The 171,505-nt window shown below is 67.6% G+C and carries 159 protein-coding genes and 3 tRNA genes (1 of these 162 cut by a window edge); 93 read left to right on the top strand and 69 right to left on the bottom strand.

Annotated elements, in window-relative coordinates:
* A protein-coding gene (recN, locus tag J5T34_RS04935) for a DNA repair protein RecN (RefSeq protein WP_208578866.1) crosses the window boundary here: on the bottom strand, window positions 1-23 show its 5' end (the start). It extends 1,696 nt beyond the left edge of the window; 23 of the gene's 1,719 nt are visible here — the first part of the coding sequence; its start codon is at window positions 21-23; its stop codon lies off the left edge, out of view.
* A gap of 84 nt (window positions 24-107) precedes the next feature.
* Window positions 108-1,025, bottom strand: coding sequence for an NAD kinase (locus J5T34_RS04940; protein WP_208578867.1), 918 nt, complete (start codon window positions 1,023-1,025; stop codon window positions 108-110).
* A gap of 102 nt (window positions 1,026-1,127) precedes the next feature.
* On the opposite strand from J5T34_RS04940, the gene hrcA reads away from it, so the two are divergent.
* The 3 genes from hrcA to J5T34_RS04955 all read left to right on the top strand — a co-directional run bounded on the left by hrcA (window position 1,128) and on the right by J5T34_RS04955 (window position 3,788).
* Window positions 1,128-2,165 carry a heat-inducible transcriptional repressor HrcA gene (gene hrcA / locus J5T34_RS04945; RefSeq protein WP_174105851.1) on the top strand — a complete coding sequence of 346 codons (1,038 nt, stop codon included), beginning with the start codon at window positions 1,128-1,130 and terminating at the stop codon, window positions 2,163-2,165.
* 115 nt (window positions 2,166-2,280) lie between these two features.
* Window positions 2,281-3,396 carry a ferrochelatase gene (gene hemH / locus J5T34_RS04950; protein ID WP_208578868.1) on the top strand — a complete coding sequence of 372 codons (1,116 nt, stop codon included), beginning with the start codon at window positions 2,281-2,283 and terminating at the stop codon, window positions 3,394-3,396.
* Entirely contained in the window at window positions 3,393-3,788 is a 396-nt protein-coding gene (locus tag J5T34_RS04955) for an RNA-binding S4 domain-containing protein (RefSeq protein WP_208578869.1), read from the top strand. The genes hemH and J5T34_RS04955 overlap by 4 nt, the downstream gene beginning before the upstream one ends.
* Window positions 3,789-3,822: 34 nt before the next feature.
* On the opposite strand, the gene J5T34_RS04960 is transcribed toward J5T34_RS04955, so the two are convergent.
* Window positions 3,823-4,008, bottom strand: a complete 186-nt coding sequence (locus J5T34_RS04960; RefSeq protein ID WP_174105849.1) for a hypothetical protein — start codon at window positions 4,006-4,008, stop codon at window positions 3,823-3,825.
* A gap of 263 nt (window positions 4,009-4,271) precedes the next feature.
* Between J5T34_RS04960 and grpE the strand changes: the two genes are divergently transcribed.
* Together grpE and J5T34_RS04970 are read left to right on the top strand one after the other, a co-directional pair.
* Window positions 4,272-4,871 (top strand): nucleotide exchange factor GrpE, encoded by a 600-nt coding sequence (grpE, locus tag J5T34_RS04965; RefSeq protein WP_208578870.1) that lies wholly within the window; start codon window positions 4,272-4,274, stop codon window positions 4,869-4,871.
* A gap of 89 nt (window positions 4,872-4,960) precedes the next feature.
* Complete coding sequence (locus tag J5T34_RS04970; RefSeq protein ID WP_208578871.1) at window positions 4,961-5,377, top strand: thioredoxin family protein; 417 nt, start codon at window positions 4,961-4,963, stop codon at window positions 5,375-5,377.
* Window positions 5,378-5,438: 61 nt separating this feature from the next.
* On the opposite strand, the gene J5T34_RS04975 is transcribed toward J5T34_RS04970, so the two are convergent.
* Both J5T34_RS04975 and J5T34_RS04980 read right to left on the bottom strand, forming a co-directional pair.
* Window positions 5,439-6,758 (bottom strand): phospholipase A, encoded by a 1,320-nt coding sequence (locus J5T34_RS04975; RefSeq protein WP_208578999.1) that lies wholly within the window; start codon window positions 6,756-6,758, stop codon window positions 5,439-5,441.
* A 169-nt stretch (window positions 6,759-6,927) separates the two neighbouring features.
* Window positions 6,928-7,359 (bottom strand): DUF1841 family protein, encoded by a 432-nt coding sequence (locus tag J5T34_RS04980; RefSeq protein WP_208578872.1) that lies wholly within the window; start codon window positions 7,357-7,359, stop codon window positions 6,928-6,930.
* Window positions 7,360-7,495: 136 nt separating this feature from the next.
* Here J5T34_RS04980 and J5T34_RS04985 point away from each other — a divergent pair, with 136 nt between their 5' ends.
* Together J5T34_RS04985 and J5T34_RS04990 are read left to right on the top strand one after the other, a co-directional pair.
* Window positions 7,496-8,428, top strand: coding sequence for a DMT family transporter (locus tag J5T34_RS04985; protein WP_208578873.1), 933 nt, complete (start codon window positions 7,496-7,498; stop codon window positions 8,426-8,428).
* An 84-nt stretch (window positions 8,429-8,512) separates the two neighbouring features.
* On the top strand, window positions 8,513-9,100 hold the full coding sequence (locus J5T34_RS04990; protein WP_208578874.1) for a malonic semialdehyde reductase: 588 nt from the start codon (window positions 8,513-8,515) through the stop codon (window positions 9,098-9,100).
* A 31-nt stretch (window positions 9,101-9,131) separates the two neighbouring features.
* Here J5T34_RS04990 and nth read toward each other — a convergent pair whose 3' ends face one another.
* Both nth and rsxB read right to left on the bottom strand, forming a co-directional pair.
* Window positions 9,132-9,776, bottom strand: coding sequence for an endonuclease III (nth, locus tag J5T34_RS04995; RefSeq protein ID WP_208578875.1), 645 nt, complete (start codon window positions 9,774-9,776; stop codon window positions 9,132-9,134).
* Window positions 9,773-10,564: an electron transport complex subunit RsxB gene (rsxB, locus tag J5T34_RS05000; protein WP_432207632.1), complete on the bottom strand. Its 792-nt coding sequence runs from the start codon at window positions 10,562-10,564 to the stop codon at window positions 9,773-9,775. Before rsxB ends, nth begins: the two co-directional genes overlap by 4 nt.
* A 255-nt stretch (window positions 10,565-10,819) precedes the next feature.
* Between rsxB and J5T34_RS05005 the strand changes: the two genes are divergently transcribed.
* Window positions 10,820-11,455 carry a TetR family transcriptional regulator gene (locus J5T34_RS05005; RefSeq protein WP_208578876.1) on the top strand — a complete coding sequence of 212 codons (636 nt, stop codon included), beginning with the start codon at window positions 10,820-10,822 and terminating at the stop codon, window positions 11,453-11,455.
* An 80-nt stretch (window positions 11,456-11,535) separates the two neighbouring features.
* On the opposite strand, the gene J5T34_RS05010 is transcribed toward J5T34_RS05005, so the two are convergent.
* Window positions 11,536-12,777, bottom strand: coding sequence for a polyhydroxyalkanoate depolymerase (locus J5T34_RS05010; protein ID WP_208578877.1), 1,242 nt, complete (start codon window positions 12,775-12,777; stop codon window positions 11,536-11,538).
* 353 nt (window positions 12,778-13,130) lie between these two features.
* Window positions 13,131-14,327 carry an amino acid aminotransferase gene (locus J5T34_RS05015; RefSeq protein ID WP_208578878.1) on the bottom strand — a complete coding sequence of 399 codons (1,197 nt, stop codon included), beginning with the start codon at window positions 14,325-14,327 and terminating at the stop codon, window positions 13,131-13,133.
* A 153-nt stretch (window positions 14,328-14,480) separates the two neighbouring features.
* Between J5T34_RS05015 and uvrB the strand changes: the two genes are divergently transcribed.
* From uvrB to iscX, 11 genes are all read left to right on the top strand, one after another.
* Complete coding sequence (uvrB, locus tag J5T34_RS05020) at window positions 14,481-16,577, top strand: excinuclease ABC subunit UvrB (RefSeq protein ID WP_208578879.1); 2,097 nt, start codon at window positions 14,481-14,483, stop codon at window positions 16,575-16,577.
* Window positions 16,578-16,699: 122 nt separating this feature from the next.
* Window positions 16,700-17,176, top strand: coding sequence for a low molecular weight protein-tyrosine-phosphatase (locus tag J5T34_RS05025; RefSeq protein WP_208578880.1), 477 nt, complete (start codon window positions 16,700-16,702; stop codon window positions 17,174-17,176).
* An 87-nt stretch (window positions 17,177-17,263) separates the two neighbouring features.
* Complete coding sequence (locus tag J5T34_RS05030; protein ID WP_208578881.1) at window positions 17,264-19,450, top strand: site-specific recombinase; 2,187 nt, start codon at window positions 17,264-17,266, stop codon at window positions 19,448-19,450.
* A 122-nt stretch (window positions 19,451-19,572) separates the two neighbouring features.
* On the top strand, window positions 19,573-20,139 hold the full coding sequence (gene iscR, locus J5T34_RS05035) for a Fe-S cluster assembly transcriptional regulator IscR (RefSeq protein ID WP_174105836.1): 567 nt from the start codon (window positions 19,573-19,575) through the stop codon (window positions 20,137-20,139).
* 64 nt (window positions 20,140-20,203) lie between these two features.
* Window positions 20,204-21,421 carry an IscS subfamily cysteine desulfurase gene (locus J5T34_RS05040; RefSeq protein ID WP_174105835.1) on the top strand — a complete coding sequence of 406 codons (1,218 nt, stop codon included), beginning with the start codon at window positions 20,204-20,206 and terminating at the stop codon, window positions 21,419-21,421.
* Window positions 21,422-21,469: 48 nt separating this feature from the next.
* Complete coding sequence (gene iscU, locus J5T34_RS05045; RefSeq protein WP_174105834.1) at window positions 21,470-21,874, top strand: Fe-S cluster assembly scaffold IscU; 405 nt, start codon at window positions 21,470-21,472, stop codon at window positions 21,872-21,874.
* Between the two features lie 23 nt (window positions 21,875-21,897).
* The gene (gene iscA, locus J5T34_RS05050; protein ID WP_174105833.1) at window positions 21,898-22,218 is read left to right on the top strand and encodes an iron-sulfur cluster assembly protein IscA; all 321 of its coding nucleotides are present in this window, start codon (window positions 21,898-21,900) and stop codon (window positions 22,216-22,218) included.
* A gap of 111 nt (window positions 22,219-22,329) precedes the next feature.
* Window positions 22,330-22,848, top strand: a complete 519-nt coding sequence (hscB, locus tag J5T34_RS05055) for a Fe-S protein assembly co-chaperone HscB (protein WP_208578882.1) — start codon at window positions 22,330-22,332, stop codon at window positions 22,846-22,848.
* A 167-nt stretch (window positions 22,849-23,015) separates the two neighbouring features.
* The gene (gene hscA, locus J5T34_RS05060) at window positions 23,016-24,881 is read left to right on the top strand and encodes a Fe-S protein assembly chaperone HscA (RefSeq protein ID WP_208578883.1); all 1,866 of its coding nucleotides are present in this window, start codon (window positions 23,016-23,018) and stop codon (window positions 24,879-24,881) included.
* Window positions 24,882-24,933: 52 nt separating this feature from the next.
* Window positions 24,934-25,272 carry an ISC system 2Fe-2S type ferredoxin gene (fdx, locus tag J5T34_RS05065; RefSeq protein ID WP_006577718.1) on the top strand — a complete coding sequence of 113 codons (339 nt, stop codon included), beginning with the start codon at window positions 24,934-24,936 and terminating at the stop codon, window positions 25,270-25,272.
* 37 nt (window positions 25,273-25,309) lie between these two features.
* A complete protein-coding gene (gene iscX, locus J5T34_RS05070) occupies window positions 25,310-25,504 on the top strand; it encodes a Fe-S cluster assembly protein IscX (RefSeq protein ID WP_174105829.1) in 195 nt (64 codons plus the stop codon).
* Window positions 25,505-25,598: 94 nt separating this feature from the next.
* Here the strand turns inward: iscX and lysS are convergent, their stop codons facing one another.
* Complete coding sequence (gene lysS, locus J5T34_RS05075; protein WP_208578884.1) at window positions 25,599-27,131, bottom strand: lysine--tRNA ligase; 1,533 nt, start codon at window positions 27,129-27,131, stop codon at window positions 25,599-25,601.
* Between the two features lie 41 nt (window positions 27,132-27,172).
* Window positions 27,173-27,943, bottom strand: coding sequence for an SDR family oxidoreductase (locus tag J5T34_RS05080; protein WP_208578885.1), 771 nt, complete (start codon window positions 27,941-27,943; stop codon window positions 27,173-27,175).
* Between the two features lie 1,530 nt (window positions 27,944-29,473).
* On the opposite strand from J5T34_RS05080, the gene J5T34_RS05085 reads away from it, so the two are divergent.
* Window positions 29,474-30,217 (top strand): M23 family metallopeptidase, encoded by a 744-nt coding sequence (locus tag J5T34_RS05085; RefSeq protein WP_208578886.1) that lies wholly within the window; start codon window positions 29,474-29,476, stop codon window positions 30,215-30,217.
* Between the two features lie 45 nt (window positions 30,218-30,262).
* On the opposite strand, the gene recJ is transcribed toward J5T34_RS05085, so the two are convergent.
* Window positions 30,263-31,960, bottom strand: coding sequence for a single-stranded-DNA-specific exonuclease RecJ (recJ, locus tag J5T34_RS05090; protein ID WP_208578887.1), 1,698 nt, complete (start codon window positions 31,958-31,960; stop codon window positions 30,263-30,265).
* A gap of 136 nt (window positions 31,961-32,096) precedes the next feature.
* Window positions 32,097-33,236: a hypothetical protein gene (locus J5T34_RS05095; protein ID WP_208578888.1), complete on the bottom strand. Its 1,140-nt coding sequence runs from the start codon at window positions 33,234-33,236 to the stop codon at window positions 32,097-32,099.
* Window positions 33,237-33,396: 160 nt separating this feature from the next.
* On the opposite strand from J5T34_RS05095, the gene J5T34_RS05100 reads away from it, so the two are divergent.
* The 4 genes from J5T34_RS05100 to J5T34_RS05115 all read left to right on the top strand — a co-directional run bounded on the left by J5T34_RS05100 (window position 33,397) and on the right by J5T34_RS05115 (window position 38,955).
* Entirely contained in the window at window positions 33,397-34,647 is a 1,251-nt protein-coding gene (locus J5T34_RS05100) for a lipoprotein-releasing ABC transporter permease subunit (RefSeq protein WP_208578889.1), read from the top strand.
* On the top strand, window positions 34,640-35,395 hold the full coding sequence (lolD, locus tag J5T34_RS05105) for a lipoprotein-releasing ABC transporter ATP-binding protein LolD (protein WP_208578890.1): 756 nt from the start codon (window positions 34,640-34,642) through the stop codon (window positions 35,393-35,395). Before J5T34_RS05100 ends, lolD begins: the two co-directional genes overlap by 8 nt.
* A gap of 23 nt (window positions 35,396-35,418) precedes the next feature.
* A complete protein-coding gene (locus J5T34_RS05110; protein ID WP_208578891.1) occupies window positions 35,419-36,261 on the top strand; it encodes a TatD family hydrolase in 843 nt (280 codons plus the stop codon).
* Between the two features lie 132 nt (window positions 36,262-36,393).
* A complete protein-coding gene (locus J5T34_RS05115) occupies window positions 36,394-38,955 on the top strand; it encodes a DNA internalization-related competence protein ComEC/Rec2 (protein WP_208578892.1) in 2,562 nt (853 codons plus the stop codon).
* A 34-nt stretch (window positions 38,956-38,989) separates the two neighbouring features.
* Here the strand turns inward: J5T34_RS05115 and J5T34_RS05120 are convergent, their stop codons facing one another.
* Window positions 38,990-39,985 (bottom strand): MurR/RpiR family transcriptional regulator, encoded by a 996-nt coding sequence (locus J5T34_RS05120; protein ID WP_208578893.1) that lies wholly within the window; start codon window positions 39,983-39,985, stop codon window positions 38,990-38,992.
* 284 nt (window positions 39,986-40,269) lie between these two features.
* Here J5T34_RS05120 and edd point away from each other — a divergent pair, with 284 nt between their 5' ends.
* The 11 genes from edd (at window position 40,270) to ftsB (ending at window position 52,350) form a co-directional block, all read left to right on the top strand.
* A complete protein-coding gene (gene edd / locus J5T34_RS05125) occupies window positions 40,270-42,138 on the top strand; it encodes a phosphogluconate dehydratase (RefSeq protein WP_208578894.1) in 1,869 nt (622 codons plus the stop codon).
* Between the two features lie 201 nt (window positions 42,139-42,339).
* Window positions 42,340-42,849: a gluconokinase gene (locus tag J5T34_RS05130; protein ID WP_208578895.1), complete on the top strand. Its 510-nt coding sequence runs from the start codon at window positions 42,340-42,342 to the stop codon at window positions 42,847-42,849.
* 188 nt (window positions 42,850-43,037) lie between these two features.
* Complete coding sequence (locus J5T34_RS05135) at window positions 43,038-44,510, top strand: circularly permuted type 2 ATP-grasp protein (RefSeq protein WP_208578896.1); 1,473 nt, start codon at window positions 43,038-43,040, stop codon at window positions 44,508-44,510.
* 57 nt (window positions 44,511-44,567) lie between these two features.
* On the top strand, window positions 44,568-45,521 hold the full coding sequence (locus tag J5T34_RS05140; RefSeq protein WP_208578897.1) for an alpha-E domain-containing protein: 954 nt from the start codon (window positions 44,568-44,570) through the stop codon (window positions 45,519-45,521).
* A gap of 91 nt (window positions 45,522-45,612) precedes the next feature.
* On the top strand, window positions 45,613-46,431 hold the full coding sequence (locus tag J5T34_RS05145) for a transglutaminase family protein (RefSeq protein WP_208579001.1): 819 nt from the start codon (window positions 45,613-45,615) through the stop codon (window positions 46,429-46,431).
* A 141-nt stretch (window positions 46,432-46,572) separates the two neighbouring features.
* Window positions 46,573-47,394, top strand: coding sequence for a peptidase (locus tag J5T34_RS05150; protein WP_208578898.1), 822 nt, complete (start codon window positions 46,573-46,575; stop codon window positions 47,392-47,394).
* 136 nt (window positions 47,395-47,530) lie between these two features.
* Entirely contained in the window at window positions 47,531-49,186 is a 1,656-nt protein-coding gene (locus J5T34_RS05155; protein WP_174105813.1) for a CTP synthase, read from the top strand.
* Window positions 49,187-49,211: 25 nt separating this feature from the next.
* Window positions 49,212-50,081 carry a 3-deoxy-8-phosphooctulonate synthase gene (kdsA, locus tag J5T34_RS05160; protein ID WP_208578899.1) on the top strand — a complete coding sequence of 290 codons (870 nt, stop codon included), beginning with the start codon at window positions 49,212-49,214 and terminating at the stop codon, window positions 50,079-50,081.
* 111 nt (window positions 50,082-50,192) lie between these two features.
* On the top strand, window positions 50,193-50,483 hold the full coding sequence (locus J5T34_RS05165; RefSeq protein WP_174105811.1) for a DUF1330 domain-containing protein: 291 nt from the start codon (window positions 50,193-50,195) through the stop codon (window positions 50,481-50,483).
* A 142-nt stretch (window positions 50,484-50,625) separates the two neighbouring features.
* Complete coding sequence (gene eno / locus J5T34_RS05170; protein WP_006576077.1) at window positions 50,626-51,915, top strand: phosphopyruvate hydratase; 1,290 nt, start codon at window positions 50,626-50,628, stop codon at window positions 51,913-51,915.
* 93 nt (window positions 51,916-52,008) lie between these two features.
* Entirely contained in the window at window positions 52,009-52,350 is a 342-nt protein-coding gene (gene ftsB, locus J5T34_RS05175) for a cell division protein FtsB (protein ID WP_208578900.1), read from the top strand.
* 81 nt (window positions 52,351-52,431) lie between these two features.
* Here the strand turns inward: ftsB and J5T34_RS05180 are convergent, their stop codons facing one another.
* The 3 genes from J5T34_RS05180 to J5T34_RS05190 form a co-directional block, all read right to left on the bottom strand.
* Complete coding sequence (locus J5T34_RS05180; protein WP_208578901.1) at window positions 52,432-52,848, bottom strand: hypothetical protein; 417 nt, start codon at window positions 52,846-52,848, stop codon at window positions 52,432-52,434.
* A gap of 250 nt (window positions 52,849-53,098) precedes the next feature.
* Window positions 53,099-54,127 (bottom strand): Hsp33 family molecular chaperone HslO, encoded by a 1,029-nt coding sequence (locus J5T34_RS05185; protein WP_208578902.1) that lies wholly within the window; start codon window positions 54,125-54,127, stop codon window positions 53,099-53,101.
* A 37-nt stretch (window positions 54,128-54,164) separates the two neighbouring features.
* The gene (locus J5T34_RS05190; protein ID WP_208578903.1) at window positions 54,165-54,689 is read right to left on the bottom strand and encodes a gamma carbonic anhydrase family protein; all 525 of its coding nucleotides are present in this window, start codon (window positions 54,687-54,689) and stop codon (window positions 54,165-54,167) included.
* A 169-nt stretch (window positions 54,690-54,858) separates the two neighbouring features.
* Between J5T34_RS05190 and J5T34_RS05195 the strand changes: the two genes are divergently transcribed.
* Window positions 54,859-55,743: a ferritin-like domain-containing protein gene (locus J5T34_RS05195; protein ID WP_208578904.1), complete on the top strand. Its 885-nt coding sequence runs from the start codon at window positions 54,859-54,861 to the stop codon at window positions 55,741-55,743.
* Here the strand turns inward: J5T34_RS05195 and J5T34_RS05200 are convergent.
* On the bottom strand, window positions 55,740-57,518 hold the full coding sequence (locus J5T34_RS05200; RefSeq protein WP_208578905.1) for an acyl-CoA synthetase: 1,779 nt from the start codon (window positions 57,516-57,518) through the stop codon (window positions 55,740-55,742). The genes J5T34_RS05195 and J5T34_RS05200 overlap by 4 nt on opposite strands.
* A 214-nt stretch (window positions 57,519-57,732) precedes the next feature.
* On the opposite strand from J5T34_RS05200, the gene J5T34_RS05205 reads away from it, so the two are divergent.
* Window positions 57,733-58,632, top strand: coding sequence for an alpha/beta fold hydrolase (locus J5T34_RS05205; protein ID WP_208578906.1), 900 nt, complete (start codon window positions 57,733-57,735; stop codon window positions 58,630-58,632).
* Window positions 58,633-58,649: 17 nt separating this feature from the next.
* Here J5T34_RS05205 and J5T34_RS05210 read toward each other — a convergent pair whose 3' ends face one another.
* On the bottom strand, window positions 58,650-59,765 hold the full coding sequence (locus J5T34_RS05210) for an NAD(P)/FAD-dependent oxidoreductase (RefSeq protein WP_208578907.1): 1,116 nt from the start codon (window positions 59,763-59,765) through the stop codon (window positions 58,650-58,652).
* A 237-nt stretch (window positions 59,766-60,002) separates the two neighbouring features.
* Here J5T34_RS05210 and J5T34_RS05215 point away from each other — a divergent pair, with 237 nt between their 5' ends.
* The 8 genes from J5T34_RS05215 to J5T34_RS05250 all read left to right on the top strand — a co-directional run bounded on the left by J5T34_RS05215 (window position 60,003) and on the right by J5T34_RS05250 (window position 67,336).
* Entirely contained in the window at window positions 60,003-60,848 is an 846-nt protein-coding gene (locus J5T34_RS05215) for a 3',5'-nucleoside bisphosphate phosphatase (protein ID WP_208578908.1), read from the top strand.
* A 15-nt stretch (window positions 60,849-60,863) separates the two neighbouring features.
* Window positions 60,864-61,487 carry an L-threonylcarbamoyladenylate synthase gene (locus tag J5T34_RS05220; RefSeq protein ID WP_208578909.1) on the top strand — a complete coding sequence of 208 codons (624 nt, stop codon included), beginning with the start codon at window positions 60,864-60,866 and terminating at the stop codon, window positions 61,485-61,487.
* Window positions 61,488-61,569: 82 nt separating this feature from the next.
* Window positions 61,570-62,235 (top strand): site-2 protease family protein, encoded by a 666-nt coding sequence (locus J5T34_RS05225; protein WP_208578910.1) that lies wholly within the window; start codon window positions 61,570-61,572, stop codon window positions 62,233-62,235.
* 40 nt (window positions 62,236-62,275) lie between these two features.
* Window positions 62,276-63,478 (top strand): tryptophan--tRNA ligase, encoded by a 1,203-nt coding sequence (locus tag J5T34_RS05230; protein ID WP_208578911.1) that lies wholly within the window; start codon window positions 62,276-62,278, stop codon window positions 63,476-63,478.
* Window positions 63,479-63,522: 44 nt separating this feature from the next.
* Entirely contained in the window at window positions 63,523-64,116 is a 594-nt protein-coding gene (locus tag J5T34_RS05235) for a class I SAM-dependent methyltransferase (RefSeq protein ID WP_208578912.1), read from the top strand.
* A 171-nt stretch (window positions 64,117-64,287) separates the two neighbouring features.
* Entirely contained in the window at window positions 64,288-65,172 is an 885-nt protein-coding gene (dapA, locus tag J5T34_RS05240) for a 4-hydroxy-tetrahydrodipicolinate synthase (protein WP_208578913.1), read from the top strand.
* Window positions 65,173-65,229: 57 nt separating this feature from the next.
* Complete coding sequence (gene bamC, locus J5T34_RS05245) at window positions 65,230-66,474, top strand: outer membrane protein assembly factor BamC (protein WP_208578914.1); 1,245 nt, start codon at window positions 65,230-65,232, stop codon at window positions 66,472-66,474.
* A gap of 73 nt (window positions 66,475-66,547) precedes the next feature.
* Window positions 66,548-67,336, top strand: a complete 789-nt coding sequence (locus tag J5T34_RS05250; protein WP_208578915.1) for an MBL fold metallo-hydrolase — start codon at window positions 66,548-66,550, stop codon at window positions 67,334-67,336.
* A 117-nt stretch (window positions 67,337-67,453) separates the two neighbouring features.
* Here the strand turns inward: J5T34_RS05250 and J5T34_RS23890 are convergent, their stop codons facing one another.
* Entirely contained in the window at window positions 67,454-67,690 is a 237-nt protein-coding gene (locus J5T34_RS23890) for a hypothetical protein (protein ID WP_043437644.1), read from the bottom strand.
* Window positions 67,691-67,889: 199 nt separating this feature from the next.
* A complete protein-coding gene (locus J5T34_RS05255) occupies window positions 67,890-69,098 on the bottom strand; it encodes a cupin domain-containing protein (RefSeq protein ID WP_347880634.1) in 1,209 nt (402 codons plus the stop codon).
* A gap of 11 nt (window positions 69,099-69,109) precedes the next feature.
* Between J5T34_RS05255 and J5T34_RS05260 the strand changes: the two genes are divergently transcribed.
* Window positions 69,110-69,637 (top strand): FKBP-type peptidyl-prolyl cis-trans isomerase, encoded by a 528-nt coding sequence (locus J5T34_RS05260; protein ID WP_174105797.1) that lies wholly within the window; start codon window positions 69,110-69,112, stop codon window positions 69,635-69,637.
* 75 nt (window positions 69,638-69,712) lie between these two features.
* Here J5T34_RS05260 and J5T34_RS05265 read toward each other — a convergent pair whose 3' ends face one another.
* The 3 genes from J5T34_RS05265 to J5T34_RS05275 form a co-directional block, all read right to left on the bottom strand.
* Window positions 69,713-70,792, bottom strand: a complete 1,080-nt coding sequence (locus J5T34_RS05265; RefSeq protein ID WP_208578916.1) for a hypothetical protein — start codon at window positions 70,790-70,792, stop codon at window positions 69,713-69,715.
* Window positions 70,789-73,404 (bottom strand): DNA mismatch repair protein MutS, encoded by a 2,616-nt coding sequence (mutS, locus tag J5T34_RS05270; protein WP_208579003.1) that lies wholly within the window; start codon window positions 73,402-73,404, stop codon window positions 70,789-70,791. Before mutS ends, J5T34_RS05265 begins: the two co-directional genes overlap by 4 nt.
* Window positions 73,405-73,651: 247 nt before the next feature.
* On the bottom strand, window positions 73,652-74,470 hold the full coding sequence (locus J5T34_RS05275) for an inositol monophosphatase family protein (protein WP_174105793.1): 819 nt from the start codon (window positions 74,468-74,470) through the stop codon (window positions 73,652-73,654).
* Between the two features lie 193 nt (window positions 74,471-74,663).
* Here J5T34_RS05275 and J5T34_RS05280 point away from each other — a divergent pair, with 193 nt between their 5' ends.
* Window positions 74,664-75,572, top strand: a complete 909-nt coding sequence (locus tag J5T34_RS05280; RefSeq protein ID WP_208578917.1) for an RNA methyltransferase — start codon at window positions 74,664-74,666, stop codon at window positions 75,570-75,572.
* A gap of 373 nt (window positions 75,573-75,945) precedes the next feature.
* Window positions 75,946-76,689: a serine O-acetyltransferase gene (gene cysE, locus J5T34_RS05285; RefSeq protein WP_174105791.1), complete on the top strand. Its 744-nt coding sequence runs from the start codon at window positions 75,946-75,948 to the stop codon at window positions 76,687-76,689.
* A gap of 67 nt (window positions 76,690-76,756) precedes the next feature.
* Here the strand turns inward: cysE and J5T34_RS05290 are convergent, their stop codons facing one another.
* The 4 genes from J5T34_RS05290 to J5T34_RS05305 all read right to left on the bottom strand — a co-directional run bounded on the left by J5T34_RS05290 (window position 76,757) and on the right by J5T34_RS05305 (window position 79,794).
* Window positions 76,757-77,539, bottom strand: coding sequence for a UDP-2,3-diacylglucosamine diphosphatase (locus J5T34_RS05290; RefSeq protein ID WP_208578918.1), 783 nt, complete (start codon window positions 77,537-77,539; stop codon window positions 76,757-76,759).
* Between the two features lie 103 nt (window positions 77,540-77,642).
* Window positions 77,643-78,143, bottom strand: coding sequence for a peptidylprolyl isomerase (locus J5T34_RS05295; protein ID WP_174105789.1), 501 nt, complete (start codon window positions 78,141-78,143; stop codon window positions 77,643-77,645).
* A gap of 12 nt (window positions 78,144-78,155) precedes the next feature.
* Complete coding sequence (locus J5T34_RS05300) at window positions 78,156-78,737, bottom strand: peptidylprolyl isomerase (RefSeq protein ID WP_208579004.1); 582 nt, start codon at window positions 78,735-78,737, stop codon at window positions 78,156-78,158.
* A gap of 244 nt (window positions 78,738-78,981) precedes the next feature.
* The gene (locus tag J5T34_RS05305) at window positions 78,982-79,794 is read right to left on the bottom strand and encodes a tetratricopeptide repeat protein (protein ID WP_244258704.1); all 813 of its coding nucleotides are present in this window, start codon (window positions 79,792-79,794) and stop codon (window positions 78,982-78,984) included.
* A gap of 219 nt (window positions 79,795-80,013) precedes the next feature.
* Between J5T34_RS05305 and cysS the strand changes: the two genes are divergently transcribed.
* The 6 genes from cysS to J5T34_RS05335 all read left to right on the top strand — a co-directional run bounded on the left by cysS (window position 80,014) and on the right by J5T34_RS05335 (window position 86,552).
* On the top strand, window positions 80,014-81,402 hold the full coding sequence (cysS, locus tag J5T34_RS05310) for a cysteine--tRNA ligase (RefSeq protein WP_208578920.1): 1,389 nt from the start codon (window positions 80,014-80,016) through the stop codon (window positions 81,400-81,402).
* Window positions 81,387-82,310, top strand: coding sequence for a DNA-3-methyladenine glycosylase family protein (locus J5T34_RS05315; protein ID WP_208578921.1), 924 nt, complete (start codon window positions 81,387-81,389; stop codon window positions 82,308-82,310). The genes cysS and J5T34_RS05315 overlap by 16 nt, the downstream gene beginning before the upstream one ends.
* A 146-nt stretch (window positions 82,311-82,456) precedes the next feature.
* A complete protein-coding gene (locus J5T34_RS05320; protein ID WP_208578922.1) occupies window positions 82,457-83,434 on the top strand; it encodes an acetyl-CoA carboxylase carboxyltransferase subunit alpha in 978 nt (325 codons plus the stop codon).
* Window positions 83,394-84,905, top strand: coding sequence for a tRNA lysidine(34) synthetase TilS (tilS, locus tag J5T34_RS05325; protein WP_208578923.1), 1,512 nt, complete (start codon window positions 83,394-83,396; stop codon window positions 84,903-84,905). Before J5T34_RS05320 ends, tilS begins: the two co-directional genes overlap by 41 nt.
* A gap of 167 nt (window positions 84,906-85,072) precedes the next feature.
* Window positions 85,073-86,323 carry an aspartate kinase gene (locus J5T34_RS05330; RefSeq protein WP_149319263.1) on the top strand — a complete coding sequence of 417 codons (1,251 nt, stop codon included), beginning with the start codon at window positions 85,073-85,075 and terminating at the stop codon, window positions 86,321-86,323.
* Window positions 86,324-86,458: 135 nt separating this feature from the next.
* A tRNA-Ser gene (locus tag J5T34_RS05335) sits at window positions 86,459-86,552 on the top strand.
* Between the two features lie 106 nt (window positions 86,553-86,658).
* Here J5T34_RS05335 and J5T34_RS05340 read toward each other — a convergent pair.
* The 7 genes from J5T34_RS05340 to J5T34_RS05370 form a co-directional block, all read right to left on the bottom strand.
* Window positions 86,659-87,528, bottom strand: coding sequence for an SDR family NAD(P)-dependent oxidoreductase (locus J5T34_RS05340; RefSeq protein ID WP_208578924.1), 870 nt, complete (start codon window positions 87,526-87,528; stop codon window positions 86,659-86,661).
* Between the two features lie 39 nt (window positions 87,529-87,567).
* Complete coding sequence (locus tag J5T34_RS05345) at window positions 87,568-88,095, bottom strand: carboxymuconolactone decarboxylase family protein (RefSeq protein ID WP_208578925.1); 528 nt, start codon at window positions 88,093-88,095, stop codon at window positions 87,568-87,570.
* A gap of 131 nt (window positions 88,096-88,226) precedes the next feature.
* Window positions 88,227-89,762 carry an ABC transporter substrate-binding protein gene (locus J5T34_RS05350; RefSeq protein ID WP_208578926.1) on the bottom strand — a complete coding sequence of 512 codons (1,536 nt, stop codon included), beginning with the start codon at window positions 89,760-89,762 and terminating at the stop codon, window positions 88,227-88,229.
* 26 nt (window positions 89,763-89,788) lie between these two features.
* On the bottom strand, window positions 89,789-90,838 hold the full coding sequence (locus J5T34_RS05355; protein WP_208578927.1) for an ABC transporter ATP-binding protein: 1,050 nt from the start codon (window positions 90,836-90,838) through the stop codon (window positions 89,789-89,791).
* A complete protein-coding gene (locus J5T34_RS05360; protein WP_208578928.1) occupies window positions 90,835-91,914 on the bottom strand; it encodes an ABC transporter ATP-binding protein in 1,080 nt (359 codons plus the stop codon). The genes J5T34_RS05355 and J5T34_RS05360 overlap by 4 nt, the downstream gene beginning before the upstream one ends.
* Window positions 91,911-92,801: an ABC transporter permease gene (locus tag J5T34_RS05365; protein WP_208578929.1), complete on the bottom strand. Its 891-nt coding sequence runs from the start codon at window positions 92,799-92,801 to the stop codon at window positions 91,911-91,913. The genes J5T34_RS05360 and J5T34_RS05365 overlap by 4 nt, the downstream gene beginning before the upstream one ends.
* Complete coding sequence (locus J5T34_RS05370) at window positions 92,791-93,753, bottom strand: ABC transporter permease (RefSeq protein WP_244258705.1); 963 nt, start codon at window positions 93,751-93,753, stop codon at window positions 92,791-92,793. Before J5T34_RS05370 ends, J5T34_RS05365 begins: the two co-directional genes overlap by 11 nt.
* Before the next feature lie 303 nt (window positions 93,754-94,056).
* On the opposite strand from J5T34_RS05370, the gene J5T34_RS05375 reads away from it, so the two are divergent.
* Genes J5T34_RS05375 through J5T34_RS05385 form a run of 3 tightly spaced genes read left to right on the top strand, consistent with a single transcriptional unit; the run spans window position 94,057 to window position 97,607 of the window.
* Window positions 94,057-95,703: an AMP-binding protein gene (locus tag J5T34_RS05375; protein ID WP_208578930.1), complete on the top strand. Its 1,647-nt coding sequence runs from the start codon at window positions 94,057-94,059 to the stop codon at window positions 95,701-95,703.
* A gap of 55 nt (window positions 95,704-95,758) precedes the next feature.
* On the top strand, window positions 95,759-96,565 hold the full coding sequence (locus tag J5T34_RS05380) for an SDR family NAD(P)-dependent oxidoreductase (RefSeq protein WP_208578931.1): 807 nt from the start codon (window positions 95,759-95,761) through the stop codon (window positions 96,563-96,565).
* 49 nt (window positions 96,566-96,614) lie between these two features.
* Complete coding sequence (locus J5T34_RS05385) at window positions 96,615-97,607, top strand: quinone oxidoreductase family protein (protein ID WP_208578932.1); 993 nt, start codon at window positions 96,615-96,617, stop codon at window positions 97,605-97,607.
* 67 nt (window positions 97,608-97,674) lie between these two features.
* Here J5T34_RS05385 and J5T34_RS05390 read toward each other — a convergent pair whose 3' ends face one another.
* The 6 genes from J5T34_RS05390 to J5T34_RS05415 all read right to left on the bottom strand — a co-directional run bounded on the left by J5T34_RS05390 (window position 97,675) and on the right by J5T34_RS05415 (window position 103,138).
* Window positions 97,675-98,700: a LacI family DNA-binding transcriptional regulator gene (locus J5T34_RS05390; protein WP_208578935.1), complete on the bottom strand. Its 1,026-nt coding sequence runs from the start codon at window positions 98,698-98,700 to the stop codon at window positions 97,675-97,677.
* Between the two features lie 66 nt (window positions 98,701-98,766).
* On the bottom strand, window positions 98,767-99,582 hold the full coding sequence (locus J5T34_RS05395) for an SDR family NAD(P)-dependent oxidoreductase (protein ID WP_208578936.1): 816 nt from the start codon (window positions 99,580-99,582) through the stop codon (window positions 98,767-98,769).
* Between the two features lie 42 nt (window positions 99,583-99,624).
* Window positions 99,625-100,434: an enoyl-CoA hydratase/isomerase family protein gene (locus J5T34_RS05400; RefSeq protein ID WP_208578937.1), complete on the bottom strand. Its 810-nt coding sequence runs from the start codon at window positions 100,432-100,434 to the stop codon at window positions 99,625-99,627.
* Between the two features lie 74 nt (window positions 100,435-100,508).
* Window positions 100,509-101,663 carry a thiolase family protein gene (locus J5T34_RS05405; protein WP_208578938.1) on the bottom strand — a complete coding sequence of 385 codons (1,155 nt, stop codon included), beginning with the start codon at window positions 101,661-101,663 and terminating at the stop codon, window positions 100,509-100,511.
* Complete coding sequence (locus tag J5T34_RS05410) at window positions 101,660-102,088, bottom strand: Zn-ribbon domain-containing OB-fold protein (RefSeq protein WP_208578939.1); 429 nt, start codon at window positions 102,086-102,088, stop codon at window positions 101,660-101,662. The genes J5T34_RS05405 and J5T34_RS05410 overlap by 4 nt, the downstream gene beginning before the upstream one ends.
* A gap of 57 nt (window positions 102,089-102,145) precedes the next feature.
* A complete protein-coding gene (locus tag J5T34_RS05415; RefSeq protein WP_208578940.1) occupies window positions 102,146-103,138 on the bottom strand; it encodes a Bug family tripartite tricarboxylate transporter substrate binding protein in 993 nt (330 codons plus the stop codon).
* Between the two features lie 204 nt (window positions 103,139-103,342).
* Between J5T34_RS05415 and J5T34_RS05420 the strand changes: the two genes are divergently transcribed.
* From J5T34_RS05420 to J5T34_RS05445, 6 genes are all read left to right on the top strand, one after another.
* Window positions 103,343-104,155, top strand: coding sequence for an IclR family transcriptional regulator (locus J5T34_RS05420; protein ID WP_208578941.1), 813 nt, complete (start codon window positions 103,343-103,345; stop codon window positions 104,153-104,155).
* 135 nt (window positions 104,156-104,290) lie between these two features.
* Entirely contained in the window at window positions 104,291-105,439 is a 1,149-nt protein-coding gene (locus J5T34_RS05425; protein ID WP_208578942.1) for an acyl-CoA dehydrogenase family protein, read from the top strand.
* 89 nt (window positions 105,440-105,528) lie between these two features.
* Entirely contained in the window at window positions 105,529-107,685 is a 2,157-nt protein-coding gene (locus J5T34_RS05430) for an acetate--CoA ligase family protein (RefSeq protein ID WP_208578943.1), read from the top strand.
* Window positions 107,682-108,857, top strand: a complete 1,176-nt coding sequence (locus J5T34_RS05435) for a CaiB/BaiF CoA transferase family protein (protein WP_208578944.1) — start codon at window positions 107,682-107,684, stop codon at window positions 108,855-108,857. The genes J5T34_RS05430 and J5T34_RS05435 overlap by 4 nt, the downstream gene beginning before the upstream one ends.
* The gene (locus tag J5T34_RS05440; RefSeq protein WP_208578945.1) at window positions 108,844-109,914 is read left to right on the top strand and encodes an NAD(P)H-dependent flavin oxidoreductase; all 1,071 of its coding nucleotides are present in this window, start codon (window positions 108,844-108,846) and stop codon (window positions 109,912-109,914) included. The genes J5T34_RS05435 and J5T34_RS05440 overlap by 14 nt, the downstream gene beginning before the upstream one ends.
* Window positions 109,911-110,909 carry an NAD(P)H-dependent flavin oxidoreductase gene (locus tag J5T34_RS05445; protein WP_208578946.1) on the top strand — a complete coding sequence of 333 codons (999 nt, stop codon included), beginning with the start codon at window positions 109,911-109,913 and terminating at the stop codon, window positions 110,907-110,909. Before J5T34_RS05440 ends, J5T34_RS05445 begins: the two co-directional genes overlap by 4 nt.
* On the opposite strand, the gene J5T34_RS05450 is transcribed toward J5T34_RS05445, so the two are convergent.
* Entirely contained in the window at window positions 110,898-112,082 is a 1,185-nt protein-coding gene (locus J5T34_RS05450) for a mechanosensitive ion channel family protein (protein WP_244258706.1), read from the bottom strand. The genes J5T34_RS05445 and J5T34_RS05450 overlap by 12 nt on opposite strands.
* Window positions 112,083-112,440: 358 nt before the next feature.
* On the opposite strand from J5T34_RS05450, the gene J5T34_RS05455 reads away from it, so the two are divergent.
* Window positions 112,441-113,628 (top strand): acyl-CoA dehydrogenase family protein, encoded by a 1,188-nt coding sequence (locus J5T34_RS05455; RefSeq protein ID WP_208578947.1) that lies wholly within the window; start codon window positions 112,441-112,443, stop codon window positions 113,626-113,628.
* 12 nt (window positions 113,629-113,640) lie between these two features.
* On the top strand, window positions 113,641-114,465 hold the full coding sequence (locus J5T34_RS05460) for an IclR family transcriptional regulator (RefSeq protein ID WP_208578948.1): 825 nt from the start codon (window positions 113,641-113,643) through the stop codon (window positions 114,463-114,465).
* Here J5T34_RS05460 and J5T34_RS05465 read toward each other — a convergent pair.
* From J5T34_RS05465 to J5T34_RS05475, 3 genes are read right to left on the bottom strand one after another with little or no spacing between them, the layout of a single operon-like run.
* Window positions 114,433-114,783, bottom strand: a complete 351-nt coding sequence (locus J5T34_RS05465) for an AtuA-related protein (RefSeq protein WP_208578949.1) — start codon at window positions 114,781-114,783, stop codon at window positions 114,433-114,435. The two genes, J5T34_RS05460 and J5T34_RS05465, sit on opposite strands and share 33 nt — an antisense overlap.
* A gap of 9 nt (window positions 114,784-114,792) precedes the next feature.
* Window positions 114,793-116,148, bottom strand: a complete 1,356-nt coding sequence (locus J5T34_RS05470) for an acyclic terpene utilization AtuA family protein (protein WP_208578950.1) — start codon at window positions 116,146-116,148, stop codon at window positions 114,793-114,795.
* Window positions 116,149-116,176: 28 nt separating this feature from the next.
* A complete protein-coding gene (locus tag J5T34_RS05475) occupies window positions 116,177-117,175 on the bottom strand; it encodes a Bug family tripartite tricarboxylate transporter substrate binding protein (RefSeq protein ID WP_208578951.1) in 999 nt (332 codons plus the stop codon).
* A gap of 316 nt (window positions 117,176-117,491) precedes the next feature.
* Between J5T34_RS05475 and J5T34_RS05480 the strand changes: the two genes are divergently transcribed.
* The gene (locus J5T34_RS05480) at window positions 117,492-117,758 is read left to right on the top strand and encodes a hypothetical protein (protein ID WP_208578952.1); all 267 of its coding nucleotides are present in this window, start codon (window positions 117,492-117,494) and stop codon (window positions 117,756-117,758) included.
* A 135-nt stretch (window positions 117,759-117,893) separates the two neighbouring features.
* Here the strand turns inward: J5T34_RS05480 and J5T34_RS05485 are convergent, their stop codons facing one another.
* The 5 genes from J5T34_RS05485 to wrbA all read right to left on the bottom strand — a co-directional run bounded on the left by J5T34_RS05485 (window position 117,894) and on the right by wrbA (window position 122,613).
* Window positions 117,894-118,550, bottom strand: coding sequence for a hypothetical protein (locus J5T34_RS05485; protein WP_208578953.1), 657 nt, complete (start codon window positions 118,548-118,550; stop codon window positions 117,894-117,896).
* Window positions 118,547-119,956 carry a selenium-binding protein SBP56-related protein gene (locus J5T34_RS05490; RefSeq protein ID WP_208578954.1) on the bottom strand — a complete coding sequence of 470 codons (1,410 nt, stop codon included), beginning with the start codon at window positions 119,954-119,956 and terminating at the stop codon, window positions 118,547-118,549. Before J5T34_RS05490 ends, J5T34_RS05485 begins: the two co-directional genes overlap by 4 nt.
* A gap of 129 nt (window positions 119,957-120,085) precedes the next feature.
* On the bottom strand, window positions 120,086-121,519 hold the full coding sequence (locus J5T34_RS05495) for an FAD-binding oxidoreductase (RefSeq protein WP_208578955.1): 1,434 nt from the start codon (window positions 121,517-121,519) through the stop codon (window positions 120,086-120,088).
* Between the two features lie 51 nt (window positions 121,520-121,570).
* On the bottom strand, window positions 121,571-121,996 hold the full coding sequence (locus tag J5T34_RS05500) for a DUF2069 domain-containing protein (RefSeq protein WP_208578956.1): 426 nt from the start codon (window positions 121,994-121,996) through the stop codon (window positions 121,571-121,573).
* The gene (gene wrbA, locus J5T34_RS05505) at window positions 121,993-122,613 is read right to left on the bottom strand and encodes an NAD(P)H:quinone oxidoreductase (RefSeq protein ID WP_208578957.1); all 621 of its coding nucleotides are present in this window, start codon (window positions 122,611-122,613) and stop codon (window positions 121,993-121,995) included. Before wrbA ends, J5T34_RS05500 begins: the two co-directional genes overlap by 4 nt.
* Window positions 122,614-122,824: 211 nt before the next feature.
* Here wrbA and J5T34_RS05510 point away from each other — a divergent pair, with 211 nt between their 5' ends.
* The gene (locus J5T34_RS05510) at window positions 122,825-124,225 is read left to right on the top strand and encodes a YihY family inner membrane protein (protein WP_208578958.1); all 1,401 of its coding nucleotides are present in this window, start codon (window positions 122,825-122,827) and stop codon (window positions 124,223-124,225) included.
* Between the two features lie 57 nt (window positions 124,226-124,282).
* Here J5T34_RS05510 and J5T34_RS05515 read toward each other — a convergent pair whose 3' ends face one another.
* Together J5T34_RS05515 and J5T34_RS05520 are read right to left on the bottom strand one after the other, a co-directional pair.
* Window positions 124,283-125,110 carry an alpha/beta fold hydrolase gene (locus J5T34_RS05515; protein ID WP_208578959.1) on the bottom strand — a complete coding sequence of 276 codons (828 nt, stop codon included), beginning with the start codon at window positions 125,108-125,110 and terminating at the stop codon, window positions 124,283-124,285.
* A complete protein-coding gene (locus J5T34_RS05520; RefSeq protein WP_208578960.1) occupies window positions 125,110-126,450 on the bottom strand; it encodes an O-acetylhomoserine aminocarboxypropyltransferase in 1,341 nt (446 codons plus the stop codon). Before J5T34_RS05520 ends, J5T34_RS05515 begins: the two co-directional genes overlap by 1 nt.
* A gap of 310 nt (window positions 126,451-126,760) precedes the next feature.
* Between J5T34_RS05520 and J5T34_RS05525 the strand changes: the two genes are divergently transcribed.
* The 3 genes from J5T34_RS05525 (at window position 126,761) to aroC (ending at window position 130,520) form a co-directional block, all read left to right on the top strand.
* The gene (locus J5T34_RS05525; protein ID WP_208578961.1) at window positions 126,761-127,207 is read left to right on the top strand and encodes a CBS domain-containing protein; all 447 of its coding nucleotides are present in this window, start codon (window positions 126,761-126,763) and stop codon (window positions 127,205-127,207) included.
* A gap of 169 nt (window positions 127,208-127,376) precedes the next feature.
* Window positions 127,377-129,284: an MFS transporter gene (locus J5T34_RS05530; protein WP_208578962.1), complete on the top strand. Its 1,908-nt coding sequence runs from the start codon at window positions 127,377-127,379 to the stop codon at window positions 129,282-129,284.
* 123 nt (window positions 129,285-129,407) lie between these two features.
* Window positions 129,408-130,520: a chorismate synthase gene (gene aroC, locus J5T34_RS05535; protein WP_208578963.1), complete on the top strand. Its 1,113-nt coding sequence runs from the start codon at window positions 129,408-129,410 to the stop codon at window positions 130,518-130,520.
* 233 nt (window positions 130,521-130,753) lie between these two features.
* Here aroC and J5T34_RS05540 read toward each other — a convergent pair whose 3' ends face one another.
* Window positions 130,754-131,956, bottom strand: a complete 1,203-nt coding sequence (locus J5T34_RS05540; protein ID WP_432207633.1) for an NAD(P)/FAD-dependent oxidoreductase — start codon at window positions 131,954-131,956, stop codon at window positions 130,754-130,756.
* A gap of 15 nt (window positions 131,957-131,971) precedes the next feature.
* Window positions 131,972-132,691: a FadR/GntR family transcriptional regulator gene (locus tag J5T34_RS05545; RefSeq protein ID WP_208578965.1), complete on the bottom strand. Its 720-nt coding sequence runs from the start codon at window positions 132,689-132,691 to the stop codon at window positions 131,972-131,974.
* Between the two features lie 320 nt (window positions 132,692-133,011).
* Between J5T34_RS05545 and J5T34_RS05550 the strand changes: the two genes are divergently transcribed.
* Window positions 133,012-133,875, top strand: a complete 864-nt coding sequence (locus J5T34_RS05550; protein ID WP_208579006.1) for a flagellar brake protein — start codon at window positions 133,012-133,014, stop codon at window positions 133,873-133,875.
* 75 nt (window positions 133,876-133,950) lie between these two features.
* Here J5T34_RS05550 and J5T34_RS05555 read toward each other — a convergent pair whose 3' ends face one another.
* Window positions 133,951-135,639, bottom strand: a complete 1,689-nt coding sequence (locus tag J5T34_RS05555) for an electron transfer flavoprotein-ubiquinone oxidoreductase (protein ID WP_208578966.1) — start codon at window positions 135,637-135,639, stop codon at window positions 133,951-133,953.
* Window positions 135,640-136,054: 415 nt separating this feature from the next.
* On the opposite strand from J5T34_RS05555, the gene J5T34_RS05560 reads away from it, so the two are divergent.
* The 5 genes from J5T34_RS05560 to J5T34_RS05580 all read left to right on the top strand — a co-directional run bounded on the left by J5T34_RS05560 (window position 136,055) and on the right by J5T34_RS05580 (window position 140,751).
* Window positions 136,055-136,840 carry an SDR family oxidoreductase gene (locus tag J5T34_RS05560; protein WP_208578967.1) on the top strand — a complete coding sequence of 262 codons (786 nt, stop codon included), beginning with the start codon at window positions 136,055-136,057 and terminating at the stop codon, window positions 136,838-136,840.
* Window positions 136,841-137,246: 406 nt separating this feature from the next.
* Entirely contained in the window at window positions 137,247-137,852 is a 606-nt protein-coding gene (locus J5T34_RS05565; RefSeq protein WP_208578968.1) for a TRAP transporter small permease, read from the top strand.
* Window positions 137,849-139,153 (top strand): TRAP transporter large permease, encoded by a 1,305-nt coding sequence (locus J5T34_RS05570; RefSeq protein WP_208578969.1) that lies wholly within the window; start codon window positions 137,849-137,851, stop codon window positions 139,151-139,153. Before J5T34_RS05565 ends, J5T34_RS05570 begins: the two co-directional genes overlap by 4 nt.
* Window positions 139,154-139,228: 75 nt before the next feature.
* On the top strand, window positions 139,229-140,257 hold the full coding sequence (locus tag J5T34_RS05575) for a DctP family TRAP transporter solute-binding subunit (protein ID WP_208578970.1): 1,029 nt from the start codon (window positions 139,229-139,231) through the stop codon (window positions 140,255-140,257).
* A 92-nt stretch (window positions 140,258-140,349) separates the two neighbouring features.
* Window positions 140,350-140,751, top strand: coding sequence for an acyl-CoA thioesterase (locus J5T34_RS05580; protein ID WP_208578971.1), 402 nt, complete (start codon window positions 140,350-140,352; stop codon window positions 140,749-140,751).
* Window positions 140,752-140,957: 206 nt separating this feature from the next.
* Here the strand turns inward: J5T34_RS05580 and J5T34_RS05585 are convergent, their stop codons facing one another.
* Window positions 140,958-141,503: a PAS and helix-turn-helix domain-containing protein gene (locus J5T34_RS05585; RefSeq protein ID WP_208578972.1), complete on the bottom strand. Its 546-nt coding sequence runs from the start codon at window positions 141,501-141,503 to the stop codon at window positions 140,958-140,960.
* Between the two features lie 176 nt (window positions 141,504-141,679).
* Between J5T34_RS05585 and J5T34_RS05590 the strand changes: the two genes are divergently transcribed.
* Together J5T34_RS05590 and J5T34_RS05595 are read left to right on the top strand one after the other, a co-directional pair.
* Complete coding sequence (locus tag J5T34_RS05590) at window positions 141,680-142,381, top strand: CoA transferase subunit A (protein WP_208578973.1); 702 nt, start codon at window positions 141,680-141,682, stop codon at window positions 142,379-142,381.
* An 18-nt stretch (window positions 142,382-142,399) separates the two neighbouring features.
* Entirely contained in the window at window positions 142,400-143,038 is a 639-nt protein-coding gene (locus J5T34_RS05595) for a CoA transferase subunit B (protein ID WP_149319238.1), read from the top strand.
* Between the two features lie 149 nt (window positions 143,039-143,187).
* Here J5T34_RS05595 and J5T34_RS05600 read toward each other — a convergent pair whose 3' ends face one another.
* Together J5T34_RS05600 and J5T34_RS05605 are read right to left on the bottom strand one after the other, a co-directional pair.
* Entirely contained in the window at window positions 143,188-143,688 is a 501-nt protein-coding gene (locus J5T34_RS05600; protein WP_208578974.1) for a DUF411 domain-containing protein, read from the bottom strand.
* A 20-nt stretch (window positions 143,689-143,708) separates the two neighbouring features.
* Window positions 143,709-144,485 (bottom strand): 3-hydroxybutyrate dehydrogenase, encoded by a 777-nt coding sequence (locus J5T34_RS05605; protein WP_208578975.1) that lies wholly within the window; start codon window positions 144,483-144,485, stop codon window positions 143,709-143,711.
* 206 nt (window positions 144,486-144,691) lie between these two features.
* On the opposite strand from J5T34_RS05605, the gene J5T34_RS05610 reads away from it, so the two are divergent.
* The 13 genes from J5T34_RS05610 to J5T34_RS05670 all read left to right on the top strand — a co-directional run bounded on the left by J5T34_RS05610 (window position 144,692) and on the right by J5T34_RS05670 (window position 156,951).
* Window positions 144,692-145,582 carry an alpha/beta fold hydrolase gene (locus J5T34_RS05610; protein ID WP_208578976.1) on the top strand — a complete coding sequence of 297 codons (891 nt, stop codon included), beginning with the start codon at window positions 144,692-144,694 and terminating at the stop codon, window positions 145,580-145,582.
* Window positions 145,583-145,676: 94 nt separating this feature from the next.
* On the top strand, window positions 145,677-146,039 hold the full coding sequence (locus tag J5T34_RS05615) for a RidA family protein (RefSeq protein WP_174105757.1): 363 nt from the start codon (window positions 145,677-145,679) through the stop codon (window positions 146,037-146,039).
* Window positions 146,040-146,103: 64 nt separating this feature from the next.
* Window positions 146,104-148,332: a RelA/SpoT family protein gene (locus J5T34_RS05620; RefSeq protein WP_208578977.1), complete on the top strand. Its 2,229-nt coding sequence runs from the start codon at window positions 146,104-146,106 to the stop codon at window positions 148,330-148,332.
* A 21-nt stretch (window positions 148,333-148,353) separates the two neighbouring features.
* Window positions 148,354-148,430, top strand: a tRNA-Val gene (locus J5T34_RS05625).
* A gap of 328 nt (window positions 148,431-148,758) precedes the next feature.
* Window positions 148,759-150,666: a threonine--tRNA ligase gene (gene thrS, locus J5T34_RS05630; RefSeq protein WP_208578978.1), complete on the top strand. Its 1,908-nt coding sequence runs from the start codon at window positions 148,759-148,761 to the stop codon at window positions 150,664-150,666.
* 41 nt (window positions 150,667-150,707) lie between these two features.
* Window positions 150,708-151,229 carry a translation initiation factor IF-3 gene (infC, locus tag J5T34_RS05635; RefSeq protein ID WP_208579007.1) on the top strand — a complete coding sequence of 174 codons (522 nt, stop codon included), beginning with the start codon at window positions 150,708-150,710 and terminating at the stop codon, window positions 151,227-151,229.
* 161 nt (window positions 151,230-151,390) lie between these two features.
* Entirely contained in the window at window positions 151,391-151,588 is a 198-nt protein-coding gene (rpmI, locus tag J5T34_RS05640; protein WP_006575466.1) for a 50S ribosomal protein L35, read from the top strand.
* A 28-nt stretch (window positions 151,589-151,616) separates the two neighbouring features.
* A complete protein-coding gene (gene rplT, locus J5T34_RS05645) occupies window positions 151,617-151,973 on the top strand; it encodes a 50S ribosomal protein L20 (RefSeq protein ID WP_006575465.1) in 357 nt (118 codons plus the stop codon).
* A 177-nt stretch (window positions 151,974-152,150) separates the two neighbouring features.
* Window positions 152,151-153,188 carry a phenylalanine--tRNA ligase subunit alpha gene (pheS, locus tag J5T34_RS05650; RefSeq protein WP_208579008.1) on the top strand — a complete coding sequence of 346 codons (1,038 nt, stop codon included), beginning with the start codon at window positions 152,151-152,153 and terminating at the stop codon, window positions 153,186-153,188.
* 121 nt (window positions 153,189-153,309) lie between these two features.
* The gene (gene pheT, locus J5T34_RS05655; protein ID WP_208578979.1) at window positions 153,310-155,757 is read left to right on the top strand and encodes a phenylalanine--tRNA ligase subunit beta; all 2,448 of its coding nucleotides are present in this window, start codon (window positions 153,310-153,312) and stop codon (window positions 155,755-155,757) included.
* Window positions 155,758-155,842: 85 nt separating this feature from the next.
* On the top strand, window positions 155,843-156,235 hold the full coding sequence (locus J5T34_RS05660) for an integration host factor subunit alpha (protein WP_432207630.1): 393 nt from the start codon (window positions 155,843-155,845) through the stop codon (window positions 156,233-156,235).
* 137 nt (window positions 156,236-156,372) lie between these two features.
* Window positions 156,373-156,816 carry a MerR family transcriptional regulator gene (locus tag J5T34_RS05665; protein WP_208578981.1) on the top strand — a complete coding sequence of 148 codons (444 nt, stop codon included), beginning with the start codon at window positions 156,373-156,375 and terminating at the stop codon, window positions 156,814-156,816.
* A gap of 58 nt (window positions 156,817-156,874) precedes the next feature.
* A tRNA-Pro gene (locus J5T34_RS05670) sits at window positions 156,875-156,951 on the top strand.
* A 278-nt stretch (window positions 156,952-157,229) separates the two neighbouring features.
* On the opposite strand, the gene J5T34_RS05675 is transcribed toward J5T34_RS05670, so the two are convergent.
* Entirely contained in the window at window positions 157,230-158,075 is an 846-nt protein-coding gene (locus tag J5T34_RS05675) for a glycosyltransferase family 25 protein (RefSeq protein ID WP_208578982.1), read from the bottom strand.
* Window positions 158,076-158,615: 540 nt separating this feature from the next.
* On the opposite strand from J5T34_RS05675, the gene J5T34_RS05680 reads away from it, so the two are divergent.
* Window positions 158,616-158,846 carry a hypothetical protein gene (locus J5T34_RS05680; protein ID WP_208578983.1) on the top strand — a complete coding sequence of 77 codons (231 nt, stop codon included), beginning with the start codon at window positions 158,616-158,618 and terminating at the stop codon, window positions 158,844-158,846.
* A 1,163-nt stretch (window positions 158,847-160,009) separates the two neighbouring features.
* Here J5T34_RS05680 and J5T34_RS05685 read toward each other — a convergent pair.
* From J5T34_RS05685 to J5T34_RS05715, 7 genes are all read right to left on the bottom strand, one after another.
* On the bottom strand, window positions 160,010-160,444 hold the full coding sequence (locus tag J5T34_RS05685) for a DUF930 domain-containing protein (RefSeq protein WP_208578984.1): 435 nt from the start codon (window positions 160,442-160,444) through the stop codon (window positions 160,010-160,012).
* Between the two features lie 33 nt (window positions 160,445-160,477).
* Window positions 160,478-161,038 carry a GNAT family N-acetyltransferase gene (locus J5T34_RS05690; RefSeq protein WP_208578985.1) on the bottom strand — a complete coding sequence of 187 codons (561 nt, stop codon included), beginning with the start codon at window positions 161,036-161,038 and terminating at the stop codon, window positions 160,478-160,480.
* A 31-nt stretch (window positions 161,039-161,069) separates the two neighbouring features.
* Window positions 161,070-161,696 carry a sugar O-acetyltransferase gene (locus tag J5T34_RS05695; protein ID WP_208578986.1) on the bottom strand — a complete coding sequence of 209 codons (627 nt, stop codon included), beginning with the start codon at window positions 161,694-161,696 and terminating at the stop codon, window positions 161,070-161,072.
* Between the two features lie 69 nt (window positions 161,697-161,765).
* Window positions 161,766-162,035 (bottom strand): DUF2188 domain-containing protein, encoded by a 270-nt coding sequence (locus J5T34_RS05700; protein ID WP_208578987.1) that lies wholly within the window; start codon window positions 162,033-162,035, stop codon window positions 161,766-161,768.
* A 58-nt stretch (window positions 162,036-162,093) separates the two neighbouring features.
* Window positions 162,094-162,303: a DUF2188 domain-containing protein gene (locus tag J5T34_RS05705; RefSeq protein ID WP_208578988.1), complete on the bottom strand. Its 210-nt coding sequence runs from the start codon at window positions 162,301-162,303 to the stop codon at window positions 162,094-162,096.
* Window positions 162,304-162,379: 76 nt separating this feature from the next.
* On the bottom strand, window positions 162,380-162,604 hold the full coding sequence (locus tag J5T34_RS05710; RefSeq protein ID WP_174105732.1) for a DUF2188 domain-containing protein: 225 nt from the start codon (window positions 162,602-162,604) through the stop codon (window positions 162,380-162,382).
* Window positions 162,605-162,704: 100 nt separating this feature from the next.
* Window positions 162,705-163,085 carry a YkvA family protein gene (locus tag J5T34_RS05715; protein WP_208578989.1) on the bottom strand — a complete coding sequence of 127 codons (381 nt, stop codon included), beginning with the start codon at window positions 163,083-163,085 and terminating at the stop codon, window positions 162,705-162,707.
* A 118-nt stretch (window positions 163,086-163,203) separates the two neighbouring features.
* Here J5T34_RS05715 and J5T34_RS05720 point away from each other — a divergent pair, with 118 nt between their 5' ends.
* On the top strand, window positions 163,204-163,482 hold the full coding sequence (locus tag J5T34_RS05720) for a hypothetical protein (RefSeq protein WP_208578990.1): 279 nt from the start codon (window positions 163,204-163,206) through the stop codon (window positions 163,480-163,482).
* Between the two features lie 76 nt (window positions 163,483-163,558).
* On the opposite strand, the gene J5T34_RS05725 is transcribed toward J5T34_RS05720, so the two are convergent.
* The 3 genes from J5T34_RS05725 to J5T34_RS05735 form a co-directional block, all read right to left on the bottom strand.
* Complete coding sequence (locus J5T34_RS05725; protein ID WP_208578991.1) at window positions 163,559-164,548, bottom strand: aldo/keto reductase; 990 nt, start codon at window positions 164,546-164,548, stop codon at window positions 163,559-163,561.
* Window positions 164,545-166,365: an FAD-dependent oxidoreductase gene (locus tag J5T34_RS05730; RefSeq protein ID WP_208578992.1), complete on the bottom strand. Its 1,821-nt coding sequence runs from the start codon at window positions 166,363-166,365 to the stop codon at window positions 164,545-164,547. Before J5T34_RS05730 ends, J5T34_RS05725 begins: the two co-directional genes overlap by 4 nt.
* Window positions 166,366-166,549: 184 nt before the next feature.
* A complete protein-coding gene (locus J5T34_RS05735; RefSeq protein WP_208578993.1) occupies window positions 166,550-171,421 on the bottom strand; it encodes an NAD-glutamate dehydrogenase in 4,872 nt (1,623 codons plus the stop codon).
* Window positions 171,422-171,505: the final 84 nt, after the last annotated feature.

Here is a 171,505-nt window from a genome sequence, read left to right on the forward strand (position 1 = left end):
CGGATGGACAGGCTGCGCAGCATCTTTGGCGACGGGAGGCGGCGATGACTTGGAGAGGGATCGGGATCGGCTGTGCGGGCGAAGCGGACGAGGTGGGCCGATCGCGCTCAGAGCCGGTTGTCTTCGGTCGGATACTCGTGCCAGTGCAGCTTCTTGCGCAGCGTGGCGTAGTAGTTGTAGCCGACCGGGTGAAGCAGATTGATGGTCCGGGCCGAGCGGCGCACCACGATGCGATCGCCCGGCAGCAGCGAGGTCAGCGACTGCATGTCGAAGTTGACGCTGGCATCGCGCGCGGTGGCGACCTCGATCGACACCTCGGCGTCGTGCGGCAGCACGATGGGCCGGTTCGACAGCGCATGCGGGGCGATCGGGACCAGCACCAGCCCCGACAGCGTCGGATGCAGGATCGGTCCGCCGGCCGACAGCGCATAGGCGGTCGAGCCGGTCGGCGTCGACACGATCAGGCCGTCCGAACGCTGGTTGTACATGAAGTAGCCGTCCACCGAGACCGCGAGCTCGACCATGCCGGAGATGCCCGAACGATTGACCACCACGTCGTTCAAGGCCAGGGCGGAGAAGATCACGCCGTCGTCGCGGATCACGCGCGATTCGAGCAGCATGCGGTTCTCGGGCTCGTAGTTGCCGCTGAGCATGGCCGGCAGCACCGATTGCACATCCTCCAGCGGAATGTCCGTCATGAAACCGAGACGGCCGTGGTTGACGCCGATCAGCGGCACAGAAAAGCCGGCCAGCTGGCGCGCGAGTCCGAGCAGCGTGCCGTCGCCGCCGAGCACCACGGCGACGTCGGCCTCCCGTCCGATCTCGTCGGCCGACAGGGCGGGGTAGTCTGTCAGGCCGGTGGCCAGCGCGGTCTCGCGTTCGAACACCACGTCCTGGCCGTTGCGCAGGATGCAGGCCGCCAGTTCCTCGAGCGGGCCCTCGATGCCGGCGGTCGAATACCTGCCGATCAGGGCAACCGTGCGAAAGGGCGCGTGCGCGGCGCCGGACTTGGGGTGTGCAGACATGCCCGGATTAGACCATACCGCCATGACCATTGTCAGCACGGGCCCGGGGGCGAGTGCCAGCGCGAGCCCCAAGGCGCAAAACTTGCGTAAAATCGGGACACCATGGACGAACGAGCGAAAACCCTTCTCAAGACCCTGATCGAGCGCTACATCGCCGAAGGGCAGCCGGTCGGCTCGCGTACGCTGTCGAAATACTCCGGTCTGGACCTGTCGCCGGCGACCATCCGCAACGTGATGTCGGACCTGGAGGAGATGGGCTTCATCGCCAGCCCGCACACGTCGGCCGGACGGATCCCGACCCCGCGCGGCTACCGGTTGTTCGTCGATACCATGCTGACGGCCCAGCCGCTCGACAATCAGTTCGACCGTACCAAGCTGGCCGGGCTGATCCAGGGCGAACTGGGCGCGCAGGAACAAAGCCCGCAGCGGATGATCACCACGGCCGCGCGCACGCTGTCGAACCTGTCGCAGTTTGCCGGCGTGGTGATGACCCCGCGCCGCGCGCAGGCCTTCCGGCAGATCGAATTCATGCGCCTGTCCGACAAGCGCATCCTGCTGATCATCGTGACGCCCGAAGGCGACGTGCAGAATCGCATCATTCAGACCGAGCTGCCCTACAGCGCGTCGCAACTGGTCGAGGCCGCCAATTTCATCAACACGCATTACGCGGGCATGCGCTTCGACACGGTGCGCGAGCGGCTGCGCGACGAACTGAAGGCGCTGCGCATCGACATGTCCGAGCTGATGCAGGCCGCGGTCGAGGCCGGCAGCAGCGCGATGGCCGACGAGGACGAGCAGGTCTATATCTCGGGCGAACGCAAGCTGCTCGAAGTCGAGGACCTGGCCTCGAGCATGGACAAGCTGCGCCGGCTGTTCGACGTGTTCGAGCACAAGACCAGCCTGCTGCAGCTGCTGGACGTGTCCAGCCATGCGGAGGGCGTGCAGATCTTCATCGGCGGCGAGAGCCGGCTGGTGCCGCTGGAGGACATGGCGGTGATTACCGCCCCGTACGAGGTCGACGGCCAGATCGTCGGCACGCTCGGCGTGATCGGCCCGACGCGGATGGCCTATGACCGGGTGATCCCGATCGTCGATATCACCGCGCGGCTGCTGTCGAGCGCGCTGAGCAGCCAGAACTGATGGCGGCGAGGGCCGGACCCGGCCACCAGCCAGATGGCGGTCTTGGCGGCGCGGCCGGACGGCCCCGCAGGTGCCATGCCTTCGGCGGCGGCGCCTCAGCGATACCGGAATCCTTATGACCTTTACCGCAGAACCGGCCTATCGGCATGGGCAGGCGCCGCGCACGGCGATCCTGCTGATCAACCTGGGCACGCCCGACGAGCCGACCCCGAAGGCGGTCGGCCGCTACCTGAAGCAGTTCCTGTCCGACCCGCGCGTGGTCGAGATTCCGCGCGCGGCCTGGCTGCCGGTGCTGTACGGCCTGATCCTGCCGCTGCGCTCGCGCGCCTCGGCGCTGAAATACGAATCGATCTGGCTGCGCGAGGCGCACCGCACCGGCTCGCCGCTGCTGGTCCATACCGAACGCCAGGCGCATGCCCTGCAGCAGCTGCTGGCGCAGCAGGGGCACGACGTGACGGTGGCCTGCGCGATGCGCTACGGCAACCCGTCGATTCCCTCGGTGATGGAGGCGCTGCGGCGCCAGGGCTGCGAGCGCATCCTGGCGCTGCCGATGTACCCGCAGTATTCCGGTACCACCACCGCAACCGCCTTCGACGAACTGTTTCGCGTGCTGGGCGAATGGCGCAATCAGCCGGAACTGCGGCTGGTCAAACATTTCCACGATCATCCGGCGTATCTGGGCGCGCTTCACCAGCAGGTCGGCGCCTACTGGGCGCAGCACGGCGCGCCGGATTTCGCGCGCGGCGATCGGCTGATCCTGTCGTTCCACGGCGTGCCGCGGCGCACGCTGGAACTGGGCGATCCGTATCACTGCGAATGCCTGAAGACCGGCCGCATGCTCGGCGAGGCGCTGGGTCTGCAGCCAGGCCAGTACCAGGTCACCTTCCAGTCGCGCTTCGGCAAGGCGGAGTGGCTGCAGCCCTATACCGCGCCGACGCTGACCGAGCTGGGCAAGGTCGGCACCGCCCGGGTCGACGTGTTCTGCCCGGGTTTTCCGGCCGACTGCATCGAGACGCTCGAAGAGATCGCGATGGAAGGGCAGTCCGAGTTCAAGATGGCCGGCGGCAAGGAGTTTCACTTCATACCGTGCCTGAACGACGCGCCGTTCTGGATCACCGCGCTGTCGGAGATCGCGCTGCAGCATATGCAGGGCTGGCCGTTGCGGCTGCCGCATGCGCACGAACTGGAGGCCAGGCGCTCGCTGGCGCAGGCAAGGGGGGCCGCGGCATGAATCCGTCTTACGAAGCCGATGCGCGCCAGCGCATCGACAAATGGCTGTGGTGCGCGCGCTTCTTCAAGACCCGCTCGCTGGCAGCCGAAGCCGTCGAGCGCGGGCGGGTGGAGGTCAATGGCCAGCCATGCAAGAATTCGCGCGAGGTCAAGCCGGGCGACACCATCCGCATCGAGGCGCACCAGCAGCGTTGGGAACTGGTGGTCAAGGGCGTCGCCCCGGCCCGCGGACCCGCTTCGGTGGCCCAGACGCTCTATGAGGAAACCGAGGAAAGCCGGAAAGCGCGTGCCGCGGACGCCGAGCGGCGGCGTCTCCATGTCGAGCCGGCGTCCCAATTGCAGGGGCGTCCGACCAAGCGGGACCGCCGCCGCATCGAGGACCTGAAACGGTGAAGCGCTGGCAGGGCCGGCGTGGCCGGCTCGCCTTTCAGCGGGAGTACTGGATGATGTATTGGCTCAGCGCAGGATCGGCGCCCCCGGCCACGCTGTCGTGTGGGGTCAGGCCGTCGGAGAGCCAGATGAAGACGGTCAGGGCCGCAAGGGAAAGAAGTACCAGCAGCGTGAACAGCGAGAACTTCGGCGTTTTGTTGGACGGCTTCGGCAGCTTGCGCATGGCCTTACCCCGGCTGGAAAAACTTCAATATGGGACGACACCCCGGCAGTTTTGTCGCTTTTTTCGATTTATCTTAGAAGTTGCACTGCAGCAAAGCAATTTCACTTCCCGCAGCACTGGTTTAAGTTTGTAAGCTGATGTTTCCTGCAGATGTCCATCCGCTCTTGAAATATCGGCTTGGCGCCACCAGTTGCCACCTGAATTCCGATTGACCCCAGGCGGACCGCCTCGCGCGGCCGCAACTTGTTCTGAAACGGATCGACATGGAAGACCAGAAGCAAACGCCATCCAACACGCCGCCGACCTCGCCCGCAGACCAGGCCGCCGAAGCGCAAGCCGCGCAATCGGCCACGTCCCCTCAAACGGCCGAGCCCGCCGCCGCGGATGACGTGGCGAGCCAGCCGGCGGCACAACTGGCCGCGCAATTGGCGGAACAGGAAGCCAAGGCACGCGAGCATTACGACATGTACCTGCGTGCGGTGGCCGAGGCCGAAAACATCCGGCGCCGCGCGCAGGACGACGTGGCCAAGGCGCACAAGTTCGCCATCGAAAGCTTTGCCGAGCATCTGCTGCCGGTGATGGACAGCCTGCAGGCCGCGCTGGCCGATGGCTCGGGCGATATCGCCAAGCTGCGCGAGGGGGTCGAGCTGACCGCCAAGCAGCTGGCCAGCGCGTTCGAAAAGGGCCGCATGGTCGAACTGAATCCGGTCGGCGAGAAGTTCGACCCGCATCGGCACCAGGCGATTTCGATGGTGCCGTCGGAGCAGGAGCCGAACACGGTGGTGGCCGTGCTGCAGCGCGGCTATCTGATCGCGGACCGGGTCCTGCGGCCTGCCCTGGTGACGGTGGCTGCGCCGAAGTAAGCGTCGGCGGGCAGACCGGCCCGCCACCGATGCGCAGCCACGCCCGGCGCCGCTTCGGCTCCGGGCGTTCTCTTTTGTGGAGAAATGCGATGCCTTACCCGTTCGGCTCAGCGCCGGCGCCCCACACGGATCACCGCGCGTTCGACACCTTCGGCATGCGCGAGGTCGATCACGACAGCATCGACGACGCGCTTGTCGCGGCGGGCGACGAGCTGGTCTGCGTGTTCTTCTGGGGCGCGGACTGCTACAACTGCGAGATGGCCAAGAAGGCCATGCTCGCGAATCCGGAGCCGCTGCGCGAGATGAAGCTGCACTGGCTGCATGCCGACGTCTACACCTATCCGGCGCTGGGACGGCGCTTCGGGCTGTACGGCATCCCGGTGTTCATGTTCTTCCACCGCGGCAAGAAGCTGGGCCGCGCCACCGGTTGGCATGGCATCGGACAGTTCTCCGCCGCCGTTGCCAACGCGCGGCTGAAGGCGAGCGGCAAGCCGCTCGGCGGATGACGCTCCGGTAGCGGGAGCGGGTACCGGGCTCGGCAGCTCGGCGGCACAGCGGCTCGGCGGTTCAGCGGTTCAGCGAATAGCCGATGCGGAACTGCCAGGGCGTCTTGCGGTTGTAGTCGAGCAGGCTCTCGCCATAGCCGACGAAATAGCCCGCCATCAGATAGCCGGCGGTGCCCGGTATCAGCCGGCCCATCGGGTAGGTGAACTGCGCATCGACGCTGCCGTACCACTGGCGGGTGCCCTTGCGCACCGTCGCCGCCAGCTCCCACGAGTCGGGTTTGCCATAGGCGACGCGCAGATCCATATAGCCGCGGTAACGCGCGATATCGCTGTTGTCGCTCTTCTCCAGGTAGTAGTAGAGCTTGGGCGTCACGGTCCAGTGCCAGTCGTTGGTCTCGCCGAAGTGGAAGGTCGGTTTCAGGAACAGCGTATTGATGCTGCGCGACTGATCGCCGTCGCGGCCGTTCGACTCGTGCTCCAGGCCGGTGGCCACCGACAGCCGGCTGATCCAGCGATTGCGCACGCCGGTATCGGACAGGTAATAGAAGATGCTGGGCCGGTAGTTGGTGTCGTGGAAGGGCTTCGATTCCTCCGACAGATCCCACAGCGAGAACTGCGTGTAGCCCAGATACAGGTTGTCCAGCCAGTAGCGCGAGTTCGGGTCGCGGCCTTCGAAGATCCGGTACTTGAAGCTGAACTGGAACTTGGCATTGGCGCCGCCGTGCGCGCCGACGGCGTAGTACATCGGGTCGTTGAAGGTCAGCCGGCTGCCTCCGGTCAGGATCGGCTGATCGTAGAGGGGCTGGCCCGGTCCCTTCGGCTGGATCACTGACTCGACCGGCGTCGCGGCAACATCCGCGTGCTGCTCGCCTTCGTCCGCCGGCGTGGCAGCGGCGGTGGCCGGCGCTGCGGAGGGGGACGGCGTCGCTGCGGTGGCCGGCGGCGTGACTCCCGACTGGTTCAGCGTCACCAGCACCGGCGCGGCGTCGATGCCGACCGGATCGAGCCGGATCTGGCCGCGCAGGCTCGGCGGGATCTCGCCCTGATACTGGATGGTGCGATTCTCGCCCCGGCGCAGGCGCACCGTGGCTGGCCCCGGCGTGATCCGGCGCATCGTGATGCGCACCGGCGCCAGCATTTCCGGCGAGGCGACCACTTCCAGCGTATCCGGCACCAGATAGCTGCGGTTGGCCGTGTCCGCGGTCACCAGCAACGTTAGCCGCAGCGGCTGCGCGCCGTCCAGCACGCGCGGCGGCTGCAGCAGGGCGATCGCGGCGTGAGCGGACGGCGCGCACAGCGCGGCGAGGGCGAGGGAGACGGCTGCCGCGGGCGCGCGCAGACGCGGCCGACGGCCCGCGGACGGGGTTCGGAGCAACGACATCATCGGAGATTTTGGCGGGCGTGCCGGATATGACGCATGGCACGGCCCCGGAATGGCAACGCGGCAAAGCCTAGCACGCCCGGGGGAGGGCTGGCTGTGACGATTTGTACGGGCGCTGGGCCGACCGCGGCGGGCCCCGCCGCGGGATCAAACGCAAAGGCCGCGCAAATCAGCCGCGCGCGCGGCGTTGCACGCAGGCGATATATTGCTCGCCGTCGGGCGGCAGCCCGCTGCGTTGCGATTGCCACAGCATTTCGCCGAGGCATTCCATCATCTGATGGTGTGCCTCGTGCGGCGAATCGAGCCGGCGCGCCAGCTGTTCGAACGCCTGGCGGATGCCGCGGGGCTGGTCGACCGACACCTGCTCGGCGATCGACAGATGCATGGCCAGATGCAGGAAGGGATTGGTCTGCCCGCGCTCGGGCGTGAATTCCTCGGCGATCGCCGCCTCGGCATCGGCCAACTGGTCGTGATATTCGGGATGGGCGCGCATCCAGTCGACGGCGACGGCCTCGAGGGGCGTCAGCACTTCGTTGGCGCCTTGCTTGCGCCAGGCTTCGCAAAAGAACCGGCGGACTTCTTCACGGGAGGGATTGAACATGATGGGGGCGATTGTAAACGAGGGCCCGCGCCCCTGCCGGCGGCCCGGCACGATGCGGCGGGTCGGCACTGTGCCGCAGGGGCCGCATGCCGACTAGAATGCGGGATCGTTCGACCTCCTGACGGCCGGCCCCTCCATGACCGCATCCCCCCGCTCATCGACCCTGCTGCAGCACGCCGGCGACAAGCTCGCCGGCGTGCTGCTGATCGCCATCTCGGCCAGCGCCTTCGGCGCGATGGCGATCTTCGCGCGCTTCGCCTATGACGCCGGCGCCGACGTCTATGGCCTGCTGTCGGTGCGCTTCGTGCTGGCCGCAGTCGCGCTGGCGGCGGTGATGCGCTGGCAGCGGATCGCGCTGCCGCCGTGGCCGCGTGTGCTGGCGCTGGCGGCGATGGGCGGCATCGGCTATGTCGGGCAGTCGTTTTGCTTCTTCAGCGCGCTGAACCATGCCCAGGCCAGCCTGGTGGCCCTGCTGCTGTACTTGTATCCGGTCTTCGTCACCGTGATGGCGGCGCTGTTCCTGAAGGAGAAACTGACCGGCGCGGCGGTCACCGCGCTGGTGCTGTGTTCGGTCGGCGCCGGCCTGACGGTCGGCGGAGGCGAAGGCAGCGCGCTGGGCATCGGCCTGGGGCTCGCATCGGCGCTGATCTATTCGGTCTACATCATCGTCGGCGCGCGGCTGACACCCGGGGTGCATCCGGTGGCAACCACCACCATCGTCTGCACGGCCGCCGCCGTGGTCTATGTCGGCGCCGCGCTGGCCCGTGCCGCCGCGGGCATGCCGCCGCAGTTTCCGGCCGATGCGGGCGGCTGGCTGGCGCTGGCGGCGATCGCGCTGCTGTCGACGGTACTGGCCATCCTGACCTTCTTCGCCGGCCTGCAACGGCTCGGTGCGGCGCAGGCCTCGATGCTGTCCACGCTCGAGCCGGTGGTCACGGTGCTGCTGGCCGCGCTGCTGCTCGGCGAGCAGATCGGTGTGGCGCAGGCCGTCGGCGGCGGGCTGATCCTGGCCGGCGTGCTGTGGCTGACGCGCAAGGGCACGGCCCCGGATCCTGTACAACAAAATTGAACGGCTTGCTGAAATCCGTGGCGTGGCGCGGGCGGGGCGCATCGGTAGAATGCGCCCTTTCCCGTACTTCCCTGAGGAACCCGCATGCAACCGCTCGACCAGGCCGCCATCGCCCAACTGTTCACCGAAGCCCGCACGCATAACGTCTGGCAGGACCGGCAGATCGACGACGCCGTGCTGCACCAGCTGTACGAGACGATGAAGTTCGGCCCCACCGCCGCCAACAGCACGCCGGCCCGCATCGTCTTCGTCAAGACCGCGGCGCAGAAGGAAAAGCTGGTGGCATGCGTGTCGCCGGGCAATGTCGACAAGACCCGCTCGGCTCCGGTCACTGCGATCGTCGCCTTCGATACCGAATTCCACGAGCAACTGCCCAAGCTGTTTCCGCATGCCGATGCCCGCTCCTGGTATGCCGGCCAGCCGGAGAAGATCGCTCGCGACGCGCTGGTCAACAGCTCGCTGCAGGGCGCCTATCTGATCCTGGCGGCGCGCGCGCTCGGCCTGGATTGCGGCCCGATGGGCGGCTTCGATGCGGCCAAGGTCAATGCCGCCTTCTTCCCGGACGGCAAGTGGTCGGTCAACTTCCTGATCAATCTGGGCTACGGCGACGCCGACAAGCTGTTCCCGCGCAACCCGCGCCTGAGCTTCGACGAGGCCTGCCGCATCGTCTGACGATGTGATCGGACTGGTTGCCAGCGCGCGCTTACAGGCGCGGCGGCAGCGTCTTGTCCGGGTATTCGCACAGCGTCTCGATCGCGCAATGCCAGCATTCGGGCTTGCGCGCCTTGCAGACATAGCGGCCGTGCAGGATCAGCCAGTGGTGCGCGTCGTGCAGGAATTCGTCGGGCACGACCTCCAGCAGCTTCATCTCGACGGCCTGCACGGTCTTGCCGGGCGCGAGTCCGGTGCGGTTGCTGACGCGGAAGATGTGCGTGTCGACCGCGACGGTCGGATGGCCGAAGGCGGTGTTCAGCACCACGTTGGCGGTCTTGCGGCCGACGCCCGGCAGCCCTTCCAGCGCTTCGCGATCGGCCGGCACCTTGCCGTTGTAACGCTCGGCCAGGATGCGGCAGGTCTCCATCACATGCTTCGCCTTGGTCTTGTACAGGCCGATGGTCTTGATGTATTCGATCAGGCCGGACTCGCCCAGCGCCAGGATCTTCTGCGGCGTGTTGGCGACCGCGAACAGCTTGCGGGTGGCCTTGTTGACGCCGACATCGGTGGCCTGCGCCGACAGCAGCACGGCGATCAGCAGTTCGAACGGCGAGCTGTACTCGAGTTCGGTGGTGGGCGACGGGTTGGTTTCTCGGAGCGTTTCAAACAGCGCGCGGCACTTGGCGGCGTTCATTGTGGTCGCTTGGTGTCGGAGGGGGCAGGGTGATCGGGCGCGGTGGCAGCCGGCGCGGCGTCGGGGCGGTCAACCGGATCGGCCGCTCCTGCGTTGAGCGGCTGGGCAGCTTGCCGCTTCAGGCGCGCGCGTTCGATGGCCGCCTGGATGATGGCCTTCTTGCGTTCCTGCGCCTGGCGTTCAGCCTCGCACGAGGCGGCTTCCTGGCGCAGCGCTTCGAGCTTCGCGGCGGCCTTGGCGGCAAGACGCGCTTCGTTTTCCTCGCGCTCGCGCACCAGCCGCTGCTTGCGCGACAGATAGCGGGACCGGGCCTGATCGGCCTGCGGCTGCGACCAGGCGTCCCAGCCGGTGCGCTCGCCGGTGACCGGAATCATCGCGATGCAGTCGACCGGGCAGGGCGCCACGCACAGGTCGCAGCCGGTGCACCAGTCCGGCAGCACCGTGTGCATCTGCTTGGCGGCGCCGACGATCGCGTCGACCGGGCAGGCCTGAATGCACAGCGTGCAGCCGATGCACAGCGTCTCGTCGATGCGCGCCACCGCGCGCGGCTGTTCGGTGCCGTGCGTCGGATCGAGCGGCAACGGCGCGACCCCGAGTTCGGCCGCCAGGCGCCGGATGCCTTCGGCGCCCCCGGGCGGACAGCGGTTGCAATCCGCTTCACCACGCGCCATGGCCTCGGCATAAGGGCGGCATCCCTGAAAGCCGCACTTGGTGCATTGCGTCTGGGGCAGCAGGGCTTCGAGGCGGTCGGCACGGGCGTCCGAATGGTCGGCCAAACCGGCGGCCAGGCGGGCATCGGCGGGGGAAGCGGAAGCGGTATCGGCGGCGGAAGCGGTCACGAAAGCAGGAAAACGATGCGGGGTAACACAAGGTGCAGCCGTACGGTGCGGCTGACGCGGCAAGGATTATCCCCGATTTCGCCGCGCCGCAGAAACCACGAAGATGCGCGCTTTGTCAGGGCGCAGCGTTGATGAACCCGGCTGGCACGCGCCAGTGGCGCACTTGCGCCATGCCATAACCCACAAAATCGACCCCGACCACGCATGTCGAACGCCACCAAGACGAAACGCGATCCCGAAGGAACCCGTCGTCGCATCATGGATGCGGCCACCGAGGAGTTCGCCAAGGGCGGCCTGGCCGGCGCGCGCGTCGACCAGATCGCCCGCCGCGCCGAGACCAACGAGCGCATGCTGTATTACTACTACGGGAGCAAGGAAGGGCTGTTTCTGGCGGTGCTCGAACGGCAGTATGCGCAGTTTCGCGCGGCCGAGGAGCGCCTGCAGATCGGCGACGAGGACCCGGTCGCCGCGGTCCGCAAGCTGGCCCGTTTCGTCTGGGACTGGTACTACCAGCATCCGGAATTCATTCGTCTGGTCAACAGCGAGAACCTGCACGAGGCGCGGCACCTGAAGAAGTCCGCGCAGCTGCATGATCTGGTCAACCCGGTGGTCGACGTGCTGGCCGAGATCGTGCGCCGCGGCCAGCGGCAGGGCGTGTTTCGGGAAGGCGTCGATGTGCCGCAGCTCTATCTGACGATCTCGGCGCTGGGCTACTACGTACTGTCGAATCGCTACACGATCAGCGCGGTGATCGGCCGCGACGTGGCCTCGCAGGACGAGCACGAACGTTTCGCGCAGCTGCACACCGACATGCTGCTGGCGTATCTGGCGCGGCGCTAGAGCAGGCCGACCGGAAAACAAAACGGGACCGCGATGCGGTCCCGTTTGTCATTGGCGCTTCGCCGTGGGCGAGCCGCGGCTCAGCGATATTTGCGGATGAAGTCGCGCAGTTCCGGATAGATCGTCTCGCGCCAGCGCCGGCCGGAGAAGATGCCGTAGTGCCCGCACTTGGGCGCGGTCAGATGCTGCTTGCGGGTCTTCGGAATGCCAGAGCAAAGGTCGTGCGCGGCGGCGGTCTGGCCCGCGCCCGAGATGTCGTCGAGCTCGCCCTCGATCGTCATCAGCGCGGTGTGCTTGATGTCCTGCGGCCGCACCGGCTCGCCCTGGATCTCCCAGGTGCCATTGGCGAGGCGGAACTCCTGGAAGACTTCGCGGATGGTGTCCAGGTAGTACTCGGCGGCCATGTCGAGCACGGCGTTGTACTCGTCGTAGAAGCGCACGTGCGCCTCGGCGTCGTCGGCATCGCCCTCGATCAGGCTCAGGTAGTAGTCGTAATGCGAGGACAGATGGCGGTCCGGGTTCATCGCGACAAAGCCGGCATGCTGCAGGAAGCCCGGGTAGACGCGGCGGCCATGGCCGGGATAGTTGGCCGGCACCGTGTAGATGACGTTGTTCTCGAACCACTCGTACGACTTGTTGGTCGCCAGCGAGTTGACCGCGGTCGGGCTTTTGCGCGCGTCGATCGGGCCGCCCATCATCGTCATCGTCCGGGGCGTCTTCTCGCCGGCCGAGGCCATCAGCGAGATCGCGGCCAGCACGGGCACCGTGGGCTGGCAGACCGAAACGACGTGCAGATTCTCGGCGCCGAGATGGCGGATGAATTCCTGGATGTAGCGGATGTAGTCGGCCAGATGGAAGGGACCGTCCTCGACCGGTACCATGCGCGCGTCGACCCAGTCGGTCACATAGACCTTGTGGTCCTGCAGCAGCGTGCGCACCGTGTCGCGCAGCAGCGTCGCGTGGTGGCCGGACAGCGGCGCGCAGACCAGCACCGACGGTTCGTCCTTCAGCAGCTTGATGGTCTCGGAATCGTCGGCGTAGCGCTTGAAGCGGATCAGCTTGCAGAACGGCTTTTCCATGATCGTCTGTTCGACGATCGGAATATCGCGGCCGTTGGAGCGGACGGACTTGATGTCGAAGGCGGGCTTCTCGTATTCCTTGCCGAGCCGGTACAGCAGCTCATAGCCCGCGGCCAGCCGGGTGGCCCCTGGCACCAGCGACAGCGGGCTCAAGGGGTTGGTAAACGTCTTGGCCGTCGCCTGGGCCCACGCGGTTAGCGGGTTCAGGATCGAGCGCTGAAATTCATGCAGTTGGTAAAGCATTGCCGAACACCTGCCTTTCGATATCGGGTTTTCTGCTGTGGCGGATTATGCGCTCAACCCGCTCGTTTTGCGAACGACCGTACGCACAATCTTGCAACGCAGCATATACCTAAAGGTATGCCGGCGTGAGTGGAACTCAATAGGACAATGGCTGTAATTCTGGCGCGGTGTTGGACTACACCGACAGACTGAGCGGTATGGGTGCAGTGCGCTGCACAAAGGGCGCGTCGCAGTTCGCGCATCACCGGGAATCCGGCGACCGGCGGGTCAAGCGGCCGGAATGGCCGTCGGAAACGACGCGGGCCCATCGTCGATGGGCCCGCTGGCGTCGGGATACGTCCGGATGCTTGCGCTTACAGCACAGCCGCGATGGCGTCGACCACGGCGTCGATATTGCGGCTATTGAGCGCCGCCACGCAGATGCGGCCGGTGCCGACCGCGTAAATGCCGTGCTCCGACTTCAGGCGCTCGACCTGCTCGGTGGTCAGGCCCGAGTACGAGAACATGCCGCGCTGCGCCTTGACGAACGAGAAGTCACGCCCGACGCCCTTGGCGGCCAACTTGTCGACCAGCGCGTGGCGCATCTGCTTGATGCGGTCGCGCATTTCGGCCAGCTCGTCTTCCCACATGGCACGCAGTTCGGGGCTGTTCAGCACGGTGGCGACCACGGTACCGCCGTGCGTCGGCGGGTTCGAGTAGTTGGTGCGGATCACGCGCTTGACCTGCGACATCACGCGCTGGGCCTCGTCCTTGCTGGTGGTGACGATCGACAGTGCGCCGACACGTTCGCCGTACAGCGAGAAGCTCTTCGAGAACGAGCTCGAAACGAAGAAGGGCAGGCCCGACTCGGCGAACAGACGCACGGCTGCGCCGTCCTGGTCGATGCCCTCGGCGAAGCCCTGATAGGCCATGTCCAGGAAGGGGATCAGGTTCCGTTCCTTGATCAGGCCGACCACCTGTTGCCATTGCTCGGGCGACAGATCGACGCCGGTCGGATTGTGGCAGCAGGCGTGCAGCACCACGATGGTGTTGGCCGGATACGACTTCAGCGATTCCACCATGCCCGCGAAATTCAGGCCGTGGCTGGCGGCGTCGTAATAGGCATAGTTGACCACGGGGAAGCCGGCCGCTTCGAACAGCGCGCGGTGGTTCTCCCAGCTCGGATCGCTGATGGCGACCTTGGCGTCCGGATACAGGCGCTTGAGGAAATCGGCGCCGATCTTCAGTGCACCGGTGCCGCCAAGTGCCTGAGCCGTCACGACACGGCCTTCGGTGATCAGCGGCGAGTTCTTGCCGAACAGCAGCGTCTGCACCGCCTGGTCGTAGGCCGCGATGCCCTCGATCGGCAGATAGCCGCGCGGTGTGGCCGTCGTCAGGCGGGCCTTTTCGGCTTCCTGCACCGCGCGCAGCAGCGGAATCTTCCCTTCGTCGGTGAAGTACACGCCCACGCCCAGATTGACCTTGTTGGCACGGGTGTCGGCGTTGAACGCTTCATTCAGGCCCAGGATGGGGTCGCGCGGGGCCATCTCGACGGCAGAAAACAAACTCATTTGGGATTCTCGTGGTCAGCTATGTAACAAAACGGGAAGGCGTAGAATGCTCGGACTGCGCTGGGGGCGTGCGGCGGGTCCGCCTTGAAACGGACCGCGCAACCCCGAGATTCTAGCGTATCCGCCCGTATTCCAAAGGTTTTCTGCCTGTCTATGTCGAATCTCGCCGTGCCTCTCGCGGATGCCGCGCACACCCTGGACGAGGACAAATTCGTCACTTTCCCCGGCTCGCCCTTTCAGCTGTATCAGCCTTATCCGCCGGCCGGCGACCAGCCCGAGGCGATCCGCCAGCTGGTCGAAGGCATCGAGGACGGCCTGTCCTACCAGACCCTGCTCGGCGTGACCGGCTCCGGCAAGACCTTCACGATGGCCAATGTGATCGCCCGGATGGGCCGGCCGGCGATCGTCTTTGCCCCGAACAAGACGCTGGCCGCCCAGCTGTATTCAGAGTTCCGCGAGTTCTTCCCGCGCAATGCCGTCGAGTACTTCGTCAGCTACTACGACTACTACCAGCCGGAAGCCTACGTGCCGCAGCGCGATCTGTTCATCGAGAAGGACTCGTCGATCAACGAGCATATCGAGCAGATGCGGCTGTCGGCGACCAAGAGCCTGCTGGAGCGCCGCGACACGATCATCGTGGCCACGGTGTCAGCGATCTATGGTATCGGCAACCCGAATGAATACCATCAGATGATTCTGACTCTGCGGGCCGGCGACCGCATCAGCCAGCGCGACGTGATCGGGCGGCTGATCGCGATGCAGTACACCCGCAACGACACCGACTTCCAGCGCGGCACCTTCCGCGTGCGCGGCGACACCGTCGACATCTTCCCGGCGGAACACGCCGAGGTGGCGGTTCGGGTCGAGCTGTTCGACGACGAGATCGAATCGCTGCAGTATTTCGATCCGCTGACCGGCAAGGTGCGGCAGAAGATTCCGCGCTTCACGGTCTATCCGTCGAGCCATTACGTGACGCCGCGCGAGACCGTGCTGCGCGCGATCGAGGCGATCAAGGCGGAGCTGCGCGAGCGGCTCGATTTCTTCTACAAGGAAAACAAGCTGGTCGAGGCGCAGCGGCTGGAGCAGCGCACGCGTTTCGACCTCGAAATGCTCGCCGAGCTGGGCTTCTGCAAGGGCATCGAAAACTATTCGCGCCATCTGTCTGGCGCGCGGCCCGGCGACCCGCCGCCGACGCTGGTCGACTATCTGCCGCCCGACGCGCTGATGTTCCTGGACGAATCGCACGTGCTGATCGGCCAGCTCAATGCGATGTACAACGGCGACCGCTCGCGCAAGACCACGCTGGTCGAATACGGCTTCCGGCTGCCGTCGGCGATGGACAACCGCCCGCTGAAGTTCGAGGAGTTCGAGCGCAAGATGCGCCAGGCGGTGTTCGTCACCGCCACGCCCGCGGACTACGAGCGCAATCATGCCGGCCAGGTGGTCGAGCAGGTGGTGCGGCCCACCGGCCTGGTCGATCCGATCATCACCGTGCGTCCTGCCGTCTCGCAGGTCGACGATCTGCTATCGGAGATCCATCTGCGGATCCAGGCGGGCGAACGCGTGCTGGTCACCACGCTGACCAAGCGGATGGCCGAGCAGCTGACCGAATTCCTGTCCGAGAACGGCATCAAGGTCCGCTACCTGCATTCGGACATCGATACCGTCGAGCGGGTCGAGATCATCCGCGACCTGCGCCTTGGCGCCTTCGACGTGCTGGTCGGCATCAACCTGCTGCGCGAGGGCCTCGATATTCCCGAGGTGTCGCTGGTGGCGATCCTCGATGCGGACAAGGAAGGCTTCCTGCGCGCCGAGCGCTCGCTGATCCAGACCATCGGCCGCGCCGCGCGCAACGTCAACGGCACCGCGATCCTGTACGCGGACCGCATCACCGATTCGATGCGCAAGGCGATCGACGAGACCGAACGCCGCCGCGCCAAGCAGATCGCCTTCAACACCGCCAATGGCATCACGCCGCGCGGCGTGGTCAAACGGATCAAGGACATCATCGACGGCGTCTACGATCCGAACGAGGTCAAGGCCGAACTGATGGCCGCCGAGGAGCGCGCGCGCTACGAGGACATGAGCGAGAAGCAGGTCGCCAAGGAGATCAAGCGGCTCGAGAAGAAGATGCTCGACCATGCGAAGAACCTGGAGTTCGAGCAGGCCGCGCAGGTCCGCGACCAGCTCGGCAAGCTCAAGCAGCAGGTGTTCGGCGCGGCGGGCGAGGGCGGGGCACTGCCGGCCTGAGCCCGGAGCGGCGGTGTTGGCGGCGCGCACAGAGTTAAAATCGGCTCCCTTTTGATGCCGAAACCGATGTCGACCTCGGGCCAGCAGGCCGGGGCCACGCATCGACCCGCACGATCCGAACGATGAAACGCTTTGCCATCTTGATGTGTTGCATGGGTAATATTTGCCGCTCGCCGACCGCGGAAGGCGTGCTGCGCGCCAAGCTCGCGCAGGCGGGCCTGGCCGATGCGGTCGAGGTCGATTCGGCCGGTACCCACAGCTACCATCTCGGCCATGCGCCAGACCGCCGGGCCCAGCAGCATGCGCTGGCGCGCGGCTACGATCTGGCCGGGCAGCGGGCCCGGCTGGCTGCGGTCGAGGACTTCGCCCGCTTCGATCTGGTCCTGGCGATGGACCGCGACAACCTCGCGCGCCTGCAGGCGCTGTGCCCGCCGGAGCATCGCCACAAGGTGAAGCTGCTGATGCACTTCGCCACCCGGCACGACGCCGACGAAGTGCCCGATCCCTACTACGGCGAAGGCGACGGCTTCGAGCGCGTGCTCGATTACGTCGAGGACGCCTGCGACGGCATCGTCACGATGCTGCGCGAGCGGCAATGACCGCGGGGCCGCTCCGCGGCCCGTCCGCCTGCTTGTCCACCCGCCTGCGTCCCGCCTGATTCGCGCCAGCCTTTCTCTTCTTTCCCGATGTTTCGATCCCTGCTTCGCAAATGGCGCGAGTCGCGCAATGCCAGCCTGCAACTGGACGCCATCCTGGCCGCCGCCAATCCGGAAGGCACGCTGGCCGAGCGCAACGGCTGGCTGATCGAGCTGGGCTACTGGCTGCGCCGTGACGGTCTGCCGGCCTCGGATGCGGCCGAACTGGCCGGTCAGGACACCACCTGGCGCGAGCATGTCAGGCTGCGCTATCTGCTGCAGGTGCTCGAACGCAATCCGGAGCTGGCCGCGCGCTTTGCCGGCACGGTTCGGTCGATCGTGCGCGACAACGACCCCACCGGCCTGTTCTGCGACACCGGCGTCGCTTCGCACCCGGGTTTCTGGGGCGAGATGATGGACCGCCTGCAGGCGCGCTTCCTGTCGCCGCCGCCCAATCGCGGCGATATGGCCGATCTGTTCGCGCTGCTGTTCGTCGGCGAGCACGATGCCGACTGGGTCGCCGCGCTCGATGGCGAGCTGCTCGATCGCCTCGGCGCGCTGCTGATGTTCGCGCCGCAGGAGGGCGGCGAACCGGGTCGCGAAGGCGGCGGCGATGGCAGCGATGGCGGCGATGGCGGCCGCCCCGTCGACAACGAGCTTGCCACCCACGCCGCGTCGGCGGCGGGCCAGGCGCTGCACGCGCGCTACCGGGACGATTTCGCGCGTACGCTGGCGAGCAGCATCCAGGTGCTGGCCAGCCAGGTCCGCGCCACCGGCCTGAGTCAGTCGATCCGCGCGCGCCTGCCGGGCCGGGTCGACGACACGCCGTTCTTCCGCCTCGGCCCGGCCGTCGCCGCGCTGTGCGAGGAGGGGCTCGCGCACGACAGCGATGTCTTCCTGCACCGGCTGAACTACTGCCGCGCGCTGCTCGACGGCTGCCACGACGCCGCCCGCCATGTCTACGCGGATCTGGAGGAGAACGGCGTCTCGGTCGAAGTCGTGTTCCAGATCGAGCGAATGAAGGTGCGGCTCGCCCGCATCGACATGCTGCTCGACGCGTGGGTCGATCCTGCCCGCCGCGGCAAGGTGGCGCAGCTGGCCGGCGAGCTGATCCGCACGACGCAGGCGCGCCGCAGCGTCAAGCATCTGGCGGCCGAGTCCTTCTCGCAGCTGGCGCGCAAGGTGGTCGAGCGTTCCGCCGAGACCGGCGAGCACTACATCACGCGCGATCGCAAGGAATACCGCGAGCTGGTGCGCGCGGCCGCCGGCGGCGGCCTGATCACCGTGGCCACCGTCTATCTGAAGTTCCTGATCTACGGCCTGCATCTGGACAAGTTCATCGAAGGGCTGCTGGCCTCGCTGAACTATGCAGGGAGCTTCCTGGCGATCCACTTCGCTCACTTCACGTTGGCCACCAAGCAGCCGGCCATGACGGGCCCGGCGCTGGCGCACCGGCTCGACGCGGTGGGGCGGCCGGAGGGCAGGGAGGCCTTCGTCGAGGACACCATCGCGATGATCCGCTCGAACGCGGCGGCCATCGTCGGCAATCTGGCGGTGGTCTTTCCGGTGGCGCTGGCGATCCAGTGGCTGGCCGGCAAGCTGCTGTCGGTCAACCTGATCACCCCGGACAAGGCGATCGCCACCATCGAGTCGTTCTCGATCCTTGGGCCGACGCCGCTGTACGCGATCTTCACCGGCGTGCTGCTGTGGGTGTCGAGCCTGATCGCCGGCTGGGCCGACAACTGGTTCGCGCTGCACCGGATGCACGACGTGCTGGCCTACCACCGCCGGCTGCGCTACGTGCTGGGCGAGCGCGGGGCGATGCGCGTCGCCGATTTCTGGAAGCGGAATCTGTCCGGCATCGCGGGCAATGTCTCGCTCGGCTTCCTGCTTGGCCTGGGGCCCGAGATCCTGAGCTTCTTCGGTCCGCATATGGAGGTGCGCCACGTGACGCTGTCGACGGGGTCGGTCGGCACCGCGATCGGCGTGCTGGGCGTCGATGCGCTGCGGATGCCGGCGTTGTGGCTGGCGGTGGCCGGCATCGCGCTGATGGGGCTGCTGAACGTCGCCGTCAGCTTCGCGCTGGCCTTCCATATGGCGCTGCGCTCGCGCAATCTGCGCCGGGTCGACCGCCGGGCGCTGAGTGCCGCGGTGCGGGCGCGCATCCTGCGTCATCCGCTGTCGCTGATCGTGCCGCCGCGCCAGGCGCCGGCGGCTGCCGGGCCCAGCGAGGCCTAGGCCGCCGCCGGATGGCGCCGGCGGCACTGCCCTATCTGGCGTCGAAGTGACATGGGGTAGTTGACTGATTTAGTCGGGAAATTTATACTTGACGAAATTCATCAGGTATTACCCCCGCAATCATGAGATTGACGACCAAAGGCCGCTTCGCGGTGACCGCCATGATCGACCTGGCCATGCGCCAGGACCAGGGTCCGGTGACGCTGGCCGGCATCAGCCAGCGCCAGAAGATCTCGCTGTCCTACCTGGAACAGCTGTTCGCCAAGTTGCGCCGGCACCAGATCGTCGAGAGCGTGCGCGGCCCGGGCGGCGGCTACAGCCTGGCGCGCAAGTCCGAGGACGTGACGGTGGCCGACATCATCATCGCCGTGGACGAACCGCTCGATGCCACCCAGTGCGGCGGCAAGGGCAATTGCAATGGCGACGAGAATACCGGCCGCTGCATGACCCACGAGCTGTGGGCAACGCTGAATCAGAAGATGGTCGAGTATCTGGACTCGGTCTCGCTGAAGGATCTGGTCGACCAGCAGCGCGCCCGCCAGCCCGGCGTGCTGCGCGACATGCGCGAAGACGGCAGCGCCCGCCAGCCGGCACCGGCGGCCCGGCCGCAAGCCGGCGCGGCGGAAAAGGCGGACAAGCCCGCCCGGCCCAAGATGGTGAATTCGGTTTTCAGCCTGGCGCAGTCCTGAACGGGACAGCAGCGAGGCGACGTACAGTGTCCCACCCGGCAGTCAAAACAAGGCAGTGACAACGATGAGCACCCCACATTTCCCGATCTACATGGATTATTCGGCCACCACGCCGGTGGACCCGCGCGTGGCGGACAAGATGATTCCGTATCTGCGCGAGCAGTTCGGCAATCCCGCCTCGCGCAGCCACGCCTACGGCTGGCAAGCCGAGAAGGCCGTCGAGGAAGCGCGCGAGCAGGTCGCCGCGCTGGTCGGCGCCGACCCGCGGGAGATCGTCTGGACCTCGGGCGCGACCGAGTCCGACAACCTGGCGATCAAGGGCGCGGCCAATTTCTATTCGGGCAAGGGCAAGCACATCATCACGGTCAAGACCGAGCACAAGGCGGTACTCGACACCACGCGCGAACTGGAGCGCCAGGGTTTCGAGGTGACCTACCTGGACGTGCAGGAAAACGGCCTGATCGACATCGAGGTGTTCAAGCAGGCGCTGCGCCCCGACACCATCCTGGTTTCGGTGATGCTGGTCAACAACGAGATCGGCGTGATCCAGGACATCGAGCAGATCGGCGAGATCTGCCGCGAGAAGGGCATCATCTTCCATTGCGACGCCGCCCAGGCCACCGGCAAGGTCGAGATCGATCTGTCGAAGCTGAAGGTCGACCTGATGTCGTTCTCGGCCCACAAGACCTATGGCCCGAAGGGCATCGGCGCGCTGTACGTCCGCCGCAAGCCGCGCGTGCGCATCGAGGCGCAGATGCACGGCGGCGGCCACGAGCGCGGCATGCGCTCGGGCACGCTGGCCACGCACCAGATCGTCGGCATGGGTGAAGCCTTCCGCATCGCCCGCGAGGAAATGGCGACCGAGAACGAGCGCATCCGCATGCTGCGCGACCGGCTGTGGAACGGCCTGTCGGGCATGGAAGAGGTCTATCTGAACGGCGATTTCGAGCGCCGCGTGCCGCACAACCTGAACGTCAGCTTCAACTTCGTCGAAGGCGAGTCGCTGATCATGGCGATCAAGGATGTCGCGGTGTCGTCGGGCTCGGCCTGCACCTCGGCCTCGCTGGAGCCGTCCTACGTGCTGCGCGCGCTGGGCCGCAACGACGAGCTGGCCCACAGCTCGATCCGCTTCACCGTCGGTCGCTTCACCACCGAACAGGAGATCGATTACACGGTCGAACTGTTGAAGAGCAAGATCGGCAAGCTGCGCGACCTGTCCCCGCTGTGGGAGATGTACAAGGACGGCGTGGACCTGAATTCGATTCAATGGGCGGCGCACTGAACGCTGACCATCCGACCCCATAAAAGATACGTCACAGAGGTAGCCAACATGTCCTACTCCAACAAGGTACTCGACCACTACGAAAACCCCCGCAATGTCGGTTCGTTCGACAAGAACGACGAGGCCGTCGGCACCGGCATGGTGGGTGCGCCGGCCTGCGGCGACGTGATGAAGCTGCAGATCAAGGTCAACGAGCAAGGCGTGATCGAGGACGCCAAGTTCAAGACCTACGGTTGCGGCTCGGCGATCGCCTCGTCGTCGCTGGTGACCGAATGGGTCAAGGGCAAGACCGTCGACCAGGCGCTGGAGATCAAGAACACCCAGATCGCCGAGGAACTGGCGCTGCCGCCGGTGAAGATCCACTGCTCGATCCTGGCCGAGGACGCGATCAAGGCCGCGGTCGAGGACTACAAGAAGAAGCACGCAGGCGCCCAGACGCAACAGGCCGCCTGAGCGATCGAAGGGAAGTGGTAGCGATGATCACATTGACCGAAAAAGCCGCGAAGCACGTTTCGCGCTATCTGGACCGCCGGGGCAAGGGCATCGGCCTGCGGCTCGGCGTCAAGACGACCGGCTGTTCCGGCCTGGCGTACAAGCTCGAGTATGTCGACGAGCTGCATCCGGAAGACCAGGTGTTCGAGTCGCACGGCGTCAAGGTGGTGGTCGATCCCAAGAGCCTGCCCTATATCGACGGCACCGAGCTCGACTTCGCCCGCGAGGGGTTGAACGAAGGCTTCCGCTTCAACAACCCGAACGTCAAGGACGAATGCGGGTGCGGCGAATCGTTCCGCGTGTAAGGCCGGCGGCCTGAGCGTTTTGCTCTCCCGACGACGGGAGAGAGCCGGGCAGGGCGGCGACGCATCGCAGCGCCGCCGCCTTCTTCGCCACAGCCTTCCAGCAGGACTACCTTGAAAGACGATTACTTCGCGCTGTTCGGGCTGCCGGCCCGCTTCGCCGTCGACGAGGCCGCGCTCGACGCCGCCTACCGCACGGTGCAATCGCAGGCGCATCCCGATCGCTTCGCCCATGCCGGCGACGCCGAGCGCCGCGTCGCGATGCAATGGGCCGCGCATGCCAACGAGGCGTATCGGACCTTGCGCCAGCCGCTCAAGCGCGCGATCTATCTGCTGTCGCTGCGCGGCATCGATATCCAGGCCGAGAACAATACGGCGATGGCGCCGGCCTTCCTGATGCAGCAGATGGAATGGCGCGAGGCGCTGCAGGACGCGGTACAGCAGCGCGATGCCGCGGCGCTGGACGCGCTGCTGCAATCGCTGCGGCAGGAAAGGCGCGAACGCCAGGCCGCACTCGGCGACCTGCTCGATGCCGGCGACGACGAGGCCGCGGCGGCCGCGGCGCGCCAGCTGATGTTCGTCGAGAAGATCGAGCACGACGCCAGCGAGGCGATCGACCGCCTCGAAAGCTAGCGCGGCGGGCACCATCGCGGGGGCCATGACACAATGGCGCCCCGGCAAAGCGGGTGTTCCGGCGGCGCGTCTTGCGACCCTGCGCGACCATCGCGCGACGAACGTGCGACGATGGTGCGACCATGGTGCGACGATCGCCCCGCCCACCCGACAACAGAACATTGACCATGGCACTGCTTCAGATTTCCGAACCCGGCATGTCGCCGGCGCCCCACCAGCGACGGCTTGCGGTCGGTATCGACCTCGGCACCACCAACTCGCTGGTGGCGGCCGTTCGCAACAGCATTCCCGAGGTGCTGGCCGACGAGAGCGGCCGCACGCTGCTGCCGTCGGTGGTGCGCTATCTGCCGAACAAGACCGCGCAGATCGGCTATCGCGCCCAGGAAGAGGCGGTGCGCGACCCCAAGAACACCATCGTTTCGGTCAAGCGCTTCATGGGCCGCGGCCTGCATGACGTCGCCCATATCGAGCACAGCCCTTACGACTTCGTCGACGCGCCAGGCATGCTGCAGATCAAGACCGTGGCGGGCATCAAGAGCCCGGTCGAGGTGTCCGCGGAGATTCTGGCCACGCTGCGCCAGCGCGCCGAGGATGCGCTGGGCGACGACCTGGTCGGCGCGGTGATCACCGTGCCGGCCTATTTCGACGACGCGCAGCGCCAGGCCACCAAGGATGCCGCGCGGCTGGCCGGCCTGGAAGTGCTGCGCCTGCTGAACGAGCCGACCGCGGCGGCGATCGCCTACGGGCTCGACAACGCCTCCGAGGGCATCTACGCGGTCTACGATCTGGGCGGCGGCACCTTCGACATCTCGGTGCTGAAGCTGACCAAGGGCGTCTTCGAAGTGATGGCCACCGGCGGCGATTCCGCGCTGGGCGGCGACGATTTCGACCAGCGCCTGGTCTGCTGGATCGTCGAGCAGGCCGGCCTGCAGCCGCTGTCGGCCGAGGACACCCGGCTGCTGATGGTGCGCGCGCGCGCCGCCAAGGAAGCGCTGTCGGAAGCCGACAGCACGGTGATCGACGCGGTGCTGGGCACCGGCGAAATCGTTCATCTGCCGTTGACGGCCGAGCAGTTCCGCGAGATGACCGCGCATCTGGTGCAGAAGACGCTGGCGCCGGTACGCAAGGCGCTGCGCGACGCGGGCGTGACGCCGGCCGAGGTCAAGGGCGTGGTGCTGGTCGGCGGCGCCACCCGCATGCCGTCGATCCGCAAGGCGGTCGGCGATTTCTTCGGCCAGCCGCCGCTGACCAATCTCGATCCGGACAAGGTGGTCGCGCTGGGCGCGGCAATGCAGGCCAATCTGCTGGCCGGCAACCATGCCCCCGGCGACGACTGGCTGCTGCTCGACGTGATTCCGCTGTCGTTGGGCGTGGAAACGATGGGCGGCCTGGTCGAAAAGATCATCCCCCGCAACAGCACGATTCCGGTCGCACGCGCGCAAGAGTTCACCACCTTCAAGGATGGCCAGACCGCGATGGCAATCCACGTGCTGCAGGGCGAGCGCGAGCTGGCCAGCGACTGCCGCTCGCTGGCGCGCTTCGAGCTGCGCGGCATTCCGCCGATGGTGGCCGGCGCCGCGCGCATCCGCGTGACCTATCAGGTCGATGCGGACGGCCTGCTGTCGGTCTCCGCGCGCGAGCTGCATTCCGGCGTCGAAGCCGCGATCACGGTCAAGCCGTCGTACGGGCTCGCCGACGACGATATCGCGCGGATGCTGCAGGACAGCTTCCGCGAGGCCGAGCACGACATGAAGAGCCGCGCGCTGGCCGAGGAGCGTGTCGAGGCCGAGCGGCTGCTCGAAGCAACCCGCAGCGCGCTGCAGGCCGACGGCGATCTGCTGTCGGACGACGAGCGCGCCGAGATCGAGGCGCTGATGACCCGCGTGCGCGACACCGCCGCCGCCGACGACCATCTGGCCATCAAGGCGGCGATCGAAACGCTGTCGCGCGGCACCGACGAATTCGCCGCCCGGCGCATGGACCGTTCGATCAAGCAGGCGCTGGCCGGCCGCAAGGTGCAGGAACTCGGCTGAAGACATCCGCTGCAGAAACCCGCAAGTCCGCCACCCCCATTCAGGACCCCCTATGCCACAGATTGTCGTATTGCCCCACGCCGAATACTGCCCCGAAGGCGCCGTCATCGAAGCGAAGAAGGGCACCAGCATCTGCGACGTGCTGCTCGAACATGACATCGAGATCGAGCACGCCTGCGAGAAGTCGTGCGCCTGCACCACCTGCCATGTGGTGGTGCGCGAGGGCTTCGATTCGCTGAACGAAGCCGAAGAGAAAGAGGAAGACCTGCTCGACAAGGCCTGGGGCCTGGAGCCCAATTCCCGGCTGTCCTGCCAGGCCATCGTCGCCGACGAAGACCTGACCATCGAGATTCCCAAATACACGATCAATCACGCCAAGGAAGGCCACTGAGGCCGCCCGCGAACGAAGAAGAAGCTGGAGAACGCTGATGAAATGGACCGACACCTACGACATCGCGGCCGCGCTGTACGACAAGTACCCCGATGTCGATCCGCTGGGCGTGCGCTTCACCGACCTGCGCCGCTGGGTGATGGAACTCGATGGTTTCGATGACCTGCCCGAGCGTTCGGGCGAGAAGATTCTCGAGGCGATCCAGGCCGCGTGGATCGAGGAAGCCAAGTAAGTTCACGCCTGCCCCGGCCGTGCCCACCTCGCGGCCACATAAAAAAAGCGCGCTTCATTGAAGCGCGCTTTTTGTTTGACCGCTCGCCGTGGCGTCAGTCTTCCCGCCGCAGGTGCGGGAACAGAATCACGTCGCGGATGTTCGGGCTGTCGGTCAGCAGCATCACCAGGCGGTCGATGCCGATGCCGCAGCCGCCCGTCGGGGGCATGCCGTATTCCAGCGCGCGGATGTAGTCCGCGTCGAAATACATCGCCTCCTCGTCGCCGGCATCCTTCTGCTCGACCTGCTTGCGGAACCGGTCGGCCTGATCCTCGGCGTCGTTCAGTTCCGAGAAGCCGTTGGCGATCTCGCGGCCGGTGATGAACAGCTCGAAGCGCTCGGTGATGCCCGGCACCGTATCGGAAGCCCGCGCCAGCGGCGAGACCTCGACCGGATAGTCGACGATGAAGGTCGGCTCCCACAGCTGGCTCTCGGCGGTTTCCTCGAACAGCACCAGCTGCAGCGTGCCCAGTCCCGCATTGAGGAACTGCGGCGCGCTGGTATTGACGCCGAACTTCTTCAGCTCCGTGCGCAGGAAGTCGGCATCGGCCAGCTGCGCATCGGTGTATTGCGGCGCGTACTTCTGGATCGCCTGCGTGATCGTCAGCCGGTGGAAGGGCTTGCCCAGATCCAGCTCGCGTCCCTGATACGTCAGCGTCGCGCTGCCGCGCGCGTCGATCGCCGCCTTGCGGATCAGGTCTTCGGTGAAGTCCATCAGCCACCGGTAATCGGTATAGGCCGCGTAGAACTCCATCATCGTGAACTCGGGGTTATGGCGCGGGCTGACCCCTTCGTTGCGGAAATTGCGGTTGATCTCGAACACGCGCTCGAAGCCGCCGACGATCAGCCGCTTCAGATAGAGCTCGGGCGCGATGCGCAGGAACATCTGCATGTCCAGCGCGTTGTGGTGCGTGATGAAGGGCTTGGCCGCGGCGCCGCCGGGAATCGGATGCAGCATCGGCGTTTCCACTTCCATGAAGCCGGCCTCGGCCATATGGCGGCGCAGCGACGAGATCGCTTCGGTGCGGGCGCGGAAGGTCGCCCGCGTCTCCGGCGAGACGATCAGGTCGACATAGCGCTGGCGGTACTTCATCTCCTGGTCCGACAGGCCGTGGAACTTGTCCGGCAGCGGCCGCAGCGACTTCGACAGCAGGCGCAGCTCCTGCACCTGCACCGACAGTTCGCCCTTGTTGGTGCGGAACAGCAGGCCGCGGGCGCTGACGATGTCGCCCAGGTCCCAGTGCTTGAAGTTGGCGTAGACCTCTTCGCCGACCTTGTCGCGCGTGATGTAGAACTGGATCTGGCCGCTGCCGTCCTGCACCGTGGCGAAGCTGGCCTTGCCCATCACGCGCTTGAGCATCATGCGGCCGGCCACGGCCACCTCGACCGGGTTGGCTTCGAGCGTCGCCTGGTCGGCCTCGCCGTACTGCGCGTGCAGGCTCGCGGCCTGATGGGTCGGGCGGAAGTCGTTGGGAAAGGCGATGCCTTGCTGACGCAGCGCCTGCAGCTTTTCGCGCCGCTCGGCAATGATCTTGTTTTCGTCGACGGCGGGGGCCTGCTCGGCAGGCGCGCGGGTGGGTTCGGTCATGATGTCGTCAAAGGGCGGGGCACGAGGGCCGCGCGGGAAAGTCAGGTATTGCGGATATCGTCGAGTTCGGTGCTGCCGAAGTCCGGACGCTGCAGATAGGCGGCGATGCGGGCGGCGGCCTCGTCGGGGCTGGTCAGCTGCGCGTTGGCCTTCAGCGAGCGGAAGCGCTCGACCTGGGCAAAGTCGGCCTCGCGGATCGCGGCCTGCATGCCGGTGTCGACCACGCCCGGGGCCAGCGCCACGGCGCGCACGCCGCGTTCGGCCGGCACCGACGCGTACTCGGCATTGAGCGAGCGCACGAACATGTCGAGCCCGGCCTTGCCGGCGCAGTAGGCGCTCCAGCCTTCGATCGGCCGGCGCGCGGCGCCGGACGAAATCGCCAGCACCTTGCGCGGGCAGCCGAAGCGCTCGCTGCGCGCCAGGAAGGCGGCGGTCAGGGTCATCGGGGACACCAGATTGGTCATCAGGTGCGGCACCAGCGTGGCCTCCTGCAGCTCGGCGATCGGCGCGATCGGTTCGATCACGCCGGCGTTCAGCACGAGCGTCGCGCTGGCGGGGGCATCCACGCTGTCGAGCACACTCGCCAGCCAGCTTGCCGCCTGCGCGGGTTTCGACAGGTCCTGCAGATGCCAGGCGATCGGCACGCCGCTGGCCTGCGCCGCCTGCTCCAGTTCCGCATTGCGGCTGCGCGCCACGCAGACCAGCCGGTTGCCCGGCACCATCAGCGCGCGCACCAGCGCGGCGCCCAGGCCGCGCGAGGCGCCGGTGACGATGATCAGATGGGATGCGTCAGTCGATGCGGCTGTGGTCATGGATGTCGCCCTGGCGGAGAGAGGTCGGTTCCCGCGGCACGGCCGCGCCGCGGGATCGGTGGCGCGGTGCGCGCCGGTCCTGCTGATTCCTGATGCTGCAACGCTCGGTGCTGCGCTTACAGGCCCTGTTTCAGGCTCGCTTCGATGAAGGTGTCCAGGTCGCCGTCCAGCACCTTCTGCGTGTTGGACATTTCGACGTTGGTGCGCAGGTCCTTGATGCGGCTCTGGTCCAGCACGTACGAGCGGATCTGATGGCCCCAGCCCACATCGGTCTTGGTCGATTCGAGCTTGTCGGCCTCGGCCTGGCGCTTGCGCATCTCGTGCTCGTACAGGCGCGACTTCAGCATCGACATCGCCTCGGCGCGGTTGCGGTGCTGCGAGCGGTCGTTCTGGCACTGCACGACGATGCCGGTCGGAATATGCGTGATCCGCACGGCCGAATCGGTCTTGTTGATGTGCTGGCCGCCCGCGCCCGAGGCGCGATAGGTATCGACGCGCAGGTCCGCCGGATTGATCTCGACCTCGAACGAGTCGTCGACCTCCGGATAGACGAACACCGACGAGAACGAGGTGTGCCGGCCGCCCGACGAGTCGAACGGCGACTTGCGCACCAGCCGGTGCACGCCGGTCTCGGTGCGCAGGTAGCCGAACGCGTATTCGCCCTCGACCTTGATCGTGGCGCTCTTGATGCCGGCGACGTCGCCCTCGGATTCTTCCAGCACCTCGGCCTTGAAACCCTTGCGCTCGCAGTACTTCAGGTACTGGCGCAGCAGCATCGACGCCCAGTCGCACGCCTCGGTACCGCCGGCGCCGGCCTGGATATCGATGAAGGCATTGGCCTGATCGAGCTGGCCGGAGAACATGCGGCGGAACTCCATGTCGGCGACCGCCGCCTCGAAGCCCTTGACGTCCTCTTCGATCGACACCAGCGTGTCGTCGTCGCCTTCTTCACGCGCGAGTTCGAACAGCTCCTGCGCGCTTTCCAGATCCTCGGTCAGCTTGCCCAGTACCTGGACCACGCCTTCGAGCATCTTCTTTTCCTTGCCGAGATCCTGGGCCCGCTTCGGGTTGTTCCAGACCTCGGGGTCTTCCAGTTCGCCGTTGACTTCGGCCAGACGTCCTACCTTGACGTCGTAGTCAAAGATACCCCCGTAGATCTTCCGTCCGGGAACGGAGATCGGAGATGGCGCCGGAGATGGCGTTGAGGCGTTCTGCTTCCATGGTGTTCTTGCGCTTTGAAAACCGTGAATTATAGCGGAACGGGGCGGCATTCCCCGCGCGATGACCGATAATGCGCCGCGCGGCCGGCGGGGCTTTCGCGACCGTTGCCGGCGCGGCGCCGCGGCCCTTGTCCGTTGGCGCCGCACTGTTGCGCCGAACTGTGGCCGCGACCGATGGTCTACAGTTGCGGGTGCGCCAACCGTTACATCGCTGGCGCGCTTTCGTTTCCATCCGCCGTTCCCGTCCGCCGCCGCGGCCCGCCAGGGCCATGTCGCGGCAGGGCGCCCCGATTCCGATGCAGCCATGACGATGCCAGCCACTTCGACCCTTCCGACCGCGACCGCACCGACCGTCCCCGCCCTCGGCCGCCGGCGCGCCATCGCCGCGCTGGCCGCGACGATGCTGGCGACGCTGGCCGGCTGCGGCACGGTCGGCGAGGGCGGCCCTGCGCCGGACGGCTATTACCGCGTGCGCTCGGGCGACACGCTGTATTCGATCGCGCGCCGCCATCGCCGCTCGGTGCGCGACCTGGTGCGCTGGAACGGCCTGCCAAGCGGCGACCGCATCGAGGTCGGCCAGCTGATCCGCTTGCGCCCGCCCGCCGGTGCCGCGGTCGCGTCGTCCTCGGCCAGCGGACCCACCGCGGTCGAGGACACCCCGCGCGCCGCGGCGCAGTCGAGCCGGCCGCCCGCCAGCCGCATCGCGCTGCAATGGCCCGCCGACGGCACCGTCACGCAGGGCTATGCGCCGCCGGCCAGCAAGGGCCTGCGCATCGCGGTGCCGGCCAACGGCACGATGCGCGCGGCTGCGTCGGGCTGGGCAATCCATGTCGGCGCGCTGCGCGGCTATGGCACGCTGGTGATCGTCAAGCACAACGACGACTGGCTGACGGTCTACGGCAATCTCGATCAGCCGATGGTCAAGGAAGGCGCGCAGGTGCAGGCAGGGCAGGCGGTCGGCCGCATGGGCGCCGCGGCGAGCGAGCTGCATTTCGAGGTGCGCGGCAACGGCAAGCCGGTCGATCCGGCCACGATGCTGCCGGCGCGCGGATAAGCGCGACGTCATCGCCGGCCGCCGAAGGCGCCGGAGACTTTCCGCTTACTGCGCGTGCTCGATCACCATCTGCACGCGCGTGACGCCGTTGAAGGTGTTGTTGTCCAGCCGGTAGGCCACCATCGCGCTGGCGCCCAGCGTGTCGGCGTGGTTGAACCAGATCGCGTCGAACTGGCGCTTGCCGCGGCCCAGCTGCAGCTTCAGATGCTTGCCCTTGAGCACGGTCTGGCGCAGCACGTCGAATTCCCCGCAGAAGGTCGGCGGCGGAAAACCCTGGCCCCATACCTGCTGCTCCAGCAGCGAGACGAAGGCCGGATCGAAGCAGTGGTCCTCGATCTCGCCGTCGGTCTCGATCACGCGGGCCAGGTGATCGTCGGTCAGCCATTCGCGGCCGATGCCTTCGAACGCGTCCATGAAGCGCTCGAAATCGCCCGCGCGCAGCGTCAGCCCGGCCGCCATCGCATGGCCGCCGAACTTGACCAGCAGGCCTGGATGGCGCTTGGACACGAGATCGAGCGCATCGCGCAGATGAAAGCCCGGAATCGAGCGGCCGGAGCCCTTGATGGTGGCCTCGTCGCCCGGCGCGAAGGTGATGGTCGGACGATGGAATTTCTCCTTGAGCCGCGACGCCACGATGCCGATCACGCCCTGATGCCAGGTGTCGTTGAACACGCTGACGGTAAAGCGCGACGACGGGTCGAGCCCGTCGAGCGGACGTTCCAGGATCTGCAGCGCTTCCTGCTGCATGCCGGCCTCGATGTCGCGCCGCTCGCGGTTCATCGCATCGAGCTGCTGGGCGATCTCCCAGGCGCGCTCGGCGTCGTCGCTGAGCAGGCATTCGATGCCGAGCGACATGTCGGCGAGCCGGCCCGCGGCATTCAGCCGCGGCCCCAGTCCGAAGCCCAGATCGAAGGTGGTGGCGCGGCTGGCCTCGCGTCCGGCCGCGCGGAACAGCGCGGCGACGCCGGCATGCATGCGGCCCGCGCGCATGCGCTTGAGCCCCTGCGCCACCAGGATGCGGTTGTTGGTATCGAGCTTGACCACGTCGGCCACGGTGCCGAGCGCGACCAGGTCGAGCAGCGTGTCGAGCCGCGGCTGATTGGCCGGCGTGAAGACGCCGCGCTGGCGCAGTTCCGCGCGCAGCGCCAGCAGCACGTAGAACATCACGCCGACGCCCGCCAGGTTCTTGCTGGGAAAGCCGCAGCCCGGCTGGTTCGGATTGACGATCACCGCGGCGTCGGGCAGCTGGTCGCCGGGCAGATGGTGGTCGGTCACCACGACGTCGATGCCGCGCGCATTGGCCGCGGCCACGCCATCGACGCTCGCGATGCCGTTGTCGACCGTGACGATCACGTCCGGATTGCGCTGCGCCGCCAGCGCGACGATCTCCGGCGTCAGGCCGTAGCCGTATTCGAAGCGGTTCGGCACGATGTAGTCGACCTGCGCGCCGAGCATGCGCAAACCGCGCACGCCGACCGCGCAGGCGGTGGCGCCGTCGCAGTCGTAATCGGCGACGATCAGCAGCCGGCGGCGCGCGGCGATCGCATCGGCCAGATAGACCGCGGCGCGGTCGATGCCCTTCATCGCCTGCGGCGCCACCAGTTCCGGCAGATCGGTGGCGAGCTCGCGCGCGTGGGTGACGCCGCGCGCCGACAGGATGCGCGCCAGCGTCGGATGCAGGCCCAGCGCGGCGAGGGCGCTGGCGTGGTCGGGCTGGTGGGGGCGGATCGCGATGCGGGTCATGGGGTCGGAACGATAGCAGCGTTGGCGGCGATGGCGGCGATGGCGACGGTAGCGACGACAGCGAAGCAGGGGCCGGGACGGCGGCTGAACGGACGAATTCGGCAGGATGGACGAAGCCGGGTCGGCATGGTCGCGCTCATGCGGCAAGGGCCAGATCGGACAGCAGCGCGCGCCAGTCGCCGCGCATGCCCATGCCGCGCCAGAACTTGCGCAGGTCGCCGCGGCGCACGGTGAATTCGGCGTGATGGTCGTCGCCACCGAGCACCAGCGTCAGCGCCTGCAGCCGGCCCTCCTCGAGCGCGGCCAGCGCCGGCGCGAACCAGTCGGCCTCGAGCGCATGCAGCCGCTCGATCCAGCTGCCCCAGTCCTCGGCGATATAGGGCGAGGCGCAGGCATCGAGCAGCGCCATCGCCGTGTCGCCGGCCTCCAGCGCGTTCAGCGCGGACGGCAGGGGCCGGCATGCCGCGCCGCCTGCCAGTGCCAGCCCGCGCAGCAGCGGATCGTCGGCGAGCACCGTGTCGGCGAGCCGCGGCACCGCCTGCAGCGCGCCGCCGCCGTGCAGCCAGACCGAGTTGACGGGCAGCGCGCCGTTGGCCTCGCGCGCCTGGTTGACCGGATGGTCGAACCAGGTCATCTGGATCTCGTTCTGCAGCCGCCGCCAGTCGCGCTCGCGCGGGCCGGACTGCATCCAGACATCGATATTGCGGCCGGCGGCGCGCAGCGGTGGCGTGGCGTCGAGCGGGCCGAACACGGCTTCCGGCAGATACCAGCGTTCGGGGTGCGGCGCGTCGAGCGCGATGCCCGAATCGTTCAGCAGCGGGGCGATCGCCTCGCGCAGCGCCGCCGACTCCGCCGGCTCGAGCGTCAGCAGCGCGGGGTCCATCAGCACCAGATGATCGCGCGCGGCATGGAGATGGACCGGCTGCAGGCAGACCCAGCGCCGGTCGTCACGGCCGGCGTCGGCGCCGGCCTGTTGATGGTCGGCCAGCCGCATGTAGGGTGCGGTGGGCACGCGCGCGGTGTCCAGCCCGGCGCGCGCCGCCAGCCAGCGCTCATGCGGCAGCGAGCGCAGCGCGGTCGGGTCGTAGCCGGCGCCGTGGCGCTCGCGCGCACTGGCGCCGGCGCGCGTCAGCAACTTTCCTAGCGCGGGCAACTCCAACTGCCGCAGCAGGGCGCCGGCAATGCCGCCGCCGACGCCGTTCGGCTCGTCCAGGCCCTCGGTATCCGCGCCGGGCGGGACCGAAAAGGGCACAATCAGGGTCAGGTGCGTCGTCATGGTTGGCGAGATTGTAAACTCGCGGGTGGCCGACGCGTCCCGATTGGTCGAACTTGGGCCGAATTCGCGCGCGTCGGAGGCGCGATGGCGGCCGGGCCGGTCCCACCGATCCGGCCCGACAGGCCCCCATCGCGCGTTGGCAACGAACACAGGAACCGTCTTGAACTTTCCCTACGAGTGGCAGATCGGCTGGCGCTATACCCGCGCCAGCAAACGCGCCAGCCGCAATACCTTCATCTCCTTCATCTCGATGATCTCGATGCTCGGCATCGCCCTCGGCGTCGCCGCGCTGATCGTCGTGCTGTCGGTGATGAACGGCTTCCAGAAGGAGGTGCGCGACCGCATGCTGTCGGTGCTGGCGCATATCGAAGTCATCGGCCCGTCCACGCTGCCGGACTGGCGCCGCACCGCCGCCGAGGCGATGCGCAACAAGGAGGTTGTCGGCGCCGCGCCCTACGTCGCCGCGCAGGCGATGCTGACCCGTGGCGACGTGGTGCGCGGCGTGCTGCTGCGCGGCGTCGATCCGGCCGAGGAGCCCAAGGTTTCGGACATCGGCAAGCAATTCAAGGGCGGCAGCCTGACCGAGCTGCAGCCCGGCGGCTTCGGCATCGTGCTCGGCGGCGAGCTGGCCGCGGCGATGGGCGTGAGCGTGGGCGACAAGGTCACGCTGGTGGCCCCGCAGGGCACCATCACGCCGGCCGGTGTGCTGCCGCGGCTCAAGCAGTTCACCGTGGTCGGCGTGTTTTCGTCCGGCCATTACGAGTTCGACAGCGCGCTGGCGCTGATCGACATCCAGGACGCGCAGACGCTGTTCCGGCTCGACGGTCCCAACGGGCTGCGGCTGAAGCTCTCCGACATGCAGCGCGCCCCGCAGGTCGCCGATGCGCTGGCCGGCACGCTGTCGGGCGAGCTCTATCTGCGCGACTGGTCCAAGCAGAACCGCAACTGGTTCGCCGCGGTGCAGACCGAGAAACGGATGATGTTCATCATCCTGACGCTGATCATCGCGGTGGCGGCCTTCAATCTGGTGTCGACGCTGGTGATGACGGTCACCGACAAGCAGGCCGATATCGCCATCCTGCGCACCATGGGCGCGCAGCCCGGCTCGATCATGCGCATCTTCATCGTGCAGGGCGTGGCGATCGGCTTCATCGGCACCGTGCTCGGCGTGCTCGGCGGCACGCTGATCGCCACCAATATCGACGTGATCGTGCCCTTCATCGAGCGGATCCTGCAGGTCCAGTTCCTGCCCCGCGACATCTATTTCATCAGCGAATTGCCCTCGGACCCGCGCGTGAACGACATCGCCACCATCGGCACCATTTCCTTCGTGCTGGCCATCCTGGCCACGCTCTATCCCAGCTGGCGCGCCGCCCGCGTGAATCCCGCGGAGGCGCTGCGCTATGAGTGAGGCCATCCTGAACCGCGCCGCTTCCCCCGATGCCACGCCCGCGGCCACGCCGGCGGGCGCTGCCGCCGCGCAGCCGATCCTGACCGCGCAGGGCCTGTGCAAGCGTTTCCGCCAGGGCGGGCTCGATGTCGAGGTGCTGCGCGGCGTCGACCTGCGCATCGATGCCGGCGAAAAGGTCGCCATCGTCGGCGCTTCGGGCTCGGGAAAAAGCACGCTGCTGCATGTGCTGGGCGGCCTGGACAATCCCGATTCGGGCAGCGTCGCGCTGCTCGGCAAGCCCTTCACCGATCTGCGCGAGACCGAGCGCAATCTGGTGCGCAACCGCTCGCTGGGCTTCGTCTACCAGTTCCACCATCTGCTGCCCGAGTTCACCGCGCTGGACAACGTCGCGATGCCGATGCGCATCCGCGGCCTGCGCCAGGCCGAGGCCCGCGAGGCCGCGCAGGCGATGCTGGCCCGCGTGGGCCTGGGCGAGCGCGCGAAGCATCGGCCGGGCGAACTGTCGGGCGGCGAGCGGCAGCGCGTGGCCATCGCGCGCGCGCTGGTGGGGCAGCCGGCCTGCGTGCTGGCCGACGAGCCGACCGGCAACCTCGACGACCATACCGCCGGCGGCGTCTACGACCTGATGCTGGAGCTGTCGCGCACGCTGGGCACCAGCTTCGTGATCGTCACGCATGATCTCGATCTGGCCAATCGTTGCGACCGCGTGCTGCGGCTGCGCGATGGCCATCTGCATCGCGAACGCTGAAGCCGCGCCGGAGCGCACCGCCGATGTGGATCGACACCCATTGCCATCTGGACGCGGCCGAGTTCGATGAGGACCGCGACGCGGTGGTGGCAGGCGCCGCCGCGGCCGGTGTCGGCGGCATCGTGCTGCCGGCGGTGGCGGTGTCGAACTTTGCCGCGGTGCGCGCGCTGGCGCATCGCCATCCGGCCTGCGTCTACGCGCTGGGCGTCCATCCGCTATGCACGACCGGGGCGGGGCAGTCCGACCTCGACGTACTGCGGCGCGAGGTCGAGGCCGCGCTGCCCGATCCCCGCTTCGTCGGCATCGGCGAGATCGGGCTCGATTTCTTCGTGCCGGGCCTCGATGCGCAGCACCAGACCTGGCTCTATATCGAGCAGTTGAAGATCGCGCGCGAATTCGATCTGCCGGTGCTGCTGCACGTCCGCAAGTCGCAGGACCAGGTCGCCGCGCAACTGCGGCGCGTCGGCGTGCGGCGCGGCATCGCGCATGCCTTCAACGGCAGCACGCAGCAGGCAGAGCGCTTCGTCGAGCAGGGCTTCAAGCTCGGCTTCGGCGGCAATCTGACCTTCAGCCGGGCGCGGCAGATCCGTCGGCTGGCGGTGGAGCTGCCGCTCGAGGCGCTGGTGCTCGAGACCGATGCGCCGGACATTGCCCCATCCTGGCTGACCGACGACCAGTTCGGCGAACAGCGCAAGGTACGCAACACGCCGGCCGAGGTGGCAGGCGTGGCGCGCGTGCTGGGCGAATTGCGCGGCATCGATGCCGAAGCGTTGGCCCGGGCGACCTGGCGCAACGCGGTGGACGCGCTGCCTCGTCTGGCGGCCTTTGCGGCCGCCATGGCCCCAACCTCCGCCGTGACGGACTGACAAGTTTCGGGCCGCCGCCCGGCGGTATAAACGCAGGCATCGTCAACCTCGAACGAGGACGAGCATGTCTGCGGTCCTTCCGGTCCCTCCGGTCCTTGCAGTCTTTCCCGACGCGGCGTTGCCGGCGCGGCGATGCGCCTGACCCTGTGCGCCTTCGTGGCGGGTTGCTGGCTGGTGCAGCAGTTGCCCGCGCTGCCGGCCGCTTCGCTGAGCCTGGGAGCCGCGCTGGCGGGGCTCGGCGTGCTGCTTGCGCTGTCGCCGCTTGCCGAGCACCGGTCGCGGTCCGCCGCCGCGCCCTTGCATTCTTCCCCGCTTGTCTTCCGTGCCCGCTTGCTGACGACCGTGCTCGCCGCGGCGATGCTTGGCGCGGCCTGGGCGGCATGGCGTGCCGAGCGTCGGCTGGCGGAACGGCTCGTTGCCGACCTGGAGGGCGTGACGCTGTCGCTGACCGGCGTGGTGTCCAGCCTGCCGACGGGCAATGGCAATGGCAGTGGCAATGGCAATGGCCAGGGCATGCGTTTCCACTTCACCGTCGACGGCAAGCGGCCGGTCGGTTTGCCCGCGCTGCTGTCGCTCGGCTGGCAACAGGCGCCGCCCGATCTGCTGCCCGGTACACGGCTGGCGCTGACCGTGCGGCTGAAGCGGCCGCACGGCCTGGCCAATCCGCATGGCTTCGACTACGAGTACTGGCTGCTGCAGCGAGGCATCGGTGCGACCGGCTACGTGCTGGCAAGCCGCCCCGCCGCGCAGGTGCCGCTGCGGCCTGCCTGGCGCATCGCGCGCTGGCGGGCCCGGATGCGCGCGCGCATGCTGGCCGCGATGCCGCCCGATGCGCCGTTCGCCGGCGTGCTGGTAGCGCTGGCGATCGGCGACCAGAGCGGCATCGCCGCCGAACAGTGGCGCTGGTTCACCCGCACCGGGATCGGCCATCTGGTCAGTATTTCGGGTCTGCATATCACGATGGTTTCCGGGCTGGCCGGGGCGCTGGCGCGGGCGCTGTGGCGGCGCTCGTTCGGCGTGGGCAGATGGCTGCGGCGGCCGTTGCCCTTGCGATGTCCCGCGCAGCGCGCGGCGGCACTGGTCGCGGTCGCCGCCGCGTTGGCCTATGGCCTGCTGTCCGGCATGGAAGTGCCGGCGCAACGCACGGTCGCGATGGTGTCCGTGGCCGCGCTGGCGCTGTGGTGGCAGCGCCGGCCGCCGGCCTCGCTGGTGCTGGCCTGGGCCGCTGCGGTGGCGCTCGCGCTGGATCCGTGGGCGGTGCGGGCGGCGGGATTCTGGCTGTCGTTCGGCGCGGTCGCCGCGATCTTTCTGGCGGCATCGCAGCGGACCGTGGCGGCACCCGGCCACGACCCGTCGCGGCGGTCGGCCCGGCAGGCGCGCTGGCATGGCCTGCGTCGGCATCTGGCCGAGGCGGTGCGCACGCAATGGGCCGTCACCGTCGGGCTGCTGCCGCCCACGCTGCTGTTGTTCCAGCAGGTGTCGGTGGTGTCGCCACTGGCCAATGCGCTGGCGATTCCGCTGGTGAGCCTGCTGGTGACGCCGCTCGCATTAGGCGCGGCGCTGCTGGCCGTGTGGCCGGCGGACTGGCCGTTCGGCGCTGCCGTCGCCATGATGGCCGCGCTGCTGCTGACGCTGGCGCACCAGGCGATGGCATGGCTCGCCGCGGTGCTGGTCCGGCTCGCGGCGCCGAACTGGGCGGTCTGGCAGGCGGCGCGGCCTGACACGGTCGAACTGGCCCTGGCGATGCTCGGCACGGCGGTGCTGCTGGCGCCGCGCGCGTTCGGCTGGGGCTGGCGCGTGCATGGTGTGGTGTTGCTGATCCCGATGCTGTCCAGCGGTCGGGCACCGCTGCCGGCCGCGGCCTTCCGCGCTACCGCGCTCGACGTCGGGCAGGGCGCAGCGGTGCTGATCGAGACCCGCAGCCATCGGCTGCTGTACGACACGGGGCCGGCCTATGGTCCGGCAGACTCACCGCGGCCGAGCGCCGGCGAGCGGGTGGTGGTGCCGTTCCTGCGCGCGATCGGCGTGCACGCGCTCGATGCGCTGGTGATCAGCCACGAGGATGCCGACCACGCCGGCGGCGCGCGCGACGTCATGGCGGCGCTGCCCGTGCGGCGCATGTGGGCGTCCTTGCCGCGCGGCCATCCGCTATGGCAACTGCCGCCAGGTGTCGCGCCGGATGTCGGCGAGGTCTGTGCGGCGGGCATCGCGTGGCAATGGGACGGCGTACGCTTCGAATTGCTGCATCCGTTGCCGGGGCAGGGCGACGACGCGGCGATCGGCAGCAATGCGCGCAGTTGCGTGCTGCGGATCTCGAGCCCGCATGCGGCGATGCTGCTGGCCGGCGATATCGACCGCGACGCCGAGCTGGCGATGGTGGGGCGCCTGCCGCCCGATGCCTTGCGTGCGGACCTGCTGCTGGTGCCGCACCATGGCAGCCGCACGTCGTCCAGCGACGAGTGGCTCGACGCGGTCGCCCCTACGGCGGCGGTATTCCAGCTCGGTTACCGCAACCGCTACCGGCATCCGCATGCGCAAGTGTGGGCGCGCTATGGGCGCCGCGGCATTGCGCGTTACCGCAGCGATCGCACCGGCGCGGTCGAACTGCTCGCCGATCGGAACGGCATCGCGATCGCGTCGTTCCGGCAGCAGGCGCGGCGCTACTGGCGGCCGGCGCCCGATGCGCCGGAGTGAGGGTTGGGCGCTGGCTGATCCTTGCTTATGCCTGCTAGCGCCTGGCGGCGCGACGCGCAACGGGCTTTGCTGCCGCCTTGGTTGCCGCCACCGTCGCCGCCTTCGATGCCGCCTTCGCCGCGGACTTTCCCGCCGGACGTGCATTGCGCCGCGTCTTTTCCCGCGGCACCGGTTCGAGCGCATGACTGGGCTCGGCGCTGGCGATGCGCCGCTCGCGCAGATGCGCCTTCGCGCGTTGCAGCCGGCCCGCCATCGTATCGGCCCGTGCCAGCGCGACGCCGGCGGCCAGCACATCGCCGAGCACCAGATGGCTGATGCGCGAGGTCATCGGCGTATAGACCTCGCTGTCTTCCTCGACATCGGAGAACACGCAGACGTCGGCGAGCGCGGCCAGCGGCGAGCCGCTGTGCGTCAGCGCCAGCACGCTGGCGCCGGCGCTGCGCGCCAGCGTGGCGGCGGTCAGCATGTCCCAGGTGCGGCCGCTGTTCGAGACCAGCACCGCGACGTCGCCCGGCGCCAGCAGCGCCGCGGACATGCTGAACACATGCGGATCGGAATAGGCGACGGTCGGCATGCCGAGGCGGAAGAACTTGTGCTGGATATCGAGCGCGACGATGCCGGAATTGCCGCAGCCGTAGAACTCGATGCGGCGTGCACCGGCCAGCAGCGCGATGCCGTGCTCGATCTGATCGGCCGACAGCGCATTGCGTACCGACATCAGTGTCGCGATGGTGCGATCGAACACCTTGCCGGCAATGTCGGCCGGCCGATCCTGCGGGTTCACGTCCTGATGCACGAACGGCGTGCCGGCGCCGACGGTCTGCGCGAACTGCAGCTTGAACTCGCGAAAGCCGTCGTAGCCCAGCGCCGCGCAGAAGCGCGCGATGGTCGGCTGCGACACGCCGGCGCGGCGCGCCAGTTCGGGCATCGACAGCCGGATCACGCTGGCGCCGTGGCGTGCCACGTAGTCGGCCAGGCGGCGTTCGGAAGGGCGAAGGGAGTCGTAGACGGCGAGGATGCGGTCGCGCATGAGGCGGAGAGGGTTGGGATTGGAATCGGAATATGTAGAGATTCTACTGGCCGGCCGAATGATCGGGCCGAACACACCGTGCCCGCAGTCGGGAATAACCCTGATCTCGTGCGAACGAAATCGGCGTTTTCCGCGGAATTTTTCCACGTCGCCAATGCATTGGCGCGAAACCGGGCTTCTGGAACGGCGTTGTCTTCCGGTAGAATGTAGAAATTCTACACAAACAAGCCGGCCGCGGAGCCGCCGATATCCTTGGCGCCGCCTCGGCACGCCGCCCCTGCCGAATGCCCCAGACTCTCGATCCCATCGTGCGCGAAGTCACCGAGCGCATCGTCCAACGCAGCCGCGCCAGCCGCGCCGCCTACCTGGAACGCTGCGCCCGCGCGCAGCGCGAACAGGGGCCGGCGCAGGGGCTGTCGTGCGCCAATCTGGCCCACGGCTACGCCGCGCTGCCGGCCGCCGACAAGCTGAAGCTGCGCGTCGAACATGCGCTCAATCTCGGCATCGTCACCGCGTACAACGACATGCTGTCGGCGCACCAGCCCTATGAACGCTATCCCGCGCTGATTCGCGCGGCCGCGCGCGAAGTCGGGGCGGTGGCCCAGGTGGCCGGCGGCGTGCCGGCGATGTGCGACGGCATCACCCAGGGCAACCCCGGCATGGAGCTGTCGCTGTTCTCGCGCGATGCGATCGCGATGGGCGCCGCGATCGCGCTGTCGCACAACACCTTCGATGCGGTGGTGATGCTCGGCGTCTGCGACAAGATCGTGCCGGGGCTGGTCATGGGCGCGCTGCAGTTCGGCCATCTGCCGGTGGTGATGGTGCCGGCCGGACCGATGGCCAGCGGCTTGCCGAACAAGGAGAAGGCGCGCGTGCGCCAGCTCTATGCGACCGGCCAGGTGGGCCGCGACGCGCTGCTCGAAGCCGAATGCCAGGCCTATCACGGCGCGGGCACCTGCACCTTCTACGGCACGGCCAACAGCAATCAGCTGCTGATGGAGATCATGGGCCTGCATCTGCCGGGCGCGGCCTTCGTGCCCCCGGAGGGCGGCCTGCGCGATGCATTGACGGCGGCCGCGGCGCAGCGCGCGCTGGCGCTGTCGGCGCGCGGCGACGGGTATCTGCCGATCTGCCGCATCGTCGACGAGCGCGCGGTCGTCAACGGCATCGTCGGTCTGCTGGCGACCGGCGGCTCGACCAATCACACGATCCACCTGGTGGCGATGGCGCGCGCGGCCGGCATCGCGATCGACTGGGACGACTTCGACCGGCTGTCGCGCGTGACGCCGCTGCTGGCGCGGGTCTATCCGAACGGCGCGGCCGACGTCAATCATTTCCACGCCGCGGGCGGTGTCGCCTTCGTGATCCGCGAACTGTTGAGCGCCGGCCTGCTGCACAACGATGTCGAGACCGTGGCCGGGCCGGGTCTGGCGCGTTATGCGCAGGAGCCGGTGCTGGAAGACGGTGCGCTGCGCTGGCGCGACGGCCCCGCGCAAAGCGGCGATGCGCAGGTGCTGGCGTCCATCGCCCGGCCGTTCGATCCCGAGGGCGGCCTGCGGCTGATGTCCGGCAATCTGGGGCGCGGCGTGATCAAGGTATCGGCCGTTGCGCCCGAGCACCGGATCGTCGAGGCGCCGGCGCGCGTGTTCGATTCGCAGCAGGCGCTGCAGGATGCGTTCACGCGCGGGGAACTGGACCGCGACGTCATCGTCGTGGTGCGCTTCCAGGGCCCGAATGCCAACGGCATGCCCGAACTGCACCGGCTGACGCCGCCGCTCGGCGCGCTGCAGGACGCCGGCCATCGCGTCGCGCTGGTGACCGACGGCCGCATGTCGGGCGCCTCGGGCAAGGTGCCCGCGGTGATCCACGTGGGACCGGAAGCGACGGCGGGAGGGCCGCTCTCGCGTGTGCGCGACGGCGACCTGCTGCGCGTCGACGCGGTCGCCGGCACGCTGCAGTGGCTGGGCGATCCGGCCGAGTTCGCGGCCCGCGCTCCCGCTGCACCGCCGCAAGATCCATTCGCCGACTTCAGCCTGGGCCGCGGCCTGTTCGGATTGTTCCGTCGCCACGCGCGCAGCGCCGAGCAGGGCGGCAGCGCGCTGGACCTCAGCGAGGCCGATGCGATGGCGGCGCCGGCGCCGCGCGCACTATAGTCGTGCTGTAGGGCGTACTTTCGGCAGCGGCTGCCGGACCATACCCGCCGTACCGTACCGAACCGTACCGCACCACACCGAATCAATCCCGAAGCCAGCCGGACCTCCGCGTCCGGCATCGACCGCACGCGCGAACCCGCCGGCGCGCGGTCAGACCAACAAGGACGGCCCGACCGTCCGATCCTGATCGATGGAGCAGACATGATCTATATCCTGATGGGCGTCTCCGGCAGCGGCAAGACCACGATCGGCTCGCTGCTGGCGCAGGCGCTCGATTGCGGCTTCCATGACGCCGACGAATTCCACAGCGCCGCCAACAAGGCCAAGATGGCCGCCGGCATTCCGCTGACCGACGAGGACCGCTGGCCCTGGCTCGATGCGATGCGCGCCGCCATCGACCAGGCCCGCGCCGAAGGGCGTCCGCACGTGTTCACCTGCTCGGCGCTGCGGCAGGTCTACCGCGACCGGCTGACGCCGCCCGACGGCGGGGTCAGCTTCATCTACCTGAAGGGGGATGCGGACGTGCTGCGCTCGCGGCTGTCGGGCCGCAGCGGGCACTTCTTCGATCCGAAGCTGCTGCAGAGCCAGCTCGATACGCTCGAGGAGCCGCGCGACGCGCTGGCGCTCGATATCCGCAAGCCGCCCGAGGAACTGGTGCGCCAGATCCTGGCCGAGCGGCCGCCGGTCTGCGGGGGCAAGCCGGTGCACTGAATTGGTGTCCGGGGCGGTGTCCCCGCGCCGCTTCACGGTGCTTTCCCCCGTTCAACCACTGGCAGACATCTTGCTTGAATGTCTGCCAAGGCACCTGGCCTCCTTCTCGGGGGCAGCGGCCGGACGTATGCTGTAGGAGTCAACATGCGCGGCGGCCAGTGGGGCGCCCGGCACTGGGGGAGGGCATCATGGCGGCGCCGTTTTTCGATGAAATGCTGGACTGGCGCGGCGATGCGCCCCCGACCATCGCCGCCGGACAGGCCTTGTCGCCCGAGGCGGTCCGGCCGCACTACCGGCAGTTCTCCGACTGGCTGGCGCGCCAGTCCGATGCCACCATGGCCAACAAGCGCGCCGAGGCCGATCTGGTGTTCCGTCGCGTGGGCATCACCTTCGCCGTCTATGGCGACAAGGACGAGGCCAACAGCGGCACCGAGCGCACGATTCCGTTCGACGTGATTCCACGGATCTTCCCGGCCGCCGAATGGGCGCTGCTGGAGAAGGGGCTGCGCCAGCGCGTGGCCGCGCTGAACCGCTTCCTCCACGACATCTATCACGGCCAGGACATCATCCGCGCCGGCGTGATTCCGCCCGAGCAGGTCTACGACAACGCGCAGTACCGGCCCGAGATGCTGGGCATCGACGTGCCGCGCGACATCTATGCGCATGTCGCCGGCATCGATGTGGTGCGCGCCGGCGAGGGCCAGTTCTATGTGCTCGAGGACAATCTGCGGGTGCCCTCGGGGGTCTCGTACATGCTCGAGAACCGCAAGATGATGATGCGGTTGTTCCCGGAGCTGTTCGCGCGCAACCGCGTCGCGCCGGTGGCCCACTATCCCGACCTGCTGCTCGACATGCTGCGCAGCGTGTCGCCGCAGGGCATGGCCGATCCGACCGTGGTGGTGCTGACGCCAGGCATGTACAACTCCGCCTACTTCGAGCATGCCTTCCTGGCCCAGCAGATGGGCATCGAACTGGTCGAGGGCAGCGACCTGTTCGTGCAGGACGACCATCTGTACATGCGCACCACGCAGGGGCCGCAGCGCGTCGACGTGATCTACCGCCGCGTCGACGACGACTTTCTCGATCCGCTGGTGTTCCGGCCCGATTCGACGCTGGGCGCGGCCGGGCTGCTGGCCGTCTATCGCGCCGGCAACGTCACGATCTGCAATGCGATCGGCACCGGCGTCGCCGACGACAAGTCGATCTATCCCTATGTGCCCGAGATGATCCGCTTCTATCTGGGCGAGGAACCGCTGCTGGCCAACGTGCCCACCCATATGTGCCGGCGCCCGGACGATCTGCAGTACGTGCTGGACCATATGGACGAGCTGGTGGTCAAGGAAACGCACGGGGCCGGCGGCTACGGCATGCTGGTCGGGCCGGCGGCGACGCGCGCGGAGATCGACGCGTTCCGCGAGGTGGTCAAGGCGCGGCCGCATCAGTACATCGCGCAGCCGACGCTGGCGCTGTCGACCTGTCCCACCTATGTCGAGGCCGGCATCGCGCCGCGCCATATCGATCTGCGGCCGTTCGTGCTGTCGGGCAAGGAGGTACGCATGGTGCCGGGCGGGCTGACGCGCGTCGCGCTGCGCGAGGGGTCGCTGGTGGTCAACTCTTCGCAGGGCGGCGGCACCAAGGACACCTGGGTGCTGGAACGCTGAGCCCCCGCACCGCTTCGTTGACCTCGCGACCTTCCGATCGGACCCCGGAGAGCCATCATGCTGAGCCGCACCGCCGACCACCTGTTCTGGATGGCGCGCTACACCGAGCGCGCCGAAAATACCGCGCGCATGCTGGACGTCAACTACCAGACCTCGCTGCTGCCGCAATCGCTCGAGGTGGCCGAGCAGGGCTGGTGGGCGATGCTCGACATCTCCGAGCTGACGCACGCGTTCGACCACAAGTACGGGCTGCTGTCGCGCGAGGACGTGATCGACTTCATGGTGCGCGACATGACCAACGCGTCGTCGATCATGAGCTGCCTGCGCGCGGCGCGGGAAAACGCACGGGCCGTGCGCGGCTCGCTGACCACCGAGGTGTGGGAAACGCTGAACACCACCTGGCTCGACGTGCAGCGGATGATCGCCGACGGCATGCTGCGCGACGATCCGTCGCAGTTCTTCGAATGGGTCAAGTTCCGCTCGCATCTGGCGCGTGGCGTGCAGTTCGGCACCATGCTGAAGGACGACGCCTTCCACTTCATGCGGCTGGGCACGTTCCTGGAGCGCGCGGACAATACCGCGCGGATCCTCGACGTCAAGTTCCAGGCCACCGGCAGCGAGAACGGCGGCAGCGAGCGGACCGAACAGGACTTCTATCACTGGGCCGCGGTGCTGCGCTCGGTATCGGGCTTCGAGGTCTACCGCAAGATCTACCGGACCGTGATCACGCCGGTGCGCGTCGCCGAACTGCTGATCCTGCGCCCCGACATGCCGCGCTCGCTGGTGTCGAGCATGGACGAGGTGGTGGCGATCCTGGCGCTGGTGCGCAACCAGCAATCGGCCGAGACCGAGCGGCAGGCTGGTAAACTGCATGCCGACCTCAAATACGCGCGCATCGACGACATCTACGCGGTCGGGCTGCACGCTTTCCTGACCAGCTTCCTGGAGCGCATCGGCGATCTGGGCAGCGGCATCAGCCGGGATTTCCTGGTGCCGCCGCTGGCAGCCTGAACCGGCGCCGCCGGATTTGTCCATGGATTCGCCCACGGACGCGCCAGGCGCACGGGCCGCGGCGGATCTGGCGGCGCAGCGCAACATGACCGTGAAATACCAGATCCACCATCGCACCGTTTACCGCTATGCCGAGCCGGTGATCCGCAGCGTGCACGAACTGCGGCTCGAGCCGCGCACCGGCCCGCTGCAGCGCGTGCACCAATGGCAGCTGTCGGTGCCCGGCAACCTGTCCGAGGCGCTCGACGGCTTCGGCAATATCGTCCATCAGTTCACGCTGGCGCGGCCGGCCGATACCATCACCATCGCCGCCAGCGGCGAGGTCGAGATCACGCCCGCCGCGGATGCCGACGGCTGCTTCGGCGACGCGCCGCCGCCGGGCGAGGCACGCGTGTCGCCGCTGTACTTCCGCAGCGGCACGCCGCTGACCAGCGCGCCGCCCGAGCTGAACGCGTTCGCCGCGCCGTATCTGGCCGCCGGCCATGAGCCCGCCGCGCTGCTGGCGCTGGCCCAAGGCATCGGTGAACGGGTGCGCTATCAGCCCAATGCCACCGACGTCGGCACCAGCGCCGCCGAGGCTTTCGCGCTCGGCGCCGGGGTCTGCCAGGACCAGGCCCAGGTGATGGTGGCCGCCTGCCGCGCCTTCGGCATTCCGGCGCGCTACGTCAGCGGCTATTTCTACGACCCGGCCGCGACCGAACTGGCCAGCCATGCCTGGGCCGACCTGTGCGTCGACACCGAGCGCGAGCGCTGGTGCAGCATCGACGTGACCCACGGCTGCTTCACCGACACCCGCCATATCCGCCTGGCGGTCGGGCGCGACTACCGCTCGGCCGCGCCAATCCGCGGCGTGCGCGAGGGCGGCGGCACCGAATCGCTGTCGGTGCAGATCGTCATCGAGCCGGCCTGATCCCCGCGCCGCCCCGCACGGGCGGCCGTTGCGGACCGTGACATGGGACGTGCGAAGGGCGCCCGCGAGGAGGGCGCTAGAATGCCGGGATGCTCCCCGCGCGTTCCGCCGCGCGCCATGTCACCAGAACAAGACAAAGTCATGACGTACTGTGTAGCCATGCGGCTCGATGCCGGCCTGGTATTCCTGTCCGATTCGCGCACCAATGCGGGCGTCGACGCGATCTCGACCGCCCGCAAGATGACGGTGTTCGAGGAGTCCGGCGACCGCGTCATGGTGTTGATGACCGCCGGCAATCTCGCGATCAGCCAGTCGATCCGCCAGATCCTGATGGAGAGCCGCGACAGCAAGCGTTCGCTGTGGACGGCCCGCGACATGTTCGAGGCCGCCTCGATCGTCGGCGACGCGGTGCGCCAGGTGCATCGGCGCGATGCCGATGCGCTGCGCGATGCCGGCATCGAGTTCAACGTCAGCCTGATCTTCGGCGGCCAGATCGGCCGCGAGCGGGTGCGCCTGTTCAATGTCTATGCGGCCGGCAATTTCGTCGAGGCGACGCCCGAGAACTGCTACTTCCAGATCGGCGAGGCCAAATACGGCAAGCCGATCATCGACCGCGTGGTCCATCCGTCGTTGCCGCTGGCCGAAGGGGCCAAGTGCGCGCTGATCTCGATGGACTCGACGCTCAAGTCCAATATTTCGGTGGGCCTGCCGCTCGACCTGCTGGTCTACGAGGCCGATTCGCTGCACGTCACGCGCTTTGCCACCATCGACGACCGCAACCCGTATTTCTGCATGATCCGCGAGACCTGGGGCCAGCGGCTGCGCCAGGTGTTCGGCGAGATCGACAACCCCGAATGGGATGCGGCCGCGAAGGTCGAGCATCCGCTGGCGCGGCAGGGAGAGGGCGACCGCTGGGGGCAGCCGGTGCGGGCGCGGCGCGAGCGTCCGCGCGAACCGCAGTGAGCGCCCCGGCAACGGCCTGCGCGGCGCCGGGGCCGGCGGGAAAACGGCGCGCGAGCGCACAGTCCGGCACGCCGATTCGGGGCGTCCATCCCGCCTCGCTCATGTATAATCCCGATTTCCCCGGCAAGCTCGGTTTATGACCAAATTCGTCTTCGTCACCGGTGGCGTCGTCTCTTCCCTCGGCAAGGGCATCGCTGCCGCCTCGCTCGCGGCTATTCTCGAGTCGCGCGGCCTCAAAGTCACCCTCCTCAAGCTCGATCCCTACATCAACGTCGACCCCGGCACGATGAGCCCCTTCCAGCATGGCGAAGTATTCGTCACGGAAGACGGCGCGGAGACCGACCTCGATCTTGGCCACTACGAGCGCTTCGTCTCGGCCAAGATGCGCAAGTCGAACAACTTCACCACCGGCCAGATCTACGAATCGGTGATCCGCAAGGAGCGGCGCGGCGAATACCTGGGCAAGACCGTGCAGGTGATTCCGCATATCACCAACGAGATCCAGGCGTTCATCGAGAAGGGCGCGGCCGCGTCGCACGAAGGCAAGGCCGACGTGGCGCTGGTCGAGATCGGCGGAACCGTCGGCGATATCGAATCGCTGCCGTTCCTCGAGGCCGCCCGCCAGATGAGCCTGCGCATGGGCCGCAACCACGCGGCCTTCGTCCATCTAACGCTGGTGCCGTTCATTGCCAGCGCCGGCGAGCTCAAGACCAAGCCCACCCAGCACTCGGTGCAGAAGCTGCGCGAGATCGGCATCTCGCCGACCGCGCTGCTGTGCCGCGCCGACCGGCCGATTCCGGACGACGAGCGCGCCAAGATTTCGCTGTTCGCCAATATCCCGCAGGAAGCCGTGATCTCGGTGTGGGACGTCGACAGCATCTACAAGATCCCGCAGATGCTCAACGAGCAGGGCCTGGACCGGCTGATCTGCGAGGAACTGCGCCTGGACCCGAAGCCGGCCGATCTGTCGATGTGGCAGAAGCTGGTCAACGCGCAGGAAAACCCCGAGCACGAAGTGACGATCGGCATGGTCGGCAAGTACGTCGACCTGACCGAGTCGTACAAGTCGCTGATCGAGGCGCTGCGCCACGCCGGCATGCATACCGCGACCCGCGTCAATATCGAATACATCGATTCCGAGGAACTGGAATCGGGCCACCTCGAAGTGCTCAAGCCCCTGGACGCGATCCTGGTGCCGGGCGGCTTCGGCAAGCGCGGCACCGAAGGCAAGATCCGCGCGATCCAGTACGCGCGCGAGAACAAGGTGCCGTACCTGGGCATCTGCCTGGGCATGCAGCTGGCGGTGATCGAGTTTGCACGCCATGTGGCCGGCATGCGCGACGCCAATTCGACCGAATTCAGCCTGGAAACCGAACACCCGGTGGTGGCGCTGATCACCGAATGGGTCGACCGCGACGGCAAGGTCGAGCAGCGCTCGGCCGATTCGGATCTCGGCGGCACCATGCGGCTGGGCGCGCAGCGCGTGCCGGTCAAGCCGGACACCAAGGCCGCGCAGATCTACGGCGCCGAGGTCAACGAGCGGCATCGCCATCGCTATGAGGTCAACAATCACTACGTGCCGCAGCTCGAGCAGGCCGGCATGGTGATTTCGGCCCGCACCCCGACCGAAAACCTGCCCGAGATGATGGAACTGCCGGCGCAGATGCACCCGTGGTTCGTCGGCGTGCAGTTCCACCCGGAATTCACCTCGACGCCGCGCGCGGGCCACCCGCTGTTCAAGGCCTACGTGGAAGCCGCGCTGGCCGGGCAACAGAAGCGCAAGGGCGCCTGAAGCGGGCGCCCAGCAGGAGAGCAAGATGAAATTGTGTGGATTCGACGTCGGCCTGGACCAGCCGTTCTTCCTGATCGCCGGTCCCTGCGTGATCGAGTCGGAGCAGATGGCCCTCGATACGGCGGGCCAGCTGAAGGCGATCACCGGCGAACTCGGCATCCCCTTCATCTACAAGTCCTCGTTCGACAAGGCAAACCGCTCGTCGGGCAAGTCCTTCCGCGGACTGGGCATGGAGAAGGGGCTGGAGATCCTGGCCACGGTCAAGCGCGAGATCGGCGTGCCGGTGCTGACCGACATCCACGAGATCGACGAGATCGCGCCGGTGGCGGCGGTGGTCGACGTGCTGCAGACGCCGGCCTTCCTGTGCCGGCAGACCGATTTCATCCGCGCCTGCGCGCAGAGCGGCAAGCCGGTCAATATCAAGAAGGGCCAGTTCCTGGCCCCGCACGACATGAAGAACGTCATCGACAAGGCCCGCGACGCCGCGCGCGAAGCCGGCCTGCCCGAGGACAGCTTCATGGCCTGCGAGCGCGGCGTGTCGTTCGGCTATAACAACCTGGTTTCCGACATGCGCTCTCTGGCGATCATGCGCGAGACTGGCGCGCCGGTGGTGTTCGACGCGACCCACTCGGTGCAGCTGCCCGGCGGGCAGGGCACCAGCTCGGGCGGCCAGCGCGAATTCGTGCCCGTGCTGGCGCGCGCCGCGGTGGCGGTCGGCATTGCGGGCCTGTTCATGGAGACCCATCCGGACCCGAGCAAGGCGATGTCGGACGGCCCCAACGCCGTGCCGCTGTCGCGCATGCGCGAACTGCTGGCCGTGCTGAAGGAGCTGGACACGCTGACCAAGCGCGCCGGCTTCCTCGAAGACAATTTCGGCTGGCCGGCCTGCGCCTGAGCGCGCAGCGCCCCACCGCCAACGGCTTCCCCGCCGATCACCGATTCCCGCACGTTGCCGCTGTCATGCGGCGGCAACGATCACAAGCACAAGATTCATCTGGAGATACGCATGGCCGCCGGCTACATCATCGCCTACGTCGACGTCACCGATCCGCAGCAGTACGAGCAGTACAAGGTCCTGTCCAGCAAGGCGATGCAGGAGCATGGCGCCGAGGTGCTGGTGCGCGGCGGCCGCACGGTCCCGCTCGAAGGCGAATGGGCGCCCACCCGCGTGGTGCTGTTGAAGTTCCCCAGCGTCGAGGCGGCGCAGGCGTTCTACGACGGCGAGACCTACCGCGCTGCCCGCAAGGCGCGCGAGCATGCCGCCAGGATGAACATGATCGTGGTCGAAGGCGTTTGAGCTTCGATCGCAGCGCTGCCTGAGGCGGGTCTGCCCGGCGCGGGTTGGCCCGACGCAGGCTTGCCCGCCGAGCGTGCAGCGCAGTACCAGACGCAGTGCACACACATACCGAGCTTCATCAGATCTAGATCAAGAGGAATCCATGAGTGCAATCGTAGATATCATCGGTCGCGAGGTTCTCGACTCGCGCGGCAACCCGACCGTCGAATGCGACGTTCTGCTCGAATCGGGCGTGATGGGCCGCGCCGCGGTGCCGTCGGGCGCGTCGACCGGCTCGCGTGAGGCGATCGAACTGCGCGATGGCGACAAGTCGCGCTATCTGGGCAAGGGCGTGCTGAAGGCGGTCGAGCATATCAACACCGAGATCTCCGAAGCCATCATGGGCCTGGACGCCTCCGAGCAGGCCTTCCTGGACCGCACGCTGATCGATCTGGACGGCACCGAGAACAAGAGCCGCCTGGGCGCCAACGCGATGCTGGCCGTGTCGATGGCGGTGGCCAAGGCCGCCGCCGAGGAAGCCGGCCTGCCGCTGTACCGCTACTTCGGCGGTTCGGGCGCGATGCAGATGCCGGTGCCGATGATGAACATCGTCAACGGCGGCGCGCACGCCAACAACAGCCTGGACATCCAGGAATTCATGATCATGCCGGTGTCGCAGAAGAGCTTCCGTGAAGCGCTGCGCTGCGGCGCCGAGGTGTTCCACGCGCTCAAGAAGATCCTGGCCGACAAGGGCATGTCGACGGCGGTCGGCGACGAAGGCGGCTTTGCGCCGAACTTCGCCTCGAACGAGGAATGCCTGAACACGATCCTGCAGGCGATCGAGAAGGCCGGCTACCGCGCCGGCGAGGACGTGCTGCTGGCGCTGGACTGCGCCTCGAGCGAGTTCTTCCGCGAGGGCGAGGACCTGTATCACCTGGAAGGCGAAGGCCTGACGCTGAATTCGACCCAGTGGGCCGACTACCTGGCCAATCTGTGCGACAAGTTCCCGATCGTGTCGATCGAGGACGGCATGGCCGAAGGCGACTGGGACGGCTGGAAGGTGCTGACCGACAAGCTGGGCAAGCGCGTGCAGCTGGTCGGCGACGATCTGTTCGTCACCAACACCAAGATCCTGAAGGAAGGCATCGAGAAGGGCATCGGCAACTCGATCCTGATCAAGATCAACCAGATCGGCACGCTGACCGAGACCTTCGCCGCGATCGAGATGGCCAAGCGCGCCGGTTACACGGCCGTGATCTCGCACCGTTCGGGCGAGACCGAGGACAGCACCATCGCCGATATCGCGGTCGGCACCAACGCCGGCCAGATCAAGACCGGCTCGCTGTCGCGCTCGGACCGCATCGCCAAGTACAACCAGCTGCTGCGCATCGAGGAAGACCTGGGCGATATCGCCAGCTATCCCGGCAAGAGCGCGTTCTACAATCTGCGCTAAGCCCGGGAGTCGGCGGGTGGGCGGCGGCTTCGGCCACCCCCCACCCGCCACACCCGCGACGCAATCGTCCGGTCGTCCGTTTCCTAATTGCCCATGCGCCTGATTACGCTGCTGTTGTTCGTGGTGCTGCTCGCGATCCAGTACCCCCTGTGGCTGGGCAAGGGCGGCTGGCTTCGCGTCTGGGAATTGAACAAGCAGGTTGGCGAGCAGACCGCGCGCAACGAACAGCTGAAGCGCCGCAACGCCAAGCTCGAGGGCGAGGTGCTGGACCTGCAGGACGGCACCGGCGCGGTCGAGGAACGGGCGCGCTACGAGCTCGGCATGGTCAAGGACGGCGAGGTGTTCATCCAGTTCGTGGCGCCGGCTCCGAAGGTCAGCGCCACGCCGCCGCTGCCGCCACCTCCGGCCGCGAAGCCGGGCGCCGGCGGGCACTGAGCGTCACGACTCGAGTCCCAGGCTCCCGCCTCGAGACTTCCGCCTCAAGACTTCCCCTTAAGACTCTTCACGAGCCCGGTTTCACCACCACCAGTACGGATAGCCGCCCCAGCCCCAATAGCCGGGCGATCCGATGCTGACGCCACCGCCCCAGCGGCCGCGGCCCCATCCCCCGTAGTACAGACTCCAGCTCGACAGCGGATACGCCGGATAGGCGTAGGGATAACCGTAGGTCGACGCACGCGCCCAGGCCTGCGCCTGCTGGTCGCGCGCGATCGCGGCTTCCTGGTCGCGCAGCACCTGCTTGTTCAGCGCGTCGAGCCGCTTGCGCTCCTCGGCGCTGAGCGGCGCCGCGGGCCCGGGCGAGGCGGCATCCGGCGCCAGCCGGGCGGTCGGCGGCGAACCGTTGATATCGCGCGGCAGATTGGCGGCGCACCCCGCGGCCAGCAGCGGCGCGGCCAGCAGTGCAACACGGATCGACGAAGGGATGGCCGGCATGATGACCTCCAGGCGGTGCGGGGAGAGCGGCAAGACTTTGTTGACTTTGATTTTAGTGAGCGCGCAAAGTTTGCGGCCCAGGGCGCCCTACAGGGTTTGTCCCCTCTCCCGCATGCGGGAGAGGGTCGGGGGAGAGGGCAGCGGCGGCGGATATGGCGGTGTGGCTTGAACCACCCCCTCTCCCCAACCCTCTCCCCCTGAGGGGGAGAGGGAGAACAACCGGGAGCTGATCAGGCTGGCGCGGTCGCGCTCAATGCCGATGCCCCGCGCCCTCGCCGACACCGGTCGGCATCGGCGCGCCGCTGAACAGTTGCGCGCAGTCGACCGGGTCGAAACGGTACTGCTGGCCGCAGAAGTCGCAGTGGATCTCCACCGAGCCGCGTTCGGCGACGATGTCGTCGACTTCGGCCTGGCCCAGCGACTGCAGCATGTTCGCCACCTTGGTGCGCGAGCACGAGCACTGAAAGCGCGGCGTGCCCGGTTCGAACACGCGCAGCCCGGCGTCCTGCAGATCCTCCCAGAACAGCCGCCGCAGCAACGTATCCGGCGTCTCGGCCAGCAGCTCCTCGGTCTTCAGCGTGGCGCCGAGCTGGCAGGCGCGGTCCCAGGTATCGAGATCCTGCGCGCGGCCATGGGCCGACAGCGGGGCGCCGGTCTCGCCGACCTGCGCCGGCGGGCGGCCGGGCTTGCCTTCCATCGTGCCGCCGTACGAGGGCAGCTTCTGCAGCAGCATGCCGGCGGCGACGCGGTCGTCGGCCGCCAGCCACAGCCGCGTGTCGAGCTGCTCGGACGCCTGCATGTAATGCTCGAGCACGGCGCTGATCGACCCCAGCGGGCCATGGGCGTCGGCCAGCGGCACGATGCCCTGGTAGGGCTGCTGGCCCGGCAGCTTGTCGTGCGGGTCCAGCGTGATGGCAAAGCGCCCCTGGCCGTGCACATTGACCAGCTCGGCCAGCGTGGCGTCGTCGGCGATCTCCACGCCTTCGGCCAGCTTGGCGGTGCCGCGCAGCGACAGGTCGGACAGGCATTCGACCACCAGCATCCGCACCGGCCCGTCGCCATGCAGCTGCATCACCAGCGCGCCGTTGAACTTCAGGTTGGCCGACAGCAGCGCCGCCGCGGCCATCATCTCGCCCAGCAGCCGGCGCACCGGTTCGGGGTAATGGTGGCGCTCCAGTGCTTCCTGCCAGGTCGATTGCAGCCGCACCAGCTCGCCGCGCACCGGGGCGGCGTCGAACAGGAATTTCTGCAGGGTGTCCGGGGTTTGGGTTTCAGTCACGATCATCCATCGGTGGGATCGGCCGGCGCGCGGGCGCTCAGTCGATGCGTTTCAATTCTGTCTTGTAGACGGCCTGGCGTGCCGCATACGTGTCGGTATTGCGGTAGAGGCCGGCCACTTCCTCGTCGCTCAGCTCGCGTATCGCCTTGGCGGGGGCCCCCAGAATCAGCGTGCGATCGGGGAACACCTTGCCTTCGGTCACGATGGCGCCGGCGCCGACCAGGCATTCCTTGCCGATCACGGCGCGGTTCAGCACCACCGCCTGGATGCCGATCAGCGCGCCTTCGCCGATCGTGCAGCCGTGCAGCATGGCCTGGTGGCCGATGGTGACGCGGTCGCCGATCGTCAGCGGGCAGCCCGGATCGGTATGCAGCACGGCGCCTTCCTGTACGTTGGTCGCTTCGCCGACGACGATCGGCTCGTTGTCGCCCCGGATCACCGCGCCCGGCCAGACGCTGGCTCGCGCCTTGAGCGTCACGTTGCCGATCACGGTAGCTTCCGCGGCCACGTAGGCGTCGGCATCGATGGAAGGCGCGGTCTCGCCGAGCTGGTAAAGCGACATGGGGTCTCCTGTACAGGGTTCGTTTCTAGATGGGGATGGCCGCCGGACCTTAAAGAGCGGGGCAGCAAAGGGCTCAAGCGCCACGCCGCCGCCGTGAGCGACGGGTGAGCCGTCCGGCCGGACCATGCCGGCAGGGCTCTACAATGGCGGCAGACCGGATTTTACGCCCATGCCTGCCTGCGCTGCCGAACCCGCCCCCGACCGCAATCCCGAGGGGCCGACCGATTCAGGTGCGATCTCTTCGCCGCTTTCCCTGCGCCACCGCGCGCTCGCCGTGCTGACGGAGCCCGATCCCGCCGCCAAGGCGGCCGCCGCCCGGGCATTGCGCGCCGCCGCTCTGGAGGCCGGCGACGACGCCATCGGCGCCGGCCTGACCGTCGAGGCCGTGGGCCCCGTGCCCGGCCGCCCGGCGCGGCCGGAGCTGGTGCCGCCGCAGAAGGTCGAGCGGCGCCGCTCGCTGCAGGATCCGGCGGGACGGGCGGTGCTGATCCACGCGCTCGCACATATCGAATTCAACGCGATCAATCTGGCGCTCGATGCGGTCTGGCGCTTCGCCGGCATGCCGGCGGCCTATTACCGCGACTGGCTGCAGGTCGCCGACGAGGAGGCGCTGCACTTCACGCTGCTCGCCGCGCATTTGCGCACGCTGGGCTACGCCTACGGCGATTTCCCGGCGCACAACAGCCTGTGGGAGATGGCGGACCGTACCGCCGGCGATGTGCTGGCGCGCATGGCGCTGGTGCCGCGCACGCTGGAGGCGCGCGGGCTGGATGCCTCGCCGGTGGTCCGCACGCGGCTGGCCGACGCGGGCGACGCCGAGGCGGCGGCCATCATCGACATCATCCTGCGCGACGAGGTCGGGCACGTGGCCATCGGCAACCGCTGGTATCGCTGGCTGTGCGAGCAGCGGGGGCTCGACCCGGTGTCGACCTACGCCGAACTGGCCGAGCGCCATCAGGCGCCCCGGCTGCGGCCGCCGTTCAATCTGGCGGCGCGCCGCGCGGCCGGTTTCGACGAGGACGAGCTGGCCTGGCTGACCGGCAGCGCCGGCTAGCCGCTGACGCTGCCGAGCGCCTGGCCGTTGCCGACGCGCGCGGCCTCGGCACGCTGGCGCGCCGCTTCTTCCTCCTGCAACCGCAGCACGCGGCGCTGGATCTTGCCGGTGGTCGTCATCGGCAGCTGATCGATGAAGGCGATCGCCTTCGGGTATTCGTACGGCGCCAGCTGTCCGCGTACATGCTGCTGCAGCTCGGCGATCAGCGCGGCTTCGGCCTCGGGCGAGCGTTGCACGCCCGGCGTCAGCACGATGAAGGCCTTGACGATTGCGCCGCGCTCGGGGTCCGGCGACGGCACCACCGCGCAGTTCGACACCGCCGGATGCTTGAGCAGGCAGTTCTCGATCTCGCTCGGGCCGATCCGATAGCCCGAAGACTTGAAGACATCGTCGGCACGGCCCTGGTACCACAGGTAACCGTCTTGATCGACGCGCGCGAGGTCGCCGGTGCGGCACCAGCGCAGGCCGTCGTACTCGAGGAATTTGCCTTCCGTGGCGGCCTCGTTCTTCCAGTAGCCGAGGAAAAAGACCGGATCCGGATGGCCGTGAATGTCGGTGGTGCACACCGCCACCTCGCCATCCTCGCCGGGCGGGCAGGGGCGGCCTTCGTCGTCGACCACGGCGACCCGGTGGCCCGGATAGGGCCGGCCCATCGAGCCGGGCCGCGCCGGCCAGCCCAGGCGATCGTCGTCGTATTGCGCGGTGCAATTGCCGACGATGTAGTTGATCTCGGTCTGGCCGAACATCTCGTTGACGATCACGCCGAACGCCTCGCGGCACCAGTCGAACACGGTCTGGCCGACCGCCTCGCCGGCGCTCATCAGCGCGCGCAGCCGCAGGTCGTAGCGCTCGCGCGGCGCCGGGCAGGCCTTCATCATCTGCTTGAGCGCGGTCGGGAACAGGAAGGTGTTGGTGACGCGATAGCGCTCCATCAGGCCGAAGGCGACCTCGGGCGAGAAGCGGCCCTGATAGCCGACGATAGGCTTGCCGAAATACAGCGCCGGCATCAGCGCGTCCCACAGGCCGCCGGTCCAGGCCCAGTCGGCCGGGCTCCAGAACACATCGTCGTCGTGCGGATACCAGTTCTGCGAGCAGACGAACCCGGTCAGGTTGCCGATCAGCGCGCGGTGCGGCAGCAGCGCGCCCTTGGGCGGGCCGGTGGTGCCGCTGGTGTAGATCAGCACGGCGGCCTCGTCGGCCTTGGTCTGCTCGGCGGTGAACGCGTCGGACTGGTCCGCCAGCGCCGCGTCCCAGTCGCGGTCGCCGCGGCCCGCGGCGTCGCCGACGGCGATCACGGCCTGCAGCGCCGGGCAATCGCCGCGCGCGGCGAGCAGATTGTCGATCGAGGTCTCGTCCGCGATCGCCACACAGGCCTCGCTGTGCTGCAGGCGATAGCCCAGCGCCTCGGGGCCGAACAGCATCGACAGCGGCATTGCGATCGCGCCGAGCTGGTAGACCGCCATATGGGCGATCACGGTCTCGATCCGCTGCGGCAGCACGATCGCCACGCGGTCGCCGCGGCGAACGCCGAGCGCGCGCAGCGCGTGCGACAGGCGGTTGGCGTCGCGCTGGATTTCGCCATAGCGATGCGCGGCGCGCCGGCCGTCCTCATGCTCGGTATGGACCGCGATGTTGTCGCGCGTGGCAGGGTCGCGCGCCCAGCGGCCGCAACAGGCTTCGGCGAGATTGAAGTATTCGGGAACGTGCCAGTGAAAGTCGCGGTAGAGCGCGGGATAGTCGTCGCGCCGGCTGTCCGGCAGCGAGGATGCGGCCATGGTGGTCTCCGTTCTTGTGTCCGCGGGCGTGGCGCGCCCGGGATGTTGTTCGCATGCTGGCTGGCGTCGCGGACTCGCTTGTGGCTACAATCGCGGTAAATCGAACGAGCGTTCGATTTTGTCGTCGCCGGCACGGCAACGCTGCGGACGGCCATCGCGACACGCAATGACAATCACCGCATCACCACAGCCGACAGGCGGGACAGGGCAGACCATGACGATCCGCGACACATCGCGCTCCGAATGTATCACGGTGCGTGGCCTCGATTACCACGTGCGCCACTGGGGCGAACCCGGCGCGCCGAAGCTGTTTCTGCTGCATGGCTGGATGGACGTCGCGGCCTCGTTCCAGTTCCTGGTCGACGCGCTGCAGGGGCGCTGGCATGCGATCGCGCCGGACTGGCGCGGCTTCGGCATGAGCGGCTGGCCCACCCGGCATCCGGGCACGGCCTCGTACTGGTTTCCCGACTATCTGGCCGATCTCGAAGTCCTGCTCGACCACTATCAGCCCGACGGGGCGGTCGATCTGGTCGGTCACAGCATGGGCGCCAATATCGCCTGCTTCTACGCGGGCGTGCGTCCCGAGCGGGTGCGCCGCGTGGTCGATCTGGAAGGCTTCGGCATGACGGCCACGCGGCCGGATCAGGCACCGCGGCGCTTCGCGCGCTGGCTCGACGAGTTGCGCGAACCGCCGACGCTGAAGACCTACGACAGCGTCGAGGCGGTGGCGGCGCGGCTGAAAAAGACCAATCCGCGGCTGCGCGACGATCGGGCGGCGTTTCTCGCCGAACACTGGTCGCGGCGCAATCAAGACGGCCGCTGGGAGATTCTCGGCGACCCGGCGCACAAGATGATCAATCCGGTGCTGTACCGCGTCGACGAGGCGATGGCGATCTGGGCCGCGGCGACCGCGCCGGTGCTGCACGTCGAGGCGCGCGACTCGGAGACGCTGCGCCATATCGCCCACAAGCAGAGCATCGCCGAATTCAAGCAGCGCTTTACGGCATTCCGCGATTTCCGCGAGGTGGTCGTCGACGACGCGGGCCACATGCTGCATCACGATCAGCCCGAGGCGGTGGCCGCGCTGATCGAGTCGTTCTGCAGCCGAGCCTGACCGGCGTTTGACGGAGCTCAGTCCGTTCCGTGCGTCAGCGCCTCCTTGAGCGCGGCGTTGTTGCTGGTGTGCACGTGGACCAGCGCCTTGTCGGGGAAGGCATAGTGATAGGCGCGGCGCAGCGCCAGCGCGGCCTCGTGAAAGCCCGACAGGATCAGCTTCTGCTTGTTCGGATAGAAGGCGATGTCGCCGGCGGCGAAGATGCCGCGGCGCGAACTCTCGTAGGTCGTGGTGTCGACCAGAATGCGGCCGGCGCGCATGTCCAGGTCCCAATGGGCGATCGGGCCAGGCTCGGACACCAGCCCGTACAGCGCGACCAGTTCGTCGGCCGGCAGCGTCAGCGTGTCCTCGCGCGTGCGCACCTGCGCCGCCACCAGCGTGTCGCCCTCGGTCTGCAGGGCGCCCAGCATGCCGACGACGAAGTCCATCTCGCCCGCCGCGACCGCGGCGCGCATCTCGGCGACAGTGTGGTCGGCCGCGCGGAAGCCCTCGCGCCGATGCAGCAGCGTGACGCGCGCGGCCACTTTGCGCAGCGCCAGCGCCCAGTCCAGCGCCGAGTCGCCGCCGCCGGCGACGATCACGCGCTTGCCGGCAAAGCGCGACACGTCGCGCACCGCATAGTGCAAATGCCGGCCCTCCAGCGGCGCCGCCTCGGGCAGCGACACGCGCTGCGGCGCGAACGCGCCGGCGCCGGCGCAGATCAGCACGGCCGCCACGTCGAAACGCTTGCCGGCATCGGTGCTGACCAGCAGCCGCTGCGGTTCGCCCGGCAGCTCCTGCACGCCGTCGGCGCGCTGGCCGAAATGCATCGGCACGGCGAACGGCGCGCATTGCTCCAGCAGCCGGTCGACCAGTTCCTGCGCCAGGCAGCCGGGTACGGCCGGGATGTCGTAGATCGGCTTTTCGGGATAGAGCTCGGTGCACTGGCCGCCAGCGCGATCGAGCACATCGACGATCTCGCATTGCAGGCCCAGCACCCTGGCCTGGAAGGCGGCGAACAGGCCGACCGGACCGGCGCCGACGATCAGCACGTCGGTGCGGACCGGTTCGGCGCCGGCGGTCGCCGGGGTGGTCGTCGTGGCGGGCAGGGAGGAAGCGTCGTGGGAGGGGGAGGCCGGATGGATGTTCTGCATGATCGGATCGTGACGGTCGGCGTGCCCGCGTGGCGTGTCCGGTGGGGTGCCCGGTTGGGTGCCGGTGGACGTGCCATGGGAGCAGGGCGCCGCGCGGAGAGGCTGGGGAGGCGTCCACTATACCCCGGCACCGTCGCGCTTCCGGCTACGCCAGCGTTGGCGGCATGGCTTTGGCGAGCGGGCAGCTCCTTGGCCCCGCGTCTGCGGGCAGGGTAGGCCCGGGAGTAGAATGGCGGAATGCACGCTTCCCACGCCATCAACGCCGACCTGCATTGCCACTCGACCATCTCGGACGGCACGCTGCCACCCGCTGTCGTGGCCGAGCGGGCGCACGCCAACGGCGTCGAGATCTGGTCGCTGACCGACCATGACGAACTGGGCGGCCAGCTGATCGCGCGCGAGACCGCCGAGGCGCTCGGCATGCGTTATGTGCCGGGCGTCGAGATCTCGGTGACCTGGGCCGGCCAGACCGTCCATATCGTCGGCCTGCAGATCGATCCGCTGTGCCCCGAACTGATCGACGGCCTGACCGCGACCCGCTCCGGCCGTGCCCGCCGCGCGCAGGACATCGGCGACGCGCTGCAGGCGGTCGGCATCGAGGGCGCCTACGAAGGCGCGCTGCGCTACGTCGGCAACCCCGACCTGATCTCGCGCACCCACTTCGCCCGCTGGATGGTGGACGAGGGCATCTGCAGCAACATCTCCGAGGTGTTCGACCGCTATCTGACCGAAGGCCGCCCGGGCTACGTCGGCCATCGCTGGGCCACGCTGGGCGAGGCGGTCCAATGGATCCGCGCCGCCGGCGGCATTGCCGTGATGGCGCACCCCGGCCGCTACGACTACACCGACACCCAGCACGACGCGCTGTTCGACGAGTTCACCGCGCTGGGCGGCGGCGCGGTCGAGGTGGTGACCGGCAGCCATACGCCGGACCAGTACCGGCGCTATGCCGAGGTCGCGCGCCACTACGGGCTGCTGGCCTCGCGCGGCTCGGACTTCCACGGGCCGGGGGAGGGGCGGGTCGAGATCGGCACGCTGCCGCCGCTGCCGTCGTCGCTGACGCCGGTCTGGCACGACTGGTAAGCCCCGCACCGCGCCATGTCGCAGTTCTTCGATATCCATCCGCTCGACCCGCAATCGCGCCTGATCAAGCAGGCCGCCCAGATCGTCGGCAAGGGCGGCCTGATCGCCTTGCCGACCGACTCCAGCTATGCGCTGGCCTGCCGTCTCGACGACAAGGCCGCGGTCGAGCGGCTGCGCCGGCTGCGCGGCATCGACGACAAGCACCACCTGACGCTGATGTGCCGCGACCTGTCCGAGCTCGGCAACTTCGCCCGGGTCGACAATCGCCAGTACCGCTGGATCAAGGGCGCCACGCCAGGGCCCTATGTGTTCATCCTCGAGGCCACCAAGGAGGTGCCGCGGCGGCTGTCCCACCCGGCGCGCAAGACCATCGGCGTGCGCGTGCCCGACCATGCCATCCCGCAGGCGCTGCTGAACGAACTCGGCCAGCCGATCATCAGCGCGACGCTGCAATTGCCAGGCGACGTCGCGCCGCTGGACGACCCGCTGGAAATCCGCGAACGTCTGCAGAAGCAGCTCGATCTGGTGATCTGCGGCGGCATCGCGCCGGCCCATGCCTGTACGGTGATCGACCTGACCAGCGGCGAGCCGGTGCTGGTGCGCCCCGGACGCGGCGATGTCGCCCGCTTCGGCCTCTGAGCGCGGCCGGATGCTGCTGCCGAGCCGGCACCGCTCGATGAAACGGCGTGGCGAGCGGTGCCCGCCGTTACAATAGCGCCCCATGGACGCCTCTCTGATTCAGACCTTCGCGGTCTACGCGCTGCCCGTGCTGTTCGCCATCACGCTGCACGAGGCCGCGCATGGCTATGTGGCCAAGCTTTTCGGCGACAACACCGCCTATATGCTCGGGCGGGTCAGCCTCAATCCGGTCCGCCATATCGATCCGATCGGGACCATCGCCGTGCCGCTGCTGCTGTATCTGGTCACCAGCGGCCAGTTCGTGTTCGGCTATGCCAAGCCGGTGCCGGTCGCCTTCGGCCGGCTGCGCAATCCGCGCTGGCACAGCATGTGGGTGGCGCTGGCCGGCCCCGGCGCGAACCTGGTGCAGGCCTTCGCCTGGGCGCTGGTCGCGCTGGGACTGGTGCTCGCGCAGGTCGAAGAACCGTTCTTCGCGCAGATGGCGCGTGCCGGCGTGCTGGTCAACCTCGTGGTGGCGGCGTTCAACCTGTTTCCGATTCCGCCGCTCGACGGCGGGCGCGTGCTCAGCGCCTTGCTGCCGCAGCGGATGGCGTATGCGCTGTCGAAGATCGAGCCGTACGGCATCTTCGTCGTGCTGGCGCTGGTCGCGGCCGGCGTGATCACGCGGGTCTGGATGCAGCCGGTGATGGGCCTGCTCGGCTCGCTGGTCCAGCTGCTGCTGGCACCGATCCTGGCGTTGGTGCAATGACGCTGATGCAATGAATTCCTGAAAGACTGATTACAACGACATGTTCCCCGATCGCGTTCTCTCCGGCATGCGGCCTACCGGCGCGCTGCATCTTGGCCACTACCATGGCGTGCTGAAAAACTGGGTCAAGCTGCAGTCGGAGCACCCGTGCTTCTTCTTCGTCGCCGACTGGCACGCGCTGACGACGCACTACGAGTCGCCCGAGGTGATCGGGCAATCGGTCTGGGAGATGCTGACCGACTGGCTGGCCGCCGGCGTCGATCCGGAGCAGGCGACGCTGTTCATCCAGAGCCGCGTGCCCGAGCACGCCGAGCTGTTCACGCTGCTGTCGATGGGCACGCCGCTGGGCTGGCTCGAACGCGTGCCGACCTACAAGGACCAGATCGAGAAGCTCAAGGACAAGGACCTGGCGACCTACGGCTTCCTCGGCTATCCGCTGCTGCAGGCGGCCGACATCCTGATCTATCGCGCCGACAAGGTGCCGGTGGGCGAGGACCAGGTGCCGCACGTCGAGATCACGCGCGAGATCGCGCGCCGCTTCAACTTCCTGTACGGCCGTCAGCCCGGCTTCGAGGAGAAGGCGCAGGAGGCCGCGAAGAAGCTCGGCGGCAAGCGCGCGCGCGTGTTCCTCGACCTGCGCAAGACCTTCCAGGAGCAGGGTACCGACAGCGCGCTGGAAGAGGGGCGCGCGCTGGTCGCGCAGTCGCAGAGCCTGTCCAATGACGATCGCGAATTGCTGCTCGGTTATCTGGCCGGCTCGCGCAAGACCATCCTGGTCGAGCCGCAGGCGCTGCTGACGGCGGCCTCGCGGATGCCCGGGCTCGATGGCCAGAAGATGTCGAAGTCCTATGGCAACACCATCCGCATGCGCGAGGACAAGGACTCGGTCGAAAAGAAGGTCCGCACCATGCCGACCGACCCGGCGCGCGTGCGCCGCACCGATCCGGGCGAGCCGGCCCGTTGCCCGGTGTGGCAACTGCACCAGGTGTATTCCGACGAGCCGACCCGGGAGTGGGTGCTCAAGGGCTGCCGCAGCGCGGGCATCGGCTGTATCGAATGCAAGCAGCCGGTGATCGAAGGCATCCTGCGCGAACAGCAGCCGATGCTCGAACGCGCCCAGCCGTACATGGACAACCCGGCCCTGCTGCGCGACATCGTCGACCACGGCTGCGCCAAGGCCAGCGCGGTCGCGCAGGAAACCATGCGCGAAGTGCGCGAGGCCATGGGGCTGGGATACCGCTGATGGGCTCGTTGCCGCCGTCCGTGCCGCCCTCCGTGCCGCCGTCCATGCCGTCGTCCCTGCCTGTCGCTGCGCCGCATGCCGCGATCGGCGAGCCTTCGCCCTGGGTGGTGCGATGGACGCCGTTGCTGCGTGCCGGCGGGCGCGTGCTCGACCTGGCCTGCGGCAGCGGGCGCCATGCGCGCTGGCTGGCCGAGCGCGGCTTCGAGGTGCTGGGCGTCGACCGCGATGCGGCCGCGCTGTCAGGGCTGCCGAGCGCCGTGCGGACCCGCGAGGCCGACCTGGAGCAGGGCGTCTGGCCGCTAGGCGACGAGGCGCCGTTCGACGCGGTGATCGTCACCAACTATCTGCATCGCCCCTTGTGGCCGCATCTGATCGATGCGCTGGCGCCGAGCGGCGTACTGATCTACGAGACGTTCGCGGTGGGGAACGAGACGGTCGGCAAGCCGTCCAACCCCGATTTCCTGCTGCGGCCGGCCGAATTGCTCGATGCGGTGGGCGGCAGCTTGCGGGTCGTCGCCTACGAGGACGGGGTGCTCGAAGTGCCCCGGACGGCGTTCGTGCAGCGCGTGTGCGCCGTGCGCGAAGCACTGGACCGTGCCGGAGGGGCGGCCCCGCCACGCTACCGGCTGGACGGCTGAGCGCGCGACGCGATGCCGGCGCGGTTTGGGAGCGATTGTCGGCGCACAAGCGTGCCGATGCGTTGATCCACCTAGTGTTTGCCCGGGTAGGCAAGGGTTGCCGGTGTGCTTCGGCGGCCAATTCGTATCCGGTACAATCCCGCTATTCGAATCCCGAAAACCATACAAGCTATGACACAGATTACCGGCAGCATCGTCGCGATCGTGACGCCGATGCAGGAGGATGGCAGCCTGGATTACGCCGCGCTGCGCAGCCTGATCGACTGGCACGTGGCCGAAGGCACCGATGGCATCGTGATCGTCGGTACCACGGGCGAATCGCCCACCGTGTCGGTCGAGGAGCATTGCGAGCTGATCCGGGTCGCGGTCGAGCAGTCCGCCGGGCGCATCCCCATCATTGCCGGGACCGGGGGCAACTCGACGCGCGAAGCGATCGAGCTGACCGCCTTCGCCAAGCAGGTCGGCGCCGACGCGTCGCTGCAGGTGGTGCCGTACTACAACAAGCCGACGCAGGAAGGGATGGTTCGGCATTTCCGCACGATCGCGGAAGCGGTCGATCTGCCGGTGCTGCTGTACAACGTGCCGGGACGCACCGTCGCCGACATGAGCAACGACACCATCCTGCGCCTGGCACAGGTGCCGGGCATCGTCGGCGTCAAGGAAGCCACCGGCAATATCGACCGCGCGGCCCAGCTGATCAAGGACGCGCCGGAAGGCTTCGCGATCTACAGCGGCGACGATCCCACCGCGGTGGCGCTGATGCTGCTGGGCGGCCACGGCAATATCTCGGTGACCGCCAACGTGGCGCCGCGCAAGATGCACGAACTGTGCGTCGCGGCGCTCAAGGGCGACGCCATCACGGCCCGCCGCCTCCATATGGAACTGATCGACCTGAACAAGGCGCTGTTCATCGAGGCCAACCCGATCCCCGTCAAGTGGGCGCTGCAACAGATGGGCAAGATGGGCGCCGGCATCCGCCTGCCGCTGACGCCGCTGTCGCCGGACCACCACGAGACCGTGCGCCGCGCGCTGGCCGGCGCCGGGCTGCTCGCCTGATCGACCCTTTTTTCTTTCGCGCCAAGCGGTCATTCCCTTCACTAGGATTGCGTGTCAATGAAACTCAAGCTTAACCGCCATGGCGTGCCGCAAGGCCGCCGTGCCGCCCTGGTCTTGCCGCTGCTCGCCGTCGGCATGATCGCTGGCTGCAGCACCGTCAACGACATGATGCAGGCCGACAAGATCGACTACAAGTCGGCCGCCGCGGCCAAGCGCACCTCGACGCTCGAGGTGCCGCCGGACCTGACCAAGCTCGACGGCGATCGCCGCTACTCGGTCCCCGAGCAGGCCAGCGCGACGTTGTCGGGCTACCAGCAGGCCACCAGCACCCAGCCGAAGGTCGCCGGCACCAACGTGCTGCCGTCGGCCGAAGGCATCCGCGTCGAACGCGACGGCAACCAGCGCTGGCTCGTCATCAGCAACGGCATGGCGCCCGACCAGCTGTGGCAGACCATGCGCGAGTTCTGGCAGGAGAACGGCTTCCTGCTGGTACAGGACTCGCCCGAGACCGGCATCATGGAAACCGACTGGGCCGAGAACCGCGCCAAGATTCCGCAGGACTTCATCCGCAACACCATCGGCAAGGTGTTCGACAGCCTGTATTCGACCTCGGAGCGCGACAAGTTCCGCACCCGGGTCGAGAAGGGCCAGAACGGCAACCTGGAAGTGTTCATCAGCCATCGCGGCGCCAAGGAAGAGCTGACCGGCCTGGACAAGTCCCAGACCGTGTGGACGCCGCGCGCGGCCGATCCTGAACTGGAAGCCGAATTCCTGTCGCGCCTGGCGCAACGCCTTGGCGTGCAGAAGGAACAGGCCGACCGCATGGCGAAGAACGGCACGCTGCCCGCACCGGCGGGCGCCGCCAAGCCGGCCGCACCGGCCGACGCCGGCGCCGGCGCCGGCAAGACGGCCGCCGCCGCTGCCGGTTCGGCCAGCTATCTGACGCAGGTCAACGGCGCGCAGGCGCTGCAGTTGCCCGAGCCGTTCGACCGCGCCTGGCGCTCGGTCGGCCTGGCGCTGGACCGCGTCAACTTCACGGTGGAAGACCGTGACCGCGGCCAGGGTCTGTACTACGTGCGCTATGTCGACACGCGCGACACGGTGGACGACAACCGCGGCTTCTTCTCCAAGCTGTTCACCCGCAGCGGCGGCGATGCCGCGCGTCAGGCGAAGAAGTATCGCGTGGCGCTGAAGGGCAGCGGCACCGGCACCACGGTGACCGTGCTGAACGACGCGGGCCAGCCCGAGTCGACCGAGATCGCCAAGCGCATCCTGACGTTGCTCGACGAGCAGCTGCATTGAGCGCTGCGTTGAATCGGCCGCTCATGCCGAACCGTTGCGCCGCCGCGGTCCGCCCCATGGGGTGGGCGCGGCGATGATGCGGTTCGGCTTTCTCGGCAGCGGCAGCGAGGGCAATTCGCTGCTGATCGAATCGCGCGACGGCGCCAGCGTGACCCGTGTGCTGCTCGACTGCGGCTTCGGTCTGCGCGAAACGGCGCGGCGGCTCGAGCGGCTGGGCGTGACGCCCGACGGTCTCGATGCGGTGCTGGTCACGCACGAGCACGGCGACCATGTTGGCTCGGCCTACGCCTTTGCCGCCCGGCACGGTCTGCCGGTTTTCACGACGCATGGCACCTGGCTGGCGACGTCGCATCTGCGCGGCGCCGACAAGGCCGATGTGCGCGTGATCGGCGCCGACTATGCGTTCGAGATCGGCAGTCTGCAGGTGCTGCCTTACACGGTGCCGCACGATGCGCGCGAGCCGGTGCAGTTCGTGCTGTCCGATGGCGATGCGCGTCTGGGCGTGCTGACCGATGCGGGAATGGAAACGCCTTATCTGGTGGCCCGTCTCGCTGGTGTCGATGCGCTGGTGCTCGAGTGCAATCATGACCGCGAGATGCTGCGCAACTCGGTCTATCCGCCTTCGCTGAAGCGGCGCATCGGCGGCGATTTCGGCCATCTGGCCAACGAGGTCGCGGCGGCCATTCTGGCGCGCGTCGCGCACGGCGGTCTGTGCCGCGTGGTGGCGGCCCATCTGAGCCAGCAGAACAATACGCCGGCATTGGCGACCGGGGCGCTGGCCGCGGTATTGGGCGCGGGACCGGACGACATCCTGGTGGCGGACCAGCACGAGGGGCTGGGCTGGCAGACGGTGAAGGGATGAAGCAATAAAGCGATAAAGCAATCGAGAAGCAGGCGTCGAGCCGGATGGGAATGGCAACCCGGCGAGCGCCCATAAAAAAACCGGCCCGAAGGCCGGTTTTTTCGTTCGGGCGAACGCTTACTTGGCTTCCGCAGCCGAAGCGTCAGCGGCCGGAGCCGAAGCGTCAGCAGCCGGGGCCGAAGCGTCGGCAGCCGGAGCAGCAGCGGTGTCAGCAGCCGGAGCCGAAGCTTCGGTAGCCGGAGCGGTAGCAGCCGGAGCAGCGGTGTCAGCTGCGGGAGCGGCTTCTTCCTTCTTGCCGCAAGCGGCCACGGCAACAGCAGCCAGCAGGGAAGCGATCAGGAGAGACTTCTTCATTGTTCGTCCTTTAACTTGTAATAGAAAGAAAAACAGGCGATGAATAATTACCGGTAATTATCGCTCGTGAACTTCAATTTAATGGCTCTCCCCGGTGCCGTAAATGCATTGGTCCACAGTACGAGCCAGCTGGCGATTATATCCACGTTTTCCCGGCTTGTGTAGCGGCGTCATTTGCTGACCACACTGTTACGCATTATTACACCGCCGCCGGTGCCAGCTGCAGCCAGCCCTCCAGCGTCCAATGATGAAATGTCTCCATCAACTCGGGCAGATCGGCGCATTCCCCGACCTCGGCTGCCGTCAAATGGCGCCGGTCGGCCAGGCGCCGCAGCCAGCCGGCCAGCTCGCCGGGGACCTCGTACGCTTCGCCGTTGAGGAAGAAATGGCTGCGGTCGTATAGCGCGATCGAGGCGGGCGCCAGCACAATGCCGTGCGTTGTTGCCAGCTTCGCGTATTTTCCCGGCGCGATTTGCGGAACCTCGGCGAACTCCACGCCGGGCTTCGGTTCCGACAGATGGGTACCGATAAACTCGGACACCATGTCATTGGACCAGCGCAACGCCTGCAGCCTTTGTGCAACCGTTCGCGCCAGATCCGCGGGAAGTTGTGCGGGGCGCGAAGTAGCCGGCTGACCCGGATCGGCATAACGGCCCGACAGCGCCTCGTTGTCCTCGACGGTTTCCGAAAGCCAGGCCAGAAAATGCCCCGCCAGCTCGCGGTACGCCGGCGCGCGGAAACCGATCGAGCAGGTCATGCACTCGCCCTCGGCGATGCCGTCGTGGGCGTATTGCGGCGGCAGGTACAGCATGTCGCCGGGCTCCAGCACGAACTCCTGTTCCGCTTCGAATTCGGCCAGTATCTTTAAAGGGAGATCCGGCACCAGGTCGAGCCGGTCTTGCGACGAGATGCGCCAGCGGCGCCGGCCCGAAACTTGCAGCAGGAACACATCATAGGAGTCGAAGTGCGGGCCGACACCGCCGCCATCGGTGGCATAGCTGACCATCACGTCGTCCAGGCGCGCATCGGGAATGAAGCGGAATTGCCCCATCAGCGCGGCCGCCGCGCTATTGTGGAGGTTCACGCCCTGGACGAGCAGCGTCCATTGGCGCGCCTTGGTCGACGGCAGATTGTCGGCAGCAAAAGGGCCGTGCGCCAGTTTCCAGCGGTTGCGGAAGTGGGTGACCAGCCGCGATTCGACATCGTCGCGGTCGGCCAGCTCGAAAAGCGCTTCCCGGGAGACAGGGGGCACGATATCAGGGATGGCTTGTCGAACCAGCAGGGGTTTGCGGTGCCAGATATCACGCATGAATGCGGCGGGCGTCATGCCCCCGAGCAGCTGAAGTGGCGCATCCGGATCCACCGGGCCGCGGGGCAGGGCCTGCGCGTATAATGCGGAATCGTTCATGGAGTGAAGAATTGAAAATCGCGAAGAACACGGTTGTGTCCGTGGTGTACAAGCTGTCGGATACGCAGGGCAATCTGATCGAAGAATCGGATGAGCCGATGGTCTACTTGCACGGCGGCTATGATGGCACGTTCCCCAAGATCGAGGAAGCACTCGACGGTCATGCCGCAGGCTTCGAGACGCAGTTGCAGCTCGAGCCCGAGGATGCCTTCGGCGACTACGACGCCGAACTCGTCAAGGTGGAGCCCCGCGATCGTTTTCCCGAACCGCTCGAAGTCGGCATGCAGTTCGAAGGCGTGCCCGAGGACGGCGACGAAGAGGATTCGGTGATCTACACCGTGACCGATGTCGCCGAAGACAAGGTGGTGCTCGACGGCAATCATCCGCTGGCCGGCATGGCGCTGCGTTTCTGGCTGAAGGTCTCCGAGGTCCGCGAAGCGACCGCCGAGGAAGTCGAACATGGCCATGCGCACGGCGCGTCGGGCATCGAAGTGGTCGACGAGGACGAGGACGACGACAGCCCGCGCACGCTGCACTGATCGACGTATGGATCCATCGAACGGAAAAGCCGGCAATGCCGGCTTTTTCGCTTTCTGGCGGGCCAACGCCGCGGGCTAGTTCTTGCCTGCGCCGTCCTGCAGCGCCACCGAGAACAGCGAGCGCGAATCGGGCGAGATCGTCAGCTCGGTCCATTGCTTCGACGAGCCGACCGGCAGCGCCACCCGCGTGAAGCTGCGGATCGTCTTGCCCTTGGCATCGCGCAGCGGCGTATCGATGCCGAAGCCGCCGATGCTGCTGTGGATCAGCAGCACCTGGCCGCGATAGCCGCTGACCAGCTCGCGCAGCTGCCGTTTGAATTCGAGATAGCCGTCGCGCTGGCGATGGCGCAGAAAGCCATCGAGCAGTGTCGGCTTGCCGCGCTTCTCCCAGCCGTTGGCGAACTGCGGGTCGCCGTGAATCACCAGCACGATGCCATCGAGCGATTCCTGCTCGGCGACCGAGAATGCGCGCGCCAGCCATTGCCGGTTCGCTTCGCGGCGATCCTCGAATTCACCGTTGCGGCCGGCCTCGGTGCGATAGTGGTTGTTGTCGTCGGGCACGTTCATGCCGACCATCAACACCTTGCCCGCGGTCCAGCGTACGTTCTCGCGATAGCTGCGGAACTTGGCCTGGTCCGATTGCCGGATCAGCCGAAGCTTGCGGTGGCCCAGCGAATTGTCGTCCGGAAAGGCCAGCTCGCGCAGCCGCGCCAGCCGTTCGTCGGGATCGAAGCTGCCATTGATCGCTTGCTCGCATTCCGCCCAGTCGGTCTCGCCCGGGATATAGATCAGCGGCAGCGGGGACTCGTCGAGCAGCCGCAGCCGCCCGGCCAGCATCGCATCGGCGCACGACTCGGTGTCGCCCTTGATGCCGCCGGCATGGATCACGAAGGCGAGCTTGCGCTGCGCCAGCGTCTCCAGCAGTTGCCGCGTCGGCCCCTCGGCCTCGGGCCACTGCGGCAGGTCGGCAATCAGCGCGACGCGGACCAGCCGCGAGTCGGCGGCCTTGCCGCTGGCCGGCTGCGCCTTGGCCGCCGCTGGCTGCACGGTGGCGGCGCTGTGCGTGGACCACGTGCCCAGCAGCGTCGCGGCCATCGCAAGGGCCAGCAGCGGTCGGCACGACAGTGCCCGGCGGCGCGCGCTTCGCATCGTCATGCCGGCTGGCCGGATTCCTCGGCGAGCGCCTTCAGGCGGTACAGCGCGTCGAGCGCCTGCCGCGGCGTCATGCTGTCGGGATCGAGGTCGCGCATCGCCTCGCCCAGCGCATCGTTGGCCGGGGCGACCGCGGCCGAACTGCCGTCGCTGTCGTCGTCGCTGTCGTCGTCGGCCCCGGGCACCGTCGGCGCCGCAAACAGGTCCAGCTGCGGCGTCGGCGTGGCGTCGGTCGATTGCTGTTCCAGCCAGGCCAGATGCTTGCGCGCGGCGCGGATGACCGGCTGCGGCACGCCCGCCAGTTGCGCGACCTGCAGGCCGTAGCTCTGGCTGGCCGGGCCGTCCTGCACGGCATGCAGAAAGACGATGCCGTCGCCGTGCTCGACCGCGGACAGATGCACATTGGCCGCCTGCGGAAACTCTTGCGGCAACTGCGTCAGCTCGAAATAGTGCGTGGCGAACAGCGTGTGGCTGCGATTGTGGGCCAGCAAATGGCGGGCGATCGCCCAAGCCAGCGCCAGTCCGTCGAAGGTCGATGTGCCGCGGCCGATCTCATCCATCAGCACCAGGCTGTGCGGCGTCGCGTTGTGCAGGATGGCGGCCGCTTCGGTCATCTCGACCATGAAGGTCGAACGGCCGCCGGCAAGATCGTCCGCCGCGCCGATGCGGGTGAAGATGCGGTCGATCGGCCCGACCGTCGCGCGCCGGGCCGGCACGTAGGCGCCGACGCAGGCCAGCAGCACGATCAACGCGGTCTGCCGCATGAAGGTCGACTTGCCGCCCATGTTCGGGCCGGTGATCAGCAGCAGCTTGCGCGCCTCGGTCAGCTGGCAGTCGTTGGCGATGAAGGGCGTCGATTCGGCGGCCAGCTGGCCTTCCACCACCGGATGGCGGCCCTGCACGATGTCGATCACGTTCTCGTCGACGCGTTCCGGACACGACCAGTCCAGCGTGCGGGCGCGCTCGGCCAGCGCGGCCAGCACGTCCAGGCGCGACAGCGCCGCGGCCACGCGACGCAGCTCGCCGATATGCGGCAGCAGCAGTTGCAGCAGCGCCTCGTAGAGCTGCTTCTCGCGCGCCAGCGCGCGGTCCTGCGCCGACAGCGCCTTGTCCTCGAAAGCCTTCAGCTCCGGCGTGATATAGCGCTCGGCGTTCTTCAGCGTCTGGCGACGGCGATAGTCGTCGGGCACCTTGTCGGCCTGGCCGTTGGTGACCTCGATATAGAAGCCATGCACGCGGTTGTATTCGACGCGCAGATTGGCGATGCCGGTGCGCGTGCGCTCGCGCGCTTCGAGGTCGATCAGGAACTGCCCGCAGTTCTCCGAGATGTCGCGCAGCTCGTCGAGCGCGGCGTCGTAGCCGCGTGCGATCACGCCGCCATCGCGCACCGCCGTCGACGGCTCGGGCGCGATCGCGCGCGACAGCAGGTCCAGGCAGGCCTGCGGCACCGCCAGCTCGGACAGCGTCTGCGCCAGCAGCGGGGCGGTGTCGTCGGGTGTCACGCAAGCCTGCACCTCGGGCAGGGCGCCCAGCGTATCGCGCAGGGACGACAGATCGCGCGGACGCGCGCTCAACAGCGCCAGCCGCGCGGTGATGCGCTCGACGTCGGCGAGCCGGCGCAGGCGTGCACGCAGCGTATCGAGGTCCTGCGCCAGCAGCGCGCCGATGGCCTGCTGACGCGCCTGCGGCACGGCGCGCTCGCGCAAGGGGTGGTGCAGCCAATGCCGCAGCAGACGACTGCCCATCGCCGTGGCGCAGGTGTCGAGCAGCGAGAACAGCGTGGGCGCCTCGCCGCCGCGCAGCGTCTCGGTCAGTTCGAGATTGCGACGCGTGGCGGTGTCCAGGCCGACAAACTCAGATTCGTGCTCGACGGTGACGCCCTGCACATGGCGCAGCGATTGCCCTTGCGTGCTGGCCGCGTAGTTCAGCAGCGCGCCGGCCGCCCCGAGGGCCGCACCGAGGGTGCGGCAGCCGAACGGATCGAGACTGGCGACGCCCAGTTGCTCACGCAGGCGCCGTGCGCCGGCGTCCTGATCGAAATGCCATTCGGGCAGGCGCGTGCGTGCGCACGGATGCGCGGGCAGCTCGATGCCATCGGTATGCAGCAGTTCGGCGGGGCGGATGCGTTCGAGTTCGCGCGCGAGTTGCGCCGCTTCGCACTCCATCATCCGCAGTTCGCCGCTGGCCAGATTGAGCCATGCCAGGCCGGTCTTGCTGACGCCGCGACGCGTGGTCTGCTGGTGGACCGCCATCAGGAAGGTATCGGCCTTGTCGGGCAGCAACGCCGCGTCGGTCAGCGTGCCCGGCGTGACGATGCGCACTACCTTGCGTTCGACCGGGCCCTTGCTGGCCGCCGGATCGCCGATCTGCTCGCAGATGGCTACCGATTCGCCCAGCTTGACCAGCCGGGCCAGATACTGGTCGACCGAATGAAAGGGAATGCCGGCCATGCGGATCGGCACGCCGTTGGAGCTGCCGCGCGCGGTCAGCGTGATATCGAGCAACCGCGCGGCCTTTTCGGCATCGTCGTGGAACAGCTCGTAGAAATCGCCCATCCGGTAGAAGAGCAGGGTGTCCGGATGGTCGGCCTTGATGCGTAAATACTGCTGCATCATTGGCGTGTGTTTTTCCGTGGCACCAGCCGATGCGCTGGCGACTGCGGTAGTTGGCAGGTCTTCGGACATGCAATCCTCTCGGCGGGCCGCTGCGAATGGGCAGCGGCCGGGTTCGGCGCGTGCGCGAGGCCGTGGGCTCGGACGCAAACGCGCATTTTACTGCGCGTTGCGGCGGGGAACGGAGAGGAATTGGGTGAAAAACTGTGAGGGGCGGCTGGGGGCCCGGCTCATCCCGGGCCGCCATCGCTCAGGCCGCCGGTCCGCCGTTATCCAGCGAATACGGCGCCAGCAGGCGCACCATCTGCGCGAATGCCTTCGGGTTGCCGGCCAGTACCTCGCCCTGCTCGAGCTGGCGGGCTTCGCCGGCGTAGTTGCCGACCAGGCCGCCGGCTTCGGTGATGAGCAGCATGCCGGCCGCCATGTCCCACGGCTTCAGGCCCGTCTCGAAGAAGCCGTCCAGGCGGCCGCAGGCGACATAGGCCAGGTCCAGCGCGGCAGCCCCGGGGCGGCGCAGGCCGGCGCAGTTCTGCGTCATCAGCGCGAACACTTCGACATAGGCCTCGAGGCCGTCCAGATCGCGGAAGGGGAAGCCGGTGCCGATCAGGCAGTCGGCCAGCTTGTCGCGGCGGCTGACGCGGATGCGGCGGTTGTTCAGGAAGGCGCCGGCGCCCTTGGTTGCGGTGAACAGTTCGTCGCGGGTGGGATCGTAGACCACGGCCTGTACCGGCGAGCCCTTGTGCATCTGGGCGATCGACACGCAGTACTGCGGGAATCCGTGGATGAAGTTGGTGGTGCCGTCGAGCGGGTCGATGACCCAGGTGTACTCGTGGCCTTCCTCGCCCTCGCGCCAGGATTGGCCCGACTCTTCCGCTAGAATGCCGTGTTCCGGGTAGGCGGTACGGATGATCTCGATGATCGCGGCCTCGGCGGCGCGGTCGACCTCGGTGACGAAATCGTTGTGTTGCTTGCGCGAAACCCGCAGGAGATCCACGTCCATCGACGCGCGGTTGATGATGGAACCGGCCTTGCGGGCGGCCTTGATGGCGATATTGAGCATCGGGTGCATGAATCTCTCCAGCCGCCGAAAAGCGGGCAGCGCTGCGGACGGCATGGCGCGCGCGGCTCCCGGCGGACAACACAACGGATTGTAGAAGAACGGGCGCGCTGACCGGATCGCCGGTGGCCGGCATCGAAGCCTGGGCCGGGGTGGCGGAGCGGCGCGCCAAAAATGGAACCCTGCATTGTATAGGAACTCGTCAATGGACACGAGCGAGCACGCCAACGAGGCACCGGCCGCGCAGCAGGCGGCCGTGGAGGCAGCGTTCGCGCGCGTGCGCTTCGTGCTGGTCGAAACCAGCCATCCCGGCAACGTCGGCTCGGTCGCCCGCGCCATCAAGACCATGGGCTTCGGCGCGCAGCCCGGGGCACTGGTGCTGGTGTCGCCGCGAGAGCCGGCGGTGCGCGAGCATCCCGAAGCGGTCGCGCTGGCCAGCGGTGCCGACGACGTGCTGCGCGCCGCGCGTGTGGTCGACGATCTGGAGACGGCACTGGCGGGCGCGTCCTATACCGTCGCGATGACCGCGCGCCAGCGCGAGTTCGGGCCGCCGCGGCTGTTGCCGCGCGAGGCGACGGCGCGGGCCGGCCAGTATTTGCTGGCGGCCGCGGCTCCAGCGGCCGAGGCTCCCGCCGCAATGACGGACATCGCCTTCGTGTTCGGCAACGAGCGCTATGGCCTGCCCAACGAGGCGGTCGACCGCTGCTCGGTGGTGACCCATATCCCCGCCAACCCGGCGTACGCTTCGTTGAACCTGGCGCAGGCGGTCCAGTTGATCGCCTACGAGATGCGGCTGGCGCTGCTGCAGGACCGCGCGGCGCCGCCGAGCGATATCGGCTATGCTGGCCAGGCCGCCACGGCCGAGCAGATCGAGGCGATGTTCGGGCATCTGCAGCAGGGCCTGGAGGCGATCGGCTTTCTCGATCCGGCTCATCCGAAGAAGCTGATGCCGCGTCTGCGCCGGCTGTTTGCGCGCAGCGGGCTGGAGCAGGAGGAGGTCAATCTGCTGCGCGGCATCGCCAAGCAGATGACGCTCGCCGGGCGCGGACCTCGCGGCGGCGACCGCAGTCGCGACGGCGGTTGCGACCGCAGTGGCGATACCACGGAGGCATGACATTGGCGCCAATCGCCGCCCGTTCTCGATGGCATCCGGCCCGTCACGCAGGACGTGATCGAGCGGGCCGTCTGTCGCTCGATCGACGCGATCTCACCGCAAGCACTGCCGCGCCCGCTTTCCACCGCGAGCGATGTTGACGCCCGCGCCGCGCACGCCGGGGCTTCTCCCGCGCGTGTCGATGTAGCGGCGGGGCAGGTGCGGCGCCCGATGCCCATGACGGCATCAGGGTGCCAAATCTCTTACACTCCCTGCTTCCGTTTCCCCAGGGCATTGCCCGGACACGACCCTGACGGCATGCGCGCCCATATGGCCCCGATGCGGACAACCCATATGCGCGCGCGGCACGGCGGGGCAATCGCACACGACCAAGATGTTCTCTCGCCTCAAGGAAGATATCGATACCATCATGCAGCGCGACCCCGCCGCGCGCAGCCGGCTGGAGGTGCTGACGTGTTACCCGGGCCTGCATGCGGTGGTGTTCCACCGCTTCGCGCACGCCTGCTGGAACGCGGGGCTGCATTGGCTGGGCCGCTGGATCTCGCACTGGTCGCGTTTCCTGACCGGAATCGAAATCCACCCCGCCGTGAAGATGGGCCGGCGCGTGTTCATCGATCACGGCATGGGCGTGGTGATCGGCGAGACCGCCGAGATCGGCGACGACTGCACGATCTATCAGGGCGTGACGCTGGGCGGTACCTCGCTGTACAAGGGCCAGAAGCGCCATCCGACGCTGGGCACCGGCGTGGTGGTCAGCGCCGGCGCCAAGGTGCTGGGCGGCTTCACCATCGGCGATGGCGCGCGCGTCGGCTCCAATGCGGTGGTGCTCAAGCCGGTGCCGCCGGGCGCCACGGCGGTCGGCGTGCCGGCCCGCATCATCCTGCCCGATGCGCCGCCTTCACAGCAGGGCGCGCGGCAGGAGTTCTCGGCCTACGGCATCACGCCGAATGCCGACGATCCGGTGTCGCTGGCGCTGAAAAGCCTGATCGACCATGCGGCCAGCCAGCAGGAAAAGCTCGAGGCCGTGCAGGCGGCATTGGACCGGCTCGGCGAGCATCTGGAGAACACGCCGAACGATCGCTTCGATGCGAGCGAGTTGCGCAAGCTGATGAAGTAGCGCGATGCCATGAAGGACGTGGGGCAGGGCGCATCGACCTTTGCCCCATGTTGCTCAGCCCAGCTGCTCAGTCCAGTTGCGGCAACTCGCGAAAGCCCTCGGCGTCGAGCTGCAAGGCCGCGGCGCGCGGATGCGCGCCATCGAGGTCCCAATCGGTCAGCACCCAGCGCAGGCCATGCGGCTCGTCGTGCCTGGCCGGCCGGTGCGTGTGGCCATGCACCATTGCCGCAGTGCCGCTGTCGCGCAGCAGCGCGGCCACCGCTGCCGGCGCGACATCGCCATAGTCGCGCGGCGGTCCGGGCCGCTGCCGGCCCGCCTCGCTGTCGCTGCGAAGCTTTTGCGCGATGCCCAGCCGCCATGACAGCGGCAGCGCGAGAAACAGCCGCTGGATCCAGGGTTTGCGCGTCCAGTGCCGGAAGCGCATGTAGCGGGTGTCATCGGTGCACAGCATGTCGCCGTGGGTCAGCACCACGCGATGGCCGGCGCAAACGATCACGGTCGGGTCGGGCAGCAGCGTGACGCCGGCCTCGCGCGCAAAGCGGGGCCCGAGCAGGAAGTCGCGATTGCCGTGCATCAGATAGACCGGCACGCCGCGCGCGACCAGCCGGGCGAGGGCCGCAGCAACGGCGCGCGGAAACGGCGCCTCGCTTTCCTCGTCGCCGATCCAGAATTCGAAGAAGTCGCCAAGGATGAAGAGGGCGCGCGCCTGTTCGGCGGCACGTTCGAGCACGCGCTCGAATGCGGCCAGCGTGCGCGGCATCCCGGGCGTCAGATGCAGGTCGGAAATGAACCACGCCGGCGCCTCCACCGCGAGGGCGGAGGCAGCCGGCGTGCTGGCGGCAGAGCTCATCGATTCGGAACGATCTCCATGAACGAAGGCATGCCGCCGCGATGGGCGCGCGCTGTGCCGCAAAGACGCAGCACGCGCCGTGCCGTAAAGACGCGGCGCACGATTACTCGAGCACCACCGCCTTCTCGATCACGACGTCCTCGAGCGGCACGTCCTGATGGAAGCCGGCGCTGCCGGTGCGCACGGCCTTGATCTTGTCGACCACGTCGGTGCCTTCGACGACCTTGCCGAACACCGCATAGCCGAAGCCCTGCGGCGTCGGCGAGGTGAAGTTCAGGAAGTCGTTGTCGACCACGTTGATGAAGAACTGCGCGGTGGCCGAGTGCGGCGCGTTGGTGCGCGCCATCGCCACGGTGTAGCGGTCGTTCTTCAGGCCGTTGCCGGCCTCGTTGTCGATCGGGTCGTCGGTGGGCTTCTGCTTCATGCCCGGCTCGAAGCCGCCGCCCTGGATCATGAAGTTCTTGATGACGCGGTGGAAGATCGTGTTGTCGTAGTGGCCCTTGCGGACATAGGACAGGAAGTTCTCCACCGTCTTGGGCGCCTTGTCGGCGTCGAGTTCGATGACGATGGCGCCGTGATTGGTTTGGAGCTGGACCTTGGACATGGCTTTCCTCTGTTACTTGACGATGGTGGCCGACTCGATGACGATCGGCGTGGCTGGCACATTACGCATGGGGCCGTAGGCGGTGGTGGGCGTCTTCTTGATGCGATCGACGGTGTCCATGCCTTCGACCACCTTGCCGAACACGGCATAGCCGTTACCGTCCGGCTGCGGATAGTCGAGACTCGGATTATCTACCACATTGATGAAGAACTGCGCCGTCGCCGAGTTCGGGTCGCCGGTGCGGGCCATGGCCACGGTGCCGGCCTTGTTCTTCAGGCCGTTCTGCGATTCGAGCGGAATCGGCGCACGCGTCGGCTTCTGCTTCATGTCGCGGTCGAAGCCGCCGCCCTGCACCATGAAGCCGTTGATCACGCGGTGAAAGATCGTGCCGCTGTAGAAGCCGCTATTCACGTACTCGAGAAAGTTGGCTACGGTCTTCGGCGCGGCCTCGGGATAGACCTCGATGGTGAAGTTGCCGGCGCTGGTGGTGAAGCGCACGCGCTCCGCTGCCTGAGCGGGCTGAGCGGGCGCCGAAGCGGAAGCCGAACTCGGCGCCTGTGCCTGTGCGGCACCGAAGCTCAGGGTGCCGGCCATCAGCGCGGCCAGCATGGCGCCAAGGGCGCCGCGTCGGTTGAGGGACATGGGGTTCTCCAGGGATTGGGCGAGGGCGATCGGCGGATGCCGGCGCTCGATGGAGCGGCCGCCTCGACGATCGCCTCGCATGGGTCGCTTGGGTATCGGCATGGATATCGATTACGCCCGCTGGCTACGCATTGCCGGGGCCTCGCCCAAGCCTCGTATCGAGCAGCGGCGCGAGCGGGACAGCGCTGCGGACAGGTCAGTCCAGGTCGCCGCGATCGGGACCGGGCGGCCTGGGCAGCGGCGGCGGTGCGACCGGAGCCTGCGGCGCGGCGGCCGGCTCGCGCGTGCGCGGCGGCGTTGCGGTGGGCGCGTTGGCGGGTGCATTGGCGGCAGCCTTGGTACCGACCGCGGCCAGCCCGCTGCGGGCGCGCGCGTCGCCAGGATTGCGCTTGAGCGCTTCGGCATAGGAGCGCTCGGCAAGCTTGCGGTAGACGTCGCCCAGATTGGTATAGCCGATCGCGAAACCGGGCTTGGCTTCGAGCGCAGCCAGCAGCTCGGCCTCGGCGCGCTTCAGGTCGCCGCGGCGCGCATAGATCAGCGCCAGATTGTTGTGCGGCTCGGGCAGCTCGGGATATTCCTGCGCGATCTCGTGGAAGGCCTGCACCGCTTCGTCCTCGCGGCCGGCCTGCGACAGCGCCCAGGCGCGCTCGAAGCGGGCCTGCACATTGCGCGGATTGGCGGCGATCACCTTGTCGAAGCGGTCGATCGCCTCGGCATAGCGGCGCTGCTGCGCTGCCTTCTCGGCTTCGGCCATGCCGGGGTCGGCCGAGGGCTGGAAGCCCGTCGCGCCGGCGCCGCCGCCGCCGGGGAAGCCGAGCGACTGCGCCAGCGCGGGCGCGGCGGGCAGCGCGCACAGCAGCGCGGCGCTCGCCGCCGTGACGGCATGCGCGCGCACCGTGCGCGCGGTGGCTGCGGCGGCGCGCCGGCACACGGTCATGATGCCGGGCGTGACGTTGGGCATGACGTTGGGCGCGGCGTCGGTCGCGACGTTGGGCGTTGGCAAGCTCATGTAGGTGCGGTCCTTTATACTTCGCGGCATTCTAGCAAAGCGCGGCATCGACGCCGACGCGCGAAGGCTTCCGGTAAGATATGGCCTCGCTCGGCGAACCGATGTCGACGCCGGCGGCCACGACGCTGCGGCCCCGCCGATCGACCGGCGGGCAACCGGCAAGTCGGCTCCGGCTGCCGCGCGGCGGGCGCCACGCATTCTCTTCGAACACCTCGTTTCATGCATCCACTGAACATCTACAACACGCTCGCGCGCGAGAAACAGCCCTTCGTGCCCATCGAACCCGGCAAGGTCCGCATGTATGTCTGCGGCATGACGGTGTACGACTACTGCCACGTCGGGCATGCGCGCGTGATGGTGGTGTTCGACATGGTGCAGCGCTGGCTGCGCGCCGCCGGCTACGAGGTGACCTATGTGCGGAACATCACCGACATCGACGACAAGATCATCCGCCGCGCCGCCGAGAACGGCGAGACCATCGGCGAGCTGACCGAGCGATTCATCGGCTATATGCACGAGGACGCGGCCGCGCTGGGCATCCAGCGCCCCGACCACGAGCCGCGCGCGACGCAGTTCGTGCCGCAGATGCTCGACATCATCGGCAAGCTCGAGGCCAAGGGTCTGGCCTATCAGGCCAGCGACGGCGACGTCAATTACGCGGTGCGCAAGTTCAACGGCTACGGCAAGCTGTCCGGCAAGTCGCTGGAAGACCTGCGCGCCGGCGAGCGCGTGGCGGCCAACGATGCCAAGCACGACCCGCTCGACTTCGTGCTGTGGAAGTCCGCCAAGGACAGCGAGCCGGCCGAAAGCAAGTGGCCGTCGAAGTGGGGCGTCGGCCGTCCGGGCTGGCATATCGAATGCTCCGCGATGAGCTGCGCGCTGCTCGGCGAGCATTTCGACATCCATGGCGGCGGTGCCGACCTGCAGTTCCCGCATCACGAGAACGAGATCGCGCAGTCCGAAGGCGCCAGCGGCAAGCCCTTCGTCAACGTGTGGATGCATAACGGCTTCGTGCGCATCAACGACGAGAAGATGTCGAAGTCGCTCGGCAACTTCTTCACGATTCGCGATGTGCTCAAGCAGTACGACGCCGAGGTGGTGCGCTTCTTCATCCTGCGCGCGCACTACCGCAGCCCGTTGAACTACAGCGACGCGCACCTGGACGACGCGCGCCACGGCCTGACCCGCCTGTACACGGCGCTCAAGGACGTGCAGCCCGACACGCAACCGCTCGATTGGGACGAGCCGCACGCGCGCCGCTTCGCCGAGGCGATGGGCGACGACTTCAATACGCCGATCGCCGTCTCGGTGCTGTTCGACCTGGCCGGCGAAGTCAATCGCAGCGGCTCGCCCGCCGCGGCACGGCAATTGAAGGGCCTGGCCGCCACGCTCGGCCTGCTCGGGCGCGATGCACACGCCTTCCTGCAGGGCGGCGCCGATGCGGGCGGCATCGCGCCGGAGCAGATCGAGGCGCGCATCGCGGCGCGCAAGCAGGCCAAGGCCGATCGCAATTTCGCCGAGGCCGACCGCATTCGCGCCGAGCTGCTCGAGGCCGGCATCGTGCTCGAGGACAAGCCGGGCGGCGTGACCGAATGGAGGCGTGCTTGAACGCTGCCGTGCGCAAGACGCCCGGCACGGCGGCCAGGACCGCCAAGCCGGCGCGGGCCACCGGAGAACCGGCCATCAAGGCCGCCAAGGCGACCAAGCCAGCAAAGGTCGCCAAGGCGCCGGCCGCCGGCGGCACGGCCGCGTCCAGCGCGCCCTCCGCGCCCACGGCTCCCAAGAGCCGCAGCGTGACCAAGGCCGACGGCAAGCCGACCCTGAAGACCGCGCGCGCCGGCAAGACTCTGCCCGAGGCCGCGGCGATTCCGCTGCCGGTCGAGACGGTCGAGGGCGCCGTGCGTCCCGCCTATTGGGACGAGGCCTGCGCCGACCTGATGAAGCGCGACCGCATTCTGCGCAAGATGATCCCGACCTACGGGCCGGCCCATCTGGTCTCGCGCGGCGATCCCTTCGTCACGCTGGCGCGTTCGATCGTCGGGCAGCAGATCTCGGTCAAGGCCGCGCAATCGGTGTGGGAGCGGCTGGCCGCGGCCTGTCCGAAGCTGACCCCCGCGCAACTGCTGCGCGCCGGCGTCGACAAGCTGGCCGCCTGCGGCCTGTCGCGCCGCAAGGCCGAGTACATCGTCGATCTGGCCGAGCACTTCAAGGCGGGGCGCGTCCATGTCGACAAATGGGCCGAGATGGACGACGAGGCGGTGATCGCCGAGCTGACGCAGATCCGCGGTATCGGCCGCTGGACCGCGGAGATGTTCCTGATGTTCAACCTGATGCGGCCGAACGTGCTGCCGCTGGACGACATCGGCCTGATCAACGCGATCTCGGCCAACTATTTCAGCGGCGAGCCGGTCACGCGCAGCGAGGCGCGGGAAGTCGCGGCCAACTGGGAGCCGTGGCGCACCGTGGCGACCTGGTACATGTGGCGCAGCCTTGATCCGCTGCCTGTCACTTACTAGTCTGGCATTCGATAGCCGGAGCACGAAAGTGCTCCTTTCACCATCTTCAGGCGGCGAATTCGGCGCATTCGGGGCGATTTCGGCCCCCGGAGCGCCAGGAAATTCCGGTAGAATGCGCCCCTTCACAGACAGGTACGCGTGATTCAATGAAAACCACCTTTCTGGATTTCGAGCAGCCGATCGCCGAACTCGAGGCAAAAATCGAAGAACTGCGCTTCGTGCAGGACGACTCGGCGGTCGACATTTCCGAAGAGATTTCGCGGCTGGCCGGCAAGAGCCAGCAGCTGACCAAGGACATCTACGCCAACCTGACCCCGTGGCAGGTGGCCCAGATCGCTCGCCATCCCCAGCGTCCCTACACGCTGGACTATGTGCGCGAGATCTTTACCGACTTCCACGAACTGCACGGCGACCGCGCCTTCGCCGACGATCTGTCGATCGTGGGCGGGCTGGCCCGCTTCAACGGCCAGGCCTGCATGGTGATCGGCCACCAGAAGGGCCGGGACACCAAGGAGCGCGCGCTGCGCAACTTCGGCATGTCCAAGCCCGAGGGCTATCGCAAGGCCAAGCGGCTGATGGAACTGGCCGACAAGTTCGGCCTGCCGATCTTCACCTTCGTCGATACGCCGGGCGCGTTCCCGGGCATTGATGCCGAAGAGCGCGGCCAGTCGGAGGCGATCGGCCACAACCTGTACGTGATGGCCGGCCTGAAGGTGCCGCTGATCGCCACCATCATCGGTGAAGGCGGTTCCGGCGGCGCGCTGGCGATTGCCGTAGGCGACGTGGTGCAGATGCTGCAATTCGCCACCTACGCGGTGATTTCGCCGGAAGGCTGCGCCTCGATCCTGTGGAAGACGGCCGAGAAGGCGCCCGAAGCCGCCGAGGCACTCGGCCTGACCGCGCATCGCCTGAAGGCGCTGGGCCTGATCGACAAGATCGTCAACGAGCCGCTGGGCGGCGCGCACCGCGATCCGAAGGCCATGGCCGCGATGCTCAAGCGTTCGCTGGCCGAGTCGCTGCGCCAGTTCCAGGGCATGAGCGTCAAGGAACTGCAGGCACGCCGCCACGAGCGGCTGATGGCCTATGGCAAGTTCAAGGAAACCGGCGCCCAGGGCCACGGCTGATCCCGCCGCGCCCGGCTTGCGCGATCCGACCGCCACGCTGACCGACAAGGTCGCACAGGCCCTGCAGGCCGGTGCGGCCTTTGTCGTTTCCGGGGCCGGCCAATATGGTGCGCATGATGGCAGGGCGGTGGCGGTGGCGCTGTCGGGCGGCCGCGATTCGGTCGCGCTGCTGCATGCGGCCCGCGCCGCGCTGGCCGCCACGCGCGTCGACGATGCGCAGCCTGCGCCCCTGCTGGCCCTGCACGTCCATCACGGCCTTCAAGCCCAGGCCGACGAATGGGACCGCTTCTGCGCCGAGCTGTGTCGCGACTGGGGCATCGAATACCGCGCGGCCCGGGTGACGGTCGTACCCGCGCATGGAGAAGGGCTGGAAGCCGCTGCCCGGCGCGCCCGCTACCAGGCATTGACTGATCTGTGCGAGCAGCACGACGTCGGCTGGCTGCTGTTCGGCCATCATCTGGACGACCAGGTCGAGACCGTGCTGATGCGGCTGTTCCGCGGCAGCGGCGTGCACGGCCTGGCCGGCATGCCGGCGCAGCGCCGCCTGGCCGAGCAGCGCGACATCGCGCTGTTGCGCCCCTGGCTCGAAGTCGAGCGGCGCGACATCGAGGCCTATTGCCGTGCGCACGGCCTGCGCTGGATCGACGATCCCTCCAACGACGACACCCGCTTCGCCCGCAATGCGCTGCGCCAGCAGCTGCCGGGCCTGCTCGCCGCTTTCCCGGCGCTGCGCGCCAATGTTGCGCAGGCCGCCGCGCATCTGGCCGAAGCCGCGCAGGCGCTCGATGCGCTGGCGGCTCGCCAGCTGGCGAGCCTGGCGCATCCGGGGCGCGATGCGTCGACGCTGGCCGAACTGGACCTCGACGGGCTGCGCGCGTTGCCGGCGGCGCAGGGCGACGCCGTGCTGCGGCTGTGGCTGCGCGACCTCGGCGTGCGGGCGCCGTCGGTGGCCCGGCTGGCGGCGATGCGCGAACAGTTGATCGCCCACCATGGCGGCGAACCGGCGCTGCCGCACGATGGCCTGGTGCTGCGCCGCTTCCGCTCGCGGGCGCTGGCCTGCGTGCCGCCCGGGGCGCCGCCCGTGGAGACGGTCGCACTGCAGTGGGCCGGGGAGGGCAGCCTGGCGGTTCCGGCCTGGCACGGCGAACTGCGCTTCACCCGTGACGATACCTTCGGCATCCCCGAGGCCGTGCTGCGCGAGCCGCTGACGCTGGGACCGCGCGCCGGGGGCGAGCGCATCGTGCTGCGGCCCGGCGGCCCGGCCCGGGCGCTGAAGCAGGCCTATCAGGAGGCCGCCGTGCCGGCCTGGCGCCGTCCGTATCTGCCGCTGCTGCGCGCGGGGGAGAGGGGAGAGCAAATCGTGCTGGCCGCCGGGCTCGGCATGCATCGCCGCTGGCCGGACGCGGCGCCCGCGCCGCGCTGGCGGGTCGAGTGGCACGCCTGGCGCCCGGAGATCGGACCGGCGCAGTGACCGGCCCGTCGAGCGCGTCCTTCGCTCGCGCCCGCCATGCCGCCTACCGCACGGGACATCGTTCCCGCAAGGCTTGACAAGGCGAAACAACGCTATTCCGCCTTGCCGGGCGCCAGTGCTTGGTGTATTTTCAGTGGTTTTGCACAATCGCTGGCGTCGACAACAAGATGGCTCTCATCGTTCACAAATACGGCGGCACTTCGATGGGTTCCACGGAACGCATCAAGAATGTCGCCAAGCGCGTGGCCAAGTGGCACCGCGCCGGTCACCGCGTAGTCGTGGTGCCTTCGGCCATGTCGGGCGAGACCAATCGCCTGCTGGGACTCGCCAAGGAGATTTCGCCGCAGCCGGATCCGCGCGAGCTCGACATGCTGGCCTCGACCGGCGAACAGGCCAGCGTCGCGCTGCTGGCCATCGCGCTGCACGGCGAGGGCATCGACGCGATCAGCTATACCGGCTGGCAGGTCCCGGTGAAGACCGATTCGTCGTACACCAAGGCACGCATCGAATCGATCGACGATGAGCGCATCCTGGGCGATCTCGACGCCGGCCGCGTGGTGATCGTCACCGGCTTCCAGGGCATCGACGCGCTGGGCAATATCACCACGCTGGGCCGCGGCGGCTCCGATACCTCGGCCGTCGCCATCGCGGCCGCGATCGAGGCCGACGAGTGCCTGATCTATACGGACGTGGACGGGGTCTACACCACCGACCCGCGCGTGGTCGAAGACGCGCGCCGGCTGGACCGCATCACCTTCGAGGAAATGCTGGAAATGGCCAGCCTCGGTTCCAAGGTGCTGCAGATCCGCTCGGTGGAATTTGCCGGCAAATACCGCGTCAAGACGCGCGTGCTGTCGTCGCTGACCGACCCCTTGATGCCGCTCGAGCAGGAAATGCATTCGGGCACGCTGATTACTTTTGAGGAAGACCCTGACATGGAAGCAGCCGTCATCTCCGGCATCGCCTTTGCCCGTGACGAAGCCAAGATCACCGTTCTCGGCGTGCCCGACAAGCCCGGCATCGCCTACCAGATCCTGGGCCCGATCGCCGACGCCAATATCGACGTCGACATGATCATCCAGAACCAGTCCGTCGAGGGCAAGACCGACTTCACCTTCACCGTGCCGCGCGGCGACTACCAGCGCTCGCTGGCGATCCTGAACGACGCGGTCAAGGGCCATATCGGCGCGGCCAGCGTGTCGGGCGATCCGAAGGTCTCGAAGGTGTCGGTGGTCGGCGTGGGCATGCGCTCGCATGTCGGCATCGCCAGCAAGATGTTCCGCACGCTGTCGGAAGAGGGCATCAATATCCAGATGATCTCGACCTCGGAAATCAAGATCTCGGTGCTGATCGACGAGAAGTACATGGAACTGGCCGTGCGCGCGCTGCACAAGGCGTTCGAGCTGGAGCAGGCCTGATTTCCGGCGCCTTCGGGTGCCGGTTTGGCGAGGGTGCGCAAGTGCCGTTGTCATCGATTCGTCGTTGACCAATTGCCGCACCCTCGCTAGAATACGCGCTTCGTTGTGCGGCCTCCCTCGCACAACGCAAGTTTGGGAGACGTGGCCGAGAGGTCGAAGGCACTCCCCTGCTAAGGGAGCATCCGGGCCAAAACCTGGATCGAGGGTTCGAATCCCTCCGTCTCCGCCAGTACATCAGTACATGGCGGCGGAACCCCGGAAGATCGCGGTCTTCCGGGGTTTTGTTTTTTGTGGGCCCGGCACGAGACCTCTGCAAGGCCGGCTTCCGCGAATGTCTAGGCCGCGTTGTCCGGAACGGCGTGCACCACGCCCACCCCCAGCCCGCCGTCCACCAGCATCGCGTGCGCATTGACGTAGCTGGACTCGTGCGAGATCAGGAACAGGCAGGCGTAGGCCACTTCCCAGCCGGTGCCCTGACGGCCGAAGGGCACGGTCGCTGCGCGCGCCGGCCGGCGCCGACTCGCATCGCGCCCCATCGGCGTATCCATCAAGCCAGGCAGCAGCGAATTGCAGCGGATGCCGCGCGGCTCCCCGGCGGCCGCAATGCTGCGAGCCAGCGCGACCTGCGCCGCCTTCGACGACTCGTAGGCGGGATTGCGGCCGGTACAACGCTGGCTGGCCAGCGACGACATCAGCACGATGGCACTGCCCGGTTCCATGATGCCGAGCGCAGCCTGGCTGAACAGCATATGGCTGCGCACGTTGACGGCGTATTCCCGATCCCAGGCAGCCGCGCTCTGATCGGCCAGACTCAGCGCCCCAGAAATTCCCACATTGAGGACCATACCATCGAGGCCGCCGAGCTCCGCAGCCACGCGCGCGACCAGCGGCGCGATGGTGTCGGGTTGGCTCACATCGCACACGTAGGGACGCGCCTTTCCCCCTTCGGCCTGCACCAGTTCGCAGGTTTCCCGCACCGCGGCTTCCGACATGTCGACGCAGGCCACGCTGGCGCCTTCGCGTGCGAACAGCATCGAAATGGCACGGCCGTTGCCGACCGGCGGCGAGGGCTCGGGAATGGCGCGCTGGCCGGCGCCGATCACCAGCACGCGGCGGCCTTGCAGCCGTCCGCGGCCGGGCTGTCGGCCGAGCGATTCGGCGAAGATCTGAACGGAGGGATCGATGTCGTTGGGAGGCAGATGCATGGCGGGGCTCCGGGTACGTTGAAGGTAGGAGGGGCTGGTTCAGGAAATCGCGCCGGGCGGTTCGAGATCGATTTCCAGGTTTTCCAGAAAGCGGCTGACCAGCATGTAGAAGCCGATGGTCAGCAGCACCTCGCTCAGCTCCCGGTGGCTGAGCTGCGCCGCCAGCGCGTTGAAGGTGACCTCCGACGCCTTGACCTGGTGCACAACCTCGTCGGTGAAGGCCACCAGCAAGCGTTCCAGTGGCGACAGGGCCGACTGGTCGGCGCCGGGCTCCAGTGCCGCGATCTTGTCTTCGGCGAGTCCGACCTTGCGCGCCACTCTTTTGTGCTGGTGGACCTCATAGCTGGCGCCGCTGAGCAGGCCTACCCGCAGGATCACGATTTCGCGCAGACGGGAGTCCAGCGCGTTGTCGCGCAGAATGGCGCTGCCCAGCGCCAGGAATCCATTTGATGCGCTGGGACCGGCGTGCGGCAGCATGCGATACAGGTTCAACGGGGGCCGTCCCTTCAGTCGTTCGAGATAGTCGGCGGGGGCCTGCGCAAGATCGAAGTACGGAATACGGGCCATAAGGGCTCCTGCAAGTGGGACGACGGCAAAGGTGCCTCGCCAGCGGACCGCGGGCGAGCGTTCGGTTTGTACTGCGTGGTGAAGGCGTGAAGGCGTGAAGCCATGAAGGCGGCTTCGACGAGTTCGGCGAGCTATTGCGCGGGTTTGTCGAGCCACATCGCGCGCACGCGGATCAGGCTGTTCTGCATCGGGGGCAGGCCCTTGACGTACGGCCGCGCGACGGCGAAATAGGTGACCCGGACCGGAATCAACTGGAACGCTTCATCGGACACCTTCTGCGCGACCTCGCAATACATCGCATGGCGCTTGGCCCGGTCGGTTTCGATGCGCGCCTTCGCCAGCAGCGGGTCGACCTGGCTGGTGTCGTGCCGGCTGACGGGCTCGCCGGCCTCGCCGCCGAAGTAGTACGAGAGCACCAGATCGGGATCGCCGCCGATATCGGAGAAGCGCCAGACATCCATCTGGTAGTCGCCGCTCAGGCCCACGCGCACGTTCTGGCTTTGCTCCACCAGCCGGATGCGGGCGTCCATGCCGGCCGCCTTGACGAACTGCTGGACCATCGCGGCCTGGCGTCGTCCCGCCGGCGTATTGGTGCTGACCAGCTCGAACGAGATCGGCTTGCCCACTTCCTTGACCAGGGATTTTGCGCGTGCCAGGTCGTAGCTTCGCCATTTCAGGTTGGGGCAGTGCCACTCCGAATTGGCGCCAAGCAGATCGCGCGTCGGTTGGGTGGTGCCAAGAAAGAAGGTGTCCACCATCGCCTGGCTGTTGAATGCGTGCACGACGGCTGCCCGTACGCGCTTGTCGTCGAAGGGCGGCTTGCTGTTGTTGAAGTTCCAGGAGATCGCTCCCGATCCCTCGTAGCTGTGGACCTTCAGCGACGGGTCCTTCCTCGCGTCGAGCACATGCGTGGCGGTATCCATGCGGCCGATATCGACTTCGCCCGAACGGATGCTCTGATAGCGCGTGTTGGCATCGGGCAGCACGCGGTAGATCACCCGGTCGAGGTAGGGCAACCGCGCATCCCAGTAGGCCGGATTGCGTTCCATCACGATGCGGTCGCCGGCTTGCCATTCCTTGAAGACGAAGGGGCCGGTGCCGATCGGCTTGCGATGGAAGCCGGCCGGGTCCCGCCGCAGCGCGGTCGGGGAGCCGATGAAGTTGGTCAGTCCTTCGAGCGCCAGCGCCGAGCGCAGGGCGGTCCATGGATGTTTCAGCACGAAGCGCACGGTGTGCTCGTCGACCACCTCGACGGCTTTCACCGGCGCGATCATCGACACGTTGACGCCTGAATCGGGCGCGAGCAACCGGTTGTAGTGAAAGGCCACGGCCTCGGCGTTGAACGGCGTGCCATCGTGGAACTTGACGTTCTTGCGCAGCGTCACCGTCGCGCTCATGCGATCGGGCGCCTCCTGCAGCGCGAGGCCCAGGCGGGGCACGATCTGCTTGCCCTCATAGGCGAACAGGGTCTCCATGACCGAGGAGGCGGGCGCGGCCGTGTTCTGGTTGAAGATCTTGGCGGTCAGATGATTGAAGCCGCTGAACTCCGCCTCGGTGCCGATCGTCAGGGTGCCGCCTCGCTGTTGCCCTAGGGCTCCGCTACTGAAGGCGCCGGCCGTGCAGACGGCGATCAGCATGGCAGCAAGCCGCAACGCGCTGGTGTTCATCGATATCTCCTTGGGTTGGCGTCTGGTCACAGGACTGCCGTCTGGATCGGTATCGGCGCTGCCGCTGCGTTGCGACCGGCCGTGTCGAGCGGGAAATGGCAGGCGACGCGCTGCTCGGGCCTGCCTGGCAGGGAGGTCAGCACCGGTGCGCTGTCGCTGCAGACGGCCGCGGCGCGCGGGCAGCGGGTGCGAAAGCGGCAGCCGCCGGGTACCGCGAGCGGTGACGGCATGTCGCCCTGCAGCGCGATGCGCTGGCGTGGCGCGTCGGGATCGGGTTCCAGCACGGCGCTGATCAAGGCCGCGGTGTACGGATGCGTGGGGCGCTCCAGCACGTCGGCGGCCGGCCCGGTCTCGCACAGCGTCCCCAGATACATCACCGCAATGCGATCGGCCACATTGCGCACCACGGCCAGATCGTGCGAGATGAACAGCATCGCGAGGCCAAGTTCGCGCTGCAGCGCGTTCAATACGTTGAGGACTTGCGCCCGGACCGAAACATCGAGCGCGGACACCGGCTCGTCGCAGACCAGCAGCGCGGGGTCGAGCAGCAGGGCTCGTGCGATCGACAGCCGCTGGCACTGCCCGCCGGAGAACTGGCGCGGATAGCGCCGCAGCACGCCGTCGGGGTCCATGCCGACCTGCTCGAGCACGGTACGCACGCGTGCCTCGCTGTCGCCGCGCCGGTACAAGCCATTGAGCTTCAGCGGTGCCATCAGCGCATCGCCGATGCGTCGGTGCGGATTCCACGACGACACCGGATCCTGGAAGATCATCTGGAAACGCCGGCGCAGCTTGCGCAGCGTGCGCTCGGGCAAGCTGGCGAGATCCACGCCGTCGAGCAACACGCGTCCCGCTTCGGGCCGCACCAGCCGCATCATCGCCTTTGCCACCGAGGATTTGCCGCACCCGGATTCGCCCACGAGCGCAAGCGTCTCGCCGGTACGCAGGGTGAACGAGACGTCGTCGACCGCTCGCATGCGCCGGCCGTCGGAAAGACGGTACGACAGCCGCAGATGTTCCACCGACAGCAAGGTGGCGGCGGCGGACGGCAGGGCGGTCACGCGAGCGTCGTTCATGCGCCCTCCAGCGGATGCCAGCAGCGGCACAGCCGTGCTACCTCACCGCTCGGGTCGGCAGCGCGCACAGCTGTCTGCGGCCGGAGGTCCGCCCCTGGGGGCGGCGCCAGGGGCGGCACCGCGCGATCGCAATCGTCGAGCCGCCGCGCGCAGCGCGCGGCAAAGTGGCAGCCGGGCTGGCGCACGGTCATGACCGGCGGCCGGCCGGGAAGAGCGTCGAGCCTGGCGTGCGCCGCCGCTTGCAGCGACGGCACCGCGCGCAGCAGCGCCGCGGTATAGGGCATGCGGGGCTGCCGCATCAGGGCGCGCACGCTGCCTCGCTCGACGATCTGGCCGGCATACATCACCGCCATCTCGTCCGCATGGTGTGCGGCCACGCCCAGGTCGTGCGTGATCAGCATCATGGTCATCTGGCGGCGTTGCTGCAGGCTTCGCAGCAGTTCGAGAATCGCGGCCTGCACGGTGACATCGAGCGCGGTGGTGGGCTCGTCGGCAATCAGCAGGTCGGGCTCGCAGGCGATCGCCATGGCGATCACCACGCGCTGCCGCATGCCGCCCGACAGCTCGTGCGGGAATTGGTCGACGCGCCGTTCGGCCGCCGGGATACCGACCTCGCGCAACAGCGCGATCGCGCGGCGGCGCGCGACGTCGGCCGGCATGCGCAGCTGCACGCGCAGCGCTTCCTCCAGCTGCACGCCGATGCGCCGCACCGGGTTCAGCGCGGTCATCGGATCCTGAAACACCATGCCGATGCGACGGCCGCGCATCGCGCGCATCGCCTCCTGCGGCAGGCGCATCAGGTCGGTCCCGTCGAACCGGGCGCTGGCGGTGTCTGCAATGCGCGCGGCGGGCGGCAGCAGCCGCAGCACCGTACGCGCCAGCACCGACTTGCCGCTGCCCGATTCGCCGACGACGGCCAGCGTGCGTCCGCGCGGAACATCGAGATGGACGTCGTCGAGGGCCCGCAGCAGTCCGCCGGGCGTGGGAAAGTCGACCGTCATGCCGCTGACGGCCAGCAGCGTCGTGCCGGCCGCGGCGGGGCGGGTCTGGGCCCGGTTCATTGGATCCGGGTTCATCGCACGCTCCCGGTGGCTGCGCCCGCGCGCCGGCGCAGCGCGTCGCCCAGCAGGTTCAGGCTCAGCACGGTCAGGAACATCACGGCGGCTGGAATCAGGCTGACATGCGGCACTCGCTCGAGCGCCTCGCGCCCGTCGGCGATCATGCTGCCCCAGCTGGGCGTCGGCGGCGGTACCCCGACCCCGAGAAAGCTCAGCGAGCCTTCGGCGACGATCATTACCGACCCCATCGTCAGCGCATAGGTCAGCAGCGGCATGGAGATATTTGGCAGGACCTCGCGCAACATGATCCATGCGGTCGAGGCGCCGGCCGTGCGTGCGGCCAGTACGAACTCGCGCGTCATCAACGGCAGGATGTTGGCCCGCGCGATCCGTGCGAAGGCGGGAATCGACATGATCCCCAGCGCCAGCGTGACATTGCGCAGCGACGGACCGAACACGACCGTCAGCCCCAGTGCGAAGACCAGGTTGGGGAAGGCCAGCATCGCATCGAGCACGGACAGCACGCTCTTGCGCACCCAGCCGGGGCCACCCGTCGAGAGCATGGCCAGCAGCGTCCCGAACAACAGGCCAATCAGCGGCGCCGCCACGCAGACAGTCAGCGATACCCGCGCGCCATGGGTCAGCCGTGCCAACAGGTCGCGGCCGTCCAGATCGGTGCCGAGCCAGTGTGCGGCACCGGGCAACTGTTCCGCGGCCAGGAAGTCCATTTCGTCGGGCGCCGGCAGCGGCAGCCAATCGGCGCCGATCGCACAGGCGAGCACCAGCGTGAGCCAGAGGATCGGGGCGGTCAGGCGCCAGGGGATTCGGCGGCCGAGGGCGCCGGTTGCGCCGGCCGGCCGCGCGGGCCTGCCGCCGGCGTGGGAGTCGAGCGTGTCAGTCGGCATGGTGATGGGACAGGCGAGGATCGAGCAGGCGGTAGAGCGCGTCGACGGCCAGGTTGACGCCGACGAAGGCCACACCGATGAACAGCACGACGCCCTGCAGCGTCAGGTAGTCGCGCCTGGTGATCGCTTCGATCAGCAGGCGGCCAACGCCGGGCAGGGCGAACAGCGTTTCGATGATGACCGCGCCGCCGATCAGATGGCCGATGTTGATGCCCATCACCGTGATCAGGCTGAAGGACGACGGCCGCAGCGCGTGGCGCCACAGGATGGTTGATTCGCGCAGCCCCTTGGCGCGCGCCACGGTGATGAATTCCTGGCCGAGCGTGGCGACGATATCGCTGCGCAACAGCCGCAGGTACACCGGCGCCTCGACCAGTGCCAGCGTCAACGCGGGCAGCGTCATGCTGCGCAGATTGCCGAGCGGATCGTCGCTGAAGGGAACGAAGCCAGTGGCAGGGAACCAGCGCAGCCAGATGCCGAACACGAGGATCAGGATCAACCCGAGCACGAAGTGCGGCACCGCCAGTACGCCGAACGCCCCGGTCGTGATCAGGCGATCGGCGGCCCCGCCTTCGCGCCACGCCGCCCACAGAGCCAGCGGCACCGCCAGGGCGAGCGCGAGCACCTGCGCATAGATCATCAGCTCGAGCGAGACGGGCAGGCGGTGCGCGATGGCGTCCGTCACGCGCTCGCCGCTCAGCGGCGAGGTACCGAGGTCGCCCCGCAAGGCATTGCCGAGCCAGCTCACGTAGCGCTCCGCCAGCGGTTTGTCCAGGCCAAGTTCCGCCTGCAGCCGCGCAATGTCCTCGACGCGCGCGTTGTCGCCCAGCAGGGCATCGACCAGATTGCCGGGCAGCAGCTCGAGCATCAGGAAGGTCGTGGCGCTGAGCAGGATCAGCACGATGGCAATGTGCGAGGCGTGTCCGCCGAACCGCAGAGTCGATCGCGCCATGGCGGTGGTTGGGGTTTGCATGGCGCCCAGCATAGGCGATCCGATGAAACGGTTCATCGGTAAAAATACCGAGCGCTTTCGGCGGCCGGCTGGCGTCGTTCTTGCGATTCTTTTGTCTTGCGTTGCCGTGGCAATTCGATGAACATGCATCGATCGCAAGGCGGATATGCGCTACGTTCATGCGCTGGCTGGCCATGGCAACTTCCGCTTGCCGCCCCGCATGCGCGGTTGATGAATCGTTTCATGGCGTGCTACATTGCCGAGAACGCGGCACCCCTTTCCAATCGCGATCCACGGCATACCATGACGACCACCGTACAAGGCGCGCCCGCTGCAAGTCGGGCCGCCACCCCCGCCACCACCTCCGCCGACATCGTGCCGCCCGCCGTGTACCAGGGCGGCACCATCGGCGACATGATCCTGTCCGCGATCGACCGGTTCCCCGAGCGCGTCGCCTTCATCGAGGAGGGCTGCCAGTGGACCTATCGCGAGCTTGGCCGGCATATCGGCCGCGCGATGGGCGCCTTTGCTGCGCTGGGACTGCGCCGTGGCGACGGTGTGGTCCAACTGTCGCCAAATCGCGTCGAGATGTTCGTCTTGATGGCCGCCGCCTATCTGAGCGGATTGCGCTCGGTGACTCTGCACGGCATGGGCGGCCTCGACGACCACGCCTACATCGTCAACGATGCCGAGGCGTCGGTCTTCATCGCCGATCCGGCCTACGCGGATCGCGCGATGGCGTTGCGCGACCGATGCACGCACGTCCGCCACTGGTTCTGCCACGAGACGGCGCCGGGGGATGGCATGGCTCTGCCCAATTTCTGGCGGTATGCCGACAGCGTGGGCCACGTGCCGCTGGTCCAGCAGGCGCAGCCGACCGATATCGTCCGGCTCGCCTATACCGGCGGCACGACCGGCAAGCCGAAGGGCGTGATGCTGTCGAACCGCTCGATGTGGATGCAGGCCGTGCTGCTGCTGGCGGCGCGCAGCGTGCCGGACGATGTGCGATTGCTGTGCCCGACGCCGATCTCGCACGGAGCCGGGGCGATGGTTGTGCCGACCCTGTGGCGCGGCGGCACCGTGATCCTGCAGCGCGGTTTCGACGCCGAGCGCTTTATCGACGCACTGGAGCGGCATCGCGCCAATCTGGCCTTCCTGGTGCCGACCATGATCTACACCTTGCTGGACCATCCCCGCAGCCGCACCGCGGACTTTTCGTCGCTGCGCACGCTGTCCTATGGCGCCGCGCCGATGTCGCCGGCGCGCATCCGGGAAGCGCTGGCGCGCTTCGGCCCGGTGCTGGCACAAAGCTACGGGCAGACCGAATGCCCCAGCAACATCCTGCAGCTGACCCAGGAAGACCACTGCCGCGACGACGGCGAGACGCTGACCTCGGCCGGGATGCCGTATCCCGGCGTGACCGTGGCGCTGCTCGACGATGACGACAGGCCGGTCGAACGGGGCACGGTGGGCGAATTGTGCGTGCGCAGTCCGCTGGTGATGGACGGCTACTGGAAGCAGCCGGAGCAGACCGCGCAGGCCCTGCGCAATGGCTGGCTGCACACCGGCGACATGGCCTACCAGGACCCCTCGGGCTATTTCCATTTGGTGGACCGCAAGAAGGACATGATCGTCTCCGGCGGATTCAACGTCTATCCGCGCGAAGTCGAGGACGTTCTGACCGCTCACCCCGCCGTGGCGGCCGCCGCCGTGATCGGCGTGCCCGACGACAAATGGGGGGAGGCCGTCAAGGCGGTGGTGGTGCTGCGGGCCGGAGCACAGGCGAGCCGCGAAGAGCTGAGGGCGGCGGTCCGTAGCGCGAAGGGCGCCGTCAATACGCCGAAGAGCATCGATTTCGTGACCGACCTGCCGCTGACCGCGCTGGGCAAGCCCGACAAGAAGCGGCTGCGCGAGCGTTACTGGCAAGGCCATGCCCGTGCCGTGCACTGAATCGGCCGCGCTCAACCGTGGCCCGCCCGTCAATGCAATCTCGAGGACCATCGACATGGATACCCTGACGCAGTCGAACCGCCGTTCCCTGGAGGGCCGCGTCGCGATCGTGACGGGCGCCGGATCGCGAGCCGACGGCATCGGCAACGGCCGTGCCGCTTCCATTCTGCTGGCACGCGATGGCGCGCGCGTGGTGCTGATCGACAACGTGCCGGAATGGGCGGAGGTCACGCGGCGCATGATCGAGGCAGAAGGCGGCGAAGCCGAGGTCGTCGCGTGCGACGTCAGCCGGGACGCCGATTGCCAGGCCGCGGTCGAACGCGCGGTGGCGCGGTGGGGGCGTGTCGACATCCTGGTCAACAACGTGGGGATCGGCGGGCCGCCCGGCACCGCAGTCGATGTCGACCTCGCCGCCTGGGACGCCGCGCTGCGCATCAACGTGACATCGATGATGCTGATGGCGCGCCATGCCATCCCTCCGATGCGCGCGAACAAGCGCGGCGCCATCGTCAATGTGGCGTCGGTGGCCGGCCTGATGGGCGGCCATCCCAGCCTGCTCTATCCGACCTCCAAGGGCGCGGTGGTCAACATGACGCGCGCCATGGCTGCCCATCACGGCGAGGAGGGCATCCGGGTCAATTGCGTGGCGCCCGGCATGGTCTACACGCCGATGGTCTATGCCAACGGCATGAGCGAGGAAAAACGCGAGATCCGCCGCAACCGTTCGCTGTTGCGCACCGAGGGCAGCGGCTGGGACGTCGGCCATGCGATCCGCTATCTGGCCGGGGACGAATCGGCATGGGTCACCGGTGCGGTGCTGCCGGTCGATGCCGGCGCGACGGCGGGACGCCATTCGTATTGATCGCAATGCGCCGCTTCGACGCGTGCGGCGACAAGAGGAGCAAGCAGCCATGAACGGCGGACAGACAATGCGGGCAGTGATCTGCCGGAACGGCGCGCCGGCATGCGTGCAGATGCCGGTGCCGCGGCCCGGGCCAGACGAGGTGCTGGTGGAGGTGGCGGCTTGCGCGCTGAACCGCGCGGATCTCGCCATGGCCGCCGGCGCCCGGCATGGCGCCATCGGCGGCGACGGCACGGTGCTTGGCATGGAATGGTCCGGCGTGATCGCGCAGGTGGGCGCGGCCGTCCAGGACCTGCACGTCGGGCAGCGGGTGATGGGATCCGGCCGCGGCGCCTTTGCGGACTATACGGTCGCGGACCGTGGCCGCGTATTGCCGCTTCCGGAAGGCATGGACGATCTGCGGCAGGCGGCCTGTCTGCCGGTTGCGCTGCAGACGATGCACGATGCGCTGGTCACCCACGGCGGCCTGCGGGCAGGGACTTCCGTGTTGATCCTTGGCGCGGCGAGCGGCGTCGGCCTGATGGGCATGCAGATCGCCCGTGAGTTGGGTGCGGCCCTGGTCATCGGCAGTTCCACCGATTCCGCGCGGCGTGCCAGGCTCGCCCCCTTCGGCGCGCAGCTTGCCGTCGACACCGGCGACGAGGGGTGGACCGGCCAGGTGCTGGAACGCACGGGCGGCCGCGGGGTCAATCTGGTCATCGACATGTTGTCTGGAACGGTGGTCAATGCGGCGATGCTGGCGACCGCGCTGGGCGGCACCATCGTCAATGTGGGGCGGCTCGCCGGCAAGGCCGCGACGTTCGACTTCGACCTTCACGCGTTGCGGCGGATCCGCTATGTCGGCGTGACGTTCCGCACCCGGACCGTGGAGCAGGTGCGAGAGATCACCAGCCGGATGCTCGCCGACCTGTCCGACCCGTTGGCGCACGGCCGGTTGCAGCTTCCCATCGACAGCGTCCATCCGCTGGAACAGGCGCCGCAGGCGCTCGAGCGGATGCGGGCGAACACGCATTTCGGCAAGATCGTGCTGGCGCTCCGTTGAGCGGGGAGGGCGGCGGCCCGGTAAGGGGGACCGCGCGCCGCGGCCGATGTCGCCAACCGCGCCAACGCTAGCGTCGCGGGCCGCAGGATTCGCGCACCACCAGCTCGTATGGCATCAGCTCATGGCGCGGGGGCGCCGGCCTGGCCCGGGCGTCGCGTTCGGCGATGCGCCGCAGCAGCAGCGTCGCCGCCATGTCGGCCACCTCGTCCGTCGGTGTCCGCAGCACCGTCACCGGCGGGTCGAAGGTCTGCGCAAATTCGGTGTCGCCGATGCCGATGACCGAGATATCGGCCGGCACGCGCAAGCCCTGCTTGCTGATCGCGCGCAGGGTACTGGTCAGCGTATGGGTGCCCTGCGCCAGGATGGCGGTGGGCGGATCGGCCTCGCGCAGCAGCCGGCAGACATCGTCGAAGGCGGAGCTGGTCGAGGTGGCTTCCTGGATGATCAGGTCCGGCGCCGGCATGCCCGCTGCCTTGAAGGCGGCGCGATAGCCCTGGATGCGCCGTCGCACGGGCCGGCTTTTCACCTGCCACAAGGCCAGCGCGATACGCCGGTGGCCCAGCGACAGCAGGTAGGCGATGGCGGCCTTGACCCCATTGACGTGGTCGAACAGCACCGCGTCGGCCTCGACGTCCAGATCGCGGTCGTAGATCACGGCGGGCATGGTCAGCTGGCGCACCGCCTCCAGCACGCCGGGATGCCGCTCGTTGCCCGGCGCGATGATGACGCCGTCCATGCCGCGGAGCTGGAAGGTGCGCAGGATGTCGATTTCCCGTTGCGGATCGTTCAGGCCGTTGGCCAGCAGCAGCATGTAGCCGTCGCTGCGCAGGCGCTCCTCGAGCGCCCGGAATGCTCGCGCATACAGCGGGTTGGTGACATCCGAGAACATGCACCCGATGGTCTTGCTGGTGCGCGAGCGCAGCGTCTGGGCGGCGTGATTGGGCTGGTAGCGCAGCGCGGCGATCGCGCGTTCGACCTTTGCCTTGACCTCCGGTGTCACATTGGCCGCGCCATTGATCACGCGCGAGGCGCTGCCGACCGACACGCCGGCCAGGGCGGCGACGTCCCGGATGCTGATCTGCTTGTTCGCCATATCGCTCCTTCGATTGCGCGGAAGTATATCGCCACGCAATCGATCGAAGGAGCAAGAGGGCCCGCGCTACAGCATCACGAAGCCGCCGGACGCGCCCAGCGTCTGGCCGGTCACGAACAACGCGCGTTCGGACGCGAGAAACGCCACCACGCCAGACACATCTTCCGGCCGGCACAGGCGGCCCAGCCCCTTGGCGATGGGATAGAGATTGAGCATCTTCCCCAACCGTTCGTCGGTCTCGACGGTGGCGTTGACGCTCAGCGGACCGTCCTTGATGCCGGCGTGCGACACGGCGCCGAGGGCAACCGAATTGACGGTGATCCGGTGGCGGCCGTGCTCGCGCGCGATCGCCTTGCCGAAGGCGGCGATGGCGCCCTTGGCGCCCGAGTAGACGGCCAGCTGTGCTTCGCCGACGCGGCCGGCCTCCGAGATGATATTGACGATGCGCCCGCCGCCACGTTCGATCATGCCGGGCAGCACCGCGCGGCAGCAGTGCATGGTGCCGTAGACGTTCAGGTCGACCACCTTGGCCCAGTCGGCCACCGGCATGTCGAGGAACAGAGGCGTGCGTCCCCCTTTCTCGCGGCGCTCCGGCACGATGCCGGCATTGTTGATCAGCACGCTCACCGGTTTGCCGAAATGCTCGGCGGCCTGCCGGACCATGGCGTCGATCTGTTCGGGGCGCGTGATGTCGGCGGGCGCGGCCAGCGCGCGGCCGCCGGCCGCTTCGATGTCGCCGGCGACAGATTGCGCCCGTTCGGCAAAGAGGTCGTTGACGACCACCCAGGCGCCTTCGCTGGCCAATTCGATGCAGATCTGACGGCCGACGCCCTGGCCGCCGCCCGTCACGAGGGCGACTTGTCCTTCCAGTCCGAGGTTCATGCTGTTCCTTTTTGCTGTTGATGGGTGTTGGCGGCCGTGTCCCTAGCGGCCGGTAAAGACCGGCTTGCGCTTTTCGACGAAGGCCCTCATGCCTTCCTTGCGGTCATCGCTGTCGATGATCATGGCTGCGGCATAGCGCTCGAATTCGAGCCCCGAATCGAGGTCGGTCTGCATGCCGCGGTCGATGGCCTGCTTGGCGAAGCGCACTGCCAGCGGCGGTTGCTCGGCAATGCGCTGCGCCAGGGACAGCGCCGTCTGCATCAGCGCCTCGGCCGGCACTACCGATGTCACGATGCCGTAGCGCAGCGCCGTCTCGGCGTCGATCAGGTCGGACGTCAGCACCAGTTCCTTGGCGCGCGCCGCGCCGATCAGCCGCGGAAGCCGTTGCGTGCCGCCGGCGGCCGGGATCACGCCCAGCTTGACCTCGGGCAGGCCGAAACGTGCGGTCGCGCTGGCGATGCGGATGTCGCAGCAGAGCGCCAATTCCAGGCCGCCGCCGAGTGCAACGCCGTTGATGGCGGCGATGACCGGCTTTTCAAAGGCTTCGATATCGCGGAACAGGTCGTGCGTGGCGCGCTGCGCGAAGAAGTAATCGGTGCCCCGCACCTGGTTGCCGGCCCGTTCCTTGATATCGGCGCCGGCGCAGAAGGCGCGGTCGCCGGCGCCGGTCAACAGCACGGCGCGCACGCGCTCGTCCTCGCGGGCATAGTGGAGGAAGGCGCGGGCGAGGTCCGGCTTCATGCTGCCGCCCAGCGTGTTCATGCGGTCGGGCCGGTTCAGCGTGACCACGGCGACATGGTCGCGGACCTCGTAAAGCAAGGTGTCGAGCGGGGCCAGGGAAGGTTCGGTCATGCGTGTTTCCTTTGGTGTGATGGCATGGGTGGCATGTCGGAGCGTGAGGGCGCGTGAGCGGGCGATGCCATGCCTCACCGGCCCGCGGCGGCAAGGACATGGGCGATCGCCACCGAGCCCAGGCCGATCATGTGCGCCATGCCCAGCCGCGCGCCCTCGTGCTGACGGCCGCTTGCCTCGCCGCGCAACTGGCGCGTCAGCTCGGCGATCTGGCCGATGCCCGTGGGGCCGAGCGGATGCCCCATGCCGATCAGTCCACCGGACGCGTTGATCGCGCAGCGGCCGCCGATTGCCGAATCACCGCGAGCGAGGTAGTCCGCTCCCTCGCCCGGTCCGCAAACGCCGATGGCTTCGCTGTACAGCAACTCCTCCACCGAAAATGCGTCGTGCAGCTCCACCAGGTCGAGGTCCAGCGGCGCTACCGCAGCCTGTTCCAGCGCTGCGGCGGCGCTGGTTCTGACCAGCTCGATCGCGCCGTCGCCATACTCGGCTTCGTCCCGCTCGCTGGTGGCCACCGACGACAGCACGCGCACGCAGCGCTTCGGTTCCAGCCCAAGCCGTCGCAATGCGTTGCCCGACACCACCAGCACGGCTGCCGCGCCGTCTCCGCGCGGGCAGCACTGCTGCACCGTCAGGTCGCCGACTACCTTCGGGGAGGCCAGCACCTGTTCCAGCGTGCGCGGCTTGCGGAACTGCGCGAACGGGTTGCGCGCGGCGTTGCCATGGTTCTTGACCGCGACGTTGGCCAGCGCCCGCAGGTCGGCGCCGCGCTCGCGCAAATAGCGGCGCGCCATCATCGCGAACTTCACCGCCGGAATGGTGGCGGTATCCGACAGCCGTTCCAGTCCATCCTTGTTGGCCGCGCGCCGTCCGTCGCCGTGCTTGTCGACGCCGATGGCCAGGACCACATCGCTGATGCCCAGTGCCACCTCCTGGCAAGCCTGGCGGAAGGCGAACGAGCCGGACGCAGAGGCGTTCTCGACCTGCGTCACGGCCAGGCCGGTGGAGCCCAGATGGCGCAGCATCACGCGGCCCGCGGCCATGCCGATCGAGGTGGTGCCGACATACGCGCTCTGCACCTGGTCGAAGCGCAGCCTCGCGTCCGAGAGCGCGGCGCGCACCGCCGTCAGGCCGAGATGGGTGTAGGGCGTGTCGTTGGGAAACTGATAGGGGTGCAGGCCGATGCCGGCCACGTAGACGCCACCATTGCCTTCGATCCATTGGCTCATTGCCGGTTCTCCTCGGCGGGAACGAACGCGCAGCGGTAGGTCAGGCCGTCATCGTCGAATGCCGCGATGGCGGTCAACGCCATGCCGGGCCGCAGGCCGCTTTCGTCGGCGACGCCGATCACGCCCTGTTCGACGACGCCCTCGGCGATGCGGACATCTCCCGCGATGGCCGGCACCGGCATGCCGGGCACCAGGGCGACATGCAGCGTGACGTATTCCATCAAGGTGCCTTCGCCCGGCAGGCCCACCTGTTCGGCTTCGTCCAGGGGCGCGCCGCAATGCATGCAGCCGGGTGCGTTGGCGGGAAAGGTTAGACGCTGGCAGCCGGGACAACGTGCGTACAGGAATTCCAGCGAGCGGCCATTGGCGGCGAGCCGGTACAGCGTCGGATGGCGTGGCCGAGGTTCAGCGTGTGTAGCGGTCATGGGATGGGACGGGTCGTTTGAGGAAGAGGGGTGTGGCGGATGGCAGGGATAGGGCAGCTAGTCGAGCTTGGCGCCGGACTGGCGCACCACCTCGCGCCAGCGCACCATCTCGGACTTCACCATCGATTCCAACCGCTGATCGCGGACGTCGGTCAGCGGCGTGCTGCCGAACTTCTCGGTGATGGCCAGCATTTCCGGGGAGGCGATCGCGCGTGCGATCTCGTCGCCGAGGCGCCTGGCGATCTCGGGCGGCGTCTTGGCGGGCAGGAACACCGCGCTCCAGGCACTGGTCTCCGCGCCCGGGTAGCCGGCCTCGGCGATGGTCGGCACATTGGGCACCACCTTGAGCCGCGACTTCGCGGTGACCGTCAGCGGGCGTAATTTGCCCGACTCGATCATCGGCGTCACCACGACGGGGTAGTCGAACATCAGGTCGACATTGCCGGCGATCAGGTCGTTCAGGGCCGGGTTGCTGCCCTTGTACGGAACATGGGTCATCTTGATGCCCGCGGCCTTCTGAAACACCTCGGCCGTCAGGTGCGTGCCGGTTCCCGGTCCCGCCGAGCCGAAGTTCAGCTTGCCGGGATTGGCCTTGGCATAGGCAACCAGGTCCGCCACGGTCTTGAAGGGCAGCGACGCGTTGACGACCAGGATCAGCGGCGTCGCCGAGATGCCATGCACCGGTACGAAATCGGCAACGGGGTCGTAGCGCAGGTTCTTGTACAGCGCCAGATTGGCGGCATGCGTGCCCTGCGTCCCGTAGATCATCGTATAGCCGTCCGGCGGCTGCCGGGACGCGGCTTCCACACCGATGGACCCGCCTGCGCCTGGCTTGTTGTCGACCACGACCGATTGTCCGAGCTGCTCGCCCAGCTTCTTGGCCAGCATGCGGGACACGTTGTCGGTAATGCCGCCCGGCGTGAAAGGCACGACGAAGGTAATCGGCTTGCTTGGCCATGCCGCGGCCGATGCCGGTGCAGAGGTCCACGCAGATCCCAGCGCGGCTACCGTCGCCAGCACACTGGCCAGCGCACGTTTCAGGGTTTGCATTGCTGTCTCCTTGTCGTTCTCGTTTGTATTTGACTTCGGTGTGTCGTACTATAGGCCAGTATTTCGTAGACATACAAGCACGAAGATCGATCCCAAAACGAAGCGACGACGAAGGACATGGCGCGTTTTTTCGCCGTAATCAACGGTGCTACGGAGAATCCTGTCGATATAATTCGTGTACTTCTACGAAATTTCGGAGACCTTATGCCTACCCTGGTTCCCGCCGCCGCCCGTACGATGGCCCTGCTCGAAGTGTTCGCCCGCGAGCGGCGCGAGTTGTCCAATTCCGACCTGGCGCGCCTGATGGACCTGCCGGAAAGCAGCTGTTCGGATCTGCTCCATACGCTGCACGAGCTTGGCTATCTGGTGCGCACGGCGCGCAGCCGCCGCTTCTATCCCACTGCGCGGCTGCTCAGCGTGGCGCGCGAGATTTCGGCGAGCGATCCGCTCTATGCGGTCGGCGCCGAAGCCTGCGAGCTGCTGCGCGATCGCACAGGTGAAACCGGGCTGTTCGGCCGCGTCGAGGGCGGCGTGGTGCGGGTGCTTGCGTTTACCGAGGGACGGCATCCGCTGCGCTATATGCAGAACGTCGGCGACAAGCTGGCACTGCACGTGTCGGCCCTGGGCAAGGCGATCCTGGCCCTTGGCTCGCCGGAAGAGGCAGCGCGGCAGTTGCGGCTCAAGCCGCTGAAGAAGATTGCTCCCGGCACCATCGTCGACCTGGCGACGCTCGAGGCCCAGGTGGCCAAGGCGCGCCGGCAGGGCTGGATCTGGGTGGAGAACGAGGGCGGCGATGGCCTAGGCGCGATGGCGGTGGCCGGCTACGTCGGCGGCGAGCCGCTCGCGCTGTCGGTGGCCGGACCGGTCGACCGCCTGCGGGCCAACAAGGACACGGTGCTGCAGGCTCTGCGTGAGGTCCAGGCGATCGTGTTCCGTGCGGAACCGGAGGAGGGGCCGGCGTCGCCGCCGGCCGCGGCCCCGCGGCGAACAGGCAGGGCGAAGGCGCCGGCGCTGTAGCGCCCGCCCCGGGCCATCCGTGGCCGCCGACCTGCCGGGAGGATTGACTGGGTAGAAGCGGGGTAAAAGCGGCGCGCAGGTGCGGGCCGCGAACATGCATGCCATCGAGGCAAACAAGACCAAAGGAGACAACCCATGCATTTCGTACCGGACAACGAGCAGGTGCTGTTGCGCGACAGCATCCGTCGCTTCATGAAGAGCGAGGTCGCGCCGCTGGTCGCGCAACATGACAAGGCCCAGACCTTTCCCTTCGAGATCCTCGAAGGCCTGGCGCAGTTCGGCTATATCGGCGGACGGTTGCCCGAGGCCGAGGGCGGCATGGGGCTGGACCATCTGACCTGGGCGATGCTGATGGAGGAGGCCGGCTATACGTGGCTGTCGCTGCGCACGATGCTCAACATCACCAATGGCGGCATCCTGAAGCTGGCCAGCGAAGGCACGGCCGAGCAGAAGGCGCGCTTTCTGCAGCCGCTGCTGCGCAACGAGCGGCGTTGCTGTACCGCGATCTCCGAGCCGGGAACGGGCTCCAATATCGCGCAGATCCAGACCCGTGCCGACCTCGACGGCGACGAATACGTGCTGAACGGCCGCAAGCTGTGGATCACCAATGGCGCGTTTGCCGATTTCGTCATCGTGGTGGCGCGCACCTTCAGCCCAGAATGCGACGGACAGCTGTCGACCTTCATCGTCGAACGCGAGGCCACGCCATATGACGTCAGGCGGGTGGAGACCATGGTGCTGCGCAGTACCGGCACCGCCGAACTGAGCTTCGACAACGTCCGCATCCCGCGCGCCAACCTGCTCGGCACCGAGGGCAGCGCCCTCAAGCGCATGCTAAAGGGGCTTGACGCCGCGCGCGTCAATATCGCGATGGGCGCGGTGGGCGCGGCGCAGGCCGCGCTCGACCTGTCGATCGACTACGCCCGCACGCGAACCCAGTTTGGCCGGCCCATCGGCAGCTTCCAGCTGGTGCAGAAGCATATCGTCGACATGACGGTCCGCGTCGAGGCGGCGCGGGCGCTGGGATATCGCGCCGCCGCCGCGCTCGATGCCAACCACGATGCGCGTACTGCCTGCTCGATCGCCAAGCTGTACGCCACCGAGGCCGCCCACGAGGTGGCCGACATGGCGCTGCAGGTGCATGGCGGCCTGGGATACGCGACCGACTATCCGATCGAGCGGATCTTCCGTGACACGCGCGGCGGCACGATTCCGGAAGGCACCACCGAGGTACAGACCCTGATCGTGGGCCGCGAAATCCTCGGCATGTCCGCCATCGCCTGAGCGCGATGCCTGGCTGCTGCGCCTCCACGCGCGCGGTCGTTGCCGTTCCCCGCCATTCTTCCGCTACCGCCCCTCCGGAGAACCGAGTCATGCATGCTCAGCATACGGACCTGTCGCACCTGATCCACCCTCGTTCCATTGCGCTGGTCGGCGCATCGGACCGCGCCAACAGCATCGGCGAACGTACCCTGATCAACCTGGTGAAGCACTCGCGTTTCGACGGCGACCTCTATCTCGTCAACCCGGGCAAGAGCGAGTTGATGGGGCGGCGCTGCTGGCCGAGCGTGGCGTCGTTGCCGGAGACGCCCGACGTCGCGGTGGTGGTCGTACCGGCGACCGGGGTGCTCGCGGTGCTGGAGGAATGCGCGGCCCGCGGCGTACGCTTTGCCGTTATTCTCAGCTCCGGCTTTGGCGAGACCGGTGCCGAAGGCGAGCGCGAGCAGCAGCGCATGAGCGCGATCGCCCAGCGCAGCGGCATGCGCCTGTACGGACCGAATTGCCCGGGCCTGACCAACGTCAACGCGCAGCTCGGCATGACGTTCTCGCCGTCGTTCCCGCACGATCTGGTCAAGGGGCCGATCGGACTGGCCACGCAAGGCGGCGGGCTCGGGCGCAACGTGATGCAGGCGATGGAGCGCGGCATCGGCATCGGCCTGTGGGCGTCGACCGGCAACGAGGTCGACCTGCAGGTCGCCGATTTCATCCACTACATGGCCGATGCCCCCGATATCAAGGTCATCGCCACCTTGCTGGAAGGCATCAAGGACGGCGCGCGCTTCGCCGCCGCGGTGCAGCGCGCGGCAGCCAACGGCAAGCCCGTGGTGGCGCTGAAGGTGGGCCGGTCCGAATATGGCCGTCGCGCGGCGCAATCGCACACCGCATCGCTGACCGGCTCGGCGGAGGTCAACAGCGCGGTGTTCCGCCAGCTTGGCGTGATCGAGGTCCATGACATCGACGAGCTGGTCGACACGGCGTGGCTGCTGGCGCGGGCCTTGCCCACTGAACGCGATGCCCTGGCGATCTACTGCTCGTCGGGCGGTACCTCGGCACTGACCGCCGATGCGGTCGGCGCCGAAGGACTGACGCTGGCCGCGTTCGCGCCGCCAACGACCGAGGCGCTGCGCACCGCGCTGCCCGGCTACGCGGCGATCGGCAACCCCGTCGACACCACCGCCGCAGTGCTGAGCGACGCGACGCTGATCGAAAAGACGCTGGGTGCGGTGGCGAGCGATCCGAATGTCGGACTGGTGGTGGTGCCCATCACGCTGGACTACGGCGAGACCACCACGCGGATGGCCAGCCATATCATCCAGGCGCAGCAGGCCACCAGCACGCCGATCGTGCCGATCTGGATGAGCGATCGCCTGGGCGACGGCTACAAGCTGCTGGTCGAGCACGGCTTCGCACCGCCGCGCTCGGTCAACAAGGCCATCGCCGCCGTGCGCCGCTGGACCGAATACGGCCACTGGCGCCGCCGCAATGCGGGCCGGCAGTTGGCGCGCGTGCCCACAGTGCCATCGCAGCCGGGAGAAAACTCGATCGCGACTCGTGCGTTGTCGGAGGCGGAGGCCAAGGCGCGGCTGCGCGACGCCGGTATCCGCCTGTTGCCGTCCGAGGTCGCCGGCTCCGCCGAGGACGCCGCGCGGATCGCACAGGCGATGGGATTCCCGGTGGTGGCCAAGATCGCCAGCGCACAGATCCTGCACAAGTCGGATATCGGCGGCGTGCGTGTGGGCTTGTCCGATGCGACCGCGGTGCGGCAGGCGTGGTCGGATATCATGTCGGCCGCCGGCAGCCATTGTCCCGATGCGGCCATCGACGGCGTGCTGATCGAAAAAATGGCGCCCGCCGGCGGCCTGGAACTGATCGTCGGCGTGACACGCGACCCGACCTTCGGCCATGTGCTGACATTTGGCATCGGCGGCATCCATGTCGAAGTGCTGCGCGACGTATCCCGTCGCATGCTGCCGCTGGCCGATGGCGATGCCGCGGCCATGATCCGCGAGATCCGTGCCTGGCCTCTGCTGGCCGGTATCCGCGGACGTCCTCCGGTCGATGTGGCGGCGCTGGAAGCGCTGCTGCAGCAGGTGTCGGACTTTGTCCGCGACAACGCGGCCTGGATCGACGAGATCGATCTGAATCCGGTCTGGGTCGATCTGGCCAGGGAAGCCGGCAAGCCGGCGGGCGGTGCGATCCCGCTCGACGCGGTGATCGTCGCGCGGCAAGCGGCCGAGGCTTCGGCATGAGCGGGATCGAGCCCCAGACCCATGCCGCCGCCAACAGCGGCGTCGGCGACGTGGCCCCGCCGCTGGCCGGCATCACGGTCGTCGATCTGAGCGAACTGCTGCCGGGGCCGTTCTTCACCCAGAACCTGGCGGAACTCGGCGCCCGTGTGATCAAGATCGAACGGCCGCCGCATGGCGACAATGCACGGCGCATGGGGGCGGGCGTGTTCGAGGCCGTCAACCGCGGCAAGCAGAGCCTGCTGGTCGATCTGAAGGCGCAGCGCGGACGCGACGATGTGCTTGCATTGCTGGCCGATGCCGATGTCCTGGTGGAATCGTATCGGCCCGGCGTGATGGGGCGGCTGGGCCTGGATGCCGCGACGCTGTGCGAGCGTTTTCCACGCCTGGTGTGCGTCTCGCTGAGCGGTTACGGCCAGCAGGGGCCCTGGGCGCAATTGCCGGGCCATGACATCAACTACCTGGCCGCTTGCGGGGCGCTCGCCGTATCTGGCGAGGCGGGAGGCGGGCCGGCGCAGTCGTTCGGGTTGCCGCTGGCGGATCTGTGCGGTGCCATGTACGCGCTGTCCGCCACGTTGGCGGCGTTGCTGCAGCGCGACCGCACCGGGCGCGGCCAGCATCTCGACGTGGCCCTGGCCGATTGCGCCCTGCACTGGATGAACGTCCGCTTCGGGGCATGGCGCGAGGCCGGCGCGCAGACCTTGGCGGCGCAGCGCGACATGGCCCTGGTCAAGCCCGCGTATGGCGCATTCCGCTGCGCGGACGGCCGTTATCTGTCGGTGGCGGCGCTGGAGGACCACTTCTGGCAGCGCCTGTGCGAGGTGCTGCCGCTGGCCCCGTTCGATGGGGACGCCTGGCGCACGTTATCGGCGCGCAAGTCCGAAGCGCAGGCGATCAATGCGCGTCTCGCGCAAGCGCTGGCCGCGTGGGATGCCGATCAGGCGTTCGATCTGCTGGCGCGAGCCGACGTGCCGGCCGCGCCGGTGGTCGAGCCCGCCGACGTGGCCGCGTTGCCCCAGTTCAGTATCAGGGACAAGTTCCCACACGAGGGGGCGGGAGACGTCCTGCCGCTCGCGCGCTTTCCGGTGCCGATGGCGGGGCTTGCCCCCGGCGGGCCTGGCCACGCGCCGACGCTGGACGATGCGAGGGCAAGCCGTGGCGATGGCCGGCTCTGATCGGTCGAGCGCGCAGCCCGCGTCTTGCGCCGAGGCCGGCGTCCCCATTCGGGACGCAGCCCGCGCGCCGTTCCGCACACGGCTCACCGAGCTGTTCGGCATCGACCATCCGATTCTGGGCGGCGGGCTGATGTGGCTGTCGCGGCCGCGCTATGTCGCTGCGCTCGTCAACGCCGGCTGCATGGGCTTTGTCACGCCGCGTTCCTTCGATGACGCGCCGGCGTTCGCAGCCGCCTTGCGCGAATGCGCGGCGTTGACCCAGGGAAGGCCGTTTGGCGTCAATCTGACGCTGTCCGGACGTGGGGGCGGCAACGATGGCGTGCTCGCGTCGCTCGATATCGCCCTGTCGCAGGGCGTGCGACATTTCGAGACAGCGGGACGTGCGCCGGGCGAACTGATCCGCCGCATCCACGACGGCGGCGGCATGGTCATCCACAAAGCCTCCAACCTGCGGCACGCCCTCGCCGCCGAGCGCGACGGCGCCGACGCCATCGCGCTGGTGGGCATGGAGGAGGGCGGCCATCCCGGCCTCAATGAACTCCCGGCGATGTTGCTGGGCGCGCTTGCGCAGGAGCGTTTGCAGGTGCCGATCGCCATCGGCGGCGGCATTGGGCATGGCAGGCAACTGGCGGCCCTGCTGGCGCAAGGCCTCGACGGCGCGGTGATCGGCAGTCGCTTCCTGGTCTGCGACGAGATCGAAACCCATCCCGACTACAAAAGGCATCTGCTGTCGTGCGACGAACACGCGACCGTGACGGTGCTGCGCTCGCTTGGCAATACCTGGCGGGTGTTGCGCAACGACACGGCCGAACAGGTGGCGGCGCTCGAACGCGACGGCGTGCGAGACTACGCGGACTTCGGCGATCTGCTGAACAGCCGCATCACGCGCGAGCACTGCTATGGAGAGGGCGAGTGGCAACGCGGCATGGTCTCGCTCGGCCCGTCGATCGCGTTTGCCGACCGCATTGCGCCGCTTGGCGACATCGTCGCGATGCTGCTGGCGCAGGCCCGAGCCAGTCTGGATCATCTTCACCACACGGTATGCGCCGAGCGATGACGACACTTCCCTTTATCGATCGACTGGTGCTGCCGGTCATCGCCGCGCCGATGCTGCGCGTCTCCGGCATCGAGCTGGTCTCCGCCGCATGCCGGGCCGGCGTGGTCGGCGCCTTCCCGACCGCCAATTGCCGCTCGCTCGATGAGCTGGACGCGTGGCTGGCGCGCCTGTCCGCCGAAGCGGCCGCCGGAGCGGCGGCGGCAAGCAGATCCGGCCGGCCGCATGGTCCCTACTGTCCCAACCTGATCATGCGGCGCGATCCGGACCGATTGCGCGCGGAAGTGGAACTGATCGCCAGCTATCGGCCGGAAGTGGTGATCACCAGCGTCGGCTCTCCCGCGGCCGCGGTACCGGCGCTGCACGCCGCCGGATGCCGCGTGCTGGCCGACGTCGCGTCGCTGCATCACGCACGGCGCGCCCTCGAAGCGGGTGTCGACGGGCTGGTGCTGCTGACAGCGGGAGCGGGCGGCCATACCGGCTGGGCCAATCCCTTTGCCTTCGTGCGCGCGGTGCGTGCCTTCTTCGACGGACCGCTGGTGCTGGCCGGCGGCATGGCGGATGGCGTCGCGGTGCGTGCCGCTACCGTGCTGGGCTGCGACCTCGTGTCCATGGGCACGCGCTTTATCGGTACGCGCGAAAGCCTTGCGAGCCCGGCTTACCGGGACATGTTGCGCGACAGTTCCCTCGATGACGTGCTGACCACACGCGCCTTTACCGGGCTGCCGGCCAACTTCCTGCTGCCGTCGATCCGACGCGTCGGACTCGATCCGCAGTCGCTCGACGAATCCGTCACGGTGCAGGAGGCGCGCAGCCGTTTCGGCGGTGGCGCCGACGGGGCGGTGATTCAGCGCTGGGCCGATCTCTGGAGTGCGGGGCACTCGGTGTCGGGCGTGGAGCAGGTGGCGACGGTCGCGGAAATCGTCGAGACCTTGCGCGACGAGTTCGCATCGGCAGCGCCAGAGGCGCGAAGTTCGAGCGCGCGGCTATCGGACTGACGATATCCCGGGGTTGCGCTGGTTGGCCCGCTCGTTGGCCCGCTGGCCGGGCCATTCCGTCGCCCGTTCCCCGCCCCCGCGTAGACCTCGACCGGAGACCGCCTCGGACTCGCATTCCGCCTCCCCGCCAACCAGCTGCACCTTCCGCACCGGCACACCAAACTCGACACCAAGCTTGGCCAGCTCCGTGACCATCGCCAGATTGATCGCCTGCTGGATATCCATGTACAGGTTGTAGTCCGGATCGGTGACGAAATAGACCACCTCGAACTCCAGCGCGCTTTCGCCGAAGCCCTTGAAATGCGCGCGGTCGAAGCGCGTTCTGCCTGCGGCGACGACCGCCGACTTGATGAGCTCCGGGATGCGGCGCAGCGTTTCCGGCGGCGTCTGGTATGTCACGCGGAAATTGAACTGGATGCGGCGTTCGGCCATGCGCTTGTAGTTGTGGATCGTCGTCTTCAGCAGCTCGGTATTGCTGCAGACGATCTGCTCGCCGCTCAGCGCGCGCAGCCGCGTGGTCTTCAGGCCGATGCGTTCGACGCTGCCGGCGATGTCGCCGAACACGATGAAATCGCCGTTCTCGAAGGGTTTGTCCAGGCCAATGGCCAGCGACGCGAACAGGTCGCTGAGGATGTTCTGCACGGCCAGCGCCACCGCCACGCCGCCGACGCCGAGGCTTGCCACGAAGGCCGTGATGTTGACGCCCATGTTGGCCAGCACGGCCAGCAGCAACACCGACCACAGCATCACGCGCATCCCCCACGCCATCACCGTGGTGAACACGGGATTGTGGGCCGTGGGGCCCGTGCCGGTCAGCCGGTCGTGGGTCCATAGCGTGACGGCATGATTGATCCAGATGGCGATCTGCAGCCCGATCAGCAGGAACCACAGATGGCCGATGCGGCTGGCCCATTTCGGCGGCAGATCGAGAAAGTCGACGGCGATCAGCAGCGCGGCCAGCAGCAGCACGAAGCGCGACGTATGCCGCAGCATGTCGGCCATGCGATCGATGATTACCGGCCGGGTCCGGGCCGCGAGGCGGTCCAGCCGTGCGCAGGTGAAGCGCAGCAGCGTGATCAGCACCAGATAGCTGACGACGGCGGCGATGCCGGCATGCAGCCAGTGGAGCGCCGAAATCCCCAGAAAGACGTTCAGATCGAGCCATTCCTTCATGCCTTACCTCCTGTGCCGAGACGGACGCATGGGGGAGGGGGCTTGCAGGATTGATGCCACTGTGCGAACGGAGATCGGCGCGCCTTCGGCACATGGCCGGAAATCGCGCTATTTCAAGCGATGAGGCGGTCGACCGTGGCCGCTGCCGTCGCCCGGCATGGCGACGGCAACGGATGCCCCATCTTCCAAAATTCAAACGCGCGCAACGCTGACATGGTGCCCCGGGCCGCAGACGGTCCATCGGATGGAATCCCCTACAATCGTCCCGTTACCCCACATCCACAACAATCGACGGTGGGCACGCACGATGCAGAGCGTTCTGTGATCGGCGAATGCCCGACCCAAGGAGGCAGCCAGCATGTTCACCCCGTGCCCCACCGAACGCAGCCGCGTCATTGCCGACCGCGTCGAACGCTTTGTCCGCGATGTCGTCGTTCCGTATGAAGCCGATCCGCGCTGCACGGCGCACGGACCGTCCGGCGAACTGATCGACGAGATGCGCGCGAAAGCCCGTGCCGCGGGCGTGATGACCCCGCATATCCTGCCCGACGGTTCGCATCTGACGCAGCTCGAGACCGCGGCCGTGCTCAAGCGCTCGGGGCTGTCGCCGCTGGGACCGGTGGCGGTCAATACGATGGCGCCGGACGAGGGCAATATGTTCCTGCTCGGCAAGGTGGGCACACCGGCGCAGAAGCAGCGCTTTCTGGAGCCTCTGGTGCGCGGCGACGCCCGCTCGGCGTTCTTCATGACCGAGCCGGCCGAGGAGGGCGGCGCGGGTTCGGATCCGTCGATGCTGCAGACCACGGCAACCCGGGATGGCGACGACTGGATCCTCCGCGGCCGCAAGAAGTTCATCACCGGCGCCGAGGGCGCGCAGGTGGGCATCGTGATGGCGCGGACCGGCGAACATGCGCAGGCCACGATGTTTCTGGTGGACCTGCCGCATCCGGCGATCCGCACCGAGCGGATCATCGACACGATCGACAGCTCGATGCCGGGCGGGCACGCGCAGATCCTGCTCGACGACCTGCGCGTGCCGTCGGACCAGGTGCTCGGCGAGGTCAACGAAGGCTTCCGCTATGCGCAGGTCCGTCTGTCGCCGGCGCGGCTGTCGCACTGCATGCGCTGGTTCGGCGGCACGGTGCGCGCCGACGAGATCGCCCGCGCGTATGCCACCACGCGCAAGGCCTTCGGCAAGCTGCTGATCGATCATGAGGGCGTAGGCTTCATGCTGGCCGAGAACCTGATCGATCTGCAGCAGGCGGCCCTGATGATCGACTGGTGCGCCGGTGTGCTCGATGGCGGTGCGGCCGGCACCGCGGAAAGCTCGATGGCAAAGGTGGCGGTGTCGGAGGCGCTGTACCGCGTGGCCGATCGTTGCGTGCAGATCATGGGCGGCATGGGCGTGTCGCGCGACACCATCGTCGAGCAGATCCTGCGCGAGGTGCGGGCCTTCCGCATCTACGACGGTCCCACCGAGGTCCACAAGTGGTCGCTGGCGAAGAAGATCAAGCGCGATACGCTGGCCGGTACGCAAACACGCTGACGCTCTGACGATATGCCGTCGCGTCCTTCCCCGGTCCAGCGCGCACTTGCCGTGCTGCGTGCCCTGTCCGATCCCGAGGTGCGCCGCATGAGCGATGTCGCGCGGGCGACCGGACTCGACCCGGCCACGGCATCGCGCATGCTTGACCTGCTGGTGCAGGAGGGCTTCGCCACGCGCGACGAGATGCGCCGCTATGGCATCGGGCCGGAGATCTTCCAGCTGGCCGACGTCGCGCAGCGCCGGGCGGAGCTGCGCAAGCTGGCGCGCCCGGCCTTGCAGCGGCTGGTCGAGGAATTCGGGGACACCGCGGTGCTGACCGAGGCGAGCCGCGGCGAGGCGGTGTGCTCTGACGTGGAGCCGGGCACGGTGGCGCTCAGCGCGAACTACGTCTCCGTCGGCACGCGTCGGCCGCTAGGCGTGGGGGCGGGCAGTCTGGCCGTGCTGGCCTGGATGCCGGCCCCCGAACGCGCGCGCCGGTTGCAGCAGACTTCGCGCAAGCTCGCCAACTATCCCCGGCTCGACGCCGCGGCCATCGCCGCCGAGATCGAAGCCGCCCGGCAGCGCGGGCACGTGATGTTTCTCGACTGGGTGGTGGAGGGCATGGGCGGCATCGCGGTGCCGATTCTCGATGACCAGGGAAGGCCGATCGGCGCGCTCAGCGTGGCGGCGCAAACGGTACGGTTGCGTGCGCGCGAGGCGGCGCTGGCACGGCGGCTGCGGACGGAGGCCGGGCGCATCGCCAGCGCGTGGACGCGATCGGTGCTGTTCTCGCCGGGCGAGCGAAACCGTGGGACGGCGGTACGTCTATCGCGCCGGCCCGCGCAGCAGGGGCGCTAGCTCCTCCGGAATCTCGACTTCGAAACGCAGCACCGCGCTGGCCAGCGCCTTGCCGTAGTTGTCGATCGCCAGACTGCGCGACACGCCGCCGCCAAGCGCACCCTCGGCAACGAAGTTCAGCACCTGCAGCCCGTCGACCTCGTAGCGGGTCACCTCGCCGGCGATCAGCCCGCCGTACAGCGACTTGAATGCTGCCGCGGTCAGCTGCGCCTTGATATGCGGGTAGAACTCGGGCGCGTAGGCGATCACGGCGGTGTTCGACGTATTGCCCTTGTCGCCGGAGCGGCTATGGGCGAGACGGCGCAGGGGGACACGCATGACGTCTCCTCACAGATAGTGGATTTCGGAGCGGATCAGCGCGCGCGGCACCAGCGCCGACCAGACGCCGATGATTTCGCGCGTCCTGTCCTGATGCGGCACACGCTTGCCGGTGGATGCCAGCCCGCAGACTGCCATGCTGTCGATCTCGCGGCCGACCTTGGCCGCTTCCTCGCGGGTCCGCGTGCGGGCCGCCACGCGCACCGCGATTTCGTTCGGCTCGCACGCCGGTTCGGGCGACGCTGCGCCGTGCACGGCGTTGACGCCGAGAAAGTCGATGCGCAACGCATCCGCCTGCAGCTTCGCGATGGCGAAGCGCTCCTCGAGGATGCGTCTGGCCAGCTTCGCCTTCTCCAGGCAGCCGGGCCCCGCGTAGAAGAACATGTCCTCGCCGATATGGCCCTCGGTGCAGCCCAGAGATACCTTCAGCGTATCGGTGGCCGGCAGTCCGCCGACGCCGCCGATGCGCACGCGGTCCGGGCCGACTTGCTCGAGCACCGCGGTCGAGAAGTCGACGATCACGTCCGGCGTGATATAGCGGCGCGGATCGTGGACCTCGTAGAACATCTGCTCCTTGACGGTCTGCAGATCGATGCGCCCGCCGCTGCCTTCCACCTTGGCGATCACGGCGCTGCCGTCGGCTTGCACCTCGGCGATCGGAAAGGCGAGATTCCACGGCTCCGGCACGTCCTTGTAGCCGGGGTCGCCGAAGTAGCCGCCGGTCACCTGCGCGCCGCATTCGAGCAGATGGCCGATCGCGCTGCCGCGTGCGAGACGTGTCACGTCATCGGGCGACCAGCCGAAATGCGCGATCATCGGCGCCAGGAACAGCGACGGATCGGCAACGCGGCCGGTGATCACGATCTGCGCGCCGGCGCGCAGCGCTTCGACGATCGGCGCGGCACCCTCGTACGGTTCGGCGCTGATCAGCGTGTCGCGCAGCGAGGACACCGGCGCGCCGCTTTCCAGCAACGTCAGGTCGAGTTCACAGATGCTGCCGGTCAGATCGGTGGTGGTGATGGCGGCGATCTTCACGCCCGGCAGGCCAAGCTCGTCGCACAGCTCGGCCACCCGCCTTGCCGCGCCGAGCGGATGGATCCACCCCTGATTGCTGACGATGCGCGTGCCGTTGGCGATGCAGTGCGGCAGCACGGCGCGCATGCGTTCGTCGAGGTAGGTGTCGTAGCCCGCGAACGACGGGTCGCGCCGCTTGCGCACCTGCGCGGCGGAGACCGTCGCTTCCGCCATGGTCTCGAAGCAGAGGTAGTCGAGTTTGCCGAGGCGCGCGGAGCGTTCGGCCGGTTCCACGCGATCGCCCCACCAGCCCGATCCCGAGCCGATGCGAAGCGTGTCAGGTGTCGTCATGGTTTTGTCCTCGGGTCGTGAAGCGCAATCATTGCGCCTTGATGCCGGCGGTCCGGATCACGCGCGACCACTTGTCGGTATCGGCCTTGATCTGCGCGGCGAACGCGGCCGAGCCTTCGCCTCCGGGCTCGGCACCGAGCTCCTGGATGCGCTTGCGCACGTCCGGCAAGGCCAGCACCTTGTCGACGGCCTGCTGCAGCTGGCGCAGGCGCTCCGGCGGCGTGCCGGCCGGCGCCAGCAGGCCAAACCAGGAATTGACTTCGTAGTCCGGCAGCCCCGATTCGCGCACCGTCGACACCGACGGCAACACCGACGCGCGCTTGACGCCGGTGACCGCCAGCGCCTTGATCCTGCCGCCCTGGATCTGCGCCAGCGCGGACGGCAGGTTGTCGAACATCAGATTGACCTGCCCCGCAAGCAGATCGGTCATCGCAGGCGCCGCGCCCTTGTAGGGCACGTGCTGCATCTTGACGCCGGCCATCATGTTCAGCAGCTCCCCCGACAGATGCGGCGAGCCGCCGGTGCTGGTCGACGCGTAGTTGATCTTGCCGGGTTCGCGCTTGGCCAGTCCGATCAGCTCGCCGACGGAGTTCGCCGGCAGCGTGCTGTTGACCAGCAGCACGTTGGGCGAATTGGCGACCAGCGTCACTGGCGCGAAGTCCTTCGCGCTGTCGTACGGCATGCGCGGATAAATGAACTGGTTGGTGACCTGCGTGCCGAGCGTGCCCATCAGCAGCGTGTAACCGTCGGCCGCGCTGCGCGCGACTGCCTCCGCGCCGATGTTGCCGCCGGCGCCGGGGCGATTCTCCACGACCATCGGCTGACCCAGCGTTTCGCCCGCCTTCTGCGCGACCAGTCGCGCGAGGATGTCGGTGGTGCCGCCCGGCGTGAACGGGACGATCAGGCGAATGGGCCGGCTCGGGAACGCCTCGGCCGCGATGGCCGGCATGGCGGCGCCGGTCGCGCTGCACAACACCGCAATACCGGCAAGCACGGCGCGCCGCCGCGCATGGGAATGACGCTGCATAGGGTTGTCTCCTCGGCGCGAGGCCGCGCACGCTGGTTTCGTCAATGGAAACTCTGTGCGGCACAGGGTAGGGCGCCGTCGAAAGCAGCGTCAAACGAAGGGGGCAGATTTTCATTGGATGAAAATTTCTGTGCGTGAAGCGGTCGGGACCGCCCGAGTTCGAATTCTCATCAAGCTCACGGTCACCCCGGCAGTGCCGGATTGCTAAGGTTCGGCGCCTTTTCGACATAGTCGCCGCGCCATGCGGGCGGATACGATGGCCGCGCGGCACTGCAGTCATTTCGCCGCCAACCTTTAGCCCTTATCGAGGACCCATATGAGCTTCATTTCGTCGCTGAAGTCGTTCATCACGATGCCCGGACGCCTGGCCCAACACGAGACGCAGTCCATGTCGCATCCACCGGGCGCGCTGCCGGGCAAGCTCGCCGGCGCCACCGGTGCAAACGGTGCGAGCGTGATTGGGGATCTGAAAGCGATGCTTGCGCCGATGCCTGGCGCTGCGTCATCGCAGGTCGATCTGCAGGTCGATCTGCAGGCCGAGGCGGCGCGGTCGATCCGGCAAGCGACTCGCCTCTACGTCTGATCGGACAGACGCACCACGCACGCAGTAGCGGGTAGAAAACGAAAAAAGCCCCGGAATATTCCGGGGCTTTTTGCCGTTCCGAGGGTCTTTCACTCGGCGGCGCCGTACATCGCGCGAATCGACACGCCGGCGCTTTTAGCGCGCCGTCGCCGCCATCAGCGACATCCCACCGACCAGTACCAGGCTTAAGGCCCATGCGGCGTCCGTATTGAGCCAGCTGCGCGATACCAGCGCGAGGCCGACGTGGCGATAGGTGATCCACGCCATCGCGCCGCCGCCGGCCATCATTGCCGCGGCATGAACGATCGAGACCAGTACGGCCATGCCGGCGTTGCCGAAGGCGAGCGCCGCGGCGGCCTGGTGGCCCGTGTCGACGGCTGTGCTGCAAAGGCCGAGATAGATCGGTACCAGCATCAATCCCGCGCCATGCGCGAGCGCGATCGCAAAGGACCACAGCGTCAGCCGCGACGGCGGGATGCGGGCCAGGGCGCGCGCGTGGCGCCGCCGCGCCAGCAGCGCGACGCCATAGCCGATCACGAGCGCGGCGGCGACGAAGCGGATCTCGCGCTGCCAGGTGGCCAGCGACGCGAGCAGACCGAATGGCAGCATCAGCGTCATCACTGCGGCGGCATGACCGAGGCCGAGACAGCCGAGCGCGGCGAACACGGCGTCGTCGCGCCGGGCCATCAGCCCGTTCGACACCGCCAGCGGCCAGCCCATCGCGGGACTCAGGCCGTGGTACAGGCCGCTGACCATCACACCGGTCCACAGACCGGCCTGTTCCCACGTCATCGCGGTCCGACGGACGGATAGCAGAACGAATCGGTCGAGCAGTCGCCGCCTTCAAGGCGGATCTGATGGGCGCGGTAGCCCGCAGGAAAGTCGACCCAGAAGTCGTCGGCCAGCGTCAGGCCGCCGTCCGGGTCGGCATGCGCCATGACCTGCGCGGCGGGCACGCCGTCGGGATAAAACTGGTTGTCCCAGCTCGAATAGAGCGAATTGGACCAGTACACGCGGCGGCCGTCGCGGCTGATCTCGACCATCTGCGGTCCTGCGGCGAACGACTTGCCGTTCGGATGCGGCGTGCGCCGCGCGATGCCGCCCAGATGCACCGAGCCGGTCAGCTTCGGCTTGCGCGGATCGGTGACGTCGTACTGGCGCATCTCGCCGGTGCCCCAGCAGGACACGTAGAGAAAGCGGTCGTCGAGCGACAGGTCGATGTCGGTCACCAGCGGCGGCACGGCGCCGAAGCCCTGCAGCAGCGGCGGCAGCACGTCGGCCGGGGCCGGTTCCGCAGGAATCGTCGCCGTCTTCTCGACGTGGAATTGGCCGTCCTCGCGCCACCACGTCCAGATCGATCCTTCGAGGTTGGTGGTATCGACCACCACGCCGACGAAGCCGTACTCGCGCACCGGGTCGTGGGCAGGGCGTACTTCCAGCGCCATCTGATGCTGTGCGCCCAGGTCGATGGTCTGCACGTTGCGCCGCGCGCGCAGGTCCCAGAAGTGCAAGCGGTGCCCATAGCGATGGGACAGCAGATCCTCGGGCACCAGGCCGTTCTCGAATTGCGGCGGCAGCGCCCATTCGCTCGACACCATGTAGTCGCGCGGCAGGTTCCACCAGAAGTCGTAGTGCTTGTCCTGCGGACCACGATCGATCTCCCAGCGTCCGAGCACGTCGAAGGTTTCGCAGTCCATGATGAAGATGCCGGGCGCGCCGTCGGTTCCGTCCTTGCCCCCGCCGCCGAGCGTGCTGACGTAGATACCCTCGGGACCGCAATGCACGGTGTGCGGCCGCGAATACCCGGTCTTGCGGAAGATCTCGTCGGGCTCGATCACGCGGTGGATCGCCGCCTGGGTCGGATGGGGTTTGGTATCGACGATGTAGATGCGCGAGGAGCGCATGCCGGGGATGATCAGGAAGCGCCGTTCCAGAAACGCGTGCCCCGTCAGCGGCGATAGCGCCGACGAGCAGGCATTCCAGCCGAAGTGGTGCAGTTCGTCGCCGCGGTGGGTCATCGGCACCGTATGCACGACCTGGCTGTAGGTCGGCGAGCCCGGCTTGACGTCGATGACGGCGAGCGCATCGGGCTGCGAGGCATCGGGGCTGAGCATCACCGTGTAGGCGTACTCTTCCGCCGGCGCCTGCATCGCCAGCGCCGGCGATGCGTGGAATGTGGGATCTGGCCGCAGGCTCATCGGAGGCCCCTCCTTGCAGCGGATATGTCGAGCGAACCTATCTACACTAGGTCGCGACAGAAGGGGCGTCAACGAAACGGGGGCCTTGTCTTACGACGGATTTCGAATGAGCTTATGCGGCCGCGGGCCTTACACCACCTTGCCCGGATTCATCAGCCCCAGCGGATCCAGCGCCTGCTTGATTGCCCGCATCATCGCCAGTTCGACCTCGCTCTTGTAGCGCCGATTCTCGTCGCGCTTGAGCTGGCCCAGACCGTGCTCGGCGGAAATCGAGCCGCCGTGCGCATGCACGCTGTCGTGCACGATGCGGTTGATCTCATCCTGGTTGGACAGGAAGGCGTCGTGGTCCTGTCCCGCGGGCGGCGACACGTTGTAGTGCAGGTTGCCGTCGCCCAGATGGCCGAAGGTGACCATGCGCACGCCGGGAAACGCGGCCTGCAGCCGGGCGTCGGTGCTGGCGATGAAGTCGCCGATGCGCGAGATCGGCACCGCGATGTCGTGCTTGATGTTCTTGCCTTCCTCGACCTGCGCGAGCGGAATGTGCTCGCGCAGATTCCAGAAGTCGCGCGATTGCTGTACCGATTCGGCCACCACCGCGTCGACGACGATGCCATCGTCGAAGGCCGCTTCCATCATCGTCTCGAAGGTGGCGCGCGCATGCTCGGCGCTTTCGCTGTCGGACAGCTCGAGCAGCACCACCTGGGGATGCGGCCGGTCGAACGGATAGCGCAGCTGCGGATAATGGCGAGTCACCAGCTCCAGGCACATCGCCGACATCAGCTCGAAGCCCGTCAGCATCGCGCCGGCATGACGCTGGGCCAGCCCCAGCAGCGCCAGCGCGGCGCGCGGGTCGGCGACCGCGGCCAGCGCCGTCACGCGCGCGCGCGGCGCCGGGTACAGCTTCATCACCGCGGCGGTAATCACGCCCAGCGTGCCTTCGGCGCCGATGAACAGGTCGCGCAGATCGTAGCCGGTGTTGTCCTTGCGCAGGCCGCGCAGCCCATTCCACACCTCGCCGCTGGCGGTCACGACTTCCAGGCCCAGGCACAGCTCGCGCGTGTTGCCATAGCGCAGCACGCCGGTGCCGCCGGCATTGGTGGCCAGATTGCCGCCGATGGTGCAGCTGCCTTCGGCGGCCAGGCTCAGCGGAAACAGGCGGTCGTGCTCGGTGGCCGCCTGCTGGACCTGCTGCAGGATGACGCCAGCCTCGACGGTGATCGTGTTGTTCAGCGGATCGACCTGGCGGATGCGGTTCAGGCGCTTGAGCGACAGCACCACCGAGGGCTGCGACGCATCCGGCGTGGCGCCGCCGCACAGGCCGGTGTTGCCGCCTTGCGGCACGATGGCGATCTGGTGCGCATGGCAGGCGCGCACCGCCGCGGCCACTTCTTCCGTGGTGCCGGGCAGCAGCACGGCCAGCGCATCGCCGGTATAGCGCCGGCGCCAGTCGGTCAGATAGGCGGCCTTGTCGTCGGCCTCGGTCAGCACGTGGGTCGGTCCGAGCGCAGCGCGGCACAGCGACAGGAAGGAGTGGAGGCGGGCGTCGGTCGGGGCTTGCGTCATGGCGATGGGCTGTCGATGGAAGCGGCGGGTGGATCGGATCGTGCGGGGCGGTCAGCGCCGCGCGTGCGGAGAAGCCGGCGCGTCGGCGCTGGCCTTCGCCCGCGCACGGCGCTTGTACGGCCGCAGATAGAAAATGGTCGCGAAGAAGAACAGCAGCGTCAGCGCGACCTCGCACCATGCGAGCCACGACGACGGCGCGCGGTCGCTGGTGGCGCGCACGATGCCTTCGGTGAAATACAGCAGGATCAGCATCGACGACCACTGCATCGTGTAGCGGTTGCGCGTCAGCATGCCCCGCAGCGGCAGCAGCAGCGGCAGGAACTTGATGATCAGCCACGAGCCGCCCGGCCGCAGCGGCGCCAGAAACCATTCCCAGGCGATCGACAGCACGATCAGCCCGAGCAGGCTGGCGATGCTCAGGCGGTACAGCAGCGGGCTATGCAGCGCGGCGTCGTCGCGGGTGTCGACTGCGGTCATCGCGCGGCTCCGTTGGCAGGGGCGTTTGCTGCCAGCCGCAGCGCGGTCTGCGCCAGCCGCTTGCCCATCGCGATCGCCAGCGCCGCTTCATCTTCGCTGACCGGCCGGCTGTTGTCGCCGAGCGCGTGGTGGCTCGGGCCATAGGGCGTGCCGCCGCCGACGGTGGTCATCAATCCGCGCTCGCTGTAGGGCAGCCCCATCAGCAGCATGCCGTGATGCAGCAGCGGCAGCATCATCGACACCAGCGTGGTTTCCTGGCCGCCATGCAGGCTGCCGGTCGAGGTGAAGGCGCAGGCCGGCTTGCCCGCGAGCGTGCCCGACAGCCACTCGGCGATGGTGCCGTCGAGGAAATACTTCATCGGCGCGGCCATATTGCCGAAGCGGGTGGGACTGCCGAGCGCCAGGCCGATGCACTCGTGCAGGTCGCGCAGTTCGACGTAGGGCGGGCCGTCGGCCGGAATGTCCGGCGCCGTCGCCTCGCACACCGTCGAGACCGGCGGCACCGTGCGCAGCCGCGCGTGCGCGCCGGGCACGCTGTCGATGCCGGTCGCGATCAGTTCGGCGAGCTTGCGGGTGCTGCCGTGGCGGCTGTAGTAGAGGACCAGGATGTCGGACATAAGGGCGCGCAGCAGAGCGAGAACGGAGAGAACGGAGCGAACGGGGCGAACGCGGCGAACCGGGCGAACCGGGCCGGAAGGAAGCGGCCGCCAGCGAGGAAAGCATCGCCATGCCCCGCTGCCTGATCGTGGCGGCACCGGCATGGTCTGCGATGCAACCGGCGTATTATAGTGGCGGGCTCGGCGCCCGCCGCCATGGAGTTTGCCCCGCATGTCCCATCCCAGCCTGCTGTCTCGCTGCACCAGCCGCTGCACCAACCGTATCGCGCGCCTGCGGCGCGAATGGAACTGGCAGAAGCTGCGTGCACTGCTGCGCTATGCCGCGCGGCGCGCCGGCGAGGACCGCTTGCCGCAGGTCGCGGCCAGCCTGACCTTCACCACCGTGCTGTCGGTGGTGCCGGTGCTGACGGTCGCGTTCGCGCTGCTCGCCGCCTTTCCGATGTTCGCGAACTTCCGCAACGCGATCGAAGGCTTCCTGTTCCAGAACCTGATTCCGGGCAATCTGACCGATTCGATCACCGGCTATCTGGGCCAGTTTGCGCGCAATGCCAAGGGGCTGACCGCGGTCGGTCTGGTCGGCCTGATGGTCACCGCGGTGCTGACCATGCTGACGGTCGAGGACGCGCTCAATGCGATCTGGCGCGTCAAGCAGAAGCGCCGCTTCGCGCAGCGGGTGCTGGTGTTCTGGGCGGTGCTGACCTGCGGTCCGGTGCTGATCGGCGGCAGCCTGTCGATCAGCTCGTATCTGATCTCGATCTCCGCCGGCTATGTCGGCACGATGCCGTTCGGCGTCGGCTTTGTGGTGAGCCTGGCGCCGGTGCTGCTGTCGGCGATCGCCTTCGCCTTGCTCTATACGGCGGTGCCCAACGCCTATGTCGAATGGCGCGACGCCATCCTCGCGGGCCTGGTGGCGGCGCTCGCGTTCGAACTATCGAAGCGGGGCTTCGGTTACTTCGTCACGCGCTTCCCGACCTATACCGCGGTCTACGGCGCCTTTGCCGCGTTGCCGATCTTCCTGCTGTGGATCTATCTGAGCTGGCTGGTGACGCTGCTGGGTGCCACCATTGCCGCCAACCTGCCGGTGGTCCGCCAGGGCTACTGGCGCCGCCGGACCTTTGCGGGCAGCGACTTCTACGATGCGCTCGGCGTGCTCTACGTGCTGTACCGCGCGCGCGAACAGGCGCCGCGCAGCGTCGGCGAACTGGACCTCGGGCGCAAGCTGCGCGTCGAGGCCGATTACCTGGCCGTGCTGCTCGGCAAGCTCGACGCGATGCATCTGGTCGGCAAGCTGCAGCACCACCGCGGCCAGGCGCACTGGGCGCTGCTGTGCGATCCGGCGCGCGTACCGCTGCGCCTGCTGCACGACCGGCTGGTGCTCAACCTGCCGCGGCTGCCGCGCACCGCGGTGGCGCAGCTGCTCAATGGCGCCGACGTGCTGCGCGGGGTGCTGGAGAATCCGATGCTGGACAAGACGCTGCAGGAGATCTTCGATAGCGGCACGATGTCGCCACCGCAGACGCCCGAGACGCCCGAGACGCCCGAGACGCCCATTGGCGAGGGGCAGCGGCGCACGCTCGAGGTGGTGCCGCCCGGCTGGCACGGCCAGGTCTGAGCGCAAACGAGGAACGGCGCGGTGTGAACCGCGCCGTTTTTTATCGGATCGGCGAGATCAGCGGACCTCGGCCACCACGCGCCGCGCGAATCCGGCCAGCGCGTCCAGCACCTCGTCCGGCTTCTCGCCCATGATGTTGTGGCCGCAGGGCAGCTCGACCACGCTGGCGCGCGGCATCGTCGCGGCCAGTGCGCGTGCTGAGCGGGCCGGCGTCATCATGTCCTTGCTGCCGACCACCACCAGCGCCGGGCACTGCAAACCGGCCGCGGCGTGCTCGCCGTTGGCGTAGGCGTTGCACGCGGCAAAGTCGGTATGGAAGACCTGAGCCTGCGGATTGCGCCGGCCGACCCGTTCCATCAGCCGCTGGCTGACGCCATGCATCCAGAAGCCCGGTCCCGGCGACGACGGCTTGTTGGCCAGGCTCGAATGCGACCACGCGTTGACCATCGCGATGGCCTCGTGCTCGCGGTTCTGGGCGGCATCGAGCAGGGCGTCGGAGACCTTCATCGGATAGGCAGTCGCCAGCATGCCGATGCCGCGGACGGCGTCGGCATGGCGCGTCGCGCATTCGAGCGCGATCAGCGAGCCCATGCTGTGGCCGAACACCAGCGCGGGCGCCTTGACGCCGGCCGCGCGCAGCAGCGCGACGACCCAGTCGGCCATCTGCTCGACGGTGGCCAGCGGCGGCCCCTCGCTGCGGTTGTGGCCTGGCAGGTCCACCGCCAGCACCGAAAAGCCATGATGCGCGAACCAGCGCGTCTGCAGGCCCCAGACGCTATGGTCGTTCTGCGCGCCGTGCACGAACACGGCGCAGGGCAGGGCGGGGTCGAAGGGTTTGCCGCCGGTATAGGCGTAGGCCCGCTGGCCATTGACGTTCAGATACATCAGGCTTGCCCTCCGTTGGTCTTGTTGCCGGCATTGCTCCCGCCGCCTTTCTCCATCGACTTCTGCGCTGCCTTCAGCCCGCGCTTCAGGTCATCGATCAGGTCGTCCGGGTCCTCCAGCCCGATCGACAAGCGGATCGTGCCCTCGGCGATGCCGGCCGAGCGCAGCGCGGCCGCATCCATGCGGAAGTGCGTGGTGGAGGCGGGATGGATCACCAGCGAGCGCGCGTCGCCGACATTGGCCAGATGCGAGAACAGCGTCAGGCTTTCGATGAAGCGCTGGCCGGCGGCGCGATCGCCCTTCAGATTGAAGCTGAACACCGCGCCGCAGCCGCGCGGCAGCAGCCGCTTGGCCAGCGCGTGGTCGGGGTGCGATTCGAGCTCGGGGTAGGCCACCGACTCGACCATCGGATGCGAGACCAGGAACTGCACCACGCGGCGCGCGTTGTCGACATGGCGCGCCATCCGCAGCGGCAGCGTCTCGATTCCCTGCAGCAGCTGCCACGCGGCCATCGGGTTCATGCAGGCGCCGAAGTCGCGCAGGCCCTCGCGGCGCGCGCGCAGCAGGAAGGGCGCGACCGTGCTTTCTTCGGTGAAGACCATGTTATGAAAGCCCGCGTACGGCTCCGACAGCTCGGGAAAGCGCCCCGAGGCCTCGAAATCGAAGTTGCCGCCCTCGGCCAGCACGCCGCCGATGGTGGTGCCATGGCCGCCGAGGAACTTGGTCGCCGAGTGGTAGAGCAGCGCCGCGCCATGCGCGAACGGCTGGAGCAGATAGGGCGTGGTGAAGGTCGAGTCGACCAGCAGCGGAATGCCATGTTCGTCGCCAAGCTGGGCCAGCGTCGGGATGTCGAGTACGTCCAGGCCCGGATTGCCCAGCGTCTCGCCGAACAGCAGCCGCGTCTCGGGGCGGATCGCGGCGCGCCAGGCGTCGATATCGCGCGCCTGCACGAAGGTGGTCTCGATGCCGAAGCGGCGCAGCGTGTAGTGCAGCAGGTTGTGCGAGCCGCCGTACAGCGCGGACGAGGCGACGATATGCGAGCCGGCACCCATCAGCGTGGCGATCGCCAGATGCAGCGCGGCCTGGCCCGAGGCCGTGGCGATCGCGCCGACGCCGTTCTCCAGCGCCGCGACGCGCTCCTCGAACACGGCCACGGTCGGATTCGAGATGCGCGAATACACATGGCCGGCGCGTTCCATGTTGAACAGCGAGGCCGCGTGCTCGCTGTCGCGGAACACGAAGGAGGTGGTCAGGTGGATCGGCGTGGCGCGCGCCCCGGTGGCGGGGTCGGGCGCGGCGCCGGCGTGCAGCGCGAGGGTATCGAAGCGGGTATCGGACATGTCTCTCTTTACTCGTGGATCCAGCGAAGCGGTCTGACGGCGGCCGGTTCCGGCACGGACGCGCGGGGGCGGGCGTGCGCGGCGGCATGCGGATGTGCCGGCCTGCATCGTAGCATTGGCCGGCGGCGCCGGACCGCGCAGGGCCGAAGGGCTCCGGCTTTACTTGGGCGCCCGCTTTCGGCTAGGATCGGCCCATCTATCGCGGATGGCGCGCAACGCCTGCGCGGCCACGCGGTTCGGGCGGATCACGTGGAGCGGGCGGGGCGATGCCCGCCGCCCGCCGCACCGGCATCATCGAGGGGAGACCATTATGAAAGTCAGCGACATCCTGCAGATCAAGGGCAATACGCTCTATACCGTCAAGCCGGATACGTCACTGCTGGAGGCGGTCACCACGATGGCCGAGCACGACATCGGCTCGCTGGTGGTGATGGAGTACGGCGAACTGGTCGGCATGCTGACCTTCCGCGAGATCATCCAGACCCTGGCCTCGAACAACGGCAATGTCGGCAACGCGACGATCCGCCGCGTGATGGACGACGCGCCGCTGACCTGCACGCCGGAGACCGACGTCAACGAGGTCCGCCGCATGATGCTCGAGCGCCATGCCCGCTATATGCCGGTGCTCGACAGCCGCACGCTGATGGGCGTGATCTCGTTCTACGACGTGGCCAAGGCAGTGGTCGAGGAGCAGAGCTTCGAGAACCGCATGCTGAAGGCCTATATCCGCGACTGGCCGGAAGAGAAGGCCAGCTGAAGGGGCAACCGAGCCCCTCGGACGGCGGGCGGACCGTAACGGTACCGCCCGCGACTCTCTCGCCTGATCCACCCATTCCGCATCATCGCGGCCCGATCGCGCCGCATCGTTGCCCGTCACATCCCTCGCGCCGTCCCTCGCGCCGTCCCTTTCTCCAATCGCCCCTCCCATGAGCCAATCGAGCCAGTCCCGCCTGCTGCGCGAGCGCCGCTTTGCGCCGTTCTTCTGGACCCAGTTCCTGGGCGCGATGAACGACAACGTGTTCAAGGTCGCGTTCACCTCGCTGGTGACCTACCAGACCGCGCGCTTCGAGGGTGTGGACGGCGCCAGCGCGGCCTTCCTGATATCGGCGATCTTCATCGCGCCGTTCGTGCTGTTCTCGGCGACCAGCGGGCAGATCGCCGACAAGATCGAGAAGTCGCGGCTGATCCGGCTCGTCAAGACGCTGGAGATCGCCATCATGCTGGTCGGGCTGGCCGGCTTTGCCTGGTATAGCGCGCCGCTGCTGTACCTGACCACGTTCCTGATGGGCCTGCATTCGACGCTGTTCGGCCCGGTCAAGTACGCCTATCTGCCGCAGCATCTGCAGGAGAGCGAGCTGGTCGGCGGCAACGGGCTGGTCGAGATGGGCACCTTCGTCGCGATCCTGCTGGGCACGGTGCTGGGCGGCGAGCTGGCGGCGGTGAGCGGGGCGGGGGCACAGGAAGGCCTCTCCGCCACGCTCTATATCGGCGGCGCCTGTGTGGCGCTGGCAATCGCCGGGCGCGTGGCGGCCTCGCGCGTACCGCTGTCGCCGGCGCCGCAGCCGGACCTGAAGCTGAACTGGAATCCGGTCACCGAGACCTGGCGCAACCTGATGCTGGCGCGCGAGAGCCGCACCGTGTTCCTGAGCCTGCTCGGCATCTCGTGGCTGTGGTTTCTCGGCGCGACCTTCCTGACCTCGTTCTTCGCCTTCGCCAAGACCGTGCTCGGCGGCGACCAGAGCGTGGTGACGCTGCTGCTGGCGGTGTTCTCGGTCGGCATCGGCGTCGGCTCGCTGCTGTGCGAGCGGCTGTCGGGCCGGCATGTCGAGGTGGGGCTGGTGCCGTTCGGCTCGATCGGCATGACGGTGTTCGCGATCGACCTGTACTTTGCCAGCCGCGGCCAGGCGCCGGCCACGCTCAGCGGCGTCGCGGCCTTTATCGCCGAGCCCGCGCACTGGCGCGTGCTGGCCGACCTGTTCCTGCTGGCGATGTTCGGCGGCTTCTACAGCGTGCCGCTCTACGCGCTGATCCAGAGCCGCAGCGCGCCCACCCATCGCGCGCGCATCATCGCCGCCAACAACATCCTGAACAGCCTGTTCATGATCGCCTCGGCGCTGCTGGCGATGGCGATGACGGGCGCGGGCTACAGCATCCCGGAGCTGTTCCTGGCAGTGGGCTTGCTCAATGCGGTGGTGGCAGTCTACATCTATTCGGTGGTGCCGGAATTCCTGCTGCGCTTCGTCGCCTGGATTCTGGTGCATACGGTGTACCGGCTCAAGCGGATCCACGCCGACCGCATTCCGGCCGAAGGCCCGGCGGTGCTGGTCTGCAACCACGTCAGCTTCGCCGACGCGGTGGTGCTGATGGCGGCCAGCCCGCGGCCGGTGCGTTTCGTGATGGACCACCGCATCTTCGGGGTGCCGCTGCTGTCGTGGTTCTTCCGCCAGGCGCGCGCGATTCCGATCGCGCCCGCGCATGAAGATCCGCAGACGCTGAAGCATGCCTATGACGAGGTCGCCCGCGCGCTTGCCGCCGGCGAACTGGTCTGCATCTTCCCCGAGGGCAAGATCACCGCCAGCGGCGACATCAATCCGTTCAAGCAGGGCGTGCAGCAGATCGTGCGGCGCACGCCGGTGCCGGTGGTGCCGATGGCGCTGCGCGGCCTGTGGGGCAGCTTTTTCTCGCGCAAGGGCGGGGCGGCGATGACGCGGCCGTTCCGGCGCGGCATCCTGAGCCGGCTGGAGCTGGTGGTGGGCGAGCCGATCGCGCCGGAGCAGGCCACGCCCGAAGGCCTGCAGCAGGTGGTGCAGGGGTTGCGCGGCGACTGGCGATAAGCGGGGCGGCGCGGCGCAGGGCGGGCGCCGCGGCGATGCAGTGCGGTGTGGTGCGGTGCGGTGCCGCGCCGTGCGGCAGGCCGTACAATGTAGGCCTTTCCCAATTCCTGCGTGGTTTTCATCATGTCCGGCAATACCCTCGGCCTGCTCTTCACAGTCACCACCTTCGGCGAGTCGCACGGACCCGCCATCGGCGCGGTGGTCGATGGCTGCCCGCCGGGCATGAGCCTGTGCGAGGCGGATATCCAGGGCGATCTGGACCGCCGCAAGCCGGGCACGTCGCGCCACGTGACGCAGCGCAAGGAGCCGGACCAGGTCGAGATCCTGTCGGGCGTGTTCGAGGGCAAGACCACCGGCACGCCGATCTGCCTGCTGATCCGCAATACGGACCAGCGCAGCAAGGACTACGGCAATATCGTCGAGACCTTCCGCCCCGGCCACGCCGATTACACCTACTGGCAGAAATACGGTATCCGCGACCATCGCGGCGGCGGCCGTTCGTCGGCGCGCTTGACCGCACCGGTGGTGGCGGCCGCGGCGGTCGCGCGCAAATGGCTGCGCGAGCAGTACGGCACCGAGATCCGGGGCTATATGTCGCAGCTGGGCGAGATCCAGGTGCCGTTCACCGACTGGGCCGAGGTGCCGCGCAATCCGTTCTTCGCCGCCGATGCCAATATCGTTCCCGAGCTGGAAACCTATATGGATGCGCTGCGCCGCGACGGCGATTCCGTCGGCGCCCGCATCGAGGTGGTGGCCAGCGGCGTGCCGGTGGGCCTGGGCGAGCCGCTGTTCGACAAGCTCGACGCCGATATCGCGCACGCGATGATGGGCATCAATGCGGTCAAGGGCGTGGAGATCGGCGCCGGCTTCGCCAGCGTGGCGCAGCGCGGCAGCGTCCATGGCGACGAGCTGACCGCGGCCGGTTTTCGCACCAACAATGCCGGCGGCGTGCTGGGCGGCATCTCGACCGGGCAGGACATCACGGTGTCGCTGGCGATCAAGCCGACCTCGAGCATCCGCACCCCGCGCGAATCGATCGACAAGGCCGGGCAGGCCGCCACGGTCGAGACCTTCGGCCGCCACGACCCTTGCGTGGGCATCCGCGCCACGCCGATCGCCGAGGCGATGCTGGCGCTGGTGCTGATGGACCACGCGCTGCGCCATCGCGCGCAATGTGGGGATGTGCGGGTGGAAACGCCAAGGATTCCGGCGCAGGCGCCGAAGGCCCAAGGGTAACCTCCGGTTTTCTCCCCTCTCCCGCTTGCGGGAGAGGGGCGGGGGAGAGGGCAAGGGCGTATCAAGGGCTGGCCACGCTGGCTTTGCGACCGCCGTGCCCTCTCCCCCAACCCCTCTCCCGCAACGCGGGAGAGGGGAGCCAAACCAGCGGCAATGTGAAGCGCTGAGCCACGCTGTATGTGTTCTCCCCTCTCCCGCTTGCGGGAGAGGCGAGCTGACATCGGGGGCGCTCACTATTCCGCGATCGCCGCCACCGCCTCCCCGATCGCCAGCGACGCCGTCAGCCCGGGCGATTCGATCCCGAACAGATGCACCAGCCCCGGCACGCCGTGCACCGCCGGGCCGTCGATGCGGAAGTCCGCGGCGGGCTCGTTCGGTCCGCTGATCTTCGGGCGGATGCCGGCATAGCCCGGCTGCAATGCGCCGTCCGCCAGCGCGGGCCAATAGCGCCGCACCTCGTCATAGAAGCTGTCGGCGTCGTGCGGATCCACCCCGTACTCGATCTCGTCGATCCATCGCACATTCGGGCCGAAACGCGCCTGGCCGCCCAGATCCAGCGTCAGATGCACGCCCAGGCCGGCCGCCTCCGGCACCGGATAGATCAGCCGCGAGAAGGGCGCCCGGCCCGCCAGCGTGAAATAACACCCTTTGGCATAGAACTGCGGCGGGATATGCGTCGCCGGCATGCCTTCGATCCGGCGCGCCAGCTCAGGGGCCGTCAGCCCAGCGGCGTTGACGACGGTGCGGGCCAGCAGCGTGGTCGCGGTGTCGCCGCCGACCTGCAGCACGATGCCGTCAGCGGTCACGGCGCCGCTCAGCACCGGCGAACACACCGCCAGCATCGCGCCGGCCTGCTCGGCATCGCCCAGCAGCGCCAGCATCAGGCCGTGGCTGTCGACGATGCCGGTCGAGGGCGACAGCAGCGCCGCCTCGCATTGCAGATTCGGTTCGAGCGCCAGCGCCTCCTCGCGCGACAGCAGACGCAGATCGTCCACGCCGTTGGCCGCGGCCTTGGCGCGAATGCCTTCCAGCGTGGCGATCTGGGCCGCGCTGGTGGCGACGATCAGCTTGCCGCAACGCTGATGGGCGATCTGGTGGCTCGCGCAATAGTCGTACAGCATCGCCTTGCCGCGCACGCACAGCTGCGCCTTCAGCGAGCCGGCCGGGTAGTAGATACCCGCGTGTATCACCTCGCTGTTGCGCGCGCTGGTGATCGTGCCGAAGGTGTTTTCCGCCTCCAGGATCACCACCTCGCGCCCTTGCTGCGCGAGCGCCCGCGCCACCGCCAGGCCGACCACCCCGGCGCCGATCACCACGCAATCCACTGATTCCATGCCGTGCTTCCCTTGCTTTGCTTGTTGGCTTGCTGCGTTTCCAATTGCCGACTGTTTGCACGAGGGAGCGCATGCAGGCAGCGGCCTGCCATCGCGCCAGATCCCTCGTGTCGTCGATCAGTCCAGTTCGAGTCCCATCCGCGCCGCGGCCGCTTCGAGATGGCGGCGCGCGGCCTGCCGTGCCGCGCCCGCGTCGCCGGCGGCGATCGCATCGGCCAGCGCGGCGTGTTCGGCCTCGGCCGCGCCTGGCCCGCCGCGATAGCGGGCGGCGTTCTCCCAGGCGAGCCGGCGGGCGACGAGCAGCTGCTGGCCGACGAAGTCCGTCAGCCCGGCGATGCACGGGTTGTGCGCCGCCTGCGCGATGGCCTGATGGAACGCGACGTCGGCCGCCGCGGCGCTGACCGGATCGTCACGCTGCAGGCGCATCGCGGCCAGCGCGGCGGCGATCCCCTCCAGGTCCGCCTCGGTGCGGCGGCGCGCGGCCAGCTCGGCGCAGGCGGTCTCGACCATCACGCGCAGTTCGAACAGCTGCGCGAGCGTTGGCCCGTCGCCGGGGCCGCCGTCCGGGGCGCCGGCATCGCCGCGCAGCCGCCAGACCTGTCCGCCGGGCGTGTCGGAGACGTAGGCCCCGGAACCCTTGCGCGTGACCAGCACGCCGTCGGCCTTCAACTGCGCGATGGCCTCGCGCACGATCGGCCGGCTGACGCCGAAGGCCGCGGCCAGGGCGGACTCGGCGGGCAGCCGCGCGCCGGCGACGAAGCGGCCGGCGCCGATGTCGGCGCGGATCGCATCGGCGATGCGCGAGGCGAGGGAGGAGGGGCGGGTCAGGCGTTCCAAGCGGACTCGGCAGGTTGGGCGCACGGCAGGCGGCATGAGGCAGTGGCCAATCGTCGCCGGTTATCTGTAAGGCTGTCAGACAGCTTTGGCGGGATTCTGGCTTGGCGCGGTGCTTGCGTCAAGTGGCGCGCCATCCGCCGCTGCATCGCGGCCGGTCCGCCAGCCGCTGCCTCGTCCGCTCGCCTATCCCCCTTAGGTAGGGGGTCGCTAAACCTTTGGGGCATGGCGCCGATACCTGTGCAATCGGGAAGACGCGACCGCGGCCCGGCGGTCCGCTCCGTACTGTCGCCCACGCCGGTGGGCATTGAATTGGGATGCCCATGATTCCTTTGACACCGAACGACCTGCCGGTCGGCCAGCCCTTGCCCTGGTCGTTGCTCGACGGGGAGGGCAATCTGCTGCTCGGCAGCGGCAAGGTACTCGCCGACGGTCGCGACGTCGCGCTGGTCTTTCGCCACGGTTCGGTATGCCGGCCGGATCCTGCGCCGCAGGACGACGCCGTGCCCTCGGAGATGGCCCCCACGCAGGCATCGGGTCCGCTCGGGCTGCAGGTCGGCACGCTGCTGCAGATCAAGTCGCCCGACGATGGCGGCCGGGCTGCGGCGAGCCGGCTGATCGGCTTTATCGAGCAGGGCCTGTTTGTCAGCTGGCCGCAGTTCGGCGGCAACGATGCCACCTTTCAGGCCGGGGAAGACGTGCTGCTGCGCGGTTTTACCGGCCAATCGATCTACAGCTTCCGCTGCACCGTGACCGCGGTGTGCCGCAGCCCGTTCCGCTATCTGGTGCTGTCCGTCCCCACCGAGGTGCAACAGGTGCCGGTGCGCAGCAGCCCGCGCGTGCAGACGCGGCTGGCGGCGCAGTTGCTGCATGCGGACGGCGACACGGCCGGCGCCCCGCGCCTGGCGGTGCTGTCGGACATCAGCGCCGGCGGCGCGCTGGTGCGGACCGCGGCGCCATTGCCGGCACCGGGCACACGCCTGCAGCTGCGATTCGTGCTGCGTACAGTGGGCACCGACAGCGAGATCACCGTGGACGCCTGGGCGCGCAATCCGGCGGGCGACGACGGCGACGCCGAGTTTCCGGCGTTCGGCGTGGCGTTCGATCTGCTGGGGGAAAGGGAGGCGGCGCTATTGCACTGCTACATCTACGAGCAGTTGCTGGCCGCGGCGAGCATGACGGTGTAGAGGCGCGGGGAGAAATGTGCTCCCCTCTCCCGCGGCGCGGGAGAGGGGAGAGAAGAGCCGAGAACGGGTGCTTCCTTACATCCCCACGTAGTTCGGACCGCCGCCGCCTTCCGGCGTCACCCAGACGATGTTCTGGGTCGGGTCCTTGATGTCGCAGGTCTTGCAGTGGACGCAGTTCTGCGCGTTGATCTGCAGCCGCTGGCCGCCGCGCTCCTCGTCCGCGACGAACTCGTACACGCCCGCCGGGCAGTAGCGGCTTTCGGGGCCGGCGTACTTGTCCAGGTTGATCTGCACCGGCACGCTCGCGTCCTTCAGCGTCAGGTGAGCGGGCTGGTTTTCCTCGTGGTTGGTGTTGCTGATGAACACCGAGCTGAGGCGATCGAAGGTCAGCTTGCCGTCCGGCTTCGGATAGACGATCTGCTGGCATTCGGCGGCCGGCTTCAGGTAGACGTGGTCGGGCTTCTCGCGGTGCAGCGTCCACGGCGGATTGCGGATGCCGAGCTTGGGCAGCAGCCATTGCTCGATGCCGGTCATCAGCGTGGCGGTGGTGCGGCCCTTCTTGAACCACTGCTTGAAGTTCTTCGCCTGCAGCAGTTCCTTGTACAGCCAGCTGTTTTCGAACGCGGCGGGGTAGGCGGTCAGCTCGTCGTGCTGGCGGCCGGCCTGCAGCGCCTCGAACGCGGCCTCGGCGGCGAGCATGCCGGTCTTGATCGCGGCGTGGCTGCCCTTGATGCGCGAGGCGTTCAGATAGCCGGCGTCGCAGCCGACCAGCGCGCCGCCCGGGAAGATCGTCTTGGGCAGCGACAGCAGGCCGCCCGCGGTGATCGCGCGCGCGCCGTAGCCGATGCGCTTGCCGCCCTCGAAGTACGGGCGGATCTCCGGATGCGTCTTGAAGCGCTGGAATTCCTCGAACGGCGACAGCCACGGGTTGGTGTAGTCGAGCCCGACGACAAAGCCGACCGCGACCTTGTTGTCCTCCATGTGATAGAGGAAGGAGCCGCCGTAGGTGGCCGGGTCCAGCGGCCAGCCCGCGGTATGGACCACCAGGCCGGGCTTGTGCTTGGCCGGGTCGATTTCCCACAGCTCCTTCAGGCCGATGCCGTAGCTCTGCGGATCCTTGCCGGCGTCGAGGCGGAACCGTTCGATCAGCTGCTTGCCCAGATGGCCGCGCGAGCCTTCCGCGAAGATCGTGTATTTCGCGTGCAGCTCCATGCCGAGCTGGAAGTTGTCGGTAGGCTCGCCGTCCTTGCCGACGCCCAGGTTGCCGGTGGCCACGCCCTTGACCGAGCCGTCCTCGTTGTACAGCACCTCGGCGGCGGGAAAGCCCGGGAAGATCTCGACGCCCAGCGCCTCGGCCTGCTGGCCGAGCCAGCGCACGAAGTTCGACAGGCTGACGATGTAGTTGCCTTCGTTATGGAAGCACTCGGGCAGCAGCGCCGGCGGCGTGCCGCGCGAGCCGGTCTCGTTCAGGAACAGGAACTGGTCCTCGGTGACCGGCTGGTTCAGCGGCGCGCCCAGTTCCTTCCAGTTCGGCAGCAGTTCGTTCAGCGCGCGCGGATCCATGATCGCGCCGGACAGGATGTGGGCGCCGGGCTCCGAGCCCTTTTCCAGCACGCAGACATTGACGTCGCTGCCTTTGTCCTGCGCCAGCTGTTTCAGGCGGATGGCCGTCGCCAGGCCGGCGGGGCCGCCGCCGACGATGACGACATCGTATTCCATGGATTCGCGGGGGCCGAACTGCTCCACGAGCTGCTGCTGGTCCATTGTCTCTAACCCTCTTTTGTTGCTGCGTACTTGTGTATGGGGAAGCGGTGATCCGGGGTGGCCTGTGTCGCCGGAACCGGGCGGCGGCAAGGACGGCGGGGATGGCATTGGGCCGGCAGGCGGGGACGGATGCTGCAGATTGGCGCGTGGTCCGGCTGCTTGTGGTCGGCTTTCTGCTGGATGGCGATGGATCGGCACGCGGTTTGCCGCTTGCACAGTTTCGCCTCGCTGTTTCCTTTTTGTGCCCGAGTTCTTAGAATCTCCGGCATTGTCCGGGACTCGACACCCACAGGCAAGCAATTTTTTGGAACGATCGTTCGTTTTTTAATATACTGCCTTCGTTCCTGCGGTTCGAGGGCAGCCATCGAACGCGATCTCCGGCGCAGCCGGGACGCGTTCCACTGCAGAGGTTCATATGGGTTTGTCGATCAATCTGGAAGGGAAGGTCGCGATGGTGACCGGTGCGTCGAGCGGACTGGGCATGCGCTTCGCGCAGGTGCTGTCGGCCGCCGGCGCCAAGGTCGTGCTGGCCTCGCGCCGCACCGAGCGGCTCAAGGAACTGCGCGCGGCGATCGAAGCCGATGGCGGCAGCGCGCATGTGGTGCGGCTTGACGTGACGGACCCCGACAGCATTCGCGCCGCGGTGGCGCATGCCGAGACCGAGGCGGGGGCGATCGACATCGTCGTCAACAACTCGGGCGTGTCGACCACGCAGCGGCTGACCGATGTCACCGCCGAGGACTTCGACTTCGTCTTCGACACCAATACCCGCGGCGCCTTCTTCGTGGCCCAGGAAGTGGCCAAGCGGATGATCGCGCGGTCCAAGGGCGCCGAGCGCAACGGCACGCCGCTGCCGCAGTCGCGCATCATCAATATCGCCTCGGTGGCCGGCCTGAAGGTGCTGTCGCAGATCGGCGTCTATTGCATGAGCAAGGCCGCGGTGGTCCACATGACCAAGGCGATGGCGCTCGAGTGGGCGCGCTATGGCATCAACGTCAATGCGATCTGCCCGGGCTATATCGACACCGATATCAACCACCATCACTGGGACACCGATGCCGGCCAGAAGCTGATCCAGCTGCTGCCGCGCAAGCGGCTCGGCAAGCCCGAGGATCTCGATGGCCTGTTGCTGCTGCTGGCTTCGGACCAGTCGCAGTTCATCAACGGCGCGGTGATCACCGCCGACGACGGTATGGTATAAAGCCAGCCGCGCGCGCCGCCGATATCGCCCCACAGCGAATCGGCCGGCGCGCCCGACGGCGTTCGCCTGTGTCCGCCGCCCGCCAGAAGCGGGGCGGACCTGTCCAGCCCGGGGCTTATCCGGTCCCCTCGGGCGCCATGGCCGACGCCAGGCCACCTGCATGCCGATGCCATCCCCTAGGGTATTGGAGGTGTCCGCCCATCGCCAGTGTGGGCATAATTCGCTGGTGCCAAATTCCATAAGCCCTTGAATAGCCGCGCCGGCTCGCCCGGGACGGCGCGCCTTCAGGCGTACGTCGTCGACAGCGGCAACAGGAAGGGCATTCACAGAAGCACGCCGCCAAGGCGTCATGCAGCAGCTGCCGCGGACCTGCAGGCCACGGCAGACCGGACCGGAGGCCGGGGAGATGGAGCAGCAAGAGCAGGCACGGCGCGACGCCGCGCCACAGCACGCGGTCGATTCGGCCTTGATCACCGAACCCGTGGACCAGGCAGCGGATGCCGAATTCCGCATCAGCCCCCGCATCGAAGACTGGATCGGCATCGTCGTGATGATGCTGCTGGTGGTCATCACCTTCGCCAATGTCGCGGTGCGCTATCTGACCGACGAATCGTTCGCCTGGACCGAGGAGTTCTCGGTCTTTCTGATGATCGTGCTGGCGCTGGTCGGCGGCAGCGCCGCGGTCGCGCGCGACCGGCATATCCGCATCGAATTCTTCTTCGAGCGCGGCAGCGCGGCACGCCAGCGCCGGCTGGCGGTGGTGTCGGCGCTGGCGGTGGCGATCATGTTTATCGCGCTGGCGGTGCTCGGCGCGCGTATCACCTGGGACGAATACACGTACGGCGAGACCTCGCCGGGCATCGGCGTGCCCAGCTGGTGGTACTCCGTCTGGCTGCCGCTGCTGTCGGCCTGCATCGCGCTGCGTGCGCTGGCGCTGGCCGGCCGCAATCTGCGCGCGCTGAAGGCGCTGCATGCGCAGCGCCGGCAGGACGGCGGGGAGCGCCAGCCATGACGCTGATCGCCATCGTGCTGTTTGCCGTCTTCATCGTGCTGATGCTGCTCGGCGTGCCGATCGGCGTCGCGCTGGGCCTCGGCGGCCTCACGGCGATCGGACTGTCCAATCTCGATACGCAGATGTTCGGCCTGCTGGCCGTGCCGCAGAACTTCTACGCGGGGCTGGCCAAGTACCCGCTGCTGGCGATTCCGATGTTCGTGCTGGTCGGCTCGATCTTCGACCGCTCCGGCGTCGCGCAGCGGCTGGTCACGCTGGCCATTGCCGTGGTCGGACGCGGTCCCGGCATGCTGCCGCTGGTGGCGATCCTGGTGGCGATGTTCCTCGGCGGGATTTCCGGCTCGGGCCCGGCCAATGCGGCCGCGGTCGGCGGCGTGATGATCGCCGCGATGTCGCGCGCCGGCTATCCGGGCTCGTTCAGCGCCGCCGTGGTCGGCGCGGCCGCCGCCACCGACATCCTGATTCCGCCGTCGGTCGCCTTCATCGTCTACAGCGTGCTGGTGCCCGGCGCCTCGGTGCCGGCGCTGTTCGCCGCCGGCATGATTCCCGGCGTGCTGGCCGGCATCGCGCTGATCGTGCCGGCGGTGTGGCTGGCGCGCAAGCACAAGATGGGGGCCGCCGAAGCGTCATTGCCGCGGCCGCCGTTCTGGCGCAGCCTGCGCGAGGCGGCCTGGGGCCTGTTCGCGCCGGTGCTGATCCTGGGCGGCATGCGCGCGGGCTGGTTCACGCCGACCGAGGCCGCGGTGGTCGCGGTCGTCTACGGGCTGTTCGTGGGCATGGTGGTCTATCGCTCGATCGGCCTGCGCGATCTGTACGTGATCTTCCGCGAGGCCGCCGAGACCTCGTCGGTGATCCTGCTGGTGGTGGCGCTGGCCGGCATCTTCGCCTACGCGCTGTCGACACTGGGCGTGATCGATCCGCTCGCGCAGGCCATCGCCAATTCGGGCGTCGGCGAATACGGCGTGCTGGCGCTGATCGTGCTGTTGCTGATCACGGTCGGCATGTTCCTCGACGGCATCTCGATCTTCCTGATCTTCGTGCCGCTGCTGCTGCCGATCGCCAATGCCTTCCAGTGGGACCCGGTGTGGTTCGGCGTGGTGCTGACGTTGAAGGTCGCCCTGGGCCAGTTCACGCCGCCGCTGGCGGTGAACCTGATGGTATCTTGCCGGATCGCCCGCGTGCGGATGGAGGAGACCGTGCCCTGGGTGATCTGGATGCTGCTGGCGATGTTCGGCGCGATGCTGCTGGTGCTGGCGTTTCCGCCGCTGGCCACGTGGCTGCCGGCGCGGCTGGGCTATTGAGGTGCGCGTGCCCAGCCCCTGTATTTCTGCTTGATCTTCAGTCCAAATAACGATTCCCGAGAGGAGAACTGACTCATGAAACGCCGTGCCCTGATGCTGTCGATGGCCGCCACCATCGCCGCCGCTGCCCTCGCGCCCGCCGGTGCGATGGCGCAGACCTACAAGTCCGAATACAAGATGTCGCTGGTGCTCGGCCCCGCCTTCCCGTGGGGCAAGGGCGGCGAGATCTGGGCCGACCTGGTCCGCCAGCGCACCAACGGCCGCATCAATATCAAGCTCTATCCGGGCACCTCGCTGGTGGCCGGCGACCAGACCCGCGAGTTCTCGGCGATCCGCCAGGGCGTGATCGACATGGCGATCGGCTCGACGATCAACTGGTCGCCGCAGGTGCGCGAGCTGAACCTGTTCTCGCTCCCGTTCCTGATGCCCGACTACAAGGCGCTCGACGCGCTGACGCAGGGCGAGGTCGGCAAGCATCTGTTCGCTACGCTCGAAAAGGCCGGTGTGGTGCCGCTCGCCTGGGGCGAGAACGGCTTCCGCGAGGTGTCGAACTCCAAGCGCGAGATTCGCAAGCCCGAGGATCTGAAGGGCCTGAAGCTGCGGGTGGTCGGCTCGCCGCTGTATATCGACACCTTCAACGCGCTGGGCGCCAATCCGACGCAGATGAGCTGGGCCGATGCGCAGCCGGCGATGGCCTCGGGCGCGGTCGACGGCCAGGAGAATCCGCAATCGGTGTTTGCCGCCGCCAAGCTGTACACGGTCGGCCAGAAGTTCGTGACGACCTGGGGCTATGTCGCCGATCCGCTGATCTTCGTGGTCAACAAGCAGATCTGGGAAAGCTGGACGCCGGCCGACCGCGAGATCGTCAAGCAGGCGGCGATCGACGCGGGCAAGCAGGAGGTCGCGCTGGCCCGCAAGGGCCTGGCCGAGCCCGGCGCGCCGGCCTGGAAGGAGATGGAGGCGCACGGCGTCAAGGTCACGCACCTGAGTCCGGCCGAGCACGATGCCTTCCGCAAGGCGACCGCCAAGGTCTACGACAAGTGGAAGAAGCAGATCGGCGCGGACCTGGTCGGCAAGGCCGAGGCGGCCATCGCCAAGCGCTGATCCGATTCCGATGCGATCGGGATTGCGTTCCTGAACCGTTCCCGCGCTCGAGGCGCGGGAACGCCTGTCCGGCCACCATTAGCCAAAACGCGATGAAACACGTCTTCACGCTGCGCATGCCGATCCGCTGGGGCGACATGGACGCGATGGGCCATGTCAACAACACCGTCTATTTCCGCTACCTCGAGCAGGCGCGCATCTCGTGGTTCGAGTCGCTCGGCTGCAGCGGCCGCGACGAGAACGGACAGGGGCCGGTGCTCGTCAACGCCCACATGAATTTCCGGCGCCAGCTGCGCTATCCCGGCGAGATCGAATGCTGCGTCTTCGCCGGCGACCTGGGCCGCAGCAGCTTCGAGACGCGCACGGAGATCCGCCGCTGCGACGACCCGGACACGGTGTTCGCCGATGGCGGCGCGAAGGTGGTCTGGTGCAATTACGAAGCCGAGAAATCGGTGCCGCTGCCGGCGGCGATCCGGGGTTTGCTGGAGGGCTGATGGTGTAGTGGAAGGCCGAAGGTTTGGTGGAAGGCTGAGGGTTTGCTCCCCTCTCCCGCTTGCGGGAGAGGGGCGGGGGAGAGGGCAAGGGCGCTGGCTATGCTAACGCCGTGTCGGTATGGCGACCGCCGTTTCCCTCTCCCCCAACCCCTCTCCCGCGGGGCGGGAGAGGGGAGCGAACAAGCGGTAAGAAACGCCTCGTCCGGTCAATGATTGACCAGCCGCTGCACCAGATCCACCGCGGTATGCGCCCCGTACTTCTTCATCAGCCGCGCCCGGTAGATATCGACGGTGCGCGGGCTGATCGATAGCGACTTGCCGATCTGCTTGCTGGTCTTGCCCTCGACCAGCTGGGCCGCGATGTCGCGCTCGCGCGCGGTCAGCTGCGCGGTCACCGGGCGCTTCTGCGACAGGTCCTCGAAGCTCCAGATGCCGGCCCCCAGCGGCTGCTGCCGGTCCAGCGCGCGGCCGGTGACATGGCACCAGAACAATTCCCCGTTGGCCCGCTTCATGATCCGTTCGTCGGAATAGAGCCCGCGCGCGTTCATGATCGGCACGATGCGCGCGCCCGTACGCTCGAACTCGTCGGCGGTCGGATACAGTACCTGGAACGACTGGCCGATCAGCGTCTCACGGGTCGTGCCGAAGATGCGGCAGACCTCGTCGTTGCAGTCCTCGATCCTGCGCTCGCGCGAGAGCACGAGGCCGACCGGCGCCAGCTGGAAGGCGGTCTGGTAGTCGATGGCAGGCATTGTCCTTATGTATTTCTACGTACTGGCGTCCGCTGCGGGGCTTGCGTATCCTTTGGAGCGCTGTCGACGGCCGGCGCGCGGGTCCCGCGTCCGGCGCGGGCCGTAGCGATTGTAACGTTACCCGCGAGCGGCGTCGCCGCCTCGTCCGGGAACATCATCGAGGAAGGAGAGACGATATGAACAAGGTCTACGCCAGCGCCGCCGAGGCGCTTGCCGGCGTGGTCCGCGATGGACAGACCATCGCGGTCGGCGGCTTCGGCCTGTGCGGCATCCCGGAAGCCCTGATCGCGGCGCTGCGCGACAGCGGCGCCAAAGGGCTGACCTGCATCTCGAACAATGCCGGCGTCGATGGCTTCGGCCTGGGCCTGCTGCTGGCCACGCGGCAGATCCGCAAGATGATCTCGTCCTATGTCGGCGAGAACAAGGAATTCGAACGCCAGTACCTGGCCGGCGAACTCGAACTCGAATTCACGCCGCAGGGCACGCTGGCCGAGAAGCTGCGCGCCGGCGGCGCCGGCATCCCGGCCTTCTTCACCAAGACCGGCGTCGGCACCATCGTGGCCGAAGGCAAGGAAATCCGCGAATTCGACGGCGAGCAATACGTGATGGAGCGCTCCCTGACCGCCGACGTCGCGCTGGTCAAGGCGTACAAGGCCGACAAGGCCGGCAACCTGATCTTTCGCCGCACCGCGCGCAACTTCAACCCGATGTGTGCGATGGCCGGCAAGGTCACCATCGCCGAGGTCGAGCAGATCGTCGAGATCGGCGAGATCGACCCGGACGACGTTCACACCCCGGGCATCTTCGTGCAGCGCATCGTGCTGAACGCCCATCCCGAGAAACGCATCGAGCAGCGCACCGTGCGTGCCGCGGCCTGACGATCAAGGAGACAGATCATGGCATGGACACGTGACGAAATGGCGGCGCGCGCCGCGCGCGAGCTGCAGGACGGCTTCTATGTGAACCTGGGCATCGGCCTGCCGACGCTGGTGGCCAACCATGTGCCGCCGGGCGTGGAGGTCTGGCTGCAGTCCGAGAACGGGCTGCTGGGCATCGGCCCGTTCCCGACCGAGGAAGAGGTCGACGCCGACATGATCAATGCCGGCAAGCAGACCGTGACCACGCTGCCGGGCTCGTCGATCTTCTCGTCGGCGGACTCGTTCGCGATGATCCGCGGCGGCCATATCAACCTGGCCATCCTCGGCGCGATGCAGGTCAGCCAGAAGGGCGACCTCGCCAACTGGATGATCCCGGGCAAGATGGTCAAGGGCATGGGCGGCGCGATGGACCTGGTGGCCGGCGTCGGCCGCGTGGTGGTGCTGATGGAACATACCGCCAAGAAGAAGGACGGCAGCGAGGACCTGAAGATTCTCGAGGCCTGCACGCTGCCGCTGACGGGGGTGGGCGTGGTCGATCGCATCATCACCGACCTTGGCGTGATGGACGTCACGCCGGAGGGGCTGAAGTTGGTCGAGACCGCACCTGGCGTCAGCCGCGAGGAAATTCAGAGCAAGACCGGCGTGCCGCTGCTGTAAGGCGTTGCAAGGCGGGCGCGATCGCCCGGCACAACGTTAAACCCCGCCTCGATCGAGGCGGGGGTTTTTATCGACTGCGCCTGCGTCGCGAGGCCGGTGGGCGACGCGAGCCGCCACAAGCCTCCGCAAGCCGCTGGCACGGCGCGGGGTCAGCGTCCCACGGCAGGGGCGGGATAGCGCGCGAATACCGACGCGCCGCCATCGGCGCGCACCAGCAGCACCGAGTATGGGTCCACCCGCGAGCCCTGTTCCATGCCCGGCGAACCGACCGGCATGCCCGGCACCGCCAGCCCGACCGCCTTGGGCCTGCCTGCCAGCAGCTTGCGGATCTCCGCGGCCGGCACATGGCCCTCGATCGCGTAGCCGTCCACTACGCCGGTATGGCAGGAGCCGAAGCGCTCCGGCATGCCCAGGCGCGCCCGATGCACGCCGGTATCTTCGACGTCGTGCACCTTGACGTCGAAGCCGCGCTCGCGCAGATGCGCGACCCAGCCTTCGCAACAGCCGCACAGCGGGCTCTTGTAGACCTCGATCGGGGTTTTCACCGCTGCCCCCTTCGCGGCGGGCGCGGCTGCCCGCGCGAGCGGTCCCAGGCCGGCCGACAGCGTCGCACCTGCAAGCAGGCCCTTCAGAACATCTCTTCGCTTCATCGTCTTAGCGGAGCGCGCCATCACTGCGCGACCCAACCTCCATCCATGTTCCAGATCGCGCCGCGCACCTGACGCGCGGCATCGCTTGCGAGGAAGACCGCCAGCGCGCCGAGCTCATCGGGCGTGACGAACTGCCCCGAGGGCTGCTTCTCCAGCACCAGCTCGCGCTTGGCCTGCTCGATCGGAATGCCCTCGCGCTCGGCGCGGGCTTCGACCTGCTTCTGCACCAGCGGCGTCAGCACCCAGCCGGGGCAGATCGCGTTGGCTGTGACGCCGGTCTGCGCGGTCTCCAGCGCGGTGACCTTGGTCAGCCCGACGATGCCGTGCTTGGCGGCGACATAGGCCGACTTCTGCGCCGAGGCGACCAGCCCGTGGGTCGACGCGACGTTGATCACGCGGCCCCAGTCCTTGCGCTTCATGCCGGGCAGCGCCAGCCGCGTGGTGTGGAAGGCGGAGGTCAGGTTGATCGCGATGATCGCGTCCCAGCGCTCGATGGGGAAGTCCTCGATATTGGCCACATGCTGGATGCCGGCGTTATTGACCAGGATGTCGACGCCGCCGAACTCGCTGTCGGCATAGCGCATCATGTCCTCGATCTCGGCGGCCTTGCTCATGTCGGCGCCGTGATAGCCGACGCGGATGCCGCTGCCGGCCTGCTCGATCTGGCGCTTGGCGCCCTCGACATCGCCGAATCCGTTGACGATCAGATGCGCGCCCTGCGCGGCGAGCGCCTGGGCGATGCCCAGACCGATTCCGCTGGTCGAACCGGTCACCAGCGCCGTCTTGCCCTTCAGCATATGAGCCTCCGTGGAGAAATGGGGTGGCAATGCGCCGTGCCGCGGCGGCACGGTCGTCGTTGCTGTCGCATTGTAGCGCTGGCGTACAATCGGGCTTTGCCCAGCCGGCGCTGCAGCCACGGCGCCATGCGCGACGCTCATGTGTCGCGGTTTTCGTCGTGCGCCATTGCCGCGCCTTATTCGCGTTCCTCGCGCAGGGAGTCAAGATGTCAGCCAGTCCGCGCCTCGGCTTCGTGCAGTGCATCAGCCCCGCTGGCCTGCACCGCATGGCGTATCACGAGTGGGGCGACCCATCCAATCCGCGCGTGCTGATGTGCGTGCATGGCCTGACCCGCACGGGCCGCGATTTCGACGAGGTCGCGCGCGCCTTCAGCGGCGAATATCGCGTCGTCTGCCCGGACGTGGCCGGTCGGGGCCGCTCCGACTGGCTTGCCGATCCGCGCCGCTACATCGTGCCGCAGTACGTCTCCGACATGGTCACGCTGATCGCGCGCCTGAACGTCGAGCAGGTGGACTGGTTCGGCACGTCGATGGGCGGACTGATCGGCATGGGGCTGGCCGCGCTGCCGAAGAGCCCGGTGCGCAAGCTGCTGCTGAACGACGTCGGTCCGCGCATCGCCGCGTCGGCGCTCGAGCGGATCGGCTCCTATCTGGGGCTGCCGGTCCGCTTCAAGACGTTCGAGGAGGGGCTGGCGTATCTGCAGACCATCAGCGCCTCGTTCGGCCGGCATACGCCGGAACAGTGGCGCGAACTGAATGGCGCGATCCTGAAACCGGTGCAGGGCGCGGAAGGGCTGGAATGGGGCTTGCATTACGATCCGGCGCTGGCGGTGCCGTTCCGCGAGACCACGCCCGAGATGGCCGCGGCCGGCGAGATGGCGATGTGGCGCATGTTCGAAGCGATTCCGGTGCCGGTGCTGGTGGTGCGCGGCGCGCAGTCCGACCTGCTGACGCGCGAGACCGTCGCCGAGATGGTCGCGCGCGGCAAGCAGGTGCGCTCGGTCGAGGTGCCGGACGTGGGCCATGCGCCGACCTTCGTCGATCCCGCCCAGATTGCGATCGCACGCGAGTTTTTTGTCGGCGCGGCGGGAGCCTGAGCCCGGGCCGCGCTTTGATGTCGTGGCAGGGCCGGGCAACGGTGCCGGCCGTGTCGAACCACCAATCGCAGCGCAAGCTGCATGTCATATCACGATGAGCACGACCGAACTGAAACGCGCCCATGTGGGCAAACGTCTTTCCGAATATGCCGTCTACAACGGCGTGGTCTATCTGGCGGGCCAGGTGCCCGAGGTCGACCCGGATGCCGATATCCGCGGCCAGACCCGCGAGGTGCTCGGCCATATCGACCGGCTGCTGGCCGAGGCCGGCAGCGACAAGACCCGCATCCTGTCGTGCCAGATCTTCCTGACCGATATCGCCGACATCGGCGCGATGAACGAGGTGTGGGACGAATGGGTGCCGCAGGGCAATACGCCGCCGCGCGCGACCGTCGAAGCGAAGCTGGCCAATCCGAAGTATCGGATCGAAGTGGTGGTCACCGCGGCGCTGCGTTGAGCGTCGAGCGGCAACGCGTAGTGATTTGAATTGGCGTGGCAGGTGCAGCAGGGGAAGTGGTGACATGGTGACGTCCACCGACGCGACCGGGCAGATCGCCGGCACGCCGGACGCGGGCCTGGTCGAGCAGGCACTGGCGTATGCGCGCGAACATGGCGAAGCGGTGGCGCTGCCCACCGGCGAAACCGTGCTGTCGCATGCCGAAGGGATGCTGCGCATTCTCGATGGCTTGCGCATCGACGACGCGGCCCGCGCCGCGGCCTGCCTGTTCCCGGTGGCGGCCTTCGTGCCGGAGACCGAGGCCGAGATCGCCGAGCGTTTCGGCGACGAGGTCGCGCGCCTGGTCAAGGACGTCCGCCAGTTGCTGCGCATCGGCGCGATTGCCGTCAATCGCGGCGACAGCGGCGACGTGCCGCAGTCGCGCAACGAGGCACAGGCGCGCCACGAACAAGTCGAAGCGCTGCGCAAGATGCTGCTGGCCTTCGCGCAGGACATCCGCGTGGTGCTCGTGCGCCTCGCTTCGCGGCTGCAGACGCTGCGCTGGCTGGCGCAGACCAGGAACGCGCCGCTGCCCGGCGTGGCGCGCGAAACGCTCGACATCTACGCGCCGCTGGCGAACCGGCTCGGCATCTGGCAGATGAAGTGGGAGCTGGAGGACCTGGCCTTCCGCTTCGAACAGCCCGACACCTACAAGCGCATCGCCCGCCTGCTCGACGAGAAACGCATCGAGCGCGAGGGCTATATCTCGCAGGCGATCGAACGGCTGCAGCGCGAGCTGGCGGCCGCCGGCATCCGCGCCGAAGTCAGCGGCCGGCCCAAGCACATCTACAGCATCTGGAAAAAGATGCGCGGCAAGGACCTGGACTTTGCCGATCTGTACGATGTGCGCGCCTTCCGCGTGATCGTCGACGACATCAAGGACTGCTATGCGGTGCTCGGCATCGTGCACCACGTGTGGCAGCCGATCCCGCGCGAGTTCGACGACTACATCTCGCGTCCGAAGGCCAACGGCTACAAGTCGCTGCACACGGTGGTGATCGGCGACGACGGGCGCGCCTTCGAGGTGCAGATCCGCACCCACGAGATGCACCACTTCGCCGAATACGGCGTGGCGGCGCACTGGCGCTACAAGGAGGCCGGCGGCAAGGGCTACAGCGGACAGTTCGCGGCGAACGAGAGCTACGACGAGAAGATCGCCTGGCTGCGGCAGCTGCTGGCGTGGAAGGACGACGCCGACCATACCGTGGCGCACGACGAGTCGCCGTGGGAGCAGCTCAAGCATGCGGCGATCGACGACCATATCTACGTGCTGACACCGCAGGCGCGCGTGGTGGCGCTGCCGCAGGGCGCGACGCCGGTCGATTTTGCCTACTACCTGCATACCGACCTGGGCCACCGCTGCCGCGGCGCCCGCGTGGACGGCGCGATGGTGCCGCTGAACACGCCGCTGAAAAACGGCCAGACCGTCGAAATTGTCGCGGTCAAGCAGGGCGGGCCGTCGCGCGACTGGCTGAACGCGGACCTCGGCTATCTGGCCAGCTCCCGGGCACGCGCCAAGGTGCGGGCCTGGTTCAACGCGCTCGATTCGCAGGAGACCATCGCGCAGGGACGGGTGCTGATCGACAAGACGCTGCAGCGCGAGGGCAAGACCGCGGTCAACCTTGACGTGCTGGCGACGCGGCTGGGCTTCAAGACGCCGGACGAACTGTACGCGGCGGTGGCCAAGGAAGAATTCAGCCTGCGCCATGTCGAGCAGGCGCTGCGCCATCCGGAGGGCGAGGCCGCGCCGCAGGTCAGCGAGGAAGAGGCGGTCACCAAGAAGAGCCGCGCCACCAGCGTCGCCCGCGGCGCCAAGAGCGGCGTGCTGGTGGTCGGCGTCGATTCGCTGATGACGCAGATGTCGCGCTGCTGCAAGCCGGCGCCGCCCGACGACATCGTCGGCTTCGTCACGCGCGGACGCGGCGTGTCGATCCACCGGCGCCAGTGCCATACCTTCCAGCAGCTGGCGGCGCGTGCGCCCGAGCGGATCATCCAGACCGAATGGGGCAAGAAGAGCGACGCGGTTTATCCCGTCGCGATCCACGTCGAGGCGATCGACCGCCAGGGGCTGCTGCGCGATATCTCCGAAGTGCTGTCGCGCGAGAAAATCAACGTCACCGGCGTCAAGACGCTGAGCAGCAAGGGTGTGGCGCGGATGCAGTTCACGGCCGAAGTGGCGGAGGCCACCCAGCTGCAGCGCGCGCTGGGATTGATCGAAGATGTGTCCGGGGTGTTGCAGGCTCAAAGAAAGTGATGCTATACTTGCGGCTTCGCTAGGCTCGTAGCTCAGCTGGTTAGAGCACCACCTTGACATGGTGGGGGTCGTTGGTTCGAGTCCAATCGAGCCTACCAACGAATTGCAGTACCGAAGACAGCAGTACCCAAGACATTTCACCGAAGGACATCCAGACGCCATGGTTATGACACCGCGAACTACTACCGCTGACAAGCGACAGTAGGTCGAGGTGCGTCTTCGTCCCAGGTCGCCCGGAACATCGGGTGGATCGATCGGGTGAAATTATGAAAAACGCGGCCTTGGCCGCGTTTTTTTTCGCCTGTCGCCTGCCAGCACCCTGATAAGCTGCCGGTCGCCCTGTCCCGTGCGGGGCGGCCAGTCGAGAAATATTCATCCGCCCCAGGCAACGACCTTGCCGGCGGATTCCCTGTAAGAGGTCCCAAGATGATCGCAATCACGCTGCCGGATGGCTCCCGCCGCGAGTTCCCCGAACCCGTCACGGTTGCCCAGGTCGCGCAGAGCATCGGTGCCGGTCTGGCCAAGGCCGCGCTGGCTGGCAAGGTCGACGGCAATCTGGTCGATACCAGCTATCTGATCGATCGCGACGCTTCGCTGGCCATCGTCACGGACAAGGATCCGGAAGGCGTCGACGTCATCCGCCACTCCACGGCCCACCTGCTGGCCTACGCGGTCAAGTCGCTCTATCCCGACGCGCAGGTCACGATCGGTCCGGTGATCGAGAATGGCTTCTACTACGACTTCGCCTACAAGCGCCCCTTCACGCCGGAAGACCTGGCCGCCATCGAGAAGAAGATGGCCGAGCTGGCGAAGAAGGACGAAAAGGTGACGCGCGAGGTCTGGAATCGTGACGAGGCGGTCAAGCTGTTCGAGTCGATGGGCGAGAAGTACAAGGCCGAGATCATCGCGTCGATTCCCGCCGGCGAGGAAATCGGCCTGTATCGCGAAGGCGACTTCGTCGACCTGTGCCGCGGCCCGCACGTGCCGTCGACGGGCAAGCTGAAGGTCTTCAAGCTGATGAAGGTCGCCGGCGCTTACTGGCGCGGCGATGCCAACAACGAGATGCTGCAGCGGATCTACGGCACGGCCTGGGCCCGCAAGGAAGACCAGGATGCCTACCTGCACATGCTGGAAGAGGCCGAGAAGCGCGACCACCGCAAGCTCGGCAAGCTGCTGGACCTGTTCCATCTGCAGGAAGAGGCCCCGGGCATGGTGTTCTGGCACCCGAAGGGCTGGCAGATCTGGCAGGCGGTCGAGCAGTACATGCGCGGCCGGCTGACGGAGGCAGGCTACAGCGAGGTGCGCACGCCGCAGGTGATGGATCGTTCGCTGTGGGAGAAGTCCGGCCACTGGCAGAACTACAAGGAAAACATGTTCGTCACGGAGTCGGAGAAGCGCGACTACGCGATCAAGCCGATGAACTGTCCGGGCCATGTGCAGATCTTCAACCACGGCCTGCGCTCGTATCGCGACCTGCCGCTGCGGCTGGCCGAGTTCGGCTCCTGCCACCGCAACGAGCCCTCTGGCGCGTTGCACGGTCTGATGCGCGTGCGCGGCTTCGTGCAGGACGATGCCCATATCTTCTGCACGGAAGAGCAGATCGTCGCCGAGGCCAAGGCCTTCAACGATCTGGCGTTCTCGGTCTACGACGACTTCGGCTTCAAGGACGTGGCGGTCAAGCTGTCGCTGCGCCCGGAGCAGCGCGCCGGTTCCGACGCAGTCTGGGATCACGCCGAGGAAGGGCTGCGGATGGCCTTGCGGGCCTGCGGTGTGCAGTGGGAAGAACTGCCGGGCGAGGGCGCCTTCTACGGTCCGAAGGTCGAATACCACATCAAGGACGCGATCGGCCGTTCCTGGCAGTGCGGCACGCTGCAGCTCGATCTGGTGCTGCCGGAGCGCCTGGATGCCGAATTCGTCTCCGAGGACAACTCCCGCAAGCGGCCGGTGATGCTGCATCGGGCGATTCTCGGCTCTTTTGAGCGCTTCCTCGGCATCCTGCTGGAAAACCATGCCGGTGCGCTGCCCGCCTGGCTGGCCCCCGAGCAGGTCGTCGTGATGAATATTGCAGATTCCCAGGCGGAATATGCGGAAAACGTCGTGCAACTGCTGCAAAAACAAGGGTTTAGGGCCAAGGCGGATTTGCGTAACGAGAAAATTACGTATAAAATCCGCGAGCACTCGCTGCAGAAGGTGCCGTACCTGATCGTGGTCGGCGACAAGGAGCGGGATGCCAATCAAGTGGCCGTGCGTGCCCGTGGCAACGTGGATCTGGGTGTGATGCCCGTCTCCGCGTTCGTGGAGCGTCTGAACAACGACGTCGCCACCAAAGCCTGATGGGAGCACGGCTTGTTTTTTTCTTCTTGAGGTAACGGAACATCGCTACGGACAAAGGTCATCGCATCAACCGCGAGATCAGCGCATCGGAAGTGCGGCTGGTAGGGGTTGATAACGAGCAGCTGGGCATCGTCAAATTCATGGACGCATTGCGCCTGGCCGAAGAGAAGGACTTGGATCTGGTGGAGATCGCGCCCAACGCGGCTCCTCCCGTGGTTCGCATCATGGACTACGGCAAGTTCAAGTACGAGGAAGCCAAGCGCGCTCACGAGGCCAAGCTGAAGCAGAAGATCATCCAGGTCAAGGAAGTCAAATTCCGCCCTGGCACGGATGATGGCGACTACAACGTCAAGCTGCGCAATCTGAAGCGATTCCTGGAAGAGGGCGACAAGACCAAGATCACGCTGCGTTTCCGTGGTCGCGAGATGGCCCACCAGGAAATCGGCGCGCGCATGCTCGAGCGGCTCAAGAGCGATCTGGAGGAGTTCGGCCAGGTCGAGCAGATGCCGAAGATGGAAGGCCGCCAGATGGTCATGGTGCTGGCGCCCAAGAAGAAAAAGTAAGCCTGGTTTTGCGTGGCGTGCGGGCCCCGGTTGGGTGCCCGGACGACGCGCGAACACAGCGCGGGCCGCTCGCGGCGCCGTGCAAAACAAGTGGATGCGGGTCTTGCAAGCGTCGGCGTCAGCCGTCCACCTGCATGCATGTCATAGAGCTGGAGTTTTTCATGCCGAAGATGAAGACCAAGAAAAGCGCTTCCAAGCGCTTTACTGCGCGTCCGAACGGTTCGTTCAAGCGTGGCCAGGCCTTCAAGCGTCACATCCTGACGAAGAAGACCACCAAGAACAAGCGTCAACTGCGTGGCACTCAGGACGTCCATGAGACGAACCTGAAGTCCGTTCGCGCGATGATGCCCTACGCCTAACCCCTGACGAAAACGAAAGGAGAGTTTCATGCCTCGAGTCAAACGTGGGGTCACCGCACGGGCCCGCCACAAGAAAGTCATCGACGCTGCCAAGGGTTACCGCGGCCGTCGCAATAATGTCTATCGCATCGCCAAGCAGGCGGTCATGCGTGCTGGCCAGTACGCATACCGCGATCGTCGCAACAAGAAGCGCGTGTTCCGCGCCCTCTGGATTGCACGTATCAACGCGGCGACGCGTGAGCATGGCATGACCTACAGCGTGTTCATGAACGGTCTGAAGAAGGCCTCGATTGAACTGGACCGCAAGGTGCTGTCGGACATGGCGATTCACGACAAGCCTGCCTTTGCCGCCATCGTCAACCAGGTGAAAGCCGCCGTTGCCTGATGCCGGTTCCGGTCGCGCAAGCGACCGGGCGCATGCACCGACCGCAAGGTCGAAAGCGGCCTCCGCCAAGGGGCCGCCGAAACGGGGCTCCGAATCGAGTCCCGTTTTTTTTTGCCGGTCCTGCCGCGTGCAGGGCCGGGAGCCATACACCACTCATCGCCGACCACCGCCATGTCACTGGATCCGGACCAAATCGTCGCCGACGCGCAGGCCGCCTTCGCCGCCGCCAACGACAACGCCACGCTGGAAAACGAGAAAGCGCGCTTTCTCGGCAAGACCGGCGCGCTGACCGAGCTGCTCAAGGGCCTCGGCAAACTGGACCCGGAAGCCCGCAAGGAGCAGGGCGCCCGCATCAACCAGGCCAAGCAGCAGGTCGAGGCCGCGCTGCAGGCGCGCCGCCAGGCGCTGGCCGACGCGCTGATGAACGCCCGGCTGGCGGCCGAGGCGATCGATGTCACGCTGCCCGGACGCGCCGTCGCGCGCGGCAGCCTGCATCCGGTGATGCGCACCTGGGAGCGCGTCGAGCAGATCTTCGGCTCGATCGGCTTCGATGTCGCCGACGGTCCCGAGATCGAGACCGACTGGATGAATTTCACCGCGTTGAACAACCCGGACAACCACCCGGCGCGTTCGATGCAGGACACGTTCTACGTCGACGGCCGCGACAGCGAGGGCAAGCTGCTGCTGTTGCGCACGCATACCAGCCCGATGCAGGTCCGCTATGCGCGCATGCACGTCGAGAAGTACCGCGGCAAGGCGATGCCGCCGATCAAGGTGATCTGCCCCGGCCGTACCTATCGCGTCGACAGCGACGCGACCCATTCGCCGATGTTCAATCAGGTCGAGGGTTTGTGGATCGGCGAGAACGTCAGCTTTGCCGACCTGAAAGGCGTCTACACCGATTTCCTGCGCAAGTTCTTCGAGCGCGACGATATCCAGGTGCGCTTCCGTCCGTCGTACTTCCCCTTCACCGAGCCCTCGGCCGAGATCGACATGGCCTTCGAGGAGGGCAAGAATGCGGGCCGCTGGCTGGAGATCTCCGGCTCGGGCCAGGTGCACCCGAACGTGCTGCGCAACATGGGGCTGGACCCCGAGCGCTATATCGGCTTCGCGTTCGGCTCCGGGCTGGAGCGGCTGACGATGCTGCGCTATGGCATCAATGACCTGCGCCTGTTCTTCGAAGGCGACGTGCGTTTCCTGCGCCAGTTTGCGTGAGGACGGAAGGCGCGTGGTTTTGCCGCGCCTTGCCTGCATCCCCGAACGGCCGTAGCGTCATCGTCGAACCCTGGCGGCGCCATGCCGCCGCCCACAGCATACCCACCGGATCAGTAGCGCCATGCAATTCTCGGAATCCTGGCTTCGTACCTTCGTCAATCCCGACAATCTGACCACCGATGCGCTTTCGCACCGCCTGACCATGGCCGGGCTGGAAGTCGAGGAGGTCGGGCCGGTCGCGCCGCCGTTCGACAAGATCGTGGTCGCGCGCGTGCTGGCCACCGAGCGCCATCCGAACGCCGATCGCCTCAACGTCTGCCAGGTCGATGCCGGCACCGGCGAGACGCTGCAGATCGTCTGCGGCGCACCCAACGTCAAGCCGGGCATCCTGGTGCCGTGCGCGCTGGTGGGCGCGGTGCTGCCGCCGACCGAAGCGGGCGGCAAGCCGTTCGAGATCAAGGTCGGCAAGCTGCGCGGCGTCGACAGCTACGGCATGCTGTGCTCGGCGCGCGAACTCAAGCTGTCCGAAGACCATGAAGGGCTGATGATCCTGCCCGACGATGCGCCGGTCGGCGAGAACATCCGCCGCTATCTGGACCTCGACGATCAGGTCTTCGTGATCAAGCTGACGCCGAACAAGGCCGATTGCCTGTCGATCCACGGTGTCGCGCGCGAAGTCGCCGCGCTGACCGGTGCACCGCTGACGCTGCCCGCGATGGCGCCCGTGGCGGTCACGATCGACGACCGCCTGCCGGTCAGGATTTCCGCGCCCGATCTGTGCGGCCGTTTCAGCGGACGCGTGATCCGCGGCGTCAATGCCCGCGCCGCGACGCCGGCGTGGATGGTGCAGCGGCTCGAGCGCGCCGGCCAGCGCAGCATCTCGGCGCTGGTCGACATCTCGAACTACGTGATGCTCGAGCTGGGCCGTCCGTCGCACGTCTTCGATCTCGACAAGATCCACGGCGGACTCGACGTGCGCTGGGGCCGCAAGGGCGAACAGATCAAGCTGCTGAACGGCAACACCGTCGAGGTGGATGAAACCGTCGGCGTGATTGCCGACGACAAGGAAATCGAGAGCCTGGCCGGCATCATGGGCGGCGACAGCACCGCCGTGACGCTGGACACGACCAATATCTATCTCGAAGCTGCATTCTGGTGGCCGCAGGCCATCCAGGGCCGCGCGCGCCGCTACAACTTTTCGACCGATGCCGCGCATCGCTTCGAGCGCGGCGTCGACTATGCGACGACCGTCGAGCATATCGAGCGCATCACTGCGCTGATCCTGCAGATTTGCGGTGGCCAGGCCGGTCCGGTTGACGACCAGATCGTCAACCTGCCGCAGCGGCCGCCGGTGCGGCTGCGCGTCGCGCGCGCCGAGCGTGTGCTCGGCATCGCGCTGAACACGGCCGAGATCGCCGATGTATTCCAGCGGCTGGGCTTGCCGTTCTCGCAGAGCGAGGGCGCCGAAGGCACCGTGTTCGAGGTCACGCCGCCGAGCTATCGCTTCGATCTGGAAATCGAAGAGGACCTGATCGAGGAAGTCGCCCGCATCTACGGCTTCGAGCGTATTCCGGCCCGGCCGCCCGTCGCCGAGAGCGAGATGCGCCCGACCGGCGAGGCGCGTCGTTCCACGCATGCGGTGCGCCACGCCGTCGCCGCCCGCGACTATCAGGAGGTGATCAACTTCGCCTTCGTCGAGGAGAAGTGGGAGCGCGATTTCGCCGCCAACGACAACCCGATCCGCCTGCTGAACCCCATCGCCAGCCAACTCGCCGTGATGCGCTCGACGCTGATCGGCGGGCTGCTCGACAAGGTGCGCTACAACCTGAACCGCAAGGCCGCGCGCGTGCGCCTGTTCGAGGTCGGCCGCGTGTTCCTGCGCAATGCCGGCACCGCGGACGGCGGCCTGACGGTGGCCGGCTACGATCAGCCGATGCGCGTGGCCGGCATCGCCTACGGCCCGGCCTTCGAAGAGCAGTGGGGCGTGCCGACGCGACCGGTCGACTTCTTCGACATCAAGGGCGATGTCGAAGCACTGCTGCAGCCGCGCCAGGCGCGCTTCGAACCGGTCTCGCATCCCGCGCTGCATCCGGGCCGGGCCGCCACCGTGCTGCTCGAAGGCAAGCCGATCGGCGTCATCGGCGAATTGCATCCGCAGTGGCTGCAGGCGTATGAGCTGAGCCATGCGCCGGTGCTGTTCGAGCTGGACCTGGACGCCGTGCGCGATATCGGGCTGCCGGGCTATGCGGAGATCTCGAAATTCCCGGCGGCGATGCGCGACCTCGCGCTGGTGGTCAAGCAGACCGTGCGCGTGCAGGACATGACCGACGCCATGCGCGCGGCGCTCGACAAGCAGGGCTTCGGCCGCTATTTGCAGAGCCTGGTGCTGTTCGACGAATTCCGCCCGAAAGCCGCTTCGGCGGCCATCGGCGCGGACGAGAAAAGCCTTGCCTTCCGCTTGACCTTGCAAGATACTGGGGCGACCCTCCAGGACGAGACCGTCGACAGCGCCGTGCGCTGCATGGTCGAAGCCGCCACCGCCGCCTTCGGCGCCCGGCTGCGCGGCTAGCCACAGCCCGAACCCTGAATGGGCCGCCCGGGCACCCGCATCCGGGCGGCAGACTGACGAGATGAACGACCAACACGCGACTCTGATGACCGCAGCAGCATTGGGCGAAGCTGACGACCGGCACGCGGCTACGCAGGCGGATGACACGCCGGAACCGCGCGTCGCTGAGGTGCCCACCCTGACCAAGGCCGAACTTGCCGAGATGCTGTTCGACCAGGTCGGTCTCAACAAGCGTGAATCGAAGGACATGGTCGAAGCCTTCTTCGACGTGATCCGCGAAGCGTTGGAGCAGGGCGACAGCGTCAAGCTGTCCGGCTTCGGCAACTTCCAGTTGCGCGACAAGCCCCAGCGTCCCGGCCGCAATCCGAAGACCGGCGAAATCATTCCGATCACCGCCCGCCGCGTGGTGACCTTCCACGCCAGCCAGAAGCTCAAGAGCCTGGTGGAGGAACGCGCCGGACTGGCGTCCAGCGACTGACTCACACTGACAGCCCACAGCCGCACGGTCCATTGCCGCTCCCGCGGCCAATCTGTATGCTGCTGCTGCGCGCCAGGTCGGCGCGCCATCCCATTCCAACCACCGCCGGCGCGGCCTGAAACCCGTCCGTCCATTGCATGTCGGATAAATCGAGCGAGCGCATCACGTTGCCGCCCATTCCCGCCAAGCGCTATTTCACCATCGGTGAAGTGAGCGAACTGTGCGCCGTCAAGCCGCACGTGCTGCGCTATTGGGAGCAGGAGTTCACGCAGCTCAAGCCCGTCAAGCGGCGCGGCAACCGGCGCTACTACCAGCACCACGAAGTGCTGCTGATCCGCCGCATCCGCGAGCTGCTGTACGAGCAGGGCTTCACCATCAACGGCGCACGCAACCGGCTCGACGAAGGGCGGCATCACGCCGAACCGCCCATGCCGGAAGAGGCGGCACCGATGCGGCCTTCAAGCGCTGGCGTTCCGCCTTCGGCATCGGTGCTGACCGTCGACGTTCGAGCCTTGCGCGCGGAACTGATCCACGTACAGCACGTGCTCGCGCAGCTCAAGCAGATCGCCGCCAAGGACTAAAAAATGCGCTCCACCGCCTATTCATTTCGGTGGGGCTTCTGATATACTCTTGTGCTTTCGGGGCGTAGCGCAGCCTGGTAGCGTACCTGCATGGGGTGCAGGTGGTCGGAGGTTCAAATCCTCTCGCCCCGACCAAATTGAAGCCCGCATAATCGGAAGATTACGCGGGCTTCACCATTTCTGCGATGCCGCGTTTCAGTCCTGATTTCGGCAGTGTCCCGTACCAGCGGCCGCAACAGCAAGCTGCACGGTCGAGGGTGAGTCCGCGGGCTTCATTCGCGACGCAGGTCTTGCCACCCAAGTTCGAAGGCTCGGGCCCCAGCCTGGATTGTAGTGTCACGTCACCACATCCGAAACGCCGCGTCGGTGCCGACGTCTTGCAGTGCCGACAATCATGCCGGCGTCTGTATGGATTAAGGAATTAACGGGGCGCGGGAAAGGCCATAACGCCGCAGGTTAAACAGCCTGCGCCGCAGCCCTTGTGTGCCATTGATGAGTTCACGCTGCAGTTTCCGCCATTTCGGACGTCGACCCGGCGCGCGGAATCCGATGGTGGAATTGAATTCTGGTTCAAGGGCGATGGCTGGCGGGAAAAGCGTATAAAGGTGCAGCTTGTGTTCCCAATAGAAGTCCATCACTTCGTCGATGGGCCACACAATGCGCCGCGCCAAGGTCAGGAGTTCCCGAGCCGCTTTGGGCGTCAGCAGATAGCCTTGTGTTCCTGCCGGCTGTCTGTCGTAGGCGCGCAAGGTGTGCATACCGTCCAGATGGGCGTATGTCCAACTGCCTCGGCGTGGGATCAATTCCATCAGCCGAACGACATCCCACTTGTCACGGTGCGACATCAGGATTCGGATTCGCTGTGTGAAGTCATCCAGCAGGACGATATCGTCCTCGAGAATGCACCACACCTCGCCGTCCTCGGCTTCCGCGCAACGCTTCCAGAGTTCGCGGTGGCTTAGATAGCAGCCAACTTCGCCAGGGCGCAGGTCGTCGCCGAACAGGCGGCGCCGCGCGCGGCTGTCGTAATCTTTTGGGTACTGGCTGCGGTCATTGATTCGGATTCCGTCGAAGAACTCGTAACGGATTTCCGGAAATCGGCTGAATTGCTGTCTCATGTGCCGACGGCGCTCGACATCGCTGGGCAGCGAAACAATAAAGACCTTGTTGACACCTGGCGCGCTTTGACCGAAAGCGCAGGTATTCGTCGCGCCGCCCGCGTTCGACGCCGCGGTGATATGCGCATTAATGACCCGCATAGATTTCCCGTTTATCTGGCTACCTTGGAGGCGCCGGTTTTATCGGGCATCTTTATCGTGCCCGTGGAATTAAAGGCCGCCATTATATGGGTGAGATGCCTACCGCGCCATCCTTCAAGGGAGTGGGGGTAAAGTTGAACCATGCTTGGGGGCTGAGGCGATAAAAAGGGTTCGGTAAAAAGCCCGTCTCAGCTTGGTGGTCGGGAACCATGCAAGTTCATTCCATTCATTGCGCCGCCCGGGACGGCCGTTGTTCCGGAGCCAGCCCTTGGGTCCTTGGCGCCGCGTCAGGCCTCTGCCGTAGGCTCTGCCAGCGTGAGCCGCAGCATGGGGCGCGATCGTCTGATCGAGACGGCTTATGCGATGGACATCCACGTTGCGCCATGTCACCGCGGCGCCTCATAGATGCAGAAGGCCCGAAGACGTGCAGGGAAAACCTTCGATTTCCGACCCGGTATCCAAGGTTCTCGTCACCGCCCGCTTCTTTGTTCCCGCGCGTCTTGGCACCATGACAGCTCCCCAACCCTCTTGGAGGAAACTATGGACGCAAGCCATTCGCAAGAGCTGGTCAAGCATCTGAGAGAGGTCGTCGAACGTCTCGACGACATGTCGTACTACGGCGCCTCGTCGACAAGCCAGCGCGTGCATTTGGCGGCTTTGGCGATGCAAGGATTGGTCACGAGCATGTCGGGAGAAATGGAAGTCTCGGCTGCCGCCAAGCGAGCCGTTCAGTACGCGGACGCCTTGATTTCCGCGTTGGAAGACGAGTAGTACCGCAGTAGGGTAGCGAGATGAAAAGCCCGCGTGGTCACAGCCACGCGGGCTTTTTGTTGTCGACTGGCATGTCCTCTTCGCGATGATCTGCCCGTCATAGCCGGGCGCTTTCGCCCAGGCCGTCGGTTATCTACAGAAGCCAGCCCGTTTTCAGTATGAGAGACGGTAGGCTGCCACTAATGTATCGGGAGGCAAGGGCGGGATGCGTTGGGCGGCAACGATGCCGCTGCCCCCATCAACGGCAACGCGTCGGTCACCGCGTCTCGTCCGAGCCTATTTCCTAGTCGGTTGTATTTGCCCGATACCTTCATTGGTATCGGGCTTTTTTCGTTGCGCACAAGCCGTCCCGAGCAGGGCCGTCGTAGGTACCACCGATTGCGAGCGTCCTCCGGAGGCGGGAATGCAAAACGCCCGATGAGGGTCATCGGGCGTTTCGTACCGGCCGGATAAATCAATCAAAAAGCGGGCATCGGAAATTACGGGTGAGTCGTTCGCGCGATCAGCCGCCAGCGAATGTGTCCCTGCAGCACCCCGTGAACATGGTGGTTCGGCGGTGGCAAAGGATGTTCACGGGGCGAGATGGCGCTGGAACCGCAGCCCTCGCATCGGTAGATGCCTGAGTACGGGGCCTGGGCACCCGGGGCGAGCACGAGCTCGTAGGCGGGGTCTTCCTCTTGCGTGAAATAGCGCGTGTCGTTGCAGAAAGGCATATCTCCTCCGTGGAAAAGGCCGGGGAGCCATTACGCCATCAGTTGGCGCCGCTTCTGTCGTAATCGAGTGACCTTCTTTCGGATCCGATGCTGAGCCCTACGACTTCCACCTGAGGAGCCTTCGCCAAGGGGGGGGCGCCGTTGGCGCTAGTCACGTCCCTTTCCCGACGATTGGACGGTCATGGTCGGGGGCGTCCATCGGTGCCGTCGGTTGTCTACAGAACCGAGCCCGTTTTCAGTATGACGTGGGGCACGCTGGAACTAAGGTACTGCCAGGCGAGGACGAGGTGCCTAGGCCGGTAACACGTCGGTGCCCCCATCAGCGGCGTTGCACCGGTCACCGTGCCTCGTCTGAGCCTATTTCCTGGTAGGTTGTATTTGCCCGATGCCTTCGTTGGCATCGGGCTTTTTTCATTGTTCGAGGCGCTATCTCGCTCTGCTACCGCCGCTCTACTTGCCACCCTCGAACTTCGCCTCGAAGGACGTCGCTCGTGCCGTTTGCGGGTCGAGCGCGCAGGTGAACGTGAAATTGCGCCATCCCGTGCGCCCGCGGGCCTGGCCGCTTCCTTCGAGGACGGTATTGCCTTTCAAGCTCAGGCTTTGCGGCGTGTCGTCGCCGAGGAATACGCGGTCGACCTTGGCGTCGGTGCGTTTCAGTTCCTGCAGGGCCAGCGGGCGGCACATGACTTCGGCGACTTTCTTGGCGTCGCTCCATTGACTCGCGACATTGCGGTCCGCGGGCGTGCGCAAGGTGCCGATGGCCCGGTCGAGCGCCTGCCGCTGCGAGTCGGTCAACGGGCTGTTGTCCTGGGCGACGGCAGGACAAGCGGTCATCGCGAAGAGGGCGGCCAGCAGGGCGCGATGCAGTCGGTTCGAGCGTGCCATACGAAGTCCCATCGGGTTGGAATAGCGCCGATTCTACGGCGATGCCGGCGGCGCGGCATCATTGCCCGGGCCGGACACGTCTAGCGCGAGCCGCATTGCGCAGCGCAGATGCACCGGCAAGCCGAGTTCGCGTTCGTGCTCCAGCACGGCGGTGAGCCGTTCGCCCAGTGCGTTGCCTTCGATCGGGTCGAATCCCAGCTGTCGGTAGAAGGGCCCGTTCCACGGGAGATCGCGGAATGTGGTCAGCGTGACCGCCGACAATTGTTGCCGGCGCGCATGCGCAATGGCCTCTGAAACCAGCGCGCGCCCGCAGCCCTGGCCTTGGCTATCGCGATGGACGGCAAGTTCCCAGATATGCAGCGCGTCATCGAAGCGCTCGGCGCTCAAGAATCCCCGCACCTTGCCGGTGTCGTCCACCGCGACCCAGGCAGTGCCCGCGGCAATGAAGCGAAGGTGAACGTCCGCCGAGAGGACGTCGTCGTCGGCAATCCATGCCAATGCCGGCACGGTTCTGAACAGCGCGGCGGCGGAGCGTTCGATGTCCGGCAGCGATGCCGCGTCGCTGCTTGTCGCGGGCCGGATCAGCGGCGCCATGGCCGACGCATGCGGCGAGCGCGCGACGCCATCATGCCTCGGTGCCATCGTTCGCTGGCTGTGCGATCTCGCGGATCACGCGCGCCGGATTGCCGACCGCGACCACATTCGGCGGAATATCGCGTGTGACCACCGCGCCTGCGCCGATCACGCTGTTCTCGCCGATCGTCACGCCCGCGAGCACGATGGCGCCACCGCCGAGCCAGACGTTGTTGCCGATCACGATCGGTTTGGCCGCCTCGTATTTCTGCCGCCGCAGTTCCGGATCGACCGGGTGTGTCGGCGTCAGCAATTGCACATTGGGCCCGATCTGTACGTCTTCGCCAATCGTGATCGGCGCGACGTCCAATGCCATCAGTCCGTAATTGACGAAGGTACGTGCGCCGACGGTGATGTACTTGCCGTAGTCGACGTAAAGCGGTGGCTTGATATTGACGTCCGGCCCGACGGCGCCAAGCATTTCGTGCAGAACCTGTTGCGCGCTGTCGAGATCGACGGCATAGCGCGTCTCGTATTCGCGCGACAGGCGATAGGCGCGGCGCGATGCGGCCTGTAGTTCAGGGTCTTCGGCGATATAGAGATCGCCGGCAAGCATTCTTTCCTTTTGACTGCGATGGTCGTTCTTGTCGGTGTCGATGTCGGTGTCGGTGCTCGACATGGGTATTCCGATGGCTTGTTGTCGCGCGGCCGATCATAGCAGGGGCGAAGCCACCTTCCGCGAAGCGAGTCAGTCGCCGCCGTCGCCACCACCGTCGCCACCACCGTCACCAGCATCGCCCTCGTGGCCGTGGCCATCGCCACGGTCATAGCGCGTGCGCTGCTGGATCTGCCCATCGGGCCCGTGAATCACCAGTTCGACCTTGTCCTTGCTCGCTTTTTCGCGTCCGGCCGCGATGGCCTCTTCCTGCGATGGATAGTGCGAGGTGGCGCCGTCGGTATCTTCGACGGTCACCGCCCAGCCGCGGTCGGCGGGCAAGACGTGGACGGTACGATTCATGGCTGTTTTCCATTCCCCGGCAGGCAGCGTTGGCAGTGCCTCCACTGCCTGCCGGGGATCAAGCCGCGAGGCTTTCCTGTTCGGTGAGGCGGCGGATTTCGCCGTCGGCTTCCTGGACCAGCAGTCCCACGCCGCGCCGGCGGGCGGCGGCCATGGCGAGCTGCAGCGCGTCATCGCGGCCGTCGTAGCGCAGGATCGATTGCGCCTGGCCTTCGACGGTCAATTCCCATCCGGTATGGGTGGCTTTCAATACGAAGTTGCGTGGCATGGTCTTCGGTCGAGAGCGGAGGGAATCTGCATCGTAGTGCATCGCGATGGCGGCCAGTATGCGAGTTCGTCCTACGTCATCCTTTGGACGCCGCCGGATCGTGGCCGAAGCTGTTGCGCATGCGGATCTGCCCATCGCGGCCGTGCACCAGCAATTCGACGCGGTCGCGCCGCGCCGCATCGGTGGCGACTTCGATCGCTTCTTCCTGCGTGTCGTGATGCGAACTGGCTTGCGGTTCGCCTTCGCGGCTGACATTCCAGCCGCTGCCATGCGGCGTCACATGGATATTGCGTCCTGCCATGGTGGCACCTCGTGCTTGGAGAGCTTGTTGGCGACTTTCTTCCTTTCTAGAGCGGGGGCGAGGCGTGTGGTATCGGTGGCTGTCCGACAGTGCGGGCGCGTCAGCCGCGCCACCACCGCCATGCGAGCAGTGCTGCCGCGAGCCACAGTGCCACCACGATGGCCGCACCCCAATAGCTGCGCGGCTTGCCGCGCCGCTCGTCGAGCCAGCACTGCGCCTGGGCGCGGCAGGAGTCGGCAAGCGGAGCAGGCAGGGTGCGCAGTGCGCACCAGATCAGCGCAGGCAGCAGGACGATTTCGTCGAGGTAGCCGAGCACCGGCACGAAGTCCGGAATCAGGTCGATGGGACTGAACGCATAGGCGACGATCAGCGCGCACAGCCCGCGGGTCAGCCATGGCGTTGCAGGGTGGCGGCAGGCGAACCAGAGCGTCAGCACGTCGCGGCGCAGTCGTGCGGCCCACGCACGCAAGGTGTCGAACATGGCGGGATGTCGGGATGGCGAGATGCCGGGGAAGTCGCGGCGCTGGAGCGGATACCGCACGTTGGCACGGCAGCGCGCATGCTAGCATGCCCGCATCGAGGTCACGGGAGAGAACATCATGGCCAAGCGCGAACGGCCCGCACGTGCGCTGCAGGATGAAGTGAGCCGCCGTATTCAGCGGCTCGATGAAATCGTCGACGAAGGTCTGAAGGTGCGGGTGCCCGTGCCGCAGCGGCATCCGCGCGACGCGCGCGGGCGCAATTGGGATATGCAGGGCTTCGGCCATGTCCGCGGCCATGAGCGCGTGATCCGCGCGGTGGTCGACAAGGTGCGCGACGAATTCGATCTGTCCGACAATCCCGCCACGCCAACGGACCCGTTCACGCCGGCGTCCTGATTTGGCAGGTCGATCGGCGCACCGAAAACGCACCGAAAATTCACCACCGGCGCACGTTCAGCGCCCCATCACCGCCTCATGCCGGCTCGCGTTCCGGCATGTCGGTGCAGGGCCCGTTCCGGCAAGGCCGCGGCGAATCGCCGCCCAGGATGGCGGGCGCCAGCGCGCGCCCGCGTTCGCCCAGCGCGCGATACCGCTCCAGCAGATCGAGGTTCTGGCGGATATGCTGCTCGGAAAACATCGAGGTGATGACGATACCGTGCTCGCCGGCAAGGCTGAGCGCGAAATGCATGGCCAGTTCCTGCTCGGTCAGATCCTCCAGTCCGAGCTTGCTGACGGCCTCGCGCACCGGCCGGCTGGCCGCGCTGCCTGCCAGGCTGTCGGGCCCGCCGCCGTAGGGCCGCGACAGAAAGCGCTGCCGCCCGGCGCCCATGCCGGCATGCAGGCGGTCGAGCACGTTCAGGTTGGCCTCGAACAGCCATGCCGGCGCCTGCTGCGCAAGCGGGGTTGCCATGATCTGCGGCGAATCGATCGTCACGCCCCACTGGCCGATCTTGCCGTCGCGCTGCGCGTCGTCCAGGAAGCGCTGCAGCTCGTCGGTCAGCACCTCGGGCGAGTGCGGCTCGTGGATCAGGTAGTAGTCGATGCGCTCGCTGCGCAATTGGCGCAGGGATTGTTCCAGGCAGCTGCGCGCATAGCCGACCTCGTAGTTGCGCTGCGACAGCGCAACGCGCGAGGCGGCATGGACCATGCGGCTGCCACCGGGCATGCGCTTGAGCCAGCCGCGGGCGAAGCTCTTGGCCAGGCTCAGCGCGCGCGTATTGCGTGGGGGCACCACACCGAACTTGCTGGTGACCGTCACGTGCTGGCGCTTGCCGGCCAGGAATTCGCCGAGCAGCGCCTCCGCCTCGCCGAAGCCATAGGAGCGGGCCACGTCGAAGTGGCGGATGCCGTTGTCGTACGCGATCGCCAACGCGCGCAGCGATTCCTTCCTGCCCACCCGGCCCAGCATGGGAGCACAACCGAAGCCCAATCGTCCAGACAGTTCCTTGGAATGCTCACTCACCTTGGCGCTCCTGCGGTCGCTACGGCAACGGGCTCGTCGAGCGGTTCGACGGAAGGGGGGATCCGGGCCGCCACGGGCGTGGCGTCGGTCGCCATGTCGTTAGTCATGCGGGCGTCGTTTCGGTTCGCGGCATCGTTGGCCGCTTCGTTCGCCAGTTGTGCCGCAATGTCGTCGGCAATGCGCGCGGACAACGCGACGATGGTCAGGGTCGGGTTGGCCTGTCCCGACGACGGGAATACCGCGCTGCTGGCAACGTACAGATTGTCGGTGCCGAACACGCGGCAGCGCGGGTCCACCACGCCGTCGCGCCAGTGCGCCGCCATGCGCGCGGTGCCGATCTGGTGAAAGCCGTCCGCCGCCTGGGCCAGCACCGCGTCGATGCGCTCGGCTTCCGGCATCCAGTAGTCGAGCCGGCCGGCACCGGTCTTGCGCAGATGCCGGTCGAGCAACGCGTGGCAGCGGACCACCGAATCGGCATCGGCCTGCTGATAGCGCAGATCGATCCGCAGCCGGCGCATGCCGTGGCAGTCGGTGCTGTCGGCGAGCGTCACGCGGCTCTCCCGCGAGGGCAACTGCTCCGCATGATAGTGCAGCGCATAGACATTGTTCGGGCTCGGCAGAAAGAAGCCGGGCAGCCGCGGTCGTGCGAAATAGCGCCGGTAGACGAAGGGCGGCACGAACGTCGCAATCTTGGTTAGGTCCTTGCAGACATTGCGGACATGGGCGCCGCGGTCCTTGCGCGCGCTGGCGTTGGCAACCAGCTTGGCGATCGCGGGCGGCGCCAGATAGCGGCTGATCACCGGCGTGCACAGCGCGAGGTAGGCGAACGAGAGGATGCCGTTGCCATGCGCGGGATCGGCGGGCGGATGGTTGTCGAGCCACATCGCGGTATTGAGCAGCCGCTGCTCGCGTTGCACGCGGGCCGGCACGGTGAAGCGGCGGCGCGCATAAAAGCCCTGCGCATCGCGCTCGAAATGATAGATGGTGCGCGACGCCTCCGAGTCGAAACGTACGCTGGCAATCTTGCCGGAGATGTGCCCCATGTAATGCCGTCCCAGCAGACCGCTGCGATTGCCGAGCCGGTCGCCGTGCCGCGCATTGACGTTCAGCAGCAGCCGCGTCGCCTCGAGCCCGCCGCAGGCCAGCACGAAGTGGTCGGCGACGATGCGCGTACGCGCGGTGCCACGGGCCACCACGATGCTGGCCACATGCTCGCGATCGGCGCTGGGTTCGATATCGACGCAGGTCGCGCCGAGCAGCAGCTGCACGGTGGGATCGCGCTCGAACCAGTCGCGATAGCGGCGCGCAAAGTTGGGTTCGCCGCTCCAGCGCTCCAGATCGGAGGCGATCACGTCGCCCGGCTGGAAGCGCGCGGTGATGGGGCGGCTCGCCGATTCCGCGGCGAGGCGATCCAGTGTGAAGGCCGGCTGGCCGCAGTTGGTGTACTCGCAGGCGCGGGCGTAGTAGGGCAACAGCTCTTCGTAGCGGATCGGCCACGCGGTGTCGGGCGCGTAGTCGCGCGCCTCGAAATCGATCGGATCGAACGGGATGCAGCGCCCGCCCCAGAGCCAGGACGTACCGCCGAATGCGCGTCGCACGGCGTCCTGCATCGTGGCATGGCGGCGCGCATCGGCGATCTCGGCATCGCACATCGCCTGCGCTTCTTCCTGGAAGGTTTCGCCGCCGCTTTCGACCAGGATCACGGCGATGCCGCGCCGGGCGAGTTCCCTTGCGCAGGTGATGCCGGCCGGCCCTGAGCCGACCACGCAGACGGTCGTACGCAAGCTCGCTTGGTGCGAGGGGGGACGCAGTACCATGGGGGTTCTCCGGCAGCCTGGCGATCGCGGGATGACGCGGGACGGCCTGCCGCACGCCCGGTGGGGCGCGAGAGGCATGGGCCGGTTCGACACGCTCAATCTATGGGTCCGGTTGACCAGCGTCCGTGCGTTGCCACACGCAGTGCTGCACTGCGCAAGAGCGCGTGCCAGCGTCGCGGGCCAGTCAGGCCGCGTGCTCCAGCATGCCGATCTCGCGCGTGGCCACCGACAGCATCGACAGCCCGGTGGCGCCGGCCGCGCGCTGGTCGGCCAGCATGCGGCCGAAGCGTTCGAGCGGCGCGTGCCGCGCCTGGCGCCAGCGCTCGATCAGCCCATCGGCGCCTTCCTCGCGCGTGCCGCCGCCGGCCTGCTGCAGCACGCTGACGGTCAGCGCGCGCTTGAGCCGGTCCAGATCGTCCAGCGTGGTGGTGCGCGCGAGCAGGTCCCAGTGCGTGTCCGCCGGCAGTGCCTGCGCGCGTTCGCGCAGCCAGCCGAAGCTCAGATGCCGGTCCAGCGCGAAATAGACATCCGCCACCTGCGCCAGGCTGCGTTCGCAGCCCGAGGCCACCTCGGCGATATCGAGCGCGGCGACGGCGATATCGCCGGCCGCCACCTGCAGGGCCAGCGTGTCGTCGATGCCGAGCGCGGTCAGCGACTCGCGCCGCTGGGTCAGCGCGGCGGCCTCGTGCTCGGCCAGCAGCGTCGGCAGCCGCGGCGTCAGCCAGACCGCCGCGGCGGCATAGTCGGGCCGCGCGCCGGCCGGTGCGCCGTTGGTGGGGCGTCGCCGCAGCAGCCATAGCGTTGCGCCCTCGAGCAGCCGCGCCAGGCCGGCGAACATGCCGGCCTGCACCTCGTCGGCGACGCGGTTGTCCAGCGCGTCGATGGCCTGCCACAGCCCGGTCAGGCCGAACACATCGCGGGCGGTCAGGCAAGCGCGCACGATGTCGGGTGGACGGGCGTCGGTCTCCTCCATCATCCGGTGCACGAAGGTCGGGCCGACGCGGTTGACCAGCGTGTTGGTCAGATAGGTGGCGAGGATCTCGCGGCGCAGCGGGTGCCGCTGCATCGTGTCGGCGTAGCGCGCACGCAGCGGCTGCGGGAAATAATCGGCCAGCAGGCCGGCCACGGTCGGGTCCTCCGGCACGTCGGAGGCAAGCAGCGCGTCGTACAGCCACATCTTGCTGTACGCGAGCAGCACCGCGCGCTCGGGCGAGGTCAGGCCGAGCCCGGCGGCCTTGCGCTCGACGATCTCTTCGTCGGGCGGCAGAAATTCGATCGCGCGATTGAGCCGGCCCGCGCGTTCGAGTGCGCGCATCAGCCGCGCCTCGATATCGAGCACGTCGGCGGCACGCCGGTTGGCGATCGACAGCGCCTGGGTCTGGTAATAGTTGTCCTGCAGCACCAGCGCCGCGACTTCGTCGGTCATCTCGGCCAGCAGCTTGTTGCGCTGCTTGTCGGTCATCTCGCCATCGGCGACCACCAGCCCGAGCAGAATCTTGATGTTGACCTCGTGATCGGAGCAGTCGACGCCGGCCGAATTGTCGATCGCATCGGTATGGATGCGCCCGCCGGCGCGCGCGAATTCGATGCGGCCCAGTTGCGTGAAGCCGAGGTTGCCCCCTTCGCCGACCACCTTGCAGCGCAGTGCCGCGCCGTTGACGCGCACCGCGTCGTTGGCGCGGTCGCCGACCTGCTGGTGGGTCTCGTCGGTGGCCTTGACGTAGGTGCCGATGCCGCCGTTGTACAGCAGGTCGACCGGCGCGGTCAGGATCGCCTGGATCAGCTCGGCCGGCGTCAGAGCCGCCGCCTCGATGCCGAGCGCGGCACGCACTTGCGGCGTCAGCGCGATGGTCTTGGCGCTGCGCGGATGCACGCCGCCGCCGGCCGAGATCTTGCTGGCATCGTAGTCGGCCCAGCTCGAACGCGGCAACGCGAACAGCCGGCGCCGCTCTTCCAGGCTGGCGGCGGGATCCGGATCGGGGTCCAGGAAGATATGGCGGTGGTCGAACGCAGCCAGCAGCCGGATATGGGGCGACAGCAGCATGCCGTTGCCGAACACGTCGCCGGACATGTCGCCGATGCCGACGACGGTGAAGTCGGTCGACTGGATATCGATGCCGAGTTCGCGGAAATGCCGCTTGACCGATTCCCAGGCGCCGCGCGCGGTGATCGCCATCTTCTTGTGGTCGTAGCCGACCGAGCCGCCGGAGGCGAAGGCATCGGCGAGCCAGAAGCCATATTCGGCCGATATCGCGTTGGCGTAGTCGGAGAAGCTCGCGGTGCCCTTGTCGGCGGCGACCACGAGATAGGGGTCGTCGTCATCGTGCCGCACGACCTGGGGCGGCGGCACCACCGCGCCGCCGGCCAGGTTGTCGGTGACATCGAGCAGGCCGCGCAGGAAGGTCTGGTAGCAGGCCACGCCTTCGGCCATCCACGCATCGCGATCGGCGGGCGAGGGCGGCCGCTTGACGACGAAGCCGCCCTTGGAGCCGACCGGCACGATCACGGTGTTCTTGACCATCTGCGCCTTCATCAGCCCCAGCACCTCGGTGCGGAAATCCTCCCTGCGATCGGACCAGCGCAGTCCGCCGCGCGCGACACGGCCGCCGCGCAGATGCACGCCTTCGACGCGCGGCGAGTAGACCCAGATCTCGAACATCGGCCGCGGTTCGGGCAGGCCGGCGATGCGGGCCGGATCGAGCTTGAACGACAGGCAGGGGCGGGGCGTGCCGTCCGCGCTCTGGCGGAAGCCGTTGGTGCGCGTGGTGGCCTGGATCACGCCGAGGAACTGCCGCAGGATGCGGTCCTCATCGAGATTGGGCACCTGGTCGAGCGCGGCGCCGATCGCCTCGAGCAACTGCGCGCAGCGTGCCTCGCGCGCCGCGGTCGAGCCGGCATCGTTGGCGGGATCGATGGCCGGATCGAAGCGCGCGGCGAACAGCGCCACCAGCAGCGCGGCAATGCGCGGATTGCCGGTCAGCGCGCGCTCGATATAGGCGTCGCTGAAGGTCGAGCCGACCTGCCGCAGATACTTGGCGTAGGCGCGCAGGATCGTCACGTCGCGCGCCGGCATTTCGGCCAGCAGCACCAGCCGGTTCAGGTCGTCGTTCTCGATCGCGCCATCCCAGGCCCGGGCGAAGGCGTCTTCGAACAGATCCTTGGCGCGGGCCATGTCGAGCTCGGCGCCGCCGATCAGTTCGAGGCCGAAGTCATGGATCCACAGCGGCGCGCCCTCGTCGGGCTCGATCCGGTAGGGCCGTTCCTCGTGCACGCGCACGCCGAGATGCTCGAGCATCGGCAGGCTGTGCGACAGCGCGATCGGCTCGCCGGCGCGGTAGACCTTGAAGCGGAACGCGCCCGGCGGGGCCTCGATCGGCCGATACAGATTCATCGACAGGCCGTTGCGCCGCCGCGCCAGCTCCATCAGTTCGATATCGCGCACCGCGGTGCGCGCGGGGTAGTCCTCGCGATAGCCGGCGGGAAACGAGTCGCCGTAGCGGCGCAGCAGCCGGTTGCCCTGTTCCTCGCCGGCCTTGTCGAGCAGGGCCGCCGCGAGATCGTCCTGCCAGCGGCGTGTCGCCGCGACGATGCGTTCCTCCAGCGCGCGCGTATCGACCTCGGGCATGGTGCCCGGCTCGCCGCGCACGGTCAGATGGATGCGCGCCAGCGGGGACTCCGACAGCTGCGGCGTGAACTCGCAGCTGGTGCCGCCGAACGCGTGCATCAGCAGCTTCTGGATGCGCTGGCGCAGATCGGTGTTGTACTTGTCCCGCGGCACGAACACCAGGCAGGAGACGAAGCGGTCGAAGCGGTCGCGCCGCACGAACAGCCGGATGCGCTGATGTTCCTGCAGGCGCAGGATGCCCAGCGCGATGTCGAACAGTTCGTCCTCGCTGGCCTGGAACAGTTCGTCGCGTGGATATTGTTCGAGGATCGTGACCAGCGACTTGTACAGATGGCCGCGCTGCAGAAAGCCGGCACGCGCCAGGATATGGGCGCATTTGCGGCGCACCAGCGGAATCTCGCTGGTCGACACCATATAGGTCGTCGACGTGTACAGCCCGAGAAAGCGCCGCTCGCCGAACAGCTTGCCGTTGGCATCGAGCAGCTTGATGCCGATGTAGTCCAGATAGCCCGGCCGGTGCACCGTCGAGCGCGAGTTGGCCTTGGTCAGGAAGATCGGCGATTCGCCCTGGATGATGGCGGTCGCCGCAGGCGGCAGCGGCGTCAGGTCCTCCGCGGTGGGGGCGCGCCGGCTTTCGCGCAGGATGCCCGCGCCGGAGCCCGCCACGCCGCGCAGAAAGAAGCGGCCGTCCTGCTCGACCAGCTGGTAGTCGCGATGGCCGAGGAAGCAGAAGTGGTCGTCGACCATCCACTGCAGCAGCGCGCAGGCTTCCGCGGTATCGCCCTCATTGCCGCCGGGCAGGCGCTGCAGATCGGCGATGCTGCTGCGTGCGATGTCCAGCATCTTCGGCCAGTCTTCGACCGCGGCCCGCACATCGCCGAGGATGCGCGTGATGCCGGCCCGCAGCGCCTCGAGCTGTGCCGGCTCGCTGCAGCGGTCGACCTCGAAGTGGATGAACGATTCGAGCCGCGATTCGGGGTCGGGCGCCTTGTCGCCTCCCAGCGCGATGCGGGCGATGCCGCCGTCGTGCCCGCGCCAGACGCGCAGCACCGGATGGAAGGCCGAATGCAGCGTCAGCCCATGCCGGTTGATCTCCATCGTCACCGAGTCGACCAGGAACGGCATGTCGTCGTTGACCATCTCGATCACGGTGTGGTCGGAATGCCAGCCGTGCTGTTCGAGGTTGGGGTTGTAGACGCGCACTTGCGCGCGGCCCGGCACGAAGCGTTGCGCGGTCTGCCAGTGGGCCATTGCGGCGCCGTAGAGGTCGGCGATATCGCGCTCGGCCAGGTCCTCGGCATCGGACACGTCGTAGTAATGCCGCAGCAACGGTTCGGCGATGGCGAAGACGGCGTCCGGCAGGCGGGCTCGCGCAAACTCCACCAGATCGGCCAGTTGTTGTTCGACGCGTTCTTCGCTGTCCGCTTGCATGATGTCTCCTTCGGGGGAGGCGAGTGCCGGTGCCTGCTCTTAATGTAGAGCATAAACACGACGGTGGCGGGACAAGGGGAAAGC

It is taken from the genome of Cupriavidus gilardii (genome assembly GCF_017598945.1).
In the GTDB taxonomy this organism is placed as follows: domain Bacteria; phylum Pseudomonadota; class Gammaproteobacteria; order Burkholderiales; family Burkholderiaceae; genus Cupriavidus; species Cupriavidus gilardii_E.

Bases quoted from the DNA above. Each gene is read 5' to 3' on its own strand.
- J5T34_RS05480 (WP_208578952.1), top strand. From the start codon at position 117,492: ATGAGCTTCATTTCGTCGCTGAAGTCGTTCATCACGATGCCCGGACGC.
- J5T34_RS05375 (WP_208578930.1), top strand. From the start codon at position 94,057: ATGACGACCACCGTACAAGGCGCGCCCGCTGCAAGTCGGGCCGCCACC.
- J5T34_RS05005 (WP_208578876.1), top strand. From the start codon at position 10,820: ATGTCGAACGCCACCAAGACGAAACGCGATCCCGAAGGAACCCGTCGT.
- J5T34_RS05610 (WP_208578976.1), top strand. From the start codon at position 144,692: ATGTCAGCCAGTCCGCGCCTCGGCTTCGTGCAGTGCATCAGCCCCGCT.
- J5T34_RS04960 (WP_174105849.1), bottom strand. From the start codon at position 4,008: ATGCGCAAGCTGCCGAAGCCGTCCAACAAAACGCCGAAGTTCTCGCTG.
- lolD (WP_208578890.1), top strand. From the start codon at position 34,640: ATGAGTGAGGCCATCCTGAACCGCGCCGCTTCCCCCGATGCCACGCCC.
- J5T34_RS05080 (WP_208578885.1), bottom strand. From the start codon at position 27,943: ATGACCACAGCCGCATCGACTGACGCATCCCATCTGATCATCGTCACC.
- aroC (WP_208578963.1), top strand. From the start codon at position 129,408: ATGTCCGGCAATACCCTCGGCCTGCTCTTCACAGTCACCACCTTCGGC.
- kdsA (WP_208578899.1), top strand. From the start codon at position 49,212: ATGAAATTGTGTGGATTCGACGTCGGCCTGGACCAGCCGTTCTTCCTG.
- iscA (WP_174105833.1), top strand. From the start codon at position 21,898: ATGATCACATTGACCGAAAAAGCCGCGAAGCACGTTTCGCGCTATCTG.
- J5T34_RS04955 (WP_208578869.1), top strand. From the start codon at position 3,393: ATGAATCCGTCTTACGAAGCCGATGCGCGCCAGCGCATCGACAAATGG.
- J5T34_RS05445 (WP_208578946.1), top strand. From the start codon at position 109,911: ATGACGACACTTCCCTTTATCGATCGACTGGTGCTGCCGGTCATCGCC.
- J5T34_RS05210 (WP_208578907.1), bottom strand. From the start codon at position 59,765: ATGCAGAACATCCATCCGGCCTCCCCCTCCCACGACGCTTCCTCCCTG.
- J5T34_RS05685 (WP_208578984.1), bottom strand. From the start codon at position 160,444: ATGGCACGCTCGAACCGACTGCATCGCGCCCTGCTGGCCGCCCTCTTC.
- grpE (WP_208578870.1), top strand. From the start codon at position 4,272: ATGGAAGACCAGAAGCAAACGCCATCCAACACGCCGCCGACCTCGCCC.
- nth (WP_208578875.1), bottom strand. From the start codon at position 9,776: ATGAACGCCGCCAAGTGCCGCGCGCTGTTTGAAACGCTCCGAGAAACC.
- J5T34_RS04990 (WP_208578874.1), top strand. From the start codon at position 8,513: ATGCAACCGCTCGACCAGGCCGCCATCGCCCAACTGTTCACCGAAGCC.
- tilS (WP_208578923.1), top strand. From the start codon at position 83,394: ATGGCAAGTTCAAGGAAACCGGCGCCCAGGGCCACGGCTGATCCCGCC.
- J5T34_RS05315 (WP_208578921.1), top strand. From the start codon at position 81,387: ATGGAGGCGTGCTTGAACGCTGCCGTGCGCAAGACGCCCGGCACGGCG.
- J5T34_RS05135 (WP_208578896.1), top strand. From the start codon at position 43,038: ATGGCGGCGCCGTTTTTCGATGAAATGCTGGACTGGCGCGGCGATGCG.
- J5T34_RS05200 (WP_208578905.1), bottom strand. From the start codon at position 57,518: ATGGCCGCATCCTCGCTGCCGGACAGCCGGCGCGACGACTATCCCGCG.
- J5T34_RS05530 (WP_208578962.1), top strand. From the start codon at position 127,377: ATGAGCCAATCGAGCCAGTCCCGCCTGCTGCGCGAGCGCCGCTTTGCG.
- J5T34_RS05575 (WP_208578970.1), top strand. From the start codon at position 139,229: ATGAAACGCCGTGCCCTGATGCTGTCGATGGCCGCCACCATCGCCGCC.
- J5T34_RS05665 (WP_208578981.1), top strand. From the start codon at position 156,373: ATGTCGGATAAATCGAGCGAGCGCATCACGTTGCCGCCCATTCCCGCC.
- J5T34_RS05340 (WP_208578924.1), bottom strand. From the start codon at position 87,528: ATGCATCTGCCTCCCAACGACATCGATCCCTCCGTTCAGATCTTCGCC.
- J5T34_RS05220 (WP_208578909.1), top strand. From the start codon at position 60,864: ATGTCGCAGTTCTTCGATATCCATCCGCTCGACCCGCAATCGCGCCTG.
- J5T34_RS05420 (WP_208578941.1), top strand. From the start codon at position 103,343: ATGCCTACCCTGGTTCCCGCCGCCGCCCGTACGATGGCCCTGCTCGAA.
- J5T34_RS05015 (WP_208578878.1), bottom strand. From the start codon at position 14,327: ATGAGTTTGTTTTCTGCCGTCGAGATGGCCCCGCGCGACCCCATCCTG.
- J5T34_RS05465 (WP_208578949.1), bottom strand. From the start codon at position 114,783: ATGCGTGTCCCCCTGCGCCGTCTCGCCCATAGCCGCTCCGGCGACAAG.
- J5T34_RS05565 (WP_208578968.1), top strand. From the start codon at position 137,247: ATGGAGCAGCAAGAGCAGGCACGGCGCGACGCCGCGCCACAGCACGCG.
- J5T34_RS05115 (WP_208578892.1), top strand. From the start codon at position 36,394: ATGCGCCTGACCCTGTGCGCCTTCGTGGCGGGTTGCTGGCTGGTGCAG.
- dapA (WP_208578913.1), top strand. From the start codon at position 64,288: ATGACACAGATTACCGGCAGCATCGTCGCGATCGTGACGCCGATGCAG.
- J5T34_RS05155 (WP_174105813.1), top strand. From the start codon at position 47,531: ATGACCAAATTCGTCTTCGTCACCGGTGGCGTCGTCTCTTCCCTCGGC.
- J5T34_RS05205 (WP_208578906.1), top strand. From the start codon at position 57,733: ATGACGATCCGCGACACATCGCGCTCCGAATGTATCACGGTGCGTGGC.
- J5T34_RS05095 (WP_208578888.1), bottom strand. From the start codon at position 33,236: ATGACGACGCACCTGACCCTGATTGTGCCCTTTTCGGTCCCGCCCGGC.
- J5T34_RS05350 (WP_208578926.1), bottom strand. From the start codon at position 89,762: ATGAACACCAGCGCGTTGCGGCTTGCTGCCATGCTGATCGCCGTCTGC.
- J5T34_RS05510 (WP_208578958.1), top strand. From the start codon at position 122,825: ATGTCCCATCCCAGCCTGCTGTCTCGCTGCACCAGCCGCTGCACCAAC.
- J5T34_RS05435 (WP_208578944.1), top strand. From the start codon at position 107,682: ATGAGCGGGATCGAGCCCCAGACCCATGCCGCCGCCAACAGCGGCGTC.
- J5T34_RS05300 (WP_208579004.1), bottom strand. From the start codon at position 78,737: ATGGCCGGCACCCTGAGCTTCGGTGCCGCACAGGCACAGGCGCCGAGT.
- J5T34_RS05590 (WP_208578973.1), top strand. From the start codon at position 141,680: ATGAACAAGGTCTACGCCAGCGCCGCCGAGGCGCTTGCCGGCGTGGTC.
- J5T34_RS04975 (WP_208578999.1), bottom strand. From the start codon at position 6,758: ATGTCGTTGCTCCGAACCCCGTCCGCGGGCCGTCGGCCGCGTCTGCGC.
- J5T34_RS04970 (WP_208578871.1), top strand. From the start codon at position 4,961: ATGCCTTACCCGTTCGGCTCAGCGCCGGCGCCCCACACGGATCACCGC.
- J5T34_RS05425 (WP_208578942.1), top strand. From the start codon at position 104,291: ATGCATTTCGTACCGGACAACGAGCAGGTGCTGTTGCGCGACAGCATC.
- J5T34_RS05290 (WP_208578918.1), bottom strand. From the start codon at position 77,539: ATGAGCTCTGCCGCCAGCACGCCGGCTGCCTCCGCCCTCGCGGTGGAG.
- J5T34_RS05400 (WP_208578937.1), bottom strand. From the start codon at position 100,434: ATGACCGAACCTTCCCTGGCCCCGCTCGACACCTTGCTTTACGAGGTC.
- J5T34_RS05385 (WP_208578932.1), top strand. From the start codon at position 96,615: ATGAACGGCGGACAGACAATGCGGGCAGTGATCTGCCGGAACGGCGCG.
- J5T34_RS05030 (WP_208578881.1), top strand. From the start codon at position 17,264: ATGTTTCGATCCCTGCTTCGCAAATGGCGCGAGTCGCGCAATGCCAGC.
- J5T34_RS05500 (WP_208578956.1), bottom strand. From the start codon at position 121,996: ATGACCGCAGTCGACACCCGCGACGACGCCGCGCTGCATAGCCCGCTG.
- J5T34_RS05225 (WP_208578910.1), top strand. From the start codon at position 61,570: ATGGACGCCTCTCTGATTCAGACCTTCGCGGTCTACGCGCTGCCCGTG.
- J5T34_RS05550 (WP_208579006.1), top strand. From the start codon at position 133,012: ATGATTCCTTTGACACCGAACGACCTGCCGGTCGGCCAGCCCTTGCCC.
- J5T34_RS05235 (WP_208578912.1), top strand. From the start codon at position 63,523: ATGCCGTCGTCCCTGCCTGTCGCTGCGCCGCATGCCGCGATCGGCGAG.
- J5T34_RS05570 (WP_208578969.1), top strand. From the start codon at position 137,849: ATGACGCTGATCGCCATCGTGCTGTTTGCCGTCTTCATCGTGCTGATG.
- hscA (WP_208578883.1), top strand. From the start codon at position 23,016: ATGGCACTGCTTCAGATTTCCGAACCCGGCATGTCGCCGGCGCCCCAC.
- fdx (WP_006577718.1), top strand. From the start codon at position 24,934: ATGCCACAGATTGTCGTATTGCCCCACGCCGAATACTGCCCCGAAGGC.
- J5T34_RS05495 (WP_208578955.1), bottom strand. From the start codon at position 121,519: ATGACGCAAGCCCCGACCGACGCCCGCCTCCACTCCTTCCTGTCGCTG.
- J5T34_RS05585 (WP_208578972.1), bottom strand. From the start codon at position 141,503: ATGCCTGCCATCGACTACCAGACCGCCTTCCAGCTGGCGCCGGTCGGC.
- J5T34_RS05380 (WP_208578931.1), top strand. From the start codon at position 95,759: ATGGATACCCTGACGCAGTCGAACCGCCGTTCCCTGGAGGGCCGCGTC.
- J5T34_RS05520 (WP_208578960.1), bottom strand. From the start codon at position 126,450: ATGTCCGATACCCGCTTCGATACCCTCGCGCTGCACGCCGGCGCCGCG.
- J5T34_RS05355 (WP_208578927.1), bottom strand. From the start codon at position 90,838: ATGAACGACGCTCGCGTGACCGCCCTGCCGTCCGCCGCCGCCACCTTG.
- recJ (WP_208578887.1), bottom strand. From the start codon at position 31,960: ATGACCCGCATCGCGATCCGCCCCCACCAGCCCGACCACGCCAGCGCC.
- J5T34_RS05580 (WP_208578971.1), top strand. From the start codon at position 140,350: ATGAAACACGTCTTCACGCTGCGCATGCCGATCCGCTGGGGCGACATG.
- rplT (WP_006575465.1), top strand. From the start codon at position 151,617: ATGCCTCGAGTCAAACGTGGGGTCACCGCACGGGCCCGCCACAAGAAA.
- cysE (WP_174105791.1), top strand. From the start codon at position 75,946: ATGTTCTCTCGCCTCAAGGAAGATATCGATACCATCATGCAGCGCGAC.
- bamC (WP_208578914.1), top strand. From the start codon at position 65,230: ATGAAACTCAAGCTTAACCGCCATGGCGTGCCGCAAGGCCGCCGTGCC.
- J5T34_RS05370 (WP_244258705.1), bottom strand. From the start codon at position 93,753: ATGGCGCGATCGACTCTGCGGTTCGGCGGACACGCCTCGCACATTGCC.
- J5T34_RS04980 (WP_208578872.1), bottom strand. From the start codon at position 7,359: ATGTTCAATCCCTCCCGTGAAGAAGTCCGCCGGTTCTTTTGCGAAGCC.
- J5T34_RS05595 (WP_149319238.1), top strand. From the start codon at position 142,400: ATGGCATGGACACGTGACGAAATGGCGGCGCGCGCCGCGCGCGAGCTG.
- J5T34_RS05110 (WP_208578891.1), top strand. From the start codon at position 35,419: ATGTGGATCGACACCCATTGCCATCTGGACGCGGCCGAGTTCGATGAG.
- J5T34_RS05600 (WP_208578974.1), bottom strand. From the start codon at position 143,688: ATGAAGCGAAGAGATGTTCTGAAGGGCCTGCTTGCAGGTGCGACGCTG.
- J5T34_RS05705 (WP_208578988.1), bottom strand. From the start codon at position 162,303: ATGCCACGCAACTTCGTATTGAAAGCCACCCATACCGGATGGGAATTG.
- J5T34_RS05150 (WP_208578898.1), top strand. From the start codon at position 46,573: ATGACGTACTGTGTAGCCATGCGGCTCGATGCCGGCCTGGTATTCCTG.
- lysS (WP_208578884.1), bottom strand. From the start codon at position 27,131: ATGACCGAACCCACCCGCGCGCCTGCCGAGCAGGCCCCCGCCGTCGAC.
- J5T34_RS05485 (WP_208578953.1), bottom strand. From the start codon at position 118,550: ATGACGTGGGAACAGGCCGGTCTGTGGACCGGTGTGATGGTCAGCGGC.
- ftsB (WP_208578900.1), top strand. From the start codon at position 52,009: ATGCGCCTGATTACGCTGCTGTTGTTCGTGGTGCTGCTCGCGATCCAG.
- J5T34_RS05255 (WP_347880634.1), bottom strand. From the start codon at position 69,098: ATGAACGATTCCGCATTATACGCGCAGGCCCTGCCCCGCGGCCCGGTG.
- J5T34_RS05455 (WP_208578947.1), top strand. From the start codon at position 112,441: ATGTTCACCCCGTGCCCCACCGAACGCAGCCGCGTCATTGCCGACCGC.
- J5T34_RS05130 (WP_208578895.1), top strand. From the start codon at position 42,340: ATGATCTATATCCTGATGGGCGTCTCCGGCAGCGGCAAGACCACGATC.
- J5T34_RS05040 (WP_174105835.1), top strand. From the start codon at position 20,204: ATGAGCACCCCACATTTCCCGATCTACATGGATTATTCGGCCACCACG.
- J5T34_RS05470 (WP_208578950.1), bottom strand. From the start codon at position 116,148: ATGACGACACCTGACACGCTTCGCATCGGCTCGGGATCGGGCTGGTGG.
- J5T34_RS05675 (WP_208578982.1), bottom strand. From the start codon at position 158,075: ATGCGGGTCATTAATGCGCATATCACCGCGGCGTCGAACGCGGGCGGC.
- J5T34_RS05430 (WP_208578943.1), top strand. From the start codon at position 105,529: ATGCATGCTCAGCATACGGACCTGTCGCACCTGATCCACCCTCGTTCC.
- hrcA (WP_174105851.1), top strand. From the start codon at position 1,128: ATGGACGAACGAGCGAAAACCCTTCTCAAGACCCTGATCGAGCGCTAC.
- J5T34_RS05165 (WP_174105811.1), top strand. From the start codon at position 50,193: ATGGCCGCCGGCTACATCATCGCCTACGTCGACGTCACCGATCCGCAG.
- J5T34_RS05120 (WP_208578893.1), bottom strand. From the start codon at position 39,985: ATGCGCGACCGCATCCTCGCCGTCTACGACTCCCTTCGCCCTTCCGAA.
- J5T34_RS05715 (WP_208578989.1), bottom strand. From the start codon at position 163,085: ATGTTCGACACCTTGCGTGCGTGGGCCGCACGACTGCGCCGCGACGTG.
- J5T34_RS05555 (WP_208578966.1), bottom strand. From the start codon at position 135,639: ATGGACCAGCAGCAGCTCGTGGAGCAGTTCGGCCCCCGCGAATCCATG.
- J5T34_RS05330 (WP_149319263.1), top strand. From the start codon at position 85,073: ATGGCTCTCATCGTTCACAAATACGGCGGCACTTCGATGGGTTCCACG.
- J5T34_RS05415 (WP_208578940.1), bottom strand. From the start codon at position 103,138: ATGCAAACCCTGAAACGTGCGCTGGCCAGTGTGCTGGCGACGGTAGCC.
- J5T34_RS05450 (WP_244258706.1), bottom strand. From the start codon at position 112,082: ATGAAGGAATGGCTCGATCTGAACGTCTTTCTGGGGATTTCGGCGCTC.
- J5T34_RS05475 (WP_208578951.1), bottom strand. From the start codon at position 117,175: ATGCAGCGTCATTCCCATGCGCGGCGGCGCGCCGTGCTTGCCGGTATT.
- J5T34_RS05250 (WP_208578915.1), top strand. From the start codon at position 66,548: ATGATGCGGTTCGGCTTTCTCGGCAGCGGCAGCGAGGGCAATTCGCTG.
- iscU (WP_174105834.1), top strand. From the start codon at position 21,470: ATGTCCTACTCCAACAAGGTACTCGACCACTACGAAAACCCCCGCAAT.
- J5T34_RS05680 (WP_208578983.1), top strand. From the start codon at position 158,616: ATGGACGCAAGCCATTCGCAAGAGCTGGTCAAGCATCTGAGAGAGGTC.
- J5T34_RS05215 (WP_208578908.1), top strand. From the start codon at position 60,003: ATGCACGCTTCCCACGCCATCAACGCCGACCTGCATTGCCACTCGACC.
- uvrB (WP_208578879.1), top strand. From the start codon at position 14,481: ATGTCGAATCTCGCCGTGCCTCTCGCGGATGCCGCGCACACCCTGGAC.
- J5T34_RS05490 (WP_208578954.1), bottom strand. From the start codon at position 119,956: ATGAGCCTGCGGCCAGATCCCACATTCCACGCATCGCCGGCGCTGGCG.
- J5T34_RS05515 (WP_208578959.1), bottom strand. From the start codon at position 125,110: ATGTATCTGAACGTCAATGGCCAGCGGGCCTACGCCTATACCGGCGGC.
- J5T34_RS05560 (WP_208578967.1), top strand. From the start codon at position 136,055: ATGGGTTTGTCGATCAATCTGGAAGGGAAGGTCGCGATGGTGACCGGT.
- J5T34_RS04985 (WP_208578873.1), top strand. From the start codon at position 7,496: ATGACCGCATCCCCCCGCTCATCGACCCTGCTGCAGCACGCCGGCGAC.
- J5T34_RS05405 (WP_208578938.1), bottom strand. From the start codon at position 101,663: ATGAGCCAATGGATCGAAGGCAATGGTGGCGTCTACGTGGCCGGCATC.
- eno (WP_006576077.1), top strand. From the start codon at position 50,626: ATGAGTGCAATCGTAGATATCATCGGTCGCGAGGTTCTCGACTCGCGC.
- J5T34_RS05700 (WP_208578987.1), bottom strand. From the start codon at position 162,035: ATGAATCGTACCGTCCACGTCTTGCCCGCCGACCGCGGCTGGGCGGTG.
- J5T34_RS05365 (WP_208578929.1), bottom strand. From the start codon at position 92,801: ATGCCGACTGACACGCTCGACTCCCACGCCGGCGGCAGGCCCGCGCGG.
- J5T34_RS05140 (WP_208578897.1), top strand. From the start codon at position 44,568: ATGCTGAGCCGCACCGCCGACCACCTGTTCTGGATGGCGCGCTACACC.
- J5T34_RS05180 (WP_208578901.1), bottom strand. From the start codon at position 52,848: ATGCCGGCCATCCCTTCGTCGATCCGTGTTGCACTGCTGGCCGCGCCG.
- hemH (WP_208578868.1), top strand. From the start codon at position 2,281: ATGACCTTTACCGCAGAACCGGCCTATCGGCATGGGCAGGCGCCGCGC.
- J5T34_RS05660 (WP_432207630.1), top strand. From the start codon at position 155,843: ATGACCGCAGCAGCATTGGGCGAAGCTGACGACCGGCACGCGGCTACG.
- J5T34_RS05305 (WP_244258704.1), bottom strand. From the start codon at position 79,794: ATGAGCTTGCCAACGCCCAACGTCGCGACCGACGCCGCGCCCAACGTC.
- thrS (WP_208578978.1), top strand. From the start codon at position 148,759: ATGATCGCAATCACGCTGCCGGATGGCTCCCGCCGCGAGTTCCCCGAA.
- J5T34_RS05190 (WP_208578903.1), bottom strand. From the start codon at position 54,689: ATGTCGCTTTACCAGCTCGGCGAGACCGCGCCTTCCATCGATGCCGAC.
- J5T34_RS05710 (WP_174105732.1), bottom strand. From the start codon at position 162,604: ATGGCAGGACGCAATATCCATGTGACGCCGCATGGCAGCGGCTGGAAT.
- J5T34_RS05395 (WP_208578936.1), bottom strand. From the start codon at position 99,582: ATGAACCTCGGACTGGAAGGACAAGTCGCCCTCGTGACGGGCGGCGGC.
- iscX (WP_174105829.1), top strand. From the start codon at position 25,310: ATGAAATGGACCGACACCTACGACATCGCGGCCGCGCTGTACGACAAG.
- J5T34_RS05620 (WP_208578977.1), top strand. From the start codon at position 146,104: ATGGTGACGTCCACCGACGCGACCGGGCAGATCGCCGGCACGCCGGAC.
- mutS (WP_208579003.1), bottom strand. From the start codon at position 73,404: ATGATGCAGCAGTATTTACGCATCAAGGCCGACCATCCGGACACCCTG.
- J5T34_RS05390 (WP_208578935.1), bottom strand. From the start codon at position 98,700: ATGGCGAACAAGCAGATCAGCATCCGGGACGTCGCCGCCCTGGCCGGC.
- J5T34_RS05695 (WP_208578986.1), bottom strand. From the start codon at position 161,696: ATGTCGAGCACCGACACCGACATCGACACCGACAAGAACGACCATCGC.
- J5T34_RS05440 (WP_208578945.1), top strand. From the start codon at position 108,844: ATGGCCGGCTCTGATCGGTCGAGCGCGCAGCCCGCGTCTTGCGCCGAG.
- edd (WP_208578894.1), top strand. From the start codon at position 40,270: ATGCCCCAGACTCTCGATCCCATCGTGCGCGAAGTCACCGAGCGCATC.
- J5T34_RS05615 (WP_174105757.1), top strand. From the start codon at position 145,677: ATGAGCACGACCGAACTGAAACGCGCCCATGTGGGCAAACGTCTTTCC.
- J5T34_RS05730 (WP_208578992.1), bottom strand. From the start codon at position 166,365: ATGGTACTGCGTCCCCCCTCGCACCAAGCGAGCTTGCGTACGACCGTC.
- J5T34_RS05605 (WP_208578975.1), bottom strand. From the start codon at position 144,485: ATGCTGAAGGGCAAGACGGCGCTGGTGACCGGTTCGACCAGCGGAATC.
- pheT (WP_208578979.1), top strand. From the start codon at position 153,310: ATGCAATTCTCGGAATCCTGGCTTCGTACCTTCGTCAATCCCGACAAT.
- J5T34_RS05025 (WP_208578880.1), top strand. From the start codon at position 16,700: ATGAAACGCTTTGCCATCTTGATGTGTTGCATGGGTAATATTTGCCGC.
- J5T34_RS05360 (WP_208578928.1), bottom strand. From the start codon at position 91,914: ATGAACCCGGATCCAATGAACCGGGCCCAGACCCGCCCCGCCGCGGCC.
- wrbA (WP_208578957.1), bottom strand. From the start codon at position 122,613: ATGTCCGACATCCTGGTCCTCTACTACAGCCGCCACGGCAGCACCCGC.
- J5T34_RS05525 (WP_208578961.1), top strand. From the start codon at position 126,761: ATGAAAGTCAGCGACATCCTGCAGATCAAGGGCAATACGCTCTATACC.
- J5T34_RS05320 (WP_208578922.1), top strand. From the start codon at position 82,457: ATGAAAACCACCTTTCTGGATTTCGAGCAGCCGATCGCCGAACTCGAG.
- J5T34_RS05195 (WP_208578904.1), top strand. From the start codon at position 54,859: ATGCCTGCCTGCGCTGCCGAACCCGCCCCCGACCGCAATCCCGAGGGG.
- J5T34_RS05720 (WP_208578990.1), top strand. From the start codon at position 163,204: ATGGCCAAGCGCGAACGGCCCGCACGTGCGCTGCAGGATGAAGTGAGC.
- rpmI (WP_006575466.1), top strand. From the start codon at position 151,391: ATGCCGAAGATGAAGACCAAGAAAAGCGCTTCCAAGCGCTTTACTGCG.
- J5T34_RS05690 (WP_208578985.1), bottom strand. From the start codon at position 161,038: ATGGCGCCGCTGATCCGGCCCGCGACAAGCAGCGACGCGGCATCGCTG.
- J5T34_RS05735 (WP_208578993.1), bottom strand. From the start codon at position 171,421: ATGCAAGCGGACAGCGAAGAACGCGTCGAACAACAACTGGCCGATCTG.
- J5T34_RS05280 (WP_208578917.1), top strand. From the start codon at position 74,664: ATGGACACGAGCGAGCACGCCAACGAGGCACCGGCCGCGCAGCAGGCG.
- iscR (WP_174105836.1), top strand. From the start codon at position 19,573: ATGAGATTGACGACCAAAGGCCGCTTCGCGGTGACCGCCATGATCGAC.
- J5T34_RS05085 (WP_208578886.1), top strand. From the start codon at position 29,474: ATGCCAGCCACTTCGACCCTTCCGACCGCGACCGCACCGACCGTCCCC.
- J5T34_RS05230 (WP_208578911.1), top strand. From the start codon at position 62,276: ATGTTCCCCGATCGCGTTCTCTCCGGCATGCGGCCTACCGGCGCGCTG.
- J5T34_RS05010 (WP_208578877.1), bottom strand. From the start codon at position 12,777: ATGCTTTACCAACTGCATGAATTTCAGCGCTCGATCCTGAACCCGCTA.
- J5T34_RS05410 (WP_208578939.1), bottom strand. From the start codon at position 102,088: ATGACCGCTACACACGCTGAACCTCGGCCACGCCATCCGACGCTGTAC.
- J5T34_RS05275 (WP_174105793.1), bottom strand. From the start codon at position 74,470: ATGCACCCGATGCTCAATATCGCCATCAAGGCCGCCCGCAAGGCCGGT.
- cysS (WP_208578920.1), top strand. From the start codon at position 80,014: ATGCATCCACTGAACATCTACAACACGCTCGCGCGCGAGAAACAGCCC.
- J5T34_RS05460 (WP_208578948.1), top strand. From the start codon at position 113,641: ATGCCGTCGCGTCCTTCCCCGGTCCAGCGCGCACTTGCCGTGCTGCGT.
- J5T34_RS05345 (WP_208578925.1), bottom strand. From the start codon at position 88,095: ATGGCCCGTATTCCGTACTTCGATCTTGCGCAGGCCCCCGCCGACTAT.
- J5T34_RS05265 (WP_208578916.1), bottom strand. From the start codon at position 70,792: ATGACGATGCGAAGCGCGCGCCGCCGGGCACTGTCGTGCCGACCGCTG.
- J5T34_RS05295 (WP_174105789.1), bottom strand. From the start codon at position 78,143: ATGTCCAAGGTCCAGCTCCAAACCAATCACGGCGCCATCGTCATCGAA.
- J5T34_RS04940 (WP_208578867.1), bottom strand. From the start codon at position 1,025: ATGTCTGCACACCCCAAGTCCGGCGCCGCGCACGCGCCCTTTCGCACG.
- J5T34_RS23890 (WP_043437644.1), bottom strand. From the start codon at position 67,690: ATGAAGAAGTCTCTCCTGATCGCTTCCCTGCTGGCTGCTGTTGCCGTG.